Annotated in this window: 234 protein-coding genes, 3 riboswitches and 1 other annotated feature (2 of these 238 running past the window's edge); of the genes, 90 read left to right on the top strand and 144 right to left on the bottom strand. The window is 41.2% G+C overall.

What is annotated here, in order from left to right:
• Positions 1-925, bottom strand: partial view of a methionine biosynthesis PLP-dependent protein gene (locus tag MHB41_RS05795; RefSeq protein WP_101677366.1) — the 5' portion only. Its footprint begins 194 nt before the window's first position; only the first 925 of its 1119 coding nucleotides appear in the window; it begins with the start codon at positions 923-925; its stop codon lies off the left edge, out of view.
• Between the two features lie 78 nt (positions 926-1003).
• A riboswitch (SAM riboswitch) is annotated at positions 1004-1125 on the bottom strand.
• Between the two features lie 221 nt (positions 1126-1346).
• Between MHB41_RS05795 and MHB41_RS05790 the strand changes: the two genes are divergently transcribed.
• From MHB41_RS05790 to MHB41_RS05780, 3 genes are read left to right on the top strand one after another with little or no spacing between them, the layout of a single operon-like run.
• The gene (locus MHB41_RS05790) at positions 1347-2087 is read left to right on the top strand and encodes an esterase family protein (protein WP_101677367.1); all 741 of its coding nucleotides are present in this window, start codon (positions 1347-1349) and stop codon (positions 2085-2087) included.
• A 52-nt stretch (positions 2088-2139) separates the two neighbouring features.
• Complete coding sequence (locus MHB41_RS05785) at positions 2140-2655, top strand: YjcG family protein (RefSeq protein WP_024426454.1); 516 nt, start codon at positions 2140-2142, stop codon at positions 2653-2655.
• A gap of 6 nt (positions 2656-2661) precedes the next feature.
• Complete coding sequence (locus tag MHB41_RS05780; RefSeq protein WP_046310592.1) at positions 2662-3096, top strand: GNAT family N-acetyltransferase; 435 nt, start codon at positions 2662-2664, stop codon at positions 3094-3096.
• Between the two features lie 82 nt (positions 3097-3178).
• Here MHB41_RS05780 and MHB41_RS05775 read toward each other — a convergent pair whose 3' ends face one another.
• Entirely contained in the window at positions 3179-3436 is a 258-nt protein-coding gene (locus MHB41_RS05775) for a hypothetical protein (RefSeq protein WP_101677368.1), read from the bottom strand.
• 126 nt (positions 3437-3562) lie between these two features.
• On the opposite strand from MHB41_RS05775, the gene MHB41_RS05770 reads away from it, so the two are divergent.
• A complete protein-coding gene (locus tag MHB41_RS05770; protein ID WP_340898958.1) occupies positions 3563-5875 on the top strand; it encodes an ATP-dependent helicase in 2313 nt (770 codons plus the stop codon).
• A 16-nt stretch (positions 5876-5891) separates the two neighbouring features.
• Here the strand turns inward: MHB41_RS05770 and MHB41_RS05765 are convergent, their stop codons facing one another.
• The 5 genes from MHB41_RS05765 to MHB41_RS05745 form a co-directional block, all read right to left on the bottom strand.
• Positions 5892-6149 carry a stage VI sporulation protein F gene (locus MHB41_RS05765; protein ID WP_034282022.1) on the bottom strand — a complete coding sequence of 86 codons (258 nt, stop codon included), beginning with the start codon at positions 6147-6149 and terminating at the stop codon, positions 5892-5894.
• Between the two features lie 138 nt (positions 6150-6287).
• Positions 6288-6422 carry a YjcZ family sporulation protein gene (locus MHB41_RS05760; RefSeq protein WP_034282023.1) on the bottom strand — a complete coding sequence of 45 codons (135 nt, stop codon included), beginning with the start codon at positions 6420-6422 and terminating at the stop codon, positions 6288-6290.
• An 84-nt stretch (positions 6423-6506) separates the two neighbouring features.
• Positions 6507-6728, bottom strand: a complete 222-nt coding sequence (locus MHB41_RS05755; RefSeq protein ID WP_034282024.1) for a hypothetical protein — start codon at positions 6726-6728, stop codon at positions 6507-6509.
• Between the two features lie 87 nt (positions 6729-6815).
• Positions 6816-6944: a hypothetical protein gene (locus tag MHB41_RS05750; protein ID WP_255290946.1), complete on the bottom strand. Its 129-nt coding sequence runs from the start codon at positions 6942-6944 to the stop codon at positions 6816-6818.
• A 71-nt stretch (positions 6945-7015) separates the two neighbouring features.
• Positions 7016-7366, bottom strand: a complete 351-nt coding sequence (locus MHB41_RS05745; protein ID WP_044334792.1) for a DUF1360 domain-containing protein — start codon at positions 7364-7366, stop codon at positions 7016-7018.
• A 167-nt stretch (positions 7367-7533) separates the two neighbouring features.
• On the opposite strand from MHB41_RS05745, the gene MHB41_RS05740 reads away from it, so the two are divergent.
• From MHB41_RS05740 to MHB41_RS05720, 5 genes are all read left to right on the top strand, one after another.
• A complete protein-coding gene (locus tag MHB41_RS05740) occupies positions 7534-7929 on the top strand; it encodes a spore coat protein (protein ID WP_223250954.1) in 396 nt (131 codons plus the stop codon).
• A gap of 44 nt (positions 7930-7973) precedes the next feature.
• On the top strand, positions 7974-8309 hold the full coding sequence (locus tag MHB41_RS05735; protein WP_101677449.1) for a spore coat protein: 336 nt from the start codon (positions 7974-7976) through the stop codon (positions 8307-8309).
• A gap of 88 nt (positions 8310-8397) precedes the next feature.
• The gene (locus tag MHB41_RS05730) at positions 8398-8901 is read left to right on the top strand and encodes a spore coat protein (protein ID WP_034282028.1); all 504 of its coding nucleotides are present in this window, start codon (positions 8398-8400) and stop codon (positions 8899-8901) included.
• Between the two features lie 146 nt (positions 8902-9047).
• Positions 9048-9539 carry a CotY/CotZ family spore coat protein gene (locus MHB41_RS05725; RefSeq protein WP_003211658.1) on the top strand — a complete coding sequence of 164 codons (492 nt, stop codon included), beginning with the start codon at positions 9048-9050 and terminating at the stop codon, positions 9537-9539.
• Between the two features lie 203 nt (positions 9540-9742).
• On the top strand, positions 9743-10186 hold the full coding sequence (locus MHB41_RS05720) for a CotY/CotZ family spore coat protein (RefSeq protein ID WP_217008537.1): 444 nt from the start codon (positions 9743-9745) through the stop codon (positions 10184-10186).
• A 35-nt stretch (positions 10187-10221) separates the two neighbouring features.
• Here MHB41_RS05720 and MHB41_RS05715 read toward each other — a convergent pair whose 3' ends face one another.
• The 10 genes from MHB41_RS05715 to MHB41_RS05670 form a co-directional block, all read right to left on the bottom strand.
• The gene (locus MHB41_RS05715) at positions 10222-10908 is read right to left on the bottom strand and encodes a CotO family spore coat protein (RefSeq protein ID WP_340898964.1); all 687 of its coding nucleotides are present in this window, start codon (positions 10906-10908) and stop codon (positions 10222-10224) included.
• A gap of 114 nt (positions 10909-11022) precedes the next feature.
• Positions 11023-11799, bottom strand: a complete 777-nt coding sequence (fabI, locus tag MHB41_RS05710) for an enoyl-ACP reductase FabI (RefSeq protein ID WP_024425017.1) — start codon at positions 11797-11799, stop codon at positions 11023-11025.
• 150 nt (positions 11800-11949) lie between these two features.
• On the bottom strand, positions 11950-12753 hold the full coding sequence (thiD, locus tag MHB41_RS05705) for a bifunctional hydroxymethylpyrimidine kinase/phosphomethylpyrimidine kinase (protein ID WP_217008535.1): 804 nt from the start codon (positions 12751-12753) through the stop codon (positions 11950-11952).
• 16 nt (positions 12754-12769) lie between these two features.
• The gene (locus tag MHB41_RS05700) at positions 12770-13783 is read right to left on the bottom strand and encodes a thiazole biosynthesis adenylyltransferase ThiF (RefSeq protein WP_214755265.1); all 1014 of its coding nucleotides are present in this window, start codon (positions 13781-13783) and stop codon (positions 12770-12772) included.
• Complete coding sequence (locus MHB41_RS05695; protein WP_101677373.1) at positions 13780-14547, bottom strand: thiazole synthase; 768 nt, start codon at positions 14545-14547, stop codon at positions 13780-13782. Before MHB41_RS05695 ends, MHB41_RS05700 begins: the two co-directional genes overlap by 4 nt.
• 4 nt (positions 14548-14551) lie before the next feature.
• Positions 14552-14755, bottom strand: coding sequence for a sulfur carrier protein ThiS (gene thiS, locus MHB41_RS05690; protein WP_024426466.1), 204 nt, complete (start codon positions 14753-14755; stop codon positions 14552-14554).
• Complete coding sequence (gene thiO / locus MHB41_RS05685) at positions 14752-15864, bottom strand: glycine oxidase ThiO (RefSeq protein WP_101677374.1); 1113 nt, start codon at positions 15862-15864, stop codon at positions 14752-14754. Before thiO ends, thiS begins: the two co-directional genes overlap by 4 nt.
• Positions 15848-16465, bottom strand: coding sequence for a thiazole tautomerase TenI (gene tenI, locus MHB41_RS05680; RefSeq protein WP_081124264.1), 618 nt, complete (start codon positions 16463-16465; stop codon positions 15848-15850). Before tenI ends, thiO begins: the two co-directional genes overlap by 17 nt.
• Positions 16440-17150: a thiaminase II gene (gene tenA / locus MHB41_RS05675; protein WP_081124263.1), complete on the bottom strand. Its 711-nt coding sequence runs from the start codon at positions 17148-17150 to the stop codon at positions 16440-16442. Before tenA ends, tenI begins: the two co-directional genes overlap by 26 nt.
• A gap of 78 nt (positions 17151-17228) precedes the next feature.
• Positions 17229-17338: riboswitch (TPP riboswitch) on the bottom strand.
• Positions 17339-17397: 59 nt separating this feature from the next.
• A complete protein-coding gene (locus MHB41_RS05670) occupies positions 17398-19239 on the bottom strand; it encodes a monovalent cation:proton antiporter family protein (protein ID WP_046310574.1) in 1842 nt (613 codons plus the stop codon).
• A 162-nt stretch (positions 19240-19401) separates the two neighbouring features.
• Between MHB41_RS05670 and prpE the strand changes: the two genes are divergently transcribed.
• Positions 19402-20145 carry a bis(5'-nucleosyl)-tetraphosphatase PrpE gene (gene prpE / locus MHB41_RS05665; RefSeq protein WP_041110152.1) on the top strand — a complete coding sequence of 248 codons (744 nt, stop codon included), beginning with the start codon at positions 19402-19404 and terminating at the stop codon, positions 20143-20145.
• Between the two features lie 40 nt (positions 20146-20185).
• On the opposite strand, the gene MHB41_RS05660 is transcribed toward prpE, so the two are convergent.
• The 4 genes from MHB41_RS05660 to MHB41_RS05645 all read right to left on the bottom strand — a co-directional run bounded on the left by MHB41_RS05660 (position 20186) and on the right by MHB41_RS05645 (position 22989).
• Positions 20186-21088, bottom strand: coding sequence for an RluA family pseudouridine synthase (locus MHB41_RS05660; protein WP_340898976.1), 903 nt, complete (start codon positions 21086-21088; stop codon positions 20186-20188).
• 8 nt (positions 21089-21096) lie between these two features.
• Positions 21097-21897: an NAD kinase gene (locus MHB41_RS05655; protein ID WP_003211364.1), complete on the bottom strand. Its 801-nt coding sequence runs from the start codon at positions 21895-21897 to the stop codon at positions 21097-21099.
• Positions 21898-21960: 63 nt separating this feature from the next.
• Complete coding sequence (locus MHB41_RS05650; protein ID WP_024425028.1) at positions 21961-22590, bottom strand: GTP pyrophosphokinase family protein; 630 nt, start codon at positions 22588-22590, stop codon at positions 21961-21963.
• Positions 22591-22623: 33 nt separating this feature from the next.
• Positions 22624-22989 carry a hypothetical protein gene (locus MHB41_RS05645; protein WP_034282045.1) on the bottom strand — a complete coding sequence of 122 codons (366 nt, stop codon included), beginning with the start codon at positions 22987-22989 and terminating at the stop codon, positions 22624-22626.
• 235 nt (positions 22990-23224) lie between these two features.
• Between MHB41_RS05645 and MHB41_RS05640 the strand changes: the two genes are divergently transcribed.
• From MHB41_RS05640 to MHB41_RS05620, 5 genes are all read left to right on the top strand, one after another.
• Positions 23225-23803, top strand: a complete 579-nt coding sequence (locus MHB41_RS05640) for a CYTH domain-containing protein (RefSeq protein ID WP_081124259.1) — start codon at positions 23225-23227, stop codon at positions 23801-23803.
• A gap of 21 nt (positions 23804-23824) precedes the next feature.
• A complete protein-coding gene (locus MHB41_RS05635; protein ID WP_081124258.1) occupies positions 23825-24592 on the top strand; it encodes a lytic transglycosylase domain-containing protein in 768 nt (255 codons plus the stop codon).
• A 275-nt stretch (positions 24593-24867) separates the two neighbouring features.
• Positions 24868-25266, top strand: a complete 399-nt coding sequence (locus tag MHB41_RS05630) for a thiol management oxidoreductase (protein ID WP_008355333.1) — start codon at positions 24868-24870, stop codon at positions 25264-25266.
• On the top strand, positions 25263-26174 hold the full coding sequence (locus tag MHB41_RS05625; RefSeq protein WP_024425033.1) for a ClpXP adapter SpxH family protein: 912 nt from the start codon (positions 25263-25265) through the stop codon (positions 26172-26174). Before MHB41_RS05630 ends, MHB41_RS05625 begins: the two co-directional genes overlap by 4 nt.
• Positions 26175-26469: 295 nt before the next feature.
• Positions 26470-26643, top strand: coding sequence for a hypothetical protein (locus tag MHB41_RS05620; protein WP_024425034.1), 174 nt, complete (start codon positions 26470-26472; stop codon positions 26641-26643).
• Between the two features lie 107 nt (positions 26644-26750).
• Here the strand turns inward: MHB41_RS05620 and pepF are convergent, their stop codons facing one another.
• The 4 genes from pepF to mecA form a co-directional block, all read right to left on the bottom strand.
• A complete protein-coding gene (pepF, locus tag MHB41_RS05615) occupies positions 26751-28577 on the bottom strand; it encodes an oligoendopeptidase F (RefSeq protein ID WP_305933614.1) in 1827 nt (608 codons plus the stop codon).
• 214 nt (positions 28578-28791) lie between these two features.
• Positions 28792-29952, bottom strand: a complete 1161-nt coding sequence (locus MHB41_RS05610; protein ID WP_340898979.1) for a competence protein CoiA family protein — start codon at positions 29950-29952, stop codon at positions 28792-28794.
• Positions 29953-30114: 162 nt separating this feature from the next.
• The gene (gene cls, locus MHB41_RS05605) at positions 30115-31635 is read right to left on the bottom strand and encodes a cardiolipin synthase (protein ID WP_034282056.1); all 1521 of its coding nucleotides are present in this window, start codon (positions 31633-31635) and stop codon (positions 30115-30117) included.
• 87 nt (positions 31636-31722) lie between these two features.
• The gene (gene mecA / locus MHB41_RS05600; protein WP_024425038.1) at positions 31723-32388 is read right to left on the bottom strand and encodes an adaptor protein MecA; all 666 of its coding nucleotides are present in this window, start codon (positions 32386-32388) and stop codon (positions 31723-31725) included.
• Positions 32389-32652: 264 nt separating this feature from the next.
• Here mecA and MHB41_RS05595 point away from each other — a divergent pair, with 264 nt between their 5' ends.
• Entirely contained in the window at positions 32653-33318 is a 666-nt protein-coding gene (locus MHB41_RS05595) for a TerC family protein (protein ID WP_034282060.1), read from the top strand.
• Positions 33319-33357: 39 nt separating this feature from the next.
• Here the strand turns inward: MHB41_RS05595 and spxA are convergent, their stop codons facing one another.
• From spxA to MHB41_RS05555, 8 genes are all read right to left on the bottom strand, one after another.
• Positions 33358-33753: a transcriptional regulator SpxA gene (gene spxA, locus MHB41_RS05590; protein ID WP_003211421.1), complete on the bottom strand. Its 396-nt coding sequence runs from the start codon at positions 33751-33753 to the stop codon at positions 33358-33360.
• Between the two features lie 193 nt (positions 33754-33946).
• Positions 33947-34525, bottom strand: a complete 579-nt coding sequence (locus MHB41_RS05585) for a GNAT family N-acetyltransferase (protein ID WP_034282062.1) — start codon at positions 34523-34525, stop codon at positions 33947-33949.
• A 137-nt stretch (positions 34526-34662) separates the two neighbouring features.
• Positions 34663-34950: a hypothetical protein gene (locus tag MHB41_RS05580; RefSeq protein ID WP_034282065.1), complete on the bottom strand. Its 288-nt coding sequence runs from the start codon at positions 34948-34950 to the stop codon at positions 34663-34665.
• Between the two features lie 104 nt (positions 34951-35054).
• Positions 35055-35975, bottom strand: a complete 921-nt coding sequence (locus MHB41_RS05575; RefSeq protein ID WP_340898984.1) for an ATP-binding cassette domain-containing protein — start codon at positions 35973-35975, stop codon at positions 35055-35057.
• A 1-nt stretch (position 35976) separates the two neighbouring features.
• The gene (locus MHB41_RS05570) at positions 35977-37065 is read right to left on the bottom strand and encodes an ABC transporter ATP-binding protein (protein ID WP_087975602.1); all 1089 of its coding nucleotides are present in this window, start codon (positions 37063-37065) and stop codon (positions 35977-35979) included.
• A gap of 3 nt (positions 37066-37068) precedes the next feature.
• The gene (locus tag MHB41_RS05565) at positions 37069-37986 is read right to left on the bottom strand and encodes an ABC transporter permease (RefSeq protein ID WP_024425043.1); all 918 of its coding nucleotides are present in this window, start codon (positions 37984-37986) and stop codon (positions 37069-37071) included.
• A 3-nt stretch (positions 37987-37989) separates the two neighbouring features.
• Complete coding sequence (locus MHB41_RS05560) at positions 37990-38934, bottom strand: ABC transporter permease (protein WP_024425044.1); 945 nt, start codon at positions 38932-38934, stop codon at positions 37990-37992.
• A gap of 116 nt (positions 38935-39050) precedes the next feature.
• Positions 39051-40688: a peptide ABC transporter substrate-binding protein gene (locus MHB41_RS05555; RefSeq protein ID WP_034282068.1), complete on the bottom strand. Its 1638-nt coding sequence runs from the start codon at positions 40686-40688 to the stop codon at positions 39051-39053.
• Positions 40689-41170: 482 nt separating this feature from the next.
• Positions 41171-41391: a binding site (T-box leader), on the top strand.
• Between the two features lie 53 nt (positions 41392-41444).
• Here MHB41_RS05555 and trpS point away from each other — a divergent pair.
• Positions 41445-42440 (top strand): tryptophan--tRNA ligase, encoded by a 996-nt coding sequence (gene trpS / locus MHB41_RS05550; protein WP_065214229.1) that lies wholly within the window; start codon positions 41445-41447, stop codon positions 42438-42440.
• 34 nt (positions 42441-42474) lie between these two features.
• On the opposite strand, the gene MHB41_RS05545 is transcribed toward trpS, so the two are convergent.
• From MHB41_RS05545 to MHB41_RS05505, 9 genes are all read right to left on the bottom strand, one after another.
• On the bottom strand, positions 42475-43227 hold the full coding sequence (locus MHB41_RS05545) for a YjbA family protein (RefSeq protein ID WP_024426484.1): 753 nt from the start codon (positions 43225-43227) through the stop codon (positions 42475-42477).
• Between the two features lie 145 nt (positions 43228-43372).
• A complete protein-coding gene (opp4C, locus tag MHB41_RS05540) occupies positions 43373-44272 on the bottom strand; it encodes an oligopeptide ABC transporter permease (protein WP_111927227.1) in 900 nt (299 codons plus the stop codon).
• Between the two features lie 33 nt (positions 44273-44305).
• Positions 44306-45256, bottom strand: a complete 951-nt coding sequence (locus MHB41_RS05535) for an ABC transporter permease (protein ID WP_111927225.1) — start codon at positions 45254-45256, stop codon at positions 44306-44308.
• 215 nt (positions 45257-45471) lie between these two features.
• Entirely contained in the window at positions 45472-47106 is a 1635-nt protein-coding gene (locus tag MHB41_RS05530) for a peptide-binding protein (protein ID WP_340898988.1), read from the bottom strand.
• 85 nt (positions 47107-47191) lie between these two features.
• On the bottom strand, positions 47192-48214 hold the full coding sequence (locus MHB41_RS05525; protein ID WP_075622802.1) for a dipeptide ABC transporter ATP-binding protein: 1023 nt from the start codon (positions 48212-48214) through the stop codon (positions 47192-47194).
• Positions 48211-49191 carry an ABC transporter ATP-binding protein gene (locus tag MHB41_RS05520; protein ID WP_342502609.1) on the bottom strand — a complete coding sequence of 327 codons (981 nt, stop codon included), beginning with the start codon at positions 49189-49191 and terminating at the stop codon, positions 48211-48213. Before MHB41_RS05520 ends, MHB41_RS05525 begins: the two co-directional genes overlap by 4 nt.
• Before the next feature lie 149 nt (positions 49192-49340).
• Complete coding sequence (locus MHB41_RS05515) at positions 49341-50144, bottom strand: DUF2268 domain-containing protein (protein ID WP_176967524.1); 804 nt, start codon at positions 50142-50144, stop codon at positions 49341-49343.
• A gap of 77 nt (positions 50145-50221) precedes the next feature.
• The gene (gene fabF, locus MHB41_RS05510) at positions 50222-51463 is read right to left on the bottom strand and encodes a beta-ketoacyl-ACP synthase II (RefSeq protein WP_034282078.1); all 1242 of its coding nucleotides are present in this window, start codon (positions 51461-51463) and stop codon (positions 50222-50224) included.
• Positions 51464-51484: 21 nt separating this feature from the next.
• Positions 51485-52423, bottom strand: a complete 939-nt coding sequence (locus MHB41_RS05505; RefSeq protein ID WP_034282079.1) for a beta-ketoacyl-ACP synthase III — start codon at positions 52421-52423, stop codon at positions 51485-51487.
• 171 nt (positions 52424-52594) lie between these two features.
• On the opposite strand from MHB41_RS05505, the gene MHB41_RS05500 reads away from it, so the two are divergent.
• Positions 52595-52828 (top strand): hypothetical protein, encoded by a 234-nt coding sequence (locus tag MHB41_RS05500; RefSeq protein ID WP_034282082.1) that lies wholly within the window; start codon positions 52595-52597, stop codon positions 52826-52828.
• A gap of 9 nt (positions 52829-52837) precedes the next feature.
• Here MHB41_RS05500 and MHB41_RS05495 read toward each other — a convergent pair whose 3' ends face one another.
• The 4 genes from MHB41_RS05495 to MHB41_RS05480 form a co-directional block, all read right to left on the bottom strand.
• Positions 52838-53035 (bottom strand): ComZ family protein, encoded by a 198-nt coding sequence (locus MHB41_RS05495; protein ID WP_034282083.1) that lies wholly within the window; start codon positions 53033-53035, stop codon positions 52838-52840.
• Between the two features lie 12 nt (positions 53036-53047).
• Positions 53048-54010: a BMP family ABC transporter substrate-binding protein gene (locus tag MHB41_RS05490; protein ID WP_024425055.1), complete on the bottom strand. Its 963-nt coding sequence runs from the start codon at positions 54008-54010 to the stop codon at positions 53048-53050.
• Between the two features lie 91 nt (positions 54011-54101).
• Entirely contained in the window at positions 54102-54677 is a 576-nt protein-coding gene (locus tag MHB41_RS05485; RefSeq protein WP_024426490.1) for a hypothetical protein, read from the bottom strand.
• A 73-nt stretch (positions 54678-54750) separates the two neighbouring features.
• Positions 54751-55491 (bottom strand): hypothetical protein, encoded by a 741-nt coding sequence (locus MHB41_RS05480; protein WP_024425057.1) that lies wholly within the window; start codon positions 55489-55491, stop codon positions 54751-54753.
• Positions 55492-55703: 212 nt separating this feature from the next.
• On the opposite strand from MHB41_RS05480, the gene MHB41_RS05475 reads away from it, so the two are divergent.
• Positions 55704-55898, top strand: a complete 195-nt coding sequence (locus MHB41_RS05475; RefSeq protein WP_003211779.1) for a YjzD family protein — start codon at positions 55704-55706, stop codon at positions 55896-55898.
• A 112-nt stretch (positions 55899-56010) separates the two neighbouring features.
• On the opposite strand, the gene MHB41_RS05470 is transcribed toward MHB41_RS05475, so the two are convergent.
• From MHB41_RS05470 to MHB41_RS05410, 13 genes are all read right to left on the bottom strand, one after another.
• A complete protein-coding gene (locus MHB41_RS05470; RefSeq protein ID WP_041117120.1) occupies positions 56011-57276 on the bottom strand; it encodes an MFS transporter in 1266 nt (421 codons plus the stop codon).
• A gap of 163 nt (positions 57277-57439) precedes the next feature.
• Positions 57440-57619: a YjzC family protein gene (locus MHB41_RS05465; protein WP_008348517.1), complete on the bottom strand. Its 180-nt coding sequence runs from the start codon at positions 57617-57619 to the stop codon at positions 57440-57442.
• 102 nt (positions 57620-57721) lie between these two features.
• Positions 57722-58672 carry an ornithine carbamoyltransferase gene (argF, locus tag MHB41_RS05460; protein ID WP_061109666.1) on the bottom strand — a complete coding sequence of 317 codons (951 nt, stop codon included), beginning with the start codon at positions 58670-58672 and terminating at the stop codon, positions 57722-57724.
• Entirely contained in the window at positions 58669-61749 is a 3081-nt protein-coding gene (locus MHB41_RS05455; protein WP_251232200.1) for a carbamoyl phosphate synthase large subunit, read from the bottom strand. The genes argF and MHB41_RS05455 overlap by 4 nt, the downstream gene beginning before the upstream one ends.
• Entirely contained in the window at positions 61742-62803 is a 1062-nt protein-coding gene (locus MHB41_RS05450; RefSeq protein ID WP_024425061.1) for a carbamoyl phosphate synthase small subunit, read from the bottom strand. Before MHB41_RS05450 ends, MHB41_RS05455 begins: the two co-directional genes overlap by 8 nt.
• Before the next feature lie 71 nt (positions 62804-62874).
• Positions 62875-64026, bottom strand: a complete 1152-nt coding sequence (locus MHB41_RS05445) for an acetylornithine transaminase (protein WP_041117114.1) — start codon at positions 64024-64026, stop codon at positions 62875-62877.
• The gene (argB, locus tag MHB41_RS05440; RefSeq protein WP_025093396.1) at positions 64023-64799 is read right to left on the bottom strand and encodes an acetylglutamate kinase; all 777 of its coding nucleotides are present in this window, start codon (positions 64797-64799) and stop codon (positions 64023-64025) included. The genes MHB41_RS05445 and argB overlap by 4 nt, the downstream gene beginning before the upstream one ends.
• A gap of 14 nt (positions 64800-64813) precedes the next feature.
• Complete coding sequence (argJ, locus tag MHB41_RS05435) at positions 64814-66034, bottom strand: bifunctional ornithine acetyltransferase/N-acetylglutamate synthase (RefSeq protein WP_061109664.1); 1221 nt, start codon at positions 66032-66034, stop codon at positions 64814-64816.
• Positions 66035-66056: 22 nt separating this feature from the next.
• Positions 66057-67094 carry an N-acetyl-gamma-glutamyl-phosphate reductase gene (gene argC / locus MHB41_RS05430; protein ID WP_061109663.1) on the bottom strand — a complete coding sequence of 346 codons (1038 nt, stop codon included), beginning with the start codon at positions 67092-67094 and terminating at the stop codon, positions 66057-66059.
• 136 nt (positions 67095-67230) lie between these two features.
• Positions 67231-67779, bottom strand: coding sequence for an MFS transporter (locus tag MHB41_RS05425; RefSeq protein WP_061109662.1), 549 nt, complete (start codon positions 67777-67779; stop codon positions 67231-67233).
• Positions 67776-69221, bottom strand: coding sequence for an FAD-binding oxidoreductase (locus MHB41_RS05420; protein ID WP_061109661.1), 1446 nt, complete (start codon positions 69219-69221; stop codon positions 67776-67778). Before MHB41_RS05420 ends, MHB41_RS05425 begins: the two co-directional genes overlap by 4 nt.
• Positions 69222-69344: 123 nt before the next feature.
• On the bottom strand, positions 69345-69653 hold the full coding sequence (locus MHB41_RS05415; RefSeq protein WP_024425066.1) for a metal-sulfur cluster assembly factor: 309 nt from the start codon (positions 69651-69653) through the stop codon (positions 69345-69347).
• A gap of 46 nt (positions 69654-69699) precedes the next feature.
• Positions 69700-70485, bottom strand: coding sequence for a prolyl oligopeptidase family serine peptidase (locus MHB41_RS05410; protein ID WP_024426501.1), 786 nt, complete (start codon positions 70483-70485; stop codon positions 69700-69702).
• 137 nt (positions 70486-70622) lie between these two features.
• Here MHB41_RS05410 and MHB41_RS05405 point away from each other — a divergent pair, with 137 nt between their 5' ends.
• The 3 genes from MHB41_RS05405 to MHB41_RS05395 all read left to right on the top strand — a co-directional run bounded on the left by MHB41_RS05405 (position 70623) and on the right by MHB41_RS05395 (position 71861).
• Entirely contained in the window at positions 70623-71435 is an 813-nt protein-coding gene (locus tag MHB41_RS05405) for a Cof-type HAD-IIB family hydrolase (protein ID WP_024425068.1), read from the top strand.
• Between the two features lie 88 nt (positions 71436-71523).
• Positions 71524-71673: a hypothetical protein gene (locus MHB41_RS05400; RefSeq protein WP_024425069.1), complete on the top strand. Its 150-nt coding sequence runs from the start codon at positions 71524-71526 to the stop codon at positions 71671-71673.
• Positions 71670-71861: a DUF3813 domain-containing protein gene (locus MHB41_RS05395; protein ID WP_024425070.1), complete on the top strand. Its 192-nt coding sequence runs from the start codon at positions 71670-71672 to the stop codon at positions 71859-71861. The genes MHB41_RS05400 and MHB41_RS05395 overlap by 4 nt, the downstream gene beginning before the upstream one ends.
• A gap of 51 nt (positions 71862-71912) precedes the next feature.
• On the opposite strand, the gene MHB41_RS05390 is transcribed toward MHB41_RS05395, so the two are convergent.
• A complete protein-coding gene (locus MHB41_RS05390; RefSeq protein WP_024426502.1) occupies positions 71913-72368 on the bottom strand; it encodes a BsuPI-related putative proteinase inhibitor in 456 nt (151 codons plus the stop codon).
• Positions 72369-72382: 14 nt separating this feature from the next.
• On the bottom strand, positions 72383-73225 hold the full coding sequence (locus MHB41_RS05385) for a YitT family protein (protein ID WP_024425072.1): 843 nt from the start codon (positions 73223-73225) through the stop codon (positions 72383-72385).
• A gap of 139 nt (positions 73226-73364) precedes the next feature.
• Here MHB41_RS05385 and MHB41_RS05380 point away from each other — a divergent pair, with 139 nt between their 5' ends.
• Positions 73365-74216 carry a DegV family protein gene (locus tag MHB41_RS05380; protein WP_024425073.1) on the top strand — a complete coding sequence of 284 codons (852 nt, stop codon included), beginning with the start codon at positions 73365-73367 and terminating at the stop codon, positions 74214-74216.
• A 47-nt stretch (positions 74217-74263) separates the two neighbouring features.
• On the opposite strand, the gene MHB41_RS05375 is transcribed toward MHB41_RS05380, so the two are convergent.
• From MHB41_RS05375 to MHB41_RS05365, 3 genes are all read right to left on the bottom strand, one after another.
• Positions 74264-75913, bottom strand: coding sequence for a methyl-accepting chemotaxis protein (locus tag MHB41_RS05375; protein WP_024426503.1), 1650 nt, complete (start codon positions 75911-75913; stop codon positions 74264-74266).
• Positions 75910-76887 (bottom strand): BMP family ABC transporter substrate-binding protein, encoded by a 978-nt coding sequence (locus tag MHB41_RS05370; protein ID WP_024426504.1) that lies wholly within the window; start codon positions 76885-76887, stop codon positions 75910-75912. Before MHB41_RS05370 ends, MHB41_RS05375 begins: the two co-directional genes overlap by 4 nt.
• A 145-nt stretch (positions 76888-77032) precedes the next feature.
• Entirely contained in the window at positions 77033-77881 is an 849-nt protein-coding gene (locus MHB41_RS05365; RefSeq protein WP_024426505.1) for a S1 RNA-binding domain-containing protein, read from the bottom strand.
• Between the two features lie 225 nt (positions 77882-78106).
• Here MHB41_RS05365 and MHB41_RS05360 point away from each other — a divergent pair, with 225 nt between their 5' ends.
• The 4 genes from MHB41_RS05360 to MHB41_RS05345 all read left to right on the top strand — a co-directional run bounded on the left by MHB41_RS05360 (position 78107) and on the right by MHB41_RS05345 (position 85116).
• Positions 78107-78598 (top strand): YajQ family cyclic di-GMP-binding protein, encoded by a 492-nt coding sequence (locus MHB41_RS05360; protein WP_012009527.1) that lies wholly within the window; start codon positions 78107-78109, stop codon positions 78596-78598.
• Positions 78599-78679: 81 nt separating this feature from the next.
• Positions 78680-78798: riboswitch (SAM riboswitch) on the top strand.
• 78 nt (positions 78799-78876) lie between these two features.
• Complete coding sequence (locus MHB41_RS05355; protein WP_340899005.1) at positions 78877-80718, top strand: bifunctional homocysteine S-methyltransferase/methylenetetrahydrofolate reductase; 1842 nt, start codon at positions 78877-78879, stop codon at positions 80716-80718.
• On the top strand, positions 80702-84130 hold the full coding sequence (metH, locus tag MHB41_RS05350; protein ID WP_340899006.1) for a methionine synthase: 3429 nt from the start codon (positions 80702-80704) through the stop codon (positions 84128-84130). Before MHB41_RS05355 ends, metH begins: the two co-directional genes overlap by 17 nt.
• Positions 84131-84258: 128 nt before the next feature.
• A complete protein-coding gene (locus MHB41_RS05345) occupies positions 84259-85116 on the top strand; it encodes a GNAT family N-acetyltransferase (protein ID WP_326136595.1) in 858 nt (285 codons plus the stop codon).
• 43 nt (positions 85117-85159) lie between these two features.
• On the opposite strand, the gene MHB41_RS05340 is transcribed toward MHB41_RS05345, so the two are convergent.
• The 6 genes from MHB41_RS05340 to MHB41_RS05315 are packed head-to-tail and all read right to left on the bottom strand — an operon-like array spanning position 85160 to position 93461.
• Positions 85160-86974: an IucA/IucC family siderophore biosynthesis protein gene (locus MHB41_RS05340; protein WP_046310512.1), complete on the bottom strand. Its 1815-nt coding sequence runs from the start codon at positions 86972-86974 to the stop codon at positions 85160-85162.
• Between the two features lie 13 nt (positions 86975-86987).
• Positions 86988-88337 carry a lysine N(6)-hydroxylase/L-ornithine N(5)-oxygenase family protein gene (locus MHB41_RS05335; protein ID WP_340899011.1) on the bottom strand — a complete coding sequence of 450 codons (1350 nt, stop codon included), beginning with the start codon at positions 88335-88337 and terminating at the stop codon, positions 86988-86990.
• Positions 88312-88866, bottom strand: a complete 555-nt coding sequence (locus MHB41_RS05330) for a GNAT family N-acetyltransferase (protein ID WP_024426511.1) — start codon at positions 88864-88866, stop codon at positions 88312-88314. Before MHB41_RS05330 ends, MHB41_RS05335 begins: the two co-directional genes overlap by 26 nt.
• Positions 88863-90644: an IucA/IucC family protein gene (locus tag MHB41_RS05325; RefSeq protein WP_340899014.1), complete on the bottom strand. Its 1782-nt coding sequence runs from the start codon at positions 90642-90644 to the stop codon at positions 88863-88865. Before MHB41_RS05325 ends, MHB41_RS05330 begins: the two co-directional genes overlap by 4 nt.
• Positions 90641-92128: an aspartate aminotransferase family protein gene (locus MHB41_RS05320; protein ID WP_340899017.1), complete on the bottom strand. Its 1488-nt coding sequence runs from the start codon at positions 92126-92128 to the stop codon at positions 90641-90643. Before MHB41_RS05320 ends, MHB41_RS05325 begins: the two co-directional genes overlap by 4 nt.
• Positions 92115-93461 carry an aspartate aminotransferase family protein gene (locus tag MHB41_RS05315; protein ID WP_034282119.1) on the bottom strand — a complete coding sequence of 449 codons (1347 nt, stop codon included), beginning with the start codon at positions 93459-93461 and terminating at the stop codon, positions 92115-92117. Before MHB41_RS05315 ends, MHB41_RS05320 begins: the two co-directional genes overlap by 14 nt.
• A gap of 384 nt (positions 93462-93845) precedes the next feature.
• On the opposite strand from MHB41_RS05315, the gene MHB41_RS05310 reads away from it, so the two are divergent.
• Positions 93846-94382, top strand: coding sequence for a serine acetyltransferase (locus tag MHB41_RS05310; RefSeq protein WP_327828081.1), 537 nt, complete (start codon positions 93846-93848; stop codon positions 94380-94382).
• On the opposite strand, the gene MHB41_RS05305 is transcribed toward MHB41_RS05310, so the two are convergent.
• The 4 genes from MHB41_RS05305 to MHB41_RS05290 all read right to left on the bottom strand — a co-directional run bounded on the left by MHB41_RS05305 (position 94377) and on the right by MHB41_RS05290 (position 96442).
• Positions 94377-94634, bottom strand: a complete 258-nt coding sequence (locus MHB41_RS05305; protein WP_034282121.1) for a hypothetical protein — start codon at positions 94632-94634, stop codon at positions 94377-94379. The genes MHB41_RS05310 and MHB41_RS05305 overlap by 6 nt on opposite strands.
• A 31-nt stretch (positions 94635-94665) precedes the next feature.
• The gene (locus tag MHB41_RS05300; protein WP_024425087.1) at positions 94666-94941 is read right to left on the bottom strand and encodes a hypothetical protein; all 276 of its coding nucleotides are present in this window, start codon (positions 94939-94941) and stop codon (positions 94666-94668) included.
• A 62-nt stretch (positions 94942-95003) separates the two neighbouring features.
• Positions 95004-95561 (bottom strand): GNAT family protein, encoded by a 558-nt coding sequence (locus tag MHB41_RS05295; protein ID WP_340899023.1) that lies wholly within the window; start codon positions 95559-95561, stop codon positions 95004-95006.
• Between the two features lie 14 nt (positions 95562-95575).
• Positions 95576-96442, bottom strand: coding sequence for an AraC family transcriptional regulator (locus MHB41_RS05290; protein ID WP_340899025.1), 867 nt, complete (start codon positions 96440-96442; stop codon positions 95576-95578).
• A 113-nt stretch (positions 96443-96555) separates the two neighbouring features.
• Here MHB41_RS05290 and MHB41_RS05285 point away from each other — a divergent pair, with 113 nt between their 5' ends.
• On the top strand, positions 96556-97932 hold the full coding sequence (locus MHB41_RS05285) for an MATE family efflux transporter (RefSeq protein ID WP_340899027.1): 1377 nt from the start codon (positions 96556-96558) through the stop codon (positions 97930-97932).
• A 24-nt stretch (positions 97933-97956) separates the two neighbouring features.
• Here MHB41_RS05285 and MHB41_RS05280 read toward each other — a convergent pair whose 3' ends face one another.
• The 4 genes from MHB41_RS05280 to asnB all read right to left on the bottom strand — a co-directional run bounded on the left by MHB41_RS05280 (position 97957) and on the right by asnB (position 103767).
• The gene (locus tag MHB41_RS05280) at positions 97957-98796 is read right to left on the bottom strand and encodes a phytoene/squalene synthase family protein (protein WP_046310493.1); all 840 of its coding nucleotides are present in this window, start codon (positions 98794-98796) and stop codon (positions 97957-97959) included.
• On the bottom strand, positions 98789-100264 hold the full coding sequence (crtI, locus tag MHB41_RS05275) for a phytoene desaturase family protein (protein ID WP_034282128.1): 1476 nt from the start codon (positions 100262-100264) through the stop codon (positions 98789-98791). Before crtI (MHB41_RS05275) ends, MHB41_RS05280 begins: the two co-directional genes overlap by 8 nt.
• Positions 100261-101778 (bottom strand): phytoene desaturase family protein, encoded by a 1518-nt coding sequence (crtI, locus tag MHB41_RS05270; protein WP_340899030.1) that lies wholly within the window; start codon positions 101776-101778, stop codon positions 100261-100263. The genes crtI (MHB41_RS05275) and crtI (MHB41_RS05270) overlap by 4 nt, the downstream gene beginning before the upstream one ends.
• 147 nt (positions 101779-101925) lie before the next feature.
• Complete coding sequence (gene asnB / locus MHB41_RS05265) at positions 101926-103767, bottom strand: asparagine synthase (glutamine-hydrolyzing) (RefSeq protein ID WP_340899032.1); 1842 nt, start codon at positions 103765-103767, stop codon at positions 101926-101928.
• A gap of 154 nt (positions 103768-103921) precedes the next feature.
• On the opposite strand from asnB, the gene MHB41_RS05260 reads away from it, so the two are divergent.
• Positions 103922-104449 (top strand): DUF2777 family protein, encoded by a 528-nt coding sequence (locus tag MHB41_RS05260; RefSeq protein ID WP_340899033.1) that lies wholly within the window; start codon positions 103922-103924, stop codon positions 104447-104449.
• A gap of 38 nt (positions 104450-104487) precedes the next feature.
• Here MHB41_RS05260 and MHB41_RS05255 read toward each other — a convergent pair whose 3' ends face one another.
• Both MHB41_RS05255 and MHB41_RS05250 read right to left on the bottom strand, forming a co-directional pair.
• Positions 104488-104856: a YisL family protein gene (locus tag MHB41_RS05255; RefSeq protein WP_034282135.1), complete on the bottom strand. Its 369-nt coding sequence runs from the start codon at positions 104854-104856 to the stop codon at positions 104488-104490.
• A gap of 92 nt (positions 104857-104948) precedes the next feature.
• Positions 104949-105854, bottom strand: coding sequence for a fumarylacetoacetate hydrolase family protein (locus tag MHB41_RS05250; protein ID WP_070325686.1), 906 nt, complete (start codon positions 105852-105854; stop codon positions 104949-104951).
• A 997-nt stretch (positions 105855-106851) separates the two neighbouring features.
• Here MHB41_RS05250 and MHB41_RS05245 point away from each other — a divergent pair.
• From MHB41_RS05245 to MHB41_RS05210, 8 genes are all read left to right on the top strand, one after another.
• Positions 106852-107946: a CotH kinase family protein gene (locus MHB41_RS05245; protein WP_340899038.1), complete on the top strand. Its 1095-nt coding sequence runs from the start codon at positions 106852-106854 to the stop codon at positions 107944-107946.
• A 122-nt stretch (positions 107947-108068) separates the two neighbouring features.
• A complete protein-coding gene (locus MHB41_RS05240) occupies positions 108069-108230 on the top strand; it encodes an aspartyl-phosphate phosphatase Spo0E family protein (protein ID WP_029707539.1) in 162 nt (53 codons plus the stop codon).
• 125 nt (positions 108231-108355) lie between these two features.
• Positions 108356-108577, top strand: coding sequence for a spore germination protein (locus MHB41_RS05235; protein WP_003211745.1), 222 nt, complete (start codon positions 108356-108358; stop codon positions 108575-108577).
• Between the two features lie 14 nt (positions 108578-108591).
• Entirely contained in the window at positions 108592-108825 is a 234-nt protein-coding gene (locus MHB41_RS05230) for a spore germination protein GerPB (RefSeq protein WP_003210877.1), read from the top strand.
• Between the two features lie 30 nt (positions 108826-108855).
• Complete coding sequence (gerPC, locus tag MHB41_RS05225; protein WP_340899040.1) at positions 108856-109470, top strand: spore germination protein GerPC; 615 nt, start codon at positions 108856-108858, stop codon at positions 109468-109470.
• On the top strand, positions 109467-109643 hold the full coding sequence (locus tag MHB41_RS05220) for a germination protein GerPD (RefSeq protein WP_003210893.1): 177 nt from the start codon (positions 109467-109469) through the stop codon (positions 109641-109643). Before gerPC ends, MHB41_RS05220 begins: the two co-directional genes overlap by 4 nt.
• Complete coding sequence (locus tag MHB41_RS05215) at positions 109643-110074, top strand: spore germination protein GerPE (protein ID WP_070325683.1); 432 nt, start codon at positions 109643-109645, stop codon at positions 110072-110074. Before MHB41_RS05220 ends, MHB41_RS05215 begins: the two co-directional genes overlap by 1 nt.
• Positions 110075-110096: 22 nt before the next feature.
• Positions 110097-110315 carry a spore germination protein gene (locus tag MHB41_RS05210; RefSeq protein WP_003211468.1) on the top strand — a complete coding sequence of 73 codons (219 nt, stop codon included), beginning with the start codon at positions 110097-110099 and terminating at the stop codon, positions 110313-110315.
• Positions 110316-110362: 47 nt separating this feature from the next.
• Here the strand turns inward: MHB41_RS05210 and MHB41_RS05205 are convergent, their stop codons facing one another.
• From MHB41_RS05205 to addB, 5 genes are read right to left on the bottom strand one after another with little or no spacing between them, the layout of a single operon-like run.
• Positions 110363-110662 carry a hypothetical protein gene (locus MHB41_RS05205; RefSeq protein ID WP_034282144.1) on the bottom strand — a complete coding sequence of 100 codons (300 nt, stop codon included), beginning with the start codon at positions 110660-110662 and terminating at the stop codon, positions 110363-110365.
• 19 nt (positions 110663-110681) lie between these two features.
• Entirely contained in the window at positions 110682-114077 is a 3396-nt protein-coding gene (locus MHB41_RS05200; RefSeq protein ID WP_340899041.1) for an SMC family ATPase, read from the bottom strand.
• Positions 114074-115249 (bottom strand): exonuclease subunit SbcD, encoded by a 1176-nt coding sequence (gene sbcD, locus MHB41_RS05195; protein ID WP_070325681.1) that lies wholly within the window; start codon positions 115247-115249, stop codon positions 114074-114076. Before sbcD ends, MHB41_RS05200 begins: the two co-directional genes overlap by 4 nt.
• A 26-nt stretch (positions 115250-115275) precedes the next feature.
• Positions 115276-118980, bottom strand: a complete 3705-nt coding sequence (addA, locus tag MHB41_RS05190) for a helicase-exonuclease AddAB subunit AddA (RefSeq protein ID WP_340899042.1) — start codon at positions 118978-118980, stop codon at positions 115276-115278.
• A complete protein-coding gene (gene addB / locus MHB41_RS05185; protein ID WP_340899044.1) occupies positions 118958-122467 on the bottom strand; it encodes a helicase-exonuclease AddAB subunit AddB in 3510 nt (1169 codons plus the stop codon). The genes addA and addB overlap by 23 nt, the downstream gene beginning before the upstream one ends.
• Before the next feature lie 152 nt (positions 122468-122619).
• Here addB and MHB41_RS05180 point away from each other — a divergent pair, with 152 nt between their 5' ends.
• The gene (locus MHB41_RS05180) at positions 122620-123066 is read left to right on the top strand and encodes a ferritin-like domain-containing protein (protein ID WP_034282153.1); all 447 of its coding nucleotides are present in this window, start codon (positions 122620-122622) and stop codon (positions 123064-123066) included.
• A gap of 197 nt (positions 123067-123263) precedes the next feature.
• On the opposite strand, the gene MHB41_RS05175 is transcribed toward MHB41_RS05180, so the two are convergent.
• The 3 genes from MHB41_RS05175 to MHB41_RS05165 are packed head-to-tail and all read right to left on the bottom strand — an operon-like array spanning position 123264 to position 124986.
• Positions 123264-123674, bottom strand: coding sequence for a DoxX family protein (locus tag MHB41_RS05175; protein WP_034282155.1), 411 nt, complete (start codon positions 123672-123674; stop codon positions 123264-123266).
• 57 nt (positions 123675-123731) lie between these two features.
• Complete coding sequence (locus MHB41_RS05170) at positions 123732-124571, bottom strand: M56 family metallopeptidase (protein WP_034282157.1); 840 nt, start codon at positions 124569-124571, stop codon at positions 123732-123734.
• The gene (locus MHB41_RS05165) at positions 124564-124986 is read right to left on the bottom strand and encodes a BlaI/MecI/CopY family transcriptional regulator (protein ID WP_034282159.1); all 423 of its coding nucleotides are present in this window, start codon (positions 124984-124986) and stop codon (positions 124564-124566) included. Before MHB41_RS05165 ends, MHB41_RS05170 begins: the two co-directional genes overlap by 8 nt.
• A gap of 266 nt (positions 124987-125252) precedes the next feature.
• On the opposite strand from MHB41_RS05165, the gene MHB41_RS05160 reads away from it, so the two are divergent.
• On the top strand, positions 125253-126398 hold the full coding sequence (locus MHB41_RS05160; protein WP_034282161.1) for an AbrB family transcriptional regulator: 1146 nt from the start codon (positions 125253-125255) through the stop codon (positions 126396-126398).
• Positions 126399-126436: 38 nt separating this feature from the next.
• Here MHB41_RS05160 and lepB read toward each other — a convergent pair whose 3' ends face one another.
• Positions 126437-126949 (bottom strand): signal peptidase I, encoded by a 513-nt coding sequence (gene lepB / locus MHB41_RS05155; RefSeq protein WP_034282162.1) that lies wholly within the window; start codon positions 126947-126949, stop codon positions 126437-126439.
• Positions 126949-127566 (bottom strand): TVP38/TMEM64 family protein, encoded by a 618-nt coding sequence (locus tag MHB41_RS05150; RefSeq protein WP_024425492.1) that lies wholly within the window; start codon positions 127564-127566, stop codon positions 126949-126951. The genes lepB and MHB41_RS05150 overlap by 1 nt, the downstream gene beginning before the upstream one ends.
• Positions 127567-127722: 156 nt before the next feature.
• Between MHB41_RS05150 and MHB41_RS05145 the strand changes: the two genes are divergently transcribed.
• Positions 127723-128085, top strand: coding sequence for a hypothetical protein (locus tag MHB41_RS05145; protein ID WP_034282166.1), 363 nt, complete (start codon positions 127723-127725; stop codon positions 128083-128085).
• Between the two features lie 68 nt (positions 128086-128153).
• On the opposite strand, the gene MHB41_RS05140 is transcribed toward MHB41_RS05145, so the two are convergent.
• The 8 genes from MHB41_RS05140 to MHB41_RS05105 all read right to left on the bottom strand — a co-directional run bounded on the left by MHB41_RS05140 (position 128154) and on the right by MHB41_RS05105 (position 134933).
• Positions 128154-129107 carry an LCP family protein gene (locus MHB41_RS05140; RefSeq protein ID WP_034282168.1) on the bottom strand — a complete coding sequence of 318 codons (954 nt, stop codon included), beginning with the start codon at positions 129105-129107 and terminating at the stop codon, positions 128154-128156.
• Between the two features lie 138 nt (positions 129108-129245).
• Entirely contained in the window at positions 129246-130190 is a 945-nt protein-coding gene (locus MHB41_RS05135) for a siderophore ABC transporter substrate-binding protein (protein WP_340899048.1), read from the bottom strand.
• Positions 130191-130212: 22 nt separating this feature from the next.
• Positions 130213-130971, bottom strand: a complete 759-nt coding sequence (locus tag MHB41_RS05130; protein ID WP_041110022.1) for an ATP-binding cassette domain-containing protein — start codon at positions 130969-130971, stop codon at positions 130213-130215.
• On the bottom strand, positions 130962-131912 hold the full coding sequence (locus MHB41_RS05125; RefSeq protein ID WP_340899050.1) for an iron chelate uptake ABC transporter family permease subunit: 951 nt from the start codon (positions 131910-131912) through the stop codon (positions 130962-130964). Before MHB41_RS05125 ends, MHB41_RS05130 begins: the two co-directional genes overlap by 10 nt.
• Entirely contained in the window at positions 131905-132855 is a 951-nt protein-coding gene (locus tag MHB41_RS05120; RefSeq protein ID WP_041117046.1) for an ABC transporter permease, read from the bottom strand. Before MHB41_RS05120 ends, MHB41_RS05125 begins: the two co-directional genes overlap by 8 nt.
• Before the next feature lie 160 nt (positions 132856-133015).
• Positions 133016-133291, bottom strand: coding sequence for a barstar family protein (locus MHB41_RS05115; protein ID WP_340900249.1), 276 nt, complete (start codon positions 133289-133291; stop codon positions 133016-133018).
• A gap of 282 nt (positions 133292-133573) precedes the next feature.
• Positions 133574-134056 (bottom strand): hypothetical protein, encoded by a 483-nt coding sequence (locus MHB41_RS05110; protein ID WP_070325675.1) that lies wholly within the window; start codon positions 134054-134056, stop codon positions 133574-133576.
• 298 nt (positions 134057-134354) lie between these two features.
• Positions 134355-134933, bottom strand: coding sequence for a competence protein ComK (locus MHB41_RS05105; protein ID WP_041117040.1), 579 nt, complete (start codon positions 134931-134933; stop codon positions 134355-134357).
• 289 nt (positions 134934-135222) lie between these two features.
• Between MHB41_RS05105 and MHB41_RS05100 the strand changes: the two genes are divergently transcribed.
• A complete protein-coding gene (locus MHB41_RS05100) occupies positions 135223-135459 on the top strand; it encodes an IDEAL domain-containing protein (RefSeq protein WP_008348804.1) in 237 nt (78 codons plus the stop codon).
• Positions 135460-135515: 56 nt separating this feature from the next.
• Here the strand turns inward: MHB41_RS05100 and MHB41_RS05095 are convergent, their stop codons facing one another.
• Positions 135516-136376, bottom strand: a complete 861-nt coding sequence (locus MHB41_RS05095) for an SDR family oxidoreductase (protein ID WP_034282185.1) — start codon at positions 136374-136376, stop codon at positions 135516-135518.
• A gap of 141 nt (positions 136377-136517) precedes the next feature.
• On the opposite strand from MHB41_RS05095, the gene MHB41_RS05090 reads away from it, so the two are divergent.
• The 4 genes from MHB41_RS05090 to MHB41_RS05075 all read left to right on the top strand — a co-directional run bounded on the left by MHB41_RS05090 (position 136518) and on the right by MHB41_RS05075 (position 141618).
• Entirely contained in the window at positions 136518-138050 is a 1533-nt protein-coding gene (locus MHB41_RS05090; RefSeq protein ID WP_041117038.1) for an FAD-dependent oxidoreductase, read from the top strand.
• A gap of 93 nt (positions 138051-138143) precedes the next feature.
• On the top strand, positions 138144-139439 hold the full coding sequence (locus MHB41_RS05085) for a globin-coupled sensor protein (protein ID WP_024426546.1): 1296 nt from the start codon (positions 138144-138146) through the stop codon (positions 139437-139439).
• 61 nt (positions 139440-139500) lie between these two features.
• The gene (locus tag MHB41_RS05080; protein WP_024426547.1) at positions 139501-140085 is read left to right on the top strand and encodes a histidine phosphatase family protein; all 585 of its coding nucleotides are present in this window, start codon (positions 139501-139503) and stop codon (positions 140083-140085) included.
• A gap of 387 nt (positions 140086-140472) precedes the next feature.
• Positions 140473-141618, top strand: a complete 1146-nt coding sequence (locus MHB41_RS05075) for a S8 family serine peptidase (RefSeq protein ID WP_342502608.1) — start codon at positions 140473-140475, stop codon at positions 141616-141618.
• Between the two features lie 45 nt (positions 141619-141663).
• Here the strand turns inward: MHB41_RS05075 and MHB41_RS05070 are convergent, their stop codons facing one another.
• Positions 141664-142950 carry a M48 family metallopeptidase gene (locus MHB41_RS05070; RefSeq protein ID WP_034282187.1) on the bottom strand — a complete coding sequence of 429 codons (1287 nt, stop codon included), beginning with the start codon at positions 142948-142950 and terminating at the stop codon, positions 141664-141666.
• A gap of 177 nt (positions 142951-143127) precedes the next feature.
• On the opposite strand from MHB41_RS05070, the gene MHB41_RS05065 reads away from it, so the two are divergent.
• Positions 143128-143535, top strand: a complete 408-nt coding sequence (locus tag MHB41_RS05065; RefSeq protein ID WP_034282188.1) for a hypothetical protein — start codon at positions 143128-143130, stop codon at positions 143533-143535.
• Positions 143536-143612: 77 nt separating this feature from the next.
• On the opposite strand, the gene MHB41_RS05060 is transcribed toward MHB41_RS05065, so the two are convergent.
• The 3 genes from MHB41_RS05060 to MHB41_RS05050 all read right to left on the bottom strand — a co-directional run bounded on the left by MHB41_RS05060 (position 143613) and on the right by MHB41_RS05050 (position 147074).
• The gene (locus MHB41_RS05060; RefSeq protein WP_340899055.1) at positions 143613-145166 is read right to left on the bottom strand and encodes a fatty acid--CoA ligase family protein; all 1554 of its coding nucleotides are present in this window, start codon (positions 145164-145166) and stop codon (positions 143613-143615) included.
• A 172-nt stretch (positions 145167-145338) separates the two neighbouring features.
• Positions 145339-146328: a lipoate--protein ligase gene (locus tag MHB41_RS05055; protein ID WP_098676786.1), complete on the bottom strand. Its 990-nt coding sequence runs from the start codon at positions 146326-146328 to the stop codon at positions 145339-145341.
• 2 nt (positions 146329-146330) lie between these two features.
• Positions 146331-147074, bottom strand: a complete 744-nt coding sequence (locus tag MHB41_RS05050) for an MBL fold metallo-hydrolase (protein WP_034282324.1) — start codon at positions 147072-147074, stop codon at positions 146331-146333.
• A 156-nt stretch (positions 147075-147230) separates the two neighbouring features.
• On the opposite strand from MHB41_RS05050, the gene yhfH reads away from it, so the two are divergent.
• Positions 147231-147368, top strand: a complete 138-nt coding sequence (gene yhfH, locus MHB41_RS05045; RefSeq protein WP_008359029.1) for a protein YhfH — start codon at positions 147231-147233, stop codon at positions 147366-147368.
• Positions 147369-147707: 339 nt separating this feature from the next.
• Complete coding sequence (locus tag MHB41_RS05040; RefSeq protein WP_034282190.1) at positions 147708-148997, top strand: cation:dicarboxylase symporter family transporter; 1290 nt, start codon at positions 147708-147710, stop codon at positions 148995-148997.
• A gap of 34 nt (positions 148998-149031) precedes the next feature.
• Here the strand turns inward: MHB41_RS05040 and MHB41_RS05035 are convergent, their stop codons facing one another.
• The 7 genes from MHB41_RS05035 to MHB41_RS05005 form a co-directional block, all read right to left on the bottom strand.
• A complete protein-coding gene (locus tag MHB41_RS05035) occupies positions 149032-150081 on the bottom strand; it encodes a M42 family metallopeptidase (protein ID WP_280806460.1) in 1050 nt (349 codons plus the stop codon).
• A gap of 143 nt (positions 150082-150224) precedes the next feature.
• Positions 150225-152534 carry a YhgE/Pip domain-containing protein gene (locus tag MHB41_RS05030; RefSeq protein ID WP_065214193.1) on the bottom strand — a complete coding sequence of 770 codons (2310 nt, stop codon included), beginning with the start codon at positions 152532-152534 and terminating at the stop codon, positions 150225-150227.
• Between the two features lie 64 nt (positions 152535-152598).
• Positions 152599-153177: a TetR/AcrR family transcriptional regulator gene (locus MHB41_RS05025; RefSeq protein ID WP_041117030.1), complete on the bottom strand. Its 579-nt coding sequence runs from the start codon at positions 153175-153177 to the stop codon at positions 152599-152601.
• A 175-nt stretch (positions 153178-153352) separates the two neighbouring features.
• A complete protein-coding gene (gene hemY, locus MHB41_RS05020) occupies positions 153353-154765 on the bottom strand; it encodes a protoporphyrinogen oxidase (RefSeq protein ID WP_211042960.1) in 1413 nt (470 codons plus the stop codon).
• A 22-nt stretch (positions 154766-154787) separates the two neighbouring features.
• Entirely contained in the window at positions 154788-155726 is a 939-nt protein-coding gene (gene hemH / locus MHB41_RS05015) for a ferrochelatase (RefSeq protein WP_024426557.1), read from the bottom strand.
• A 32-nt stretch (positions 155727-155758) separates the two neighbouring features.
• The gene (hemE, locus tag MHB41_RS05010) at positions 155759-156817 is read right to left on the bottom strand and encodes a uroporphyrinogen decarboxylase (RefSeq protein ID WP_024425464.1); all 1059 of its coding nucleotides are present in this window, start codon (positions 156815-156817) and stop codon (positions 155759-155761) included.
• A 125-nt stretch (positions 156818-156942) separates the two neighbouring features.
• Complete coding sequence (locus MHB41_RS05005; protein WP_340899059.1) at positions 156943-159078, bottom strand: PBP1A family penicillin-binding protein; 2136 nt, start codon at positions 159076-159078, stop codon at positions 156943-156945.
• Positions 159079-159205: 127 nt separating this feature from the next.
• On the opposite strand from MHB41_RS05005, the gene MHB41_RS05000 reads away from it, so the two are divergent.
• Entirely contained in the window at positions 159206-159691 is a 486-nt protein-coding gene (locus MHB41_RS05000; protein ID WP_024425462.1) for an antibiotic biosynthesis monooxygenase, read from the top strand.
• 64 nt (positions 159692-159755) lie between these two features.
• On the opposite strand, the gene MHB41_RS04995 is transcribed toward MHB41_RS05000, so the two are convergent.
• Complete coding sequence (locus tag MHB41_RS04995) at positions 159756-160043, bottom strand: hypothetical protein (protein ID WP_225315487.1); 288 nt, start codon at positions 160041-160043, stop codon at positions 159756-159758.
• A gap of 148 nt (positions 160044-160191) precedes the next feature.
• On the opposite strand from MHB41_RS04995, the gene MHB41_RS04990 reads away from it, so the two are divergent.
• Positions 160192-161379: a M20 family metallopeptidase gene (locus tag MHB41_RS04990; protein WP_340899061.1), complete on the top strand. Its 1188-nt coding sequence runs from the start codon at positions 160192-160194 to the stop codon at positions 161377-161379.
• Positions 161380-161406: 27 nt separating this feature from the next.
• Here MHB41_RS04990 and MHB41_RS04985 read toward each other — a convergent pair whose 3' ends face one another.
• Genes MHB41_RS04985 through MHB41_RS04975 form a run of 3 tightly spaced genes read right to left on the bottom strand, consistent with a single transcriptional unit; the run spans position 161407 to position 164113 of the window.
• Positions 161407-162114 (bottom strand): EcsC family protein, encoded by a 708-nt coding sequence (locus tag MHB41_RS04985; RefSeq protein ID WP_046310440.1) that lies wholly within the window; start codon positions 162112-162114, stop codon positions 161407-161409.
• Positions 162115-162159: 45 nt separating this feature from the next.
• Complete coding sequence (locus MHB41_RS04980) at positions 162160-163380, bottom strand: ABC transporter permease (RefSeq protein ID WP_340899063.1); 1221 nt, start codon at positions 163378-163380, stop codon at positions 162160-162162.
• Positions 163373-164113 carry an ABC transporter ATP-binding protein gene (locus tag MHB41_RS04975; protein WP_217008512.1) on the bottom strand — a complete coding sequence of 247 codons (741 nt, stop codon included), beginning with the start codon at positions 164111-164113 and terminating at the stop codon, positions 163373-163375. Before MHB41_RS04975 ends, MHB41_RS04980 begins: the two co-directional genes overlap by 8 nt.
• Positions 164114-164599: 486 nt before the next feature.
• On the opposite strand from MHB41_RS04975, the gene MHB41_RS04970 reads away from it, so the two are divergent.
• From MHB41_RS04970 to MHB41_RS04960, 3 genes are all read left to right on the top strand, one after another.
• Positions 164600-165028 (top strand): HIT family protein, encoded by a 429-nt coding sequence (locus tag MHB41_RS04970; RefSeq protein WP_024425457.1) that lies wholly within the window; start codon positions 164600-164602, stop codon positions 165026-165028.
• A 159-nt stretch (positions 165029-165187) separates the two neighbouring features.
• Positions 165188-166267, top strand: coding sequence for a 3-phosphoserine/phosphohydroxythreonine transaminase (gene serC / locus MHB41_RS04965; protein WP_034282206.1), 1080 nt, complete (start codon positions 165188-165190; stop codon positions 166265-166267).
• A 127-nt stretch (positions 166268-166394) separates the two neighbouring features.
• On the top strand, positions 166395-166913 hold the full coding sequence (locus MHB41_RS04960) for a tryptophan transporter (RefSeq protein WP_024425455.1): 519 nt from the start codon (positions 166395-166397) through the stop codon (positions 166911-166913).
• A 253-nt stretch (positions 166914-167166) separates the two neighbouring features.
• Here the strand turns inward: MHB41_RS04960 and MHB41_RS04955 are convergent, their stop codons facing one another.
• A complete protein-coding gene (locus MHB41_RS04955) occupies positions 167167-167358 on the bottom strand; it encodes a hypothetical protein (protein WP_024425454.1) in 192 nt (63 codons plus the stop codon).
• Between the two features lie 128 nt (positions 167359-167486).
• On the opposite strand from MHB41_RS04955, the gene MHB41_RS04950 reads away from it, so the two are divergent.
• A complete protein-coding gene (locus MHB41_RS04950) occupies positions 167487-167843 on the top strand; it encodes a YtxH domain-containing protein (RefSeq protein ID WP_024425453.1) in 357 nt (118 codons plus the stop codon).
• 187 nt (positions 167844-168030) lie between these two features.
• On the top strand, positions 168031-168651 hold the full coding sequence (locus MHB41_RS04945) for an HTH-type transcriptional regulator Hpr (RefSeq protein ID WP_024425452.1): 621 nt from the start codon (positions 168031-168033) through the stop codon (positions 168649-168651).
• Here the strand turns inward: MHB41_RS04945 and MHB41_RS04940 are convergent.
• Complete coding sequence (locus MHB41_RS04940) at positions 168629-168973, bottom strand: YhaI family protein (protein ID WP_070325666.1); 345 nt, start codon at positions 168971-168973, stop codon at positions 168629-168631. The genes MHB41_RS04945 and MHB41_RS04940 overlap by 23 nt on opposite strands.
• A gap of 232 nt (positions 168974-169205) precedes the next feature.
• Between MHB41_RS04940 and MHB41_RS04935 the strand changes: the two genes are divergently transcribed.
• Both MHB41_RS04935 and MHB41_RS04930 read left to right on the top strand, forming a co-directional pair.
• On the top strand, positions 169206-169727 hold the full coding sequence (locus MHB41_RS04935) for a DUF3267 domain-containing protein (protein WP_034282208.1): 522 nt from the start codon (positions 169206-169208) through the stop codon (positions 169725-169727).
• Positions 169728-169809: 82 nt separating this feature from the next.
• Positions 169810-169995 (top strand): hypothetical protein, encoded by a 186-nt coding sequence (locus MHB41_RS04930; protein ID WP_072368131.1) that lies wholly within the window; start codon positions 169810-169812, stop codon positions 169993-169995.
• Between the two features lie 51 nt (positions 169996-170046).
• On the opposite strand, the gene MHB41_RS04925 is transcribed toward MHB41_RS04930, so the two are convergent.
• A complete protein-coding gene (locus MHB41_RS04925) occupies positions 170047-170136 on the bottom strand; it encodes a YjcZ family sporulation protein (protein WP_017360317.1) in 90 nt (29 codons plus the stop codon).
• A 145-nt stretch (positions 170137-170281) separates the two neighbouring features.
• Positions 170282-170368 (bottom strand): YjcZ family sporulation protein, encoded by an 87-nt coding sequence (locus MHB41_RS04920; protein WP_008361129.1) that lies wholly within the window; start codon positions 170366-170368, stop codon positions 170282-170284.
• A gap of 161 nt (positions 170369-170529) precedes the next feature.
• On the opposite strand from MHB41_RS04920, the gene MHB41_RS04915 reads away from it, so the two are divergent.
• On the top strand, positions 170530-171414 hold the full coding sequence (locus MHB41_RS04915; protein WP_041117009.1) for a peptidylprolyl isomerase: 885 nt from the start codon (positions 170530-170532) through the stop codon (positions 171412-171414).
• Between the two features lie 53 nt (positions 171415-171467).
• On the opposite strand, the gene MHB41_RS04910 is transcribed toward MHB41_RS04915, so the two are convergent.
• From MHB41_RS04910 to MHB41_RS04895, 4 genes are all read right to left on the bottom strand, one after another.
• On the bottom strand, positions 171468-171698 hold the full coding sequence (locus tag MHB41_RS04910; protein ID WP_041089925.1) for a sporulation YhaL family protein: 231 nt from the start codon (positions 171696-171698) through the stop codon (positions 171468-171470).
• Between the two features lie 117 nt (positions 171699-171815).
• A complete protein-coding gene (gene yhaM, locus MHB41_RS04905) occupies positions 171816-172763 on the bottom strand; it encodes a 3'-5' exoribonuclease YhaM (protein WP_024425447.1) in 948 nt (315 codons plus the stop codon).
• 62 nt (positions 172764-172825) lie between these two features.
• Positions 172826-175612 (bottom strand): AAA family ATPase, encoded by a 2787-nt coding sequence (locus MHB41_RS04900; RefSeq protein WP_340899065.1) that lies wholly within the window; start codon positions 175610-175612, stop codon positions 172826-172828.
• Between the two features lie 16 nt (positions 175613-175628).
• Positions 175629-176843: a DNA repair exonuclease gene (locus MHB41_RS04895; protein WP_340899066.1), complete on the bottom strand. Its 1215-nt coding sequence runs from the start codon at positions 176841-176843 to the stop codon at positions 175629-175631.
• 171 nt (positions 176844-177014) lie between these two features.
• Between MHB41_RS04895 and MHB41_RS04890 the strand changes: the two genes are divergently transcribed.
• Complete coding sequence (locus MHB41_RS04890) at positions 177015-177203, top strand: YhzD family protein (protein ID WP_034282213.1); 189 nt, start codon at positions 177015-177017, stop codon at positions 177201-177203.
• 31 nt (positions 177204-177234) lie between these two features.
• Here MHB41_RS04890 and MHB41_RS04885 read toward each other — a convergent pair whose 3' ends face one another.
• The gene (locus MHB41_RS04885) at positions 177235-178008 is read right to left on the bottom strand and encodes an enoyl-CoA hydratase (protein WP_051627350.1); all 774 of its coding nucleotides are present in this window, start codon (positions 178006-178008) and stop codon (positions 177235-177237) included.
• Between the two features lie 181 nt (positions 178009-178189).
• On the opposite strand from MHB41_RS04885, the gene MHB41_RS04880 reads away from it, so the two are divergent.
• The 3 genes from MHB41_RS04880 to MHB41_RS04870 all read left to right on the top strand — a co-directional run bounded on the left by MHB41_RS04880 (position 178190) and on the right by MHB41_RS04870 (position 180305).
• Complete coding sequence (locus MHB41_RS04880) at positions 178190-178516, top strand: potassium:proton antiporter (RefSeq protein WP_227001712.1); 327 nt, start codon at positions 178190-178192, stop codon at positions 178514-178516.
• A 64-nt stretch (positions 178517-178580) separates the two neighbouring features.
• Entirely contained in the window at positions 178581-179078 is a 498-nt protein-coding gene (locus tag MHB41_RS04875; RefSeq protein ID WP_024425442.1) for a cation:proton antiporter regulatory subunit, read from the top strand.
• Between the two features lie 3 nt (positions 179079-179081).
• Positions 179082-180305 (top strand): cation:proton antiporter, encoded by a 1224-nt coding sequence (locus tag MHB41_RS04870; protein WP_034282218.1) that lies wholly within the window; start codon positions 179082-179084, stop codon positions 180303-180305.
• 37 nt (positions 180306-180342) lie between these two features.
• Here the strand turns inward: MHB41_RS04870 and MHB41_RS04865 are convergent, their stop codons facing one another.
• The 5 genes from MHB41_RS04865 to MHB41_RS04845 form a co-directional block, all read right to left on the bottom strand.
• Positions 180343-181617 carry a SidA/IucD/PvdA family monooxygenase gene (locus MHB41_RS04865; protein ID WP_340899069.1) on the bottom strand — a complete coding sequence of 425 codons (1275 nt, stop codon included), beginning with the start codon at positions 181615-181617 and terminating at the stop codon, positions 180343-180345.
• Positions 181618-181693: 76 nt separating this feature from the next.
• A complete protein-coding gene (locus tag MHB41_RS04860) occupies positions 181694-183193 on the bottom strand; it encodes a coproporphyrinogen III oxidase (RefSeq protein ID WP_034282220.1) in 1500 nt (499 codons plus the stop codon).
• Positions 183194-183306: 113 nt separating this feature from the next.
• The gene (locus MHB41_RS04855; protein WP_039177545.1) at positions 183307-184173 is read right to left on the bottom strand and encodes a Cof-type HAD-IIB family hydrolase; all 867 of its coding nucleotides are present in this window, start codon (positions 184171-184173) and stop codon (positions 183307-183309) included.
• Positions 184174-184624: 451 nt separating this feature from the next.
• Positions 184625-184981, bottom strand: coding sequence for a YlbF family regulator (locus MHB41_RS04850; RefSeq protein ID WP_024425750.1), 357 nt, complete (start codon positions 184979-184981; stop codon positions 184625-184627).
• 121 nt (positions 184982-185102) lie between these two features.
• The gene (locus tag MHB41_RS04845; protein WP_034282223.1) at positions 185103-186236 is read right to left on the bottom strand and encodes a DUF445 family protein; all 1134 of its coding nucleotides are present in this window, start codon (positions 186234-186236) and stop codon (positions 185103-185105) included.
• 215 nt (positions 186237-186451) lie between these two features.
• Between MHB41_RS04845 and MHB41_RS04840 the strand changes: the two genes are divergently transcribed.
• The 7 genes from MHB41_RS04840 to MHB41_RS04810 all read left to right on the top strand — a co-directional run bounded on the left by MHB41_RS04840 (position 186452) and on the right by MHB41_RS04810 (position 192706).
• A complete protein-coding gene (locus MHB41_RS04840) occupies positions 186452-187564 on the top strand; it encodes a YheC/YheD family protein (protein ID WP_120207493.1) in 1113 nt (370 codons plus the stop codon).
• On the top strand, positions 187521-188879 hold the full coding sequence (locus tag MHB41_RS04835; protein ID WP_340899070.1) for a YheC/YheD family protein: 1359 nt from the start codon (positions 187521-187523) through the stop codon (positions 188877-188879). Before MHB41_RS04840 ends, MHB41_RS04835 begins: the two co-directional genes overlap by 44 nt.
• A gap of 152 nt (positions 188880-189031) precedes the next feature.
• Positions 189032-189241, top strand: a complete 210-nt coding sequence (locus MHB41_RS04830) for a YheE family protein (RefSeq protein WP_003211787.1) — start codon at positions 189032-189034, stop codon at positions 189239-189241.
• A 20-nt stretch (positions 189242-189261) separates the two neighbouring features.
• Positions 189262-190113 carry a helix-turn-helix domain-containing protein gene (locus tag MHB41_RS04825; RefSeq protein WP_342502607.1) on the top strand — a complete coding sequence of 284 codons (852 nt, stop codon included), beginning with the start codon at positions 189262-189264 and terminating at the stop codon, positions 190111-190113.
• Positions 190114-190256: 143 nt separating this feature from the next.
• Entirely contained in the window at positions 190257-191363 is a 1107-nt protein-coding gene (gene ugpC / locus MHB41_RS04820) for a sn-glycerol-3-phosphate ABC transporter ATP-binding protein UgpC (protein ID WP_046310404.1), read from the top strand.
• A gap of 236 nt (positions 191364-191599) precedes the next feature.
• Positions 191600-191803, top strand: a complete 204-nt coding sequence (locus tag MHB41_RS04815) for an alpha/beta-type small acid-soluble spore protein (protein WP_024425744.1) — start codon at positions 191600-191602, stop codon at positions 191801-191803.
• A 285-nt stretch (positions 191804-192088) separates the two neighbouring features.
• The gene (locus tag MHB41_RS04810) at positions 192089-192706 is read left to right on the top strand and encodes an NAD(P)H-binding protein (RefSeq protein ID WP_041109935.1); all 618 of its coding nucleotides are present in this window, start codon (positions 192089-192091) and stop codon (positions 192704-192706) included.
• A 117-nt stretch (positions 192707-192823) separates the two neighbouring features.
• On the opposite strand, the gene MHB41_RS04805 is transcribed toward MHB41_RS04810, so the two are convergent.
• Both MHB41_RS04805 and MHB41_RS04800 read right to left on the bottom strand, forming a co-directional pair.
• Positions 192824-194839 carry an ABC transporter ATP-binding protein gene (locus tag MHB41_RS04805; protein WP_111927066.1) on the bottom strand — a complete coding sequence of 672 codons (2016 nt, stop codon included), beginning with the start codon at positions 194837-194839 and terminating at the stop codon, positions 192824-192826.
• Entirely contained in the window at positions 194836-196593 is a 1758-nt protein-coding gene (locus MHB41_RS04800; protein ID WP_340899078.1) for an ABC transporter transmembrane domain-containing protein, read from the bottom strand. The genes MHB41_RS04805 and MHB41_RS04800 overlap by 4 nt, the downstream gene beginning before the upstream one ends.
• 556 nt (positions 196594-197149) lie before the next feature.
• On the opposite strand from MHB41_RS04800, the gene MHB41_RS04795 reads away from it, so the two are divergent.
• Complete coding sequence (locus tag MHB41_RS04795; RefSeq protein WP_034282233.1) at positions 197150-197656, top strand: universal stress protein; 507 nt, start codon at positions 197150-197152, stop codon at positions 197654-197656.
• A gap of 45 nt (positions 197657-197701) precedes the next feature.
• Here MHB41_RS04795 and dat read toward each other — a convergent pair whose 3' ends face one another.
• Positions 197702-198559 carry a D-amino-acid transaminase gene (gene dat, locus MHB41_RS04790; RefSeq protein WP_061109614.1) on the bottom strand — a complete coding sequence of 286 codons (858 nt, stop codon included), beginning with the start codon at positions 198557-198559 and terminating at the stop codon, positions 197702-197704.
• A 297-nt stretch (positions 198560-198856) separates the two neighbouring features.
• Between dat and MHB41_RS04785 the strand changes: the two genes are divergently transcribed.
• Entirely contained in the window at positions 198857-199711 is an 855-nt protein-coding gene (locus tag MHB41_RS04785) for a polysaccharide deacetylase family protein (RefSeq protein WP_046310400.1), read from the top strand.
• Between the two features lie 40 nt (positions 199712-199751).
• Here MHB41_RS04785 and MHB41_RS04780 read toward each other — a convergent pair whose 3' ends face one another.
• The 3 genes from MHB41_RS04780 to MHB41_RS04770 all read right to left on the bottom strand — a co-directional run bounded on the left by MHB41_RS04780 (position 199752) and on the right by MHB41_RS04770 (position 201867).
• Positions 199752-200498: an NAD-dependent protein deacylase gene (locus MHB41_RS04780; RefSeq protein ID WP_340899083.1), complete on the bottom strand. Its 747-nt coding sequence runs from the start codon at positions 200496-200498 to the stop codon at positions 199752-199754.
• 14 nt (positions 200499-200512) lie between these two features.
• A complete protein-coding gene (locus MHB41_RS04775; RefSeq protein ID WP_046310398.1) occupies positions 200513-201601 on the bottom strand; it encodes a mechanosensitive ion channel family protein in 1089 nt (362 codons plus the stop codon).
• A 164-nt stretch (positions 201602-201765) separates the two neighbouring features.
• Positions 201766-201867, bottom strand: a complete 102-nt coding sequence (locus tag MHB41_RS04770; RefSeq protein ID WP_017360338.1) for a YhdX family protein — start codon at positions 201865-201867, stop codon at positions 201766-201768.
• A gap of 305 nt (positions 201868-202172) precedes the next feature.
• Between MHB41_RS04770 and MHB41_RS04765 the strand changes: the two genes are divergently transcribed.
• Genes MHB41_RS04765 through crcB (MHB41_RS04755) form a run of 3 tightly spaced genes read left to right on the top strand, consistent with a single transcriptional unit; the run spans position 202173 to position 203655 of the window.
• A complete protein-coding gene (locus MHB41_RS04765; protein WP_340899085.1) occupies positions 202173-202889 on the top strand; it encodes a glycerophosphodiester phosphodiesterase family protein in 717 nt (238 codons plus the stop codon).
• A 4-nt stretch (positions 202890-202893) separates the two neighbouring features.
• A complete protein-coding gene (crcB, locus tag MHB41_RS04760) occupies positions 202894-203289 on the top strand; it encodes a fluoride efflux transporter CrcB (protein WP_327828435.1) in 396 nt (131 codons plus the stop codon).
• Positions 203290-203655, top strand: a complete 366-nt coding sequence (gene crcB / locus MHB41_RS04755) for a fluoride efflux transporter CrcB (protein ID WP_041116974.1) — start codon at positions 203290-203292, stop codon at positions 203653-203655.
• Here crcB (MHB41_RS04755) and MHB41_RS04750 read toward each other — a convergent pair.
• Together MHB41_RS04750 and MHB41_RS04745 are read right to left on the bottom strand one after the other, a co-directional pair.
• Positions 203652-204044 carry a hypothetical protein gene (locus MHB41_RS04750; RefSeq protein ID WP_034282242.1) on the bottom strand — a complete coding sequence of 131 codons (393 nt, stop codon included), beginning with the start codon at positions 204042-204044 and terminating at the stop codon, positions 203652-203654. The two genes, crcB (MHB41_RS04755) and MHB41_RS04750, sit on opposite strands and share 4 nt — an antisense overlap.
• A gap of 90 nt (positions 204045-204134) precedes the next feature.
• The gene (locus MHB41_RS04745) at positions 204135-205517 is read right to left on the bottom strand and encodes a hemolysin family protein (RefSeq protein ID WP_034282243.1); all 1383 of its coding nucleotides are present in this window, start codon (positions 205515-205517) and stop codon (positions 204135-204137) included.
• Between the two features lie 337 nt (positions 205518-205854).
• Here MHB41_RS04745 and MHB41_RS04740 point away from each other — a divergent pair, with 337 nt between their 5' ends.
• Together MHB41_RS04740 and MHB41_RS04735 are read left to right on the top strand one after the other, a co-directional pair.
• The gene (locus MHB41_RS04740) at positions 205855-206295 is read left to right on the top strand and encodes a MerR family transcriptional regulator (RefSeq protein ID WP_034667702.1); all 441 of its coding nucleotides are present in this window, start codon (positions 205855-205857) and stop codon (positions 206293-206295) included.
• Positions 206296-206353: 58 nt separating this feature from the next.
• A complete protein-coding gene (locus MHB41_RS04735) occupies positions 206354-207685 on the top strand; it encodes a hemolysin family protein (RefSeq protein ID WP_034282244.1) in 1332 nt (443 codons plus the stop codon).
• Positions 207686-207724: 39 nt separating this feature from the next.
• Here the strand turns inward: MHB41_RS04735 and MHB41_RS04730 are convergent, their stop codons facing one another.
• Positions 207725-208327: a 1-acyl-sn-glycerol-3-phosphate acyltransferase gene (locus tag MHB41_RS04730; RefSeq protein WP_024425286.1), complete on the bottom strand. Its 603-nt coding sequence runs from the start codon at positions 208325-208327 to the stop codon at positions 207725-207727.
• A 370-nt stretch (positions 208328-208697) separates the two neighbouring features.
• Here MHB41_RS04730 and MHB41_RS04725 point away from each other — a divergent pair, with 370 nt between their 5' ends.
• Genes MHB41_RS04725 through MHB41_RS04715 form a run of 3 tightly spaced genes read left to right on the top strand, consistent with a single transcriptional unit; the run spans position 208698 to position 210518 of the window.
• On the top strand, positions 208698-209189 hold the full coding sequence (locus tag MHB41_RS04725) for a sigma-70 family RNA polymerase sigma factor (RefSeq protein WP_024425287.1): 492 nt from the start codon (positions 208698-208700) through the stop codon (positions 209187-209189).
• Positions 209182-210240 (top strand): anti-sigma factor, encoded by a 1059-nt coding sequence (locus tag MHB41_RS04720; protein ID WP_070325651.1) that lies wholly within the window; start codon positions 209182-209184, stop codon positions 210238-210240. Before MHB41_RS04725 ends, MHB41_RS04720 begins: the two co-directional genes overlap by 8 nt.
• Positions 210228-210518: a hypothetical protein gene (locus MHB41_RS04715; RefSeq protein ID WP_024425288.1), complete on the top strand. Its 291-nt coding sequence runs from the start codon at positions 210228-210230 to the stop codon at positions 210516-210518. The genes MHB41_RS04720 and MHB41_RS04715 overlap by 13 nt, the downstream gene beginning before the upstream one ends.
• A gap of 64 nt (positions 210519-210582) precedes the next feature.
• Here the strand turns inward: MHB41_RS04715 and MHB41_RS04710 are convergent, their stop codons facing one another.
• Together MHB41_RS04710 and MHB41_RS04705 are read right to left on the bottom strand one after the other, a co-directional pair.
• On the bottom strand, positions 210583-211983 hold the full coding sequence (locus MHB41_RS04710) for an amino acid permease (RefSeq protein ID WP_098676770.1): 1401 nt from the start codon (positions 211981-211983) through the stop codon (positions 210583-210585).
• A 452-nt stretch (positions 211984-212435) separates the two neighbouring features.
• A complete protein-coding gene (locus MHB41_RS04705; protein WP_041116968.1) occupies positions 212436-213266 on the bottom strand; it encodes a C40 family peptidase in 831 nt (276 codons plus the stop codon).
• 353 nt (positions 213267-213619) lie between these two features.
• On the opposite strand from MHB41_RS04705, the gene MHB41_RS04700 reads away from it, so the two are divergent.
• The 7 genes from MHB41_RS04700 to garD all read left to right on the top strand — a co-directional run bounded on the left by MHB41_RS04700 (position 213620) and on the right by garD (position 222777).
• Positions 213620-214981, top strand: a complete 1362-nt coding sequence (locus MHB41_RS04700) for an alkaline phosphatase (RefSeq protein WP_061109610.1) — start codon at positions 213620-213622, stop codon at positions 214979-214981.
• 180 nt (positions 214982-215161) lie between these two features.
• Positions 215162-216088: a 5-dehydro-4-deoxyglucarate dehydratase gene (kdgD, locus tag MHB41_RS04695; protein WP_046310385.1), complete on the top strand. Its 927-nt coding sequence runs from the start codon at positions 215162-215164 to the stop codon at positions 216086-216088.
• A 21-nt stretch (positions 216089-216109) separates the two neighbouring features.
• Positions 216110-217576: an alpha-ketoglutaric semialdehyde dehydrogenase GucD gene (gene gucD / locus MHB41_RS04690; protein ID WP_267542783.1), complete on the top strand. Its 1467-nt coding sequence runs from the start codon at positions 216110-216112 to the stop codon at positions 217574-217576.
• Between the two features lie 65 nt (positions 217577-217641).
• Positions 217642-219018 carry an MFS transporter gene (locus MHB41_RS04685; protein WP_046310382.1) on the top strand — a complete coding sequence of 459 codons (1377 nt, stop codon included), beginning with the start codon at positions 217642-217644 and terminating at the stop codon, positions 219016-219018.
• Between the two features lie 27 nt (positions 219019-219045).
• Positions 219046-220410, top strand: coding sequence for an enolase C-terminal domain-like protein (locus MHB41_RS04680; protein ID WP_061109608.1), 1365 nt, complete (start codon positions 219046-219048; stop codon positions 220408-220410).
• A gap of 71 nt (positions 220411-220481) precedes the next feature.
• On the top strand, positions 220482-221186 hold the full coding sequence (locus MHB41_RS04675) for a FadR/GntR family transcriptional regulator (RefSeq protein ID WP_034282256.1): 705 nt from the start codon (positions 220482-220484) through the stop codon (positions 221184-221186).
• Between the two features lie 13 nt (positions 221187-221199).
• Entirely contained in the window at positions 221200-222777 is a 1578-nt protein-coding gene (garD, locus tag MHB41_RS04670) for a galactarate dehydratase (protein WP_061109607.1), read from the top strand.
• Between the two features lie 38 nt (positions 222778-222815).
• Here the strand turns inward: garD and MHB41_RS04665 are convergent, their stop codons facing one another.
• Both MHB41_RS04665 and MHB41_RS04660 read right to left on the bottom strand, forming a co-directional pair.
• A complete protein-coding gene (locus tag MHB41_RS04665) occupies positions 222816-224228 on the bottom strand; it encodes a SpoVR family protein (RefSeq protein ID WP_034282259.1) in 1413 nt (470 codons plus the stop codon).
• A gap of 76 nt (positions 224229-224304) precedes the next feature.
• Entirely contained in the window at positions 224305-225504 is a 1200-nt protein-coding gene (locus MHB41_RS04660; RefSeq protein WP_340899094.1) for a globin domain-containing protein, read from the bottom strand.
• Between the two features lie 183 nt (positions 225505-225687).
• Between MHB41_RS04660 and MHB41_RS04655 the strand changes: the two genes are divergently transcribed.
• Both MHB41_RS04655 and MHB41_RS04650 read left to right on the top strand, forming a co-directional pair.
• Positions 225688-226119 (top strand): Rrf2 family transcriptional regulator, encoded by a 432-nt coding sequence (locus tag MHB41_RS04655; RefSeq protein WP_034282262.1) that lies wholly within the window; start codon positions 225688-225690, stop codon positions 226117-226119.
• Between the two features lie 159 nt (positions 226120-226278).
• A complete protein-coding gene (locus MHB41_RS04650) occupies positions 226279-227754 on the top strand; it encodes a catalase (RefSeq protein WP_070325647.1) in 1476 nt (491 codons plus the stop codon).
• Positions 227755-227863: 109 nt separating this feature from the next.
• Here MHB41_RS04650 and MHB41_RS04645 read toward each other — a convergent pair whose 3' ends face one another.
• On the bottom strand, positions 227864-228127 hold the full coding sequence (locus MHB41_RS04645; protein ID WP_224426432.1) for a YqzG/YhdC family protein: 264 nt from the start codon (positions 228125-228127) through the stop codon (positions 227864-227866).
• 248 nt (positions 228128-228375) lie between these two features.
• Between MHB41_RS04645 and MHB41_RS04640 the strand changes: the two genes are divergently transcribed.
• Positions 228376-228624, top strand: coding sequence for a YhdB family protein (locus MHB41_RS04640; RefSeq protein ID WP_024426598.1), 249 nt, complete (start codon positions 228376-228378; stop codon positions 228622-228624).
• Positions 228625-229000: 376 nt separating this feature from the next.
• Here the strand turns inward: MHB41_RS04640 and MHB41_RS04635 are convergent, their stop codons facing one another.
• Together MHB41_RS04635 and MHB41_RS04630 are read right to left on the bottom strand one after the other, a co-directional pair.
• The gene (locus tag MHB41_RS04635) at positions 229001-229651 is read right to left on the bottom strand and encodes a response regulator transcription factor (RefSeq protein ID WP_340899096.1); all 651 of its coding nucleotides are present in this window, start codon (positions 229649-229651) and stop codon (positions 229001-229003) included.
• Positions 229648-230686 carry the 3' portion of a GAF domain-containing sensor histidine kinase gene (locus tag MHB41_RS04630; protein ID WP_034282268.1) on the bottom strand. The gene runs 107 nt beyond the window's last position, so 1039 of the gene's 1146 nt are visible here — the last part of the coding sequence; the start codon falls outside the window, past its right edge; its stop codon occupies positions 229648-229650. Before MHB41_RS04630 ends, MHB41_RS04635 begins: the two co-directional genes overlap by 4 nt.

The following is a 230686-nucleotide window of genomic DNA, read 5'->3' as shown; positions in this document are numbered from 1 at the left end:
GGCTTTCAGCAAAACAAATCGTTTTCAGCTGTTTCAAAAATGGATTGACCCAATCCTCTTTAGCTACCCGGAATGACAGCATGCCTCCCTTTCCTGGATAAAGCACATCTTGAATTTCTGGCTGTTTCTTTAAAAACCCAGCCAGCTCCTTCGCATTTTCCTCGTGCTGGCGCATTCTAAGAGCCAGTGTTTTCATTCCTCTCATTAAAAGCCATGAGTCAAATGGTGATAGAACCGCTCCAATCGCGTTTTGATGCTGGAACATGTCTTCAGACAACTGCTCTCCTTTTGTGACGACAAGCCCGGCAAGAACGTCATTATGTCCGCCTAAATATTTGGTTGCGCTATGAATGACAATGTCCGCTCCAAGCGTAATCGGCTTTTGCAAGACTGGTGTGTAAAAGGTGTTATCGACAATCACCAAAGCGCCATAATCTTTTGCAATCTTCGCTATTTTTTGAATATCTGCTTCCTGCATCAGTGGATTTGTCGGTGTTTCAATAAAAATCGCTTTTGTGTTTGGCGTAATTTTAGAGCGTAAACAGTCTTCATCTGAAAAATCATCATAAAGAAAACGTAAGCCGTACTTTTTCCATTCGTTTTCAAACAAACGGTATGTACCGCCATATAGGTCTGAAGAGACGATGAGTTCATCTCCGCTTTCAAATAGAGCCATGATCGTTTGGATCGCCGCCATTCCCGAACTGAAGGCAAAACCGGCCGTCCCTTCTTCGAGTGAAGCAATTGCATCCTCTACGAGCTGTCTTGTTGGGTTTTTCGTTCGAATGTAATCAAATCCTGTAGATTCCCCTATGCCTCTATGTCTGTATGCTGTCGAAAGATAAACGGGAGGACTGACAGTGCCAGTCACCTCTTCGCTACGGTTTCCAATCTGCGCTAATTTCGTTTCCACATGTTCTGTCATTTGACACCATCCTAAGTAAAAATCTGATTTCAAAACAGAAAACCCCTTCTTCATAAGAAGAAGGGGTTTAATCGCTTCCTCTTATCTTCCAAGCAAAAAAGCTGCTTGCTGGATTTAGCACCTTGGTACATCACATGAAGTGATGCATACCGGTTGCTGAGGTTTCAAAGGGCCAGTCCCTCCACCTCTCACGATAAGAATGTGTTGTCTGTCTGTTCTAATTCTTAATACTGTAACCCATTAAATCTCATTTTTCAAGGGGAAATGACATGATTAATTAAAATTTTCTGTATTTTATAACAGAATGGATGTTATACGATTTGATTGCATGTTAGCATATAGGAACAATGCTGTTTTTCATGTTACAATGAATGGAAACGTTTCACTTTATGATGAATTTGGTTAGCTGGAGGAATGGATTATGGTGAAGAAAACAGGAATCATTCAAGAAGAAACCATACAGTCAAAAGAACTTGGGGCAGACATGACCATTTTGATCTATTTGCCAGTCAATTACTCCCCCCTTTATACATATCATGTCATCATTGCCCAGGATGGTCATGATTATTTCCGCCTAGGCAAAATAGGCAGACAGGCAGAAGAATTGATGCAAAACAAAGAAATGGAACGCTCGATTATCATTGGTGTTCCTTATGAAAATGTCACGGAAAGACGAAACACGTATCATCCAGACGGTACAAAGTTTGAAGCGTATAAACGCTTTTTAGCAAATGAACTGGTCCCTTATATTGATAAACACTATCCAACCTATCAAATTGGATCAGGACGGACGTTTATTGGTGATTCACTGGGTGCGACGATTTCCCTCATGACAGCCATTGATTATCCTTCTTTATTTGGCGGGCTGATTTTGCAGTCCCCTTACGTTGACAAATCGGTTCTAGAAGCCGTCAAACAGTCAACAGCCCTTTCTCATTATGCCATTATCCATCAAATTGGGCTTGAGGAAACCGCTGTGAAAACAACAGATGGCCAGGTGCTTGATTTTGTTCAGCCGAACGAAGATTTAAAGGTCCTTCTTGAACAATCTGGTGCGGATTATTTATTTGAGACATTCGAAGGGGATCATAAATGGACGTTTTGGCAGCCGCTCATTGCGCCTTCGTTAAAAAGAATGCTCCCATATTCGTTAATCAACTGAATTTTGTTATAATAAACAATAATAAATACTTTCTTATTCAGGAGGGAACATGATGAAATACGGAGTTGTTATATTTCCATCAAAAAAATTGCAAGATATTGCGAACTCTTACCGGAAGCGTTATGATCCGAACTATGCACTCATACCGCCTCATTTAACATTAAGAACACCTTTTGAATTAACGGATCTAGAAGCGGCTGAGGTCGTCTCAACGTTAAGAGATTATGCAAAAAATGCTTCTCCTATTACGTTACGTATTAAAAAATTCAGTTCATTCGCTCCTGTAAACAACGTCATTTATATGAAAGTAGAACCGAACGAGGACATCATGGCGCTCAATGAAAGATTGTACGCAGATCCACTTGCCGGCACACCTGAATATGCCTTTGTTCCGCATGTGACAGTCGCTCAAAAACTATCAGATGATGAGCATTCAGACGTACTTGGCACATTAAAGCTGAGAAAGATTGACCATGAAGAAACAGTGGATCGCTTCCACCTTTTATATCAATTAGAGAACGGATCTTGGACCGTCTATGAAACATTTATTTTAGGAGAAGAGGGTTAAAGACATTTGAAAACAGTCATCGCAACAGAACAAACACAACGAGAAGATGCATATTACGTTCGAAAAGAAGTATTCGTAAAAGAACAAGAAGTTCCAATAGAGATCGAAATAGATGAACTAGAAGACAAAGCCACCCATTTTGTCATTTACAATGATGACAAAAAGCCTCAGGCGGCCGCTAGACTGCGGATCATTGAGGGATCAAAGGCAAAGCTTGAACGAATTTGTGTGTTAAAAGAGGCGCGCTCCTTCGGCCTTGGCCACAAGCTATTAGAGGCGCTAGAAACAGAAGCGGTTGCTAATGGAGCAAAAGAAGCGGTTATGCATGCCCAAATCCAAGCTCTTCCTTTCTACGAAAAGAAAGGCTACAAAGCGGTTTCTGAACCGTTTGAAGAAGCAGGAATCAAACATGTCAAAATGACAAAAACACTGTCTGTTTGACCAAAAGAAAAGCCAGAGCATTCAAGATGCCCTGGCTTTTTCTTTTTCATTATCGTTCGCCAATGGAAGAAAGCGCAATCATTTATATATACGTATTGATATGAACGCCCTTGCCTTCCTCCATAAACATATCTCGTACAAAGCGTTCCCGCTTTTTTTGCTGTACTTTCGTTTCCGCTTCTGTCACTAAGTCCTCTTTTTTCTCCAGCTCTCTGTAAATCTTGTCATGAAAGGTGTGGGTAACCTTTGTTACTTTCGCGTAGTCTTCTTTATCCTGAGGAGCTGGACGATTGATATACTGAAAATACAGATCCGGCTGAATCGGGGCTATATATCCCATCAAGAACGCCTCCTTTGCTTCTCTCTTACTCTACTATTCCCTAATTATGACTGTTTGAAACACGCCTCATTTGATATGATTAGATGTGTTTCATTTTAAGATTGATTGACTATTGGAGGACTAGCTTTGAAATGCGCACGACGACATGATCGAACGATCTCATTACATACGTATTCGAGAGAACACTATCAATTCCTCCATGACGAGGGAAAAAAAGGACAATTATTCTGCCCATATTGCGGACAACCGGTCTTTTTTAGATTAAATATACATGATGAACCTGCCTTTATTCATAAGCACATGTCTCAGCAAGAGATTTGTGAAAAAGCTGAAGAACAAGCTGATCACAATAAAACGGCAGATCAAGAGGAAAGGGATTCTTATAAAGAACTTGGCGGCTTCCGTTTTCCAATCGGGAAACAGATCATCTCGCAAACGAACGAATCATATGACTGGCAGGAACCTAGGTCAATTCAATTTAGCGACGCCTTACATTTAGAAGAGAATGAACAAGTTCATACGATCGACCTCTTTCCGCATATCACCTTCAGCACACCACAGCTTCAAGCTGTCACACATCAAGATGGTCCGATGCTTGTGCTGGCTGGTGCCGGCAGCGGGAAAACAAGAGTCCTGACGGCTAGAGCGGCTTATCTCATGTCCCATCATCATATTCCTGCTCATCATATTTTACTCGTGACCTTCACGACCAAAGCGAGTAGTGAGATGAAAGAAAGGCTGCGCAAGCAATACCAGCTTCATCCTTCACAAGCCAGCCAAGTAGTGACAGGCACCTTCCACAGTCTTTTTTATAAAATGCTGCTTCACGATGACGCAAGCAAATGGAACGGCCAGCATCTGATCAAGTTTGACTGGCAAAAGGAGCAATACATTCGAAAAGCCATAATGAATGAAGGGCTTGATGAAAAAGACTACCCTACTGATCAAGTACTGCAATCGATCGGCTATTGGAAAAATGCCTTTTTACCAGGTGAACTTCCTGATTTGAAGGATGAAAAGGAAAAACATATGTGGACGATCTATCAATCATATGAACAGCAAAAACGAGACAATCAGCAATTTGACTTTGATGATATGGCGATTGCCTGCTTACATATGCTGACAGAACAGCCCGAACTGCTAAAACGGTATCAAGAACGATTCCAGTATATTTTAGTGGATGAATTTCAGGATATTAATCCAGTACAATATCAATTGATTCAGCTTTTAGCCGGAGAATCAGAGCAGTTATTTTGTGTAGGGGATGATGATCAAGCCATTTACGCCTTTAGAGGGAGCAATCCTGCTTTCATTCTTGAATTCAAACAAGACTATCCTTCTGCTCAGATCGTCCATTTACATGCGAATTACCGGTCTCACCATACGATTGTCGCAAGTGCTGATGCGATTATTAAGAAAAATCAGCATCGCTATGAGAAGACGTTAAAAGCCGTGCGCGAGGAGAAAATTCCTCCGACGCTTTTTTATCCATATGATGAAGAAGAGGAAGCGACGATGATTGTCGCAGATATTCAGGAGAAAATTAAAAACGGTGCAAAGCCGAATGACTTCTGCGTGCTGTTTCGAACGAACACAGGCGGCCGTGCGATTTATGAACGGCTGCATCAATCGGCCATTCCGTATGAAACGGATGCCGGCGTCAAAGCCTTCTATAGCAGACGAATGGTTCGGGTTCTCCTCGCCTTTCTTTCTTTAAGTCAGGATGCAGATGATGTGGCCGCCATAAAACAGCTGCTGCCGGTTTTCTTTTTAAAGCAGCAAACCCTGAATACACTAAAGGCACTGACCATCACAGAAGATTGCTCAATGGTAGAAGCGCTCGGAAAACTGACAGATATACAGCCGTTTCAGCGGAAAAAGCTGCAATCAATTGTTCCTTTGTTCCGAACGTTACGGACGTTAAAGCCATCGGACGCAGTGACATTTATTGAACAAAAGATGGGACTCGGGGATTACTTAAAAAAACGGGTGAACGATACGAATGTACTTGAAAAAGGAGCGGATGATGTACGTGATGTGAAAACAGCCGCCAAACGCTTTGAAACGATTGAAGCCTTTCTCGCACATGCCGAACATATGAAGTCTGCCGAAAAGGAAAAAACAGATGAACCCGGTGTTCAGCTCATGACGATCCACCGCGCAAAGGGACTTGAGTTCCAGACAGTATACATCACTTGTGTGGTCGACGGGGCACTGCCCCATGATTTCTCACTGGATGAACTCAGAAACGGTGATGAAGAAGCGATGGAAGAAGAGCGCCGTTTATTATACGTTGCCATGACAAGAGCTGAACAATCTCTTTATCTGTCTGTTCCATCATTTAGACGAGGAAAAACGGCTCATCGTTCTCGCTTTTTATATCCTCTTCTAAAGAAAAACCGTGAATTATTTACGCAAAAACAACAGGCCCCCCTTTAAACGGAGAGCCTGTTGTTTATTTTTTGTTGTTCATCATTTTAGAGATTGTATTGAAATCAAGCTTTTCTTTTCCACTTGTAATCGATTGAACGATTTTGTCTTCCATTTCTTTAGGTACACGTTTGTTCGCAAGCTGCGCTACTTTTTTAATGACACCTCGAACGGTATTCTCATCTTTAAAGTTGGCATTTTGCAAAGAACCTGCAAGTTTAAACACATCATTCATATTCACACCGGTTTTGTTTTCTACGCTTTTAAAGAATTTATTATCCATTCATTTGCCTCCTCTTTGTGGAGTAATCACCTTACTATATGAAAATAGGCGAGATATGTGCCTATCCTAAAGCCTTGTTTGATCAAAGAGAAAGGAAAGCAAAAGGCTTCCCCCTTGCTTCCCTCACCTTCTTACTTTTTAGTAGTTAAAGAAAGAAGCACCAACGATAATTAGAAGGATGAAAAGCACAACGACAAGAACAAATGTTGATCCATATCCGCCGCCGTAGCCACCTCCGTAGCCGCCGCAAGAACCGCCACCGTAACAACTCATATATAAGCACCTCCTCTTCTCCCTTACAAAGTATGAAAAATGAAAGAAATGGTTTGGACGATCACATAAAAAAGTGCGGAATTTTTATTTCTGCTGTTTAAATACGTAATCTGCCTCTCTATGACGCATCATGAATGCTTCTGTTTCTTTCGCAAAAGCCTCCATCTTCACGCCAAATTCTTTTAAGTGCTCCTCAAGATCATTCGCTTTATCCGTTAGATCCATTTCAGCCTTCTCGTGCGCTTGTTCTTTCCCATCATGGGGTTTAGTGAACAAGGAACCAATTAATTGTTCGAATGCATCCATTCTGGTCACCCCTTCCCTCTTACATATGCATCACTCAAAAAAAGGGCAACAAAAAAACCGGATAAATCCGGCTTTTGTTTTTCTCTTCTATTGAGGTTTCTTTTTGTTTCCACAGCCGCAGCCTGTTTTCTTGATTTTCTTCGTATATACAGATTGTTGATTTGACTGCGCTGGATAACCTTGAAGCGTATGTGACGGCGTTTCGTTTGGTTTCATCGCAACCCTTCCTTTCCTATTCCATGATAGTATATGCATTTGTTGAAAGCGTGTCTGATCAGAATGCCTGTTTATTTCACAAGCTTTGAGACGACCGCTTCAATGATGCCTGCTGCTGCGGCAATCGCTAATAGTAAATTAAGCCACATGCTGATGACAGGAAAAAATATGTATATCAGAAGTAAGGCAGCAGTGCACCATATGCCAGTACACCAATAACAGCTTAACAGTTCTCCAACCCAAGACCGCAGTCCTTCCCCTTTAATGATGATATATGTTTCGACCTCACCTTGTTCGTTTACCTCTTCCTGTTCTTCATGAAATAGACGGCGGAAAGGGGCCGTAATGGTATCAAACACAATCAGTCTCGTCAGTCTAAAGGATGCGAGGGCAAACACGACAAATGACAAAGCACCGCTCAGAAGCCTCCACCTCCTTCTTTCTTCTTTTTCCGTCCTTTCTTTATATATGCAAGAAAAAAGATCGTCATGATGAATCGAGCGGAAATAAAATTGGGTTGTACTTTTTCACACTTTCCGATTCCACCTTGCGTCCTTGCTGCATTAAATAATGTATAGATAAGAAAGGAGTGAAAGTATTGTCTATTGAAGAAAGTGCTGAAATATTATATACACAACTGTTAAACGAATTAATCAGCAATTATGATGATTTCATTGAGATCAAAGATTCCGAAAATGTCACAATTCATAAAACAGATGTAACAGCTGCACTCTCCCTTCAAGCGACCGTAACGACAATCATTACTCTTTTAATCCAAATTCTTGTACCAGACGATGAAGTGGCTGCCGACATCACAGATCAGCTTTTATCCACACAACAAGTGACAGTCCAAAAGAAAACTGTGATTCAAATCATCAACTGCCATAACATTACGATTACATTATCAGATGCATCCATTATGAACTCCGTCCAAATTCTCACTCAAACATTGAATGTACTCTTAGTTGAAGCCGGCATTCTTTGACCCTTTCTTTTTCTAACATGACGTATGAAAGAGGTGAAATCATCGTGGCTGAAGAGAACGAAAAAAAGGAGTTTCAAATCAATACTGATATTGATCCATTAACAAGTCTTCTTGTAAGTGATGTGTTAAACAAAAACAATATTACTGATGATCAGAAAGCAAATATCTCAGATGATCAAAGAAGAATGATTTTGAAATTAGTGGAGGACTTGCAAAAGAAAGCAAATGATTTCGTAGAACAGCAGCAGGAGAAAAAAAGGCAGGCTGAGGCAGCAAAACAGCCGGAACAAATAGAGCCTGAACCAAAAGTACGTCCAAAAAGAAATTCACTTCGAAATCGTATTCAGCAACGCCGTGATGCGCAGCGTAATAACGATTAAATAAAAATGGGTTGCCTGCTAGGGTAAATGCCCGAGACAAAACCACGCATTCCAGCATTTAATAAAGTAAACGGAAGGAGGAATAGAAATGGATTCTAAACCATATTCTTGGGTCGCTCTAGATCGTAACTGTACACACCACGGACACCACGGACACCACAGACACCACGACGATTGCAACTATGAAAGAAAAGCACTTTGTGACGACTATTATGATGATGAAGATGTCTTACAAGACTTGGATCAAGTAAGTTTCACAAAGCAGACATCTGAAGAAGTCATTATCGTCAGAGACTCTTGTGACATTAACGTCTCTTCTGTTGATGCACAGGTTGCAGCATCTATCCAAGTAGCGATTCAAACAGCGATCATCACTATTACAAATATCTCAATCGCTGACGGTGATTTGGCAGACCGCGTTACGCAGGATCTTTTACAAGCCGCTACTCACAAACAAACAAACCGCCAAAAACTTGTCATCGAAAATTCAAGAAACGTTACAGTATCTACAATCGATGCGGACATCTCTATCGCAATCCAAACACTTACTCAAACACTTGTTGCGACAATCGTTGCAATCGGTATCCTCTAATGTACAAAAGCAGAGCGAAAAGCTCTGCTTTTCCTTTTATCAAAATACATCAAATATAAATGGTCATTTACCCACACCAACTAGAGGGCGCATACATATGTTGTTAAGGACTAAAGTCAAATACCTTGTTAAAGGAGCTGAAATCCATGAGCTGCGGAAAACACCATGGCCGACATGATGAAAACTGTGTATGCGATGCGGTTGATAAGATTTTAGCAGAGCAGGAAGCTGTAGAAGATAAATGTCCTACGAGCTGCTACAGTAATTTATTAAGCCCAACAGTTTCTGGAAAAGATACGATTCCGTTTTTACTTTTTGATAAAAAGGGCGGGTTGTTCTCTACTTTCGGAAACATCGGAGGATTCGTTGACGATTGCCAATGCTTCGAATCTATTTTCTTCCGGGTTGAAAAATTACACGACTGCTGTGCTACGTTATCTGTATTAAGACCTGTTGATGTACACGGACATACGCTAAGCGTATGTCACCCTTGTGACCCTGACTTCTTTGGTCTAGAAAAAACGGACTTTTGTATTGAGGTTGATTTAAACTGCTTCTGCGCAATCCAATGCTTAAACCCAGAGCTTGTCGACAGAGTCATGCCATCAAAAGATAAAAAGCATCATCACCACGGCTAAATCAACAGGCCACTCATCTAACTTGTCATGAGTCAAAGCATCCCCTTCCTCACGAATGACAGCCAATCATGCGGAGCAGTCAGCATAAGAAGCGGCTGCTTCCGCATTGGTTAAAAGTAGATGCACGAGCCGGCAAAGATAGCTTGAAGATGATGACAGTGCTCAAACACTCAAACAAATTTCCTAGTATAGGAGGGTTGAATATGAGCCGCAAACATTCATGGAGCTGTGTAACAGAGGCTGTTGAAAACATTAGCGACTTGCAAAATGCTGTCAAAGAAGATTGCCCGACCAGCTGTTACAGCAATCTCCTTTCTCCATCACATTCATTAGGTGACACTGTCCCGTTTGTTCTCTTTACATCCAAATCAAAACCATTCGTCGCATTCGGAAACGTCGGAGAAGTAGATGCAGGCCCTTGCTTCAGTACTGCATTTTTCAGAGTCGAACATATCTGTGATCACTGTGCAACACTCAGCTTGCTTATCGCATTTGACAAAGACCGTCATATTTTAGATTTTACAGATAAAGATTCCCTATGTGATGTGTTCCGATTAGAAAAATCGAAGTATTGTGTTGAAGTAGACCTTAACTGCTTCTGCGCAATCGAGTGCCTAAACCCAAGACTCATCAATCGTAACTGCTAACAAAAAAAGTCCCTAAATGGGACTTTTTTTATTAGTTAAAAACCTAGCGGGTGGATGGAAGAAATCTCAGCAATCGCTAATTCGACTGGATTTCCCCCGCCTGCTGTACGAATGATCACAGTATCATCTTTTCGATCCATGATGATCCCTCGATATGTTTTACCATCAGCTTCAATCAGACAAAGAGCTCTTGGCATATTATGAGGCAGTCTTGTGAGAAAATCGACTTTTTCATCAATACTCATCTGACTTAAAGGCTTTTTCACTCGTTTTCTTCTTGGTTCTTCTTTTGTTTCATGAAAGACACCTTCTGGCTGGTTTCCCTCTTCTTCTTGAGGCTCTCGCTTTTGTATGAGCTCTGGTTCTTGTGTGATTTCTTGTTCCTGCGCAGGCTCGGCTTCTTGTGTATCCTCTTGTTCCTGTGCAGGCCCTGCTTCTTGTGTGATCTCTAGTTCTTCTGTAAACTCAGCTTCTTGAGTTATATCTCGTTCATGTTGAAGTTTAGGCGGCTCGGCTTCTTTTTTATGCTCTATTTCTTGAGCTGCAGGTTCCTCCTGCTTGCTTTCTTCGATCACATCTTTTGCATTGGTCTCACTTTCTGGCTGTTTTTCTGATTTCTTTCGCTTTCTCACAATATTTTGCATGGCCGGCTTTGATTCTTGATAGCTCGGCTGAACAATATACATCAGCGGCTTTTGATTCTCATCACCTTTATTTGACATACTAATCCCTCCCGAATGATTCATTCCTTATATATATGAACGGAGGCCTCAAATCAGAAGAAAAATAAAAAAACAGCATACCTTTCATCGGTATGCTGTAAGTCTTGTATTCGTTTAGCGGGCAATGATATGGAAGCCGGAATCAACATGCAGATTCTCACCTGTCATGCCGCGAGATAGATCACTGAATAAGAATAGAGCTGTATCGCCAACTTCTTCAGGGGTTGTTGTACGGCGAAGTGGTGCACGCTCTTCAATATCCTTCAGAATGGTATTAAAGCCGCTGATGCCCTTTGCAGATAACGTACGAATTGGACCAGCAGAAATACTGTTCACGCGGATGCCTTCTGCGCCTAAATCAGCTGCTAAATATTTCACACTTGCTTCAAGTGATGCTTTCGCTACACCCATTACATTGTAGTTTGATACAACACGCTCTCCGCCTAGGTATGTAAGCGTCACAATGCTTCCACCCTCTGTCATTAATGGACGTGCTGCTTTTGCTACAGCAGTTAATGAGTATGCACTGATGTTGTGCGCCAAAAGGAAACCTTCACGGTTCGTGTTCAAGTATTCGCCAACAAGCTCTTCCTTGTTTGCAAATGCAATGGCATGCGCAACGCCATGAATGACTTGTACTTTTTCTTTAATTGCAGCGAAACATTTTTCGATTTCTTCGTCACTTGTCACGTCACATGGAAGAATAATTGAATCATCACGCTCAAGTGTGCTTGCCAGCTCTTTTACCGATTCAGCAAGACGATCTCCAACATAAGTAAAAATCAAACGAGCTCCAGCTTCATGAAGTGAGCGGGCAATTCCCCAAGCGATGCTTCGTTTATTGGCAACACCCATCACCACGATATTACGGCCTTCTAAAGAAAAGTTCATATGTAATAAAGCCTCCTATTTTTTCAAGACATAGTATTAGTACCTGATCATAATATTATCATAGATCATAAGAGAATGACAATTTTCGCTGAAAGAAAGTTTCATTTTCGCGAAAAAACCGCCCTCACAAGTGAAGACGGTTCGATTCCGTTATCGTTTGATTCTGTTTTGCTGATAAGCAAAGTGGTTCGTAGGCCCATGTCCAGATCCAATACGTAAAGGGAATTTAATGGCTTCATGGACAAAGGTTTCTGCTGTTTCAAAGGCTTCCTTCATCGAATATCCTTTCGCAATTTCAGCTGTTAATGCTGCTGCAAACGTGCAGCCTGTACCATGTGTATGCGGTGTATCAATATGTTCATTTGTGACTTCAATAAAGCCTTTTCCATCATACAGCAGGTCTGAAATCATCCCATCAGATGGACCATGGCCGCCTTTGATCACGACATGTTTCGTGCCAAGCTCATAAAGACGCTCCGCTGCCACATAGCGGTCCTCTTTCGTCTGAATACGTATGCCTGTTAGTACTTCTGCCTCAGGAAGATTCGGTGTTACAGCATAGCTGACAGGCAGCAAGTGTGTTTTCATCGCAGAGACCGCATCTTCATTTAATAAAGAGGCTCCTCCTTTTGCGATCATGACTGGATCTACAATCAGCTTCATTTCATATTGAACCGTTTTTTCAGCAACGATTTTGATCATGTCTGCACTCCACAGCATCCCTGTTTTGACGGCATCAGGCGGTAAGTCTTCTGCCACTGCATCTATTTGACGCTCTAACGCCTCAATTGAAAGCGGGTATATCCCGTGAACACCTAGTGTATTTTGCGCAGTAATCGCTGTGATCGCAGACATTCCGTACACACCTAGCTCCTGAAAGGTTTTCAAATCTGCCTGAATGCCTGCTCCGCCGCCAGAATCAGAACCCGCGATTGTGAATGCTTTTTTGATCATTTCTTCACACCTCTCATTAGCCAATCCATTGATGATAAATAGTTCTTGCTTTGGCAATATCATTCGTACCATGAACAAGTGCTCTGCCATCTTTAAATAAGACAAGTTTAAATTCATCCTTTTGACACGAAAGCAAATATGGATTCTCAAGCACATCCATTCCTGCTTTCTTTAACCGAAGAGCAACTTCATGTAAAGGCGGCGGTGTTTCTGCTGCACTGCGGATTTGTACCGTATTGCGGCCGCATAGTACATCTGCCTTCGCTCTCTTGTCATATGAAAGAAATGGATACGTCTTCAGTCCACAGCTTGGACATTGCTTCTTCTTTAAAGACGCGGCCGATCGAATATCAGACCGTTCATTTTTCCATAAATCGAAGGATTTTAAAATTGGCGTCACTTGATGTCCCGTTAAATATTTAAGTGCATCTGCCACTTGATATGCGGCCACCTGCTGCACAACTGGACTGATGATACCTGCTGTATCACATGTCATGCCTTGTGCGGGTAAATGTTCAAGCAGACAGTGTAAACACGGCGTCTCACCAGGAATCACAGTGAATTGAATGCCGTAACTTGCTACACAGGCCCCATAAAGGAACGGAATTTGATGTTTGACAGCGGCATCATTTGCGATCATTCTCACCTCAAAATTATCCGCTGCATCGACAATGATCGAAGCCTCACTGACAAGTTCGTCAATATTGTGAGCAGTCACATCGATTACGATTCCTTTGATGTGCACATCACTGTTTACTTGCTTGAGTCTTTTTTCAGCCGCCACAGCTTTTGGCAGTCGATCCTTCACGTCTTGCTCCGTGTAGAGCTGCTGGCGCTGAAGGTTGCTCCATTCAATATAATCTCGGTCCAAAATGGTGACAGAACCAACGCCGGCACGAACGAGCATTTCAGCACTTGCGGTTCCAAGTGCCCCCGCTCCAATAATAACTGCCTTTGAGTCATTTAGCCGCTTTTGCCCCTCTGTTCCGATTGGCTGAAAAAGCTCCTGGCGTGAATAACGAGTGCTCAAAATGACGGCATTCCTTCCTGTGGACTGCTCGCTGTCCCATAGTTTTTTAGCGGAATACGTCCTGCCTCAAAGCCTAGTCTTCCTGATTCAATCGCGAGTTTCATTGCTTTTGCCATTTTCACAGGATCCTTTGCACCAGAGACAGCGGTATTTAGTAATACAGCGTCAGCTCCAAGCTCCATCGCATAAGCTGCATCCTTCGGAGAACCTACGCCAGCATCAACAATGACCGGCACCTTCGCCTGCTCGATAATAAATGAGAGATTCAGAGGATTTAGTAAGCCTTGGCCTGAACCAATCGGTGAAGCACCAGGCATGATGGCATGGACACCGAGTTCTTCTAATTTTCTTGCCAGCACCACATCATCAGATGTATATGGCAGCACGATAAATCCTTCTTCGAGCAGCATTTCAGATGCTTTTAATGTTTCAACTGGATCTGGCAGAAGAGACCTTGAACAGCCAATGACTTCTACCTTGATCATGTCACAAAGCCCAGAAGCATTTGCTAAACGGGCAATACGCACTGCCTCTTCTGCTGTACTTGCACCAGCTGTATTGGGAAGCAGCGTATATCTTGATAAATCAAGCTGCTCCAAAAAATTAGGCTGAGATGCTTCGAATATGTTCATTCTTCTGACGGCAAAGGTTAAAATTTCGGCTTCTGATACGTTCACCGCTTCTTTTTGAATTTCAAATGATGGATACTTCCCTGTTCCGAGTAATAGTCTTGATGTGAATGTTTTTCCGCCAATGTGCAGCATTGGGTCATCCTCCTCCTACAAAGTGAACGATTTCAATCGTGTCATTTGGTTGAATTTCTACTTGTTGAAACGCTTCTTTATCAATGATTTCATGGTTCTTTTCAACGATCACCACACGGTTTTCAAGCTGATAGGCTGATAGCAGATCATAGATCGTTCCATTCTCTTGATCGAAATCAACGATTCTGCCATTCAATTGAATCTTCATACGAATAGTGCCTCCTTTCGTCCAATACGAAACGCGTGAAGCCATTCCTCTTTGACCGGTTCGTCTAATATCAGGTCACGAATGATTTCTCCAGTAATCGGCGCAAGTAAAATACCGTTCCTGTAATGCCCTGCAGCAAAAAGAATACGCTTGTCTTCTGGATGTCTTCCGATATAAGGATGCCGGTCGTTTGTCGCCGGACGAAGGCCTGCCCAGCACTCTTCAATCGGCATCTCCTTAATAGAAGGCATAAGCTGAGACGCCTTTTGAATCACAGCTTCCATGCCGCCAAGCGTTGGAACAGCCTGCCACTCGTTTGGTTTCATCGTTGCGCCGATGACAAGTTTTCCGCTGTCTCGCTGAACGATATAACAATGATCATGATAAATGGTGTGTGCGAGCGCTGGACCGTTATTCCATACAGACACACATTCCCCTTTTACTGGATAAAGAGAATGCGATAATCCGAGCTCTTCAAAAAAACGGCCAGACCATACACCACTCGCGACTGTCAGGTCACCACATGTGAATGTGCCCTTCGTTGTTCTGACAGTTAACGCTTCTTTGTCCCGCTTCACTTCGATCACAGGTGTACACTCTTTCACATCTGCCCCGTACCGGACAGCCGCCTGCCATAAAGCCCTGCATACAGCGTAAGGTTCCACATGCACATCCTCTTCAATCAAACCTGCTCCCAGCATGTGATCTGTAACTTGAGGCATGCATTTTTTTACGCTGCTTGCGTCAAGCCATTTAAATGTAGACAAATGCTGCATCCGGCAAAGGGCTTGTTTCTCTTCTTCTGTAAAGGCGACCTTCATGATACCGCCCGCTGAAGTTCGAATATCAATGCCTGATTCATGAAGAAGATCGACTTTTAATTTTTCGTACAATGCCTGGCTTGCTCTGCCTGCCTGAAAGAAAACATCCTCATGACCCTCTCCTTCAGCATGTGCACCGAGCATCCCGGCAGCCGCACTTGTCGTTTGCTTCCCTATCTCATTCGCTTCAAATAAGACCACCTGTTTTCCTGCTTTTGCAAGGTGATAGGCGATGGAGACCCCTATGATTCCACCACCAATGATTGCAACGTCATAATGCTTTTTCATAAGGATTCTCCTTTACCTTTTCAGAAAATGCTTGTGCCATCATACGCGGCTGATGATGAGCAAAAATCCCAGACATGACAGCAATTCCTTTCACATTTGCTTGTTTCAATTCTGGAACTCGTTCTGGGGTCACCCCGCCGATGGCCACCACTGGAATCGTTAGTGCAGAAGTCAGTTTCTTCACAAGCTGTACACCTCTTGCCTGAAGTCCTGGTTTACAAGAGGTGGCATATACGTGCCCAAACATGACATACTCTGCTCCATTTTTCTCTGCTGCTTTCGCTTCTTCTATCGAATGGACAGATACTCCCGCATGAAGGTGAGGAAATTTTTTTCGCAGTTCTTTTGGCGAAAAGCTGTGGCCCGGTAGATGCACCCTGTGAATATTGGTAAGCAGCGCAACGTCTACTCGGTCATTGATGACGAGCTTTTCTTTCGGCACACCTTCTAAAAGGAGATTCTTCACGAGATCAACAAGCTCACTTGCTGTTTTAGACCGTTCCCGAATATGAATAAAATCCACTTCAGACGCTATGGCTTTTATTTGTTTGATCAGTTCACCCGCAGGAAGGGAATCATTTGTCACTGCGTGGAGTTCCATTTGCACCAACCCCATCTAAGCATGCTGTTTGCCACATTTCTTTTTGATACGCCATCTCCCAGAAGTGATATTCATAATAGCTTGAAATCACAAAATTTTCTTTCATATTTGCCCGTACATGTTCTGGTGCTTTTTCCGCGAGTTCATCAAAGCGGTTCACCTGTTCGAAGACAAGTTCCTTAAACCAATCGCCTCCATATGTCAAAATCCATTCTTGATAAATCGGATGGTCAGGTGTTGTTTGTTTCAGCTTTTCACCTACCTCATAATAGAGCCAGTAACACGGTAATAACGCGGCTAAAATCTCTTCAAACCGACCGCTTTTTACAGATCGGTACATATGAGAGGTATACGCATAAGCAGTGGGAGAAGGCTTAAAGTTCTCAATGGCTTCATCAGAAATCTGCAGAAGCTCTGTAAATTTCCTATGCAGCGACAGCTCTGCTTCATACGTGCCCTGGGCATGATACGCCATTCTGCCCGTCGTATGTAAGTCCTCACTAATTGCCGCTCCATATGCCTGCACCTTTGCAAAATGAGTTAAATAATACGAATCCTGCATCACGTAATAGGTGAAACGATCGAGTGAAAGTGTGCCATCTCCAATCCCTTTGACAAAAGGATGTGTAAAGCTTCCATTCCACCATGCTGCTGCAGCCTCTTTACATTCTGTTGAAAACGTCATGTTCCTCTCCTCCTGTTTTTCCATATAAAAAAGCCACTTTCCGCGTGGAAAGTGGCTTGGAATTTGTAAAAAGCATAGTCAAAAACCGCACCACTTCCCTACGCAGGTATGAACCTGTTCAGGTAATGAGGGTCTAAAAGTGAACACTTTTATCTCAGCCCTTTTAAAGGACTCCCCTAGTGGATCAAATATATGATGTTGTACCTCTATCTTAATCAGGAATTGTTCATTGGTCAAGGGTTCATTGTCATTCTAATTGGGCTCTTAGTCCTGCCACATATTCCCGGGAGCCCGATACAAGCACACGGTCGCCGCTTCTGAGTGTCGTATCTCCATGCGGTACTAAGCTGTCTATCCCTCTGAAAATACGGACAAATACCAAATCACCGGTGAAAGGAAATTCTCTCAGCATGACATTATGATAACGATGATTGTTCATTTGAATTTGATACAAAGAAGAATCCTCATTTGTTAGCAATCGAATCGCATCAGGTGCTTCAATCAAAGCTCTTAGCACCGTTTTAGATGACAAGAAAGTAGAAAACGTATCAATTCCCGCTTCCTTCAATGTCAGCTCCGCCTCTGCTTTGTTGACACTTGCAATGACTTGTTTCGCTCCTTCTTCTTTTGCAAATAAAGCAATTTCCTTATTTTTCGTCTCACTGCCTGTTGCGACGACTAGGACATCCTCTTGGCCGACGCCTGCCTTTCTCAGCGTCTCATCGTCGTATTGTTCAATTGATTCGACTTCAAAGATAGAGTCTGCCAGCAGTGCTTCTTTATTTTCTTGAAAAACATGCAAAATCCGAATGTCATATTCATCCTGATGTAAATCAAGCGTGACAGGTAAGGTCAGCTGATTTGCTCCAATAAAGGTCACACGCTTCTTATGGATTGCCGCTTGTTCTTTTTTAAACAGCGCTTTAAACCAAACAGGTGTTAAAATACTCGTTAGCACAGCAACTAAAATCAGCGCCCCTGACATTTTATGATCAATGACACCGAGCCGCTCACCAATCGTCGCAGCTGCAATGACGAGAGATAGCGTTGAAGTTAATAAAAAGCCGGAGCCAATGACCTTTTTCATGTCATACCATTTTTTCAAATAAAGAATCGGAATGAGCTTACTTATAAGCAGCGCAATAAACAGCAGCGGAATCATGATCATGATGTTTGGGTCCTTAAACAGTGCCCATATATTCAGATCTACTCCGACCATCACAAAAAAGATCGGGATTAAAAATCCATAGCCAAATGAGTCCAGCTGCTGAACGAGCTCTTTATTTGGCGAAAGAAGGGACACAAGCACGCCAGCTAAAAACGCCCCAAGAATATTTTCAGCCCCGAGTGATTCAGATAAGGCAACTAAGACTATAATGAGAGTAAAGATTGCCCTTGTCCCAATTTGCACGGTCCCTTTAGACATCGACTGAAAAATTGACTTTGTCTTAAATACGCGGCCAAATAAATAAAGAAGAATGCCTGCAGCAAATAATAAGAGCAGGAGCCACATGTTCCCTGTTCCATCTCCATAAATGGAGGAAAACACAGCAAGTAAAATCATCGTGACCAAATCAGCAATGACAGCTACAAGCAGAATGATTTGACCGATATTTGTCTGCATCAACTTTTCCTCTTTTAAAGTTGGAACCACTACGCCTAATGAGATAGTAGAGATAATGAGCGTCATTAAAAAGGCATTTTGGATAAACCCTGCGAGTACAAACGCATAGGACAGAATAAAAGAAATACAAAATACCCCAAGAAAAATAATGGTGGCAGCTTTAAATGTATTTGGTTCTTTTAAACCATTTGGAAGTTCTCGTGCTTTCTTCTTTGACTCAAAAGAAGAAAAATCTATTTCAAGTCCACTTAAAAACATCAGAAAAATAAAACCGAGCATGGATAATGTATCTAACCACGCATCATGTTCGACAACCAGTTGAAGACCGCTTTTCCCAATGATGAGCCCCATGATGATTTCAGCTACAACGACCGGAATGGTCAGCTTAAATCGGTGCAATAAAATAGGGGTGAAAAAGGCGACAATGATAACGACAACGAGTGATGAAACAGATGTATGCTCCATTGGCTAAAGCCTCCTAACATTCATGTTTAATTTTTTAAGTCTTACGTTAAAGCATTGATTCTAACAATTGCCCAAATGAAATGAAAGCCATTCGTTATATTTTCTAAAATTCAAACTTCTTTATATCCGACGAATGGATGAAAAAAATCAGGAGGAAACCTTATGAAATTCGATATCATTGGCGATATCCACGGCTGTTACGAAGAGCTGCTTACCCTCATACACAAACTAGGATACGAACTCAAACATGGATTACCCGTCCATCCTGATAAGAGAACGCTGGCCCTTGTTGGTGATCTAACAGATCGTGGACCTCAGTCAGTAGACGTCATGCGATTTGTCATTCATGCCTATTCACACGGCGCAATCCGCTATGTACCTGGCAACCATTGCTTTAAGCTTTATCGTTACTTAAAAGGAAATCCCGTCAAATTGCTTCATGGCATCGAAACCACAGTGAACGAAATAAAAAAACTGCCAATTCATGAACAAAATAAATTGTCACATGAATTTAAGCAGTTATTCGAGAAGGCTCCGCTTTATGATGTACTCATTCCTGATGAGCTGATCATTGCACACGCAGCGATGAAGGAAAAGGATATTGGAAAAAAGCCGAATAAACAAATGCGGTCCTATTTATTATTTGGTGCCGTCACAGGAGAAACATGGCCAGATGGACGACCTGTTCGCAAGGACTGGGCAAAGGAGTATCACGGAAAACCGTGGATTGTGTATGGCCATACACCAGTGAAAGAACCTCGATTCGTTGGCAGAACCGTCAATATTGACACAGGCTGCGTATTTGGCAACAAGCTGTCTGCCCTCACATACCCTGAGCTTAAAACGGTCTCCGTTCCTTCATCCATGCCTTATGATGAGTCAAGATTTCAGCATTTCACATCATAAAAAACCCGGCCCTGCGCTGCAGGTGACCGGGTTTCTCTATTTAAAAAAGCAATGATTTCATATCATCAGGAAGCGGGGCTGAAAATGTCATTTGCTCACCTGTCATCGGATGAGGAAATACAAGGGTTTCACTATGCAGTGCCTGCCGGTCTATCCGCTCGGTCGTTCCGCCATACAGCGTATCTCCGATGAGCGGATGCCCAAGAAATTGCATATGAACACGAATTTGATGTGTTCTCCCAGTTTCAAGTGAAAGAGACACATCCGACATGTTCAACTCAGCGATTACCGCTCGCACGGAATAATGCGTCACTGCCTCCTGCCCAGTATCATCAACCATCCGCTCGATGATACTATCCCCTTTTCGGGCAATTTTTGCAGCGATCGTTCCATGTTTTTCTGTGAGCATGCCATGTGTAAACGCTCTGTATGTTCGCTTAACCGCTCCACTTTTTTGCGCCTTTGATAAAAGGCTATGGGCAAAGCGATGCTTCGCCACAAGCATGACGCCAGATGTATCACGATCAAGGCGGTTCACCAAATGAACCGTATGCCGAACAGACTGCTTGGCATAATGATGCAGCAATCCATTCGCAATACTGTGCTCAGGGTGCTCCCGAGAAGGGATTGAAGGAATATACGGCCTTTTATTCAGCACAAGGACATGCTCGTCCTCAAATATAATATCAAGCGGAATCGGTGCAGGCTTTAGTCCTTCACTCACTTTTTCCTCGGGAAATAAAATGGTGAGCCTGTCCCCTTCATGCAGTTCGCACTTCACGGTAACATGCTCTCCATTAATGAGGAGGTCACCGCCAGCAAACTTAATATCTGTCAGCATTCTTTTCGAAATGCCAAGATCAATTAAATATTCCTTTAAAAGCAGCCCTTCTTCTTTGGCTGTTATGGTTTTGTTTAACGTAAAGTATTCCAGCGGGAACAACCTCTTTCTTATTCTCCTTTTCCGATAAAGGAATCTTGCACCCTTTTCCAAAACGGAAACGGTCTAAATCTGGCAAAACGGACATTCTCGTCTGCCACCCGGCATTGAATGGATTTGACGTCTTTATGAAGCAGTGTTAAATGATCAATGGTCACCTGAAAATCGACATCATTCCTCGGCTTAATCACACAAGTATGGTGGTCAGGCAAAATAAGCGGTGAACCGACCGTCCGAAACACTCGGTTGTTGATTGAAGCCATTTCTGCCAGCTGAATGGCTCTAATGGAAGGGTGAATAATGGCGCCACCCAGTGCCTTATTATAGGCCGTACTGCCAGATGGTGTAGACAGACAAAGACCGTCACCTCTAAATGTTTCAAACAGCTGGCCTCTGATTTCAACATCTGCCACAAGTGTCCCTTCCATGCTTTTAATTGTACATTCATTCATTGCTAAATATTTCTCTTCTCTGCCGCCGTCATTGTATCTGACAATGACTTCTAAGATCGGATATTCCACAATATGATAAGGCGTTTTCGCAATGGCTAAGACGAGTTTTTCAATTTCACTCGGCACCCAGTCAGCATAAAAGCCAAGATGACCTGTATGAACACCGACAAAAGCCGTTTCATTTAGACGGTCGCTATAACGGTGAAACGCATAAAGAAGGGTGCCGTCTCCACCAACCGTAATGACAAGATCCGGTTCCTCTTCATTTAGTTCCATACCAAAATCCAATAAGTAAGTCTGAATTTTACTTTTGAGCGTGTCAGATACAGAATTCCCTTTTGAAGAAACTGCAAATTTCATGAATTCTTCTCCTTTTTCACCTTGCTGCTATGAGAGGGCAGCATCATATTTGATCAAACTGGCTCAGCTGTCGTTTTTCTTTTTCCGGGAAAATGCCACTTGTGCTTCTTGAATTTCCCCTCTAATTTCGGACATTTCTTCATCGAGACGAGAAGCTGCCTCAGATGCTCTTTGAAGGCGCAGCTTGACCTTCTCCGGGATGTTCCCGCTATATTTATAATTCAGAGAATGCTCAATGGTCGCCCAAAAGTTCATCGCAAGCGTACGAATTTGGATTTCGACGAGGAGCTGTTTCTCTCCGCTTACGGTTTGCAGCGGATATAACACAACAAGGTGGTAAGAGCGGTATCCGCTTTCTTTATGTTCTGCAATATAGTCGCGTTTATCTACAACCACAAAATCTTTACGTGACTGGAGCATTTTTTTCACGACTTGTATATCTTCTACAAACTGGCACATAATGCGAAGCCCAGCAATATCCTGCATCGTTTCAATCTCATGCATCGGGATGTTTTTACGCTTTGCCTTTTCTAATATGCTGGCAACGGGTTTCACTCGGCCTGTGACAAATTCTACTGGTGAATGGTCATCCTCGAATTCATACAGCTTTCGAATGCCTTTTAGTTTCACTTTTAGTTCTTCGACTGCTTGTTTATACGGTGCGAGGAATTGATCCCATTGTTTTTTGTCCATGAAACTTCCCCCAATTCCATATACCTAATTATTTCAGAGGAATGTGCTTTTCACTTTCTCTTCCATATCTCCGTAATTGGCATTGTCTTTAATATTGTCGATTAAATAATGTAATTCCTGTTGAAGCTGAATGAGTTCCAGTGAATGTTCATCTGATGCCAAATAGACAGGGATGTCACGATTCATTGCTTCTTTTAATGGAGCCCATGTATGTTCCCCTAAAATAAGATACGAAAAGGACTCCTCGGTTTCAAGTATGTAAACGAACGCAAAGTGATCAGAATCAACAAGCATTTGTCCTGATGCTTTTGCTTTTTGGATTTGCTCTTCTGACTGGATTGTCAAAATCAGCCTGTCTTCTTTTAAAGTTGCTTCTGTGATTTCAATTCTGTTTTGCATCATGATCTCCTTTACAACAAAGTACAGCTTTATTTTATCATATCAAGTTCAATATTGATAAACCGAACTTTTTGAGAAAATCCTGTTTTTCTCTTTTAAATGATCCTTTCCCAAGATTCTTCATTCATTTTGTCCATACCTAAATTGAAAATAGAGAGAAAAAAACAGTCTTTTACATGTTGAACACACTTCATGTACAATAATCATATTTCCTCTAATGAAAGGTTGATGTCAAATGGCACAGGAAATTGAAATCGAACTAAAGCAATTATTAATGAAAGAAGAATTTAAACAGCTGAAACAGCATTTTCAATTGAAGGATGCGGATTTCCATACGCAAACCAACTATTATTTTGATACACCTCAATTTGATATAAAATCTCAATTGGCTGCATTAAGAATGAGAGAAAAAAACGGTCAATGGGTGCTCACATTAAAGGAACCACATGAAATAGGCTTGCTCGAAACCCACCAAACGATTGCTCCCCCTTCTCAACTTGACGATTTTAAGCTGCCAGAAGGTGAAGTTGCAGACAGATTAGACCACCTGAACATTCTAAAGGATCAAATTGTGTACTTTGGTTCACTTGAAACGTCAAGAGCAGAAAAAATGATCCAAGAAGGCTTAATTGTTTTGGATCACAGCCGATATTTAACAGTAGAGGACTATGAACTTGAATTTGAAGTGAGCGACCTGGAAATCGGACAAGCCGCTTTCTCCGCATTGCTCCGCAAATTTCATATTCCAGTACGAAACACGAAAAACAAAGTCGTTCGTTTTTATGAAGAAAAAATGAAAACACAGAATAGATGAATTCCTTGAAGGAGGAACATGATGAACGTCAATCAACTTCAATCCTTTATGCAGCTTCAAGCGCTTAAAACGTTACAGACAGATCCAGCACAAACGCAAATGTCTGGGGGTCAAGAATCGAATGCCCAAGCTTCATTTCAGTCGCTGCTGCAAGATTTTTTAGGCGGATCGGAATTATCACGTCTCCCGCTTTCCATCTCAGCTTTTTTGGGCACGGATCCATCAACGGCTCCAAACACGCAATATGCGCGTACAAACCCATATTTATCTGCCACTTCCGGCAGTGATCAGCTTGAGGCCCAATCTTTATATGCAAATGACAATCAATTAAATACAGCGAATGGCATTGGAAATGTCTTAAACAACAGCTACACGCCGCCGCTTCAAAAGGCTGTCTCAAGTAGCTCATCATCAAAAGAGATTAATCAAATCGTGTCACAAATGGCTCAAAAGCATGGCGTTCCCGAAAAGCTGATTCACGCGGTCATCAAGCAGGAATCCGGCTACCGCTCAAATGCTGTCAGCCATGCAGGTGCGCTTGGACTCATGCAGCTCATGCCATCTACTGCTAAATCACTTGGCGTCAACAATGCTTTTGATGCGTCCCAAAACATTGAAGGCGGAACGAAGTATTTAAAACAAATGCTCAATAAATATAACGGAAATATCTCACTCGCCTTAGCTGCCTATAATGCAGGCTCAGGAAATGTAGATAAATACGGGGGCATTCCTCCATTTAAAGAAACACAAAATTATGTCAAGAAAATCACAGCTCAATATTTCGCTTAAACCGAAGAGAATAACCTCTTCGGTTTTTTGTATGTCGCTTTTCCCCCTTTTTTGACTGAATGTGTTATGATATGGTCAATTGATCACAGAATTCGATTCTCTCTTTATTTCGAGCAGACCAAAGCGGTTTGTTTGTGGAATTGAGATGAGGTTGTTAAAATAAGTACAAGAATAGAAACAATAAAATAGAACAAACTGAATATCACTTTTGAAATAAATGTAATGCGCAATAGGGTGAGTCATCCTATTAACTACGAGTAAAAGGAGTAGTCAACATGGTACAATCGTTTAACGCACCTTACGAAGCGGTTGGAGAGGAACTTCTATCGCAACTTGTTGATACTTTTTATGAAAATGTAAAGTGTCATCCTTTGCTTCATCCTATTTTCCCGGATGACTTAAAAGAAACAGCAAGAAAACAAAAACAGTTTTTAACGCAATATTTAGGCGGACCACCGCTTTATACAGAAGAGCATGGCCACCCAATGCTGCGAGCGAGACATCTCCCTTTTCCGATTACTGAGGAGCGGGCTGACGCATGGCTTGAATGCATGGAGGATGCAATGGATCAAGTAGGATTAACCGGCGATATTCGTGACTTTTTATTTGAACGGCTTTCTCTGACGGCTCGTCATATGGTCAACCAAACACCTGAAAAGGATGGACGATCTTGAGCTGCAATACGCACGATCAATATTTCTCACACTGTCACGGACATCCTCAAAAGCCGATTGAAATCTATGTATTCATTGATCCTCTAAGCCCAGACTGCTGGTTATTAGAGCCATCCATTAAAAAGTTGAAAATGAAATATGGCCGTTTTTTCACTTTACGAACGGTAACAAGTTCTAGTATTAATGCTTTGAATCGGAAAAGAAAAAAACATTTACTGACTGAAGCATGGGGGAAATTTGCCACTAAAACGCAGACCAAAAAAGAACAAATGCTGTCTGAACAAATTGTGACATCACCCTACCTCGCCTCACTGGCACTAAAAGCAGCGGAGCTTCAAGGCAGAAAATGCGGAATGAAATTTTTGCGTCTTATTCAAGAATCACTTTTTTGCCATCAGCAAGATGTCACAAGTGAGCAGGTACTGATAGAAAATGCAAAAAGTGCTGGTCTGGACATCGAGGAATTCCAGCGCGACATTCATTCTCAAAGTGCTGTGAAAGCACTGCAATGCGATATGAAAATTGCAGCTGAAATGGACGTATCTGAGCTTCCGACCTTCGCCTTTTTTAATACCGTAAATGGAGATGAAGGATTAAAAATTTCAGGTGCCTACTCTTATGATATATACGAGGAAATCCTTTTTGAAATGATTGGTGAAAAACCAACACCATCAGAACGTCCTCCAATTGAATGGTTTATTGCTTACTTTCAATTTGCTTCCGCAAAAGAGATAGCCGTTGTCTATGACCTGACGCTTGAAGAAGTTGAACGAGAAATGAAGAAGCTGGCTTTCGCTCAAAAGGTAGAACGTGTACAAGTGCAGCAAGAAATGTTTTGGCGCTATAAAGAGAATGACCACCATACAGATCTTGATGTCTATCGCTGTGAAAATGAACATGGGTGCTGACCCATGTTTTTCTTTACTCCAAAAAGGAACATTCGTTCCATTTATAAACACGAAGAAACCGCGCCGGGATAAGCGCGGTTTCACTATGTCTTAACGACAACAAAGGGGATGGGAGAAATTTTTCACGGTCAAACAAAGGGGTAATGTTTGTATGTGATTAATTTCACATCTGTAGTATATCAAATTTTGTCGACTTATGACAACAGATATACTATATGTTCATATTTTTGTCACAAAACATAAGAGGGTTGTCACTTTCATATAGTAAAAGTAACAAAAAAATGGGGGGATCTGCATGCGCAGCACAACTATTGGACTTGTTGCCATTGGCTTATGTTTCTTTTTAAATATATTAGGCTTAATGAAGATGCTTCCTCTTTATTTGACGTCTCCACTCTTATTTGCTTCGATTCTTTTTACGCTTTATCGAATGAATCACCGTAAGACCTTTAGAGGTTTTAAAGGTTGATGATTGACAAGGAACGGCCTCGACATCTGAAGAGGTCTTTTTTTATGAGAAAAAAACTCCTGTCAAAAGATGAGATAGCACTCACACGTCTGACAGAAGTCTTTTCATTACTCACCTGTTTTGGAGATGAGCTCTTCCATTTCTTTTAGTTTTTCTTCGAACAATTGACATGCTGCTTCGATTGGTTCTTTAGAAGCCATATCAACCCCTGCTTTTTTCAGCACATTGATTGGATAATCAGAGCTTCCTGCTTTAAGGAAATCGGTGTAGCGCTCTACCGCTGGTTTTCCTTCTTGTAAGATTTGCTTGCTTAATGCCTGCGCCGCACTATAGCCTGTCGCGTATTGATACACATAATAGTTGTAATAAAAATGAGGGATTCTCGTCCACTCTAATCCAATTTCCTTATCAACCACCATGCCGTCACCAAAGTACTTCTTGTTCAGGTCGTAATAAAGGTTTGTCATAAATTCTGGCGTTAAAGCCTCTCCTTCTTGTGCTTTCACATGAATAAGATGCTCAAACTCAGCAAACATCGTTTGTCTGAATACCGTTCCTCTAAATCCTTCTAACAAGTGGTTTAACACATACAAACGCTGCTTTTTATCGTCTAAATGATTGAGCAGGTATTCGCCTAGTAACGCTTCATTTGTAGTGGAAGCCACTTCAGCTACAAAGATACTATAGTTTCCATACGGATATGGCTGGTGCTTTCTTGTATAGTAGCTGTGTACAGAATGCCCAAATTCGTGAGCGAGTGTAAACAAATTATCAATATTATTTTGCCAGTTCATGAGGATATATGGATTTGTACCATAGCTCCCAGATGAATAAGCACCGCTTCGTTTCCCTTTATTCTCATAAACGTCTACCCAGCGATTGTCGAGTCCTTCTTTTAACACGGACACATATTCTTCTCCTAATGGCGCTAACCCTTTCAGCATATAATCCTTTGCTTCATCATAGGTGAGCTTCATGCCAGCATCTTTCACAAGTGGTGTATACAAGTCGTAATTGTGCACTTCATCAAGCTTTAATACCTTTTTACGTAATTCAATATAGCGGTGTAATAACGGTAAATATTGATGAACTGTATCAATTAGATTGTCATACACTTCTTCCGGGATGCTGTTTCGTGATAATGCTGCTTCTCTTGCGGATTTGTAATTTCTCACTTTTGCATAAAAATTATCCTTTTTAATCGAACCGCTCAGTGTAGAAGCAAGTGTATTCTTATACTGATCATACGTTTTATACACAGCTTTAAAGGCATTCTTTCTCACTTCACGATCATCACTATTTAAAAATGTGATGAAGTTGCCGTGGGTAATTTTCTTTTCCTCTCCATTCTCATCTTTTACAGAAGGGAACGAAACATCGGCGTTGTTAAACATACTAAAGGTAGTAGATGAAGATGAAAGTGGTTCAGATGCCTCAGCTAATAAAGCTTCTTGCTCCTCACTTAAAATATGTGGACGCTCTTTATTAATTTCTTCGAGAGCATGTGAATACAGTTTTAATTCTTCTTTTTCTAGTATGAATTGCTGCAATTTATCTTCTTGAATCGATAAAATCTCTGGAACAATATAAGCAGATGTACTAGACAGCTGTGTAAATAGATTCGATGCCTTATCATTTAACGCCTGAAATGATGAGTTCGTTGTATCTTCATCATATTTCATGTGCGCATATGTATAAAGCTTGCCAAGCTTTTCAGAAAGTTGATCCTGAAAGGTGAGGGCTTCATACAGAACATCAGCAGAATGGGCCAGCTTTCCTTTAAACTGGGCCAGCTTCGGAATTTCTTTTTTGACCGCTTCGAATTCCTTGTTCCATGCATCGACGCTTTCAAAAATATCTTCAAGACGCCATTTGTTTTCTTCTTTTACTTCGCTTCTGTCTGGTAAATGATTGTTTTTGTTTTGTGAAGTCATATGAATCCCCCTTGCATGAGTTGTGTTGAACCAACCTTTCGGAAAGTGAAAGAAATTGGTGTTGTATTTATCTTCTTTGTTTTGAACTATATTTGTCAAATCATATGCAGAAATAAATACCAAACAGACTAAAAAAATGAGGAAAAAGCGTTTCTTTTGATTCAATAGCAACACCACCTTTTTCTTATCATGATCAAAGTGGTCATGAAACATGCTAATGAAATAAGAAAGCATCTCGTTTTAACACTTCATCTAGTGTTCGTATAGGCATTTGATTCGACGATACTTCATAATTACCCTCTTTCGTCATATGTAAAAACCCTTGTCTTACAAGCGCATTTACATATGCAGTGACCACCTCTTTTATTTCTTCTCTTGAAACATCGCCATATCGGAGTTTCACTTCTTTCATTTGCACACATCGATTGATTTCCATCATCAGCTGTTGAATCGTCACTCTTCCGCTTCCTTTTTTCCGCATCATCCAATCATAGAGACACCCTTGCCAAACATACACGGGACTTGTAAAGATATACGCTTCTTGCACCGGAATAAATAATTCAGTTGGCAAAAAAGGGAATGCCGTATGATGATGCTCATAAAAAATATTTCTCAAACGTTTGCTTTCATTTGATAAACTGCGAGGAGGACGCTGCCTAAATTGCTGTATACATTTAATCCATTGTTGGTTTACTTGACGCTTGCTGGAAGGCAGAGATAGAAGTGCAGGAATATCACGGTATGCTGAAGGTGGTCTGACAGTCATGGCCGCACAAACTTTCGTTGGTTGAAACACGAGGAATTGATCAAGATGGATGAACCTTTTCTGGATCGGGCAGAAAAAAATCAAGCGCCTTTCCTCTGATTCCCTTAAAATTCCCCAATGAATGGAGGAGAAAGAAAAAAGCTGGGCAGATTTTCGGTTTAAACGATTTGCCCCTATCATCCATATGGGAAAGAGCCCTGCCTCGCGGAGACCTGCTGTTCTTCTGCGAAGCTCTTGCCGGGAAATATTTGCACATTGAAATTCAATTGCATAGTTTTCATTTCCTATAGAGACGGTCACATCAGGACGCTGATGAATATTTGACATATACTTTTCCAGCGCCGGTTTATGTCCAAGCCCCTTCAGCCAATTCATAATGGCTTCCTTTCCCGCCTGATGATAAGCCGTTTCGCCTGAAGCTAGCGGACATGCTGTCAGCTGTTTATGCGCAAAATGATAGACACGATGCTCCCCTAGCTTTAATTGCACCTCCTCCCTGCACTCAGGACAATAAAATTTGCACGTCGTTCTTACATGCTCCAGACGGCTTTTCGATAGATGATGTGTCATTCGGATAAGCTTACCGTTATCCATAATTGCTGCATTCATTCAGTTCGCCCCTCGCTCTTTGATGAGCGTATTATAGCTTGTTCGTCTTTAAGGAAGCGAATAGACAAAATGAATTTTTATCGTGTCAAAAGATGATTTTACTGATCATTTCCTTAGTAAAATCAAAAATCCCCCTTATAGAAAAGGGGGAAAATACAATCTTTATAAAAGTGGTGATAATAATCTTGCTGTTGATTCAAACAGTCTGACCCCCAAGGGTCTCTTTGCAAACTCTTCTGGAACAATTTCATGTGACTGCTCTAAATCACCTAAGAAATCATTGACGAGCTTCTCGGTGCTTTTTGTTTTATAGAGGAAGGCATTCACTTCAAAGTTCAAATGAAAGCTTCTCATATCCATGTTTGCCGTTCCTATCGAAGCCAGCTCGCTATCCACAATAATAAATTTACTATGCATAAAGCCTTGATCATACTCGTATACCTTTGCTCCTGCGTCAAGAAGCTCCGGGAAGTATGAACGAGATGCATGGAAAACAATCCGTTTATCTGGATTCTTTGGAGCAATAATCCGTACATCTACTCCGCTCAATGCGGCAATTTTCAATGCGGACAAAATATCATCATCCGGCACAAAATACGGTGAAGCGATCCAGATGGACTTTTTGGCGGAGATGATCATGGAGAAAAAGAGATTTTTAATGACCTCCCACTGCTTGTCAGGCCCGCCAGCAATCATTTGTACGCCTTCTGTTGTACTCTCAAGGTGGCTGAAATCTTTGAAATAGTCCACACCAGAGCATCTTTCATTCGTCATATAGTACCAATCCTGCATGAAAATCTGCTGGAGGTCACGAACAGCTTCGCCCTTAATCATCAAATGAGTATCACGCCAGAATCCATATTGTCTGCTTCTGCCCATGTATTCGTCTCCAATGTTAAGCCCGCCGACAAATCCTACTTCCCCATCAATTACGACAATTTTTCTATGATTTCGGAAGTTGATTTTATTATTTAAAAGGGGGAGCCTTACTGGTAAAAACGGAACGATCTGAACGCCAGCCTTTTCTAGGTCTGCAATATATTGACGGGAGAGCTTTAAGCTTCCTACATCGTCATATAAAAAGCGGACAATCACGCCATTTTTCGCTTTTTCAATAAGAATGTCCTTTAATTCTTGGCCAAGGTCGTCGTGGCGGAGAATGTAATATTCTAAATGAATGTGATGAGTTGCTTTTTTAATCTCTTCAAAAATATGAGAGAATGTTTCTTCACCATTGGTTAAGACTTTAGAGGACGTGCGATATGTAATAGGAGTATGTCCGAGTCTGTGGGCCAGCTTAAATAAGAGCTGCTGATGATCACCCATATGCGTCATTTTTTCAATCGCTTCTCTATGGATACGTTCATCTTCCTGAATTAACTTCTCGTCCAATACCGCCTTCTTTTCAAACAGCCGGCGCTTTTTGATATTGCGTCCAAAGAAAATGTAGAACAAAAAGCCGAATAACGGAAAGCTGCCAAGCAGGACAAGCCATGTAATCGTTTGAGACGGATTCCGGTTCTCCAAGAAAATAACAAATCCGATGAAAATAATCGATAAAGTAAATAGAACACTCACAGAACTTAATACACTTACCGCTAAATCACCGACAATCAATTGGATGATTAAATAAGCACCTACCGTAATGATTAGAAAAAATAGAACTTTGACTACATTTCTCATTTCATTTTTCTCCTTGCCGATCTCTTTATTTACCTATTCATTCAGATAAAAAAGCCGATTCCTCTATAGAAATCGACTTTTTGTTAGTTACGAGAAGTGCTGTTGAATCGTTTCAAGGGCATTCCCTTCGATAATCAGCTGACCGTATTCTTTCAGTCTGTAGATGCTGACCACTGATTCGTGAGCATATTCAAGCAAAATGCTGAGCTTATTCTCCACTTGCTCATCTGACAAATCCTCGTGGAAGTCAACATATAGATAATAACGGTTTTCAAACGAATATAAACTTGTGGTAAAATCCTGCATATTTAATTGAGAAAGTGCAATCAAATCTTCAAAGTCATCCATTTTCAATACGAATTGAAGTTGAAGTTTTTTGTCCTTCTCATTATGGTCTTCTTGATCTTGCTCTTCTTTATGAAAATCATCAAGCAGTGCGTCTAAGCTTTCTTCATCTGTTTGATCTTTTTTATCTTCTGGAATCGGCAATTCGAGCTTTTGTCCATCTTTAGAAAGTTGGGCTTTTGTCACGACAATTTCAAGACCTTTGTCAAGTGCCTGTACTTGAATCCAAAGCGGTCCCTCTACTGCAAATTCTTCTTCTTCGTGCACTTCGTCCATTACTTCCCAAAACAGCTCTTCACTGCGCTCACGATTGTACCAGATCTCTTCACGGTCAAATCCGCGATCTTCAATATCACCGTAGGAAATATAAAATTTGACTGTATGTTCATTTATTCTTTCGATTTCCATTTTGCCAACCTTCCCTTCTATATAAGATGTTGAAGGGACATACAAGCTCCCAATTAATAGTACTTTACTACACTTTACCCGTTCCGTCTACATGTTAACCGTTTAAAGAATTGAGGTATTGCTTCGTACTGTCTATTTTATGATAAAACATGAATAAAAGAAATAAAAACGCATTTTTTGCAGAGAAAACTTGCAGAAACATATATTTGAATTGTCCTCATATATTGGTTGTACGAGCTCTATTTGGGACATGAGGTGAAATGGATGGAAACAGAGTGGATCGTATCCTTACTGATGATTATTGGCATAGACCTAATTTTAGGCGGAGATAATGCGCTCATTATTGCGATGGCGAGTCGCAGTTTATCACATGACAAACGCAATAAAGCCATTTGGATCGGCACTCTTTTAGCCGTGTTGATGAGAATTACAATGACTGGTGCCGCCGTTTATTTATTGACTATCCCTTATTTGCAGTTTATTGGCGGTCTTTTTCTCCTTTATATAGGATACAATCTGTTAATTGAACAAAAGAAGGAATCGATTCGGATAAAGAGCAGCGGCTCCCTTTGGCGTGCGGTTCAAACCATTGTGATTGCTGACCTCTTTATGTCACTTGATAATGTCATCGCAGTTGCAGGTGCAGCAAAAGGCAACATGCTTCTGACCGCTTTTGGTCTCATGATTTCTGTACCGATTATTATTTGGGGAAGCAAGCTGATTCATGCAGCTTTAACTAAATTTCCGTTTCTTTTATACGGAGGAAGTGCTCTCTTGGCCTTTACAGGGGGTGAAATGATTGTACGTGATGTGAAATTGGCTGAATTTATGGCACAGCATGCCACGCTTGAATTGATGCTTCCGTTTTTAACCGTCATAGTGGTCATATTAGCGAGCCTCTTTTACGAACAAACGGCTGAAAATAAATAAAAAAAGCTGCCAAATGATCGGCAGCTTTTTATGTTTTTATTAGTTAGCAAGTCGCTGAGCTTCTCTTAGTTGGAATGTACGAACCGTTCTTGGTAAGAAACGTCTAATTTCATCTTCATTGTACCCAACTTGTAATCTTTTTTCATCCAAGATAATTGGACGACGCAAAAGACCTGGATGCTCATTGATTAGTTTATACAATTGTTGAAGCGGCATTGTCTCAACATTGACATTTAGTTTTTGGAATACTTTTGAACGTGTTGAGATAATTTCGTCTGTACCGTCTTCTGTCATTCGAAGAATTTCTTTGATTTCATCGATTGAAAGAGGCTCAGAAAAAATGTTTCTCTCTTGATATGGGATATTGTGCTCTTCTAACCACGCTCTTGCTTTTCTACATGATGTACAGCTTGGTGATGTGTATAATGTTACCATAAATCTTCACTCCTCAATTTGTAGAATGAATATTGATCTGTATTCTTAAATTAAAATTGTTCTAAATAAGTAATCTTTATAGTGATTATACTATAAAAAAGTAAGTGTGAACAGATTTTCTTGCAATTTTTGTGACAAAAACTAGACAATTTCATTCATTTTGTCGTGCTGCTGGATGTCAGAACATTCTCATTTACTCGAGATGATCGAAAATATTTTTTTGCTTTCTATTTTCAATGATCTTCAATACATCATCAACATCCTCATACGATTGTCCATACCATTCTTCATCTTTATACGTATGGATTCGTTCATAAGTCTTCCTCATGGCTTCCATGATCTCTTCCTCATGATTTGTAAGAGGCGACCAATAAAGAATTTCCATGCGGTTCACTTCATTTGTTGCAAGTGACCTGCGTTTATAACCGATTGATTCTGCATGCTTGAAGTGCTCTCTTTGGTAAAACTTTAGGCGTTTTGCAGTATCTGCATCATCTTCATCTACAGGCTCGACCTCAAGCAAGATCGGTTTCTTTTTTTCCTTCAGCTTATGAATAAGCTTTGACCCGAGGCCTTCACCTCTTGCATCTTTGGAAACAAATAAATAATCAATAAAGATGAAAGAATCAAATTCGGCGTACATCATCACATGATGAGGTCCTTCCTCCTTATGATAAATATCACTTCTTTCCTTTAATAAAGCTTCCATATGCTCTTTTGACTTCATTTCTTCTATCGGGAAGTATTCACTGAGCTTTTCATACCAATTCATGGATCTGCTCCTTATGCTATAGTTAAGAACCACTTCCTTAGATATTCCCGATTTCCTGCTATTTAAACGCCTGTACTAGTAAGACGCAGCAAAGTCTTAAGTAGTTTCACTTTTTTTCAATTAACGCAAAAAAAGTTTTATAACGAACGATTCATGACGAGTTGAATACAGACAAACAGGATAATTGTCATCGCAATTTGAAGCATAATGAAATAAAGATATTTTACGCGCCATGCTTCTTGCTTCTGACCGCTTGTCTTTCGGTTAAGCATATATTCCATTGAAAAAGACACAATCCCAATGAGTACCATAAACGCGAGCATCCACTTTCCTCCGTTTGGTTTCCTGAAAAAAGACGTTGAAAAAAGCATGAATACAATGAGAACATGAAGCAATGAATAACGAAAGGTTTTCCAATTTAACATTTGATTTCCTCCGGTATCTGCTTGTACTTAACTAAAAGTTACCATCATCTTCTTTTTTTGTAAAATAAAAAAAGAAGCACTGACTTAGCAGTGCTTCTTCCTTCTTATGATTGTTTCGCCTGTAGCTCTTTGAATTCTTCCTCTGTGCAGCTCACAAAGTGACCTGGCTTCACTTCACGGAACTCGGTGTTTGTTCCTTTGTGAACAGATGGATCATACTTGATTCGTTTGCGGTTACGCTCATAATCAGGATCTGGAAGCGGAATCGCAGACAGCAATGATTTTGTATATGGATGAAGCGGGTTTTCGTATAATTCATTCGCTGGTGCCAGCTCAACCAATTTTCCAAAATACATCACACCGATACGATCGCTGATGTATTTTACCATGGACAAGTCATGGGCAATGAATAAGTACGTTAAACCTTTTTCCTCTTGAAGCTCTTTCAATAAATTGACGACCTGCGCTTGGATCGACACGTCTAATGCAGAGATTGGTTCATCGGCGATGATGAAATTCGGCTCTACTGCTAATGCACGTGCAATTCCGATTCGCTGTCTTTGACCGCCTGAGAATTCATGCGGGTATCTGTTCGCGTGCTCTTTGTTCAAGCCAACAGTTTCAAGTAATTGGTACACACGCTCTTTACGCGCCTGTTTTGTTTTTGCAAGGCCATGAATGTCGATGCCCTCTGCAATGATATCAAGCACTGTCATTCTAGGGTTGAGTGAAGCATATGGATCTTGGAAGATCATCTGCATTTGACGGTTGAACTCAAGCATTTTTTGTCTTGATTTCTTCCCGTGTACATTTTCTCCCTTATAAAGAACTTCACCATCTGTCGCATCATAAAGTCTAATGATCGAACGGCCCGTAGTGGATTTACCACAACCAGACTCACCTACAAGACCAAGCGTTTCACCTTTGTAAATATCAAATGAAACCCCATCAACTGCTTTCACAGTTCCTCTTGCTGTATGGAAATGCTGCTTCAAATTTTTGATTTCTAACAGTTTTTCTGCCATGCTATTCACCCTCTTTTACTAATACAGGTTTTTCGTAGCTACCTTCTAGTTCACGCATTCTCGCCTTTACAGAAGCAGGCGGTTCAACTTTAGGTGCATTCGGATGAAGTAGCCATGATTTCACATAATGCGTATCTGATACTTTGAACATTGGCGGTTCTTGTTCAAAGTCAATTTTCATTGCATAATCGCTGCGGAGTGCAAATGCATCTCCTTTCGGCGGGTTTGTCAGATCTGGCGGTGTTCCTGGAATGGCAGTCAGCTTTCCTTCATCTCCGCCATCTGTGTCAAGACTCGGCATGGATGCTAAAAGTCCCCATGTATACGGATGCTTTGGATTGTAGAAAATTTCATCGACAGTCCCTGTCTCCACAATCTGTCCTGCATACATAACAGCTACACGATCAGCGACGTTGGCAACAACACCTAGATCATGTGTAATAAAGATAATCGAAGTGTCAACCTTTTGCTGAATTTCTTTCATTAATTCTAAAATTTGTGCTTGAATTGTTACATCAAGTGCAGTCGTCGGCTCATCGGCAATCAGCAGCTTTGGATCTGCTGCAAGCGCCATGGCGATGACAACCCTTTGCCTCATCCCGCCACTAAATTCGTGCGGATATTGTTTAATTCTTTTTTCGGGCATTGGAATTCCAACGAGCTCCAATAGTTCAATGGCTCTTTTTTCAGCCGCTTCTTTTGAAATTTGCTCATGCTTGAACAGTACTTCTGTAATTTGTTTCCCGACTTTCATCGTTGGATTCAAAGACGTCATCGGATCTTGGAAGATCATTGAGATATCTTTTCCTCGAATGGTTTGCATTTGTTTTTCAGTTTTCTTGACAATATCTTGGCCATCAAACAGGATCTGTCCGCGCTTGAAATAACCTGGCGGCATCGGAATTAATCTCATGATCGCTTGTGATGTCACACTTTTACCAGAGCCAGATTCACCTACAATAGCAAGTGTCTCGCCTTTATTTAAGTGGAAGTTCACACCACGAATGGCTTGAACCTCTCCACCATATGTTTTAAATGAGATTGCAAGGTCTTTCACCTCTAGAATACGTTCACGTTCCATCCTAATCACTCCTTATTTACGCAACTTCGGATCTAAAGCGTCTCTTAGTCCGTCTCCAACCACGTTAAAACCAAACATTGTAATACAGATAAATGCGGCTGGGAACCATAATCTCCAAGGGTAATACGTCATGGCTGGAATTCCGTCAGACGCCATTGTTCCCCAGCTCGCTAACGGAGCCGGTACACCAAGCCCTAGGTAGCTTAGGAATGCCTCTGTGAAGATAGCAGAAGGAATCGTTAATGTCATCGTCACAAGGATTGGTCCCATTGAGTTTGGAATTAAGTGTTTAAATAAAAGTCTAGATGTTTTCGCACCTAATGTTTGTGCTGCAAGAACGTATTCTTGACTCTTTAATTGTAAAACCTGTCCCCGAACAATACGTGCCATGTTAATCCAGCCTACGACTGTCATAGCGAGGATAATCGTTAATAATCCTTTTGGCAGAACAACCATCATTAAGATAACCATTAATAGTGTTGGAATTGCCCATAAAACGTCTGCGATACGCATCATCACTTCATCTGTACGGCCGCCTTTGAATGCAGCAATACTTCCCCAGATAATACCGATAATCACGTCAAGCACCGCTGCAGCAAGCCCGATAAAGATCGAAATTCTTGCCCCGACCCATGTACGGACAAACATGTCACGTCCTAAATCATCTGTACCAAACCAGTGTTCTTTTGAAGGCGGCTGGTCAGCATTCAGCAAATCAGTCGTAGAGTAATCGTATTTAGAAAACATCGGAACAAAGATGGCCAGCATCACGATAATAAAAATGATTGTAAGTCCAACCATTGCAAGTTTATTGGCACGGAAGCGAAGCATGGCATCCTTCCATAAAGATAGACTAGGTTTAGAAATTTTTTCAGATTCTGCTGCGTCAGCTGTCGCAGGCACAAATAAATCTTTTCTCATCTCTTCCATGTGTTAGACCCCTTTCTTCGCCTTCGTCAGTTTAATTCTAGGATCGATAATACCGTAGAGGACGTCAACGACTAGAATACTGATTAATAGAATAATACTGTAGAAGACTGTGACACCCATGATGACGGTGTAATCACGGTTTGTAATGCTTGTGACAAAGTGAGAGCCTAAGCCAGGAATACCAAAAATCTTCTCAACGACAAAACTACCTGTTAAAACTGAAGCAGCCATTGGTCCCATGTATGTGATAACAGGTAACAATGCGTTTCGGATGGCGTGTTTGATCGTCACAGCAGATTTTGTTAATCCTTTCGCTCTAGCCGTTCTAATGTAGTCACTATTTAGTACTTCAAGCATACTTGACCGTGCAAGTCTAGCGATAAATGCCATTGGCATGAAGGAAAGTGCAATAGAAGGTAGTACGGTGCTTGCCCAAGACTCCCATCCTGCAACTGGGAAGATCGCTATAATACTTGCCTCAGATGCAAATACATATTGTAGTAGCGCCGCTAAAATGAAACTTGGAACTGAAATTCCAAAGATCGTTAAAATGGCAATCGTATAGTCTTGCCACTTGTTATGATAGAGCGCTGCAAGGACCCCAAACAATACACCAAATGCTAATGCGAGGAGAATTGCCTCAATTCCGAGGGTAAAGGAAACGGGGAATCCAGAACTGATTAAGTCATTTACGGTTTGTCCTTTATATTTAAATGAGGGACCAAAATCTAATGTTGCAACTGAACCTAGGTAGTTTACATATTGAACAAATAAGGGCTTGTCCAATCCGTAGTGCTCGTTTAGGTTTGCTTCAATTTCAGCAGGAAGTTTCTTCTCACCAGAGAATGGACCACCAGGTGCTGCCTGCATGAGAAAGAAAGTTGCAGTTACAATAACAAACAGTGTGATTAAAATATATATTAATCGCTTACCGATATATTTAAGCAACGGAATTGCACCTCCATGATTTTACAACAATTTCTCTAATCAGCAAGAAAGGTATATGGAGAGACATCCTCCATATACCTTAAGATCCTTGCCGTAGATCTCTTACACTATTACTCTTACTTTTCGAAATGTGCCCATTTGTACTGAACATCACCTAGTCCAGATACAACTACACCTTTAAGTTTTGGATCTTGTACCCAAAGCTGAGTGTAGAAGTAAATTGGTGCTATAGGCATATCGTTGATGATGATTTCTTCTGCTTTTTTCAGCATTTCTTCACGCTTCGTTTTATCTGTTTCTTTTGCAGAATCATTCAACAATTGTTTGTACTCTTTGCTTTCCCATCCAGTGTCGTTGTTTCCGCCGTCTTTATCTTTGTAAAGCTCAAGGAAGTTCACTGGATCGTTGAAGTCACCTAACCAGCCCATACGTCCGATTTGGTAGTCTCCGCTGTGGATTTTGTCGATGTATACGTTCCACTCAGAGTTATCAAGTTCAACTTTCACACCTAAATCTTTTTTCCACATTTCTTGAATTGCTTGTGCAATCTTTTGGTGGCCTTCATCTGTGTTGTAAGAAAGTTTTAATGTTGGAAGATCAGAAACAGACTTATAACCTAATTCTTTCGCACCTTTTTCAAGAAGCTTTTTAGCTGTATCTACATCGTGATCTTTGAAGTAGCCAGTTTTGTTATCTGTGAATCCTTCCATTGTTGGTGGAACGATTGCCATTGCTGGAACTTGTTCACCTTGCGTAATTTTGTCAACGATCGCTTGACGGTTGATTGAGTATGCAAGGGCCTTACGGATGTTTGCATTGTTTAAAGGTTTTACTTCTGTGTTGAATTTGTAGTTATAGATACCAGCGATCGTCTGGATTTTCAGACCGCCTTCTTTTTTCAATGTTTTTAAAGACTCAGTTGGAAGGCTTCCAGTTGGAGAACCAGCCCAGTCAAGCTCGCCTTTTTTGAACATGCTAAGCTCAGTGTTTGTATCTTTGATCATAGACATGTTGATTTTTTTCAATTTCACAGTATCTTTATCCCAGTATTCATTGTTCTTTTCAAGCGTGATAGAACCGCCATGTTTCCATTTAGAAAGAACGAATGGTCCGTTAGATACGTAGTTTTCACCAGCATTTGTGTACCAGTTTTTATTCTTTTCAGCCACTTTTTTGTTGACTGGCATATAAGTATAGAATGCAGTTAGTTCAGTAAAAAACGGTGTTGGGTTTTCTAGCTCAACTACAAGCGTTTTGTCGTCTTTAGCTTTAATGCCAACATCAGCAACTTTCGCTTTCCCTTTGTTCGCTGCTTCAGCACCTTTAATATAGTAAAGCTGGTAAGCATATTGAGATTCATTTTTAGGATCTAATGCCCATTTCCAAGCATATTCGAAATCTTCTGCTTTTACAGGGTCGCCATTAGACCATTTTGCATCACGAAGTGTGAATGTATAAGTTTTACCATCAGCACTTGTTTTGATATCAGAAGCCATTGCATTTTCTGGCTTTCCTTCAGCGTTAATTCTTGTTAACCCTTCAAAAGTCTGACGGATGACACTACCTGAAGTTGAATCATTTGCCAATCCCGGATGTAGAGAAAAAGGCTCAGTGGAGATATTCACATTTAATGTTGTTTTAGCCTCTCCAGAACTGCTCGTGCTGTCGCCTGATTTGTTTCCGCTGAAACCACAAGCGCTTAATACAAGTGTGAAAATAAGCATTAAAGTAACAACAGACCAACGCTTTTTCAACTGTATTCCCCCTTATAATATGTTTTTAGTTCAAAGGTCTCGATAGAAGATGAGATTCAGATTTAAGAAATAGCGTAAAAAAGTCCCTGAATAGCTTACTTTCTATTTCTTTTGTTTTTTCTGAATTTTCACTATGTAAAGAGCCTAGCACAAACGTGTGAACAAATTCATTATAATGAATAGAATAATTTATTGCAATATCAATTTCATATATTTTTTAAAAACGTAAATGGGGATAAAGAGGGATTTTTATAAACTAAAGTCTCAATCACTTCAACAAATTAAAGCGTAAATTGATTAAAATAATTTAACAAATTCAGCAGGAATAATGTTTTATACATATAATTAATCATCCTTTTTTAAAAAATTCTGACAGATATTTGTTATTTTATCTAAAATTTTAAGTGTCAATAGGCATGATGAGAAGGTCACATAAGGGCTTCGTGACTTTTTCATGGTCATCCTTTATAATAGATAGACATATTGTTGCGATGAAAAAGAAGAGTACATATATTCACCATTTACAGAGAATCTGCGGCCGGTGTGAGCAGATAATGGCATGTATGGAATGGGCTTTGGAGCAGCTAACCGAACACTTCTAAAAAAGTGAGTAGGCTTAGACGGAGCAGTCTCCGTTATCAACGTCTTGAGTGATTTCTATGTGAAATAACAAGGGTGGTACCACGGTTCATTCGTCCCTTTTCTGTTGAAAAGTGATGGGTGGGCCTTTTTATATTGAAGAAAAGAGGTTTTAGTATGACAAAGAAGACAATTTTTTCAGGCATTCAGCCGAGCGGTTCTGTCACGTTAGGGAACTATATTGGAGCAATGAAGCAATTTGTTGATTTGCAGCATGACTATAATGGCTATTTTTGTGTCGTGGATCAACATGCGATTACAGTGAGTCAGGACCGATTAGCTCTCCGCCAAAATATTAGAAGCTTAGCAGCTCTTTATTTAGCTGTTGGTCTTGATCCAGAGAAAGCGACATTGTTTATCCAATCAGAGGTACCTGCTCACGCCCAGGCAGGATGGATGCTTCAATGTGTTGCTTATATTGGGGAATTAGAAAGAATGACCCAATTTAAGGACAAATCCGCTGGTAAAGAAGCAGTTGTTTCAGGCCTATTAACGTATCCCCCATTAATGGCTGGCGATATCTTATTATATGGTACTGATTTAGTCCCTGTTGGAGAAGACCAAAAGCAGCATCTTGAATTGACTAGAACGCTCGCTGAACGCTTTAACCGAAAGTACAATGACATCTTCACTGTGCCTGAAGTGAAAATTCCAAAAGAAGGCGCACGGATTATGTCTTTAACAGATCCAACGAAAAAAATGAGCAAATCCGATCCGAACCAAAAATCTTTCATTACCTTATTAGATGAACCAAAGCAGCTTGAAAAGAAAATTAAAAGTGCTGTGACGGATTCAGAAGGCATCGTGAGGTATGACAAAGAGAACAAGCCTGGAATTGCCAACTTGCTGACGATTTATTCTGTATTAGGCAACATATCGATTGCTGAGCTGGAGCAAAAGTACGAAGGCAAAGGATATGGTGAGTTTAAAGGAGATCTTGCGAACGTTGTCATTGAGGCTTTAAAACCAATTCAAGATCGATACTACGAACTCATTGAATCAGACGAGCTTGACCGCATTCTAGACGAAGGTGCTGAAAAAGCAAACCGCGCAGCAAACAAAATGCTGAAAAAAATGGAGAATGCGATGGGTCTTGGCAGAAAACGCAAATAAAAAAAGCTTGCAGCACTGCCGCTGCAAGCTTTTTCTAATTTACTTTTGATTCGTTTTCCATTTCCCAAAGCTTTTCGAAAAAAGGCTGCCCTTTAATCATTTTTTCACAGAAGGCTAAATGATTCTCTGACCACCCATCAATCGTTTCATTGTAAAGCATGTTCCAAATCTCTTCGAAAGACATTCGTTTGATTTGGTTGTACATGCGCGGGTTCCATTCCGTATACCAATACGCAATCTCCGCCCTGTTTTTGAGCCCTTTTAATTGATCGAGCGCCATAAACATCAGCTGTTTCAGCTGTCTTTCTTTTCTCGTTAATCCGCTGATATGCTGCGGCGGCAGTGATAGAATGTGATATTCTTTCGTCGATTCAAGGCTGTCCTTAGAAAATTCATATTCCTCTGCCTTCACATCTTTCACCATTTCATACACCAATTGCTCCTGCCTTGGAATCAAGCGGCTTTTTCTCACAGGTATGGAATACCCTATCGTATCTACAGCAATGATTCGAATTCCGTCGGTGACTACAAAGCAATACTCTAATTTACGGCGTTCATGATTTTTTCGAATATATGATTTCTCAAATACAGACTCTAGCAGCGTCTTCGGCAGCTCTGAAAGATCATTCTCTATGTAATCAAACAAAGGGCTCTGCACCTTAAGTAAAGGCACTTGATCTAACAGTTCAACACTGTCCTCCTTACGCCACTCATGAAAATGACACACATTGTAGCCATTCTCTTCCCCTTCAAACCAATTCACCCATACGTCATGAAGAAATAACATAACCAATCCCTCACTTTATAAAAACTGTTGTCCACAGTATGGGCAAGGGATAGAGAAATTATTCCAACTTTATCAAAACTTCAAGCTGAGAATGATGAGCTTCATGTCTTTCTTTCGTTCAGGAAACGCAGAGCCCTTTTAAACTTTACTTCAGCTTTTTAGGATCAAGCGCATCTCTCAGCCCATCTCCTAAAAAATTAAAGCATAAAACAGTCAGCAAAATGAATAAACCTGGGAAAAGCGGGTACCACCAAGCTTGCACCATAATGGAGAAATTTTGTGCGTCTTGCAGCATGTTGCCCCAGCTTGCCGTTGGCGGCTGAATACCAAAGCCAAGGTAGCTGAGCGTTGATTCAGCTAAAATGACGGAGCCTACTTTTAATGTAGCTGACACAATAATAGGACCGATACAGTTCGGTAAAATATGCGAAAAGATGATGACATGATTTTTCGTTCCAATGGTTCTCGCCGCGAGGACGAATTCTCTTGTTCGAAGTGATAAGAATTCACTGCGGATGAGTCTGGCCGTTGTTGTCCAGCCTGTCAAAGCAAAGATTAAAATCAATTTATCAATGCCCGGTTTGAAAATGGTGACGAGCGTAATCAATAGAAAAATGTCTGGAATCGACAACACGACATCTACAAACCTCATTAACAAAGAATCAACAAACCCTTTGAAATACCCCGCAACCGCACCAACGACAGTACCAATGGTGATTGCACCGAGCACTGAGACAAAACCGACCAATAAAGAGACCCGCGCGCCATATAGCACCCTTGAGAAAATATCGCGGCCAAACTTGTCAGTGCCCATAAAATGCTCGGCACTTGGCGGCTGGAGCCGCTTCAATAAATCTTGCTGTTCTGGTGTATATGGAGCGATCACTGGAGCGAAAATGGCTGAAAAGATAATGATCAATAAGATCACAGAGCCGGCAACCGCCAATTTATTTTTGAAAAATTTCTCGCAAAACAAACGCAGCATCGTCTCTGGCTTTGGCGGAAGGCCCTCCTTTAATTTGATATCAACAGGAGGTGTTCCCATATTAGGCTGTGCCAATTGTGCTTCAGCTCCCTTCTAATATTCAATACGCGGATCAACGATCGCATATAAAATATCCGCTATTAAATTTCCAACCACCACAAGCACTGCGGAAATAACGGTCATTGCCATAATGACCGGATAATCTCTCGAAAAGGCAGAATCAATGAACAGCTTTCCAAGTCCAGGCCAGGTGAAGATTTGTTCCACCACGACTGCGCCGCCAATAAAAGATGGTATCATTAATCCGAAAATCGTTATGACAGGCATAAGACCGTTTCTTAAACCATGCTTAAAAATGACTTTGTTTTCTCTAAAGCCTTTCGCTCTTGCTGTGCGAATGTAATCCTGCCTCATGACATCAAGCATGCTCGACCTTGTGTACCGGGTCAGCCCTGCCATATCAGCAGTTGCTAAAACAAAGGCTGGTAAAATGATGTGATGGAGCCGGTCAAACACATTAAAATCGGCATTCAAGGTAGAGACTCCGCCAGTTGGAAACCACCCTAAGTTCACGGATAAAACCATAATGAGGATAAGACCAAACCAAAAGTTTGGAATAGCCAGTCCGATAAAAGATGTAACCGTAATGCCATAGTCAAGCTTTGTATATGGACGTTTTGCTGAAAGAACACCAAATGGGATGGCGATCAGCAGGGCAACTATTGTAGAAAAGATCATGAGGATGAGGGTATTTGGCAGCCGGGCAAAAATCAAATCAGCCACGGGTGTTCCCTTTTTGACAATGGATGTGCCAAAGTCACCTTGTAGCATATTGCCAAGCCATTTCATATATTGCACATATTCAGGATCGTTCAAGCCGTACTTATCAATAAAGGCTTCGCGGTCTGCCGCACTAATAGTAGGATCCATCATGAGTGACATCGGATCGCCTGGTGCTGCTTTCATAATGGCAAAGGACAAGATGGTAATCCCTAATAAAATGGGAATGGAGAGCAATGTCCTTCTAATGATATATGTAACCATATGCACAACTCCTTTTTCATCGGATCGCCATTCTGTGAAAAAAAGGCCAAAATGATGTTATTTTAGCCTTTTGTCTTCTTTTCAGCGTGATCTGAAAACCCTTGAATCCTGTGCCGAAGTGATCCTTTTAGCACCCGTGCAGAGAACTGGCACCGAATGCAAGGGATTGTTCTCACGGTGAAAGGGGAGAATCCCCCCCCTTCTTCACTATCAGTCTACTGTTCAAGCCACCATTTTTCGATTTTGTAATACTCATCTTTCGGGTGGTAAGAGTAGCCTTGGAGATTAGATGGCATAGCGCGATGTGAATTGGCATAGTAAAGGAACGTATACGGCTGATCCTCTGCGATCAGTTTATAAATTTTTTCATATGCCTTTGAATAATCTTTTCGATCGCTTAAGTTTTTAGCATCGACTAACAGCTTATCGACCTCTTTATTTTTATACCAGATGTTATTTAAGCCTTTTTCAGACTGGCTTGAGTGGAATATGCTGAATTGATCAGGGAATGTCGCAAGGCTCCAGCCGAGCAGCAGCGCATCATAATCCCACTTAGGCGGTGTCGTCTGCTCAATGAGTGCACTGAATTCCACAATTTGCGGCTTCGCTTCCACACCGATTTCTTTGAGCTGCTGCTGGACAACGACAGCGATATCTTCACGAACTTTATTTCCTTGGTTGGTCTTTATGACAAAGGAGAATTTCTTGCCATCCTTATCAAGATAGCCGTCTCCATCTGTATCCTCCCAGCCCTCTTCTTTCAGCATCTTTTTCGCTTTTTCTTGATCAAATTCAAACACTGGCACACTTTCATCCTTTGGATAGTTCCAGGACAGCGGACTTTCTGGAATATTGGCTACTTTGCCGTCTCCATCTAGCACTTGGTCAACAATCGTTTGACGATCAATAGCATGTGTCAGCGCTTGGCGGACCTTTTTACTTTTAAAGAGTTCATTTTTCTGGTTCCAGCCAATGTATGAATAATTGAGTCCTAGATCAGATTCAATTTTAATGTTGCTCACTTTTTCAGCTGTTTGCAGCTCGGAGCCTGGTACAGCAAAGAAATCAATATCTCCTGCTGACAGCTGGGCAATCGCTGCATTCTGATCAGGAATGGTTTTAATTGTGACATTATCAAGGTAAGGACGTCCATCCCAATAATCGTCAAAGGCTTCTAGTTTGACGTAGTCTCCTTCTTTCCATTCTGCAAATTTAAATGGACCAGAACCGATTGGTTTTTTTCGGTTAAATTCGTTTTCACCGAGATCTTTTATAGGCACATCACCTAAAATATGCTTAGGTAAAATACCGTAGCTTCCTAGTGTGACATTATAAAAATACGGATCTTTTTTATTGAGCTTGAATTCGATCGAGTAGTCCCCTGTCTTTTTAACAGACTCTAAAACTTCAAAGCCTGATCCGCGCTCCCCGTTGTAGTCCTTATTGATTGGAATGCTGTATGTAAACACAACATCGTCAGCAGTCAGTTCTTCACCATCATGAAACTTCACACCTTTTTTAATGGTGACATCAAACTGCTTGCCGTCATCAGATTCTTTAATATCCTCTGCCAGCGATAGCTGAGGGTTGAGCTTTCCGTCTGTTTGAAGTAAGAAGCTGTAGATTCTTTCCTCAATATCAGAGCTTGCCACATCTGTAGAATACAGCGAGTTAAATAATGTTGGCTCTGCAATTGAACCGATGACAAGATCGCCGCCTTGTACCGGTTTACCTGTGGATTTCTTTCCACTTTCTCCAGACGTTTTATTTCCACCAGAACAAGCAGCAAGGATTAATGTAAAAATCAGCAGTAAACTGACCAAAATGAACTTTCTATTTCTACCTTTCATAGACAATTCCCCCTATTCTTTTTTAAAAATAATGACCGAATCCTGTTTCATCCCCCCTCTCAAAGATGAGATCATACAAGCTTGATCAAGCGTTGTAGAGGTGGCAGGCAACAAAGTGGTTCGTTTTTAATTCCTGAAATGCTGGTACTTTTTCTTTACAGATTTCTTTCGCGTGCGGGCATCTTGTGTGAAATACGCAGCCTTTTGGCGGATTTGCAGGACTCGGCAGATCGCCTTGGAGCATAATGCGTTCTCTTTTCGTCTGCCCTTTTTTACGGGTGACAGGAACGGAAGAAAGCAGAGCCTGTGTATACGGATGGAGCGGGTCATCGTACAGACTATGCTTATCGGCAAGCTCCATCATTTTGCCGAGATACATGACGCCGACTCTATCGCTAATATGCCTGACCACACTTAAATCGTGAGAGATAAATAGATAGGTAAGGTCAAATTCCTCCTGAAGCTCCTCCATCAGATTAATAACCTGCGCCTGAATGGATACATCAAGTGCTGATACAGGCTCATCTGCGATGATCATGTCGGGATTCATGGCAAGCGCACGAGCGATGCCGATCCGCTGCCTCTGCCCGCCTGAAAATTCATGGGGATAGCGGTTCGCAAAGCTTGGATGAAGACCTACCTTTGATAAAAGCTGTTCTACTTTTTCATTTCTTTCTTTTAAGGAATATAAGTGATGTGTTTTGTAGGGTTCTTTGATGATGCTTCGAAGTGTTTTTCTAGGGTTGAGTGATGCAAAGGGATCTTGAAAAACCATTTGGATGTTTTTTCGTGTAGATTGTCTTAGCTTTGATTCTGACACGCGCGTGATGTCTTGCCCTTTAAAAAAGATTTGACCGTCGGTTGGTTCGTATAGGCGAATCATTGTCCGGCCTAGGGTGGATTTCCCGCATCCTGACTCCCCGACAATACCTAACGTTTCACCTTTATAAATCTTCAAGTCTATGCCGTCAACAGCTTTCACTGCACCGACTTTCTTCTGAAAGACGCCCGCTTTAATCGGAAAATGTTTTCGAATCTGTTTCAGTTCAAGGATCGTTTCTTTCTCTGGTAAGTCTGTTATTTGTGTTTGATTTTGAGCAAGTGTCATGTGTGGTCTGCCTCCTCATATAAGAAACATCTGACGCTTCTGCCATCTTCAAATGTTCTCAGCTTAGGCAGTTCTCCCAGGCAGCGTTCCTTCACTTGCGGACATCTAGGAGCAAAGCGGCAGCCGGCTGGAAGCTGATCTGGCGCAGGAACATTTCCTTTGATGGCTGTTAACGGCTGTATGTCTCCGTCAATGACAGGAATCGATTCAAGCAGCCCTTCTGTGTAAGGATGAAGCGGCTGTTTAAACAACTCTTCGACAGTCCCATTTTCAACAACCTGTCCGCAGTACATGACAATCACTCGATCTGCCACTTCAGACACGACACCTAAATCATGTGTGATAAGAAGAATAGATGTACCAAAGGTAGAGCATAAATCTTTCATTAAAGTGAGTACCTGTGCTTGAATGGTCACATCCAGGGCAGTTGTCGGTTCATCTGCAATGAGAAGCTTCGGATCACAGCTTAGCGCTATGGCAATCATCACTCTTTGCCGCATGCCGCCTGATAAACAATGCGGATAATCTTTCATGATTTGCTCCGGGCGGGAAAAACCAACAAGCTTCAGCAGATCAACCGCTTTTTTGACCGCTTCTTTTTTTGAAAGTTTTTTGTGATAGATGAGGATTTCTGTTATTTGTTCTCCGATGGGTAAGACGGGATTAAGTGAGGTCATGGGTTCCTGAAAGATCATAGATACATCATTACCACGGATGCTGCATAATTCCTTTTCACTATATGTAACAAGGTCCTTTCCATCAAGTTTGATGGAACCGTCCATAATTTTCCCGCCCGTGCCATGAATCAGACCCATAATGGATAAGGACGTAATGCTTTTGCCAGACCCAGACTCACCGACTAATGCGACAGTTTCTCCTCTGTTGATGCTGAAATCAACGCCATCCACAGCAGGTATCGGTTCCTTTTTTCGAAAAAAATATGTTTTTAAGTTTTGCACTTCAAGCAGCGTGCTCATTCATTCGCCCCTTTCTCCATAGATCAATAGAATTGAACCTGAATATTCCGTCTTTTTAAAATAAAAAGAATTATTTGTATATTATTACATCGCTATGACGAAATCAAGAAGTATTTAGTAAATTTGTAATATGTCTCTTTTTATGTGAATTATTCACTTTTTGATTCTATCGCCTTTAAAAAGGTTTCTGCTGGCTCTGCAATCATCGACTCCTCGCTGATTCGGTGCTCATTGAAATATTTTTTCACAATATAAAACCCGGTAGCGTAACCAAGCATTTTAGGGTAGTTCCCTTTTCCATAAAGAAGATTCTGTATCAGCCTTTCGTCGTCCTGGACTCTTTGATCAAGATGACTGGATACCCATTTCTTGTACATACGCTGAAGCTGTTCTTCGCTATAGAAGGTGGTCCATTTCGCTGTATAGTTTTCTCCATATCTATGATACACAGCATATTCAGCGAGCCCCTCCATCATGATTGTATCGAGGAATGTAAAGTCTTTTTCTTCTTTTGAGAGAAAATGCAGCCTGCATACATGGTGATATTCGTGAGTCAGCAATGTACCGATTCGCTCCTTCGGGGTATTTGGAGACAAAAAAAGAAAGACCTTGTCATCAAATGCCATGCCGGATTGATAATAAAATTGCTCTCTGATTTCTCTGCTGCTCTCGTTGACAGGTAAAATAAACACAGGAATGTCTGGACCTTCCCACTGCTTTTGAAGCGTTTGATATTCTTTCATGACAAGCTTGAAATACCCTTTTTCCTTGAGCTTGTCGATCATGTTTTTGCACGAGCTCCAAGACCGAACCATCCCGTGATGCTGCAGGTGAGCGAGGATAGACGACCATTCTTTTTCCTCAGCCCCTTTAAAATAAGGAACAAAGCGCGCTGCAAGCTCCTGAAATGATGATGATTGATGAATGAGATATTGTGTATTGATCAGACCCATACCGCTGAACACCTCCATTTTCATCATATGCAAAAAAGCGGCGATCTGTTTATCGACCGCCGCTTTCTCAGAAAGTATTACGCTTCGTATTTTTTGAAAATAATTGTCGCATTATGCCCGCCAAAACCAAGTGAGTTACTTAAAGCCACTTGTACTTCTTTTGAACGTGCTTCATTTGCTACATAATCAAGATCACATTCTTCATCCGGTGTTTCAAGGTTAATGGTTGGAGGAAGGACGCTGTCTTTAATCGCAAGAACAGAGAAAATGGCTTCTACTCCGCCTGCTGCGCCAAGTAAGTGACCTGTCATTGATTTTGTCGAACTGATCGCAAGCTGGTTCGCATGCTCTCCGAACACTTCTTTAATCGCCATTGTTTCAAATTTATCATTGTAAGGTGTGCTTGTACCGTGGGCATTGATATAATCAATATCTTCCACAGACAACCCTGCATCTCGAATCGCTTCTTTCATTGCACGGACGCCGCCTTCTCCATTTGGAGCTGGTGCTGTAATATGGTAGGCATCTCCAGTTGAACCATAACCAACGATTTCTGCATAAATGGTCGCACCACGTTTTAAGGCATGCTCAAGTTCTTCAAGAACAATAATCCCTGCACCCTCACCCATGACAAATCCGTCACGGTTTTTGTCGAACGGACGGCTTGCTGTCTTTGGATCAGGATTTGTCGAAAGGGCTTTGTTCGCACAGAAACCTGCAAACGACATTTTTGTTAATGGCGCTTCTGTTCCGCCTGTGATCATTGCATCTGCATCTCCGCGCTGAATAACTTTAAATGCATCACCAATCGAGTTTGTTCCTGTTGCACATGCTGTCACCGTACAAGAGTTAACCCCTTTTGCGCCAAGTGCAATAGAGATTTGGCCTGTCGCCATATCAGGAATCATCATTGGGACGAAGAATGGACTGACGCGTCTTGCCCCTTTATTTGAATACACTTCGAACTGCTCTTCAAATGTTTCAAGCCCGCCAATACCAGACCCAACCCATACACCAACACGCGGTGCGATTTCATCTGTGATTTCAAGACGTGAATCTTCCAGCGCTTTTTGAGCTGCAACGACTGCATATTGTGTGAAGCGTGCCATTTTTCGCGCTTCTTTTTTCTCCATGTAATCTTCAATGTTAAAATCTTTTAGTTCTGCCGCTACTTTTGCGGTATATTCACTTGAATCGACACGTGTAATCGGTCCAACCCCTGATACACCCGCTAAAGCATTTTTCCATGTTGACTCTACATCGTTGCCAAGAGGTGTCAAAGCACCTAATCCTGTAACAACTACTCGTTTCTTATCCATTAATTTGTGCACCCCACTCTTTTATCGGCCCCATCGCATAGCGATTGCGCCCCAAGTTAATCCGCCACCAAAACCAACCATTACAATCACATCGCCGTCATGAATTTTTCCGGCTTCGATTTCTTCACATAGTGAAATTGGAATGGATGCTGCTGATGTGTTTCCGTATTTATGAACCGTCTTCGACATTTTTTCAACTGGAAGCTCTAAGCGTTCGCGTGCTGCTTCCATAATGCGAATATTTGCTTGATGCGGGATCAAGAAATCAACGTCTTCTTTTGATAGTCCAGCTTTTTCAATGACATTTACACTTGACTCTCCCATTTGTCTTACAGCAAATTTAAATACTTCTCGTCCATTCATGATTGTATGATCTTTTTCATCTAAGTACAAGTGCTTCCCGCCGCTTCCATCTGCTCCAAGTTCAAATGATAGAATTCCTTTGCCTTCGCTGACTTCTCCCAGCACAGCAGCTCCAGCTCCATCTCCAAACAAAACAGCAGTATTACGGTCATCCCAGTCTGTAATGCGAGAAAGCTTTTCTACACCGACAACAAGCACGTGTTTGTAAGTTCCTGATTCGATAAATTGTTTTCCAGTAACAAGCCCATACATAAAGCCAGCACACGCAGCGCTAATATCCATTGCACATGCTTTATGTGCACCGAGCTGCTCTTGAATCATGCAAGCAACTGTCGGAAATGCTTGATCTGGCGTGACTGTCGCCACAAGAATCATATCGATATCTTCTGCAGCCACATCTGCGGCAGCTAATGCTTTTTTTGCAGCAGCAAGCGCCATATGAGATGTATTGACATCATCAGATGCAATTCTTCTTTCTTCTATACCTGTTCTAGTACGAATCCACTCGTCAGAAGTTTCAACCATTTTTTCTAAATCATGATTTGTTAATACTTTTTCAGGTATATAGCGGCCAAGGCCAATAATTCCAGCATTCATTGAATAAGACTCCTTTTACTCATACGAGCATGTGATATTGTGATCTTATATTAGTATCTGGTACTAATTTTACCTTATTTTTTTCTTCTTGGCAATACAAACGTCTAACCTTTCCTCTCACTTTTTTCATAGATTAATGATATATACCAATAGTAGAAAGGAACATGTGATATGGCACAAAAAGATATTTTCTCAGCAATGATGTTTGGACAGCCGATTGAGAAGGAGAAAAGCAAGACAGAGGCAAAGGAGGAACGTGCGGAGACATCTTCAAGTGAGGACTCAATTGACTACATGCATGTCATGAATCAAATTGGGAACATTATGAACTCCATCGATGAGCTGAAGCCTGTGTTTAAAGATGTTGGCCCTATGATTAGTGCCTTCAAGAAAAAATTATCATAAAAAAAGCCACTATTCTGTGGCTTTTTCTGATTCTGCATCTGCTTTTCCAAGCTCGTATGCTTCCTGCATGACAGATGTAAATAGTGTTAGAAGCGGCTGAAGTGCTTCAGGGTCAAGCTGAATCCCTGCTTTATCTAACTCTTCCTTCGCCTGCGGAAAATACTTCATGGCAATTTGTAAAAATTCCATCGATTTTTCGTGCTGCATGTCGTCGTCTCCTCACTTTTCATTTGGCAGTTTACCTGTTTTTTTGTAAGACGCAATATCACTTTCAATGTCTTTCACAAAAGCGTCGTCAATGGTGGAACTAAATTTCCCCATCTCGACCACTCCTTCTTTAAAATCAAAGGAGTACTCATCTTGTTCATTTAGCTTGCCTTCATTAAACTTCTTTGCAATGATACTGTACGCTTTATCAACATGCTGTACAGTGCTCGTTAAAACTGTATGGCTGCCGAGGTTGGATTGATCGGTGACGTATCCGATCGCTGATAAATTATCGGCTTTGATTTGTTCAATGACAGGGATATTATAACCATCACCTGCTGGATACACAACATCAACGCCCTGCTTTTTTAATTTTTGATAGAGCTCCACCGCTTTGTCAGCATCATCCCAGTTTTCGACAAACTCTGCTAATACTTGTACATGTTCATCTTGATATTTTGCTCCTTTGATAAAGCCGTCTACTTCACTTTGCCAATCATATGTAGCAAGAATACCAATCTTTTTTGTTTTTGACATATGTGCAGCTGTCATGCCTCCGAAAAAGCCCATCGCTTCACCTTTAAACGTCACGTTTGTGACATTGCCCGCCTGAGGCTTGTTTCCATTGACCGTAATAAATTGTATGTTTGGATAATCTTCACTGATCAAGTTAAAAATTTCACTGTATTCATTGCCATGGCCAATAATCAAATTGACTCCTTTTTTATGGAATTCTTCAATGGCATCAACGATTTTCTCCTTGTCGACCATTCCTTCCTTATAATAAACATCTACACCAAATGTTGATTGGATACTTAATAAGCCTTTATAACCTTTCGTTCCCCAAACTTGATCATTGATCGTATCAGGGACGAGTAAACCCACCTTCTCAATTTTTCCTTTTAAAGGCGCCTGCGAGCAGGCAGATAATAGAAGAAGGAACGAAAAGATCATGACAAGCCGCTGGTACTTCATGCCATGTTCAACTCCCTTTTGCAACATGCAGTGATGAACCTGTATGTTAAATATAGGTTTATTTTATACTGAAAAAAGATAAGATGGAAGATCATTCTTGCTTTTTGTCGAAAAATGTTGAGTTTTGTCTTTTCCATTCTGCAATCATGTCTTCTGCTTGTTTGTCATCTGTTTGGCTTTCTACCTTCAATTCATACGTCATGTCCTGTCTTTGACCTGTGTCCGATGCCCATTGTAACAATTCCTTTGCCACATCTTCTACAAAAAGTGAATCTGCACGCTTTGTTTGATCTTCATTGAGTGTCCATGGTCCGAACATGCGAGGAAGAATAACTGCCGGCACATTCTGTTTCGCGGATTCGTTTTCAGGCTTTTCATAAAGAATCTGGTACATGCCATGCTCTGCTTTGATGTCTTTCTGCCTGTTATGCGGTTCCTCTGATTGAATAAAAATGAGGTCATACGTGTCTTTGCTATCCTGAAGGTCAATGACACGAACGAGATCATTTCTGCCCAGCCACATCATCCGCTCTTCTAACAGTGCCTTTTGTTCTTCTTTAAGATCATGAGGACGCGTGATATCCACTTGAATGCCCTCTTTCATCATATATTCACAAAGTGTCAGGCCAAAAAACTCATCTGCCCCTATGATCAGTCCTGTTTCCATGTTCACGTCCCCTTTTTTAATATCGAATAAAAAGAAGAGCCCTTTCTATGAAGGGCTGTTATCATCCTATTCATCACAATTCTCTTTCATGCGATTTATAAAACTTGTGAATGGATTGAAAGATTCTTCTCGGATGATCAAACATATGCAGCGTGAGATCGACCTGACAATGTTCTGGATTTTTCATATGCTGATCAATAAAAGGCTTTGCGTGAAGTTCATATGCATAAGGTGCGCCGTTTAGCCTTTGCCATATATGAATCGGTACATGAGCAGAATGAACAGGACAAGAAGGCAGTGGATACGTTTCAGCTTCCTTTTCAGAACAGCCATAGCTCTCTGCTAACTCTTTGAGCAGCTGCTTATAAAAGAATTTGTGTTCCTTTTCTCTTTCTCGTTGTGCATCCAGATTCAGACATGGATTCACCATCGCAATGGACCTTAGTACTTCAGGCATCTCCTCAGCAAGGCTCATAGCAACAAGTGCACCCATTCCCTCTGCGAGCACATGAATTTCCCGGTTTAATATTTCTTGTTTTAGTGTGTGATGCACGAGCTGCTTGGCACTAAAAACAGCATCTTCGCATCCCCAGTGATTCCCATGAAGATGACTATTAAACAATGTATATCCTTCATCCTTTAAGGCAGTTAAAAGCTGGTTTCTTCCATAATGCTGAAGCCAGAATGATGTATTTTCCTGCACAAAGTGATTTCGGTCACCGAGGATTAGAATGCCAAAGCCATTTGGTTTTTGAGGAAGGTGAATGATGTTCCACTGGGAACCAAGCTGGAAAAAACGTTCGCTTACACCCATATGGCCAGCCTCCTTTCAGTGATTCTGCTTTCTATGATATGAACAACAACTCTTGTAGGAATAAGGAAATCCCCTAAAGACAGAAGAATTCTTTTTATTTTTATAGCAGAAGGTCTTAAAATGGTCACATAAAGGCGGAAAACAGTCTTTTCCCTTCACTTGCATCTATGGTATGATAATCAATAGATTGTTACATAAAGGACGGTGGGATTATGCATTATATTATCACCCTCATTTGGACTTTTCTGCTGACACATATGGCTGGTTACATCGTTGCCTCTATGAATGGAGCTGCTTATGATTTTACGCTCACTTCCATTCTTGCAGTTGTGTTTACGGTTATTTTATTCATCTTTGCTGAAGTAAGTCCAATGAAAGAAACGGAAAGTTCAACAAAACATTCTTAATATGACTTGTGAAAAAGAGCTAAATTGATGTTTAGCTCTTTTTTCTTTCTTTTCAGAGTGATTGCGGCACGCTAAAACCCCCTGCCTTAAACATACAGGGGGTTTTTATTGTTTATACCTCGACGGTTTCGGACTTCTGTTTGTCTTGAGTCAAATGGCTTTTCGCAAGCCCTGTAAACAGGAAGATCGCGATACCTGATAAAATTTCAAGGATTCCTCCGCCAGCAATGACAGGTCCCGCTCCAAATCTTTCTGCCAGGACGCCTGATACGACAGCTGCAAGCGGGAGAAAGACATTTGATGAGGCATTGATCACAGCATATACTTGCGGCTGATCCTCTTGGTCAACAGATGTTTGAATAATGACCATTTCCGGCACATTGATCGCACTGACAGCAGCTCCGAAAATAAAGGAAGCAAGCAGAACAACCGGCAGCCATGTACTCATCCCTGTCATAAAGAATGCAGCCCCTTCAATCATGCCAGCGACAATAAAGAACAAACCAAATCTCTTAATTTTCACCTTTGCCAGAGCAAAGCCCATCATAAACGCGCCAACTGCGGCAACACCTCTTAAAATGGAATACACCATGGAGTCGCTTTGCAGCGCTTCTGCTACGTATACCGCTGACAGTGCCTGCCACGGAGCTGCTGCGACATTCATTAAGATACAATACAGCGTGAGCGCAAATAAAATGTGATGGTTTTTGACAACGAGAAACCCTCTTTTTAAGTTATACAAATATGTATTCTTCGCTTGTTTAATGCCCGCTGCTTTTTCTTCATCGGTTTTCTTTAGTTTGACCCCGATAATAAACAGACCAGAAATCACAAATAAAGCAGTGGTGATCAGCAGAGTATCTGCAGGTCCAATTAATTTAACCAAAAGACCAGCTACCATGACTGCTGCAAGTGCAACAATCTCAAAAGAAGATTGCAGGATTGCATTTGCTTTTTGAATGAGATGCTTTGGAACAATCTGCGGTAAGATCGCCACCGAAGCTGGATTATATGCTGCACCTGTTGCCGATTGAATAACCATTAATGAAATCAATAACCATAGAGGCAATAGATGCGAAAAGTGCAGAAGTGGAATAATGAGTACAATTGTTGCTCGAACAACATCTGAAGCGAACATCCATTTAGACAAATGGTGCTTTTTCATAAGAGGTCCTAAAATTGGGGCTAACAAAGATGAAGGGAGAACCGTTACTGCTAGAAGAAGTCCTGTACCGAGCGCTCCATCCCCTCTTAAAATCAATAGCCAAAGGACGGATGTAAAAGCAAAACTTTCCCCTGTGTTTTTAATGAGTCTTGATATGAATAATGAGGTGAAGCGTTTATTCCAAACACTTTCACTGAGATTCATCTTTTCCATCACACAAATCCTTTCAACAATATATTACATATTTTACCTTAAGTTCTCTTTTTTTCATACTATTTATTTGAAAATTTGAACTTAATTGTTTTTTATTATAAAGAAAAAAGAGGCATGACACATGCCTCTAAAGTCTTATTCCTGCTGACTCTTAGTCAATTGCTTACGGCTTTCTTTGGTAGGTCCAAACACGATTATGGTTCGAGTTATCAGGAAAGACGTCGCCTGCTTTAAGCTTAATCTTTAAAGGATCTTTCACCATACTGCCAGTTTCACCGATCTCGATATACACACCATTATTCGGTGCTTTATTCCCTGATTTAAACTGATGCTGCTGACCCATTTTCATCCTCCTTTCTCGATTGATGTTATTATGTCCCGTCCCTTGCCTCTCCAATCCTTTATGCAAAAAGTCCCTGCTCATACGAGTCAGGGACACTTGGATTTATTTGGATGTTTGATACATAAGTTCTTTCATTAACGCTTTTTGCACATGCAGGCGGTTTTCTGCCTGTTGAAATACTTTTGAGTGCGGCCCGTCAATAATATCTGCCGTCACTTCTTCCCCGCGATGTGCCGGGAGACAATGAAGGAAAATATAATCCTTTGCTGCATGACTCATCAGTTCGTTATTGACTTGATATTCTTTAAATTCAGCAAGACGTTTCTCTGTTTCTGCTTCCTGCCCCATGCTTGTAAACACATCTGAATAAATAACATCTGCATCTTTTACAGCTGCAACAGGATCTGTTGTCACGGTCACTTCTGCCCCTGATTGTTTTGCAAACTCACGGGCAGTGTCTGTGACTTCTTGAAGTGGTTCATAGCCTTTTGGTGATGCAACCGCAATGTCACAGCCTAGCTGCGCACAGCCGATCATCAAGGAGTGCGCCACGTTATTTCCGTCACCGATATAGGCCACTTTGATTCCTTTTAAAGTACCTTTTGTTTCTTTAATGGTTAATAAATCAGCAAGCGCCTGACATGGATGTGAGTAGTCGGTTAATCCATTAATGACTGGAATAGACGCGTATTGTGCAAGCTCTTCAACCTTCTCATGTTCAAAGGTTCGAATCATAATACCGTCGACATAACCAGACAGCACCTGCGCTGTATCACTGATGGTTTCTCCTCTGCCAATTTGCAAATCATTTGAGCTGAGGAAGAGCGCATGTCCTCCTAGCTGCGTCATCCCCGCTTCAAACGAGACACGGGTTCTAGTTGAAGATTTTTCAAAGATCATCGCTAACGTTTTTCCTTTGAATAAATCTTGATATGGGTTTTGTTTCATTTCTTCCGCTTTTTCAATTAAATATGCAATCTCATGGATTGAGAAATCTTTTAATGATAAAAAGTCTTTTCCGTATAATGCCGGTTGCACGTCGACTTGACTCATGCCGTCACTTCCTTTTTATATAATTCATGGAGCGATACTGGTGATACATCTCCATTTTTTCCTTGCAGGAATGCTTGAACTGTTTCATATTCGGTTAGGACTTGAACGCCGTGTGTGAGTGCTTTTACACGCTGCTCTTTTGCCTCTTCATCTTCTCCTAAATGAATATGAAGGGATTTATCTTCATTCTGCAGCCAAGATTCAAAGCTGCCAGTCCAGACGTCAAAGCCTGCATGCTTCGCTTCATCTATCAATTGCTCGCTACCTTGTATAAAAAGGCTTCCTTTTTGCTTCCAGATCGGCGCAAATACTTTTTTCAAGGCGCTTTCGGCGTTCTTGCCTACACACATTCCTTCTCCTGTCGCTTTCATTTCAGGTGTCAGCTTGAGGTCGATATCTTGAATGGCATGTGATGAGAACACTGGGAATTTGACCGCTGTCCCCCCTTTGTTTTTCGTTGCAGGGTTTAGTTCTTCAAGCGATGCACCAGCTAATAATTGAGTGGCCATTGGGATCATATCAATGCCCATTACCTTACTGACGACCGGTACAGTCCGGCTTGCCCGCGGATTCACTTCTAATACAAGCGCCTGATCCCCTTTGATGACAAATTGGATATTCATAATGCCCTTGAATGATAATTTCTTCGCTATTTGTTCAGACGCGGTATGCACCTGCTGTTTGATGTCTTCACTGATTGAGATACTTGGTAAAATGGCAAAGCTGTCACCTGAGTGCACGCCCGCTTTCTCAATATGTTCTACGATGGTTGGAATGAACGCCTTTTTTCCGTCAGAAATAAGATCGACTTCAATTTCTTTTCCAGTGACGTACTCATCAATTAAGATTGGGTATGGCAAATGATCTGGCTGATCAAGCAGTGATGCCAAATGTGCTTCTGACTGAACAACGATCATTCCCATTCCACCAATGACATACGATGGGCGAATTAATACAGGGTAACCGATGCTTTTCGCATGTACGAGTGCTTCTTCTTTTGAATGAGCCGTATCTCCTTTTGCGTGAGGAAGATTCAGTTCATCAAGAAGCTGATAGAATAAATCGCGGTCTTCAAGTGCATCCAGCGTATCAAAGGACGTACCTAACAATGTGACACCAGCTTTTTCTAAGCCTTCTGCGACGTTAATCGCAGTCTGTCCGCCAAATTGGACAATGACAAAATCAATTTGTTCTGCTTCCACAACGTTTAGGATGTGCTCTAATGTAATCGGCTCAAAATATAAACGATCTGCAATCTCATAATCAGTACTGACTGTTTCTGGATTGTTGTTCATCATGATGGTTTCAAATCCAAGCTTTTGCAAGGTCAGAACGCCATGAACAGCGCTATAATCAAACTCGACCCCCTGCCCGATTCGAATCGGACCAGAGCCAATGATGAGTGCACGTTGCTTTGTTTTTTCTTGATGTTCACCATCGCTTTTGCCGAAGTACGTGGAATAGAAGTAATTCGTTTTAGCATCAAATTCCGCCGCACATGTGTCAACAATTTTAAATGAAGCAGCAATGCCGTATTCTTGACGAAGCTGCCTGATTGACTCTTCCGTGTGACCCGTAAGTAGAGCAATCGTTTCATCAAGGAAACCCTTTTCCTTTATCTTTTTCAAGGTATCTTTTGATAGCGTCCCCTTATGATCTTTCAATTCTTGTTCGAGCGTAATCATATTCTGGAACACATGTAAGAAGAATCGATCGATTTTCGTCGTTTGATGAATTGTTTCAACCGTTTCTTCTCTTGAAAGAAGTTCCATAACAGCGAAAAACCGGCGATCGTCTGGTGTTTTGATGAGTTCAAATAATTGTTCTGTCGATTGCTCTTTCAGTTCTGGCAGGTGGAAGCCCTTCGTTTTAATTTCAAGTGATGCAACTGCTTTTTGAATGGCTGACTCTAAATTCCGATCAATCGCCATGACTTCACCAGTCGCCTTCATTTTTGTGCCTAATTGACGGTCTGCCTGTTTAAATTTATCAAACGGCCAGCGCGGGAATTTCACGACAACATAATCTAGTGCCGGCTCAAAACTAGCATAGGTTGTACCTGTGAGCGGGTTTTTCAATTCGTCTAGCGTATAACCCACCGCAAGCTTAGCTGCCATTTTCGCAATCGGATAGCCTGTTGCTTTTGATGCAAGAGCAGAAGAACGGCTGACCCGAGGATTCACCTCAATGACAAAGTATTCTTTACTGAGTGGATCAAGGGCAAATTGAATGTTGCAGCCGCCGACTACATCCAGCGCTGAAATGATTTTCAGGCTCGCTGAACGGAGCATTTGATAATCCTGATCCGTTAATGTTTGGGAAGGTGCAACGACAATCGAGTCTCCTGTATGCACACCAACTGGATCGATATTTTCCATGTTGCATACCGTGATACACGTATTTTGACGGTCTCTCATGACCTCATATTCGACTTCTTTAAAGCCAGCTATGCTTTTTTCAACTAAACACTGGTGAATCGGACTCGCTAAAAGAGCTCCTTCAATGAGCGGCTTAAACGCCTCCTCTGTTAGAGCGATTCCGCCGCCTTTACCGCCAAGTGTGTATGCTGGTCTTAGGATGACTGGGAAGCCGACTTCTTTTGCAAATTGAAGAGCATCTTCCGCATTATCCACAATTTCACTATCTGGCACAGGTTCGTTCAAATGCTTCATGAGAGCACGGAATTTCTCTCGATCTTCACCGTTTTCAATGGTTTCAACTGACGTTCCGAGCAGAGTCACCCCATGCTTTTTCAGCACACCGGCTTTTTCCAGCTCGACAGCAAGGTTTAAAGCCGTCTGTCCGCCAAGGTTGGCTAAAAGACCATCTGGTTTTTCCTTTTCAATGATTCTTGTCACTGAATCAACTGAAAGCGGTTCAAAATAGATTTCATCAGCAAATGACTCGTCTGTCATAATGGTTGCTGGGTTATTATTCACTAAGATGACTTTGTAGCCTTCTTCTTTTAAGGCCATACATCCTTGTGTTCCTGAGTAATCAAATTCTGCTGCCTGACCAATGATGATTGGACCAGACCCGATGACTAGAATGGTTTGTATGCTTTGATCTTTAGGCATGTGCGACTTCTCTCCTTGCTTGTTTCACTTTCTCAATAAAATCATCGAATACCCATTCACTTTCAGCAGGCCCTGGGTGTGCTTCTGGATGAAATTGAACTGACATAATCAGCTTTTCTTTATGAATGAATCCTTCTACAGATCCATCATTGACATGAAGGAATTTCACATCCACTTCTTTGTCATTCATGCTTTTTTCATTCACAACATAGCTATGGTTCTGACTTGTCATAAAGACACGTTTGGATTCTGTATCCTGGACAGGATGATTCGCTCCCCTGTGGCCAAATGGCAGCTTATACGTATCTCCGCCAAGTGCAAGAGCGATTAATTGGTGACCTAGGCAGATCCCAAGTGTCGGAAATGACATCATGATGTCATGAATTGTTTTTAAATACGGTGTCATGGTTTTCGGGTCTCCAGGTCCGTTTGACAAGAGGATCGCATCCGGCTTGATCTCAAATACCTTTTCCATTTGTTTATATGGAATGACGGTTACTTTACAGCCGCGCGCTGCAAGCGAATCTGCAATTGATTTTTTAAAGCCAAAATCAATGAGCGCCACATGTTCCTCACCGCTGCCTTGTGTGTAGATTTCACTATCTGTCACCTGTGCGACGACATTGTCTTGTTTCATTGCAGGCGGCGTTTCGTTTTCGTCTACACTGAGCACAGCGTTCATCGTTCCATTTGCCCGGATGTTTTGCACGACTGCGCGCGTATCTGTATGTGTCAGAAGCGGGATATTCCACTTTTGTAAATAATCTTTTAAGCTGACCGCTGCAAGATGATGTGAAAAATGCTCTGCTGCCTCGTACACAACTACCGCTTTTACTTGAGGCTTCTTGCTCTCAAAGTCTTCATGGTTAATGCCGTAATTTCCGATCAGCGGATAAGTGAAAACAATGATCTGACCTTTATAGGAAGGATCTGTGAGCACCTCTTGATAACCTGTCATACCTGTAAAAAAGACCACTTCACCTGTGATGCCAGCTTCTCCTGTCAGATCTCCTTCAAAAGAGGCTCCATCTTCTAAATTTAAATAACCCTTCATGCTTATGTCACCCCAAAATTGAATAATTAATGATATAAATGCATTTTTATACGTTTGTTTGTAAAAAAAATTTACACCGAAACTGTTTTATTGGCTAATACTTGAACAATTGTTTCGATCGCTTGATCCAGCTCTGCTTTCTTCACATTCAGCGGAGGTAATAAACGAATGACATTCGGACCAGCTGGAAGCACCAGCAGCCCTTGTTCTCTAAGAGCTGTGATATAGCCGGCGACTGGCTGATCACATTCAATACCTGCCATCAATCCTTTTCCCCGCACTTCTTTTACGATATTCAGCTGTTTGACATTTTGCAGCTTTTCTAACAGGTAATCACCCTTTTCTTTCACTTCTGAAAGAAACTCTTCTTTGAAAATGACATCGAGTGTCGCATTCACAGCCGCCATGGCAAGCATATTTCCACCAAATGTTGTACCATGTGAACCTGGCGAGAATGCATCTCCTAGAGCTTTTTTCCCTATGACTGCACCAACTGGAAAGCCGCTTCCTAACCCTTTTGCCGAAGAGATAATATCAGGGTCAAGACACGTCTCTTCGTACGCAAATGCTGTTCCTGTTCGACCGATGCCGGTTTGGATTTCATCTACAATCAGCAGTGCTTCATGCTTTTTGCAAAATGCTTGAACGGCTTCTAGAAATTCTGGTGTCGCTGGATTCACTCCACCTTCACCTTGCACAACCTCCAGCATCACCGCTGCCACATCATCGACTTCACACGCTGACATAGCGTCTGGATCATTAAACGGTACGTAGTGAAAGCCTTCTAGCATAGGGCCAAAGCCAGTTTTGATTTTATCTTGGCCTGTCGCAGCCATACCAGCATACGTGCGCCCATGGAAAGAGTGCAAAAATGTAATGATATTTGTTTTCCCTGTCGCTTTACGTGCTAATTTAATGGCACCTTCATTTGCCTCTGCCCCGCTATTGCAGAAAAACACGAGATCCCCTGAACTGTTTTCTGCCAGCTTTTCTGCTGCTTTTTCTTGCAGTCCATTTTCAAATAGATTTGAAACATGCCAGACGTGGTCAAGCTGTTCCTTAATGGCTTCATTGACCTTTGGGTGATTGTGGCCTAAATTTGTAACCGCAATGCCTTGTATAAAGTCTAAATATTTTTTTCCATTTGTATCGACTGCCCAAGAACCTGCAGCCTCTTTAATTTCAACATTCCACCGACCATAAGTTTGAAAGAGATGACTCACAGGACCGCCTCCTTTTGTTTCACAATTCTTGTTCCTTTAAAGGTTTCTCCTGTAAAGATACTGCCTTTGCCATTTACGATCATCACTTCATCCACATCACCTGATAAAGCACTCAATGCGGATTGTACTTTTGGAATCATTCCCCCGGAAATAATGCCTTCATCAATGAGTGAAAGGGCTTCTTGTTCGGTGACGACATCTAATAGTTCACCATTTTTTAAAATGCCTTCAACATCTGTGACAAACATAAGCTTATCAGCCTTCATGGCTCCGGCGACAGCTGATGCTGCTAAATCGGCATTCACATTTAAGGTTTGGCATTCTTCCGTCATAGACAGCGGCGCAATCACAGGAATGAATTGTTTTTCCATGAGTGCTTCTGCCATCTCTGGATGAACTTCTTTGATTTCGCCAACGTACCCGTAAACGTCTTGATCTAGGAAATCGGCGACAAGCATCTGCCCATCTTTACCGGATACGCCGACAGATGAAATATCATGCTTTGCGAGCTCTGACACAAAGTATTTATTGACCGTTCCCGAAAGAACCATTTCGGCTACCTCTAACACAGGCTTCGTTGTTTTACGCTGCCCGTCAACAAATTCTGTTTTCACTTCTAATTTTTGCAGCATGTCGGTGATTTCAGGTCCTCCGCCATGCACGATAGCCAGTTTAAATCCAGCGGCTTGAAGTGAGCGGACATTTTCATAAAAGGTATCTGAAAGTTCTCGAATGACACTGCCTCCACACTTGAACACGATCGTTTTATTCATGTCTATCTCCTTCTTTATGTGCGATAGCTCGCGTTAATTTTCACATAATCATAGGTAAGGTCACAGCCCCATGCTGCTGCTTCACCATTCCCCTCACTCATTTGAATGAAAATCGTAATCTCATCCTTTTCTAGATATGCTTTTGCTTCCTCTTCTGAGAATGGCTGCGGTTCATTGCGTTTGAACAAACATTGTCCGCCTAAATAGACTTCTACCTCTTCCGGTGTGACGGAAGCTGCGCTATGACCAATGGCTCCAACGATTCGGCCCCAGTTGGCATCCGTACCATATACGGCAGTTTTAACAAGACTTGAACCAACGATTTTTTTCGCAATGATGCCGGCTTCCAAGTTATTTTTAGCACCAGCGACTTTCGCTTCAATTAATTTTGTTGCGCCTTCTCCATCTCTCGCAATCTCTTTGGCTAAATCCTCACAAGCAAGTTTTAATCCTTCTTTAAACAATGGCCATTCTGGATGCTCTTCATTGAGTACATCGTTTTGTGCCATGCCATTTGCCATCACAAGCACCATATCGTTTGTCGAAGTTTCTCCGTCGACGGTAATTTGATTAAAGGTCACATCCGTAATGTCACGAAGCGCTTGCTGTAAGGCTTCCTGTTCAACATTTGCATCTGTTGTGACAAAGCCAAGCATTGTCGCCATGTTCGGGTGAATCATGCCAGAGCCTTTTGCTGCGCCTGAAATGATAATCTCTTTTTCGTCTATCGTAAGAGTGTATGCTGTATTTTTAATGACAGTATCTGTCGTTAAGATCGCTTCTTCAAAATGGCCTTTTTCGGCTTTTGCTTCTTTTAAATCGGCGATGCCCTTTTTGATTTTATCCATCTCCAGACATTCCCCAATGACACCAGTAGAAGAAACAGCAATGTAATCAGGTGCTACACCTAACATATCTGCACAGGCTGCCTGCATGTCGTATGCGTCTTTTATTCCCTGCTCACCAGTACATGCATTGGCGATAGCACTATTGACAATGACACCTTTTAATTGTCCTGTCTTTTTTAAGCTTTGTTGTGTGACTTTGAGAGGCGCAGCTTGAAAGTGACTTTGTGTGTAGACCGCTGCACTTGCTGCTGGTACTTCGCTGACGATGAGGCCAAGGTCTTTTTTTGAATAGCGCAAGCCAATGTGAATCCCCTTTGCTTCAAAGCCTTTTGGTGATGATACGTCACCGTCTATTTTGACAATGCTTTTTTCATTCAATTCGATCATGTTTGTTGTCTCCCCTGTTCTCTTATGGATAAAGAGGTGTCATTGTGAGGCCCGCCTCTTCATGTAAGCCTTTGATAATGTTGAAGTTTTGAACCGCTTGGCCGGCCGCGCCTTTCATGAGATTGTCTATGACCGACACGATTGTCAGTCTCCCTGTTCGCTCATCTAAATGAAAGCCAATATCACAGAAGTTACTGCCGTATACTTCTTTCGTTTGTGGATAAACGCCGTGATCTCTCACTCTGACAAAATAGGAATCTTCATAAAAGTCTTTCATTCGCTTCATCAATTCTTCTTTTGTGGCTTCTGTTTTTAATTGTGTATACATCGTCGCCATAATCCCTCTTGTCATCGGGACAAGATGCGTAGAAAATGTGACGTTCGCCGTCTGCGGATTCCATTCTCTTAATATTTGCTCTATTTCTGGCGTATGCTGATGCTCATTCACCTTATAAATTTTAAAGTTATCGTTTAGTTCTGAAAAATGCGTGCCAAGTGAGGCAGATCGTCCGGCACCGGACACCCCTGTTTTTGCATCTATTATAATCATGGATTCATCGATGACATTCTGTTTGATGAGCGGTGCTAAACCGAGAAGAACTGCGGTAGGAAAGCAGCCCGGATTGGCAATCACTTCAGCCTGTTGAATTTTGTCACGATTCAGTTCGGATAAACCGTAAACCGCTTGCTGGACAGATGCTGCATCCGCTGCCCTTCGTTTATACCAAGCTTCATAGGTTGCTCCATCTTGAATGCGCAAATCACCTGATAAATCAATGATCGGCACTCCTTGATTCATCAGCTTTGGTGTCAGTTCACTAGATACGCCTGCTGGTGTCGCTAAAAACACAGCATCTGTCTCTTGCACAATGGCAGCCGGGTCAATGGCTTTTAATGTTTGGTCAGTCATGTTTGTCAGATGCGGATAAGATTGACTGTATGATTGCCCATCACCACTTGATGAATACAATATACATTCCTCCACATGCGGGTGATGCTTGAAGATACGAACCAATTCCGCACCACCGTACCCTGTAGCACCTATAATACCTATTTTCAACGTCAATACACCCTCTTGATCTTTGTGAAATTATTTAACATTATAACATGTATAAAAATTAATTCAATTGTATATTTAATATTCGTTTTCATTTTTTTCAACAAAAAAACCGCATATCTTCATGAGACATGCGGATTTATCTTTCGTTTTTGATATAGAGGACCATGAGTGCACTGCATAAATATAATATGGAGCTTGCATAAAAAATGAAGTAAACGGTAAAGAAATCAGCAAACAGGCCGCCAAGCATAATGGCAATGGATGAAAATAGGGCTGTCCAAAAATGATAGTGACCGACTTCTTTCATTCTTTTGTTCTCTGTTGTCAGATCAGTGACAAGCAGTTTCTCCCCATGTTTTTGAAAGCCGCCCAGCGCACCAAGTGCAAGCTGAATGATATACACTTGCTCCACTTCTGTTATATGCGGAAAAAGCAGCAAAAGAAACGCCATACCGAACGAATGAATGATTAAAAAGAGCCGCCTGTCAGTGGTTTCCGGCAGTTTTCCTAAAAGTAAATGAATAAACGCACCGCTTAAACCAAACAGACCATAGGCGAGTCCAAACTGTGAATAGCTTGATCCAACATTTTTAATAAAAAGAATGTAAAAGGGGAATATCAAACTGCTGGCGAAAAACAGCAGACTTTGAGAGTAGACGAACCATTTCATTGCTTTTGCATTCATTGTGTATTGTACCTCTCATAAAAGTAGTTGGTAAACGTGCCATCTGGATCTGCTTGTTTTTTCTTTTGGAAAAATACATCGGTTTTAGGATAAGCCCGCTTCATTTGCGCCTTCGTTTGATAAGGCATGTACGGTAAGTAATAGCTTCCATCGTGCCGCAGCGTGATATCTGTCATTTTTCGAATGATCCGCTCTGCTTCCGCCTTCTCTTCTTTTTCGAACCCGTAATTCACTAAAAGCACAAGGGCAAACATATCTTGTTTCGCATATGAGAGATCCGCTTTTTCATTTTTTTGAACGTAGCGGATTGTGATATTCATTAGATTCAAATCTTCCTGTTGTAAGAAGGCTCTCATGTCATCGATGTACGCACGAAAACGGTCAACTGGGACGAAATATTCCTGCAGCACATCTGTGTCTGACTCATTTTCATATTCCAAAAAGGCAGAATCAGAACGCATCACATTGTTTCTTGTGATCAGCTGATCATTTTGACTTAGGAAATACTTCTTTTGCAAATTCCAGAGCAGATCTTTCCCCATATCAAATCTCCTTGAAAGGCCGAGCATAAATTTCAATGGCATAACGAGTTGATCTTCTTTCAGCTCTTGATATGATTCGTTTTTTTGATCTGAAGAGAGGGAATAATTCGTCACATACATTTCTTTCAAAAAGTTTGTTTTTGCTGTTGAGATTCTGGCAAGATGCATGCGTACTTCTTTATTGTGTTTGACATGCTTTTGAAAATAATCCGTATACTCATCGTAATCTAGAGAGGTTGTCTCCATTTTATATAATTCATCTTTTGTTAAAGAAAGATCAGCATCTAAAATGACACCGAACAATCCGTATCCCCCAATGACCGCAGAAAACAAATCATCACCTGGCTTTACTGTGACAATCTCACCATTTGCTTTTAACAGCCTAAAGGAACGTACCGTATCAATGAGTGACCCGTAGCGAATGTCACGTCCATGTGCATTTGCACTTAAAGATCCGCCAATTGTAAAGATATTCTGCGATTGCATCACCTTCACAGCTAGGCCATATGGATTCACATATTTTTGTATATCATCCCATGTAGCACCGCTTTGAACGCGAATCGTTTTCTTTTTTGGATCAAACGCTAAAATCTGGCGGAATTCCGTCATATCGAGCACGATGCCGTTTTCATAATATGTGTGGCCGCCCATACTATGCTGTTTTCCGGCAATAGAAATCGGCAGGTGTTTAGCTTTTGCTTCTTTCAATACTTCTTTTAACGTGTCTATCTCTTTCCCTTGAACAATTTTTTTGATTTTGACAGGCATGAGATGACTGACATCAGTAAAAGCCTCAAGATCCTTTTTTTTGTGTACTTGGCCTTCTCGTATAGTGATTGATATAAGAAATGCAGCAGCATATACGATCAAAAGAACGATCCATAGCCATTTTTGTTTCATGATAGGTACTCCGTTCTATAAAATTACATCCATTATATCAAGCTACTCTCTTCCTCCAGCTTAATTTTTCATAAAAAAACCTGGCATGAGTTCAACTCATACCAGGCATTTTTCATTTTGTGCTTATTGAATACCGAGCGCGATTTTTGCGTATCTTGACATTTTGTCTCGTGTCCAAGGGGGATTCCATACGATGTGAACTTCTGTTTCTTTTACTTCTGGAAGATCACTTAATGCTTTTTTGACTTCGTCTACGATAATTGGTGCAAGAGGACACCCCATTGATGTTAAGGTCATGGTGATATCCGCTTTTCCATTCTCATCAAGATCGACATCATAGACAAGTCCAAGATTGACGATGTCGACATTCAGCTCAGGGTCAATCACCTGTTCTAGGGCGCCTAAAATATTTTCTTTCAATGCTTCATCCATGATATCCACTCCTTTTTCCATTAGTATAACGTACTTTTTCTTATGACTAAACGTTTGTGCTTTTCAGATGTGTCTCAAACCAGTCTATCGTTTCGAACATCGCTTGTCTTGAGACCTTATGTCCAGCTTGTCCATCAGTGATAAAACGAATCAGATGCGGATCCTGCTTATATTGTGTGGCTACTAACTCATCATATAGAGTTTTTGCGTGCCGGTAAGGGACGACAGGATCGTTTTCTGCATGCCAGAATAACAGCGGTCTTTTGTTTAATCGATCTGTTTGCAGCGTTAAATCATATGGGCGCAGGGCGTCTAATTGCAGATGAACCTCTTCGTCTGTAATGTCTTTCATCAACCCTTTGTGACGCATGTCCATGATTTGTGCTTTTAGAAATGTCGTATAGTTTGGACTTCCCATCAAGCTGACAGCGACTTTGATCCAATCATGCTTGGCAAGTGCACCAAAGGTGGTGATGCCGCCCATGGATGTACCCGCAACGCCTATCAGATCGGCTTCAATCAATTGTTTTTCTTGAAAGTATGTTTTAAGTATATCGATTTCACGAATTTCGTTCAGGACAATTTCCCAGAACTTTGATGCCAGTTCCTCTAAGCTGAGGTTTTCTGATCTTACACCATGATAAGCACAGTCAGGTAAAATGACTCTCATGCCTTTTTCCGCCAAATGGAAGGCAAAGTGTAAATTATGCTCACGTGCACTTGTAAATCCGTGAATAAAAAATACAAGCGGCAGCGGTTTGTCTTTATTTTCAGCTTTTACGATATGTAAAAATGGAATATCGCGCGTAATTTGCTCATCAATGGTGATCACAGCCTATGAATCCTCCTTTATCATTCCCGTCTTTGTTTATTTTAACATGTAGACAACAAAGATGTGATAAAGATACACTATAGAAAGAGGCGCTAGCATGAATTGCCTCCTATCACTTACAGATCAAAGGAGATTTTATGGAGACTAAACCTTATCTAATCGCACTTGACCTGGATGGCACATTATTAAAAGATGATAAAACCATTTCTGCGCATACACTTGACGTCATTCAAAAAGTGAGAGACAGCGGGCATCACGTCTGTATATCAACAGGCCGGCCATTTCGTTCCAGCTCTCCTTATTATCAGCAATTACAGCTTGATTCACCCATTGTGAATTTTAACGGAGCGTTTGTCCATCATCCTCTTGATGAAAAATGGGGCAGATTTCATACGTCACTTGATCTTCAAGTAGTCAAACAGCTTGTAGACATTAGTGAAGAATATAAAGTGCATAATGTCTTAGCTGAAGTGTTAGACGATTTGTATTTCCATTATCATGATGAAAAACTCATTGATATCTTTAATATGAATGCAAACAAAGTCACTGTTGGAGACCTTAGGGACAACCTTGGAGAGAATGTGACGAGCGTGTTAATTCATGCAAAAGAAGAGGACGTTGGAGCCATTCGAAGCTATTTATCAGATGTTCATGCAGAAGTGATTGATCACAGGCGCTGGGCTGCCCCGTGGCACGTGATTGAAATCATTAAAACAGGCATGAACAAAGCCGTTGGACTGCAAAAGATCAGTGATTATTACGGTGTTCCTAAGGAGCGGATTGTGGCATTCGGAGATGAAGACAATGATTTAGAAATGCTTGAATTTGCTGGATGCGGTGTAGCAATGGGCAACGGAATTGATGCCGTGAAACGTGTCTCAAATGAAGTCACTGATACAAATGAACAAGATGGGATTGCAAAGTTTCTAACGAATTACTTCTCGCTTTAATTTTTCCATTCATACATAGCAGATGAAAGCGGGCATACTACCGTTAGACAGGTTGTCCTGTCAGCTTGTGTAAAGGGGCGGATTCCGAATGGGTAAAAGAAGCAAATCGAAACGCTTTATACAACAAGGTAAAGATTCAGTCAGTCTTCATGACGCACGTTTTCCTTATCGTTCGACACTTGAAGAAGCGTCAGACAGAGGGAATATGAAGACTGATGCTTCTGGAGGTTCATTGTGAGAAACGAACTTTTTGATCAAGCCAAATCGTTTACTGAAGAAGCTCTTACTTCTTCATTTTCATCTGGGTTAGAGCGTCAGCAGGCAGTCAAACGAGCGAAAAATGCCGTATCCTCTGCATTTGCCAATTCGACAGATGCAGAAAGAAACCAGCTGCATACCTTCCAAGACTTGCTCGATGATCTCTAACATAAAAAAAGCTGTTCACCTAATGTGGACAGCTTTTTCTGATTCCCTCGCTTATTTGACTTGGAATGTTTTCTTCTCCGTGATTTGTTTCAGCCCTTCTGCTTTTCCTTTAAACGTTACGACTGCTTCGTATGTTCCGGGCTTTACACCGTTTGACCATGTATCTTGAAAATCATAGGCCTCGCCTTTTTTCAGCACAAAAGTCTGGATGGCCTGTGTGAACATACGGTCTTTCGAATAGCGGTATTGTTCATTCCCGTTTTCGTCATACACACTAAGCTCGAATTTTTGGCTTGTGTTAAAAGTAAATTCAAAATCTCGATCTGATTCATTTTTCAGTGACATGTTAAATTGAACTGAAGAACCTTTCTGGACGGGGTCTACTGTGAGCTCAACCGTTTTTTCTCCCATTTGACCGGATACCTCCTTGTCTGGTTCATCCTTTTTTTGTTGTCCACAAGCGGCTAAAACCAATAGAATGAGAAGAAGCACAAACCCTTTTTTCATCTGCTACCCACCTTTTAATCTCGTCTGAAAAATCCAAGAATATTGGTTGTCTGCACAATATTTGTAAAGGCTTTTGGATCGACTTCTTTAATAATTTGTTCAAGTTCATAAAGCTCATACCTTGTAATAACGATCACCATCATTTCCTTTTGCTCGTTGGTGAATGCGCCTTTTGCAGGTACAGTCGTAATGCCTCTGACCATTTTTCCGTAAATGGCTTCTTTGATTTCATCTGCTTTCTTCGTGACAATCATCGCGGTCAGCTTCTCATGTCTTGTATGGATGGCATCAATGACCCTTGTAGTCACATATAATGTGACAAGGGTATATAATGCTTTCTCCCAACCTTGTAATAATCCTGCTGTAAAAATGATGATTCCATTTAAAATGAAGAAATACGTGCCAACTGGTTTATCCTTCCACTTCGCTAAAACCATAGCAACAATGTCTAGTCCGCCTGTCGATGCCCCGTATTTGAGCGTAATCCCAATCCCTACTGCGGATATGACACCGCCAAACACAGCATTTAATAAAATATCGTGGGAAACACTCGTTTCTGGTAAAATGCCAAGGAAAATGGTCGTCAGTGCAACACTGATGATGCTGTACAAAGTAAAGGAACGGCCAACTTTCATCCAGCCTAAAATGCCGACTGGAATGTTTAAAATAAATAATAGAATCCCTGTTGATACATAAAATGGCGCATATTGATCGATTAAGCTGGATAACAGCTGGGCTACCCCTGTAAAACCGCTTGCATATACGTCAGCTGGGATTAAAAATAAATTCAGTCCAATCGCATTGAGTAATGCACCAATAACGACGACAATGAGTTTTTTTGCTTCTCCAATGAACATGTTGTCATTCCTCCACTTACCATTCTCTCTATGGTTTTCCCTAAAATTTAGAATTTGAACACGAAAAGATGATTTCTATGATATAGTTAGGCTAAAAAGATGTAAAATATGGCTTATTTTTTAGAAAGAAGGGATTTATATGACTGTTCATATCATAGCAGACAGTGCTGCTGATCTGCCTCTTTCTTATTATGATGAACATAACATAACGCTCATTCCGCTCCGCGTGTTACTTGGCGAGCAGGAATTTGAGGATTTGATCACCATTGAACCAAAACAAGTATTTGATGCGATGAGACAAGGAGCCAGTCCAAAAACGTCACAGGCTTCACCAAACCGGATCAAGGAAACCTTTGTTTCTGCCGCTCAAACCCATACATCTGCTATCTATGTCGCTTTTTCATCAGAGCTTTCAGGTACATACCAGACAGCTGTGATGATGGCAAACGAAGTGAAGGAAGAATACCCTGATTTTGATTTACGAATCATTGATTCTAAATGCGCTTCACTCGGCTATGGGCTTGCTGTCAAACACGCTCAATCACTTGCCATTGACGGAAATACAATACAAGAAATTGAAACGTCTGTAAAGCATTTTTGTGAATCTTTACAACATATTTTTACTGTAGACGATTTATCGTATTTAGCAAGGGGCGGAAGAATCAGTAAAGCGTCCGCATTTGTTGGCGGTTTGTTAAGTATTAAGCCCATTTTACATGTCGAAGATGGAAAACTCATCCCGCTTGAAAAAATCCGCGGACGTAAAAAACTGCTGAAACGCATTATTGAACTAATGAAAGAACGCGGAACGGATTGGTCGAACCAAACGGTCGGTATTAGTCATGGTGATGATCCTGCACTGGCGGAAGACATGAAACAGCTGATCGAAGCCGAATTTCATCCAAAGGAAATTGATATTCAAATCATCGGTGCCGCTGTTGGGTCCCATTCAGGGCCTAGCACGCTTGCGATCTTTTTTACAGGCAAATGATCATAAAAAGCACCCTTCCCTGACACAACACGGGAAGGGTGCTTTTCTTATGAAAGTTTAAATCGCTGGACGGTTTCATTTAACCTCGCCGTCATACTCATCAATTCTTCGACCTGTTTGTTCATTTGATGGAACGATTGCAGCTGTTCATTGGCTGAGGCAGAAATTTCTTCGCTGCCAGCTGCTGTTTCTTCTACAACTGCACTAATATTTTCAATCGAGTGCAGCACTTGTCCGCCAAGTTCTGTTGATTGCATAATTTGGTCATTTAAGACCGCCATTTCTTGTTTAATATGCTGCGCTTTTGTTTCTATATCTTCAAAGGAGTGTGAGGTTTTGTCCATCGCATCCTGCTGCTGAAGTGAAAGTTTGACCCCTTCTTGAACAGTTTGACTAATGGATTGAATGCCTCTTTCAATATGACTGACCATGTCAAAGATTTGTCTTGTTGCATTAGACGATTCATCAGCAAGCTTGCGAATTTCATCTGCTACAACGGCAAAGCCTTTTCCAGCTTCGCCTGCTCTTGCCGCTTCAATGGCTGCGTTTAAGGAAAGCAGGTTTGTTTGGTCCGCAATGTCAGAAACCGTTTTGGCCATGGCCGAGATTCCGCTGGCGTATTGCGTAAATTCTCCTGCTGATTCTTCGATTTGTCTCGTGGCATGTGTATTTTTTTCAATCGCTGTTTTTGTTTCTGTTAACGTGTGCTTTCCGCTTTCTACGGCTTCGATGGCATCCTCTGTACTGCGGATGACCGTTTGCGAGCGTTCTGAATTTTTACGTCCATGCTGGTCCATTTTCTCAATCAAGCTGACGCCGTGCTGGAGATCTTCTGAAATCGCTTGTGACCCATTGGCCATTTCGTCTGTCGAAACAGATACTTGATTCGCAGACTCCATCATCTTTTTGTTTTCATCATTCAGGTGGATCGAGAATGTCTCTACTCGGCTTGAGACATTGCTGATTTCTTTAATCAGACTAATCAGCTGATCTGTCATTTGATTAAAGGATTCATTCAAGCCGCCGATTTCATCCTTGCGCTGAATATCCATCCGCTCCACAGCAAGATTGCCTTCTGCGATCTGCTTTGCTCTGTAGGATAGTGATTTGATGGGTGTCACGATGGATCGCGTTAATCCAATATTCAAAAAGACAGCAATGACAATTAGTGTAAGTGCTGAGACGAGTGCACTTGTAATAATCCATTGGACATTGTCTGCTGCAGCCTCTAGATTTTGTTTATACGCTTCTTCTGCCCTTTTATTCATCGTATGCACATCGTTTAAAACGCCATCAATTCTTGCTGCCACACGTCTTGCATCCGATGCGTTTTTTTCACCAATGGCGTTGTTTGCTTCCTTGGTCCACGTGTCAAATTTTGAATTTAACCTTGTTAATGCCTCTTTGTTCATATTTCCTGCATGTTTGTTTAGCGTTTGCAGCTGCTTTTTTGCTGTAGAAATATCGTTTTGAACGATCTCTAGCTGTTCATCTGAGAGTGTCATCGAATAATTGGTCATGGCTTGCTCGACACTTTCAAAGCTTGCCTTCGTTTTTTGTACGTTTAATAAGGTTTGCACATCTGTCTCATTTGATGATTGGATCTTTGTCATGCTGACAATGATAAAGGCGATGACGCCAACTGCTAAAAGAAGTGAAATAAGTGAGTTAAGTAAAATTTTGACGCGTAAGCTCATGATGCGTCCCCCTCTTCTTTTAGAAGCGTCTGCTTCAGACCATTTAATTTTTTGGTCAGTGTCTCAGCATTTTTCAGGATCCGGATTTTTGCCATATCGATTCCATCATTGCTTAAGTCATAGACAACATGACCGCTTTTCATTTGATTGTTCTTGACGAGCTGTTCACTGAATTGATAGACCACTTCATCGACTTTTTTCACCATAGACGAAATGACCGCTTTTTCAGCAGTATAGTACTGATCGCTGTCTACACCAATGGCATATTTACCCTGCGCCTGCGCTTCTTTTAATACACCGACACCTGTATAACCGGCTGCGGCATATAAAACGTCTGCTTTCTTTTTGATCATGTCTTTGGCTATTTTACTACCCTTGCCTGCATCACTAAACGTACCGGCATAGGTGGATAAGATCTTGATTTTCGGATTGACTGATTTGGCGCCTTTTTGAAATCCTTTTTCAAAACGATGAATGACATCTGCGTCAACACCGCCAACAAATCCAATGACATCGCTTTTCGTTGTCATCGCAGCAAGTGCTCCCGCTAAATAGCTGCCTTGCTCTTCTTTAAACGTCACAGAGGTCACATTTTTCAGCTCAGATACAGCATCGATCAAAAGGAACTGCTTCTTCGGATATTTCTTTGCGACTTTTTCCAGGTCTTCTTGCATACTGAAACCTACACCAATGACAAGATCATTTCCATCTTTTACGAGTTCTGTCAGCCCTTTTTCATATGTATCAGTTTCTGCAATTTCTCTATAATCAAATTCAATGCCAAGCTCATCACGTGCTTTTTCTAATCCTTTAAATGATGAATCGTTAAATGATTGATCACCAAGACCATCATCTGTGAGCATAACGCCAATATGCTTCGCAGTTGATTTTGGCGAACTCTCCTGTTGATTACCGCATGCGGCGAGCACCATAAGCATGGCTGCCATCAGAAGTAATGAAATCTTCACTTTCATCCAAAAACACACTCCTTTTATCATCCTTACTCCTTTTTTATCGGATTTGAGAGGCGTTGTTTCAATGATTAGTGAAGGTTTTTCATGACTTTTTTCACAGAAAAAATCCATTATTTAAGACAAAAATAAAAAAGTGAGCAAATGCTCACTTTTTCTCGTATGTCCAGCCTTCTTTTTGGTAAACTAAATCATTTTTCATGAGATGACCTAGTGCTCGTTTAAAGGCTGCCTTGCTCATTTGAAATCTTTCGCGGATATCCTCTGGATCACTTTTGTCCCCATAAGGCATGGCGCCGTTTCTTGTTCTCATATAGGTTAAAATTTCTTCTGCATCGACAGATAGTGCATCCTGTTTTCTAGGAAGCAGAGAAACGTTCACCGTTCCGTCCTCTTTCACTGCAATGACGCGTCCTGTCACGGTCGATCCTAATCGTGGCTCTTCCTTTCGTTCCGTGCGGTGAATAAACCCACGCACGCCTGTATCTGTCAGCATAAAAGAACCTGTCGCAATTAAACGATAGATTGTTCCAGTGATTTCTTTGTTCATTAAGGTTTCTGGTGCCTCTGTGAACAATTCACTGATCACGTCTTCTGTGGCTGGTTTTGCGAACATTCTGCCGTAGCTTGTGACTTTCAGCATACAGTAGAGTTTGTCTCCTTTTTTCGGCCATGCTTCCTCAAAAGGCGGGAGGTGTTCTGTTGCAACAAGTGCATCCTTTGACAGCCCAACATCAACAAATGCGCCCATGTCTTCTACCACGTCCACGACTTCTACCCAGTCGTATGTATGTGCGTTAATTGTAGGTATTTTCATCGTGGCAGCGAGTCTTTCTTCATGATCTACATATAAGTAGACCTCTACTTCATCTCGGTCACCAATATCTTCTGTCATTTCACTGCGGTGTAAGAGGACCGAATCTTCACCGTCTGTCAAAAAGTAGCCGTATTCCATTTCATTCTCTATTTGCAAGGTCAGTTGCTCACCTGGTCTCATGTTCTCTTCCTTCCTATCTGCCCATAAAAGAGCGTTCGTTCATCTTTTGATTCACTCTATTCTACTATACTTCTTCCTGCATGAACATCTCTAGTTCTGTTAGCTAAAGTGGACAAACTGGACACGATTTATACGGCTGGCGGCTTTACTCTTTGATAAAGTTTTCTTCTTCTGCTATTTGCATGATAAAATAGACGCAATATCTAAACTTGGAGGTCATGTGTGATGGCAAAAGAAAGCTCATTTGACATTGTATCGAAGGTTGAACTGCCTGAAGTGCAAAACGCTGTTCAAGCAGCACTGAAAGAAATTAAAAACCGTTATGATTTTAAAGGAAGTAAAAGTGATATTTCTCTCGAAAAAGAAGAGCTTGTCCTCATTTCTGATGATGACTTCAAACTTGAGCAGCTAAAAGATGTACTTGTGACAAAGCTGATCAAACGAAATGTTCCAACTAAAAACATCGATTACGGAAAAACTGAGCATGCCCTAGGCGGTACAGTACGCCAGCGTGCGAAGCTGATCAGCGGGATTGATCAAGACAACGCCAAAAAGATCAACGCGCTTATCAAGCAGTCTGGCATCAAAGTGAAATCACAATTTCAGGATGACCAAGTGCGTGTGACAGGGAAAAATAAAGATGATTTACAAGAGGTGATTTCTCTTATGCGCAAGGCTGATTTACCGATTGATGTCCAATTTATAAATTTTCGATAAATTTCAAATTTTCCATTGATTATTTCTGCATTTTTCGTTACAGTTGATGGAAGTTCAATTCATTGACATGTTCATATTGCTTTCTTATCAAGAGAGGCAGAGGGACTGGCCCTGTGAAGCCTCAGCAACCGGTGTAGTAGAAATCTATTTTCTATGACCAAGGTGCTAAATCCAGCAAGCAACTGCTTGGAAGATAAGGAGAAGAATTACGATATAGCCAAAAAGTCTTCTTCTTATCAGAAGGCTTTTTTTGTTACATAGAAATAAGGAGGAATACAATGGGCCTATTACAAGACTTACAAAACCGCGTACTGATAGCTGACGGAGCGATGGGAACACTTTTATACTCTTACGGCATTGACCGCTGCTTTGAAGAATTAAATTTATCGAAAGAGGATGAAGTGAAACGCGTGCACGAAGCATATGTGCAGGCAGGCGCTGACATCATCCAAACGAACACATACGGTGCGAATTATATTAAACTATCCCGCTACGGCTTAGAGGAAGAAACGAAACGCATCAATACAAAAGCGGTACAAATTGCAAAAGCAGCCGCAGGCTCTGCTTATGTACTCGGAACAATTGGCGGCATTCGAACGTTTAACAAAAATGCTTACTCTATAGAAGAAATCAAACGAAGCTTTAGAGAGCAGCTGTACATCCTATTAAATGAAGAGCCTGACGGAATATTGCTTGAAACATATTATGATATAGAAGAAGCGAAGGCTGTTCTCCAAATTGCCCGCAAAGAAACGACTCTTCCGATTGTCATGAACGTCTCAATGCATGAACAAGGCGTTTTGCAGGATGGTACCCCCCTGAAGGATGGTTTATCTGAGTTATCATCTCTTGGTGCAGATGTTGTCGGCATCAACTGCCGGCTGGGCCCTTATCACATGATTCAGGCACTCGAAGGCGTTCCACTTTTGGAAAATTCGCATTTATCTGTCTATCCTAACAGCAGTCTCCCCTCTCTTGAAGCAGGCAGACTCGTCTATGATACCGATAACGATTATTTCCGAAAAAGTGCACTTGAATTTAGAAATCAGGGCGCACGTATTATCGGAGGCTGCTGCGGAACAACACCTCAGCATATTAGCGCAATGGCTGAAGCGGTCAAAGATTTAGCACCGATCACTGAAAAAGAAGTGAAGGTGTTAAAAGAAGAAATCATTTCCATCCAAGATCAGCGCACTGAGCCAGGTCTTGATGAGCTGGCTGTGAAAAAACGATCGATTATCGTAGAGCTTGATCCGCCGAAGAAGCTGAACTTCGAAAAATTTCTCGTTGCTGCAAATGAATTAAAGAATGCTGGCATTGATGCATTGACGTTAGCCGATAATTCTCTTGCGACTCCGCGCATTAGCAATGTCGCTTGCGGCGCATTATTAAAGCAGCAGCTCGATATGCGTTCTCTTGTTCATATCACATGCCGCGACCGTAATTTGATTGGGCTTCAATCTCATTTAATGGGGCTCGATACCCTTGGATTAACCGATATTTTAGCGATCACAGGCGATCCATCTAAAATTGGAGACTTCCCAGGTGCAACATCTGTGTATGATTTAACCTCCTTTGATTTGATTCGTCTCATCAAACAGTTTAACGAAGGCCTTTCTTTCTCAGGAAAGCCCCTTGGCAAAAAGACCAATTTTTCAGTGGCTGGCGCGTTTAACCCAAATGTGCGCCATATTGATAAAGCGGTGAAACGTCTTGAGAAAAAAATCGAATACGGTGCTGATTATTTTATTTCACAGCCTGTTTATTCTGAGGAACAGCTTGTGAAAATTCATGAGGAAAGCCGCCACTTGGATAAACCGATTTATATCGGCATTATGCCGTTAACAAGCAGCCGAAATGCAGAGTTTATTCATCACGAAATTCCAGGCATCAAATTATCTGATTCTATTCGTGACATTATGGCCAAAGCTGGCGAGGATAAAGAAAAGCAGCGAACAGAAGGCTTAGCGATTGCCCGCTCTTTATTAGATACAGCCTGCGAATTGTTTAATGGCATTTATTTAATTACTCCTTTCCTTCGATCAGATTTAACAGCAGAACTGACCACCTACATCCATCAGAAAGAAAAGGAGTCTAACGTCCATGTCACCTATCACTGAACAGCTCAAAAAACGCATCCTCGTCCTTGATGGGGCAATGGGCACAATGATTCAAAACGCCAACCTGACAGCAGAGGACTTTGGCGGAGAAGAGTATGAGGGCTGTAACGAGTATTTGAATGTGACAGCCCCTCACATCATCTCTAAGATCCATAGGGAGTACCTTGAAGCAAGTGCTGACCTCATTGAAACAAATACGTTCGGCGCGACAAAGCTCGTCCTTGACGAATATGGGCTTGGGCACCTTGCCTATGAACTCAATGTTCGAGCTGCGCAGCTGGCAAAGGCAGAAGCTGACCGTTTCTCCACACCAGAAAAGCCTCGTTTTGTTGTAGGCGCAATGGGCCCGACAACGAAAACATTATCTGTAACAGGCGGCACAACCTTCAGTGAGCTCGTCAGAAATTATGAAGAGCAGGCCCGCGCTCTGATTGACGGAAAGTGTGATGCCCTTCTTTTAGAAACAAGCCAAGATATGCTGAATGTAAAAGCTGGATTCAAAGGGATTCAGGAAGCCTTTCAGCAAACGGGCATCCAATTACCACTCATGGTATCAGGAACGATTGAACCGATGGGCACCACCCTTGCTGGTCAGGATATTGAAGCCTTTTATATTTCTCTTGAGCATATGAAACCAATCAGTGTGGGCCTTAACTGTGCGACTGGTCCAGAATTTATGACAGACCACATCCGCACGCTCTCCTCCATTGCAAAGTCAGCGGTGAGCTGCTATCCGAATGCTGGTCTCCCAGATGAAGAAGGCCAATATCACGAATCCCCTGCCTCTCTTGCTAAAAAAATCGCCGCCTTTGCTAAGGAAGGCTGGTTAAATATTGTCGGCGGCTGCTGCGGGACTACACCTGCGCATATTCAAGCATTGTCAGATGAAGTACGCACGCTTCAGCCGCGTCATATCAACCGCGAATCACCGCAGCATACCGTATCAGGAATTGAGCCTCTTATTTATGAGGATTCGATGCGTCCTCTTTTTGTAGGCGAACGGACCAATGTCATTGGTTCTCGCAAATTCAAACGGCTCATTGCGGAACAAAAGTTTGAAGAAGCAGCAGAAATTGCTCGTGCTCAAGTGAAAAATGGCGCTCACGTCGTTGATGTGTGTCTCGCCGATCCAGACCGTGATGAGGCAGCAGACATGGAAGGCTTTTTACAAGAAGCCATGAAAAAGGTGAAAGCCCCTTTTGTCATTGATTCAACGGATAAACACGTGATTGAAAAGGCACTCACCTACTCTCAAGGGAAAGCCATCATCAATTCCATCAACCTTGAGGATGGCGAGGAACGCTTTGAAGAGATTCTTCCTCTTGTGAAGCTATATGGCGGTGCACTCGTTGTTGGCACGATTGATGAAATAGGAATGGCGGTGACAGCAGAACGAAAGCTTGAAATTGCTGTACGTTCTCACGATTTACTAACAAAGAAATATGGTATTCCCGCAAGTGACATCATTTTTGATCCGCTTGTCTTTCCCGTAGGCACTGGAGACGAGCAATATATTGGCGCCGCTGAAGAAACGATCAAAGGCATTAAAATGATTAAGGAAACCCTGCCTGAGTGCCTCACCATTTTAGGCATCAGCAACGTATCTTTCGGACTTCCGCCTGTTGGCAGAGAAATCTTAAATGCCGTCTATTTGTATCACTGCGTGCAAGCAGGGCTTGACTATGCCATTGTCAATACAGAAAAGCTTGAACGCTTCGCTTCCATTCCAAAGGAAGAAATCAAACTAGCTGAAACCTTGCTTTATGAAACAAATGATCAAACACTGGCTGAATTCACCCAATTTTACCGCGGCAAAAAGAAAACGGAGAAAAAACCAAAGATCTCCTTATCACTTGAAGAAAGGCTGGCGCTCTATGTCGTCGAGGGAACGAAAGAAGGTCTCGTCGATGACCTATCCCTTGCTTTGGAGCAATATGAATCGCCGCTTCATATCATCAATGGCCCGTTAATGCAGGGAATGGCTGAAGTTGGTCGTCTTTTTAATCAAAACGAATTGATTGTAGCCGAAGTGCTTCAATCGGCTGAGGTCATGAAAGCATCTGTTTCGTTTCTTGAGCAATATATGGAAAAGCAGCATGCGAGCGGGAAAGGAAAGATTCTACTTGCGACTGTAAAAGGAGATGTCCATGATATCGGGAAAAACCTCGTCGACATCATTTTGAGCAATAACGGCTTTCAGGTGGTCGACCTCGGCATCAAGGTGACACCTCAAACATTGATTGAAGCTGTGCAAAAGGAAAAACCAGATATGATTGGATTATCAGGCTTACTTGTAAAATCCGCACAGCAAATGGTACTAACCGCTCAAGATTTACAAAAAGCCAATATTTCTGTTCCTATTTTGGTCGGCGGTGCTGCCCTTTCTCGTAAATTTACGAAAATGAAAATTTCGCCTCATTATGATGGACCTGTTCTTTATGCAAAAGATGCGATGGACGGACTATCATTAGCCAATGAGTTAAAAGCGAATCCTCTTCAATTTCAAACAAAACCGCAAGAAGAGCCAGCGGCACCTTTCAAGGAAAAAGAAGGAAAGCAGCCGAAAGCTGTCATAGAATTACTAGAAAAACGCGCAGCACTCCCGAAGGCACCGGTATTTACGCCAGAAAATACCGCACGCCATTATGTGAGAGACATCGATTTGCATCATATTATGCCTTATGTGAATGAACAAATGCTTATTGGTCATCATCTCGGCTTAAAGGGAAAGATCAAAACCTTATTAGCTGAACAGCACCCAAAAGCATTGGAATTAAAACAGCTTGTCACAGATCTTCTAAACGAAGGCAGAGAGAAAAACTGGTTTGCGCCAGCATTTGTGTATCAATTCTTCCCTGCCAGTTCAGACGGAAATGATTTGCATATTTATGATCCCGTAGAGCCTGACCGCATCATTGAAACGTTCCAATTTCCAAGACAGGAGAAGCTCCCGTACCGCTCCATTTCTGATTATGTACGGAAAAGTGATGAAAACGAGAAAGATTATATTGCCTTATTCGCCGTCACAGCCGGCGCGCGTATACGCGAGGTCGCGCAGCAATTTAAGCAGGAAGGAGATTATTTAAAAATGCATGCTGTCCAAGCTCTCGCACTTGAGCTTGCAGAGGGATTAGCTGAAAGAACCCACCAAGTGATTCGTGACAAATGGGGATTCCCTGACCCAGTCGATTTTACAATGGAAAAACGATTCCAAGCGAAATATCAAGGGCAGCGCTATTCCTTTGGTTATCCAGCGTGTCCAAATCTTGAGGATCAAGAAAAGCTGTTCAAGCTGCTTCAGCCTGAAAAAATCGGCATCCATCTCACAGAAGGATTCATGATGGAACCTGAAGCATCTGTTTCAGCGATCGTCGTTTCCCACCCTGAAGCTCGATATTTTAATGTTCATTAAGACTGGACCCTCCGTCATTGGGGGTTCTTTTTTGATACACGCTGAGAGGAAAAGGATTTTCCTTTTTCTTATGCCTTCATATGGTACGATACATATAGATGAAATCAGCTAAGAAGGAGTTGCGTGTATTGGAAAACGTTGTACAACGAACTTTAACACTTGATGACATACCCGATCTTATCGCATTGTCAAAAGAGGTCGACTGGCCTGATTACAATGCGGATGAGCTTACATCTCTTTTAACAAACGGATATTTTACAGGTTTTTCAACAACAGATGGACAAGTGATCTCATGTGCAGGACTTTTCCAATATGATAAAGCAGCATCAATTGGTGCCGTTATTGTATCTGAGACACATCGCGGCTTAGGCCTTGCACGGAAAATGATTGACACCCTGCTTCGCAGAAGCGATCAAAGCGTTCCTGTCGTTTTAACTGCTACTGTACAAGGACAGCCCGTTTACGAAAAAATCGGATTTCAAACGGCCGGCTACATTCATACATACAAAGCACAGACCACGAATCCAGCGGCTTTTCGTGTGTCAGGCGGGATTCACCTTTCTCCTGCTGATGAAGCGGACCTTCCGTCTATTGAAGCACTTGACGAAAAAGGTGCAGGCACCAATCGATCAAGCTTTATAAGAAAGCGAATGGAACGAGCATCGTTCCGGCTGATTGCAAAGAATGAGCACCATGAAACAACTGGATTTGCCTTTGGCATCGAAACCCCTGCTAATCTAATGATTGGACCGCTTACAGCAAACGATGAACAAACCGCTCTCTCGCTCATCCAATCACTCATCTCGTCTTATTCAGACGCAATTCGTTTAGATATGCAGGAAGAAACTGCTGAACGCCTGCATGAAACACTTGTTGAAGCAGGATTTACAAAAACAAACGTAGCGCATTTTATGATGATTCGCGGGAAAGAAAAACTGAATGATCCCGCCCTTTTCTATTTCCTTGCCTCTCAAGCATTTTCTTAAAAAACAAACAAGCTGTAGACACTTGATGTCTACAGCTTTTCTATTACTTCTCCCCAACTGACGAAAGAACATGAGCGAGTGCATTTGTGACCTTCCCATGCTCTGATGCATGCGGGCGGTCATCACCATCTCCATAGCCATAATCAATCATTCGATTACGATTTAAGCAAAGCTTTGTCAGCTTCGGCTGGAATAGATCAAATAATTCAAAACGATCTTTTAGCTGCGGGAATTGATTTTGATACTGCTGAATTTCTTCAGCAAGCAAACGCCAAAGAGTCGTTTCATCTAACAGATTGTGATTGTCTAATACGTTGGATACATAACGCAGATTGCAAATAAATAATCCTGTAAAGATAAATTGCACCAGACCTTCTGGCGGCTCACTGCGCAGCACTTCTTTTAAATCTTCTTCTAATGAAGCTAATTCAGGCAGCGGCTGGTCACTTATATTCACATCATCAACGAAATCTTTGATCGCCAAACGATGCGGCTGATGATTTTTTAACACAAGAATTGTATTTTGCCCATGCGGTGAAAAGACTGTGCCGTATTGATACATAAAGTGTAAAAGCGGCGGCATCACGACATGGAAAAACTTCGCCATCCATTCTTTTGCTGAGAGACCTGATTTTTCAATCAGCTGCTTGATATATGGCTCACCTTCATGATCCTCATAAGTGAGTGCCGCAAGTGTAACAGGGCTCTCCCCTTCTTCTAAGTACGTATAAATGCTTTCTCTAAAAATGACACCGAGCATCTCAAGATATTGATACGGCGCACCAGGCAGTTTGCTGTAGTATGGATGATCGACATTGATACTTGCATTCTCACCTGGTAAAATGACGCGGCAGACATCAGATAAAAATGAGTCTTGATCGGCAATCCCTTTAATATGCGCTGTAATGCGCGGGGCAATGACCGTACGTTCTGATGGGAGTCCACGGTACACGAGTGTATTTAAAATACTCATTGGCAGTTTAATATGATGCTTGCCTTTGTTTGAGATATTTGTAAAGGTTCTGATCGACTGCTGCGGGATATATTGATCCAGTCCCTCTCCCAAATACACAATCCGGCGCAAGGCCAAATCTTCCGGGAAATGCTGAATAATCATATGCGTCCACTGCCACTGATGGACAGGCATCATATAATAGTCAGCTGCATTCAGTCCTTCATCCTTTAACACACGCTGAAATTGACGAATCGTGACTTCATCTAATTCTTTGGCGATCACCTGCTCATAGTTTTCATGATCGACTGCATGGAATGTCGCAAGCTCTCTATGTACAGCAATCCAAGACAGCTGCACACATTCCTGCCGTTCTGGTGCATAAGCTAAGTAATCATCGTAGCTGAATCCTATACGTCCTTTGTTATACACAATCCAAGGATGGCCTGTCATTTCTCCTTCAATCCATGCATAATCCGTATCTGTCAGTTCATCCGCACGAAGTGCTTTTTTCGACAGCAAATGGACATCGGCTAACAAAGTATGGTGAAGCTCTTTGATAAGATGGCCTGTTGTATCAGAAGACATGGGAATGATCGGCTGAATGTCTAGTAAAAACACAATGGCACTGACATCCTTTGACCATTTTCCATCTTGACAGCACTCAATTGATTCAGCGATTGTATCAAAACTATCAAACAACCGAGGTTTTGCCAGATAACGATATTTCTTATGTTCGTGAATGATTAATTCATACTGCGCGATGCCATCCTTACAATCCAGCTCAACAGGATGAAGCATGTCCTCATACATATATTCAGACAGCATTTTTGCCACCATTCGCTGGTTTGCCTTTTTCCAAGCAGCAGGATTCACCGCTTTTTTCAATTCATCTTGTACACTCATCGCTTCATCCTCCTTATCCTTTGATTTCTTCAAATGTGTGTGCGTTCTTGTGTGTACCAAATGTCTGGAAGACATGCTTTTGATAAAGTGGATACACGGTTTGACGAGCAAGTTCATTGATGATCACACTGTTTCGATAAGCCCCCAGCCCCAAATCTGGAGCGCCGACCCCATGTGTATGAAGCTCTGCATTTTGTACAAAAATATCATTTTCACCCATCGTATTTGTTTTCAAACGATATTCACGTTCAACTTGGAAACGTCCTTGATCATCCCATTGAATGTGATGAGAAATAGGGTTGATAAACGGCGGCAGAACGGATTGATAGCCAGTCGCCAATACGACAATATCCGTTTCATGTGTAAAGGATTCTTCCTTGACCCATTGCGTACATGAAAGTGATAACCCGCCCGCTGTTTCCTCAATCAAGTTGACCTCTGTCATGGCTTGAAGCACTGTGTTCAGCTGGTTTCCGCATGCAGAACGTTCATAAAGCAAATGATAAATATCACGAATCATCGCCGAACTGATACCTTTATACAGCAAGTCTTGCTGTTTTAATAACGCATCCTTTTTGGCTTGCGGAAGCTCATAAAAGAAATCAATATAGTCAGGGGAGAAATACTCAAGTCCAAGGTTTGAATATTCCATTGGGAAAAATCCTTTTGACCGTGTGAACCAGTGAATATCCTTCGCCTCATCATCTGATAAAATGTCATAAAACACTTCTGCCGCACTTTGACCAGAGCCGATAACTGTCACAGATTTCCCTTTGAAACAGCCTTCTTTCTTTCGTTTTAAATAGTCAGCTGAGTGAAAAACCTTCTCTCCTAAAGCTGGCTGGAGCGATGCGGGTATCGCCGGCTGCGTGCCAATTCCTAAGACGAGATGTTTGCTTTCAAACACCTCTACAGTTTGGTCCTTTACATGACGGACATGCACTTCATACCGCTTTTCCCCTGCCTTTTCGATCAGTGAGACAGATTCGACATTCATGCCGAATCGGCAAGAGTCTAACTGGTCAGCGACCCAGCGGCAATAATGACTGTATTCCTTGCGCGGGATATGGAAGTCTTCTAGAAAGTAAAATGAATACAAACGGTTTTGTTCCTGCAAATAGTTGAGGAAGCTATATTTGCTTTTCACATCTGCCATGCTGACAAGGTCCGCTAAAAAAGGGACTTGCAGTGTTGTCCCTTCAATGAGCATCCCTGGGTGCCAGTGAAAGGCTTCATTTCTTTCAAAAAACAAAGCGTCGATTTCATTTACCTCTTCAGATAATGCGGCAAGCCCGAGATTAAACGGGCCAATGCCGATCCCAATTACATCCACTATATTATTTTGCTTGTTGAACCGCGTCATGGTTATACTTCCTTTCGAATCGTTCTCGATCACAAAACATCAAAAGACCTGTTTTATCGGGTAAAGTGACTGGTTTCACACGTTCGAAGCCGCATTTTTCAAATACATGAATCATTTTTTCATTGCGAATATCCGGCTCAGCAACGATTTTTTCTGTTCGTTTGTTCTGCTCAAATTGAAATGCTGTCATTGCCTGAAGGAGCGGCGCAGCAAATCCTTTTCCCACATAATCCGGCTCCCCTATTAACAGGTGGATGCCTTGATCATGCGGAGAAGGCTCATAGTAGGATTCAATGATATCCCCTTTCACGTTGTAAGCCTCAAAATAACTCATTGGCGTCCCATCAATCGTGCCTAAATAAAGGGTTTGATGCGGATCATGTATGGCCTGATAAAAATGCTTTTCAAAAGCAGGAAATGGAATATTCAAATGCCAAAATGGGTGAACGTACTCTTCTTGCATCCACTTATGGACAAGCTGGACATCTCTTTCATATTCAGCACGAATAAACCTGATGCGATGCCTCATCCAATCAGCGCCTCCTTATGTAAAAAGAGCGGATTCAAGACAGCCGTGTAACGAGACTGTGTTTCCAGAGATCCTGTCAGCTCATCCATATCTTCAAATCGTGTCAGCAAATTCGCTTTTGAAGGAAGTTCTTTTGAGCGGAGAAGGCTGTTAGTCAGATCAGATGCTCCGTACGTCTCCTCATGAGCGAGCAATGTATCTCTCACGAGTGCCAGCAAATCTTCTTCCTTTGCTAGACCTTCTGTGCCAAAGCCATTAATGAGACCAAATAAATGATTAAAGAAGAAATAATAACGGAGTCTCTCAACGGCTACATCATCCGCACAAATGGTTTCACTTCTTACGCTCAAGTTTTGAACTAGATTTGCGAGCTTATCTTTTTTTGATTCACTATAATAGTAGCCTTGGTTGTCACGATAATAGAAAGTCTCTGGATAACCATCCTTCATTTGCACAACAGCATTTTGCTGATGGGCCTCGAGTGCAAGACCATACGTTTCAAACAGCCAGAGCATCGGTTTTAACGAAATGGTCAAATATTGTTTAAACCAATCTTGGCTGACCGCTTCAGTTGACCGGCCTTCTGAATCTGCAAGTTTATGAATAATTCCTGCTAATCTCGATTTTCCTCCGTACGCATGATCCTGACATAGCCCAGCAATTAAGCTTGCGCCTTTTTCACGATGCAAGAATGGATTTTGACGAATGACCACTTCAAAGCCTGATTCCGCTTCATCTCCTCGAATAGAGAGATATGCAGGATCTTCAATGACACGGAATCCAGAGAATTTTTCATATAAAGAAACGCCTAATTCTGTTTTTAAGATGCGGGACATCTCTACTCCTCGATCCAGTTCCTTTTGTTTATTGATACGTAAAGAGTTCGTAATTTTCACAGGAACAGAGAATTTGAGCATGTAAGCAGAATCCTTTTGATAGACCGTTCTAAAGGATGAGGTCGCTGTGTATTCAGACCCGAGCGGTCCTAAATAAGTCAGTTTCCCCTCCTCTATATAACGCTTCACGAATGCCTTCTCCATGACCACTTTGACTTGCAGCGGATGAATCGGAATGAGCACAAATTCTCCGTTTTCTGTTAACCTATTCAGTCTCTCTGTTTCTTCTGGCACCTGACGCGAAAGCTCTTCTAACATGAGGCTTGCCGCAGATTGTGAAATAGACGAATCCTGAAGCACAATCGAATGGTGCGCTTTAAAGTAATGAAGCTGGAAAGCTCCTTTCAGCTCAGGAGAATAGACGGCTTCCTCCTCTTCTGTCATCCCTTGTCTGCTTTTGGGTGTAGGATGTGTTAAATGTCCAAGGAGAAGTGACTGCTCAGCCTCGATGTACTCAAAATCAGCTTGAGATAAAGTAGCTTGATCACTTTCTCTCTCCCGTAAGAATCGTTCAATATTTCGGCAGCTTAAAATGATGCGAAGCATGAATTCATCCTCTGCATCAGTGCGGCCATATGCAATGAGAAGCTCCTTTGAACATAAAGCAACAAGTGTCGTGTAATCGACGATCGTTCCCTCTTTTTCGCTGCCACTTGGACGAAAGCGAATCGGAAAATCAAAGAGATGGCGGCCTACAGATGAAAAATATCGGATCGGAATCACAAGCTCAAGGTCTTGCTTTGCTAGATTTCCCACGAATACAAGCGAACCATCTGCTTTCGTCTCTTTTTTTGCAGATCGATCGATTCCTGTTTCACGTAAAAAACAGTTTAAAAAGCTTTGCATAGTTGCATTTTCAGCCATTTGTTTATATTGACTCAACGTAGTACCCTCCCGGATTGAATATGAGCGATCCCGATATCAACGATGTCAGAAAGGATTTCCTCAATATGTGTGATTGTCGTTCTCGGATTTAACAAAGTGAATTTTAAGCATGTTTGACCATCCACCACTGTTTTCGCAATGACAGCAGTTCCTGATTTGAATAACGTTCGATGGATGATTTTATTGATGTCATCCGCCCCCTTAAATCGAAACACAACTGCATTGATTTCTGGCTCAGGATTGATCACGTCAAGGTGATCATTGCTCTCAATAAGCGCGGCCACATCCTTCGCAAAATCAATGGTATGGTCAATGATGTCACCAAACCCTTCCTCCCCAATCAGACGAAGAGAAAGAAGCAATTTCAGTGCGTCAAACCGGCGCGTCGTTTGCACAGATTTATGGACAAGATGTAGTATTCCATCCAGTTCATCTTCCTTTGGATTGAGATAATCTGCATGATAATGAATCAAACCAAAATGTCTTTTATCCTTCAGCAAAAATGCTCCGCAGGAGATCGGCTGATAAAATTGTTTATGAAAGTCAATCGTGATGGAATCAGCAAGTTCAATACCGTCTAATTTATTCCCGTAGGTTTCGCTTAATACAAGCGCTCCGCCGTAGGCAGCATCTGCGTGAATCCATAGACCGTATGGCTTGACGATGTCATACACATCTCGAACCGGGTCAATACTGCCAAAATCAGTTGTCCCGCAAGTCGCCACTACCGCAAAAGGCAGGAGATCTTGTTCCTTTAATTCAACAAGTTTCTTCTTCAAATCGTTGAGGTCCATGCGGTGATGCTCATCTGTCTCTACCAGAACAACTGCCTGCTCCCCTAAGCCTAGCTGGGATGCAGATTTCTTCACAGTGAAATGAGCATTCTTAGAACAAAGAATTCTCATGCGGTGAGCCTCACTCGGCAAGCCTTTCTGCTGAACATTCCATTGCCATGTGTTTTCACAAAATGCATCTCTTGCAAGAAGCAGTCCCATGTAGTTAGATTGGGTGCCACCGCTCGTAAATGTCCCATCTGCTAGATTTCCATAAGAAAACTTCGCACATAGCCACTTTAAAATTTCCTCCTCAACCAAAGATGCAATACCGCTTTGATCGAAGGAATCCATTGATTGGTTAAAGGAGCTCACTATCACCTCTGCGGCAAGTGCAGGGATAAGCGGCGGACAATGCAAATGTGCCAAGCATTTAGGATGCGATACATCAACGAGATGCGGCAAAAGGTGCTGCTGTATATCTTGAAAGACAGATTCCATTGATTCGCCAGACGGTTGAAGCTGAAATAAGGATTCGACACTAGCCGCTAATTTCCCAGGCAATATTCCGCTATATGGACCTTGGTCTTTTTGCCACTGATCCAGTAAGCTGTCGATAGATGTATGAAGAGCCGCTCGGAAGGACTCTCTTCCAAGCTGGCTTTGATTGATAAATAATGAATCCACAGAAGCTTTAGTTGATTGCATCGTAAACGGCCTCTTTGAAAATAGCGATGACTTGTTCAAGCTGTTCTTCTGTCATGATCAATGGCGGTAAGAATCGAATAACGCTACCGAAACGGCCTCCTGTCTCTACAATTAAGCCTTTGTCGAAGCAATTCTTTTGAATGAGACTGGCTAGCTCAGGATTTGCTGGATAACTTCCATCCACATCCTGCTTTTCATTTGGATTGACTATTTCAGCACCAATCATTAATCCTCTTCCTCGAACATCACCAATAGCAGGTACATTTTTTTGAATGTCTTTTAGATAAGCCTGCATGCGATCCCCTAGCTGGTCTACATGATCAAGCAGATTGGTTTCTTTTATAAATTTAAGCGTAGCGGTTCCTGCAGCCATCGCCATTTGATTTCCTCTAAATGTGCCAATGTGTGCACCTGGATTCCATTGATCCAAATCTTGATCATAAATCACAACTGAAAGCGGCAGGCTTCCACCAATGGCTTTAGATAATACAATAACGTCTGGCACAATTCCCGCATGTTCAAAGGCAAACATCTTGCCTGTTCGGCCAATGCCTGATTGAACCTCATCGATAATGAGCGGAATGCCTTTTTCTTTTGTGATTCTTCTCATTTCTTTTATCCATTCAATAGATGCTGGAATTGAACCTCCCTCACCTTGCACTGCTTCAAAGATCATACCTGCTGGTGGAAGAATACCACTTTCAGGATCATTTAATACACGCTCAATATAAGAGCTGGAAATGCGGTGTGAATCTTTCCCGCCAATGCCAAATGGGCAGCGATATTCATATGGATAAGGCATGAAATGCACATCTGGAATTAACCCTTGCACTCTTTCCTTTGGAGACAAATTTCCGCTTAATGACATCGTGCCATGTGTCGCACCGTGATAAGCACCGTGGAAAGAAAGAATGGAGCGATTTCCTGTCGCTGTCTTGACTAATTTAATCGCAGCTTCTATGGCATCACCGCCAGTTGGTCCACAAAATTGAATTTTTGCTCTCTTTGCAAACTCTTCTGGCAGGTGAGAAAAAATTTCATTCACAAATTCTTCTTTAATTTCTGAGGTTATGTCCAACGTATGCAATGGTCTTTTTTCATGAAGCATACGTTCAATAGCTTCTATAACAACCGGATGATTGTGACCAAGTGCAAGTGTTCCTGCGCCTGCCAGACAGTCATAAAACTCTCTGCCATCTGCATCTGTCACGATCATACCCTCGGCTTTTTGCATGGCTAACGGGAACCGTCTCGGGTAAGACCTTGCATTAGATTCTCTTTGACTTTGCTGCTCTAAAAATTGCTGATTTTTAGAAACGGTTTTGATGGACATAATAAAACACTCCTCCAATTGATAAAGATTATCATTTTCATTTATTAGCCTAGAGGATGTGAGATAGGAAAGTCAATTGTATTCAAAAAGATGATTCAAAAAGCATATGAATGCAATATTCTCTTTTTAATGAGTATTTTCGAGTAATTTTTACAAACCTTACTGCCATAAGGAGATGGAACGCATGAGACGGTTTGATATTGAAAAAAATTACAAATCATTCTTCCTGGTTCTTTTGTTCTACTCAACTCAAAGCGCTTATTTTATGAAGAAATTTGGATGAAATGAAGGTAGAAAATTGAAGAAGTAACATCATTTTTTCTTGATATAAATGGCTTGGATGGTATAATTTCTCTGAAACATAAAGGGATGGAGGGGAATTTGATGATTTTTACAAAGCACGATCTTCACCATTACTTAACGCAGGATAAGAAAGCATTAGCGATCACGCGCAGAAGACCAAAGTGGTTTGGGGACGATATATGGAAATATCAAAGGTATTTGCGAAAATATGAATACTATTCTAATAGCGGCGCTCTACTGCGCAAATGGTTTTATCGCTATTTACATAAAAAGAAAGGCATGCAGCTTGGCTTTGATATTCCGGTTGGCGTCTTTGGCCCCGGCCTTAGAATCAATCATAGTGGTCTCTTAATTGTGAATAAGCACGCAAAAATTGGGGCATTTTGTGATATTCATCAAGGGGTGAATATTGGCCAAAACCATTCCGAAAAGGATGTACCAACCATTGGAGATCACGTATGGATTGGCCCCGGTGCTAAGCTGTTTGGAGACATTTACATTGCAAATCATATTTCAATCGGAGCAAATGCCGTGGTGAATCGTTCCTTTCATGAAGAGCAGATCGTCATTGCTGGTGTACCGGCTCAAAAGGTAAAAGAAAAAGGCCCTTCTTCATGAAGGCGCCTGATAAAAAAGAATAACACCGATCAAAACAGAGATGAGCAGCATGAGATAAAACAAGATGGTTAAAATCAAGATCGTCCAGCCCAGCCCCTTCCTCTCTGTCTTGATCAAATAAATACCGAGTACGATGGTGCTAAATAGCACGCCTAAAACAGCCCACAGCCATTTGTCTTTGTTATGTTTTGGCGCATCAAACCATAAATAGATGGCAACAGCAAGTGAAACGAATAGACCCGTTAATCTCAAGATTAAACTCCCCCTTATGTATACGCGCTCTCTATGATGCGTTTGAGTATCCGAAGATCAGCAACAGGAAGTAAAAGACAAAGACTAGTATAACAATAGAATAGATGATGATGGACACGATCAGAACTGTCCAGCCCAATCCTTTTCTTCCTGTTTTGATGAGGTATATCCCAAATGCAAAGAGCCCGAATAAAAGACCTAAAATAGACCATAACCATTTATTTTTCCCATGTTTTGGTGCATCTATCAATAGATAGATTGCGACTAAAATAGAAACAAACCATCCAGTTATCCAGCCCACATTCATCTGCCACCCTTCTTCTTCAGTTTATTCCATTATATGATTCTTTTTTCCTAAAAAATAATGATTCAGAGGATATTGCGCGGGAGGCTTCGCCATTCTTCTCTCAACATTCCGTAGCGCATTGAATCATAATAAACCCCTTGATAATAACGGACCTTTCTCAGTCTCCCCTCAAGGACAAATCCGCATTTCTCTGCGCACCGCATCATCCGTTCATTCCCTGACCAAGTTGTTAAACCAATTCGAGGAATATCAATATGCGTAAATAACACATCAATCCATAGATTTAATGCCTTTGTCCCAATACCCCCGCTCCAAAAACGTGAGTCATAAATGATAATACCGCATTCAAGCCACCGTGTACGTTCATTCTCCCAATAATATGATACGGTGCCTTTGATATCACCATCTATTTCAATGCCATATAACTTTTGGGGAATGGATTCTTCCTGTAAGTACCGTTTCTTAAATGCAGCAAGCGGGATTTCGTGTTCATAAAAATAAGGGGCATTCCATTTTCGATAGGACTGGTCTGATGCTTTAAATTTTAAATGCCACACCGTCTCTAAGTCCGTTTCGGTTAATGGACGTATGTTCACAAGCTCTTCCTTTTCTTTTTTCATCTGTTCACCTTCCTTTACTTTGTTGTTCTTTTTGCTAAATGACGGTATTCAATCGGCGTCATGCCTTCATTTTGCCGAAACAGCTTAGAAAAATAAGTAGGGTCGTCAATACCTACATGATCTGCAATGGCAGCGATTTTTTCATTCGTTGAGGCCAGCATACTTTTGGCTTTTTCGATTTTGAGACGATGGCTGTACTGGTTTGGCGTCAATCCATACACCGTCTGCATACATCTTGTCATGTAATCAGGATGATAGTGCAGTTTCTCTGCAAGCTGCTCCATGTGTAATTTCTCCATAAAGTGATGCTCAAGATAATGAACCACTTCTGATGCGACAGTCTCCTTTGCACTTGGAATATGGAATGCTTCCTTTTGCAGGTGAATGAGCATTTCCTCAAATAATAGCTGTTTTTTCAGCGGAAGTTCAGATGCATCATGATTTAGTGCTCTCATCGCTGAAAGGTGTTTTTTTAACACACTTCGCCCTTTCACTTTTCCTAAACGGGGCAGACTAAATTCATAGGTTGCCGGCTTTTCGAAGGTCGCTTGATTTTGTTTCATATCAATCCAGTGTTCTCTCGGCCGGTTCGTCAGCTCAAATCGGTCAATTGAGAAATGCAGCCACTCATAGTGGGTTTCCTCTTCACACGGCAGATGTCCACCATGAGACAGGCCCGGTGAGAGAATCATATATTCACCTTCTTTTACATGAAAAGCCTCCTCGCCATCTGTCATCCATAGTTCACCTTTTGTGATATAGAGAAGATCAAATACAGTGAAGGTTCTTGAGATATGTCTTTCTCCTTGATGAAATCCCCCTTTACCTGAAGCAATATAAATAGGAAACGGCGGTACAGTAAATGTAATAAATCGATCCATATTCATCCCCTTATGAAGTCGGATTTCTCCAATAAGTTTCGGTTTCATCTCTTCTTATTATAGTCGATGCACGGTACACTATAAATCGGATTTATACGAAAGGAGGCTATGTGATGAAATCTCAAACCCTGTCATATGAAAAGGTTCAAGCCAAAGATGAGAAAACACACCCTTCATTATTTGCATTAACTTGGCCTATTTTTATCGAAATCTCTTTATATATGCTCATGGGTAGCGCTGATACACTTATGCTCAGCCAATACTCCGATAACAGTGTGGCCGCAGTAGGTGTAAGCAACCAGCTCCTGAATTTATTAATTGTCATGTTCAGCTTCATTACAACAGGAACGACCATTGTGATTGCGCAGCTTTTAGGAGCTGACCGCAAGAAGGAAGCGACTCAAGTCGCCTATGTCTCACTAGGAACCAACTTCTTGATCAGCTTTGTCATTAGTCTCCTCATGTTTGTGTTAGCTGTTCCAATCCTGCACATGATGGGCTTATCAAGTGAACTCATGCCGGATGCGGTGGTCTTTTTACAAATTGTCGGCCTGCTTTCTTTTATTCAAGCACTCATTATGACGTATAGTGCTATTTTAAAAAGCTACGGATATACAAGAGACACGATGTATGTCACCATCGGAATGAATTTGCTAAACGTTGCCGGCAATTATTTGGTCATTTTTGGTCCGTTTGGCTTTCCTGTATTAGGTGTCATGGGTGTTGCCTTTTCAACCTCGCTGGCTCGTTTGATCGGATTGATGGCGATGATCCTCATTGTCCGCCGCCGAATTGGATTGCGCTTTTCACTGAAGAGTATGTTTCACATCCAGCGGACGCATTTAAAAAAGCTGCTGAAAATTGGCATTCCTTCTGCTGGAGAGCAGCTTTCTTATAACGGCTCTCAAATGATTATTACACTGTTTATTACATTTATGGGAACGCAGGCTTTAGCCGCAAAGGTCTACACTCAAAATTTGATGATGTTTATTATGTTGTTTGGTGCAGCGATTAGCCAAGGGACACAGATTTTAATCGGGCGCCATATTGGAGCGAAAGAATTTGATGCTGCCTACCGCAGATGTATGAAAAGCTTATACTGGGCCATTGGGATCTCTCTTCTTTCTTCCACTGCTTTATCTTTATCATCGACGCATTTGCTTACCTTTTTCACTAGCAATCGTGAAATCATTGAAATCGCCGCCGCACTTCTCCTATTGACGATCATTTTAGAGCCGGGACGCTCTTTTAATATGGTCATTATTAATTCATTGCGGGCTGCTGGTGACGCGAAGTTTCCAGTGTATATGGCGATGATTTCAATGTGGGGAATTGGGCTTCCGATCGCTTATTTGTTAGGCATTCAGTTTGAAATGGGGCTCATCGGGGTTTGGATTTCTTTTATTGTGGATGAATGGGTAAGAGGTATCTTCATGTATAGGCGCTGGCGTTCCAGAGTATGGACGGAGTATCGTTTTTCTTCCACATAAAAAGGACTGCGGTGCAGTCCTTTTTTACGTAATATCTTCTAAAATAAGTGCTTTTTCCTGTTTTGAAATAAATGCTCGCTCTGTAAAGACGCGGTATTCGTTTTCTCTTGTTTTATCTAAAATGGCTTTATAAAAGTAGGCTGCTGCTTTCACCGGTATTCGTGAATAGAGCGGGAATTCATGAAGATGGTCAAAAAACTCCTCGTAGTATGCCTCTGCCTCAAAGGCAATGTACTCCCAGACGTGCTGGAAGGCTTGATTCACAATCCCTTCCTGCAATTCTTGCTCTGTGTACCCGAATTGATCCATCACTTGCTTTGGCAAATAAATGCGGTCTCTTTCAGCCTGATCTTCGCCGATATCTCGAAGGATGTTGGTTAGCTGCATAGCAATCCCTAACGAAATGGCTGCTTCTTTTAGCTGCTCTTTTTTACGCGGTGCAATAATGGGAAGGAGCATAAGCCCAACTGTACTAGCAACATGATAGGAATAGATGAGCAGTTCATCCAACGTTTCGTATCGCTGCTGCTCTAAATCCATCTCCTGTCCTTGGAGCAGGTCACGGAACGGGGCTTCATCCATCCGAAACTCTTGAAATGTATGCTCTAGCGCCACCCATATTGGATCATTCCGGTCTACCTCACCTTGTAAAAATCGATCAAACGAAACCCGAAAGGATGCAAGGTCCTCTTTTGGCGAAGGGGATTCATCTACAATGTCATCTGCTCTACGGCAAAAGGAATATACCGCCCAGACGGCCTGTCTTTTCTTTTTAGGCAGCATGGAAAAGGCCCGGTAAAACGTTTTTGAATGGGTTTGAATGGTTTCCTCACACACTTTTAATGCTGTTTGTACATCAACCACTTAGCTTCACTTCCTTTCTATCATTCAAATCTTTTAGTAGTACAGAAGCCATAAGCTTCGCACTTTGCATCACGATCGGCACCCCGCCGCCCGGATGGATGGAAGCACCTGCCGCATAAAGATTATCTGTCTCACTGACCTTCACTTGCGGGCGGAAGACACCTGATTGAAACAAATTAGGCGCAAGTCCAAAGCTGCCGCCTTCAAACAATCCTTCTCGCAAGGAATCATTTGGTGTTCTGACCTTTTTCCAGACAATCGACTCTCGCAATCTCGGAAAGCCTCTTTTCTCAAGGACATCCACCATCTTCTCGACAAACTCTGTCTCCTCTTCCCAGTTGATATGATCTCCTGAAGGAACGGGAACGAGCATGTATAGAACACTGCAACCTTCTGGGGCAAGAGATGGATCAATGATCGATGGATTAAATGTATAAAACGACGGGTCTTGAGGAATCGTTTTCGTTTGAAAAACTTCTTTCATATGCTGATCAAAGTGTTCTCCCATAAAAAATTGATGAACAGGTGCTTCATGATACATCTTGTTTAACCCGAGATACACCATCACACAGCCAGAGGACGGCACGTATTTCCGGCGATCTTGTTCGTCTAAACCAAGCTGTTTTAACGCAGCTGGATAATCTCCATTGATCACAAATGCATCAGCGGTTTCATATTCATCATTTACTTTAGCTTTGACTGCCCGTTTCCCCTCAAACACCAATTGCGTGACTTCTTCATTTTTTCTTACATGCACACCCATTTTGATGAGCTGCCCTTCCAATATATCTACTAAACTCGCATAGCCGCCTTTTAAATAGTAGATTCCATGCGCGTGCTCACTATAGGACACAAGCGAATAAATAGCCGATGCTTCATACGGGTTTCCCCCAACATAGAGGGTTTGAAGTGCGTATGCATCTCGCAGGCGTTCGTCTGAGAAATATTTTTTCAGAGCACTTTGTACCGTTCGATACGCCTTTAATTTCATTAAAATCTTCATATTCGCTTTTGTAAAAAATGTACGTTTTTCGTGAAATGATTTTTCTAGAAAGGCTTGCTGCCCTTCTTGAAACCGGTCTGTCATTTCTTCCATAAACCTCAGGAACCCTTGATCTTCCTTTGGAAATACACGTCTGATTTCATCTAGCTGACGAAGTGCATCAGAGTATTTCGTATAGGAGGTTCCATCTTGATATTGAATTGTGTACAGCGGATCAAGCTGCAGCAGATCAAGAGATGAATCGTCAATTCCTACCTCATGTAAAATGCCTTTTAACATGTCAGGAAGTAGGACAATGGTCGGACCTTCATCTACTTTATATCCTTTCTCACGTACAAAAGCAAGTCTCCCGCCAAGCCGTTCATTTTTTTCGACAAGGGTGACATCATGTCCCGCTTTTTTTAAATAAAGCGCTGAGATCATTCCGCCAATACCGCCGCCTGCAATTAATATATGTTTTTTCATGAGGCGCTCCCCTTTTCTTGATGCGGCATTGTTTTGTGTGAATGTTTCTCTTTTTTAAGAATGGCATTTGTCGTGATACGTGCTGATTCTAAAATGGTTGGCAGTCCGCTTCCTGGATGTGTTCCTCCTCCAACGAGCCAGCAGTGCTTTAATTCATCAAATTCATTGTGCGGCCTTAGGACCATCATCTGCGTCAGCTGGTGGCCGAGGTTAAATGTAGCTCCTTCATATACGTAAAGGTCTTCCTCCCATTGCTTCGGTGTGATCATCCGCTCGACTTCTATATGCTGTCTCACATTCTGAAAGCCTGTTTTCCGCTCCAATGTATCCAGCACAAGCTCTCTAAATTCATCTTGATGCGCCTCCCAATCAATACCGCTTTGGTTATTGGCAACTGGAGCCAGCACATAAAGAGCTGATTTTCCTTTTGGAGCAAGTGAGTCATCGGTTACACTTGCATTTTGAATATAAATAGACGGGTCATCTGGCAGCTCATATGTCTTCGTAATGCCTTTGACAAATCTAGCATAATCATCGGAAAAAACGATGGTATGATGCGGCTCATCATATATGGTATCCAGTCCTAAATAAAGCATAAAGGTAGAGCAAGAGAATTTTTTCTTTTTTAATTTCTTCTCGCTGTATTTCTTTAAGAGTCCTGGCTCGACAAGCTTTGTCATCACATGTGCAAAGTCTCCATTGACGACAACCTCATCTGCTTGTATTTCTTCCCCAGATTCTAAACGAATGCCTTTTACTTTCCTTCCCTCCGTGAGCAGCTTTTCAACGCCAGCTGACAGATGAATCTCTGCTCCAGCTTCAAGCGCGGCCTTTGCCATCGATTCTGACAGCTGATTGACACCGCCCTTCGGATGAAATACACCTGTGTCATGTTCCATAAACGAAAGGATCGAGAACGCACCAGGGCATTCCCACGGGGACATTCCTAAGTACTTTGATTGAAATGTAAAAGCATATTTCACTGATTCATTCGAAAAATAGTCTGACAGCACATCATACAAACTTTTATTTAGTGAAAGCTGTGGAAGTGCTTTGATCACCTTCAGGCGAAGGTAATGATGAAAGCGGTCCATTTTACTTTGTAGAATTGGTGTCAAACGATCCATTTTGCGCTTTGTATCCTTCATAAATCTTAGATACCCTTCGCCCTCACCAGGTGCAAAGGCTTCTAATCGTTTGTACATTTCATCGCGATCCCGAATCATATCGAGCTGATTGTCTTGAAATATTAATCTATACATCTCTTTTAATTCAATCACATCAATATAGTCATAAAGATTTTTACCAGCAAAGGTGAACAGCTCCTCTGCAATATAAATCATGCTGAGAAAGGTAGGACCTGTATCAAACGTGAAATCACCAAGTTGAAACTTAGCGTTACGCCCGCCAACAAAGGGCTGTTTTTCGTATACATGAACATCATGTCCTTTGCTTTGAAGCATCATAGCTGCTGCAAGGCCCCCTGGTCCCGCTCCGATCACAATGATTTTCATTATCCTTTTTCCTCCAAATTAATTCACTTTAAGTTAATTATACAAATTAGAAAGATTAGATCAACTTTTGATGTGCTCAAAAAGTCTCATGTTATGTATCAAAAAAGCCGGCTTCCTTTCAACAAGTGCAAGAAAGCCGACCCCTTATTACGCTTCTATATCAATTCGATACGTTTCAAACCAATGATGAATCTGTGCAAGATGGGCAATCAACTGCGGGCCCTTCATGAGCTGGCCATACCATGGCACATGAAAAGATGCTCCTTCCGTTTCAATCAGCTGCTTTAATTGATGTGGGTCTAAAAATTCGTGAAGTACAGAGTCTTTTTGCGCGAGGCAGTCTGTTAACATCTCTTTCACAGCCTGAGTATAGGCTGGATGATGTGTTTTCGGATAAGGACTCTTCTTTCGATAAAGCACTTCATTCGGTAAAATTCCCTCTAATGCTTTTCGTAAAACCCCTTTTTCACGATTTCCATGCATTTTCATTTCCCAAGGAATATTCCACACATATTCGACAAGACGATGATCTGCAAATGGCACACGTACCTCAAGACTAGCTCCCATACTCATTCGATCTTTTCGATCAAGCAGTGTTGTCATAAACCAGATCATATTTAAGTAAAAAAGTTCTCTACGGGCTTTATCAACGCCAGTTTCTCCATCTAAAAGAGGCGTTTCTGCCACCGTTTCTTCATATTTGCTTTGCGCGTATTCCTTAAGTGACAGCTTTTTTTGCCACGAGTCTTGCAGGAGCTGAGTTCTCGCTTCAGTCGATCTCATCCAAGGAAAACCATTCGTTTCATTTTCCATATGGAACCAAGGGTAGCCGCCAAAGATTTCATCAGCACATTCACCTGACAAGCCAACAACGAAGTCCTTTTTAATTTCTCGGCAAAACCAAAGCAAGGAAGAATCAATATCTGCCATACCCGGTAAGTCTCGAACCTCAACGGCTTCCTTCAAATAGGAAGCGAGCTCTTTTTGTCCAATGATACAGCTGTGATGATTCGTTTGAAACGCTTTTGTCATTTGATCAATCCATGGGCCGTCAGCATTCGGCTGGAATTGATTTGCCTCAAAGAATTGATCGTTTCCTTCGTAGTCAATGGAATACGTATGAAGCGGTGCTTCCCTTATTTTCTCAAAGTGCTTAGCGGCAATGGCAGTAATGGCACTAGAATCGACGCCACCAGATAAAAATGTACATACAGGCACATCAGAGACGAGCTGTCTTGTCACGGCATCTGTAAAGAGATGCTTAATGTGCTGTGCGGTGTCATCAAGTGAGTCGGTATGCTCCTTGCTTTTGACATTCCAATATCTCCACACGCGCAGTCCGTCTTTTGAAAAGGTCAAGGCATGTGCAGGTCTCAGCTCTTTTATCCCTTTAAACACTCCTTGACCTGGTGTTCTTGACGGTCCTAAGCCAAAGATCTCCGACAGCCCTTCATAATCGACTTTTGCTTTGATATCAGGGTGAGCAAGAAGTGCTTTGATCTCTGAACCAAATAAGAAGGAATGATGACGTTCTGTATAGAAAAATGGCTTGACGCCTAGCCGGTCTCTCCCTGCAAATAACAATTCACGCTCACTATCCCAGATCACAAATGCAAAAATGCCATTAAAATGGGAGACACACTCTTCCTTCCATTCTGTATAGGCATGAAGAAGAACTTCTGTATCAGAATGCCCAAGAAAGCGGTGCCCCCTTTTTAATAATTCTTTTCTTATATCCTCCGTGTTATAGAGCTCTCCATTGTATACAATCGTATAAGCATGGTTTTGATGTGTATATGTCATCGGCTGCTTTCCGCCTTCTACATCTACCACCGCTAACCTTTTATGCCCGAAAAGAACGTGCTCACTTTTCCACGTATTTGTATCATCTGGCCCTCTTTTAGATAATGTATCTGTCATTTGATTGATTACATGATCCTGTTGGATGAGCTGCTTTTTAAAGTCTGCCCAGCCTGTAATTCCACACATCATCATCAGCTCCCATCCGTTTTTCCTCAAGTGTTCTCATTCAGCCTTTCTTAGTTTATGCATCGTTTCCTTGATAGTTGATTTGTCCTTTTTTCCCGGCGTATAGGACAAGCTTGATTTGGTAAGAAAAGAAAGAAGAAAGGAGCTTTTGCAAATGGAAAATCGAATGAAGCAGCTTGAACGCTGCAGCCGAAGATGGTGTAACGGGTATTTGCTCATTGAAAACGGGCATTGTCTGATTGAAGATGAAGAAGGAGAGATCATGCTGCCAGAAAGTCTTCAAAGCACAATGATCTGTTTGAAGGAAAATGACCAATGGACAAAAGGGGAATTGCTCGGTTCTATGATTCTTCATGAAAACGGGCAGCTAATAGAAGTACAGGGAGGAGAAAACATTCAATATACGGCGTCCCTTGCCAAAGGATGGCTTGATCTTCTCATGTTCGTACCGGAAAACGTTTTTGATCACATCCTTGACCAGATAGAGCAGCTTGGTTTTTCCGTCTATGATTGTGTTTTCTCTTCCTTTCATTCAATGCAGCGCGTCTCTTTCTTTCAGTTTTCGACAGATACGCAATCACTTGCACTTCAATGTCACTATGAGCCTGCAGCCAGCCACATTCATTTTGAATGGACCACTTCAGACGGACAACGGATCGTTTCACAATTTGATGCCACATAAAAAGGACACTGCTTCGTATAAGCAATGCCCTTTTTATATTAAAAGATATGGAAACCGATCGGCAGACGTAAACCGAGAAGAATGGTCACAATCGCAAATACGATAAACCCAATCAACACACCAGTCACCGATTTTCCTTTTTTCTTGCGCACTAGGACCATTTCCATGAAACCGATCACGAGGATACCGAGAATCATTTTTCCAATATACTCGCCCCCGAAACCTGGAATTTTCATTCCTGTGCGAACATACAATTCTACGCCTGTTGCGATAATGATCAAGTAGAATAAGCGAACGATCATGTGCACAATTTTAGCGCCTTTGTCGTTTTTACCTGCAAGAGCAAAGGCTACGAAGAATAAAATAATCCCCAGCACCCATGCTGTGATATGTAAATGTGTTCCCATTTGTGATTTCCCCCTTTATCAGAACAAGTACCTTCTCATCGTACCACGAAATAAGTCGAACACAAAGCGACAATCCTGTGTCATCACGCGCTTTATTTGACGTGATTTGTCAGCGTTCCAATCGGTTCAATTGTGATGTCAATTCGATCTCCAGAAGCTAAAAACTTAGGCGGTTCAAAGCCCTTCCCTACCCCAGAAGGTGTACCTGTTGCAATGATGTCACCCGCTTCTAATGTCATCCCTTTTGAAAGAGTGGAGACAATGTCTTCAATTGTGAAGATCATTAATTCCGTACTGGCAGACTGACGAACCTCTCCGTTTACCTTTGTTTCCACATGGAGCGCACCATGGTCCTCGATCATTGACTTATGAACGATATAAGGTCCTATCGGACAGGTAGCATCTAAGCTCTTGCCAATGAAAAATTGTTTATGTTTTTTCTGCAAATCTCTTGCCGTCACATCATTTAAAATGGTGTAACCGAATATATAATCTTGGACCTCTTCAGGAGCAATGTTTTTCCCTGATTTGCCCATCACAATGGCAAGCTCTCCTTCATAATCCAGTTCACTGGTCACACCTTCATGAAGAAGAATGTCCGCTTCGTGTCCAATGACAGAAGTAGGTGCCTTTGTAAAAATCATCACGTCTTTAGGAATATCCGCCGCACTTCCCATCTCCATGACATGGTCTTGATAATTCTTTCCGACACACATGATGTTTTTAGACGGCTTTGGAATCGGCGCATGGAGTTTCACGTCCGAAAGCGGATATACATAAGAACCGCGGTCTTCTTCTTTTTTCTCAGCCCAATCAAGAAGCTGTCCTACATGTTCAACAAACTTGTCCCCCATTTTGATACACTCAGATAAAGAGTTTGGCAGTGTCTCAAGCTCAAATAATTTGGCTTCTGCCTTTTTGACGTCCATCACCCATTCATCATCAATGACTACCCCAATAAACATGCTGCTATGTATCTCACCTGTAAAAAACTTCATGTCTTCCCCTCACAATCTTCATTTCGCTAAGTTATGATGTCTCATTTTATTTCTCTACGAAATAAAAAAAACCCTTTTTTATCATACTCTCTTTTAAAAAGGGTTTCAAAAATGATGATTGAATGCTTAGCGGAAACGGCGGTACTCCCACATGTTCCCTTGATCCCATTTACGCTCAACATTTATTCTATTTCTGGAACGATGCGACTTCTTTCCACATCTTCGGCAAGAGCGGCTGCGTTTATGGTGATGAGAACGTTTAGATCGATGGCTGCGGCGCGACTTTCGGCTCTTCTTATTGTGGGATCTGTGCTTGCTGCGATGTGACTTGCGGCAGCTCTTCTTATGATGAGATCTGCATTTGCTGCGGCGCGACTTGCGGCAGCTCTTCTTATGGTGCGATCTGCATTTGCTGCGGTGTGACTTGCGGCAGCTCTTCTTATGATGAGATCTGCATTTGCTGCGATGTGACTTTTTCGGTTCGCTCTTTTTGCTTCTGTAAGATTTTTTGCTTTTATATGACTTTTTACTCTTCATGCTTTTCTTCGAACGATAGCTTTTCTTAGAGCGATAACTTTTCTTTGAACGATAGCTTCTGTAGCTTTTTTTACTGCGGCGTGATTTACGGCGTCCACCACCGCCAAAGAACCAATGACCGCGACTTGAATGACGAGAACGAGCTGACTTATGCGAACGTCTCGATTCTGGTTCACGATCTAAGTGATGATCACGTCCCTCACTTCGAAGTGAAGCTACTGCATGTTCAATGTGTGAATGATCAAATGTACTCACGAACAATTCCCCTCCCAGTCTATCTTCGACAAAACAAACAGACAAAGCTGTTTATCTTCTCTGCTTTATGTTACGAGACTCGGTAGACAAGTGTTCGTGACGAATGCCTCTTTCCTTGAAAACTCCATGAATACCTACCAGCCGGTACAGGACATTCCTTCACTTTCATATCGTAAAGAAGAGCATATAGGAGGCTGATGAACATATGAACACAGAACCTTTAAAACAACTTGATATGTGGATTCATCCAAAGGACCTGATTGAATTAAAAAAAGACATTTGGAACGATGAACCTGTTGAAGCTATTCTAAAAAACGGCCAAACCAAATCACATATTTATGCTTCATACCGCGGATCGCACATTAGAAAGCTTAAGAAAAAGTCCTATCAAATTGAATACCGAAAGCCAAAACAAAGACAAGGCGAATCCATCTTTCATTTAAATGCAGAGTACAATGATCCGTCGTTTATCCGAAACAGGCTGTCCTTTTATTTCTTTGAGCAGATGGGGGTGCACAGCCCAGCCGCTTCTCATGTGTTTCTCACCATAAATGGAAGAAAAGAAGGGATTTATTTGAAAATAGAATCTGTCGATGAGTTCTTTCTTCAAAAACGGCAGCTTTCAGGAGGCGGCATTTATTATGCGGTTGATGATGACGCGAACTTCTCCCTTTTGAGTTCTTTTGATAAAAAACCAAAAAAGCACCTTCTTCTCGGATATGAGAAAAAAACGGGGACTTCTCAACATGATCAGCGGCTGAGCGAATTTATTTACTTTCTCAACACAGCGAAAGATGACACTTTTGCAGAAAAAATTGAACAATACCTAGATGTGACACAGTATTTCCGCTGGCTCATCGGTGTGGTATGCACACAAAACTTTGATGGTTTTGTTCATAACTACGCTCTTTATGTAAATGAACAAGGGAGGTTTCAAGTACTTCCTTGGGATTATGATGCAACATGGGGTCGTGACATTCATGGAGAAGAAATGCCGTTTGATTATATCCCAGTAAACGGGTTTAATACATTAACTGCTAGATTACTAGATATCCCTTCGTTTAAAAGAGCCTATTACACACTTTTCCAGCATGTACTCGATACACATTTTGTAGAAGACCGGCTCTGCCCAATCATAGAGAAATGGCATGAATCGATTGAGGATCGAATTGGAGATGATCCATATACGAAAGGCCGAAAAGACATCTTGCAGTCTGAAAGAGACTTAATCCGGCAATATATCAACAAAAGACGACGTTATTTACAGACTGAGATCAAAAAAGAGATTTTTGGTACGTAAGAACACTTTCGAATTTTGTCACTTTATTACTCATATTGACGAAACAGCTTTTTTTATAGAAAAATAGGGTATACTAACCATATCCTTCTATTTGATAAAAAATGTGAGAGTTGGCGTCCGTTATGATCAATTATGAAATTGAACAAAAAAGATTACATTTAATTGAGACTGCAAAAAAATTCGGGATGAATGCCGAAGAAACGATCAGGTGCAGTCAAGAGCTTGACACACTCTTAAATAAAGGCATCAAATCCACCTCTAAAGATTGCTCAAAAAAAGGGTAAACCATACATCTAATTCCTCTCATCAAAAGCTTTCAAAAAGACAATCACACATTAAAAGACCCATCATAAGCTATGGTGAAACGCCCAAAACAAGTGCCCTAATTTTATAAAGGATGTGCACCGCTATGCCGGCTATTGTGGGAGCCTTTAAAGTAAATGCCGTCGGAACGAGCGGAGTCGTTCATGTTGGAGACTGCATCACTATTTCTCCAAATAGTCAGGTTAAAACGTTTGCTGGCGCAGGCAGTTTTAATACTGGTGATCAATTGCGAATTAGCAACTACAAAAGTGTGACAAATACGTACGACAGTGATGTCATTGATCAACCGCTTGTTGGTAACTTGTAAGGAGTGAGGATCCGTTGAACTTCTATATTAATCAAGCGATACAAATTAATTATTTACGTGTAGAGTCTGTAAGTAACTCCTCTGTTCTGCAAATTGGGAGTGCTGGATCCATCAAGGCCCTTTCCAACCTGTATAACACGGGAAGCTACGTAGAAGCAGCGCCTGCCGCAGCAGGTACACAAGGAATTGAAGAATCTCAAGGCGCAAGCACAGCACCTTTTGTACCGCTTCAGTCACCAACAACTTAAGTCATCTGCAATCCCCGGAGGTGTATGTAAATGTATGATTATCAGAGCAACGCTTCACAGGTATATGGCATCATTCAAAAACACTCGCAACAAATCATGATGCTTGAAAAAAGGCTTAACGAGCTTCAGCAGGAAATACAAATGATCAAAGATAAACCGACAACGAATATTGAACGGATTGATTATCAATTTGATCAACTGAAAATCGAACGGCTGGAAGGAACGCTGAATATCGGCCTCAATCCATCTGATCCAAACAGTGTTCAAAACTTTGAAGTGGGCCAAACAACAACCCCGGGAATTGGAATGATGCAGCAAGAAATGGCTGATCAATTTTTCAATCAAACACGGCAGCTTGTCGATGCATTTTTAAATGAAGAAGCTCCAGAACTTCTTGAAGAACTAGAACAGCGATATGAAGGGTCCCTCGATGAAAGCAACAAACTCCATATCATTGAGGATATTCGCAAGCAAATTGACAGCAGGATCAAATACTATGCGGGACAGCTGCCACACCGGGAAGAAATGACACCGCTGCAGCGTTCAGAGCAAATTGCTGAATATGTGAAGCATGATGTAAAGCGGGCGATTGAGCACTTTTTAGCCCATATTCCAAGTGAAACGAAAGGAGAGGAAAACGGATGAATTTCACAGTTGTCAACCGCAACATCGAGACCGGAAGCATTAAAGTAGTCGGGGTTTCGTCCTCTTCCCTGTTTATCATCGGGGACACAGACCATGTACAATTATCCTCGATTTTCGATACACCGCCAGAATCACTGATTATTGGCCCGTTTGTTCCTCTGGCACCTCGATAATGATCAAGCGCACATCTAAAGTGAAGTTCTCAAAGGTGAATTCTGTCGGGATTTCGAGTGTGGTTCAAATTGGTGATACACAAGAGCTGTGCCCGAAAGTCAAGGTATTAGCTGTTCAACGAACCATTAGTTTGTTTTATGGCTATGAAGCAGAAAATTTAGATGCGAAAGAATTTGAAGTGTATTATGAGCCCATTCCATTGATGCTGCCAGAACGATCAGTGAGAACGGCATTTTACCATGAAAAGCCTGTGATTAAAGTGTCTTCAATCCATGTAGAAGGGGTATCATCGTCCTCTGTCTATCAAATCGGCTCTACTTGTAGAATGAATGGCGTTGCGCGAGTGAAGCATATTAGAGAGCTGTTTAGCAATGATGAAAGTCCGCAAAACTCACAAATGGACCTACCTGCGCATATGATGTTGATATGACTTCGAATAAAGGATGTCGATTATGCCAGCAATTGTCGGACCCATTTACATTAACTCTATTTCTGGAGGCGTCGTAAACGTCGGTGACTCATTCTACCTGTCGCCTAAAAGTTCGTCAAAATCTGCTTTAGGCTCTGGAGCGGGGAATACCGGAGATTTCTTGATATTAAATAATGGCATTAGCGCCACCAACTATGTGGATCCTGACTTAAATGATCAGAATATGGTAGGCAATGCATAAAGCAGCTCCTCTACACCCATTTCAAATAGAGGAGCGCTTTTTTATGCTTATTTTTTTCTGCGCTGTCTCGATTTTTTCGTTTTGACCAGCTTGCTTGCCGGCTGTTTCCGAATCCATTTGATGTACGAAGCAAGCTTTTCATCCTGCCTCAGCGCATCAATTGTATTCAAACGTGCGGCAAGCTCCTGGTTTGTAAAGAGGGCATGTACTTGTTTATGACAAGGGATGCATAGGAAGGCAGTCGGTAAAAAAGCCCCGCCCTCTTCTCTTGGCGTTAAGTGATGTTCTGTGAGCAGGACATCTTGTCTTCCGCACATCTCACATAATCCAATTGTTTGCTTTGCCACCGTGTCATCACCTCAATATTTACATTAATTCCATTGAGACTGTTGTCCCTTTCCCGCTTGGATCTGCTGGATGGACAATCAGTTTTTTCGGCAGCCGCATTTTCAATTCTTCCACATGGCTGATGACACCAACAGCTAAGTTTTGAGACTGTAATTTCTCTAATGCGGTAATCACTGTATCGAGCAAGTCTTGATCAAGGGTACCAAAGCCTTCATCAAGGAAAAAGAATTGCAGCGGGAACTCACCTCTCAGCTGAATCTGCGCTGAAAGAGCTAGTGCAAGCGCAAGCGACGTCAGGAAGGTTTCCCCGCCGGACAAGCTGGACACTGGACGTCTGACACCGCCATTCGCATCATCACGCATGACAAAGCCGCCTTCTGAATCAACTTCAATCGCATACCTTTGTCTTGTCAAAATACCAAGACGGGCAGATGCATCACGACTGACACTTTCCAGCTGTTCTTCTGCTAAGAACTCAACAAATGTATTTCCTTTAAACACGGTTTGCAGCTTATCGAGCCGATCAATTTCTTGCTGCAGCTCCGCCAAGCGTTCATGAATACTTGCAAATCGCTGGTGATTCTCTTCCATTACACGCAGATGTTCATATGCAGAGCCGCTCATCACTGTTGCTTCTTCCAATGCCTTCTCTGCCGCTTCTTTCCTCAGTTGAATATCAGTCCACTGCTTTTCATCTAGTGACTCATCTTTCAGCAGCTCAGAAATTCGCTTTAAGTTTGCGGCACATTGCTTTCTTTTATCCTCAAATTCGTCAATTTCCTGTTTAACCGAGTGACGTACTGCCTGATTCATAAAAGCAGATTCAATCTCTTGAGGCTTATCAAAAGGAGAAGACTCCGATTCTTTAGCCCATGCTGCACTTGCTTCTTGTTTTCTCCGGTCAGCCTCTTGAAGCTGACGCTCACAGCTTGAAAAATGACTTTGTGCTTCACTAAAGAGCTCCTGTGCGTGCTGTAATTGCTTGTACGATTGCTGTTCCATTTCATTGAGACGAGCAAGCGTGTGTTCAACTTCGATTAGTTCATCAGAAATAGAGACAGCTTTCAATGGATATCTCCCTAAATCTGTTTCATATTGATAAATGAGCTGCTGCTGGCTTTCTAGCTGATGCGCTAGTTTATCAAGTTCCTTCTCTACATCATATATGGCTGTTTGCAGCTGTTCTTTTGCCTGCTGTTTTTCTTCCAAAAATGAAATACTTTTCTCAATACGCTCTTTATAGCCTTCCGCTTGCTGGTCCTTTTCGTCGATCTGCTTTTGCATCTCTTGTACTTGGTGCAATGTAAAGTGCGGGAAGGTCTGTTCAAATTGAGACGTTTGCTCTGAAAGCTCAGATTGAAGCTCCTTGATCAGCCCGTCTAATTCTTCGATACGCTGCTGATCAAATGTCATTTGATCTTTCGTCTTGCTTATCTCTGCTGCTTGATCGTATGTTTCATCCATTAAACGAGCTCGTTTACGTTCAACTTCTTGAATATCTTGTTTCAAGCCTTTCCATTCTTGCATGAGATACTGCAAGGACTCCGGCTTTTGCACTGCTTCTACTGCTGCTGCAACTTCCGCACCTGGAGCTTTCTGAGATAAAAAGGCAAACTGCTTTACTAATTGATTGGCGTGCGTTTCCAATAACTGCTTGGCGGCATACATGTCTCTTGTATATTCCTCTGCCTGCTTGAGCTCTGTGTCCATCCGTTGAATCACTTCATCGATTTGTGCCACTGTTTCTTCATGGTCATTGTTTTCCAATGCCTTTGGGTCATGATGAATCGATCCACAAACAGGACATGGCTCACCATCTACGAGCTCTGCCGCTAATTCTTTTCTTAATTCTGCAGCCCTAACAGCATCACGCTGTTTTAATTTTGTGAGCTTCTGACTTTGTTCTCTTTTACTCCATTCTGTAAAAGCCCGTTCGAATTCACATACATAGAAATAGAGCTGTTCAATCGCTTGAAACGATTGGTCTATTTTTTCATGATGGTCTTTTTGCTGTTTTTGAAGCTTTTCATATGCTGCTGCGGTCTGTGTTGATCGCTTTTTGAGCTTCTCCATCTTTTGTTCTTCCTTGTGTATGCTTTGGTGTATTCTTTGAACATTTTCGCTTAAACGCAAAGCATCCTGTACACTTTTTCGTTCTTTTACAGAGACTTGTAATTGCTCCAGCTCACGCTTCAGCTGTGTTTGTTTTGCCAGTGCACGTTCTAACAAAGATTGGAGATTGTCTGCTTCTTCTTTTTTTTGTAATAATTGCTGCGCTGTATCGTTTTTTCGCTGTTCGATTGCCGTCTTTTCCTGAAGAGCCGCCTCTTTTTTCCGTTCAATTTCCTTTAGCTGAAGCAGCTGCTCTTTCTTTTGAAGAAGTTCTGGCTCAGTTTCTATTTTCTTTTGCCTTGCTTGCTCATAGTTCTGTGTCATTTGATCATAGATCGTTCGTTGATGCAGTAGCTGATTTTCTGCTTCCTGCTTCTCTTTTAATGCTTGAGAAAGCTGATTTTCAGCCTTTGTTAATGCATCCGCATAAGGCTTTAATGCCTCTGCCTGCTCAGCAATATGAAGCTTGGCCTTTTTCTCTTCCATTGATGGTGCCAGTTGATTCAGATGGTTTAGTTCCGTCTCATAAGCTTCTCGTTCCTTTTGATACTGCCAAATTGTTTGCGCCTTTGTAAAAGCAGTGAACGCTTCATCCCGCGCTTGTTTTTTCTCATGAAAAATAGCCTTTGCCTGCTCAGCCGCTTCCTTTGCCTTTGCGAGCGCCTCTGGGCCAGCTTCTCCTAAGCCATTCAGCTCAGCAAGCAGTTCATTTTTTTGTCCATACTGATTCTGCGCTTTTGCGCGCAAACGTTTAACGAGCTGATCCCCATATTTTTCCAGGTTAAACAAACGCTGTAGCATTTGTCGTCTATCGGCTCCTTTTAGGGAAAGGAATTCTGCAAACTTCCCTTGAGGCAGGACAACCGCTCGCGTAAAATCATCAATGGTTAACCCGAGTAATTCTTCTATTTTACGATTGACCTCACTCGCTTTATCTGCAAGAACTGTCTGTGTATCCCCAATTTCAATCAGACGGCATAGTGTCGTTCTGACTTTCATTTCATCTGCCCGCTTGAAAGCACGTTCGACTTTATAAGAAATGTGGTGTTCCTTTTGTAAAGCGAACGTAAAGGAAACTGACAGCTTCTCTTCCGCTTGGTTCAAAATACCATGTGTATTATTTAACGCACGTTCCACTTTGCCATAAAGTGCCAGGGTCATGGCGTCTAATATGGACGACTTTCCGCTTCCTGTCGGTCCAAAAATGCCAAACACACCTGCATCACATAATGAGCTAAAGTCAATTGTTTGTTCTTCTCTGAAGCTATGAAGTCCTTTAATGGTTAGCGTAATCGGCTTCAAGTCGCTTCCTCCTCTTGCATTTCATTGGCGAGCTCCAAAAACAGCTTGACTGTTTTTTCATCAGGAAGACCGCCGCCTGTCTGGCGCTCATAAAATTTCACGAACCGCTCCTCGATTGAGAGCTTTTCGGCTTGCTTTTGTTCTTCCATTTGCTGAAGTTCTTTAAATTTCGGTCTAATATGGACAAACCCGCTATGCTGCTTTCGGAGCTGATGGATCTCTTCTATGGAGAGCTGATCTGTTAAATGAATCTCTAAATCAATCCATGCCTGAAGATCCCGTTTTTCATCCAGCCACTCGTGCACTTGACTCAGTCCCTCAGTTGCCTTCCATTTCACAAGTGGTTTTCCGCTTGATAACAACACTTCTTTCCAGCTTGCTTTTTCATTAGGTTTTGCCTCTACAATTGTGACTGATTTGGCATATCCTGATTCAGAAAAGCTGTAAGCAAGAGGTGACCCGGAATAGCGGGCAATCGTTTTGGCACGCTTGATGGTTTGCGGGCGGTGCAAATGACCAAGGGCCACATAGCAGGCTGCTTCTGGCAGGCTTTCTGCCGCAACGGTATATGCACCGCCTACTTCAATCGGTCTTTCTGAATCTGTTTGACTTCCTCCTGCCACATAAATATGGCTCGTTGCGATATTGACCGTATCGGCTTGAAATTGAGTGCTTAAATGTTGGAACGCTTGCTGTATTTTTAAATTGTAATGATCGCGAAGCAATTTCTCTTCAAATGTTTCAGCCAGCACCTCGTTTAGTCTCGCTTCAGACGGATAAGCGAGTGCTGCAATGGATAAACGTTCACTTGAAGAGGGAACATCGACGCGGATGATGTCATTTGTCGGATAACCAATTAAATGAATCCCCTGATCATTAGTTAAAGGAGATGCGGCAGATAGTCGATCCGGATTATCATGGTTGCCTGAGATGACCACGACCTGACGTTTTCCTTTATCAGATAAGGCGGATAGACTTTCATAAAAAAGCTGTTCTGCTCTAGCAGGCGGATTCACTGTATCAAAGGCGTCTCCAGCCATGACAATGACATCAATGTGTTCGTCTTTTACGATTTGATACAGCTCATCTAAAAACTGTGCTTGCTCATCAAGCCGGCTCCGGCCTTCAAGGGTTTTTCCTAAATGCCAATCTGCCGTATGCAGAATCCTCATGTGATTCACCTCTCATTCCGATACATTTATAATGAAATTTCTAAATTACCATCAAAGAAATAAAGAATTTTCTCCTCTAATGTTCTGTTTGTTAAACGTTCTACTACTTTTGCATATAACGCTATTTGAGTTTCATAGCGCTTTTTCAATATAGGTACAGCTGCTTCAAGACCGCCTGTATATCTGCCTTGCACTCTATCTGTTTTATAATCTAGTAAATATAGTTTTCCATCCGATTCAAATAAACAGTCAATCATCCCTTGAATAAGGACAGGCTCCCCCTCTGCATCAATATGGCTGTATACCTCTTTAACAGGTAACACCATACTAAATGACACTTCTCGTTTCACCCAGTCCGCTTTCAGCAGCTTTTGACCAATAGAAGTAGAGAAGAAAGCTGCAATTCCTTCTTGATCAATTGACTGGACTTGTTCATTTGTTAGCAAGTCTCGCTGCTGTAAGGAATCGAGCAGCTGATGTATACGGATTTCATCAAAGGGCTCGTCAGAAGGAAGCGCAATATGCTGCATGACTGTATGCATTGCGGTGCCTTGCTCTGCGGCAGTGAGTGTTTTTTTCTTCATGAAAGCCGGCCGGTCATACATCGTGGCACGGGCTTTTCGAAGAGAAGAAGGAACACTGTACTCATCCTGTATTTCTTTCATTCTTTTTATCTCGGAAACTGACTGCTTTGTGCCGACTTGTGAGGCCGCTAGGTATGGGTATCTCCATGAAAGTCTCTCTGCTACTTTCTCATCAGCATCACCATATTCTTCAACAGGCAGACCTTCCATCAAAGCTTGTACCACCTCGTCCTGCTGATTCTTTTCAAGTGACATATCTTCTTTTAGAAGATCGGAAGCTTGAGTAAATGAGATCGTGAATGCTGATGGGTGCGACAGAACAACATCACCTGTTTCTTCTAAAATAGATGACATTGCTTGGTGACGGATGAGAGCAGGACCAATAAAATCTAAGTATGTTTTCGATTGATAACGTTCAAAATCAGGGAGGAGCCAGTCCTCTCCAGTTGCAGCATTTTGCCATTTGCTTAATGCCTTCACCTGATTTTTGACAGAGCCGACAAGAAATAATTTTTCCTTAGCCCTTGTGAGCGCTACATATAGAACTCTCAGCTCTTCAGATAATAACTCTTTCCTCATCTTTTTTTTCATTGCCACAAGCGGTAATGTTGCATAGCTAATTCTCAGCTCTGGATGAATATATTTGCTTCCAAATCCTAATTCTTTATCAAGCAAGTAGGACTGGTTTAAGTCCATCATATTAAAGTTTCTGCCGAGTCCTGCGGTAAAGACGACTGGAAATTCTAATCCTTTACTGCTGTGGATCGTCATCATGCGAACAACGTCCTCTGTTTCACTGAACGTTTTTGCCGCACCAAGATCATCTCCACGCTCCTGCATTCTTTCGATAAAACGAAGAAAACGGAACAGCCCTCTAAAGGCAGCTTTTTCATACTGCTTCGCTCGATCATAAAGAGCACGGAGGTTCGCCTGTCTCTGCTTGCCTCCAGGCATCCCGCCAACGTAATCTAGATACTGCGTATCGCGGTATACTTCCCAAATCAATTCCGCTACTGAATGATTCATGGAGAAATCACGCCACTTACGCAGCAACCTGAAAAACCGTTCTAGTTTTTTGCATGTAGGGTGATCTGAATGAGTCACACTCATAAATGCCTTCACAGCATCATAATAAGTGCCTTTTTTATCACTCGTGCGAATTAGTGCCATTTCATTTTCGTCTAAATGAACAATTGGTGATCTTAATACAGCTGCAAGCGGGATATCCTGATATGGATTATCGATGACTTTTAACAGAGAAAGAATCACAGACACCTCTGTTGCTTCAAAATAACCGGAGGAAAGATTCGCATACACAGGGATTCCCTGCTTCTTCAATTCCTCCATCATTTGCGGGGCCCAAGGCATGGAGCGAAGTAAAATCACAATGTCCCGATACTGCAAGTTACGGGTCATTTGCTGTTTTGCATCGTACACTTGAAATGGCTGCTCCACCAATTCTCTTATTTTTTTAGCAATGACTCTCGCTTCTAGTTGTACGGTCTCTAGATCTTCTCGCTCTTCGTCAGTTTCTGCTTCCTGTTGATCTAAATGTACAAGAAGCATTTCTGTCGTTGTATCTTCGCTTTCTGGATAACTAGCTCCAAGCTTTAATTCAGCTTGTTCATCGTAATCAATTTCTCCAACTGTTTCCCCCATCAGCTGTTTGAACAAAAAGTTCGTACTGTCTAACACATCTGAACGGCTGCGGAAGTTTTTATTTAAATCAATTCTTTTCCCTGTTTCTTCGCCGTCTGGTGTAAATTGTTTATATTTGTTTAAAAAGAGCATAGGCTCAGCCAGTCTAAAACGATAAATGGACTGCTTTACATCACCAACCATAAACAGGTTGCCCTCTGCAGCATGTTCCCCTTTAGATACAAGCCTTAAAATCGTTTCCTGTACAAGGTTTGTATCCTGGTATTCATCAACGAGCACTTCTTCAAACTGCTGTTGATAGTACTTGGCCGCTTCTGTTTCAATCAAATTTCCTTCCGCGTCCTGCTCTGCTAAAATGCGTAAGCAATAATGCTCTAAATCCGAAAAATCCACGATTGATTTTTCTTGCTTCGCTCTTTCGAAACGCTGTCCAAATTGGATGACAAGCTCCACAAGTGTTTCGACCACCGGCTTCATTTCAGCTAAGCTTTTCAAATGCTGGGCGGGACTGCGCATAAAGTATTCATCTTTGAGCTTTTCTAGTTGTTTTTTTGCTTGATTGCGTGCATCTGTGGCTTTTTCTAACAGCACAGGGTCATATTCGTCCCCTTTACATGTTTTGAGCCTTTTAAAATTGATGTTTGGCAAAAGCTCGTAAAGCTTCTCAAAATCATCTTGGTGCCTGATTAATTCATTGATCTGCTCTAAATCATCTATAAAATTTTCTGCTCTCGGCGCGGGGCCACCCGGTTCTTTTGATAGGGCGAGAGCTCGTTCGAGCAGTTCAAGACAGCTTCGAAAAACGAGAGAAAGGTCCTCTTTGATATATGGGTAAAACGGTAATTGTTCTACTTTTGTTTGAGCATCTACATCATAAAGAGAAAGGAATGCCCTCATCCATTGTTCAGGTGAAGGATGAGATCTAGAAAATTCATAAATTCTCTTCACAAGCCATTGCAAATCTAAATCATGACGGTCAGAAGTGTAACGATCAACCAGTTCAAAGAACGCTGGCTTTCCAGCCTTATATTCATCCTCAAACAGTTCATCTAACACTTCATCTCCTAATAATTCTCCTTCTGTTTGATCAGCCAAACGAAAGCCTGGATCAAGGTCAATCTCATAGTAAAAGGTGCGCAAAACCTGCAAACAAAAGGAATGCAGGGTGGAAATATTGGCACGATTCATGAGCGACAGCTGTCTTCTCATATGAAGGGACCCGGGGTTCTTAGCTAATTCCTTTTCAAGTGCTTCTGTGATCCGATGCTTCATCTCTGCCGCAGATGCATTTGTGAAAGTCACAACGAGCAGACGATCCACATCAACTGGATCTTCAGGACGGGTCATTTTTCGAATCAGCCGTTCAACCAAAACAGCTGTTTTACCTGACCCTGCCGCCGCCGCAACAAGGATATCTTGTCCTTCTGAAACGATGGCTTCCCACTGGTCATCCGTCCAAGTACTGTTATTCGGTTTTGGTATTTGCATACTGATCCCCTTCTTTTTTGATCCGGTCTATCACAACATCATCCTTTTCAGATGAAAGCACTCTAAATTCATTATCCTCTATCGATTCATCAAATTGGCAAATAGACTTAAATGAACAAAAGCGGCATGGTGTTTGATCCTTCAATTTATATGGATTAATGGCTACCTCGCCATTTGTAATTCTTTCGCCTGCCTCTTCAAACGTGCGCCGAACATGCTGTGTGAGTATATGGAAATGATCTTCACTTAAAACAGCAGAGTCAGAACGGAAAGACCCATCCTTTTTCAAGCCAGCTTGAATGACTTGTGATCTTCCTGATTCAAGCGTTTGATCCATTAGCTTTACCGCTTCTACATCTTCAAGCAAAAGACCTTTCATTTTAAATTTCTTGAATATTTCCTTCTCGATTTCATCCTCTGCAAGCGGAATCGGTGCTTGAATGAGCGGATCATGAATATGGAAATATAAAATGCCAGCTGGCGTTGCTTCTACACCGAGCCACTCCTTTGAATACGTAATCGTCAGGTCTAAGTATGTGAGCATTTGCAAGGCCAGCCCATAGTATACTTCTGCTAGATCAAGGCCTTTCTCACTCGATTTGTAGTCGACGATTCTCAACAGCAGCCCTTTTGAACCTTCTGCTTTATCCACCCGGTCAATTCTTCCGACAAGCTCCATCGTGCAGCCATTTTTCAATTGAAAAGTAAACGGCGGAAGTGGCCCTTGGCCACCAAAGCCTAACTCAAGCCCAACGGGAGAAAATCCACTCACTCTTGCATGCTCACTTAATATAGAAGAGACTCGAATCAAGATTTTCTGGAGCTTTTCTTTAATATAAGCATGCCGGTTAGAGCTTAATAGGATTTCCTTTTGAAGACGCGGTGCAAGCTGTTCGATTGCATGTCTTGAATAGTTGACACAGTCATCCTTCGTTAGGTTTTTCCAATCCTTTTTTTGTTCAACAAGCGTATCTGAAATATGCTTTAAGGCCGAGTGAAACAGCTGGCCGATATCGGGTGCTTCCAATTTATAAAATTGCCGGTCCTTTAGTTTTAACCCGTGGGAAGCAAAGTGAGAAAATGCACACGCATTGAATTTCTCCATTCTTGAAACACTGCCTTGAATGTGATCACCATAAAGTTCTTTTGTGACGTTTGGTTTTAAGCGCTTCGCTCGATTTGTAAAAAACAAACTCGACAAGATGTTTTTTGATACATCCCGATGAGATGACGTCATCAAATAATTATAGACACTCCACCATACACCACTGATGGGGTATTGGTTGAGCCATTGCTGCAGCTGCGAGACAGTATACGATAACGAGACATGCTCATTCGCTACAAATTTTAATTGCTCCTTGTCATCCAGCTGTTCCGGGTCTAACACATACAAAGCATGCTCATGATTTGGCATAAGCTCCTGACAATACTTGATAAGAGGCGAAGGCAATAGAGAGCGCCCCTCTTCATCTGACACTGAATAAGACAGATACAAATGATGAGATGGACTCGACAGTGCCTGGTAAATTAAAAATTGCTCATCTAGCAGCCGTTCCTTTCCTGTCTCTGCGAGTTCTGCTCCTGCTCGTTTTAACCACTCCCGGTCATCCTCAGACAAAACACTTTCGTCAGAAGGACGTGCGGGAATAACGCCATCATTTACCCCAATGATAAACATACACTTCACTTGATACATTCTCGATAAATCCATACTTCCGATAAATACTTGGTCGAGTGAAGGCGGAATTAAAGCGAATTTTAAAGAGGCCAATCCTGTATCCATCATCTGTTGGAATAAAGGAAATGAGAGCTCCTCCTCACCGAGCATTTCAACAAATTCATCCATTAATTGAATAACAGCATCCCATACTTGTCCATGCTGCATGGCTTCAGCTAAGCTACCTGCTTCTTCAGCTTCCAGCCTAGCCTTTTCAAGTTTATCCGGCACTTGTATTTCCTCTAAAAAGACATAAACTGCCTCTACCATGTCTTTTACCTTTTGCGCTTTTTTCAGCCTTTTTTGCAATTGGAAAAGCGGCGGTGCGATCCATTCCTTTACATCATTCAGCATCTGTTCCATTTCAATTTCTTGATCTGTTTGTCCAAAATCCTCATCTAAGGATTGGAATCGCCTGTAATGGAAACGGGAACCGTTTGTCCAGCGTTCTCCTTTTACACCATAAGCAATACAGTAGTTTTCAAGCTGGTCTGCCTGTTCTCTCGCTTTGTTTTTGGCAAGTTCGAGCGGAAATAAGAACTCTGTCTTCACGCAGCGAAACACGGCCTCATAACGCCAGTTTCCTTTAATGACATCCAAGCCTGAACGAATTAATTCAATGAGCGGATGATACTGCATCGATTCATTTCCATCAATAAAAAATGGAATATCGTAATCTCGAAAAACCTCTTTTAACGTATCTTTATAGTCGTCTACATGCCGCGCTACAATCGAAATATCTCGCAGTCTAAGTCCTTCTTCTCTCACTAAATGAAGAATTTCTCTCGCTACTCCCTCAATTTCAGCTCGTTTACTCGCACTTTTAGACACTGTGAGATGAGGGGTTATTTCCTGATATGGCTTCACCGGTCTCTGCTCATATTGCCGTTCTAAATAAGCAAGATCCGGCGTATGAAGATGACGGTTATTTTTCTCCAAAATGTGCTCAGAAATGGACGCGCCGCACTCTTTAGCAAGCTGATAGAGCTGGAAATACGTTTTACCTGTCATACGAAATAAATCAAGTTCATTTGGCTGTTTATCATGATAGGAACGATCCACTGTGAAAGCAGCCGTTATTTTCTCAGCATGCAGCAGAAGCTGTTCAATGACGAGAAGCTGCTGCGGTGTAAATTGATAAAAACCATCTATATAAATGTGTGCTCCTTTTATTTCTTCAGATAAAGGAATTTGCTCCGTGAGAAGCGTCAAATAGTCTTCTGAGTGCACATATTCATCTTGTAAATGCTGCTCCATCTGCTGATAAAGAACATGCAGATCATGCAATTTCTCGGCTGCCCGTCTTTCTTCTGTATACTCTGAATGCATGCTCGATAATGAAATTTTTTCAATATCCTCAGGCAGCATGCAATATCTCTTGAACTCAGCCATCGTCTTTTCGATTTGCTCGACAAACCCCGGCTTATCACTCGCTTTTTTGAATACCTTAAACTTTTCTTTCTCCTCTTCAATCACTTTTCTTAAAAGCATTTGAATTCCTGTGCTTGTCACAAATTGCCGGTTCGCTCCGCCAGTCTGCTGTAAAATAGACCAAGCAAGACGCGTGAAACTAAATACTTTGGCCCTAATCATCCCGCCAGCTTCAGACGTTTTTGCAAGCTCGTATTCCATTAAGAATGTCATTTGATCCGGGACTAAAAAAATGATTGGCGGACCCAACGGATCAAGCCGAAGCTGTTCTTTGATTTCCTCTAAGATTGCAGTCGTTTTTCCACTCCCCGATCTGCCTGCTAAAAACTGAATCTCCACGCTCCACAACACCTTTCTTATGTACTCATATTCTAGCGAAAATAAAAGTAAATAGCTATTTTCCCCTTCTCCTTCCTAAAAAGATATAGGCACCTTTCCTTACTCTTCTCATATCATAAACCATCATGAACTCAAAGGAGGCTGGCAATATCATGTATTACGGTTATTACGACTACCCGCCATATGACATGCGCCAAAATACAAGAATCATTTCAGACCTTGAAAAAGCAATCAATGGTGAATATTCTGCGATCCAATGCTACGAAAAACTTGCTCAAAGAGCAAAAACTCCTGAGGCAAAAAAAATCATTCAAGAAATACGCCAGGATGAAGTCAGACACTATCAACTATTTTCAAAGCTGTATTATTCTTTAACAGGTAAAAATCACAAACCAAGCGTAACAGAACCTTGTCCAGATCAATTTAGAGAAGGGCTTCTTTTCGCATTTAAAGATGAACAAAGAACGGTCGATTTTTACTTAACGATATCAGATTATGTTCGGGATCAAGGAACAAAAGAGCTGATGAAACGTATCGCTCAAGATGAACAGCAGCATGCTGTATGGTTTTTATATCTTTTAACGCACCATGTGTCTTAGATAGTCCTATTTTAATAGGAGATCGTATGTTCCGTCAAAAAATGAAATCGGCTTTTTGTTCATTCAATCTATCAAATAAAATACTATTCTCAATAAATCCCTCATCTCTTTCACTTTTTCAAACGTGAAAACGACAATTTGATAAATAAAAAAACTCCTCTGCCACAAATAGCAGAAGGAGTTTTTTTCATGATCGTTTAATGAAATTTTGCTTCATTGCTTTGCTGCTGATGTTTTAGCAACCCATCAATGGACAGCATCTTACTGCCGCTGAGTGTTAAATAAAGGGCCATGACAAGCAGCGATAGTTCAAATTCATAACCGCCAACAAATCCTTTAGAAAAACCAACCGTAATAATCGCCACAGCCATAATTGGTACAAATAATGCTGCGAAAATACGTGTTCCTAGACCTAAAATCAAGGCGATACCACCGACCAGCTCAATTGTCTTTACAATATAGGCCATAAATTCCGGTACACCGATTTGTCCAAAGAATGCCGCTGTTCCCCCCAGACCTCCTTGATATGCCTGAAGTCCGTGTAGAAAGAAGATAATACCTAAAATAACACGTACAAAAAGTGTTCCTATTTCTTGATTCGTTTTCATATAGTGATTTCCTCCTGTTTTTACACTACATAATGTAATGTTAATAAGTAAAAAAAATTAGTAATTTAGGTTAAGCATAATCATTAAGGCCACCATGAGAATGGTTGATGTGACAATGGGAATGATGGGTACATTGAAAGGAATATTGTATGTTGGATTTAAGATCTTCTGTATTCTTAAATTCAATGCCCGATCTCCAAAGGATACCGCAAACTTCGTTTGTTTTTGAAACTGCGTTCTCTTTTTAATCAGCTTCAAAAGGGCTTGCCCTACTCCAAGCTCAGTGCCTGTCTGCCGAATCGCATAGTCATCTGCGATCACTTCACGAAAAACGGAATAGCTTTGTCTCATATGCTTTAACACTGGAATGTACCAAATAACTTTTGTGAGCATTGAGAATGTGAAAGCCTTTAAAGGATCATAGCTGTATTTGTGGTGTAATTCATGATAAACAACAGCGTCAATCTCCTCTTCATCCAGCATGTCCATGAGAGACGTTGATAAGTAAACCTTTGGGTGAAGCATCCCCATGGCAAAAGCAAGCGGTTCATGACAATGAAACACAATGATGTCATTTGCATATTTCTCAGATAAAGATTCGGTCGAGTGGTAATCGACTGCAAGCATCAGATTTTGCTTGAATTGAATGTACGTTTTGATTTGCTTCGTCATATAGAAAATCGCAAATCCCAGTGTGTAGAGGACTAAAGCATCTAGAAAATATTTCAAAGGAGTGAATCCATAGAATTCGAGAACAGATTGGCATACATGAATAAGATTATATGCTTGATTCCAGCCAAAAAAGCTTGAAAGCACGTAATAACCCATCTGATAAAAAATCGTTAAACCAATCAATATACCGCCTAAAAACAGCAGGCTCGATTTCATTTTATTCATTTTGCTGCTCCTCTTTTTTGGATGCCAGCCTTGCTTCAAGCACTTTGAGTAATTCAGGGTCAGCACTTTCAATTGCATCCACCATATGATTCACTGCCAGTGGACCAAAATCGTCCATCAGCCCTTGGGTAATCCATTTTGTCTGCTCATTTAGAAATTCTTCTTTTGTTAAAATGGGATTATAAATAGATGAACGCCCTTTTGTTTTCTTCTCGACAATTCCCTTTTCGGTTAAGCGGTTCAGCACAGTCATCACCGTGTTGAAATTAATCGGCTTCTCATCTGACAGCTTCTGCTGCACTTCTTTAATCGGCATACCCTCACCTTGATAAAGGATCTCCATAATCCTTCCCTCTAAAGGACCGAAAAAGCGATTCAATCCCTTTTCATTATATTTAAAAGAAGGAATTTTCATGTCATCACCTCACACTAAGGATTGTAGTGTAATTGAAAATGATAGTCAACAGATAACCAAAATAGGGGAAAATCGTTGCATATTACCTTGCTTCTTGGTAAAAATTACGAACCTATTTATATCAATAGGCAATCTGATTCTCGATAAGATAATCTTATGAAATTGGTAAAAAAATTCGTATTTTATTTATAGAGACTTTTGTATTATAGTGAAGATAACAACATTTCACTTACTGAACAAATTTATAGGAAGAAGGTTTACATGTGATGAAACAAGGAAACAGCCTTCGAACCGATCTCATTTTGATCGCGATAAGCGGTTTAGGTGGATTTCTTTTGTCTTTAACAGGAATGTCTATTGGCTGGATGATCGGAACATTAATCACGGCTGCATTTATTGCCATGCGACGCCCCGCCCTGTTTCAGCGTAAAGGAAACAACACCTTGCGTATCCACAGCAGATGGCTACTCCTTGGTCAATTTATTCTCGGAATCGAACTCGGACAAAAAATGAACATGAAAGTTCTTCATATTTTCACTGAACATTGGCTCCCTGTGAGTTTCATGCTCGTTTTTTCTATTCTACTGGCGATGCTCTCTGGCTTTGCCTTATGGAAGCTGAGTAAAACAGATATGCTGACCAGCTTTGTCGGAACAGCACCAGGCGGTTTATCTGCTATGCCAGGGATTGCCCAAGAGGTTGGAGCAAATACAGCCGTTGTCAGTCTCGTACAAACAACACGTGTATTAATGGTGGTACTCACCATCCCATTTACGGTGTTCTATTTAAATACAAAAAATCCAGCGGATGCAGCTGCAACCGTGCAAGGGAGCGCCTTTTCATCCGGCGTTTTCACCCTGTCAAATATCTCGTGGAGTATCGCACTTATTTTAGGTGCCTGGCTTATGTCACGCCTCGCGGTTCGTCTTCATTTCCCTGCCCCTTGGCTGATTGGCAGCATGTTAGGAGTTGCAGCTCTTCAAGTAGGTGCAGGTGCGCTCATAGGTCATGATTTGATTCCTTACTGGCCAGCACAAGCGAATATCGCGTCACAGGTATTTCTAGGTGCAACCATCGGTTCAAAAATGAATAAACAGATGTTTGTCGGGCTAAAAAACACGTTAATTGTGGCCGTCGTCAGCTCAGCTGGACTGATTGCTGCAACGGTTCTCAGTTCAATTGCCATTGCAGAAGTCACAGGCATTTCTGTCATTACAGCCATTCTTGCCTTTTCGCCTGGCGGTATTGCAGAAATGGCAACAACAGCAGTCACACTCCATGAGGACTCAACCTTTGTAGTAGCTGTACAGGTCGTTAGAATCATTCTTGTCATTGCGATGCTGCCACCGTTTTTTCGATTCTTACATCATGTCTGGGCAAAAAGACATCCTGAATATAAAGCCGCAAAATAAAAAAAGAGACGCTTTGCATGTGCAGAGCGCCTCTTCTTTTATTCATTCTGATTTCTTTTGACACCAACTACTTGATCCTTTGAAATCGTTCCAAAATGCCGGCTGTCGAAGCTATGTATTCGGTTATCTCCGATCACGAAGTAATGGTTTTTTTTGATTTTATCTTGTCCTGTGATAGCTTTCAGCTGAAAATCTCCTGTCAGGACATTCCCCATTTTATGTTTTTTCTGCTCTTTTAAATAGGGTTCTTTCCATTTTTCCCCATCGACAAATAACTGATCATCTACATACTTGATCGATTCTCCTGGGAGCCCAATGACCCGTTTGATCAAAATTTGATTTTTGGGTCCGTGAAATAACACATAATCAAACCGGCTAATTTTCGTGAGTTTTGGCGAGAACTTGTTGATTAATAATTCTGTTCCATCTGTAAATGTAGGGTCCATACTAACCCCTTCTACTTTATACTTCACAAACATGAAATTCTTTACCTGGAACAATAAGACGATGCATGTAATAATCATCAACCATAGCAATGGCTTCTTTTTCATTAAGAGCCTCCTTTGTCCTCACGCTTGCTCATTCGAATATTCAACCTATTTTCTACTCTCTTTCCAACATACCATAATAAAACGATAACTAGAACCGCAAAAACACTTCTTAACGGATTCTTTACTAAAGCAGAAAGATCATAACCGATAAAACTAATGATAAAGAGCATGACACACTTACCAGCTAAAGCAGCTAATGAAAATTGCCACATGCTAATTCTTGATAAGCCTGCGACAACATTGACAGCCGCAGAAGGTGTAAAAGGAAAGCAGAGTAAAATAAATAACGGACCAAATCCCCGCTTCTCTACCCAAAGCATCAATTTCTTAATGGAAGGGTGTCTGCTGATAAAGTTCAGCATTCTCATCTGTCCAAATTTTCTGATCAGTAAAAAGACAAGAATAGACCCTGCACTTGCACCGATCCAGGTTAATAAAAAGCCTTCCCAAAGGCCGAATGCATTTGCATTGGCCACCGCAAACGCCACAAGTGGTAAAAACGGAAGAAATGCTTCAATCAGAGGAAGCAATATAGCGACAATTGGTCCAAAAGCCTTGTAGCTTTCAAAAAATGATGTGATATTTTCATGAGTAAATAGAGAAAGAAATGATGTCAACTTGTTTGACTCCTTCAAGGTTTGTCTACATTTCATTTTACATGGAAAACATAAAAATATACAAATGAATCCCACTCGCCCCCTTGAGATTGTTTGACTCATTCGATATAATAAACAAGAACATTTGTTCTATTCATAAAGAAAGCAGGCTTGGACATGACAAGACTATCAAGAATACAGCTTCAGATGATGGAACAGGCCATCTTTCTTCCAATGGTCATCTCCATCCTCAATCGTGACCTGACACACTTAAAACAACATCAAACATTTAAACTAAATGAACCATACATTCAGCTTGTGACCTCTGTGTTAAAGGAAGCACAGAAAGCACTTTACGAACTGAAGCAGCATTTACGTAAAGAAAATATGAAAGTACAGCAAATTGAACACGATGAAGGATTTACAACGTATCTATTTATCATAAATGGCTATGAAGAAAAGCATAAATACTTTAATCCGCGTATACGTCACCGGGTAGAGGAACTGCTGACTGCATATTTTCTGCATCAAGCAAATTAACTTCTTGCTGAAATGCGGCGCGGTACCCATGCAAAAAAAGCCTGCCGCGGCGGCAGGCTCCTTCTTATTTATGATAATTCAAGCTGTTTTCTCAGCTCTGTTCTAACTTCTTCTAATCCTGGTCCATCTAACTCAAAGTAATACACATTCCCAGGCTGATAATCATGGCCCTTTAGCTGAATCGTATCCACTGATTTCAATGAGCTCAGTAATGGAAAAAGACCGATGAACTGTTTCATGGAAAGGTTGGTTGAGACATTATCACCAAGCGTATCAATGATGTTGTCGTATGACGGGATCGAAGAAATCGATTTAGATTTTTCAAAGATGGCTTGAAGTGCTTCCATTTGGCGCTTTCCGCGCATGAGATCACTATCAGCCTTTCTCGTTCTCACGAAGGCCAAAGCTTCTTCGCCATTCAGTCTATGAGTGCCTGTTTGCACTTGAACTTTTCCCTTTGAATCCTTTTCCATCTGTTTTGCGATGCTTTCATCTTCAATCGTTACGTCAATTCCATTTAGCTCATCCACAATGTCTTGAAACGCCTTAAAATTCCCTGAAATCACATAGTCTACAGGAATGTTCAACAAATTTTCGACCGTTTTGACTGACAAATCTGCACTCCCAAACGCATGGGCGTGAGCAATTTTATCATATCCTCTTCCCGGTATATCTACATAAGAATCACGAGGAATACTGAGAAGCTTAATGGTTTTGTCTGTTCGGTTCACCGCCGCCAGTAAGACCGCATCACTTCTTGCTTCATCTACCGTTTCACCTGGACGGCTGTCAATTCCAAGCAGCAGCACCGAAAAGCTGTCCTTTCCTGGATCAAAAGCTTTCACACGCTTTTGCGAGGTGTCTCCTCTTTCTAATGATACTTGCGCCTTATTCGACGCTTTTGAAATTTTATAGTATGCGTATCCAGTCACGGACACTGCCATCACCATGACAAATGCCATGATAAACAGCACGGCTTTTACCCAAGGTCTTAGTCTTCTTTTTGATCTTTTTTCCTTCATCCTTTCCGAACCCTCACTCTATCTTAGTCTATCAATGTAGGTTCCACTATAACATATTTTGATGAAAGTTTCCTGCACGCAACATATTTTTATGAATCCACAATAAAAAAGCCGCTCAAGATGAGCAGCTTTCGTTCATTATTTTTGGCTAATACCTTGTTTTACTTCACCAATCATGGCAGATAATGATTCAAGCCCGCCGCCGGATAGATACCACATGTCAGAGTTCAAATACACCACATGGTTGTTTTTGACCGCTTTGACTGATTTCACATAATCATTCTCAACAAGCTGTTTCGCAGACGTTTCTTCTCCAATCGCTGCGCCTCGATCAACGACAAATAGATAGTCTGGGTTCGTTTTGACCATGTATTCATACGAAATGCTTTGACCGTGTTTATCAGATGGCTCAAGCTTTTGATCTGCCGGTGTGATACCAAACACATCGTGGATGAGACCGTATCTTGACTTAGGTCCGAACGCTGTCATTTTGCTGTCGTTCGCCATGATCACCAGCCCATTTTTCTTTAACTCTTTTGCTTCTTTCTTTAAAGCATCCACTTTTTGATCAATGGCTGCAAGTTCTTCTTTAACTTTGTCTTCTTTATCAAAAACCTTGCCTAAAGTTTTGGCATTCTTTTTAAATGATTCCATATAATTGGCATTGTCTACATCCATATAAATCGTAGGGGCAATATTAGAAAATTCATCGAATGCATCTGCTTGACGGTGCTGGATAATGATTAAATCCGGCTTAATTTCTGCAATTTTTTCAAAGTTCGGCTCTTTTAATCCGCCGACATTTTCATATTTGTCTCCTTCATATTTTGATAAATATTTAGGCACCACTTGTTTCGGTAAAGCTGTTACATTCACACCTAGTTTGTCTAACGTATCAAGACTTCCCATATCAAACACGACCACTTTTTTCGGGTTTTTCTTGATCTTTACACCATCTTTATTCAGCATGTCTTTTACCGTGACGGTTTCCCCTTTTGTGCCTTCAGTTTTTCCTTGGTTCCCGCAGGCAGCGAGTACCACGATTGCTATTAATATAGTCATCATCCAAGTCCATTTTTTCATACGTAATCACCTCTTCATTTTTTTAAGAAAAATATAAGCAAATGCGCTCACCACGAATAACTTCAATCGGTATGCGCATGTCATAAATTTGTTCAAGTGCTTCTGTTTGAATCACGTCGTCCACTCCACCTTCTTTAATGACCTGTCCATCTTTTAAGGCGACGATATGATCGGAATACACAGAGGCAAAGTTAATATCATGAAGAACCACAACAATTGTTTTCCCAAGATCTTTGACGAGCTGCTGAAAGAGCTTCATCATCTCAACAGAATGATTCATATCCAAATTGTTTAAAGGCTCATCTAAGAAAATATAATCTGTATCCTGCGCCAGCACCATTGCAATAAAAGCTCTTTGTCTTTGTCCACCGCTCAGTTCATCTACATATTGATGCTGGATATCGGCAAGCTTCATGTATTGGAGGGACACATCAATCATCTTCTCATCCTCTTTTGTCAGATGACCCTGCGAGTAAGGGAAACGGCCAAAGCTGACAAGCTCCCGAACGGTCAGCCGCACATTCATATGATTGGCCTGCTTTAAAATACTCATTTTCTTTGCAAGTTCCTGCGGAGGGTATGCACTATATGGCTTGTCTTCTAAATAAGCTGCACCTGAGTCTGGCTGAATCAGCCGGCTCATGATGGATAAAAGCGTGCTTTTCCCCGCACCATTCGGACCAATGAGAGACGTCAGCTGTCCCTTTTTCACACTGATCGTTGTGTCGTGAAGCACTGTTTTTCCGTTATACGCCTTACTGACGCCCTTCATCAAGACCATGAACGACTCTCCTTTAACAGTAAATAAATAAAATACAGTCCGCCGACTAAATCAATCAACACACTAAGCGGCGTTTGAAAAGTAAATACCTTTTCTACAAGAAATTCCCCGCCTACAAGGGCAATCACGCTGATAAAAAAAGAGCCTAATAGCAAGTATGTATGCCGGTATGTCCGAAAAAGCTCTCGTGCGACGTTTACGGCAAGTAAGCCGAGGAACGTAATTGGTCCGACAAGTGCCGTTGCGATAGACACAAGGACAGCTATCACGATCAGCATCTTTTTTGTGATGCTGTCATAGTCAATGCCTAGATTCACCGCATGTTCCTTGCCAAGAGACATGACATCTAATTTGGAGCGGAATGTCCAAATGTAAACACACAGCGCCGCAAATAAAACAGAAGCAATCAGTAAGATGTCCGTGTTCATGTGATTAAAGCTTGCAAAGGATTTATCCTGTACGACCTGATATTCATTCGGATCGATCAGCATTTCCATAAACGAAGAAAGACTTTTGAACAATGTCCCAAACACAATTCCAACAAGCAGAAGTAAGAAAATGTGTTTATTTTTGCGTTTGAACATGAATGTATACAGCAGTACAGAAAATAGAATCATCAGCCCAACGCAAAGGAAAAAATTAAGATTCTTATTGACGATCATTAAATTAGTCGACCCAAACACATAAATAATCGCTGTTTGCAAAAACAAGTACAGTGCGTCTAAGCCCAATATGCTCGGCGTTAAGATTCGATTGTTGGTCAAAGTTTGAAAGACAACAGATGAAAAGGCAATCGCGCCTCCCGTTAATGTCATCGCAAGCACTTTCTTTAAACGGCTTGGGACTGTGTACGGCCAGTACCCCATTTGAAAGGTAATAAAAATTACGATCAACACGGCTGCAATGGCTGCAATCAGACATAATATACGTTTCTTATGCATAGCGTTTCCTCCTTAATAACATGTACAGGAAGATCGCACTCCCGATGATGCCTACCATGAGCCCAACTGATATTTCATATGGATAAATGATCACCCTTCCGAGCACATCACAAATCAGAACAAAAATAGCTCCTAGTAAAGCTGTATGCGGGAGGCTTTTTTTCAAGTGATCGCCGCGGTAGATCGAAACAATATTCGGAATGATTAATCCAAGGAATGGCAGCATCCCGACAGTTAAAATGGTGACAGACGTAATCATTGAAACGATCACCAAACCAACTGCCATCACACGTTTATACGTTAAACCTAAGTTGACAGCAAAGCTCTCGCCCATGCCTGCCACTGTAAAGCGGTCAGCATATAAATACGCAATGATCAATAGTGGAACGCTCACATAGAGCAGTTCATAACGCCCTTGGACAATAAGAGAAAAATCCCCTTGAAGCCATGCGGATACGTTTTGGATCAAATCATATTTATAGGCTATAAACGTAGATATTGAACTGACAATCCCCCCAAACATTAAGCCGACTAATGGTACATAAATCGTATCATTCACCTTGATATGCCGCAGGATTTTTAAGAAAAGAAGATTCCCAGCTAAAGTAAATAGAAACGCAATCCCCATTTTCATAAGCGGATTCGCATGTGTAAAAACAAGCATTGCTGCTAAAATACCAAGCTTCGCCCAATCCATCGTTCCTGCAGTGGTTGGTGAAACAAATTTATTCCTCGTCATGCTTTGCATAATAAAGCCGCATAAACTAAGGCTCATACCAGCAAGCACAATACTCACGAGACGCGGGAGGCGGCTTGAAACTAACGTGTGCACTTGTTCATCTGTTAAATGAAACAGTTCTAAAATGGACAGATCCTGTACACCGACAAACAGAGATATACATGCCAAACATACAAATAACAAACTTAATTGATACAACTTCATACAGGTTTCTCACTTTCTATCAAGCTCTATCCGCCATAAATGATTATCATTATCAATTAAGCGACAGTTCATATATTATCACATCTAGTGAAATATTCAATAGCGGTATAAAAAAGACGAAAACTCAAAAAACAGCCTGCGGCAGCGGCTGCTTTTTCTCTTATTGAATATTCAATTGAAATTGTCCATTCAGTTCTTCTTCTGCTTCTTGAAATAACTGACGCAAGCTCTCAGCATAATCACCAAGAGCGTCTTTGCTCGTTTGAAAATTCACCCATGTCAGTTCTACTGGAAGAGTCACCTCTCCTGTCAAACAGTCCCAAAGGGCATCAAGGTTTTTCCCATAATAGTCAGGAAAGTGTAAAACTGTTTTTAGCTGGTCATGAAGCTCTTCTTGCGACCTGCACGCTGCGCCATCAAGCTGCACTTTTTTCATGTTCATCTTCCCCTCTCCTCTCTATATTTTAAACGAATTGGAAGAGAAAGAGAAAGATGGACATCTTACTTTTGTTTCTGCCCGACACCTGAGATCAACAAAATGAGAAAGGCAGCAAAAGAAGCTTGCGTTGGCATTTATCCATTAAGTCCTTATTGTTTCGAAAGGGATTACTGGTAGAATTCGCCTGTACGGACGAAAGCATGATTCAATAGGGCGTACGCCGTTTAAAGAAAATCCTTCACATCTAAAAAAGTCTGGAAGGTTTACTTCCAGGCTTTTTTAGGATGATTGCTGAATCTGACCTACTTCTTCAATAAATGCGGATGTCTGCTGCAAGCCATCCTGAAAATGATGGGTAGCGGAAATAAACAGCTTTTCTTGATCGGGATGCTTCAAGAGCTTTTCCACCTTACTGATCCCTTTTTCAAATGAAGCAAGGCCTGTCTTTAATTGTTGATCGGCCTTTTGGTAAGCAGCTGGAACTTCTTGATGATCAAGCCCTTTTTGAATCACACGATCAAATGCTTTCGTCGCTTCTGTCAATTTTTTATTTGTTTGGATCTTTCCATGTCCATCTGAGATAAACTGACCGGTCATATTTTCATATGCTTTATTTAACTCATCCATATAAGACTGCACCCATTGTTCATAAGCAGCTTCTTTTGTGTCTTGCTTTGAAGGCGGCTGACCTGCTTGCTGACAGGCTGCTAGTAATGTCAAAGTTAGGATAAATAGCAGCACCAAATGTGATTGTTTTTTCATACAGAGCCTCCATTTCTTTATCCCATTCGTTCATATCGGTCAAATATAAGCATCCTTTACCACATAAGATTTCTTTTATTGTAACAGACAAGCTCGTGTCTCTTCTGTGATTTATGGATAAATGAATGAAAATATGTCTAAGGATTCACATTTCCCTGTCATTTCCCAAACAACCAATAGACGATGAGACATACGTATTTGGTTTCAATGAATTCTTCTTTATGATGTAGCGGCGCCTTTTTGCATTTCATTCATGCTGGATAAGAGGTCCAGCGGCTGCTCTGCCGCTGGCTTTTGACTAATATTTGTTTCGAAGCTCCCTTAATATAAAATCGTATACGAGATTGAGCTGCTGTTCTTTTGGATACAGCATAAATTCTTGTTTCTTCGGAAGACCTCCATCGAGACGATCTTGAAATTTCGTTCGGAGATATGCTGTCCGGTGCACCTGACTCTCAAATGATTTATATGAGACATCAAGTTTGACGGCTTGCTCGTTTGTAAAGGTGACCACCGTGTCTCCGAGGGATGATTCTTGGAAGGTATGAATGTATTTGTGGGAGATCCAGCCGCACTGAGGACGGTTGGATGAATAGGTTGGGAAAAAATACAGATGATTGGATGAGTCAATCACAATTGGGGGTTTGTGAGAAATTCCTGTTACTTCGTATGTTCCCGCCTTTCTGCCTGCATAGCTTGAGCCGAAGAATCTGCAGCTGCGTTCAATAATTTGCAGGGGTTTTAATTCAACGTAAAAGCTTGTCTCTCTTTCTATAACTTTTGAATATACTCTTTTTCCTTCTTCAACTGGAAGGACCGCCATTGTTGTTTGATTAATGACGTATGAATCTAAAGGTGTTTCACTAATTCCTGACACTTCATTTCCTCCTGTGTTAATATTTGGTTATTTGAGATACTATTAATCTATCACCAACATATAAGAAACGACAGGATTTTTTCAAAATTTATTAAAAATCATCTTTTTATCATATTTTTTAGTCCATTCGATCTATCGAAAAGCCATTTTTAAAGATATATCACATCCTGTCGATTGGACAAGAGGTGTCGATTCTGCTCAAAAATAAATTGTCTAAAAATTATAAATTTTTGTTGATTTTTTCTCCGCCAATCCATATACTATAAAAAAGGCATCGGGGGGATTCTTTATGAAAGAGAAAAAAACGTATGCTGAGCTCATGAAGTCCCGCAACACCCAAAAAACCGAAGAAAACGGCGTCACCATTTTAGACATCTATATTCAAATGGTTTTAGATGAGGCGCTTTATAAACAGCGCTTAACCTTCCTAAGAGAAGAGATTGATAAGGCACTGGATCAGCGTGATGAAAAGCGATTCAATGACTTGTCAGCTCAATATGCAGAACACTGCTTACATCAATCATGATGATTTTACTTGCGGCAGAGAGACAGTAACTCGTCTCTTTACCGCAAGTTTTTTGTTTATCCATTTAAAATGGTCCCGCCATTCACATGCAGCATTTGTCCATTCATATAAGATGAGTCTTCGCTCGCTAAAAATAAATAACTTGGCGCAAGCTCTACTGGCTCACCAGGACGTTCCATTGGGACATCTCCGCCAAATTCAGAGACTTCTTTTTCCGTAAAGGTTGAGGGAATCAGCGGTGTCCAAATAGGACCGGGAGCTACTCCATTCACTCTAATCCCTTGTTTAATGAGCGATAAAGATAATGATCTCGTAAAGGTGACGACCGCCCCTTTTGTGGATGAATAATCGATCAATGTTTCATGCCCTTTATAGGCGGTGACAGAGGCTGTATTAATGATACTGCTTCCTTTTTTTAAATGAGGAAGAACAGCCTTTGTTAAATAAAACATGGCAAAAATATTCGTTTGAAACGTCCGAAGAAGCTGATGCGAGGTAATTTGCTCAATGCTTTTTTGTGGATGCTGTTCCCCGGCGTTATTCACCAAAATATCAATGGAACCGAAGGCATCTTTTGTTTTTTTGACGACCTCATTAGAAAAAGCCTCATCCCCTAAATCACCTGCAATTAAGATGACACGGCCTCCCGCTTTCTCAATATAGTCCTTCGTCTCCTCGGCATCACGATGTTCACTTAAGTAAACAATGGCGACATTGGCACCTTCCTTCGCAAATAAAACAGAGACTGCTCTTCCAATCCCGCTGTCTCCACCTGTCACAATGGCTGTTTTTCCTGCTAACTTTTTATTCTGCACCTCACGATCAAAGACAGGTCTAGGGTTCATTTTATATTCAAGACCCGGACGTTCATTTTGGTGCTGAGGCGGTAATGTTTTCTTCGGCTGCTTTGTTGACACGTTAGTCCACTCCTTCCTTTTATCTTGTTTATTTTTATGTGCTGGCTGCTTTTTTATGTATGACGCCCCTGTTTCCTTTCAGATGTATGATTTTCAGCATTGTGGAAAAATTATACACAACAAATCATTGGAGGCGACAACATGGAACAAGAACATAAAGGAATGGAACAGGCAAAATCGTTATGGCTGGCGGATAGTCAGAAGCATTCTTTTCCTGCTGTCAGTGAAGATCTCACAGCAGATGTGATCATTGTCGGCGGCGGTATTACCGGTATCGCTGCGGCGTTTGAAATGACAGAGCGAGGACTAGATGTGATCATCATTGATGCCGAACAATTGCTGCAAGGCACGACCGGACACACAACGGCTAAAATCACCTCACAGCATGATGTGTACTATTATGAGCTGATTCAACAAATTGGGATGCCAAAAGCACGTTTGTATGTAGAAGCAAATGAGAAAGCAAAAGACCTCATTCAAGCTCGTATCAAAGAGCACGACATCGATTGTCAGCTAGAGATAAAAGATGCTTACCTTTATACAAAGGAAGAAAGCGGTGTAAAAAAGTTAAAGAAGGAATTAGATGCCTACAAACAGCTTGGTATTGACCGGGAATGGAAAACAAAGCTTCCTTTTGACGCTGATATTAAAGCAGCCCTTGCGATGACCAATCAGGCACAGTTTCATCCCCTTCATTATCTCAATGCGCTAATCGACAAGCTCCTAGAGCGAGGTGTACGTATCTTTGAACAAACAACCGCTGTTGATGTAAAAGAAGGGAACCGCCCTGCTGTCGTCACAAAAAGCGGATATCATCTGACAGGGCGCTATGTCATTTCATGCTCACACTTTCCTTTTTATGATGGAAAAGGACTTTATTTCACCCGTATTCATCCAGAGCAATCCTATGTCGTAGCAGCTAAAACAACCAAACCACTCACAGACGGAATGTACCTAGGAATTGACCAGCCTGCTCACTCTTTAAGAACGGCAGAATGGGACGGAGAAGAAGTAGTCCTCATCGGAGGAGAAGGCCATAAAACAGGACAAGGCGGAGATGAATCCGCTCACTATGAAGGACTAGAAACGTTTGGAGATGCCACCCTCGGAATAGAAGAAGTGCTGTATCGCTGGTCAACCCACGATATGGTCACAATGGATCAAATCCCTTACATTGGCCGCCTGACCAAACACCACCAGAATATCTTTGTAGCAACCGGCTTTAGAAAATGGGGCATGACTACAAGCCACGTCGCTGCCACTCTTATCGGTGATTTAATTGAAGGTAAATCGAATCCATACGAATCAATCTTTACGCCATCAAGACCTGTTACTGACTCTTTCGTCAAAGATTTCGTTAAAGAAAATGCCAATGTCGCTGCCAAGCTGATCAGTGGTAAATTCAAACGAACTGATCAAACAATCGATGATTTAAAACCAGGTGAGGGCGGCATTATCTCGTATGAACATAAAAAGTGCGGCGCCTATAAATCAGAGGATGGGAATGTCTTTCTAGTCGATACAACATGTACTCACCTAGGCTGTGAAGTGGCTTGGAATAATAGTGACCGCACTTGGGACTGTCCGTGTCACGGTTCACGTTTTTCCATTACTGGAGAAGTAGTAGAAGGCCCTGCTAAAAAACCACTAAAAAGGTCATATAAAGAACAGTAAAATTTCACTCGTCCCCCCCTTTAAAAAATCCAATATTATCCGATAAAAAACATAAAGTCTGATATTTTTGATGATTATGGGGGGACAAACACATTGTTATTTAAAAAAGAACCGAAAAGAAAAAACACTGCTTTTTTCACACAGCAGGATGATGGGATAAAACGAATCAACTTCTCGAACAATACGGACATCGCCAAACAAATCAAAATGATTGACCTGACGCAGCATGACCTATTGATATTAAAGCAGCTCAATCCAATTGTTCAGGATGATATTGCACATATTGTTGATAAGTTTTATAAAAATTTAGAAGTCGAGTCTTCCTTGATGCATATCATTCAAGACAATAGTTCTGTCGATCGTTTGAAAAAAACACTCCGCATTCATATTAGCGAAATGTTTGCAGGCGTGATTGACGAAGCCTATGTGGCAAAACGCATTAAAATTGCGCAAGTTCATTTACGGATTGGACTCCAGCCTAAATGGTACATGGCAGCATTCCAAGACCTTCTGCTATCAATTATGGATTTATTCGCTAACCATATCCAAGATTTCAAAGAATATCAGACAGCGGTCAAAGCGACGACGAAAATTTTAAATTTAGAGCAGCAGCTTGTTCTAGATACATTCCAAAATGAATATTCTAAAATTCGTGATGAAGCAGAAGAGCAGCAGCAGGAGCTTCATACAAAAATCACAGAGACTTCAAATTCGCTTGCTTCGCTCTTCTCAAACACAACAAGTGCGGTCGACAAGCTTGTCTCAAAATCGGATGAGATGGCGGACATGTCACAAGCTGGAACCCAAATTTCAGCACAGGTCGAAGAAAAATCAATCGGCGGTAAAAAAGAATTAGAAATTCAGCAAACACAAATGAATCAGATTGATGGCAGCATGACGAAGATTGAAACAGAAATTAAGCGTCTTGAGGAAATCGCCAAACAAATTGAACAAATCTTTGGGATTGTCACAGGCATTGCAGAGCAGACGAACTTGTTATCTTTAAATGCTTCAATCGAATCTGCACGAGCAGGAGAACATGGAAAAGGCTTTGCTGTCGTTGCAAACGAGGTGCGCAAATTATCAGAGGACACAAAGAAAACGGTTTCAACTGTATCTGAACTTGTCAACAATACCAATTCACAAATCGCCATTGTCTCTCAGCACATTGCGGACGTGAATTTACTTGTGACAGACAGTAAAGAAAAAATGACACAAATCAATTCACTCTTCGACGATATCGTCAGCAGCATGAACTTAAGCAAAAACCAAAACGGAAAAATTGAAATTGACCTTCAGACTTTCCTTAACGAATTGAAGGAAGTCAAACAAACGGTGTCTCAAGTTGCAAGCTCCGTCGAATCCTTAACAAGCCTGACAAATCGCTAATACAGTCTTTTTTCTTCTGCTTTAGTATAATAGAAGAAAAGATAGAAAAGGCGGGATTTGATTGACAACAATTTGCCTAGTCAGACACGGGGAAACAGATTGGAATGCAGCGAAACGAATTCAAGGACGAACAGATATCCCTTTAAACGACACAGGTAAATGGCAGGCTGAACAAACTGGACTTTACTTAAAGGATGTCCATTGGGATGTTGTCATTTCCAGTCCACTAACAAGGGCAAAAGAAACGGCACACTTGATTTTAAATCATGTCCATGCTCCACTTGTCATCATGGATGATTTTATAGAACGAGATTATGGTGACGCTGAAGGCATGTCGTTTGAGGAGCGGCAAAAGCTGTTTCCAGATAAACAGTATCCAAATATGGAACCAATTGAGACGATTCAAAACCGAATGCTAGAAGGTATTGAGAAAGTCAGAGCCGCCTATCCAGATCAACATGTCCTGATCGTGGCTCACGGAGCTGCTATCCATGCTTTACTCACCACTTTGGCAGATGAACATATGGGTCTACAGAACACGAGACTTGTTAATGCTTGCTTAAATTATGTGGAATGGTCAGATGGTAAATGGAAGGTCCGTGATTACAACGTGGTCAGCCATTTAACTCAATCCGCCCCTTCTTAAAGAGCCTGTTATCTGAGCAGGTTCTTTTTTATGGCAAAAACAATGATAAAATAATATTTTTTTATATCGAAATTCGAAATAGATGCTAGACGATTCTACCTATTTTATGGCTTTTCGGGTATCGAATATTTAACCGGAAATGGATCATGAGAAAAAAAGCACACTCCCTTTTTAATAGAACATCGCTGAAATGATAGAATAAACATATTTTACCACCAGTTCCAAGTGACTTAATTCCCCAATTTTCGCTAGGACTTTCACAAAAATTCGGGTCTACTCTTATTTGCCTACTTCCCTTAAACTGAATATACAGAATAATCAAACGGTTCATTCTTATAGACTACGGATGATTATTCTGAAATAAGAAAAAAGGGATGTGGAATGTGCGTGAAAAAGAAAAATGTGATGACAAGTGTTTTATTGGCTGTCCCTCTTCTGTTTTCAGCAGGGTTTGGAGGATCCATGGCAAATGCCGAAACGGTCTCCAAAACAGATAGTGAAAAAAGCTATATTGTTGGTTTTAAAGCCTCTGCCACCACAAACAGCTCTAAGAAACAAGTTGTCGTTCAAAATGGTGGAAAACTAGAAAAACAATACCGCCTCATTAATGCTGCACAAGTGAAAATGTCCGAACAAGCCGCCAAGAAACTTGAACATGACCCTAGCATTGCTTACGTAGAAGAAGACCATAAAGCAGAAGCATATGCACAAACCGTCCCTTATGGAATCCCTCAAATCAAAGCTCCAGCTGTACACGCTCAAGGTTATAAAGGTGCTAATGTCAAAGTAGCTGTCCTTGATACTGGAATCCACGCTGCACACCCTGACTTAAATGTTGCAGGCGGTGCGAGCTTCGTCCCTTCAGAGCCAAATGCCACCCAAGACTTTCAATCACATGGAACTCACGTAGCTGGAACCATTGCTGCCCTTGATAACACAATTGGTGTTCTTGGGGTCGCTCCAAGCGCTTCCCTATATGCTGTGAAAGTATTAGACCGTAATGGCGACGGACAATACAGCTGGATTATTAGCGGTATTGAATGGGCTGTAGCGAATAACATGGATGTCATCAATATGAGCTTAGGCGGACCAAACGGCTCCACAGCGCTTAAAAATGCTGTTGACACAGCGAATAACCGCGGAGTAGTTGTCGTTGCCGCAGCAGGAAATTCAGGTTCATTTGGCTCTACTAGCACCGTTGGCTATCCAGCAAAATACGATTCTACAATTGCTGTTGCCAATGTAAACAGTAACAATGTCAGAAACTCATCTTCTAGCGCAGGTCCTGAATTAGATGTTTCTGCACCTGGTACTTCTATTTTAAGTACAGTGCCAAGCAGTGGATACACTTCTTATACTGGAACATCTATGGCGTCTCCTCATGTAGCAGGAGCAGCAGCGCTTATCCTTTCTAAGTATCCGAATCTATCAACTTCTCAGGTTCGCCAGCGCTTAGAAAACACGGCAACACCGCTTGGTGACTCATTCTATTACGGAAAAGGGTTAATCAACGTTCAAGCGGCTTCTAACTAATCCAAATGTGATAATAAAAATCCGGCTGATCCAGCCGGATTTTATTTATTCCTGCTTTTTCGGCGTTTTCTCTTTTTCCGCTGCTTTTTCCATATCCATAATTCTTTCCATCATGGTCGGGTGTCCATAGCGGAAAATCTTCACTAGAAATGGTGGATTCACCTGGGAGAGCCCTGATTTTGCAAGCTTTTGAAAAGACGTTACGCCTGCATTCCCGTCTTTTGTCATGTTCACCGCATATTCGTCGGCTGCCCGTTCTTGATGCCTTGACACTGCATTTGTAAAAGGTGAAGCTGCAAATGACAGCATGGATACGATGATTAAAAGAAGCGGAAGAGCAGCGATGTCGTTAGACACCTTGAGTCGAAATGAGGCTGCTCCTTTTTGATAAAGATAAAAATAAAGACGGTCGATTACAAAAAATCCGGCCAGTGACAGCACTAAGTATCCTGCTAACCCAATATAGACATGTTTCATGACGTAATGTCCCATTTCATGCGCCATGATAAATAAAATTTCTCGGTCTTTCAGCTTTTGCAGTGTTGTGTCCCATAAGACAATACGCTTATTTTCACCTATTCCTGTGACATAAGCGTTCATCGTATTCGTTTTTTCAGACATATTGACCTCGTATACATGATCTGCCGGAATATGCGCTTTGTCTGCCAGCGTTAATATCTTCTTCTCTAGGGCTTGATCCTTTAGTGGATAAAAATTGTTATATAACGGATCAATGACGACCGGCTGTATAAAGAAGAGAAACAGCGTAACTGGGACTGTCAAACACCACGCATACAGCCACCAGCGCTTTCTTCTCTTTTGAATCAGCCAAAAGAACACAATAGCACAAAGGGCAAGGAGCGGATATTGAATCCAAAAATCCAGTGTTTGATCTTTCAACCAGCTTGCCGTACTTTGTGAAGATACTCCGTAGTGTAAAGACAGCTGATAGCCAATCCATTTAATTGGGAATGAAATGATCATTGTTAAAAGTGACAGCACAAACACATACACAAGTTTGCTTAAAAACTTGAAACGGGCTGCTGCCAAGCTCCAGTCTGCTATTTTCCGTGAAAACCCTGAAATGAGCAAAAGAAAAAAGACATACCAATCTAATGGGATGGTTATGAAATACAGCAGGTTCCGTATGTTCGAGAAATTCTCACTGATCACAAGCTCATGGCTTGTCATAAAAGTATGCGGATCTGCACTTGTCTCTTTTATACTTTCAGGTACCGATGAATCCCCCATTAGAAACAAATACGAATAAATAAAAAGACCGTACAATATGTATGCTACCGTTACAAGAGCTATCCATTTACGTACTCGCACAGGTCAGCCTCCCTTCCATCCCTCTCTCTATTCTAGTCGCGCATTTTTTCGTTTAGAACCTGTCTCATGTGGCTCCATCATAGCATGCCCCATCTGAAAAAGCTTTCGCGAAAAAAATGATTATGCGGCTCAAAAATCGGAGAAGCTACATGTAAAACAGTAAGTTGGAGGATCAAAATGAAGAAAATCCTTGCAGGAGTTGTGATTTTTGGACTTTTATTAATCACTTTCTTTTATGTGTTCAGCCGGACGAGCGAAATCTTTGATGAGAATCGAGCAGAAAAATTGCTGCTCTCACCTGCGAATGAATCAATCTCTTATGAAATAGATGATAAGGACACAGCAGAAGATTTAATTGAAGAATTAAATAAAGGCAAACAAACAAGCAATCATCTCAAGAAAAATTTAAAAAAGCCTGATTATATCGCCAAGGTGATGTTCGGACGAACAAACGGCACCACCTTCCAGCTTTGGACCAACCGATCACAGGTCGTTTTTTTAGTTGATGGAACGTTTTATGAACTGAATCAAAAACAGTCGAATTCTTTTCAGAGACAGTTAAAAGAAGCCATTCAAAAGAGCTAAAATAAAATGTCTTTGAGAGAAAACCTTGAATTGCGGGGATTTGTAAGGGAGTCTCCTCATCAGAGACTCCCTTTTTTTTATTTACTTTCTTCTGCTTGATACTTTTCTCTTAGCGCTCTTCTTAAAATTTTACCTGTTGTGTTTTTAGGAATATCATCTATGAAATGGATCGTTTGGGGCTGCTTATATTTTGCTAAATAGCGTGAACAATGTGTGATGATGTCTTCTTGATTAATGTGAGCATGTTTCTTAGGGGAAATGTAACAGACGACTGCCTCTCCTGTGTTTGGGTCTGGCACACCGATGACGACGGCTTCTGCTACAGCTTCATGTTGATAGAGTACTTCTTCTACTTCTCTTGGATAAACATTATAACCGCCAACAAGAATCATATCCTTTTTCCGATCGACAATATAAATATATCCTTCTTCATCTCTTCTCGCCAAATCGCCAGTATACAGCCAGCCGTCTCTTAGTGCAGCTTCTGTATCTTCTGGCATTTGATAATAGCCTTTCATGATGTTTGGCCCTTTTGCTATCAGCTCTCCGACTTCATTTGGACCGACTTCTTCTCCTAGTTCATTCACAATTTTATTCTTCACATTCATAATGTCAGTCCCGACAGAACCTGGTTTTCTTTTTCCGTCAAGAGGATTGAATGCAGTCACTGGAGATGCCTCTGATAGCCCATAGCCCTCAAGGACCGTAACACCGAATTTTTCCTCAAAGCCATGCAGTAAGGCAACAGGCATTGAGGCACCACCTGATATACAGATCCTCACGGATGACATCGCTTCCTCATGTCCCTCCTGTCGGTACAAATAGTTATACATGGTGGGCACTCCAACAAATAGCGTTGGCTTCTCTTTTTCCATCATGCGCAAAAGCTCTGACGGGCTGAAATGCGGCAAGACATAAATCTTCGCACCATGAATCAACGGCGCATTCATACAGACTGTTAAACAAAATACATGGAACATTGGCAAAGCGGCAATAACCTTGTCCTTTTTATCAATTGATAAATACTCAGCGACATCTCTGGCATTTGAATAAAGGTTGAAATGAGTCAGCATGGCACCTTTTGGTTTTCCTGTCGTGCCAGATGTAAATAAAATAACAGCAGTATCATCTGGCTGAATGGAAGGATGTACGTTTTCATTCGTAGCACCTGTCACAAGCTTTCCAAAGAAAACAAGTCGATCAGATACTTCCTTGAAGCTTGATCTGCACGCCGATTCATTTTCTGCACAAATAATGACTCTTTCAATGGACGGAAGCTGCTCATACACCTGCTCATAAACTGGCAGAAGCTGTTCAGGCGCCACAATACCTTTCACATCGCCTGTGATGAGCATATATCCAATTTCACTAGGTGTGTATGTTGGGTTAATAGGTACAACGACAAGCCCTGCCTTTAATGCGCCAAAAAAAGAAATGACAAAATGCGGTGAATTTCCCAAAATAAGCGCGATATGATCCCCAGCTTGAAACCCTTCGCTCACTAATCCATCTGCAAAACGCTCGATACTTGTCATCAGCTCTCGATAGGTCCACTCCTTTCCTTCAAAGATCAGTGCGATATTTTCTCCCTTCGTCATCGCCGTCTGCTGAAGATTTTTGATCAAATCCATTCTCCCACCCCTTACATGTCATCAATGAATGAATGACCATTCATTTTATGGCCGAACATTCCTCCTTTCTATTATAATAGACAATCGAAAAAATCCACAAGATCAAATGTAAATCGCTTTCATTTCCTTCAATCAAAAAAGCACTGCTATGCCTAGCAGTGCTTTCCCGCGATTAATAAATCAAATCAAGAAAATCCTCTTTTGATACGTTGCCGAAATAGTGACGCATGTCCATATTTTCTAAGACGTCACTGATCGTTTTACGATCATATTGCTGGCCAATGAGCCGCTTCTCAATATCGGCAATATCCCCTACGCCAAAGAAATCACCAAAGATTTTGCAATCCTGGATCATCCCTTTTTTCACTTCTAATCGCAAATCAATGGAGCCTGCAGGGAATCTCTTAGAATGCTGCAAATTAAATTTCGGTGAACGGCCGTAGTTCCATTCCCATTTTTGATAGCGATCTCGAGAAATTTCGTGAATCTTTTCCCAATCCTTTTCAGTCAGGCGATATTGAGGCACGTCCCCATTTGTATCAAAAATGTAGCTTAAAAGAATTTTTCTAAATTCTTCTGTTGTCATTTTTTGATCCATCAGTTCACTGATATTGGCAACCCTGCTTCTAATCGATTTGATGCCTTTTGATTCAATTTTTTCTTTTTTCACATTTAAAGCCGAAACGACATGTTCAATTTCTGAATCAAATAGCAGTGTGCCATGGCTGAAAATACGTCCTCTTGTTGCGAACTGGGCATTTCCAGAAATTTTACGTCCATCTGCCATGATGTCATTTCTGCCGCTCAATTCAGCTTTAACGCCTAGCTTTTCAAGCGCTTTGATAACTGGCTCTGTGAACTTTTTAAAGTTATGAAAGCTGTCTCCATCATCTTTTGTGATAAAGCTGAAGTTTAAGTTCCCTTTGTCATGGTAAACTGCACCACCGCCGGATAAGCGGCGCACGACTTTGATTCCATTGTCTTCCACATACTTTGTGTTGATTTCTTCTATTGTATTTTGGTTCTTTCCAATAATGATCGACGGCTGATTGATGTAAAACAGCAAATATGTTTCTTCTGGATCTAAATATTTTAAGCAATATTCTTCAATTGCCAAATTAATCATTGGATCATAATGTTGTTCGTTATCGATAAACAGCATCTCTATCTTCCTTCCTTGTTCCATCTAAGCCCTGAATGGGCAAGCTGTATACTGCCAGTATATAACGCCTGTGCTTCATTGACTAGGTCTTTATGACGTCCAAAATGGGGCAGATGGGTGATGATAAGTTCCCCAACATTTGCTTCCTTTGCAATTTTCCCTACTTCCGTACTGTTCATATGTCCGGCACCTGATCCATCTTGTCCAACGTAAAAATTGCTTTCGGCAATGAGCAGATCTGCCCCCTTGCTAAATGGAATAAATGCCTCCTGATAGCTTGAGTCTGCAGTATACACGACCACAGCATCTTCTGCCTGAATTCTCATCGCATAGCATTCTGCCGGATGAACCGTTTTCAAAAAATCAATTTGAAAGGGTCCGAGTTCAATCCTTTCTTCTGGCTGGTAAGGCTTTGCCTTTGTATGTACATCATCAGAAAGCCGCCCAAATGCTTCTTGATCACCAGTATGTCCATAGATCGGAAGCGGGCCGCTGCTTTTTCCTAAATGATATCCCACTAGCTTTGCATATTGGAGTGGTCCGATATCAGCAATATGATCGTGGTGATAATGAGAAAGGAGAACAGCATCTAGTTCTTCTATATCAATGTATTGCTGCAGCTTTGAAAGAACACCGCTTCCGCAGTCTACAAGAAGACGAAAGCCATTTGATTCAAAAAGGTAGCCTGATGTCGCTTCACCAGCTGCCGGAAACCCTCCATAGCATCCAATCACGGTTAAGTTCAACGTCATTTTTCCCTCCTTTTCTAAAAATCCCCTTCTTACAATATACCCATTTTTCAAGGAAAAAGCATTCTTCCTGCCTATTGTTACAAAACAGATTGACAATTATTAATCTGTTATAATACAATAATAGCAACAAATCGTATTGGAGGATGACAAATGCTAGGAAAAATCACAGAGTTTTTTAGAAATTTGCCCTCAAAGAAATGCACAAAATGTGGAAATGATTTAATGGAACAGCACGAGTGTTACGGTAATGAATGTGAGGAATGCTCACAAGTAAGTTATCTTAAATAAGGGAATAAATTGAATAAAAAAGCACTTTTTTCCTCCGTCATCAGTTGGAGTCAAAGGTGCTTTTTATTTTTTCTGAAAAATAGGTAAAAAGGTAAAACCCTCGTCACAAAAGGGTTTTTTAGTATTTTCATATGATGACTTTTAGTTCTGAAGGCACTTTTTATTGACTCGAAACAATGGAGGGGGTTCTAAATGTCTATTTTTTCTAATAATTTTGTATTTTCTTAATATAATTTAATCGTGGACGAACCTCTTTAAATTTAGTTATACTTTAATTCATATATTAAAACTTAATATGGTGGGAATATTCCTTTAATGAATATGTTAGGGAGGAAATCTATGAAAAAATTAAAATTTGGATTGGCTACTCAAATCCTAATCGGTCTTATTCTCGGTGTTGTTGTTGGGGCAATCTTTTTCGGTAACCCAGGTGTCGAGACATACTTAAAACCAATTGGAGACTTCTTCTTAAGGCTCATAAAGATGATTGTCATACCAATTGTCGTATCCAGCTTAATTTTAGGTGTTGCAGGTGCGGGTGATGGTAAAAAAGTAGGGAAACTAGGTTTTAGAACCATTCTTTATTTTGAAATTATCACAACATTTGCGATTGTCCTTGGTCTTGTGCTTGCAAACTTTGTACAGCCTGGTGCAGGCGTTGACTTTGGAAATACGGAAAAGCAAGATATTAGCCAGTATGTTGAAACGGAAAAAGAGCAAAGCAGCAAATCAGTTGCTGATACGTTCCTTCATATCGTTCCAACGAACTTCTTCCAATCATTGGCGGAAGGTGATTTGCTTGCGATTATTTTCTTCACTGTGCTATTTGCACTTGGCGTTTCAGCAATTGGCGAACGCGGTAAACCAGTGCTCGCCTTCTTCGAGGGTGTATCACATGCCATGTTCCATGTCGTCAATGTTGTGATGAAAGCTGCACCATTTGGTGTATTTGCACTCATTGGTGTGACCGTATCAAAATTTGGTCTTGAATCTCTCATTTCATTAGGTAAGCTTGTAGGTCTTGTTTATTTTGCGCTCGCTCTCTTCCTTATCGTTGTATTCGGAATTATCGGAAAGATGATTGGCGTCAATATTTTCAGATTTCTTGCTTACATGAAAGACGAAATGCTTCTTGCCTTTAGTACATCCAGCTCTGAAACAGTTTTACCAAGAGTCATGGATAAAATGGAGCGCATCGGATGTCCAAAAGGAATTGTTTCGTTCGTTATCCCAATCGGTTATACGTTTAATCTGGACGGCTCCGTCTTGTATCAAGCCATTGCTGCGCTTTTCCTTGCACAGGTATATGGCATTGACCTCACGATCGTCCAGCAGCTTACACTAGTTCTTGTGCTGATGGTAACATCTAAAGGAATGGCTGCCGTTCCTGGTACTTCATTTGTTGTATTACTCGCGACATTAGGAACGATCGGTGTACCTGCTGAAGGTCTTGCATTTATTGCAGGTGTGGACCGTATCATGGATATGGCACGGACTGTTGTCAACTTAACAGGAAATGCACTTGCAGCTGTTGTCATGTCTAAATGGGAAGGGCAGTATGACCCTGAAAAAGGACATCGTGTGATGACTGGACAAGAGGCACCTGAGCCAACACAGCTTTCAAGCTAACCAAAAAGAACCCCATCTATCAGGGGTTCTTTTTTTATGCTGTGATTAATGGTGATTGAACATAGTAGTAAAGGAGATCCGCTGTATGGACAAGTGAATCTTCATGTGTTCTTTCAAAAGCATGCGAGGAATCTATACCAGGACCAATCAGTCCATGAATGATATCATGCCCTGCTCTAATGGCTGCTGATGCATCAGAGCCATAATAAGGGTAAATATCAAGGCGGTAATCAATGTTGTTCTCTTCTGCTAATGCAGCTAAATGCTTGCGTAATCCATAGTGATAAGGGCCGCTCGAATCCTTTACACAAATCGATACACTGTATTCATCTGTCGATTGACCGTCACCGATCGCACCCATATCAACAGCTAGATATTCCACTGTTTCTTCTGGAATATTCGAGTTGCCGCCGTAGCCAATCTCTTCATTATTGGAAATTAAAAAATGCGTCGTATGCGGCAATGTGATGCTTTCCTTTTGAATCCGGTGGATGAGCCGCAAAAGCAGCGCAACACTTGCCTTATCATCAAGATGTCTTGATTTAATAAACCCTGAAGACGTCACTTCCACTCTCGGATCAAATGAAATAAAGTCCCCTACTTGAATGCCAAGTGCTTTGACATCGTCTGCATTTTTCACCTTTTCATCGAGACGAATCTCCATATTTTCTTGGTTTCGTTTCGCTTTTCCAGCATCCGCATAAACATGAACGGATGTTTGATGCATAAGAATGGTCCCTGTGTATGTATGGCCTGATGCTGTTTCAATTTCACAATATTCGCCTTCAATTGAGTTATATTGAAAGCCTCCAATAAGTGCAAGACGAAGCCGTCCATTTGATTTAATTTCCTTAACCATCGCACCGAGCGTATCGACATGCGCTGTCAGCATGCGGTGTTCTTTGTCATCTGTCCCTTTGATTGTGGCAATTAATCCGCCTTTTCGATTTCGTTTTGTCTCAATATTTAAATCTTGTAAAAAACGTTCAACAAAGCCGATCACTTTTTCCGTATTTCCTGATGGACTTGGGATTGATACGAGCTTTTGAATCAGCTGAACGGTTTCGTTTACTTCAGTTGTCATTCGGCATTTCCTCCTTTGTCTGAAAGCAATTCCTTCCATGTATGCCTTTTTCAGCATCTCTTCTTAAAATATATCGCTTCAGGTTCGAGATGTCTAATTTCAAATGAAAAATCCTTCCTCTATAAAGAGAAAGGATTCATGAATTAAGCTTCGTCCTGTTTCATTTTTCTTACGTTCCAAGCAAAGTATGCTGTTGTTGCCGCCATCATGATGATCGCAACTGTTCCAAGGATCGCTGCTTGGTGCCATAAATAGCTGTCATCACCGCTTGCAATGATCGTTCTAAATCCGTTGATTGTATACGTCATTGGAAGCAGACTATGAATGACTTGGAAGAATTTCGGCACAAGCTCAAGCGGGAATGTACCAGCACTTGCTGCGAGCTGAAGAACCAAGATAATAACGGCAATGAAGCGTCCTGGGTTCCCCATAGTTGTCGCCAGCAGCTGAATGATCGCTAAGAATGTCAGACTGACGATAATCGCAAAGAGATAGAAGCGCCAGAGGCTTTCCACCTCAAGACCAAGCCCAAAGATGAGCATGGAGCTTGCAATGACTGCTTGCAGGATACCGACAAAGAGGAGTACGCTATATTTGCTGAAAAACCATTCAAACGCGTTTCTAGGGCGTCCAGCAGGGTCTTTCATTGGGAATACAACGGTGAGCATGAGAGCCCCTACAAAGAGTCCCATCGATAAAATATAAGGTGTGAGCCCTGTACCATAATTATCGATCTTTTTCGCTGTATCATTTTCTGTTTTCACGGGACTCGCAATCATATTGTAATTGTCTTGACCCGCATCAATTTCTCCTGTTTCATCAGCGGCACTTTTTAATTTATCGGACAGCTTACCTGTACCGCTCTTTAAATCTCCCAATCCTTTATCGAGTGATTTTGAGCCTTCAGCAAGCTTAGATGTGTTGCTTTGGATATTCGTTGAACCACTTTCCAGCTTATTTAACGCTGCACTCAGCTGGCTTGAACCATTCGCAAGCTTATCTGCACCGCTTTTCGCTGTATCCAGCTTTCCATTTGCTGTTTGCAGACCATCTTGTAATTGGCCTTGACCTGTTTGGAGCTTAAGTGCACCTTGATACAATTTATTCGTTCCAGATGTCATTTGATCAATCGCACTTTGTATCGCGACTGTAGATGTGTACAGCTGTTCCGTTTTCTTTGGCAGCTGTTTGACTTGCTGCAGCTGAGCTTTTGCAGAAGCAACCGCAGATTGAACCTCACTTGCATCAGGCAGTTCCTGCAAGGCCGCTAAGCTTTGTTCTAGTCCAGACAGATCTGGCAGTTCGATTTTAGGCAGACTGTCAAGCTGATCCATTGCCGCCTTTTTCTCTTCATCTGTCATTGAGCTGTTTTGGATGATGCTTTTTACTTTAGCATCTCGATTCGATAGCGCCTCTTTTAATGAAGCAAGTTTTGTACTAAACGTTTTTGCGTCTTTTTTTACCTGATCGAGTTTAGGCGCCATCTTTTCAAGATTCGCTAATTCTGGTGACGACAAGACTTTTTCTACTGCTTCAATTTTTTCTGAAAAAGATTGTGCTTTGTTGTTTAGCTGCTCAATACCCGCTGTGAATTGCGGCATTTTAGAAGCGAGCTGCTGATGACCTTCACGGCTTGTGTTTAACCCTTCAGTCAATGTATCAATTCCTGTACCAAGCTCTCCAAATTTCTGATCGATGGTTTGATAGCCTGTTAAGAGCTGGCCAAGTCCGCTGTCAAGAGATTGTATCCCTGTGTTCAGTTCACCCATTTTACCAGCAAATTGATGAACACCTTCGCTATAGGTTAACGTTCCTTCAGCCAATTTTGCTAAATTGTCCTTTAACTTGTTACTGCCATCTTTTGCATTTTTTGTTCCGTCATCAATTTTCTTCGCACCATCGCTTGCTTGATCTAAGCCTTTTGCAATCGTTTTGAAGTTATCAAAAATGACCTCTGCATAATTTTTTGTGACTTCCTTTGAAACCGAATCTTTTAATTTGATAATGGCATTATTCGCAATTTGTGACGCCGCATAGTTGGCGCCTGGATTCGTATAATATTTCAGATTCGATTTTTTTGGATGCTTATCAAGGACTGTACTTGCATTTTTCGAGAAATCCTTTGGTATTTCCACGACGAGATAATAATCCTCATTATTTAATCCCTTCACTGCCTTTTCTTCACTATCGACAAAGTTCCATTTGAAATTATCGTTTTTCTTTAATTCCTTCACTAAATCATCGCCGACATGCAGTGTCTTCCCGTCATAATGACTGCCTTCATCCAAGTTGACAACCGCTACAGGCAACTGATCGACTGTACCATATGGATCCCAGTACGCTTTTAAAAATACACCGCTGTAAATCAGCGGAATAAATAAGACAGCTAAAATCGGGATCAGTAGTTTTTTGCTCGTCACAATGTCTTTCCATTGATTCCGAATTAAATTCATTGCTGTTTTCCTCCCATAGATGAATGACTAAATTTAGAATTTGGTCATTTGAACTAAAAAAAAATTATGGTGCTGCTAAAAGTCCTTTGAGTACATAAAGTTCCAGCGACTCGGCCACCTCTTCTTTTGTTAAAGGCTCGTATCGCTTTTCCCAATCAAAAATAAGTGCAATATATAGTTTCACCATCACAAATGCAGTCAATTCAGGATCACATGGCTTAATGTCGCCTTTATCAATCGCTTCTTTTACTTTCGTTTTGATATAGCGAATGATCATTTGCTCCATCTTCTCAATCATTTCCTTGACCGCTGACGTGCCAAGCTCCGCACTTTCCTGAAAGATTTTGATTGTGAGCTGGTGGTTTTTTCGAAATTCCAATATTGCAAAGAGTGCTAAGTGAAGGTTTTCAGAGAAACTTTTTTCCTCATCCATTGCTTCATCCGCAATTTTCCTCATCTCCATTAAAAGGGATGTGAAAATTTCATCGAACAGCTCTTCTTTGTTTTTGAAAAAGGTATAAATGGTTCCTTTTCCGACGTTGGCAAGCTTCGCCACAAGGTCCATTGTGGTGGCTTTATACCCGAATTGAGTAAATGCCTTCGTAGCCCCGTCTAAAATCATTTGTCTCCTATCAACACTCATGATCTCACTCCCAAAATGACTATTTGAACGTTTTGGTCATTAAGTACAGAAAGTAATATACCACACCCTTTTCCCCGGATGCAACAACTTTGTTCACATTTATGATTCCCAACTCTTTTCGATTGATTCGAACATGAAAAACTCCCTTTCCATGACAGAAAAGGGAGTTGTTTTTTTATGAAAATAGGTAAGATAAAGCTTCTGAAATAGCAGCTTTTCCTTGATCAATACAATCAGGGATTCCGACACCTTCAAAAGCAGCACCTGTGATATAAACACCAGGATATGATTGCTTAAACGTTTCTCGCATGTTCGAAATAGCTTTTTGATGACCGACGTGATATTGCGGCATGCTCGTCTTCCAGCGAGTCACTGTCGTCAGTTCTGGATCTGCTTTTATATCCATGATTTTTTTCAAATCCTCCAGCACGATGCTGACGATTTGATGGTCTGACTGCTCGACAATTGATTCGTCGCCAGCTTTCCCTACATAGGCACGCAATAGCGTTTTTCCTTTAGGAGCTGTATGCGGCCATTTTTTGTTCGTCCACGTACAGGCTGTAATAGAGAAATCACTGTTTCTTGAGATGACAAAACCAGTACCGTCATATTCATTATGAACATCCTCTTCTTTAAAACCGAGTGCCACCGTTGCAACAGAAGTAGATGTCATATCATGCAAGTACTCAAGCCCTGCTTCTTTTGGAAACATGGAATAGATCGATTGATGCGGAGTTGTCACAATGGCTGAATCAGCAAAAAGCGTTTGACCGCTGTCTAACTGCACACCGTAGCCCCCATCTGTTTTTTCAATCTGCTTCACTTTTGTCCCTTTATAAATCGTTGTCAGCTTGAGCTTGCTTTCTACTGCTTCAACAAGCGCTTGCAGTCCTTGATTGATCGTTTGGAACTGCCCTTGTCTTTTCGCTGTCACTTGCTGCGCTTTCGCATGCTGCTGTGATTTTTTCATCCCAAGAATCAAACTGCGATGCTTTTGTTCTGTTTGATAAAACTGCGGGAAGGTGGACATTAAGCTGAGACGGTCAATGTCACCTGCATAAATTCCTGATAGAAGAGGTTCGATTAAATTCTCAACTACTTCATCACCGACACGTCTTCTAAAAAATTCACCGAGCGACTGATCTTCTGTTTGCTTGCTTTTTGGCAAGACGAAATCCATTGCGGCTCTCGCTTTTCCTGCAACTGAAAAAAGACCGGTTGTGATGAATGGGCTGATTTGAGTTGGAATACCCATGACAGCGCCTTTTGGCATCGGGTGAAGGGTTTCATTGACTAGTACATATGCCTGCCCTGTTTCATTATTGACGAGCTGATCTGCGAGACCCACATCCTTCGCCAGCTGCGGTCCACTGACCTTTCTTTCTAAAAATGAATCAGGTCCACGTTCAATGATGTAGCCGTCTTTATATAATGTTTGTATTTTTCCACCTAGCCTAGGGCTCGCTTCAATAAGAGATATTTGAATGGGAAGACCTTTTTCTTCGACTTCCTTTTCCAAATAGAAGGCGGCGGCTAAACCAGTGATGCCACCGCCAATGATGACAAGGTGTTTTTGATTGTCATGCATAGGATCGCCTTCTTTTATATAATTACTTGCTTTCGTCAAGCTTCTTTAATACGACAGTTGCGAGGGCATCAATAAATGCTGGTTTCGCATTTGGCATTTCTGGACGATAGTAGGCTGCACCGATTTCATCTGTCACGACTTTACATTCATAATCGTTGTCGTATAACACTTCAAGATGGTCAGCGACAAATCCAACAGGCACATATACGAACGTTTTATAGCCTTTTTGTTCGAATAGGTCCCGTGTTAAGTCTTGAACGTCTGGTCCAAGCCATGGATCAGGCGTGTTGCCTTCACTTTGCCAGCCAATTTCATAATGTTCAATTCCTGCACCTTCTGCAATCATTTTGGCAGATTGTGCGAGCTGATCAGGATATGGATCTCCTGCTGCAATAATCTTTTCAGGAAGGCTGTGTGCAGACACAATGAGTACGGCTGATTCTCTTTCCTCTTCACTCATCGATGCATACGTATCCTTCACTTGTTTCACCCAATAGTCCACAAACTTCGGCTCATCGTACCAGCTTTCCACAGACGTAATCTTCAGATTGCCAAGCTTGTCTGCCTCATCTTGTGCACGCTTGTTATACGATTTCACGCTAAAGGTTGAAAAATGCGGCGCAAGAACAATACTCACTGCTTCTGTGATGCCGTCCTTGTGCATCTCTGCAACTGCATCCTCAATGAACGGCTCAATATGCTTTAAGCCAATGTAGACATGAAATTCAATGTCGTCTTGGATGTCGTTCAAATGATCACACAAACCATTTGCCTGCTGTTCGGTAATTTTTGATAAAGGAGAAATACCGCCGATTGCCTTGTAGCGATCCTTCAAATCTTGCAGCATCTCTGGCTCCGGCTTTCTGCCTCTGCGGATATGTGTATAATAACGCTCAATATCTTCTTCTTTATATGGGGTGCCATATGCCATGACAAGAAGTCCCATTTTCTTTTTCTCCACAACCAACACTCCTTCAGATCATTTGAAATAGTTTAGATGGATGATTTTTTATGTTTCGCTGAATAATCGTGAATAAAATCTGTCAGCTTCTTTAACGTATCTGGTGAAACATCTGGAAATACCCCATGACCTAAGTTAAAGATAAAGTGATCTGATTTCATTCCTTGATCTAAAATATCTTTTGCTCTCTCTTCAATGACTTCCCAAGGAGCAAGTAAAATGGTTGGATCAAGGTTCCCCTGTAACGTTTTTGTGAGCCCTTCTTTTCTTGCTTCGTCTACACTCATACGCCAATCCAGTCCAACCACATCAAGCGGCAGGTCATGCCAGTCTTTCGCTAAATGGCTTGCACCAACTCCATACATGATCATTGGGACGTTTTCAGACTTCAGCTCTGTGAAAATTCGCTGCATGACAGGCTTAATGAATGTCCGGTAATCTGCTGCATTTAAAGCACCAACCCATGAATCGAAAATTTGAAATGCACTGACCCCGGCTTTTACCTGCGCGCGTATGTACGTAATCGTCATATCAGCTAACTTGTTCATAAGCAGCATCCACGCCTCAGGATCACTGTACATCAGTGCCTTTGTTTTATGATAATTTTTAGATGGGCCGCCTTCAATCATATAGCTTGCCATCGTAAATGGTGCGCCAGCAAAACCGATAAGCGGAACATTCAGCTGCTCCTTCGTTAAAAGCTGAATGGTATCAAGCACATATGGCAGGTCTTCTTCAGGATGAAGTTCCCCAAGACGTTCGATATCTGCTTTAGATCGAATCGGTGCATCAATCACAGGTCCAATTCCATTTTTAATTTCTACGTCCACTCCAATAGCCGGAAGCGGGGTCATAATATCTTTATATAAAATAGCGGCATCTACACCATATTGTTCTACAGGAAGTCTTGTTACATAAGCACATAACTCTGGCTGATGCGTAATTTCAAATAGCCCGTATTTTTCTTTAAGGGCACGATATTCAGGCTGTGAGCGTCCTGCCTGTCTCATATACCAAACTGGTACATGGTCTGTTTTTTCCCCTTTACACGCCTTTAAGAACGTGTCATTAAAAACCTTCGTTTTTCCCATTACCTTTCATTCCACCTTTCGCCTTATACTCTCTTTTTGTACAAGGCTCAAACCTGCTTTTACTATACCGTTTTTTCAAGGCACGGTATACTAAAGCGGCTCAATGTTCAAAAAATCGCCGAATATTAACGTCCAAAAGCCTCTGGCTTGACATATGGACTGCCTTCTCCTTCTTCTTGCGTTTGGGTATTATATGGAACAACCTTATACTCTGCATTTGAAAATACATTGGCATACGGCATTGTATAGCTGCCCACGCCTGTCACTGTGTCGATCAGCGTCTCGCTTCCATTTCTCTTTTCATAGATACGGTATTCAACGCGTTTATCCTCTTGATTGTCCCAAGACAGCTCTAATGTAAACAATCCTTTGATTTTAAACGCATAGCGGGCTTCAAATCCTGATAGTCCCTCTAAATGGATAGGCGACTCGAGCTCTTTTATCCCCTCTGGTTTTTCAAACGTTTCATTGGTGATTTGAGCTGCTGTTAAAATATCTTTAAACAGCTGCACCGGGAATTGACTGCCGCCGGTTAAATAGTGACTGTTATCGGTTTTGTCATACCCCATCCAAATCGCACCCGTTGTACTAGGCGTATAGCCGGCAAACCAAGCATCCTTTGTTGCACCTTTCACACCTGAATATGTGGTCGTACCTGTCTTACCTGCTAAATCTCCAGCGTATGAACCGCTCTGGGCTGTCCCGCCTTTGACGACTTGCTGAAGCATTCTTGTCATATTCCAAGCATTCTGCACGCTAAACACTCGTTCTTGCTTACCACGATTCTTTTCTACAGTTTCTCCTTCATCATTGGTGATTTTCTGAATGAAGAAAGGCTTTTTATATACGCCTTCATTTGCAAATGTATGGAAGGCTCCAGCGATCTGTAATGGAGAAACTCCTTTTTCTAAACCGCCAAGCGCCATGGCTAGTCCTTTATCCGAGATATCTATCCCCATTTTCTCAAGATATGATTTCGACGTGTCAATGCCCAGCTTGCTTAACGTCCACACAGCAGCGGTATTTTTACTTTTCATGAGGGCATCCACCATTGTGACCCTTCCTTCATACTGCCCATCGTAATTCTTTGGTGAATAGCCGTCATGGCTTTTTTCTTTGTCTTCAAGCAATGAATAAGGTCGGAATTTTTTCTCCTGCATTGCCGGACCGTAGACCGCAATCGGCTTAAAAACAGATCCAGGCTGCCTAACAGCTGTCACCCTGTTGTAGCCTCTCGCCTGATATTCTCGTCCACCGATGGCTGCTTTCACTCCACCAGACTCGTTATCAATGAATACGGCGCTGCCTTCCGGAGAACCGCTTTTTCCCGGGAAATAACGGTTGTTCTTCATCGCATCATATGCGGTTTTTTGCAGATTCATATCAATCGGAACTGTAATGGTATAGCCGCCTTGAAGCAATTGTTCATGTGAAATGGCATACTCTGACTCTGCTTCTTTAATGATGAGATCAACATAGCTGTCCACCCAAGGCGTTTCTGATTTCTTTTTCAAATGAATACCTAGTGTTCTCCCTTTTGCTTCTACTGTTTCTGTTGAAGACAAATATCCTTGTTCATTCATTAAATTCAGGATGGTGTCCCGCCTTTGTTTATTTTTATCAGGGTGTAAAACAGGCGAGTAAGAAGATGGTGCCTTTGGCATCGCAGCAAGTGAAGCACCTTCGCTGACCGTTAAATCTTTGACATCCTTACTAAAGTAATAATTGGCTGCTGCCTGAATACCATAAACACCATGGCCAAAGTATAGCTGATTCAAATACATCTCAAGCAGCTTATCCTTTGAATAATCTCTTTCTAAGTTAATGGCAATAATGACTTCTTTTGTTTTTCGAAGAAAGGTTTTGTCATTTGTGAGAAAAATATTTTTTGCGAGCTGCTGGGTGATTGTACTGCCGCCCTCTACCTTCCCTCCTGCTAATATATCTCGATAAACCGCCCTTGAAATAGACTGTGCATCAATGCCGTGATGCTCATAAAAACGCTTGTCCTCAACAGCCACAAAAGCTTTTGCTACTTTTTCAGGCACCTCTTTTAATGACACAGGATCCCGATTTTCTGAATACATGCTTGTGAGTTCTTTTCCATTCTGATCAATGATTTTGGAGGAAGCGTGAAAAACAAGCTTCTTTTCATCTATGACATAATGTCCTAAAAATAAAATCGTCAGATAGCCAATAAATGAGAGTACGATGGTACTTCCTGCAATGACTAATGGAATGATTATCTTCTTTTTCTTCAAATTAGGTCACCTCATTCCTTTATACGGATAGTATGGGATGTATTGCTTCATAATATGTTTTATGGATTGACTGCCAAAGAATTATATATCATTCTTTTGTTATACTATCAAGCAGGAGGCGGTTTAGATGAATTTCTATATTACATATGGAACAGCAGATTTTTTGCATAAAATCGCAAAGAAACACCATCTGGAAAATCTGCTTTATATGGTCGGGAAAGAACAAGCAGCTCTTTTTCATGAAACGGAGGGTGAGACTGTATTTAAAGCCCCTCATGCCTATGATGTGATTTATGCGAAAGGCGAGCTTGTCCAATCTGGTTTCGTCACCTTGAATCATATCCCTGTTAAGCTTGAAAGCAGAGCACTGTTTGAATCCACCTTTCAGAAAAAGACGAACATCTCAGAACATCAGCGCGGCTTCCAGGCTATTCGCGTTTTAAGACCGCAAAAAGATGAAGAAGTTTATTTGATTTTGACACTTTGGGAATCAGAGGACTTATTTCAAGACTTTCAAGAATCAGAAGCATTCTTTCAGCCACACGAGGATACAGGCTCCATTTTCTCTCGTCCAGCTTACCTCACATCCTACCATGCCGTCACAGACAATTAAGGAAGTGCTGCTCTCAGCACTTCTTTTTTTCATCAAAAAAAGCCCAGTCGATGGGCTCTTCATTTTATGAGCTTGATTTCAGCTCGTACCGATGAATGATCGGCTGAAGCACATAGAAATTCAGCAATATCCAACCTAATAAGACCGGCCACTTCAACATAGGTGAAGCACCTTTCAATTGAATCAGCAGCACCAATAACGGAATCAAGCAGATCATGAAAAAACTCATTTTTGAGACAAATGTTTCTTTGATTTGATGCCGGCAGCTTGGACACATCATCATTTTCGTATGTGATAAATGAAATTTTTCGACGAAAGAAAATGTTTTTGAACAATTTGGACAGCTTCCCAACGCTACTCCTCCCTTTCCCTGCTTCATATCAACTTCGACTTTTATGTAAAATGACCTTTTGATACTGACCACGAAATCCTCTTCTGTTGAAAGATTCTAACAATTACCATACAATCAGTAAAAGAGCATGAAGGAGGTTTTCGATTCAATGACAATATCCACTTTACAAAAAAGCATCAATGAACGTCTTGATGAACATTATGAGGAAATGGTTGAAATTAGACGCCATCTCCATATGAATCCTGAACTTTCTTTTCAGGAAGAAGAAACAGCCGCTTTCATCGCCAGCTACTATGATACATTACAAATACCTACGCGCACCAAGGTGGGCGGTCATGGCGTACTCGCTTTTATTGAAGGAGCTTCTCCGGGACCAACCATTGCCCTCAGAGCTGATTTTGATGCACTTCCCATCCACGATGAAAAAGATGTACCTTACAAATCAACAAAGCCTGGTGTGATGCATGCGTGCGGTCACGATGGGCATACTGCGACACTTCTTGTATTAGCAAAAGTCTTGCATACGCATCGTGATCAATTAAAAGGAAAGATCGTCCTCATTCATCAGCATGCGGAGGAATATGCTCCCGGCGGTGCAAAACCAATGATTGAAAACGGCTGTTTAGACGGTGTCGATGTGATATTCGGTACGCACCTTTGGTCTTCAGAGCCTTGTGGCACGATTCTTTATAAAAGCGGGAACTTTATGGCAGCGGCCGATCGTTTCTCCATTCAAGTCCAAGGGAAAGGCGGACACGGCGCTCAGCCTCATTTAACAAAAGATGCCGTACTCATCGGTTCACAAATCGTCGCAAACCTGCAGCAAGTCGTTGCACGTAAAGTCAATCCGATTGATTCTGCTGTTGTTTCTGTTGGAGGTTTTGTAGCAGAGAATGCCTTTAACGTTATTGCAGATTCAGCTGTTTTAACTGGTACTGCACGATCCTTTGAAGAAAGTGCACGGCATATTATCGAACGAGAAATTGAACAGGTGGTAAAAGGGGTATGCCAGATGCATGATGCTGCCTACACATATGAGTACGTCAGAGGATACCCTGCTGTCAAAAACCATCCAAAGCCGACTGAATATATTGCTGGCATCGCAAACCAGACAGAAGGTGTCACAGAAGTAAAAGAAGCGGAAACCCAAATGGGCGGAGAAGACTTTGCTTACTACCTTCAGCATGTCCCTGGTACCTTCTTCTACACAGGCGCCATGCCCGAAAACAGCCAGGACGTGTATCCACATCATCATCCAAAGTTTGATATCAACGAAAAAGCAATGCCTATCGCAGCAAAGGTACTCGCGAACACTGTTCTTTCCTACAATGAATAAAAAAAGCCGCTGTCATCAGCGGCTTTTCTATTTCATTTCTTTCAATATTCGCAAGTGAAACACATGGCGTGCGACCTCTCCGAGCTGTCCTGTCAGCTGATGATTCGCCACCCCGCCAACAGCGGCTCCGACGACCGGCATTAATTGAAACAGCTTTACAAGATCAATGTAATCTCGATACTCTTGCTGAAAGCTGTACCAATCCATTTCCTCGCGGCTCGTTTCCCAATCATCTATGATCTTCATCATTTTTTGACGATGGGCACTGCTGGAAAAGGCGAGCTGAAATATACAGAGCAAAAAGAGTCTTTCCTCCTTTTGAGATAAATCAAAGCCATAAATACACGCCAGCTCATAAAGACATTTCATTTTTATGCTTAACAGCAGCGGAAAGTCTGCCATTCCGAGGAATAAACCGCCTGCACCTGTTCCAACCCCTTCGATAGCTGCCGCCTTTTGGTAATACTTCACTTTATCCTTTGCCAGTTCATTTCGTTCTACAATAGATAATTGTTCATCAATCACTGAAAATGAAGTAAAGTGTGATCCTGATACGGTGGATTCAACCATTGTTTTGACTGCACTTGTGATGACTTGATGAAACCTTGCAGGAATTCGGCGGTTCACATGCTGCTGAACTCCTTTTGAAAACCGTTCGATCTTTGAAGGTTTTCTTAAAAAACGTGTTTGAAAAAGAATGGCTTCTTCATACAACTCTCGTTCAGCTGCATTCATCCGGTTCCCTCCTTGATGTCATCATACGCTCGCTGTAATCTCCACTTATCTCATCTTTTTTAACCTGCTTTGTACGTAAGGCTTAAAGAGGACAAACACAAATGCTAAAGAAATAAGAAAGGCAAGTCCGCTTCCCTGCCAGCCTCCCGCTGGAAGTACCGCACAGCTCAGCAAGATTGATTGGATGATCAGCACATTACGGACGAGAACAAAAAAGCTTCGATCCTTTTCTTTTTGAGAAACTGGATAAAGTGCCTGTAATGAAAGATGAGCAAAGTGCTTCGTTAACGGCACAAGCTGTACACCTGTGATAAATACTGTGAACAAGACAAGTAACGCACCCACCCAGCCTGCTGCACCTGTATACAAAATAATCAGGACAAACACGGCCGTTAATCTTAAAACGAGACCAAAATAGTCATTTGAGCGTACAAACGCCCTCACATACATATAAGAAAAAGTTTTACGCTGATCGTAAGGAACAAACTTCATAAGCCAATCCATGTATGCTCTTCTTTTCACCTGTTTCTTTAAGTGAGGCACATCTGTAAATAAGTTTGCTAAACGATAAAAGCGCTGCTTCCGTTTTAATTCATCAGAAATATGCATTTCCCATTGAAAGGGCTGTTTTTTCACTGCATTTGTTAAGTAGACGAGATAGACACCGTAGATAAGATAAAAAACGATTGCAATCACATAGGCTGCCTGTAAGACGGTGTAGATCAGCATCATATTTAATAGAAAACGAAGGGCTGCATCGAGCCATCTCACGTGTTTTCCTTGAAAATATGTGATTCTCCATTGAATGGCTGTATTCAGGCCCTTTATTAAGATCATTTGCGCCAGTATCAGCACATACCCCGTGATGCCTCCTGAAGACACCGCCGAATAAAGAGGAAGTGCGACAATGGATACAGCAATGAGAGGAAACAGCTGAGAAATGAAGCTAAAATTAAACGCTTGTTTTAGGTAAGGCTCCATCTTCCCTTCCAAAGGAAGCAAAAACACGAGATCGGCTTCTTTAATCAACGTACGTACATATGAGCTTGTGAGTACCAATGAGAAAACAACTGCCATCACCCAGTAGGATGGGAAGTGAGCCGGAATATGTTTAAGCCAGCTGCTGTACCAGCTTGCTCCGCCTGCAAGGAAAAAAATGAGCACAATGACAAGATGATCGTTGAACATGTATTTTAAGTATTTTCTTGTTTCTTGTACGTGTTCCTCTAGTCTTGATTTCCAAATGGTTTGTGTTGTTTTACTCATAGCTTTCTTCCTTTGTTAATTCCAAATAAAGATCATCGAGTGTCGCATCTCTCATATTGAACTGTTCTCTCAGCTCTGCCAGCGTTCCTTTCGCTCTGATTTCCCCTTCGTGCAAAATAATGAAGGAATCACAATAGCGCTCAGCTGTCGCTAAAATATGCGTTGACATCAGGACACTAGCGCCGCTTTTCTTCGCAGCATTCATCCGTTCAAGCAGTGCATTGATTGCAAGAGGATCAAGCCCTAAAAACGGTTCATCGATGATATACAGCTCTGGTTCCACAAGGAATGCACACATAATCATGACCTTCTGCTTCATTCCTTTTGAAAAATGAGCAGGGAACCATTTCAGCCGTTTCTCCATTCGAAATTCTTTCAGCAATGATGGCAGGCGTTCTTCTAATTGTTCCTTTGATAGACCGTACGCCATCGCTGTCAGCTCTAAATGCTCTTTTAACGTTAATTCTTCATATAAAACAGGTGTTTCAGGAATAAACGTAAATTGTGAACGATACGCCTCTTGGTCGTCTTGAAGAGTTCGTCCATTCAATTCAATGACACCTTTATGCGGTTTCATGAGCCCGATAATATGGCGGATGGTTGTACTTTTCCCCGCCCCGTTTAAGCCAATGAGACCGACGATTTGATTTCTTTCTAATTCAAATGAAATATTTTTTAGAACGGGATTCTTCGTATATCCACCCGTTACATCTTTTACAGTGAGAAGGGACATGAATTCGTTCCTTTCTTTCTTTTTTCCTTTATAGTAACAAAAACGAATGATAATTTGAAATGTTTACCTATAGATGAGTCATGAATAAAAAATAGGCGCTTTGGTCATCATAATGTATGTAGAAGAAATGAACTTGATGACCAATAAGTAAATGAGGTGTTTGTTAAAGGCAAAGAACCGCATGACAAGTTGGTTTTTCATCTAAAAACCTTAGCTTCTGTTTTGCTTCACTGATTCTTGATTTTTGTGTCCTATACAATATGTATACGACAAACCAAAACGTCAAATGAGGTGTTTACGGCAGAAATAGCAGGCATATGAATTCTTTATTTCAGTAAATAAAGAATTCAAAAGGCATTCGAATGAAAGCATCAGCATTTCTTCTGCAGGAGCAGGATGAGCGACCAAAGGAGTTCGCTTGTCCTGTTTTCTTTTTTGCTTCTTTTTGTGATACGATAAAGGAAAAATAATGAGGAGTGACATGGCGTGAGCGACTGCATTTTTTGCAAGATCATTGATGGAGACATTCCATGTGCAAAAGTATATGAAGACGAGCATGTATTGGCTTTTCTTGATATCAGCCAAGTAACAAAAGGACATACCCTTGTAATCCCGAAAATACATAAAGAAAACATCTATGAGATGACACCAGAAGTGTCTAACCACTACTTCCAAGCGATTCCGAAAATTGCAAGGGCGATCAAACAGGAATTTGAACCAATCGGGTTAAACCTCCTGAACAACAACGGTGAAAAAGCCGGACAATCGGTATTCCATTACCATATGCACATCATTCCGCGCTACGGAAAAGGTGATGGCTTTGGTGCCGTATGGAAATCACATCAAGATCAATACACGTCAGAGGATTTAAAAGACATTTCTTCTGCCATCCACACGCGGCTTACCTCATCTTAACAGATGAGGTTTTTCTTATTTTCACCCCTTTTCATCGCTTCCGCCTTTTAATAGTAAGATATTTTGAACGATTCAATTTTTTTGTCCAAATGCTTCAAATTTGTGATAGGATGGTTTTATCTTTTGATCCATTAACGCGAGAAATAGGGAGAGATTGTGATGAAGCGAACGACGAATTTTAATGCTGGTCCGGCGGCATTGCCGCTAGAAGTGCTTCAAAAAGCACAGGAAGAACTTGTTGATTTTAAACAAACTGGGATGTCTGTGATGGAGCTTTCTCATCGCAGCGGTGAATATGAAGCAGTCCACAATAAAGCAAAAGCGCTTTTAGTGGAACTGATGGACATTCCAGAAGATTATGAAGTCCTCTTTTTACAAGGCGGAGCTAGTCTTCAATTTGCGATGATTCCTATGAACTTCTTACATGAAGGCGAAACAGCTCATTTCATTCAAACAGGCGCTTGGTCAGAAAAAGCATTGTCAGAAGCAAAAGGGTTTGGTCAGACATCTGTGCTTGCTTCAAGTGAAGATGACAACTACTCGTATATTCCAGAAGTAGATGCATCCGGTTTAACAGATGGCGCTTACTTACATATCACATCGAACAATACAATCTTCGGCACTCAGTGGAAAACGTTCCCGAACACGTCACTCCCGCTCATTGCGGATATGTCCAGTGATATTCTCAGCAAAAAAATAGACGTTTCTTCATTTGATCTCATCTATGCCGGGGCACAAAAAAACCTAGGGCCTTCAGGTATCACGATTGTGATTGCGCGCAAACGTTTATTAGAGAAAGAGAAAAGCAGCACGCCAAAAATATTAAAATATTCAACACACGCAAAAGCCAATTCTCTTTATCATACACCACCGACTTTTGCGATTTATATGCTGTCACTTGTCCTTGAGCATGTCAAACATGCTGGCGGTGTAGAAGCAGCGGAAAAACGCAATGAACAAAAAGCAGGCATTCTCTATGATACCATTGATCAAAGCGGCGGTTTTTATCAAGGACATGCGCGTGCTGACAGCCGTTCTCATATGAACGTCACCTTTACTCTTCGTGATGATGCACTTACTTCTTCCTTTGTGGAAAAAGCAAAGCAAGAGCAAATGGTTGGACTTGCCGGCCACCGTTCTGTCGGCGGATGCAGAGCATCTATTTACAATGCGGTCTCAATAGAAGACTGCCAAAAGCTTGCGGACTTTATGAAAAAGTTCCAGCAAGAAAATGAGTAAAAAGGCTTTTCTATAGGGAAATAAATTTGTTATAATAACGAAAAATATAAAGTCATGACTCTTGCAATAAATGATGAGCCATATTATTGGAGAGTCCTATAAGAGCTTAGCAGAGGAGAGCATAGAAATGAAAACAAAAGAATTAGTGATTATGTCATTGCTTGCAGCAATGGGCGCTGTTTTGCATACGATTTTCCCGCCCATCTTTTTCGGAATGAAACCTGATATGATGCTGGTCATGATGTTTTTAAGCATCATCCTTTTCCCAAAGGTTCAGCATGTTGTCGTGATTGCGCTAGTGACTGGCGTGATTTCTGCATTAACAACGGGATTCCCAGGCGGACAAATTCCGAATATGATTGATAAACCAGTGACAGCCTTTATCTTCCTAGCCCTTTTCTTATCTTGCTTAAAGATAAAGAACAAAGTGGTGCTGACCGCTGTGTTAACTGCGATTGGAACCATCGTATCCGGTGTGATTTTCCTATCTGCCGCTTTACTGATCACTGGACTGCCAGCTGCATTACCGGCACTTCTTGTGGGCGTGGTCCTGCCAGCAGCCGTGATTAATACCATTGCTATGGTATTTGTCTTCCCAATTGCTCAGTCCATTTTAAGACGTGCAAGAATGATAGAAGTTGCTTAACGAATAACCGAACCTCTTCATGATAGATGAAGAGGTTTCAGATTGTTGACAAAGGGCTAAAATGATCTTGATTTTAGCCCTTTGTCTTCTTTTCAGCGTGATAGAAAACCTTTGAAGTCTAGGAAGGACGAGTACTGGCGCGGAGCGAATTTGATATTCGTGAGCACCAGCACGCAGGACTGACAAAGAATGCGAGGGTTTGTCTACACGCTGGAACCTCTTCATGATAGATGAAGAGGTTTTTTTCATGCTTTTATAAAAGAAAAAGGGTCAGCAGCAAAATGAGGAGCGAAATTCCTGCACCAGCCGCACACACAAGTGCTTTTTGCTTTAATACATGTTTTGGCGGATAAGACCCTGCATACCCAAGCTGTCTTGCATAATGAATAGAACCACCTGTAAAAACGATGACGATACACATAAAAACGAACAGAAAGACAGACAACCTTCTCCCCTCCCTTTTCTTCAAAAGTATGCTAAAATAAAGCAAGCTATGTATGGAAGTTCAATGAAGCTGATCGTCAGCTCAGAGAGAACATGCGAATGTGTAAAATTTGACTAGAGGTGATTTGAATGGCTAGTGGACGTTCTTTATTAACAGGATTATTTGTAGGCGGTCTCCTCGGAGGTGCGGCAGTGCTCCTGACGACTCCCTCTTCTGGCAGAGATGTGCGCGGAAAAGTGAAAGACGGCTATGACAAATTCGAAGATACGCTGACAAAATTAAAAAGAGACGGACAAGCTTTAAAAGAACAAATTGTGGAAACAGCAAAAGAAAGCGCAGAGGTGATTAAAGAAGTCGGGTCTGAATTGCAAACATCGATTCAGCAATGGCGCGAAGAAATCAAACCTCATCAGCAGGACTTACAAAAGGAAATTCAGGAAATTGAAGAAAAGCTCAAACAACTGGAGAAAACCTTACAAAACTAATATACTCACAAAAAAATATTCGTTTACAAAAGTGTGCGGGGTGCGTATCCCGCACTTTTTTTGTTGAAAAAAGGTTATTTTGACAATGTTTTTCATGACTTTTAAAAATTCTTGAATTTTCAGCTTTATTAATCTTTATTTTATTGGCATAATAGAATTACAAGAAAAAGAGAAGTAGGTGAAATGGATGAATCATTCGGAACAGCCTTTCGATGTAAAAGAAGCACTTTTATTCAGTCAAAGAATGGCCCAATTGAGCAAAGCTCTTTGGAAATCCATTGAAAAGGACTGGCAGCAGTGGATCAAACCGTATAACCTAAATATCAATGAACATCATATTTTGTGGATTGCGTATCAATTAAAAGGAGCTTCAATATCAGAAATTGCAAAGTTTGGCGTCATGCATGTATCAACGGCGTTTAACTTCTCCAAGAAACTGGAGGAACGAGGATTTTTAAAATTTTCTAAAAAGTTAAACGATAAACGCAATACGTATATTGAGCTAACGCCAAAAGGCGAAGAGACATTCCATAAACTACTCGAAGATTATGACCCGGCCCGAACTGGTATTGTCAAAGGCGCACAGCCGCTTCATGACATTTACGGAAAGTTCCCTGAGATTTTAGAAATGATGTGTATCATCCGAAACATTTATGGTGAGGATTTCATGGAGATTTTTGAGAAATCGTTTTCAAACATTGAGAAGGACTTTTTGAATGAGCAAGGAAAAGTCACAAAAAAGACTGAGGAACTTGAAAACTCAGCTGAGGCAGCAGAAAAAGCGTCTAAAACAAATCAAATTGTTTAATGATCTTTATAAATTCATTCATTAGCGGCTGAAAGAGCCCTTGATCATGCAAAGCAAATATTGTCTCATGAACATCCAGCTTTTCAATTAACTGTCCCGCAAAGAGCGCAAGGAGATCGTCAAACATGACGTAGCCTTGTGCTTTTTGCTTATCCATTTCCTCTGAAAGCTCAGCACAAATACGCTCAATTTCCTCTGCCTCTTCTTTCGATACACGCTGCCTGATCAATAACGCATAATATGGATAACGGCTCATATCGGCTACCGTCAATAAAAGTTCCATATAATATTCAAGCTGGCTCATTCGTTCCTCAATACTCATGTACGTTCCCTCTTTCTCTTAGTCCTTCTATTTTAGCCGAAATTACTCATTGACGAAAGAGACGAACCTCCCCCTTCTGTTCTTTTTTCTTGAAAAACCCAAAGTTTCCTCTCTTTATTCCATATGAAGGCACCATTTTATTTTTTTTCATCAAAACCATTGATTTTTATCCTCAGGAAGAGTAAATTATCTTGAGATATTCAATTCGATTTTTAGATTGGAAGGATGAAAAATGAATTGTTGGAAGACCATTAATCTTGAAAAGGATTATGGTTATACGAGAATGATGATTTCAGCCATAAGTCTTGCTATCCTTTTTTTCATTATGGCATTTTTATGTTTTCAACTGACTCATCCTGAAACGCGGCTAAGCAGCCATAACGCACCGCTTTTTGCCGTGCTCTTACTTGTGACATTGCTTGTCCACCGTGTGGTTCACTTGATCCCAGTGATGAAAAATAAGAAAAAAATGACGCTATTGATGAAACGAAATTGCTGGCAGCGCGTGCCTAAGAAAGTGATGCTTTTTTCACTTCTCAGCCCGTTTTGTGTCATCTCACCGGTTTACTTTTTGTTAGGCGTGGCGTTTCCTATGTACGCACACTATTTTATCATCATCGCAAGTATACATGCAGGCTATTGTTTGCCTGACTTTTTATTTGCATGGAAGCTGCTCAAAGCACCTAAATCCTGCATCATCGATCAAGCTCAAGACGAGTTTGATATTTTAGTTGACCAAACTTCCTCATCATGAGGTTTTTAAAGCCAACTTCTATCTTTTTCATAAAAAATTTGGTAATGTAGTATGGGAATAGCATAGAGAGGGGGGATCTCCGATAGTTTTATTTTACTTCATCGTCTTTGCCGCGTTTATTGTGTATTCAATAAACAGGCTTACTAATACATTATGCCTTGTCAGAGAGATTCCTGAAGAACGGCAAGATAAGGTGTTTCGCTTTATCAATGTATCGATACTGATCTTACTTATCTCATCATTTGTTGAAATTACCATTTCCATTTAAGATCAAAGCAAAAGCTGCCAGTTTGAGGGCAGCTTTTTGTGTATATTTTCATTAGCAAATCCAAGATGCACCGATGATGATCAATAAAATAAATAATACGACGACTAGTGCAAAACCGCCAGCAAAGACTTCTCCTCCCATGTGAAAACACCTCCTGCCAGTTCTTCCTCTGTTCTAAGCTCAGTGTATGCAGAAAAATAAAAAACGTTTAGGCACCTGTCATCGTTTGAAAAAAGAACCGCCCTCACGCACGGCAGGACGGCTCCCTTCTGTCACAGCGATTTAATTAGTAAAGATATGCTGCACCAACGATGATCAGCAAAATGAATAGCACGACCAATAAAGCAAACCCATTAGAATATCCTGCTCCCATATAATTCAGCCTCCTTTTTGTGATCACTATATGTGTATGTCGCGCGCAATTTTTTGACTAGACGAATGCCCTTCCATTTGCATTTCTTTTTACAGCGTGTCACAATATGTTATGATACAAGCAATGATAAATAAATTGGAAAGATTAGGAGTGTTTTTTGAATGAAAAAAATGGCTTTAGCAGCTGTAACAGCAGTAAGTGTTTTAACTCTTGGCGCATGCAGTAGCGGTGATAAAGATGTGATCGCCACAACAAAATCAGGAGATGTCACAAAAGGAGAACTTTATACTACTCTTAAGAAACAAGCAGGTGGAGATGCTTTAAACCTACTTGTTCAACAAAAGGTTCTTGCTGACAAATACAAAGTATCTGATAAAGAAATTGATAAGAAATTGGAAGAATATAAAAAGACACTTGGTGAAGATCGTTTAAAACAGCTTCAAGATGAATTCGGTAAAGATTACATCAAAGATCAAGTGAAATATGAGCTGCTGACTCAAAAGGCTGCCAAAGCTAACATCAAAATCACTGATAAAGAAGTAAAATCGTATTACGATGACCTTAAAGGAAAAATCCGCGCAAGTCACATTTTAGTAGCTGATAAGAAAACAGCTGACGAAGTGGAAAAGAAATTAGATAAAGGTGAAAAATGGGATGCCCTTGTCTCTGAATATTCAACTGATACTGCTTCAGCAGCACAAGGCGGCGATGTAGGCTGGTTCGCAAAAGAAGGCCAAATGGACGAGAACTTCAGCAAAGCTGCTTTCAAACTAAAAGTAAATGAAATCAGCAAGCCAGTAAAATCCCAATTCGGCTACCATATCATTAAAAAGACTGAAGAACGCGGTAAATATGATGACATGAAAGCGGACTTGAAAAAAGAACTGCTTGACCAAAAACAAGCAGACACAAATGAAATCCAAAACATCTTAAACAAATTAGTAAAAGATGCTGATGTGAAAGTAAAAGATAAAGAGCTTCAAAAAACGTTCAAAGAAAAATCTGAACAGCCTGCACAAAATCAGCAGCCTCAACAAGGCCAGTAATCACAAAAAAACCCTCTGCCGTCATCGTGCAGAGGGGTTTTTGTATGACGAGATTAAGCAATCGAATGATCTTCATGTGCCGCAGTATCCTGCGATCTTTTCACCTGCTGATCCTGACGTCTGCGCTCTCTTTCCTGTTCCATTCGCTCGATAAAAATTTCTCCTTCCTTTTCAATAAAGGATTGATCAATCTCTTGCTCCTCTTTGGCTGTTGTCATTAATTTATACGCACAGAAAATAATGCCGATGATACATGCATACACCCACCACGGAAAAAACAACATTTTTTCATCGCCTCCTTTTCTTAAGGACATTCCTCTCTTCCTTTGTGTTACATGCTTATGCGAAAAGAAGACAAGTTATGAAAAAAAACGCCCGCATAAACGGACGTTTTGACATGATTATTCGTGATGGAAGGTTGGTTTATAAAACGAACGATTCTCAAGTGCAAAAATACGTTCTGTATATTCTCCTGGTTTCACATGCTCAAGCGCACGATCCATCATGTTCATTTTCGCATCTAAATTATCAATATAGTGGAGAATTTCAGCTTCTTTTACCATTGGTGGTTTCGGGCTGCCCCATTCTCCTTTTCCATGATGACTCAGGACTAAGTGCTGTAAAATGAGAATTTCCTCTGAATCAATGCTAAGCTCTTCCGCAGCTTTCGCAATTTCTGTCACCATAATGGAAATGTGGCCAATTAAATTCCCTTCCACAGTATATGTCGTGGAGACTGGGCCCGAAAGCTCTTTGACTTTCCCTAAATCATGAAGAATGATACCTGAATATAAAAGATCTCGATCTAGTGATGGATATAGGTCAACAATGGATTTTGCTAAATGCAGCATAGACACGACGTGGTAGGCGAGTCCAGAGACAAATTCGTGATGATTTTTTGTCGCTGCTGGATAATCAGCAAATTCCTGTCCATATTTCTTCAGCAAATGCCTTGTAACACGCTGAATATTAGGGTTTTTCATATCAAAGATATATTGCATAATCGTATCCATCATATCGTGTTTTGGAATAGGAGCTGTTTCGAGAAAGTCATCAATTCGAATTTGCTCGTTTTCAGCAACAGGGCGTATATTCCTAAGCTTCAGCTGATTCCTCCCGCGATAATGATGAATGTCGCCTACTACCTTCACGATGGTTTGCGGTCCATAGGTGATTTCATCATTCTGCTTTGCATCCCATAGTTTCGCCTCAATATCTCCACTTTGATCTTGAAGAATGAGCGTTAAAAATGGTTTGCCATTACTTGCAATTCCTTTAGTAGATGATTTAATTAATAAATGCAGGTCAACTTGTTCGCCGACATCATAGGTCATGATCCCTTTAGCCATTCAATAAAAGCTCCTTCCATGTTTCTGCTCATATAAGTATAACATAAGTCATTATTTGTCAATCATTCAACTGCTAAACTCGTAATCTGTCCATCTTTTGCAGCCTGCGCCATATGCTGATGACAGGTAAAATAAAACAGCTGTGTTTCAAAACGCGTGAGTTCATTCATCAACTCCAGCACTCTTCCTAGACGAACATGATCAAAATGAACGAAGCTGTCATCCATCATAAACGGAAGCTGACATTCCTGCTGATGAGACAAGGCGAGTGCAAAACGAATGGCCAGATAGACTTGTTCACATGTTGCTTGCGAGAGCTCTTCTGGGCGGAATATTCGTCCATCCATCCTTTTCACGATCAGCCGGTCATCCTCTGGTGAAAATAAAATGGCTTCATATCGATCATTCGTTAACGGCTGAATAAAGCGGGAAGCTGTTTGCAGCAGTGCTGGCAGCCTTTTTTCTTTATGTTCATTCAATTTTTCTCGAATGACGGAGCGGACAAGCTGAATCGCCGCCCATTTTTTCGCAAGGTGCTTTGCATGCTCCTGCTCAGCTGAAAGCTGATGAGTCAAATCAGACACCGTACCTGAAGCTTCTATTTGCCGGATTTCCACTGCTCGTTCTGCCAGACGTTTTTCCATATTCGCCGCATTCGATTGTATGTTATTCAGATGCTGCTTTGCTTCCGCACACTCTTCTTCAAGAAGGCGCAATCCTTTACGAACAATCGATTCTTCCTCATCAAAGCAGCCGCATCTATGCAGCTCTTGATTCAGCTGCTGCAAATGGGAAAGCCGTTCCCGATATACTTTCGATAGATGGGAAAGAATTTGGTAATCTTTTTTGGACTCTGCCTCTACTTGACGAAAAAGCACGTCCATTTGTTTTTCGTAATAGTCAATTTCCCCTTCCAGTGTCGTGATCTGCTGTTTCACATGTTGAATCGATACATCCAATGTCTGACGTTCTTTTTCTCTTTTCGCCTCATCTTTCAATATCTCTTGAAAGGCCGAGATGCTCTCTTGAATGGTGCCTTCCTTTCGCTGCAGAAGACTGCTTAACGCTTCCACCCTTTGCTCATAATTGGACTGCTGGCCGGCAAGCTCGTCTATTTCCCGGCTAAGCTCCTCATATCCCGCTGTATTCGTTTTTAACTGCTTCAGGATAAGGAAGGCTTCTACTAGGAAAGAAAGCTCTGAGGACAAGCCCAGCTGTCTTTTCTTTTCCTCTACTTGCTGCTGGACAGGTTCCAGCTCCTGCTCCCAGTCTTCATATTGCCGGATGATCCTTTCGTACAAAAGCTCCTTCTGCCTCACAAGCGTTTCAGCTGAAGCTGCCTGTACTTGGAAGGAATCGAATGTTCCCCCGCCGCTTCCCTGTTTCACCTGTGTCGATTTCAAAAATGGGTAAATAGCAAAGAAGACAAAAATAGAAAACCCTGCAAATAAGAAAGTAACCCACCACTCTGTTAAAAAGAAAAGGACAAGCAGAAATGCAGCATCAAATATCACCATCACAGGAAATAACCACGCCCGGGAATGAACCTGTTTCTCTTTTGCTCTTGTTTCCCCAGTTTCCACTGTACTATGCGATTTGGCCTGCTGTTCCTTTAATCCTTTTAAAGCGGTTTCCGCTTCTTCCAGCTCATGTCTTGCATGATCAAACCGGTCATCCAGCTGTGCCTTTCTGTCCATTAAACGAACGTAGTGGCTGACAGCCTCCTTTAATTCCCACTCAAATTCAAGGGAGTCGTCAATCTGCTCAAGCTTGACTGAACGCTGCCACTTTAGCTTCGCTGCGGCTTCGTCCATTTTTTGTTTCAATGAATCACGTTCTGCTTTACATTCTGCTAAGCGGTTTTTGACACGTTCAGCATGAGAAGATTCATCAACGACACGCTTCATCTCCAGTAATGTATCCTTGTCATGAAGCAGCTGAACTTGTGCCAGCGAGGTTTGCAAATGATCTAATTTTTGCTTTAGTGCAGTCATTTGAGCCTTTTTCGGGTGAAGGTGTGATTCTAATTTATCTAATTCATGCTCTGTTTCTGCTCTAAAGCGTTTGACTCGTTCTGGATAACGGGCTAATTCTTTTTTTAACTCCATCTTCTTCTCTATCATGGGATAAAGTCGAATGTGTTCGTTTAACTGCTGAATCTGTTCTTCTGTCTGCTTCATTTCCTTTTGAAGCGCTGCGATCGTCTCTATTAATTCAGAATGCTCCCGTTTTTTTTCTGTATAACGGCCTTCTGCCAATCTAGCTTGTTTCAGCTGGGCAGCCAGCTCTTTTAAACGATCAAGCTGCTGGTTTAATTCCGGCTTGCGTCCATTTGGTTTAAACAGCTGCTCCTGCTGCTTAAGCAGCCTGCTATCCATCTTGGAGGCAGCATCTGAGCCAAATAAACTTGAGAAAAGGAGAAATTCACCGATTTGATCTTCGTTTAAGGCTTGGACATTTTGCAGTCCAAACACATCAAATGAATAGATTGATTGGAATAATCTGCGATCTGTTCCCTTTAAAAGAGTTCGTAGAAATGCTTCATCTTTCACTTCACCATTCGGTAAAAACACCTGTGCTTGACCGCCTCGATCGGACGATCTCTCAATGTGAATGACACCTAACTCCTCATCTAAGCAAGTGAGGGAGCCGCCATAGAAAGATCCTTGTTTCGGCTTGTATATCTTGTTTTTTGAAAAACCAAATAACATCGACTCAATAAATGCCTTCAATGTCGTTTTCCCCGATTCATTCAGGCCGTAAACTAGCTGAAAACCGTCATCAGAAAAGTGAAAGGTTCGATTTGAAAATTTCCCGAAATTCGCTATATGGAGTGAACGTATTTTCATCATACCTCTCCTTTTCTCATAATTGCTTCAGCTGTTCCGTTAGCAGCCTTTGTGCCTCTTCTTTTATATCCACTTCATCCTCTTTTGTGAGCGCTTTTCCTGACTTCCTGTAGGTTGGGTGACGCTTGATCGGTGAAAGCAGCTCTTCATATGACTCAAACTGTGCAATTTCTGCCGTTAGTTCCTTCAAAAAGGAATCTTCTGGATAAATGACATCCTCGTTTGTTCGGCAATCAATTGACATCACCCAAACAAACACATCTTCATCTTCCTCCTGCTCATGAAAAACAGTCATCAGCTCTTCGAGGACCTCAAGCTGCGTATGCTCAAAGTAAGAAGGCGCATCACCTGTCAATTCAATTCTCACAAAATGAGGAATGCCTTCCTCTTTCAGCTCATTGATTTTGCCTTCCACAAGTGTGACAAGATCCGTCATATGAGTTGTTTCTGTGATGTCTATTGCCAGTTTCTCAAAGATGATATCTGCACAGCTGATAAAATCCGCTGCCCGTGAATCTTCGGAGAGGTGAATCAAGTAACAGCCTTTTTCTCCCGTTTCTTTTATATGTCTGCCCTGCACATTACCAGGATAAATTATATATGGGTCTTCATGCAGAAGGGCTCTTTTATGTATATGTCCAAGCGCCCAATAATCAAAATCCTGTGCTATGAGCTGCTGAAGCTGAAATGGGGCATATGCATCATGTCCTTCTTGTCCGGCTAATGTGCCGTGAAGCATCGCAATGTGATAGGCAGCATCTGTTGTTTTGACATAATGAGATGTCATATTTTCATAGACAGCCCGCTCTTTGTAGCTAAACCCATAAATACTCGCGACAAGCTGATCCCCTCGATAATAGGAGTGCTCACTTGGTGTACTGCTCGAAAAGACATGTACATTCTCGGGCCACTCAATCGGTGTCCATTCACCGCCTAAATGATCATGATTCCCATAAATAATAAAGACTTCAATCCCGTGCGTTTGCAGTCTTACAAACTGATTTCTTAAAAACAGCTGTGCTTTTAAGCTGCGATTGGATTCATCAAATAAATCTCCGCTCAGCAGCACAAAGTCTACCTCCCGCGCAACGGCGAGATCAAAGATGTTCTTAGCACTTTGAAATGTACTTTCTTTGAGCCGCTTAAATATAGAACTAGGTATAGTCGACATTCCTGCAAATGGACTGTCTAAATGTAAATCTGCGGCATGAATAAAGGTGAGCTTAGTCAAACGTCTATCTCCTTGTCCGATACTGTCATTGTCCATATTTTATCATGCCATTTTTACGAATGCACGTTCTATCACTCTTCTTCTAAAAAACACATTTTTAAGGGCTAAAAAAGAGGTTTTGTCTTATTCCATGTTTAATTACATTAAAAACAGAAGAAAGGAAGATGAGGAATGGAGAAGACATACTTTTTAACCGTATTTGACCGGTCGGGTGAGACTTTATTAAATGAAAAAATCACAGCGGATGGTGACGAGAAAGCAAAGGAATTAGGACGTCATCGCTTAATGGAACAGCAATACACAAAGCATTCTCATCGACTCGTTGATCAAGCAGGAAAGCTGCTTTTATTTGAACGTTAAAAAAGCCGGCTTTCGCCGGCCTCATGTTCATTTATGCTTTTTGAAAGACAGGACGTCTTTTTTCTAAAAAGGCCTGTATACCTTCCTTGTGATCATGACTTTTTCTCAGTCTTGCCTGTGCTGCTCTCTCTTTTTGAAGAACTGCTAAGAGCTTTGATTCTGACTGCTGGAAATAGATCATCTTTGTTTCGATAAAGGCTTGAAGCGGCATGTTCATAAATGGCTTCACACACACTTTTTGATACGTATCGACCTCATCCTGGAACACCCCGTCTGCAAGGCGCAGCTTTAACGCTTCTTCAGCCGGCAGCTTTTGTCCGCTCCAAATCAATTGTTTAGCGGTTTGCTCACTCACTCTTTTTGTGAGGAAAAAATGCCCCCCGCCATCTGGAATTAATCCTACTCCATTAAAATTCATGGCGAGTTTTGCATCCTGATGCATAAACAAGTAGTCACAGCTTAGAGCAAAGCTAAAAGCGAGGCCTGCTGCTGACCCGTGAACAAGCGCAATCGTCACTTTTTTCATACTAGCTAGAGAAAGTGTAATTCCCTCGATCAAATCCATCACACGATGGAAATCTTCTTCACTTTCCTGCTTGAGCATCATCCCAATATCTCCGCCTGCTGAGAATCCTTTTCCCGCTCCCTTGATGACAACGACTTTTGCACTGCTTTCCTCCGCTGCATCACATGCTTCTTTGAATTCAGCAAACATGTCCACATGAAAAGAATTATAAGCTTCAGGCCTATTGAAAACGATTTCAAAAACATCCCCGTCTAACTGACAATTGATATATGTCATCATCCATCCCCCTCTTCTTTTAAAAGCTCATCACTTACTTCCATTTTCATCATGTAAAACCTTTTTCTCTAAATAAAAAATTTCAAGATCAATTGATACTAAAATAAGCATAATGATTGAAACAAGAAATATATTTTTATATAGTAAAAAAAGAAAGAAAATAAATTTGAAAGGAGGAGGATGATTGATCAGATGTTCCATCATGATATTGGTTAGCTTCATCGTCATGTTTTCTCCTTTTTCAAATGTCGTTTTTGCTTCACAGGCAGAAGCGAGTATACCTAGCCTGATTTCTCCATCCATTTATGATGAAGAAATCAATGCTGTGAAGACACCTTCATTTTCAAAAAAACATGCTTCATCCATTCTGTTGAAGGACAGATTATCAAGGGCGTATGCCAAGACTTTTCTGCCAAAGCCTGCCCCATCAGCTGCATTGTCCATTGATCTATGTTTTTTGGAAATGAAGTGTGCGATCCCCGTTATGTATCAATCTAATTACCTCTACTGATTCATTTTATTTCATCCGCATTTACTATTTGAAAAACACAGCCTATCAAATTCGGAGGGATAAAATGAACATTAAAGAAAATGATCTTCCTGGGATCGGAAAGAAATTTGAAATTGAAACGAGAAATAGAGAAAAGATGACGATTGTGATTCATGATGATGGCAGACGGGAAATTTATCGTTTTGACGATGATGATCCAGATGAAGTGCTGTCTACCATTTCACTCGATGATGCTGAATCCCGGCAAATCGCTGCTATTATCGGCGGTATGGTGTATAAACCGCAGGCACTAGAAACCATTGAAATGGCCTTCAACGACTTGATCATTGAATGGTTTAAAGTGGAAAAAGGTGCAAAAGCGGTTGGACATACACTCGGTGATTTAGATGTGAGACAAAATTATGAAGTCACCGTGATTGCGATCATTAAACATACAAATGAAAAATTACTCAACCCTGGTGCCGATTCGATTATTCAAGCAAATGATACGATGGTCATTTCGGGCGAAAGAAAACACTTGAAGCGATTGGTACGTGATTTTCTTTCTAGAGGGGGAGAGTGATGAATGGATCATTTAGTCTTTGAAGTTGGGACGGCGCTAATTCTTATCGCCATCGCCAGCTTAATCGCCAATAAAATTAAATTTTCTATCATCCCTTTTCTCATTGTCCTCGGAATGATTGTTGGGCCGCATGCTCCAACTATCGGAATCATTGATTTGAAATTTATCGAAAGCACGGAGATTATTTCGTTTTTTGGCAGAATGGGCGTCCTGTTCCTTCTTTTCTATCTTGGACTTGAGTTCTCTGTCGGAAAACTCATTAAATCGGGTAAATCTATTGCAGTCGGCGGATCTATTTATATTTTGATCAACTTCAGCTTAGGTCTGCTCTACGGTTTTATCACAGGGTTTGGATTCCTTGAGGTTCTCATTATGGCAGGGGTGATCACCATTTCATCCAGTGCCATTGTGGCCAAAGTCCTTGTCGATTTGAAACGAACGGCGAATCCTGAAACAGAGTTAATTCTAGGGATTATTATGTTTGAGGATATTTTCCTTGCCGTTTATTTATCCGTCGTATCAGGTCTTGTCCTTGGAGATGCCACTACTGTTGGCGGTGCCTTATTATCAATTTTAATTGCTTTTGGTTATATGATGCTTTTCTTTATCATTGCGCGGAAGCTGCCAAAACTATTAAATAAGTTGTTTGATATCCGTTCGAACGAAGTGTTCATCATTGTGATTTTTGCCGCTTTGTTCTTTGTCGCTGGCTTTTCAGAAACAATTCATGTAGCAGAGGCTATTGGAGCTCTCTTACTTGGTCTTGTTTTCTCAGAAACAGAGCACTCAGACCGCATCGAGCATCTCGTGGTTCCGTTTAGAGATTTCTTTGGAGCGATGTTCTTTTTCAGCTTTGGTCTCAGTATCGATCCGTTTACATTGGGTGATGCCTTCTGGCTTGCGATCGGCGCTGTGATTCTTACCTTAATTGGGAACTTCACTGCCGGAATGTTCGCTGGACGGAGAGCTGGATTTTCTCATAAAGCCTCTTCTAATATTGGATTAACCATCGTATCGAGAGGAGAGTTTTCAATCATTGTTGCCGAGCTTGGCATCGCCGGCGGACTTGCCGCTACTTTGAAGCCCTTTGCTGCATTGTATGTCTTAATTCTTGCGATCTTAGGACCGCTCGTAACGAAAGAATCTAAAAAAATCTATCAAATCCTAAACAAAATCTTCAAATGGAAACCTGAAAAACCAAAAGTAAAAAAAGAAACGACGATCTAATAAAAAAGGGCCCTATGCTTGGGCCCTTTTTTATGTCTTATTCAAATTGCTGAAATGCAGTTTCTTGTTTGACTGGCGCTTCCTCGACACCTCGAATGGTTCGAATGACTTTCTGGTTGCGGTAAATCGATAGTTTCAAATTGGTCGCCGCTGTTCCATGAGAATGATCAAGATTCGTGAATGTAAAGAAATGATTTGAACGCTTGTCTTTGAACACAAGCCTGAAGTCGTCTGTCACTTTAAAATGCTCATCACTTTCCCATTCAATCAAAGGTTCATATGCGCTAAACCATTCAGGAATATTCGGTGTGTATCCTGTAGCCAATACAGCGTGATCTACAGTTATGCTTTTTTCTTTCTTCAGCTGCCACTGCTTGAGATGCAGCTCCAAAGGCTGATGCTCTCCTCTTTGAATCGCTTCAAGCTCGGTCATTGGCTGAATGAGCACAGATGGCTCTTCACCTGAAACGGAGCGATGATACAACTCCTGATAAATGCGCGAAAGCGTTGATGCATCGATGCCATTTCTTAATCCTGTCAGCCTGGGCAATGTGTTCATACGTTCTTCATAAGGAAGCGAATGAAAATACTCGACATACTTTGGTGTAAAAAGCTCTTGGCCAAGTTCTGCCGTCTCCAGCTCTCTAAATTCACTAGAACGCGTAAACCATGAAAGCTGCTGTCCTTTCTTTTGATGCTGAAGCAGGTCTAAGAAAATTTCAGCTGCACTCTGCCCTGAGCCGATTACCGCCACCGACTCAGCTTCATGAAGTGCTTTCTGCTGATCTAAATAACGGCTGCTATGGGTCACATATGGGTATACTGCTTCAGGCACATCGACTGGAATCATTGGTTTGCTTCCTGTGCCTAACACGACATGCTTTGCACGATATTCAGAAAGCGATCCATCGTTCAGCCGTCTGACTTTCACAAGGTAGCCTTCTTGGCAGTCCGTCACTTCTTCTACCTTCATCCCGAACTGACAGCTGTCTAATTCTCCTGCCACCCATGATAAATACTCATTGAATTCTCTCCGCGGGATATCAAACTGTTCAAATGTATAGAACCGGTGAAGTCTATTTGCTTCATGTAAATAATTTAAAAATGTATACCTGCTCCTTGGATTCGCCATTGTGACAAGGTCTGCTAAAAAGGAAACTTGCAAATCCGTTCCTTTGATCAGCATACCAGGATGCCAGGCAAACTCAGACTCTTGTTCAAAAAAACAGCATGAGACATCCTCATACTCCTCTAACAAAGCGGCCAACCCTAAATTGGCGGGCCCAATCCCAATTCCGATCACATCTATCATATGTACACCTGCTTTAACTTTTTATCACTTATATACCCCTTTTACAAATGAAAAAAACACTGCGTCATCGCAGTGTTTAAACGTGAGAAACAAATAATGATTCAAGGAATTGAATTTTCTCTTCTGTATAGTGTTCATAGCGGTCATTATACGATTTTGGATCTTTTGGATTGGCATACTGCGTAATTTTTCCTGATCGTGGATCAATGAATTTACTTGCTGCACCGCATCCAATGCCAATGATTGTCTGTACTTCTTCCATGATAATAATATTATACAAACTTTCCTGTCCATCTAATGAATACCCGACATTTTCAAGATTCCCCAAAATATTTTTTTGTCTATATAAATAATATGGGTGATAATGATGTGCTTTCGTCCAAGTGACCGCTTCATCCATCATACGTGTGATTTCTTCTCGGTCGGCTACTTGATATTTCTCCTTATTGCGCGTCATTTCAGATGCTCTTTTAAAGGAGAGTGTATGCACGGTTAAAGATTCAGGCTTGAGCTCTTCAGTCTGCTGCAAGGAGTGCTGAAATTCTTTGAGCCCTTCTCCCGGCAATCCAATGATTAAGTCCATATTGATATTATTCATGCCGTACTGTCTTGATAAGTGATACTTTTCAATCGTTTCTTCGACACTATGATGCCGGCCAATAGCCTTTAGTGTTTCATTCTCATACGATTGCGGGTTAATGCTAATCCGGTCAATATTGTAGCGGTTTAGCACCTCTAGCTTATCAGGCGAAATCGTATCAGGACGCCCTGCTTCGACAGTCACTTCCCGTATATGCTTCACATCTGGGAACGAGCGGTACATTTCTTCATACAGCAAATCCATTTCTTCCGCTGTAATGCTCGTTGGCGTGCCTCCGCCAAAGTAAACGGTCGTCACTTTGATCCCGTGTTCTTTTAGCCATGCGCCCATTTTTTGCATTTCATAATGCAGACCAAACAAAAACGTTCCCACTCTGCCAGCTTGTCCTTTAATGGCGTAAGCAGGGAACGTGCAGTAAGCACATTTTGTGGGGCAGAAAGGAATACCAATATAAATACTCACTTCCTGCTGAAGGTCATACAGATCTGGAATGGCTTGAAGCTGACGATCGACAATCTCCTGCATCAAATTGATTTTTTCATCATGAATCAAGTAATCACGCTTTAATGCCGCATGTGCATCTTCCTTTGACATGCCTTCTCTCAGCATCTTATGAAGCAATTTCGTAGGACGTATTCCTGTGAGAATGCCCCACTTTTGTGTCATTCCTGTGTGCTCCTGAAGCAAGTGTAAATAAACAGACAGCACTGTGTTTTTGATTTGTTTCCAGCGCTCCTTATCGTTCAAGCTCTCTGGGACATCCCGCGAAAAACGACTGGTGATGTCTGATCCATCGATATGACCAGATGCTTCCACCATGCCATTTTCTTCCTTCCAGTTAAATACCATGACCAAACCATCATCCAATTCACTTGGATCAAACATCACTTCACTATCTTCTTCAAATAAATTGGCTATATTGACAAGCGGGCGATGAAATCGTTCATCTGACAGCCCTTTAATTAAAATTCGCATCATATCACCTTTATCTTCAAACTTGTTTCATTTTACAAAATTCATGTAGGAAAAGCAATGAAGGGAACAGACGAAGGCCCTGTCATTTCTTGATTGACAGGGCCTTCACTGTATTATCTCTTAATATCGAATTGATGCAAAAATCCTTCTCTTTGCTGCATTCTAAAGTATTCCTTGATCATATAAGCCACACCCTGTTCATCATGCGAGCGCGTCACCCAATCGGCTTTACGCTTGACATCATTGGGGGCATTTCCCATAGCAACACCTAAACCAGCCAATTCAAGCATTGGAATGTCATCTGTTCCATGACCAATGACGACCGTATCTTCTAAAGTAAAACCGAGTGCAGAGGTTAAAAGAGAAAGTCCCGCTTCCTTCGAAACCCCTTTGCATACAATATTCATTTTCTCATCACTGATCCTAATAAGATCAACAGATGGGAATGCTTGTTGAATGGTCCTGTGAATCTCAGGCTGAAGCTCCGCAGTCGAATATACTTCAATCACTGGAGTACTGACTGGTTCATCCATCAGCATATCACTTAACGATTCAACAAATTGAACGGGATAGAAAATTGGATCAGACGGATGAATAAGCGTCTTTCCCATCAGCTGAGACTGCGTTTTTTTCCGGTTGCCGATCGAGAATTTTTCATGCAGCAAGCGGACATTACAATCGAAGCTTTCAAGGATTTGCACAAGATTAAATGTCTTTTCTTCCGTTAATTTTTTCACATGAAGCGGCTCATCGAGTTTATCGGCGATAAATGCACCACTATGCGTCACAAGGGTTGATGTTGGAATCTTCAACGCCTTGGCAATTTTTTGAGCGGAACGAAAATGCCGGTTGGTGACAATCGTCACGTAAACCCCTTTTTTCTTTACATATTCCACAGCTTCTTTTGTAGCAGAATGGATTTTACCATTGGAACGAAGTAACGTCCCATCTATATTGAGTGCAAGTAGTTTTTTTGACACTGAGGCATCCCCCTTCTTGATGACTGTACTTACGATGAGGATATGCCCTAGCTTGGTGCTTTAGAACATGCAGTTGAAAGAGCCCCAGGTTATGAATAGATGGATAAATAAAAAAAGCCTACCCCTAGGCTTTTTTTTATGTATGGTTTGGATGCGTTACAATGGAGTGATGAAGCTCCCCATGATCCCCTTATCATTTACACACCAAAGCATTGCTTATATCAGATCCCCTTATGATGCTTTGCGTTTCTCCCAGAAGCGCTTCTCTCTCGTTTGGCTCACCGCCATAAATCCCAAGTGAAACGCACCCAATTGTCCCTTGAGAGCGCCTTTTGAAAGCACTTTCAATATAAGTATTATCGCAGAATTTATGTGCTTCGACAACCTTTTTTTAAAAGATATTGAGGAGAAAAGATAAAACAAAAAAGGGCGAATGACCTCGCCCTTTCCATTAGTTTTCTTCTGGATTCCCATAAAGCTCTTCAAGTGGCTTCATGATAATTTTATTTAATTCACCGATAAGAACACTCACACGTTGTTCTGCTTCCATCAACTGAGAGATTTTATCGTGCTGCTGAACAAGCGCAACTGTTTTTTGAGCTTGCTCCACTTCTTCTTGTGTGATCTCTTGACCAGTCATTTGTTTTTGTTGAAGGTTTACTTGAATGTCACGGAAGTTCTCAAACATTCTTTTAGAGGACTCATCCGCGTTTACCTCATCATAAAGATTTCTTAAAGTTGAATATTCTTCGCTATGACGCAATGCTTTTTCAAGGTCATATGCAACATCATAAAGATTTACAGACATGTTATGTCTCCTTTCTATCCGTTATCACCGATATGATCGGCGGACACCACTCCACTATAACAAACTATGGCTTTCGTTTCACATATATACAATGAATTCATTAAAATTTCTATAGCTTCTCTTAGAATAGCGCCACAAAAACAGCCTGGATAGCACCAATCATCCCGCCTAAAAGACCGCCTAGAAATGTTATCATCTTCAGCTCCTTATTAGAGATGCTGACTACAAGCTCTTCCATTTTTTCAAGCGGGAAAAGTTCAATTTGTTCACGAATGATATCTTCAAATTGCAGCTTTGCAAGCAGACTCTCTAAAGCATTTGAAGCCGCTTCGATCCCCTTATCAATCAACACTGGCGCAAAATGTGTTTTAAGGTCATCCGCTACAGCACTGACATATGTTCCAACTGGTTTGTCTAATATCAGCTTTGTAGAGAAATGAGAAAGCAATTGATTTTTCACACTAAAAATAAGTTCCTTCACATTCCATTTTTCATCAAGCTCATGAAGAGAAAATAGCTTCACCTTGTCCCATTCTTGAACAAGTAAATCTGATAAAAATCTTTTTGTTTCTGCATTTCTTAAGAACTTGATAATTTCTGGATGCACACGGTCAATTAAGCTTGAATTCCCTAGAAACATTTGGACCATACTGCCAAGCATTCCCCGTTCTTTTAAGAAATCATCAATCATATTGCCAAGCCTGGCTTTGCCTTCATCACTTTCAAAATAATGAATGCCTCTCTTTAAAATATAATCTGCTGCATCTGGAATTTTTGATGATATTTTGGTTTCCACTTCTACCGGGAGCAATTCAGATAAAGTTTGCTCGTTATATGTTTCAAGCAATGAAGCGAGCTTCTGGTCAGACCACTGATGGAGCCATCTATCTGCTTTGACATCAGCCTCTGTAACGCCGAATTTTTCTAGCAGGGAGAATACGGTGATCTCCATATTTGCGCCTTTGTCAATATATTGATGGACTGTACGCAGGATCTCCTGCTTTGCATCCGATGATTCAAATCGCTTTTGAATACCTTCTGGCGTGAGCAAATGCTCCATAACCATGACACCAACCTGCTTGGCTACTTCGTCTCTTCTTTTAGGGATAAGCCCTGGTGTAAATGGAAGCTGTTTTCCGAATAAGTAATATGGCTTATAAGGCCGAAAAAGCATTTTAATTGCAAGATGGTTTGTCGCTGCTCCTATGACTGCGCCGATAACAATCATAAAGATAAACGTTGTGAATATATTCAAAGTCGTCATCTACCTTTCAAACAACACCCGAGGTTTATTGTTTTGATCTATACGTATTATAGTTGTTGTCAAGTTCCCAAGCAAATGAAGCATGCAGCGAGACATATGATCAAGCGATCTGTCGTAATGATAAAGGAGCGCAAGCTTTATGTAAAATCATAAAAAAATGTTTTTGTGATGGTAAAAAAAAGAAGTTGAAAAGAAGGTGTTTTTAAATGACAACATTAGGTATTGTGAGCCTTTCTCCGCAGTATGAAGAGGCATTCACACGGCAGCTCGCCAAAGCTGCCTCTTCTTATCGTTTAGTGGTTGTTCGTTTTACACCATTTGATTTAAAGCCGGCTTCAAATTTGATACAAGGCCAAACATATACGAATGGCCAAGGGTTTGCCGACGCACAATTTCCGATTCCCGACTTGATTTATGACCGATGTCTTTACCGGCATGACGCACAATCTAAAAAAGCAAAACCCATCATGGAATGGCTAAAAAAATATCCAAAAACAAATTTTTTGAATACCGGCATTTCAAATAAAATGGTGCTATTTGAGCAGCTCCGTCTCCGCTCTGCTTTACAGCCATATTTACCTGGCTGCTTTATATTAAAAGAGCCCTCAGACCTAATCAATATGGTAAGGGAGTGCGGGGCTGGCGGTTATTGTAGAATGCAGCCTCTCTCCCATCAGCATGCAGCATCTACTTACTTCATTTCCTTTGATGGCAAATCAACATTTACCGTTCAGCTAAGTTCCAATCAAACCATTACATTTTCTCGTACGTCAGAGCTGGAGCGCTGGTGCAAAAAATATGCAGGCCGGTATTTTCTTCAATTTTTCAACACGAATGATCAAAAAGAAATTTTATTCAATGAAATCAAGATTTTCCTTATGAAAGATTCACAAAATCAATGGAAACGCATGGGAATTCACACAAAATCACCTGCAGAAAATAGTCTTTTAAGTCATACACAAAAATCAGCTCCTGTGATAGGCTTTGAACACTATCTAAATACATTGCAGCCACACATCAAGGAACTCCTTTTAGATGATATTGCATCCATTCAGGCATCAATCCCAGCTTATATAGATAAAACTTACTCTCCTTGCTTTGAATTCGCAGTAGACTTACTTCATTCAAGTGAAGGCAGACTTTTCATATCAAATATCAGATCAAAGCCAGGGCGGTCCGCTTTTTTAAAAGTTTATCCTGAGAAGGAACACGAATTGATTCGTATCATTCTTGAATATGCGCAATCGATAAAGTCTCAACCGAAGGAGGTTTCTTATGAACAGAAAGCGCTGCATCATCGCCCCACACCTCACAAGTGAAAAAACAATTCATCTTCCCGTCAATTATAAACAGAAAGATGCCATCTATTCTCTTGCTATAGGGTCTCGTTTAGTAGATGGCTTCAACATTTCCTATCATCAGCATCCAAATAAAATTTTATTATCTGAAGATCTATACAGAGGATTACTGATTCCTTACCAATCAAAAGCTGATGTGATCATCATTGACCATACACTTTTTATAGGGCCGTTGATGGGCATTTTCACTGCGGGTTTTGAGCAAAGTACACAGCCATTGGGAACGAGATCAGAATTTTTTATCAAACTGCTGCACTCTTTCAGGCAGCATCTTGGTTTTGCCTATCTTTTTGGGTCACATTCGATTGATTGGGAAAAAGGAATTGTAGAAGGACTGTTGTACCAGCAAGATTCATGGGTTAAAAAACAGCTTCCCCTTCCGTCAGTTATTTATGACCGGCTTCCAAATAGAAAAGCTGCTCAGTCGGCACTCATACAAGAAACGAAGCGAAAACTCACTCAAGACTATGATATCCCTTGGTTCAATCCTTACTTTTTTAATAAATGGGAGATTCATGAACAGCTATTAACAGATGAAAAAACATGGTCCTTACTCCCACATTCTGTACAATTAGATCCCGTGGACGCTCTAATTAAAATTGAAACACTTCTCCACCTGCATCAAGTTATATACTTAAAACCGACAAACGGAAGTCATGGAGACGGGATTTATCAGTTAAAGAAGGAAAACGACGGAATCACTGTATTCTCAAATTTTGGAAAGTCCATTCCATATGATTCAATAGATCAGTTTGTTCAAAGACTGCGAAAGGATCATGCAATTCATGATTTTATTGCACAACAAGGCATTGAGCTTCTTCAAATAGACAATCAACCGATGGATTTCAGAGTTCATACGAATAAAAATAAAGAAGGTGATTGGACAGTCACAGCAGCTGCAGCAAAGGTTTCTGGAGATCATAACATCACGACTCACCAGTTACACGGGGGAACGGTGAAAACACTTTATGCTGTCTTTCCAGAAGAAAAGAAACGTTTGCAGATTTTACAGCAGCTTTCTCATACTGCCATCATACTCAGCCAGGTGATAGATAAAAAAATGTCCGGGCATATCGGTGAAATCGGTTTTGACTTAGGCATTGATCAAACAGGTGCAATTTGGATGTTCGAAGCTAATTCTCGCCCTGGCCGAGAGATTTTCCAGCATGTCTCTTTGAAAAAATCAGAATGGATGATTGGGAAAAGTATCATGGATTACGCATCTTACCTTTCAAAAACGGCACTCACAACTTCAGATCACGCAAACGTCTACTGACGCTTTTTTGTCACATGTCAGTGATCTTAAATCTATGCTTTTTCTATGCTCTTTTCATGAGATGAGATACAATAAAATCAAGTTCAAGGTTGTTTCCGTGTTGTCGTGTTTGTTTATTGTTTCATCAATAAAAGCAAGGAGGCAATGATGATATGATTTCTCATTTTCAATGGAAACCCCTTTTTAAGAAAGCACAATTGCCAGGCTGGAAAATATCCTTTTTCCACAACGGTGCGCACTATGAAGGCATCTACCACAAAACAGGTGACATTGAATGGGGCTCTCAGCTTCCGCCCCATGAAGTAGAACCAACTTTAAAAGAAGAAATCCACGAATTAATGCTGTTCCATGTCTATGATTAAACTGTTTAAGGAGCCCCGCCATGTTAGAAAAATTAAAACTTGTTTACGGAAACCATATCATCAGCACACCTACTCATGACAAACAAATTCTTTGGTATCAAACAGACGAAGGTGAAATATTTGGAGTAAACAAATCGGAGCTTTCAGAAAGAGAAACACTTCTTCTCAACTCTTTTCTTACACCAATTGATCTATTTCAAAAAGCGCAGACCGAGGATGAACAAAAATGGTTCAAAACTGTCCAACATCCCGTCCGTGTTTATTATTTTCAAATGATCCATCAAGAAGAACAAAGACAGCAAATAAAAGAGGCTGTGAATAACAGCCTCGAACATACTCATTTCATATGGACAGGCCCTGAAACAGCTATGCTGATTCAACCAAACGCCACATCAGAAAACAGTCAATTAGATCAGTTAAATGATTTGTCTCTGGCTATTACAAGTGATTTTTTAACAGACTCAGTCTTTATGCAAGGACAGCTGCATTTGCCTAATGACCATTTACAGATGAGGTTATTAAATGAACAACAGCTCTTTTTATGCCATCTGCAGCGAGAAAAGCTTAGATCAGGGGCTGCCACATTTTATCAATGCCTGCCATCGTTCATTTGTTATGATGCATCTGCACTCACTCACGCTATTTCAGATGCTTTTAAAGAAGCGGTCTTTGACCGGGATGTTTATCGCACTCTCATGACCTATATGCAATGTAATTTAAACGCATCCAAGGCAGCAAAAGCGTTATATGTTCACAGAAACAGTCTTCAATATCGAATTGATAAATTTATTGAGCGCACTGGTCTAGATATACGACATTTTCCAGAAGCATCAGCTGCTTATTTGATGATGATTCTACTCGATCTTTCATAAAGAACGAAGACATGAGCACCCTGCCCAAAAATGAAAATAGGATGTTGTGCACGTTGTCCATTTACAGACTCTTCCTCATTTTATACACTTTATTTACTAGTAAAGCGCTTTCAAAAAAGAGGGACTGGGGAGGCTGACAGCTAATGGCTGAAATGATGCTGAATCAAATTTATAAAGTGTACGATAACAAGGTAACAGCAGTAGACAACTTTAATCTACATATAGAAGATAAAGAATTTATTGTGTTTGTTGGTCCATCAGGCTGCGGGAAATCAACAACCCTTCGCATGATTGCAGGTCTAGAAGAAATATCACAAGGAGACTTTCTGTTAGATGGAAAACGGATGAATGATGTAGCGCCGAAAGACCGGGATATCGCAATGGTTTTCCAAAACTATGCATTATATCCTCATATGAATGTATACGATAATATGGCTTTTGGATTAAAGCTTCGGAAGTTTCCGAAAGCAGAAATTGATGAGCGGGTACGAAATGCCGCTAAAATATTAGGGCTTGAGCAATATTTAGACAGGAAACCAAAAGCACTGTCTGGCGGTCAAAGGCAGCGTGTTGCACTTGGCAGAGCAATTGTACGTGATGCAAAGGTTTTTCTTTTGGATGAGCCGCTTTCTAATTTAGATGCAAAACTCCGTGTTCAGATGCGTGCTGAAATTTCTAAGCTTCATCAGCGTCTGCAAACGACATTTATCTATGTGACACATGATCAGACTGAAGCCATGACAATGGCAACCCGCCTTGTTGTCATGAAAGATGGATTTATTCAACAGGTTGGAGCGCCGAAAGATGTATATGAAAACCCAGAGAATGTGTTTGTAGGTGGGTTTATCGGCTCACCTGCGATGAACTTTTTCACAGGAAAGCTCTCAGACGGTGCCATTGCGGTTGGAAAAACACATATTCGTGTACCAGAAGGAAAAATGAAAGTATTACGCAGCCAAGGCTATATTGGAAAGGATGTCATTTTAGGCATCAGACCAGAAGATTTTCACGATGAACCAGTATTTATAGAGGCGTCTGAAGGCACAAAAATTAATGCTGATGTAGAAGTAGCTGAATTAATGGGAGCAGAAACGATGCTTTATTCTTCTATCGATGATCAATCGTTTATTGCACGTGTTGATTCTCGTACCGATGTACAGGCCGGACAGTCTATCCCTCTTGCGATTAATATGAACAAAGCCCATTTCTTTGATGCGGATACGGAGCTGCGCATCCGCTCAGCAGAATAAGAAGATATATAAGCAGCGCCATCACTCATCATTGGGTGATGGTTTTTTGTATGTTAACACAACATTTACCATGTTCTTTTCTCGTATGTTTTTTTCGGAAATAACCATAATACTTAGTACAAAGCAGTTACGGCATTGGGTTTCGCCAAGTGGCAAATGACTTGATCATTTCGCTGGTGCGATTCCAGCAAACCCAACCAAAAAAACAAAACATATACAAAAAGGAGAATCACATCATGGCAAATTCTAATAGTTCAAACCAATTACTAGTTCCTGGAGCAGAGCAAGCGATCGATCAAATGAAATACGAAATCGCTTCTGAATTTGGTGTAAACCTTGGAGCAGAAACAACATCTCGTGCTAACGGTTCAGTTGGTGGAGAAATTACAAAACGTCTTGTGTCTTTCGCTCAACAAAACCTTGGCGGAACAAAAGCTTAATTTCATATTTGGATCATAGAAGGCACCTCTTATGGTGTCTTCTTTTTTTGTTTTTATCCCTCACCAAACTCCTTTCAGCTCATATCATGTAGTAGAAAGGAGCGGATCTTCATGGACATTATTTCTGGTATGAACTTTGAACTTTTACAATTTGTAGGTATCTCTCTATTATGTGAATATGCTCATAGTATTCGATCCTTTCATCTATATAAAAAAAGCATCACATAAAAGTTGTACCATTTTGTGCCCTTTTCACTTATAGTATGTAGTGGAGGGATCGAACAGATGAAAATAGCTCTTTTCGGTGCTCATGGACGTGTAGGACAAGCATTTCTTCGTTTCGTTCAAGTAGATGATCGTTACATGGTTCGTTCATTGATTCGAACAAACCGAGAAGAAATGCTTGCGGGTATGTTTCAAGTCACCGGCAATTCAAGAAATCGGGAAGATGTGCTTGAGACAATCAAAGGAGCAGATATTGTTGTGAGCTGTCTATCAACAGATGGTGACGATACATTATCTGTTTCAATGGAGCATATCGTACAAGCCATGAAGCAAACAAATACATCTAGAATTATTACAATTGGTACAGCAGGTATTTTAAAAGCAAGAAAGCAGCCGGAGCTCTACCGTTTTGAAACAAATGAATCAAGACGGACCACTTCCCGAGCAGCTAAAGAGCATGCGAAAGCGTTTGAAATCCTTCAATCGACTGATCTAGATTGGACCATTATTTGTCCAACCTATTTACCAAATGGAGAAGTGACACGGTCATATCGCTATGAGAAAGATTTTCTCCCTATAGATGGAAAGAAAATTTCAGTTGAAGATACCGCACACTTTTTATATCAGCAGTTAAATTCGAAGGAGTTTGTACATCAACGCGTCGGCATCGCTTATTGATGATGCAGCCTGTCCAAACAATATAATCAATAAAAGTCGAGAACAGAATCTCCGACTTTTTCATGCAAAGGAAAAGAGCCTCATTCAATTGGAAGAGGCTCTTTTTTCTACTATTCATCAGCTGTTGGCAACAGCACCTTTTTGCAGTTCATACATTTGTGCATACAGCCCTTCTTGCTGCATGAGTTGTTCATGACTGCCACGCTCGACGATTTCACCTTTTTCTAACACCAAGATCATATCGGCTTTCTTAATAGTGGATAATCGGTGAGCAATCACAAAAGTCGTCCTTCCTTCTTTGACTACATCAAGTGCCCGCTGAATGATCGCTTCTGTTTCTGTATCAATGTTGGCTGTGGCTTCATCTAAAATTAAAATCGCTGGATCGTACGCCAATGCGCGCGCAAATGAAATCAACTGACGTTCCCCTGAGGAAAGGGTGCTTCCCTTTTCAACGACTGGTTCATCAAAACCTTCTGGCAGGTGCTTCAATAACTCTGCTGCACCTACTTGCTTTAATGAAGATTCAATGGTTTCTCTTTTGATGTCTTCATTTCCTAAGCTTACATTGGAAGCAATTGTTCCAGAAAATAAATACGGGTCTTGCAGCACAATGCCCATTTGTTTACGCAGCGTTTGGCGCGACTGATCATAAATGCTTTCGCCATCTATGAGAATGTCTCCTTGCTGAATGTCATAAAAACGCAGCAGCAAGTTCATGATCGAGCTTTTCCCAGAACCAGTATGCCCCACAAGTGCAACCGTTTGACCTTTCTTTGCTTCAAACGTAATGTTCTTTAAGACATTTTTCCCTTCATTATAAGCAAAGGTGACATCTTTGAACTGAACGTGTCCCTCCAGCTTCTTCTGAACAGGCTCTTCCACTTCTGTTCCTGGTTCATCTAGTAATCGGAAAACCCTCTCCGATGAAACCCTTGCTAATTCTAACCTAGAGAATTGATTCACAATGCCTGTAATCGGCTGAAACAATCGATTTAAATAATCGACAAACGCATAGAGCACACCAATGGACACAATGCCTGTCGCACTTAACGAAGCACCGCCAAAATACCAAATGAGTGCCACATATGCTAAATTTCGCAGCAGGTTAACCAAATTATGTGAAAGAAGTGAATTTAAATGCAGCATCTTTCGCTGATATCGAAAGTGATTGTTGTTCAGCTCATCAAATTCCTCTTGCGTCGCTTTTTCATGACGAAACGCTTGAATGATTGTCATCCCTTGAATGGCTTCATTTAGCTTGGCATTAATTTCACTGATGATCGAACGAATGCGGTGATTGTACACTGATGCAAACTTTCTGTAAGTCATCGACCATAGGAAAATAATCGGTACTGCGACCAAACAAATGAGTGCCAGCTTTACATTTAACAAAAACATGGCAATGTAAATCCCAATCATGTAAATGGCACTCGTCACGAAATTAGCAAGGACTGTTACATATAAATCACGAATGGTTTCCGTGTCATTTGTGATTCTCGCGACAACCTTTCCAGCCGGTAAATTATCAAAATATCGGATCGGCAGTGTTTGGATGTGCTCAAATACGTCTACCCTCATTTTTTGAATAATTCGATTTGCAATCCTCTGGAGCAAATAATGCTGCCCATACTGAAAGAAAATCGCAACGATGAGCAGTCCTAGATAAAATAGAACAAGCTGCACCAAACCACTGATTTCTGGCTGATAAAAAGCGAAAATCTCCTCTTTTGATAAACGCTGTACCTCATAGGTCTCACGCTCGTTTCCATTATCAATGGTGAGCTGATCTCCCGATATTTTTCTGTTTCCATCAAAACGAATCGGCTCATTCACAAAATAGTAACCGAACCCGACTTGCACTACATTGATTTGCTTTCCAGAATCCATTCCATTATTTAATCGATCGCTTCGTATATAGTTATTTCCCTGGTAATAAACGGTTTTGTCTGTCTTTTCATTGACCTCGACATACGGTTTTTCTACACCTAAAATATGATCATCAATCATTTTCTTCCCAATAAACGGTCCTGTCAGCTCAGCACCAACTGCAATCATTAGAAAGATTAAGGCAACAGACAATACTTTCTTATATAGGAGTGCGTAGGCAAGGAGTCTTCTTCCTGTTGTCATGCCTCATCCCCTCCTTCCAGCTGATTTGTCAGCTGCTGACGCAAAAATTGTTCCTTGTACCACCCATCCTGCTGGATGAGCTCGTTGTGGGTGCCCTTTTGGACAATGCGTCCTTCTTCCATGACAAGAATGAGATCCGCATGTTCAACAGCTGATAGGCGATGAGTTGTAATAAACGTCGTTTTGCCATGACGGTTTTGTCTTAGATTTTCTAAAATAGCGGTTTCTGTTTTTGCATCTACCGCAGATAATGAGTCATCCAGAATTAAAATGTCTGGATCAATTAATAAAGCACGTGCGATGGATATTCGCTGTTTTTGTCCGCCTGACAGCGCCACACCTTTTTCCCCAACCATGGTTTCCAGACCCTCTGGCAAAAGGCGTAAATCCTTTTCAAAGTAAGCATCTTTGATTGCTTGTGCTAACTCATCTTCTTTCGCATCCCGATGACCAAAGCGCAAATTCTGTTCCACGCTTTTTGAGAAAAGTATATGATCCTGCGGTACGTATCCAATCCATTGAAATAACTGATCTAATTCAATGTCTTGGATTGGAACACCTGATAGCAAGATTTGCCCATCACCTGCCGGGTACTGGCGCAAAAGCTGTTTGACAATGGTCGTTTTGCCGCTTCCCGTTTTGCCTGTAATCCCAATCGTCTGCCCTTTTCGTACAGTAAAGGACACATCAATGAGATTATCTTTAGATGAAGTTGGATACCTGAATGTCACATGATCGAACTCAATATCTCCAGGCTCTTGTAACGTTTTCGGCTGAGCAGCATCTGTTACGTCCGGCTTGTAGCTGAGTGTATGATTTAACCGGTCTAACGACGCATTTCCTCTTTGCATAATATTAATCAATTCGCCGATCGCAAACATTGGCCAGATCATCATGCCAAGATAGACGTTAAATGCAACAAGCTCCCCAATGGTTAAATCACTTTGGAACACGAGATAGGCTCCGTAGCCAATCCCGATTAAGTAGCTGATCCCCACAAGTAATTTCACTGTCGGCTCAAACAAAGAATCAATGATCGCCACTCGCATGTTTTTTTGAAATACATCATCTGTCATTTCTCGAAAGCGTTCGACATCTTGTTTCTCCTGCACAAAAGAGCGAATGACCCGGACACCTGCCACTGATTCAAGAACGCGATCGTTCATATCACCAAATGCATCTTGAGCGACTGTAAAGCGCTCATGGATTTTGCTTCCATAAAACGCAATCAAGAGCGCCATCAGCGGCATAGGGATAATCGCCATTAAGGTTAATTTCCAGCTAATCGTCAGCCCCATCGTAAAGAAGATCATCAGCATATAAGCAGTGGAATCAACCAAGGTCAGAACGCCAAAACCTGTCGTTAAGGCCACAGCATTCAAATCGTTTGTACCTAATGCCATTAAGTTGCCGGTTTTTTTCTTTTCATAAAAGGTAGGCGTCATCTTAAGCAAGTGGCGCATCAGTTTCCCGCGCATCACACGCTCCATGACATTTGCGCCGCCAAATAACTGATACATCCAAAAATATGTAAGTGTATAGACGACGACACCTAGTAAGCAAAAAATGGTCACATAAAACACAATACTGGATGTTGTAAATTGACCAGAACGAATGTCATCAACTGCCTGGCCTAGGTATCTTGGCGGCAGCATTTCAAGCACATTCACAATGAGCAGGAGCGTAATAGCAATCGTATAACGCCTCCACTCTTTTTTAAAGAACCAGCCTAATTTCGCAAATACTGAAAACATGTTTGTCTCTCCTTTTCAAGCTAGCCGCTTTCTAAATTTTCCTGCAAGTCACCTTGTTTCGTTTTTTGAGCTTTTGTCATTTGTCTTGATTTTGGCATGTTCACATGCTTTCACTCCTCTTCATTTACTTGTTGTTTTTCATCCCTTTATTTCGAAATACGAAATGAATTCAATAAAAAAAGAGGCCACCAGCTTGCTGGTACGCCTCTTTTCGTCATGTAAAAAGGCGCATGTTGACAAATACGCAACATACGCCTTGATTCATCCGATCAATTGGAACAGACGAGTTCCTTTTCAATGACCAATGAAGGTGTAATTGTCACGTGAATCAACCCATTCATGCAGTTTGATTTCAATCTTCCAATGTTGCACATGACATTTCCTCCTTTTGGCTCTTGAATCTTTTTTTATCTTATAGTGGCTGTCACTATTTTGTCAATAAATATTTTTCAATAAATGAAATTTTCTAACAAAAATCATTCTCCTTCATGTGTATCTTTTTCTATTAACGGGTATACCATGAGTGTAAAGACTCCTTTTGAAAGGAATGAGGACATTGTTTCAAGCTGATCGGATGGTCGTAGCGTTTGATGGACATGAAGACAGTAAGAAAGCATTAAAAAAGGCAATCGCTTTAGCTAAAACCTTGCATGCCAAGCTGACCGTTACCTATGCACATGATGGCAAAACAGACAGACAGGTGTTTGATGCACCGCGCCCAATGACTGGCGGAGCTTATATCGGCGGCGGTACGGCAGATCTTCAAACTCCCCCTGTATATGTACCTCACGATGAACAGCAAAGTCCCTTGATTTTTGAAGACCATACAGAAGAGGTCGTTGCGGAAGCACGAATGCTTTTAAATGAGGAGCAGTTTGAGGCTGCCATTGAAATTGTAGAAGGAGAACCAGCAGAAGCGATTATCGAATATGCGGAGGAAATATCAGCAGACCTCATCGTCATGGGAGCACGTGACCAAAGCAGATTGAAAAAAATGCTGTTTGGCAGTGTGAGTGAAAAGTTATCAGCAAAATCAGATATACCTGTGCTTATTGTGAAATAAATGCATCACAAAAGGCTGTAAACATTGGTTTACAGCCTTTTTTATTTATGAAGAGATGGATGCTTCACTTTCATGTTTAATTTTTTGCTGGAAGCCTTCCTGTACGCGTTTTGTCAGCTCTCCTGGAACGCCTTCCCCTACGGGCTCGCCATCTATTTCAACAATCGGAATGACTTCAGCTGTCGTCGAGCTGATGAAGATTTCCTGAGCGCGCAGCAGTTCTTCTTTGCTTATACGAGTTTCTTCAACCGTACATCCTTCTTCCTCACATACCTCCAGCAGCTTTCTACGAGTAATGCCGTTTAAAATGAGATTGTTTGCAGGATGAGTACGAATCACGCCATCAATCACGGCATATACATTCGAGGAGGTTCCCTCGGTCACAAAACCGTCTCTCACAAGGATTGCTTCAAACGCACCAGCTTCAGATGCTTTCTGCTTTTCCATGATGTTATATAAAAGATTTAAGCTTTTGATATCACACCTTAACCAGCGAAGATCCTCAGATAAAATGGCCTTTGCCCCAGCTTTCTGTTCTTGAACAGGCTTTTTCACCTGGAACGTATATGCTGTGATTTGAGGAGTAAGAGAATCACTATATTGATGTTTACGAGGGGCGACACCCCGCGTAACTTGAATATACACACCGCCATCTGTTAATTGATTGTGAGCGACGAGCTGTTGTAACTTTTCTTCCATATCAGATACTGTACCTTGCAGATGAATGCCAATTTCCTTTGCACTCTTGAACAGACGCTCTGTATGCTCCTTTAACGTAAACAAAGTACCATTGTATACACGGATGACCTCATAGACTCCGTCACCAAATTGATAGCCTCTGTCCTCAATATCAACATGTGCATCCTTTTTTTCAATGAAATCTCCATTGTACAATACTTTCATATGGAATCTCCCCTTCGCTTTGCATTAATGGTTGAATCTGATGCTATCTTAGCGGATAAATGGGTACGTTTCAATGATTATTCAGAATTATTTCACATCGTATGAAATGGATAACCTTCTATTATAACAAATATAGTTTGATAACCAAAAAGATTCCAATTTTTTAGCATCTTCTATATTCATAGGCTCTTTTTTCCTGTATACTTACTCCATATAAACACGACAAAAAACAGCGAAAAAAGACAGAATCCACTACATGATTTCGACACAAATTTTTGATTTATTGGAGCGATTGTAATGCAACGGGTTAAAAAAAAACAGACACCTTCAAACACAATGCTGCTCTCAAAGGCGATTGGTTTTGTCATCCTGACACTAATCCTCTTTTTTATTTGGGATATGTCCAAAACCAATATGCAGGCAGCAGATCAGCCGGCGAAATTGTCTGCGAGCAGTCAATTTAGGGACACAAGTACTAGTATGAAAGCAAAAGATGCTTCTCGGAAAACATTAGATGCACATTTTAAGATCCATTCAAATAAACATATAACGGATCAAACGATCTTTTTAACCTTTGATGATGGTCCATCAGCGACTTCAAATCAGCTGTTAGATGTGCTAAAAGCGCATCAAGTGAAAGCCACATTCTTTATGCTCGGACCGCAGATTAAAGAACACCCGGCAGCTGTGAAAAGACTCCATCAAGAAGGTCATCAATTAGGGCTTCACGGTATTACCCATGATGTGAAACGCTTTTATCAAAAAAGTGATTCTCCTGTTAACGAGATGAAGGAAGATCAGCGCATTTTGGCTTCTGTCACAGGTGAGTATACCCATCTTGTAAGAACACCTTATGGCAGCACCCCAAATTTAACCGATCAGCAAAAAGCACGCTTAAAACAAAAAGGCTTTGTCTACTGGGACTGGACCATTGACAGTCTTGACTGGAAATATAAAAGCTCAAAATATGTACCAGAGGTATTAAATCAGCTGCAAGTGCTGGAGACAAAATATCCAAAAGAACCAAAAATCATCTTAATGCATGATCAGCCGGCGACGGCAAAATACTTAAGCAGCTTAATTACGCAGCTAAAGGCAAAGGGCTATACATTTGAAGTCCTTGATGAAACAATGAAGCCGCTGCAGCAATAAAGTAAAACCCGCACCTTTAGGATGCGGGTTTTTTAATGATTTATAAAGCTTTCACGAGATCGCCAATTCGCTCATGAAAGACAAGATCAAAAAGCGGATCGAATTCTGTTTCACTCAAATTCATCATCACCATGAAGATGGAAGGATCATGAGCTGCATCTTCTGGAATATACCTTGCTGGCGCTACCTCCAGGGAAGTCCCCATGACGAGGAGCATGTCCGTTTTCTGAAGTGATGTCTCTACTTGGTCTAAATGTTTGACCATATCGCCAAATAGGACAACATCTGTTTTTAGCACACGTCCACACGTACTGCCGTCTGAGGAAACCTTTTGACAGACCGGCACCTCTTCTTTTAATAAATAAGGCAGATCATATACCGCCTGACACGATGGACAAGTGGCCGTTTGAATGGAGCCATGGAGTTCATATACATGCTGGCTTCCCGCCTTTTTATGAAGACCGTCAATATTTTGGGTAAAAATATCCACATGCTTCCCTTGTTGCTCAAGGCTGGCTAAAAAGGTGTGCCCGCTATTTGGCTCATATTCTCCACTCATTTTCATCTGAAACAATTCCTTAAATTTCGGCCAGAATTGATGAGGGTTTGATAAAAAGTAGGACCGGCTCATCGCCTCCATGCGGGAAGTATCTTCTGTCCACAGACCACCCGTTGATCTAAAATCAGGAATACCCGATTCTGTACTCATACCTGCACCTGAGAGTACTGTGATATGTGAAGCCTGCGATAATTTCTCTCTTAGTGCTTCCACTTTTGTTTGATCCACGCACCATTCCTCCTTTATTCACCCAGCTGCTTCTCACCTTTTTGTTTCATATAAATGGCCTGACCAGGGAAAGCAAATTCTACGCCTTCCTCGTGGAAAATATCTATGATGCGATAGTTAATATCCTGCTTAATATCAAGGTTTTCAGACCAAGCTGTCGTGTTTGTGTAAAAATTGAAAAACAAGTTCAAATAGCTGTCTGCCAGTACATCGAGATTTACCATAATCGTCTCTTTATGCACCCCATCATGCTCGTGAAGCATCTGTTTGAGACGCTTAATACACTGATCAATATTTTCCTTTGGTGTATTGTAGGAAACGCGAACAGAAAACGTAATCTGACGTTTATTCATTCTTGTCCAGTTTGTGATTGGCTCCTTAGAAAGCGTAGAATTCGGAACGGTCACGACGGCTTCAGCAGGTGTTCGAAACCTTGTGCTTCGAAATGTAATGTCCTCCACAGTCCCAAGTACACTTGGTGTCTCCACAAAGTCGCCCATCGTAAAAGGCTTCTCCGTAATGATGACTATCCCTCCAAAAAAGTTAGCCACTGTATCCTGAGCAGCGAGCGCAAATGCTAGACCACCTAGACCAAGCCCTGCCACAAGTCCATTTACGTCATAATTAAATTCTTGTGCAATGACGCTAATACTCAGTGCAATAATAATGAAACGAAGTACCTTTGATAAAAATGGTGCTAAAATATCATCCATATCTAATTCAAATTTCGAATTGACCTTTTGAAACAAGAAAGAAGATGCAGCGGTTAAATTACAAAGCCCCCACGTCAGCATTAATATAATAGAAGATCTATACAATTTAACGATGATATCCATATGATGCTCAAAGTATGGTGCCTGTCTTAACGCAAAATATAAACCAAGTGCCACGAAAAACAGCCTGGCTGGTTTTTCAAATGCCACAACAATTTGGTTAATGACCTCCGTTTTAGACCGATTCGTCAGCCTAAACAGAAGCTGAAATAAATACTTCGTAAATACTTTCCGAAGCAATAAAAAAAGCAATAAAATACAAAGGCTAATACCAATTTGGATCGCAATATCTACTGTAAAATATGTATCCATCCATTTTTGTGTAAACATGTCTGTCTCTCTCCTTTAAAACAATCCTCTCTAGTTTATAATATAACCTTCGTTCATGTCCTCTCTTAAATGTCTGACCTCTACATAAAAAGCCTCGGGACTGATCCCGAGGCATGAAGTTCAAATATGAAATTTTGGCTAGAGACATATCGACGGGCAGCAAACTACTTTTTCTTCTGAGCCTGATCAAGGAGAGTCGCTTTAAACATTTCAGCATCCGTTTCAGCCTTAATACGTTCTTCCACTCTAATTCTCCCTTTACCCAATCATCTCGCCTCCTTTTCATCATTATAAAACATCAGAATTTTCAGTCAACATGACGAAAGCACTAATATTTTGACGAACGCTGACGATTTGGACAAAATTGATCGAAGAAAAAATGATGTAGTTCAGATTTACTCAATAAGAGCTTGGGATATTCCTGCAACTTTTCACCTTTTATACACGATGCTTTCTCACCACACGCCATGTTCCATTACATACAGCTCTCCATCGTTCCATATAGTAAAGAAGGAAAAACAGCAAAAATTTGATATGATAAGACCAGAACTTATGTCAGGAGCTGGAGCATGTGTATATTATCGCGCATAGAGGGTCTTCAAGCGCTGCCCCAGAAAATACAATCGCCGCATTTGATTTAGCTGTTCAGCAAGGTGCGGATTATATTGAGTTAGACGTCCAGCTGACAATGGATCAGCACGTAGCCGTCATCCATGATGATACCGTTAATCGAACAACTAACGGAAGCGGCTTAGTGAAAAGTTATACACTTGATCGGCTGAAGAAACTGGATGCAGGAAGCTGGTTTGATTCACAGTACGCCAACGAACGAATTCCCACCTTACAGGAAATTCTTGGAAGGTACACTCATCGTGTCGGGATACTGATTGAGATCAAGCATCCAAAACGGCAGATTGGGATTGAAAAGGCAGTTGTCGACATCATCAACCGGTTTGCCTATTCCCGTCACATCATGGTTCAATCTTTTGATGCCAATGCACTTCAAAGAGTCAAAGCTTACGCCCCTTCTCTTCGAACAGCTTTTATTATAAAACCCTCTGCCTTTAAACTGACGAAAAGGAAATTAGCGGAGTACAGCTCCTTTGCGAATTGCCTTAATATGAAGAAAACGATGATCAACAGATGGTGGATTGACCGCATCCACTCATTTGGAATGGATGTCTTTATATGGACAGTGAAAGATCAAAAAACAGCCGACAGGATGAAAACATACCTCATTGATGGAGTGGTGACGGATCACCCGCCATTTTTTCTAAAGGAGAAATGATTAAATGAAAGCATATCTCGCCGTATTTATCGGTGGATTGGTTGGTACCCTTTGCAGATATGAACTTAGCCAATCCGTTGTCAGCCAGACATTCCCCTATGCAACACTGATTGAAAACATTACAGGCAGTCTGTTTCTTGGCTTTTCAACAGGATATTTTATGTTTCGGAAAGGAAAAAAATATCTTGCTGCTTTGATCGGAACAGGATTTTGCGGTGGTTTTACGACAATGTCCACTTTTTCTAAAGAAACGGTTCTCTTATTACAGGATGGACTGTTCACATCAAGTATCATGTACATTCTACTCTCAGTGATTGCTGGAGTGGGCGCTGCCTTATGTGGACTGATCACCGCTCAGCGCCTCTTTCAACAAAATGAGCAGCCGAAAGGAAGCAGATAAATGATTGTATTTTATACAGCTGTTGCCGGCGGGATGGGCAGTGCCCTTCGTTTTTTCCTCAGTCAATCGATTCAGAAAACCAAGTTTCATACTCGTTTTCCGTATAGTATTATTCTCATCAACTTACTCGGCGCTGCCGGTTTAGGTTTACTGACAGGTGCAGTGTCTGACAATGATCCGCTGCTTATGATCATTGGTACTGGGTTTTTCGGTGGTTTTACAACATTCTCTACATTTAGTGTAGAAGCTGCGTCCATGCTGCATGAGCGGCAAATTGGACTTCTTGCTGTCTACTTGCTGGTCACAATCATCGGGTCTTTATGTCTCTTTGCTGCGTTTTATCAAATAGGACAGCATCTTATTTAAATATTGGTAATGGCGGCTAAGCTGATGAGCAGCTGATCCATGAGCTGGCGCTTCATCAAAAAGAGTGTTTTTTCACTATAGCCAATTTCCATTGCACACTTTGCCATCCGCCAATCTCGAAAATATTTGTAATCGATGAGCTGCTGCTCTATTTCGTCCAACTCTTTTAATGCCGTTTCAATACAAGCAACGATGAGTTCATACTGACTTTTTTGTTCTTCTAACTTTTTCCGAGTCATGTGGTCGAGATGATGCGGGCTTCTTTTTTCAAGCTGCCTTTCGATATTTAAGATCGCTGCTTGATAATTTTTGAAATTCTTTAAATGAAACTCAATTCGTTTCATTGAGGTTTTTTTCTCCGTGATACTTGCTGTTTCATACCAAAGCATGTCCATCCCCCTATATCGAACGTTTGTTCTTATTATATACCGAACATACATTCGTTCAAAAGAGACTAAATACCTAAAAAAACCTTGAGCTTATTTTTCGCTCAAGGTCATTTCGTTTACTAAAAGCGGCTCCTTTATATCAAGCCCAGTGCGTGCGCTGCCTTTTTCTGGCGATGTGACGCCTTTTTTCAAATCGATCTTTTTAACGTAGCGTCCATCCATTTCCAGCACTTTCATTCGAATATCATCAAGATAGACGGATTGTCCTTCTCTGATATCAATATTCTCTTTTAAGATGAGTCCGCCGATTGTATCAATTTCCTCATCATGATAAGAGATCTCGATCAAATCTTGAACTTCATCTAATCTCACTTTGCCATCTAAAACATAATGATGATCGGCTCTTTTTTGAATAACTGGCTGCTCATCTTCATCGAATTCATCTCGAATATCTCCGACAATCTCTTCTAAAATATCTTCCGTTGTGACAAGTCCAGACGTTCCGCCGTATTCGTCAGTTAAGATCGCCATATGCATTCTATCACGCTGCATCTTAACGAGAAGCTCTTGAATAGGAATCGTGTCGATGACCTCAATCACTGGATATATATAATCTTGAATTTTCAGTTGATCTTTTTCTCCTTGATACACAAGATCTGCAAAGAGCTGCTTTTTGTTCAGCATGCCAATGACATGGTCTTTATCTCCTGAAAAAACAGGGAAACGTGTATACTTTTCCTGCGTCATGATGGCGAGGATATCATCTAACGGCATATCTTCTGGAATCGCACAAATTTCTCTCCGCGGTATCATGATCTCTCTGGCAATTCGATTATCGAAATCGAAAATCTTGTTCATATAATTATATTCTGATGGGTTGATTTCCCCATTTTTTAAGCTCTCAGATAATAAAATCTTCAATTCCTCTTCAGAATGGGAATGTTCTTTTTCAGACCCCATATCGATGCCCATCATTTTAGTTAGCAAACGGGCTGATCCGTTTAACACATAAATGAAAGGGAACATAAGGATATAAAATGCATGCAGCGGGCCTGACAGCCATAGCGTCATTTTTTCCGCCTTTTGAATGGCAAGCGTTTTTGGTGCAAGCTCACCTACAACTACATGCAAAAAGGTAATAATAGAGAACGCAAGTGTTGCTGAGATCAGGCTGATTGCTGAATCAGGAATGTTTGTCAAACCAAAACCTCGAACCAAAAGTTCTTTCACAGCCGGCTTACCAATCCACCCTAAACCAAGAGATGTCACCGTAATACCGAGCTGACAGGCTGACAAATATTCATCTAGCCTTGATGTCACCTTTTTCGCCATGATAGCCTTTTTGGACCCTTCGGCAACAAGCTGATTAATTCTTGAACTTCTCACCTTTACTATGGCAAATTCAGATGCAACAAAGAAAGCTGTTAAAGCAATCAAAACACCGACTATACTCAGATTAACAATATCGTCCATTTAACCTTGCTCTTTCTTAGAAGAACAAGGAGTCACCTCCTGATTGATGATGTTATGTTTTGCAAAACGGTTAACTGATTAAATAAGACTACATTGAGGGCCCCACTTAACCACCTCCGGTTCACGTAAAATTCCGCCTCTCTACATATATATGAAACGGTATTCATTTTATCTTACCATAAATAATCTGAAAATTCCTGTATCATCATGCTGTTTTTGACATGACTGACTAAATTGAGGGAAATCCTCCTCTGTTTCTTCTTATTGGCAGGAAATATGAACAATTAACTTGTGTTTCAGACTAGAATTATATTAAACTATTTTCATAAACTATAACGTGACGGTTAGGAGGAGATGTTCAGATGGGGCTGAGAAAAAGTATCGTATTGGTGAACTAGCACAGATTGCACAGGTGACGAAACGAACTGTAGATTATTATACAAATCTAGGTTTGCTTGCGCCTGTTAGATCTTGCTCAAATTATCGTTATTACGATGAATATGCTTTAAAACGATTACAATTAATCGTTCTTTGCAAACAGCAGAGATTGGCTCTTTCTGACATCAAATCCAGATTAGATGAACAATTCCCTTCTCAAAAGGAAGATCATGATGAACTTGTCCATTTAACCTCTGATATCGATCGGATGAATGAGCATATGGACCGCATTTTGGCACGTTGTAAGCAGCTTCAGCCAGAACAACGTGAAAAACTAAAAGAGCAGCTTACTCCTGAAAAAATGACGGCTGTCCAATCATTTTTACTGCTGTTAAGTTAAAATTTTTACTAAACAGGAGGTGTTACCTTCGTTCTCAAAGTCAGAACGAAGGCCTTAATTGGACATAGTTAATTTACTCATAGTCGCTTTACTTATAGCTTTAACCGCGTTTTTCGTTGCATCAGAGTTTGCGATCATTCGCTTAAGAAGCTCAAGAATTGATCAGTTAATCGCAGAAGGTAATAAAACAGCAGTTGCTGTCAAGCATGTAACGACTCATCTTGATGAGTACCTATCAGCCTGTCAGCTTGGTATTACCATTACCGCCCTTGGTATTGGTTGGTTAGGGGAAGAAACAATCGCGCATATGCTTGCGCCGCTCTTTGCAGAGCTGTCCATTCCTCAATCAGCTAGTTCTATTGTCACTTTTATTATTGCGTTTAGTATCATGACGTTTTTACACGTTGTCGTTGGAGAACTTGCACCGAAAACACTCGCCATTCAAAAGGCTGAGCAAGTATCCCTTCTTTTTGCTAGACCACTGATGATCTTTTATAAAGTGATGTTCCCGTTTATTTGGGTATTAAATGGATCTGCTCGTTTGTTAACGAAAGCGTTCGGTCTTCAGCAAGTATCTGAGCATGACATGGCGCACTCTGAGGAAGAATTGCGGATTATTTTATCAGAGAGCTATAAGAGCGGCGAGATTAACCAGTCTGAATTCAAATATGTAAATAAAATTTTCGAATTTGATGACCGTCTGGCGAAAGAAATTATGATTCCTCGTACCGAAGTTGTCAGCTTCCCATATGATATTACCATTGAGGAAATGCTGAAGGTAACAAAGGTAGAGAAATATACACGTTATCCAATTGAAGATGGCGACAAAGATAACATTATCGGTGTTCTTAACATTAAAGAGGTTCTCACTGCCTGCATTAGCGGTGAGTGCTCTACAAGCGATACGATCGAAAAGTTTGTAAATCCGATTATTCATGTGATTGAAACGGTTCCTGTTCATGATTTACTGCTCAAAATGCAGCGTGAACGTGTACACATGGCCATTTTATCAGATGAATATGGCGGTACAGCAGGTCTTGTCACTGTTGAAGACATCCTTGAAGAAATCGTTGGTGAAATTCGTGATGAGTTCGACATTGATGAAATCAACGAAGTGCGTAAACTTGGAGAAGACCATTACATCTTTGATGGCAAGGTTCTTGTTGATCAAGTCAACCTGCTATTAGGTATACAGCTTGATAATGAAGAGGTCGACACAATCGGCGGCTGGTTCCTTACTCAGAAATATGAAGTAGAGAAAAATGACGCCATTCGTGAACAAGGCTATGAATTTATTATTAATGAAGTCGATGGACACCATGTGGCATACATCGAAGTAAAAAAGTTAAATGAACAATTATTAGAAGCAGCTGAAGAAGGCGCTTCTTAAGAAAAAAACGACCCTTGCCTAAGCAAGCGGTCGTTTTTCTTATGCCTTTTCCATTAATTGAGCTTCTAGCTCTTTGATTCTTGTGTTTAATACTTCTGTCATGGCACCTAATCTTTCTTTTGGCGGCAGATGGTCAAATTCAGACAGCTCAATCGGTTCACCGATGATTAAGCGCATTTTTCCTTTTTTGAAAAGGCTTTTCGCATTTGAAGGTCCTTTGTATGCGGCTGGAACAATTGGCGCTTTACCGAGCTGCGCAATGGTAACCGCTCCTCTTTTTAAAGGAACATCCTCTGTAGTACGTGTGCCGCTTGGAAAAATCCCAACGATCTTTCCCTCTTTTAATAATTTAATGGGCGTTTTAATACTGCTTGGCCCAGGATTCTCTCGATCAACTGGAAACGCATGAATCTTTTTTAAAAATCCACCGATCCATTTATTTGCAAACAATTCTTTTTTCGCCATGTAGTGGATCTCAAACGGAAGAATTCCTGCGCCTAATGCAAGAACATCCACAAAACCCTCATGTGTACAAGCAATGACAAAACCCCGATCAGTTGGCAGATTCTCTTTTTGATATACTTTGATTCCACCTCGGAGACCAAATAATAATTTGACGGTATAGCCTGAAAATTTATACATAGTGCACTTCCTTTGTTTGAAGAATGAAGGATTTGTCTCTATTATAACAAATTTTTTATTACCTGGTACTAAAAATTTGTACGCAGTCCAATCCTCCCTATTTTTTTCGTTTAAAATGGACGTTCTGACTGTATTCAAGCACAAGGTTTTAGGGGAGAATAGAATAGGAATTGTGTCCAATTTTGTCGTTTTTCGATGTTTTTTCCTGATTTGTTCTATTGAAAATACTTTATAAATGATGCAAATTTCGCTATGATAAGGAGAAATGATTTTGATTCGGCGAAAGAAATGAGTAATGTACGGTAATGAGAAGTTTCGTGCAACTTTATGCCTTTCTTATGCGTGTATAACATAGAGGGGAGAAAAATCAGTGACGATCGATGAAATTTATCAAATGTATATGAACGATGTTTACAGGTTTCTGCTCTCCATGACAAAAGACAAACATTTGGCAGAAGACTTATTGCAGGAAACCTTTATGCGTGCGTATATACATATTCATTCCTACGACCATAGCAAAGTGAAACCTTGGTTATTTCAGGTGGCACGAAATGCTTTTATTGATTATGTCAGGAAACATAAAAAAGAAGTGACCATATCGGATGACCTCATTGGCGGTCTTTTACAAACGTCTGTACAAAGCCCTGCTGAACAGGTTGAAATAAAGGAAGTTCTCACCATGTATTTGGAGCAGCTTCCAGATAACTACAAGGAAGCGTTGACATTGTATTATTTAAAAGAGCTAAATTACAAGGAAGCATCCAAGGTCATGAATATTACTGAAGCAAATTTTAAAAGTGTTTTATTTCGTGCAAGGCAGCGCCTAAAAGCACTTTACAACAGAGGTGTTAATGATGAATGAAGAGTTTAACAAGCGATGGGAACAATATAATAATGGTGAGATGAATGAGGAAGAAATGATAGCGTTTGAAGAAGAACTTGAAGAAAACGAAAAACGCTTAAGCCAGGAACTGAACGACTCAGATTGGACAGATTTTTCCATCAGTCCTGAGAAGCAAAAAGCCATTTTACAATACGGAAAAAGAAAGTCATATTTACGTATTTCCGTACTTGCTGTCATATCGACACTCATTATTTTACCGCTTTGTACATTAGGAAGTTATTTATACTACGGCGTTGGCGGCGCCGAGAGCAAAGGCAATCATTTCATGGAAACAGCAGCTGTCACCGTCGCTTTAACCAAACCAAACGTGGCCATTGATATGAAGGATTTAAAAGGTCAGGTCAAACTTTTTGGGATGAACACCGAATTGAAGCTGCAAAAGCAAATTGGCAATAAAACAGAAGCTATTGGCAGTGAACAAATCGAGATGTTTTTCGATAAATTAAAGCAGCCTACCATCTCTTATTATGGTGACAGCGCACGCGAAACGGAGGATTTCTTTACCCATCCTTCGGCGCAGGCAGATGCCTCAAAAAAACAAACACTCACTACGTTAGACAAGCTTCCTGAAGGAACAGTAAGTGAAGTGTATGTATCCTATGACAGAGCTTACACACCAAAGGATGTTTATTCCTTTGCTAAAAAATACGATATGAAAGTGCTGTGGAATGCGATTAAAACAGAGGATTCATTAAGTGGAAATCAGCGGCCAATCGGCTTTCCTGGGAAGGACTCTGAATTTTTAAAAGAGCTTCAGCACACATCAAAAACTGAGGTAGATCAATTCAAAGATGCCCTTGCTTATGTTAATCAGCACCCGACATGGGCAACAACGATCTCTGGCAGACCTGATCTTGACCTGTCTAATCGTATACGCTATATCGATCAAAATGGCGTCACGGTTTATGGCTCTGTGGTCACTGGGCCTTCAAAAGAGATTGAGAAATTTGTAAAGACAAAACGCATTAAAACGGCAAAAGTGAGCGAGGTGGAATTATGGAATTGGTAAGAATTTTTAAAGAGCATAATGTATTTGGCTGGATTTCTGTCGGCACAGCGATATTATCCCTGCTCATGCTAAACCTCGCCATTATCAGCAACGTGACATTTTATTCTTTTCAAATGCTTCCTTTTGCAATGGCCGCAGTTCCATTTGGCATTATTGAACTGTTCATTAAAAAAGGCCGTACGGGTCCAGGTTTCCTCGGTGTCGTACTGAATATCTTTGTCATTGTTTGTGTCTATGCCATCGTATCAATCGATGTCGATCTTCAATTAGGTTTTTAATCAGCACTCAAAAGCAAAAGCCCGTGTTACTTGACTAATGCCAAGCATCACGGGCTTTTTTCATTTATTGTTTATTCAATTCTGAATGCTTTCTTGAATATAAGAAATACACAACCAGCCCAATGGCAAGCCAGATTAAGAAACGTACAAAGGTGATTGCACCAAGCTTATAAATGAGCAATCCGCAAGATAGAATAGCTAAGATCGGAATAAGCGGAACTGCTGGGCATCTGAAAGCTCTTGGTAAGTCCGGCTGCGTTTTTCTCATCACAATGACCGCCACTGAAATCAAAATGAATGCTGAAAGTGTCCCGATGTTCACTAAACTTGCCAGCTCATCAAGTGGAATAAATCCACCCATTAATGCTGACAATGTACCGAAGAACAATGTATTGATGTAAGGAGTTTTATGCTTTGGATGAACTTTTGATAATACCTTTGGCACCAAGCCATCACGAGACATAGCAAACATCACGCGTGTCTGGCCGTACAGCATGACAAGCATCACGGTTGTCATCCCTAGAATCGCTCCGACATCCACAATACCAGCCACCCAGTTTTGTCCGGCTACTTGTAAAACGAGAGACACTGGATGTGATACTCCTTCAAAATTCATAAAAGGAACGATGCCCGTCATAATCGCACTGACAACGACATAAAGCAGCGTACAAATCAATAAAGAAGTAATAATTCCTCTAGGCAGGTTGCGTGATGGATTTTTTGTCTCCTCTGCCGCAGAAGCAACTGCATCAAACCCGATAAATGCAAAGAATACTAGGGCTGCTGCACTTAAGACCCCTGATGTCCCAAATGGAACGAATGGTGTCCAGTTTTCAGGTTTTACATATTTCACAGCGACTAAAATAAAGAGCAGAATCACAGCAATTTTCATAATAACCATGATGTTATTTACTCGTTTTGATTCTTTAATACCAAAGTACAGCAGGAAGGTGATGACCATTAAAATAATAAATGCTGGAAGATTAAAATATGTCACGTGCCCCTTTAAACCACCTGGTGCTGCTGTTAACTCAACTGGTATATGAACCCCTATCCCATTTAAAAAAGACACAAAATAGCCTGACCAGCCCGCTGAAACGGCACTAGCAGCCAGCATATATTCTAATATTAAATCCCAGCCAATGATGAATGCTAGAAATTCCCCCATTGATGCGTACGTAAATGTATACACAGACCCTGACACAGGCACTGTGGAAGCAAATTCCGCATATGACAGTGCTGCAAACAAACAAGCAAGACCTGCGATGACAAATGATAGCACAAGTCCTGGCCCCGCAGTGACGGCTCCTGTACCTGTTAGAACAAATATCCCTGTCCCGATAATGGCTCCAATGCCCAGCATGGTTAAATCAAATGAACCCAATTCCTTTTTTAATGCTTTTTCCCCTTGTGTTGCCGCAATGAGCTCTGAAATGCTCTTTTTTCTAAACAACGAATTGCTCATACCATCACTCCCAAAACTTAGTATCAGTCTAAAGACGCCACATTCATATAATTCACAATATTTTCTGAATATTTAGATTAAATTTAGCGCAATAAATTGGTGGCGTAAAATTATTATATATGAAAATTAAAAAATGAAAACACTTTTTTAAAAAATAGAGTGAAAATTCTTATATATCAACGAAAATATTGTCAATAAAACGGTTAGATTTTCTTCAATCCTTATTCAATTGATAGTTTGTCTCCCTCTATTTATGATACAACATGGAAGATTATATTTTTTTCATATACTTATTATTCAACAAAAATAAGACCCTTTTTTTAAAAGCGGGGTCACAATTATGTTATTTTAAAGCCTTTAGACCGATAGTGATCTATGAGAAAAAGACCAGTTCTGCGGCACAAATGATATATGAAAAAAGAGACTGCTTCATAGCAGTCTCTTAAAATGAATTAGTTTACAAATGTTTTCGCTCCAAGATAAATAGGCTTCCAATAGCTTGATGTCATATCACTGATCGTTACACCGTCAGAAGCAGCATGGATAAACTTATTGTTCCCAAGGTAGACACCCATGTGAGATGGACCCGATTTATACGTTGTAAAGAAGACAAAATCTCCAGCCTTTGGTTTGGATACACTTTTCATCGATCCCCAGAAACCTTCAGTTGTTTGTCTTGAAATCTTTTTTTGTTTGTTAATGATATACCACATAAATCCGCTGCAATCAAAGCCCTTCGGTGTCGTTCCACCCCATCTATATGGAGTACCGTTTTGCGCTTTAGCATCTGCTATGAGCTTAGACGTGTTTAAGGAAGAAGTAGAGACTGTTTTTTCTTTCACAGGTTTCGCCTTTACTTTAGACGTCTTTTTCACCTTTAGCTTTTGCCCGATTTTAATGAGGTCTGTTTTAAGTTTATTTAACGATTTCAACTCTTTCACAGTCATCCCGTATTTTTTGCCGATCTTAGATAATGTATCACCTTTGACAACTTTATGAGTGGCAGTTGCTGAAGCCGTTTTTACTTTTGTTGTTGTTTTTGATGTCTTCACTGCTTTTTTCGAAGAAGTGCCATTCACTTTTAAGGTTTGTCCAACATAAATCACGTTAGATTTCAGCTTATTGTCTGATTTAATTTTGCTCACGCTTGTTTTGTATCTTTTCGCTAGAACAGAAAGAGAGTCACCTTTTTGAACTTTTACTGATTGTGCTGAGGCAGCGCCGGCAAATAATGTCGTCCCAAGTAGAACTGCACTTGCAGCTGTGATCAATTGTTTTTTCATTTGTTCCTCCTGTATGTATCTATCTGATCCGAATTTTTATCTACTCCCTATTATAAGGATCAAATACCAGAAGAAATAGTCTTGACTTCCTACGACATTTTGCTTATTAATTCGGCAAAATTTATTTTTTTTTAGGGTTCTTTTTATTTCATTTTTATTACACAATCATGACAAAATAATCGCATCTTGTCATGGATAAATGATACATTCATTTCTCTTTTTGGTTCATTCTATGTAAAGTGGACCTTTACAATTTTAAAGTGAACTTTACGGTGCTGTAAAGAGGAATCCACACTTCTGCTCTACCATTGTAAACGTAAGAGCGATACATAAACAATGAGGAGGCAAAATGAATGAGTGTGTTGAAAAGCTCGAAAACGAAAATTGCTGCAGTGGCAGCAGCATCTGTGCTATCGATTGGCATTTTTTCAGGGATTGAATTTGGACAAGCTGACAAAGCTGAGGCTAAAAAGAAGCCGAAAAATGACGTGCAAAATGTGATCGTGCTGATTGGAGATGGCATGGGAACACCTTATCTTTCAACTTACCGCTCATTTAAACACAACGGTGACCTTTCAAAGCAAACAGCGTTTGACCCTTACCTCACTGGCATGCATAAAACATACCCTGACGACTCTAAAAGTAACATTACCGATTCAGCAGCAGCTGGTACAGCCATGGCCACTGGTAAAAAGACATACAACAATGCCATTGGTGTAAACAAAAACGGCAAAAAACTAAAAACCGTTTTAGAAGAAGCCAAACGAAAGGGAAAATCGACGGGTCTTGTCGTGACATCTGAATTAACAAATGCTACGCCTGCTGCGTATGCCGCTCACGATGTGTCTAGGAAAAACACTGCAGCCATCGCTGATGACTTCTTCGATGAGAAAATCGGAAAACAGCATACAGTCGATGTCATGCTTGGCGGAGGACTTGTCGATTTTGTCCGAAAGGATCGTGATCTGACGAAGGAATTCAGACAAGCCGGTTATGATTATGTCACCAATAAAGCCGCCTTACAAAAAAACAAAAATGAAAAAGTGTTAGGCATTTTTGCTGATGGAGGTCTCGATAAAGCCATTGATCGTGATCAAACGACCCCTTCCCTGCAAGATATGACATCCTCAGCTATCAAACAGCTGTCTAAAAACAAAAAAGGATTTTTCCTTATGGTCGAAGGCAGTCAAATTGACTGGGCTGGACATGATCATGATATTGTCAGTGCAATGAGCGAAATGAAGGATTTTGAAAAAGCATTTGAAGAAGCGATTCGTTTTGCGAAAAAGGATAAAAACACGTTAGTCATCACGACCGCAGATCATTCAACTGGCGGACTTTCCTTCGGAGCAGACGGTTCAGGCAGCTGGGATTACAAACCGGTAAAAGCAGCGAAAAAAACGCCTGACTTTATCGCAAACAAAATTGTCAGCGGCATGACTGTCGAGTCAGCGCTGAAACAATATATCAATCTTGATTTCACAAAAGAAGAAACAGCATCTATTCAAAAGGCCGCTGAAACAAAAGATACTGTTAAAATTGATGATGCGATTGAAGAAGTGATCAATACAAGATCACATACAGGCTGGACAACTTCTGGTCATACCGGTGATGAAGTTCCATTCTTTGCGTATGGCCCAACAAGCCAGCAGCTAAAAGGTCTGATGGAAAATACAGATCAAGCAAAACATATCTTTAAATTACTTCATCAATAAAACGAAGAACATTGTAAGAGCAGGTGTAGAAAATGCCTGCTCTTTTTATTGTTCAATCTTCCAGTTGAAATTTCTGAAAATAAAGATATTGACAAATTGTTTATTTGTCTTACAATTAAATAAAAGAGTTTTTGGTAGCGCTTACCTTTCTTTTTAACAAATTACAGGAGGTTTTTAGCAATGATTCAAGGTAGAAGAGCACCAGAAGGCATATTAGGTTTTCCTATCGCTCCTTTTCAAGCAAATGGTCAGCTTTCTGAGGAAGCACTATTTCAAAACATTCAATTCTTACTAGACGAAGGGCTCGATGCCATTTTTATTGCATGTGGGTCGGGAGAATTTCAGTCTATTAGTCAAAAAGAATACGAGCAAATGATTGATGTGGCACTTGCAGCTGCCGGTGGTCAAGTTCCTGTTTATTCAGGAGTTGGCGGAAATTTAAATACCGCACTGGAGTGGGCGAAAATTTCCGAGGAAAAAGGCGTTGACGGTTACTTATTACTCCCTCCTTATTTAATTCATGGTGAACAAGAAGGACTATATGAATACGCCAAAACCATTATAGAAAGTACAAACCTAAATGCCATCTTATATCAACGAGATAATGCTGTTCTTTCTGTGCAGCAAATCAAACGGCTCACTTCTTTTGAACAGCTTGTTGGTGTAAAAGATGGGGTCGGTGATATGGATTTAAACGTGAATCTTTCCTATACAATAGGCAGCAGGCTCAGCTATATAAATGGATTGCCTATGGCAGAGGTCACAATGCCGGCTTACTTACCGATTGGTTTTCATTCCTATTCCTCCGCAATTTCTAATTATATCCCGCACATCTCAAGAATGTTTTATCACGCACTAAAAACGGGTGATCAAGAAACGGTCAAGGACATTTACACAACTGTTATTCTACCGATTAACCGGATTCGCCAACAGAGAAAGGGCTATGCCGTCTCACTCATTAAAGCCGGCATGAACATCATGGGACATTCTGTCCGCAATTCAGCAAGACCGCCTGTTGTTCCTGTAGAAAAAGAACACTATCAAGAACTAGAGAACATTTTACAGCACGCAATGGAACGCTTCCCGAAAAAAGCGGCTGTGAATTAACGAAAGAAAGGAGCTCATATTATGTCCACTTCAGTGAAACAAAAAACGTACTTCAATTATATCAATGGTGAATGGGTAAAGGCTTCCACAGGAGAAGTGATCCCCATTCAAAATCCTGCCGACAAAGAGGAGGCTGCTGGATATGTGCAGCGCTCAAGTCTCGAAGATGTAAACGGAGCCATCACTGCAGCTCATGAAGCAAAGACGATGTGGCGAGATTTATCAGGTGCAGAACGAGGACAATATCTTTATAAAGCAGCTGATTTGCTGGAAGAACGTCTCGATGACATTGCCATTACTGCTGTAAAAGAAATGGGTAAAACTCTGCCTGAGGCAAAAGGAGAAGCGGCACGCGGTGTAGCCATTCTCCGCTACTATGCCGGCGAAGGAATGCGCAAAGAAGGCGATGTCATTCCTTCTACTGACCGAGAGGCACTCATGTTCACTAAAAGGGTTCCATTAGGTGTTGTAGGCATCATCTCTCCTTGGAATTTCCCTATTGCGATCCCTATTTGGAAAATGGCTCCTGCACTCATTTATGGGAACACGGTCGTCATTAAACCTGCGACAGAAACTGCCGTTACTTGCGCAAAAATCATGGCCTGCTTTGCAGATGCCCACCTTCCAAAAGGAGTAGTCAATATGGTCACAGGATCGGGAGCTGTCGTAGGTCAAGGAATGATTGAACATCCAAATATCCAAGGAATTACATTTACTGGATCAAATGCAACGGGTAAAGCCATCGGTCAAAAAGCCTTTGATCGCGGGATTAAGTATCAGCTTGAAATGGGAGGAAAAAACCCCGTTATCGTAGCCAATGATGCGGATCTTGATCTTGCGGTAGAAGCAGCCATTACAGGAGCCTTCCGGTCAACTGGACAAAAATGTACAGCAACGAGCCGAGTCATTGTCCAAGAAGACATCTATGATGCCTTTAAAGAAAAACTCGTTCAAAAAACGCAAGAGATCACTATTGGGGACAGTTTAAAAAAAGACGTATGGATGGGTCCGATCGCAAGCAAACAGCAGCTTGATCAATGCCTTTCCTATATTGAAACTGGAAAAAAAGAAGGTGCCACCCTCCTTTTTGGCGGGGAACCATTAACAGATGGTGATTATCAGAATGGTTATTTTATTGAGCCTGCTATTTTCGAACATGTCACCTCAGACATGACCATCGCTCAAGAAGAAATATTTGGTCCTGTCATTGCTTTAATCAAAGTGCAAGATATCAATGAAGCATTTCACATTGCCAATGATGTGGTTTTTGGCTTAAGCGCTTCTATTTTCACACAAAATATCGGTCGTATGCTGTCCTTTATTCAGAATATCCAAGCTGGGCTCATTAGAATTAATGCAGAAAGTGCTGGTGTAGAGTTACAGGCACCATTTGGTGGAATGAAACAATCAAGCTCTCATTCTCGTGAACAAGGAGAAGCGGCAAAGGAATTCTTTACAGCCATTCAAACCGTTTTCATTAAATCGTAAAATTGAAGCATTTGAGAGGGCATCTGCCCTCCTCAATTCTCTATTTTAGAAAAGGAGAAGAAATGATGATAAATAACCTCTTCCATGCTTCACAAACTGATAAAAAAACGTCTGTCCGCTGGTTTATCGTCTTCATGCTGTTTCTTGTCACTTCTGTCAATTATGCAGATCGTGCTACCCTTTCTATTGCTGGAGATTCTGTTCAACATGACCTTGGTCTTAGCTCTGTATCAATGGGTTATGTCTTTTCTGCTTTTGGCTGGGCATATGTCATTGGCCAATTGCCTGGCGGTTATTTATTGGATAAATTCGGTTCTAAAATGGTGATTGCCTGCAGTATTTTCTTTTGGTCTTTGTTTACATTGTTTCAAGGTGCCATAGGTTTTTTTACAGCGGGTACTGCGATTATTCTCCTTTTTACCCTGCGATTTTTAGTAGGGCTGGCGGAAGCTCCTTCCTTTCCAGGCAATAGCCGTGTAGTGGCTGCATGGTTTCCTAGTTCTGAACGTGGAACAGCTTCTGCTTTCTTTAATTCAGCTCAGTATTTTGCGCTTGTCATTTTCTCTCCAATTATGGGCTGGCTTACACATTCTTTAGGATGGCATTCTGTTTTTGTTGTTATGGGAATCCTCGGTATTTTGCTGTCTTTTCTTTGGATAAAAACCGTCTATAATCCAAAACAACACCCGAAAATTAACGCAGCAGAGCTCGATTACATATCAAAAGGCGGGGCTTTGACCTCAATGGACGATGAAAAGAGCCAGCAAAACAAAGAATCCAAATGGCCATACGTGAAACAATTACTTTCAAATCGGATGTTAATTGGGGTTTATATTGCTCAATATTGCATTACCACCCTCACTTATTTTTTCTTGACGTGGTTTCCTGTGTATCTTGTTCAAGCAAAAGGAATGTCCATTCTCGAAGCAGGTTTTGTTGCTTCCCTGCCAGCTCTCTGCGGTTTTTTAGGCGGAATCCTTGGCGGCTTGTTATCCGATTTTTTATTAAAAAGCGGGAAATCGCTTACTTTCGCACGAAAGACACCCATTATTATCGGCATGCTTCTTTCATGCAGTATGATCATCTGCAACTATACAGAATCTTCATGGATTGTTGTTGCGATTATGTCGCTTGCTTTCTTTGGAAAAGGATTCGGTGCACTTGGCTGGGCCGTTGTATCAGATACCTCCCCAAAGGAATGTGCCGGGTTAAGCGGCGGTTTATTTAATACCTTTGGCAACATTGCATCCATTACAACACCCATTATCATTGGATATATTGTCAATGCGACAGGCTCTTTCAGTGGTGCGCTCGTCTTTGTCGGCAGTAATGCCGTTATTGCAATCTTAAGTTATTTATTCCTTGTGGGTCCCATTAAACGTGTGAAGTTAAAAGAACCCCCTTCAACACCTCCGGCCCAAGTCCCATCCAGCTCTATTTGAAAGCGCTTTATATAAAGGAGGATTTATATGAATCAATACTTAAAAGAAGTCAAAAAGGAACGAGCAAACAATCTCCCTTACATTACTGACATGAAGGTGATTCCTGTTGCCGGCTATGACAGTATGCTTTTGAATCTAAGCGGAGCGCATGGACCTTTTTTCACAAGAAATGTTGTCATACTAACAGACAGCAGCGGCCGTCAAGGAGTCGGAGAAGTTCCCGGCGGTGAAAACATTCGACAAACACTTGAAAAAGCCGCCAGACTTGTCCTCCAAAAACCAATTGGGCAATATCATGCCATCCTGCAATCGGTGCAGCAAACATATCAAGACCTCGATAGAAGCGGGAGAGGCAATCAAACCTTTGACTTACGGACAACAATACATGCTGTTACAGCGATAGAAGCGGCTCTCTTGGATTTATTAGGTCAATTTTTAGAAGAACCGGTTGCCTCTTTATTAGGAACAGGTCAACAAAGACAGGTCGTTGACATGCTTGGGTATTTATTTTACATAGGGGATCAAATGAAAACCCCTCTCCCCTATTTGAAAGAAGATCATTCATCTTGCAGCTGGTTCCGGCTAAGGCGTCAAAAAGCACTAACACCGATGGACATTGTCCGTTTGGCTGAAGCGGCTTATGAACGCTATGGATTTCAGGATTTCAAGTTAAAAGGCGGTGTCTTTTCCGGGGAAGCAGAGATGGAAGCTGTAGAATCTCTTTCAAAACGTTTTCCAAATGCGCGCATCACACTTGATCCTAATGGAGCGTGGTCTCTTGATGAAGCCATTCAGCTTTGCAAAGGAAAACAACATGTGCTTGCATATGCAGAGGATCCATGTGGAGCAGAAGACGGATTCTCGTCAAGAGAAATTATGGCCGAATTCAAACGAGCTACCGGCATTCAAGTGGCTACAAATATGATCGCAACTGATTTCCGTCAATTGTCACACGCCATCCAATTACATGCAGTTGATATTCCACTGGCGGACCCGCACTTTTGGACAATGGAAGGTTCAGTTAGAGTCGCTCAAACGTGTCATGATAACGGCTTGACTTGGGGATCGCACTCAAACAACCATTTTGATATTTCCCTGGCCATGTTTACACACGTTGCCGCTGCTGCACCAGGTCATATAACAGCGATTGATACCCACTGGATATGGCAAGATGGCCAGCATTTAACCAAGAACCCACTTTCAATCAAAGAAGGTCGTGTCAAAGTGCCACAAGAACCCGGGCTGGGTATTCAAATTGATCTAGAAAAGATAGAGGAAGCCAACCGTTTATATAAACAAATGAAGCTTGGTGCAAGAAATGATGCCATTCAGATGCAATATCTCATGAATGGCTGGACATTCGACCCGAAAAAACCGTGTTTGATTCGGTAGTTTGACTGTAAATGATTGTATTCCCCTTCATTTTGTCTTACAATTGAACAACTGAAGGGAGAGAATGACTCGTGAATGAAAGTATGGATGAACTTAAATTTGAAACAGTGAATCGAAAAACATTAGCAAAACAAGTCATAGAACGTATCGTTCATTTATTGTCTAGCGGACAATTAAAAGCTGGTGACAAACTGCCAACAGAAATGGAACTCATGGATATTTTATCGGTAAGCCGCCCTGTGTTGCGCGAAGCTTTAAGTTCTCTTGAAACATTAGGCGTTATCACTAGAAAAACACGAGGCGGTACATATTTTAATGATAAAATTAGCAATCAGCCATTTTCAGTTATGCTCGCACTGGCTCAAGATAATTTACCAGCCATTCTAGAAGCTCGTATGGTACTAGAACTAGGCCTTGTCACCGTTGCTGCTGAGAAAATTAGTGATGAAGAATTAAAAAAATTAGAAAGAACCATTGAAATGATTGAGGAAAGTACAGATAACAACTATGGTGAAGCCGATAAAGAATTCCACCGGATTATTGCCTTAAGTGCAAACAATCCAGTTGTTGAAGGCATGATTCAGGCGCTTTTAGTATCACACGCCAAGATTGACAGCCAAATTCCTTATCGAGAAAAAAACGTGACCGTTAATTATCATCAGAAAATTTATGAAGCGCTTCAGCTTAGAGACCCATATCAAGCACACTTCCATATGCATGAACATTTGAAGTTTGTACGTGATAAGATTTTAAAAGGATTAAATCAAACGCCATGATACGGAAGCGGATATGCTTCCTCTCCTCTTAAAAAGACAGCGCTTTCAAAGGAGTGATCTCTTGAATCAAAAAGCAAAGGAAGCACCCCTATATATTCAGGTAAGTTCAAAGGATAATGTAGCAATCATCGTAAATGATGGCGGACTACCAGCTGGCACCAGCTTTTCAAGTGGATTGACGTTAACTGAACGCATCCCTCAAGGGCATAAAGTTGCACTTAAGACAATTGAACAGCATGCACCAATTGTGAGATATGGTGAAATCATTGGATACGCTAACGAAACCATCATACAGGGAAGCTGGGTGAAAGAAGAGCTCGTTCAAATGCCAGCTCCTCCTCCTTTAGACAAATTATCATGCCTAACATACAGCGGTCCTCCGCTTAAAAAGCTTGATGGTTATGAATTTCAGGGATACCGAAATCCAGATCATTCAGTTGGTACTAAAAATATTCTCGGGATTACAACAAGCGTGCAATGTGTCGTTGGGGTTCTTGACTATGCGGTCAAAAAAATCAAGGAAGATCTGCTGCCGAAATATCCAAATGTGGATGACGTAATTCCCCTCCACCACCAATACGGCTGCGGTGTGGCCATTCATGCACCAGATGCGGTCATTCCGATCAGAACCATCCAAAACTTAGCCACACATCCGAACTTTGGCGGAGAAGTGCTCGTCATTGGATTAGGCTGTGAAAAACTCATACCATCACGCATTGTGTCAGAAGAGCGGCAAGACGATATTTTAACATTACAGGAGGAATCAGGCTTTTCTTCAATGATTACCTCCATTCTGAAGGCTGCAGAGCACAAACTAAAGAAACTCAATAGGCGGACACGCGTCCCATGTCCTGTATCGGATTTAGTGGTAGGCTTACAATGCGGTGGAAGCGATGCATTCTCAGGTGTAACAGCAAACCCCGCCGTTGGATATGCAGCAGACCTCCTTGTCAAAGCAGGAGCAACGGTTCTTTTTTCAGAAGTGACAGAAGTGCGTGATGCCATTCACCTATTAACTCCAAGAACTTTGAATGAAGAAACGAGGCAGGCACTTATACGGGAAATGAAATGGTACGACGACTATTTAAGCAGAGGTCAAGCAGATAGAAGTGCAAATCCTTCCCCAGGAAATAAAAAAGGCGGTTTATCCAATGTCGTAGAAAAGGCGCTTGGTTCTATCGCCAAATCTGGCACAAGTCCAATATCTAGTGTGATTGGGCCTGGTGAGAAAGCGGCCACCAAAGGGCTGATATTTGCTGCAACGCCGGCAAGCGATTTTGTTTGCGGAACACTGCAGCTCGCCTCTGGTATGAATGTACAAATTTTCACAACAGGCCGAGGAACTCCATACAGCCTAGCAGCAGCACCTGTAATAAAAGTTTCTACAAAAACCAGCTTACAGACACAATGGCCGGATCTTATTGATTTTGATGCCGGCCGTATTGCAACCGGAGAAGCAACAATCGAAGAAGTCGGTACAGACCTGTTTCATTATATACTAGATATCGCCAGCGGCCGGAAAGAAACATGGGCCGATCATTGGGGGATTCATAACGATTTGTGTCTATTTAATCCAGCCCCTGTCACATAAAAGAGATGTCCGTTTGAGGACATCTTTTTTTATGATCATTAAGCGAGATATTTCCTATGAACCCCTTTTCCATCATAAGAAAACATCACTTCTTTTCCTTCAAGAACTGACTCGATATGCACACTTCTTCCCCACAGCTGATATAAATACGGAAGGACTTTTTCTAAGTATTTCAGATCAAGTTCAATGCCTTCATACCAATGCTTGATATAAAGTTCGTTATTTTTTAAATAGTCGCCATCGATCACGGTCAAATAAGGAAAGCCGCCATTCACTCTCATACTGACTAACTGATCACGAACCGCCTTCCATTCTTTATCAATGACTTTATAGTCTCTCCCCTGCTTTTGAAACAAGTACAAGTCTTCTCTCATCACAAGGTCTTTCGTTAAGTAGTTTCGAATAAAGGAAATATCCGATTCAATTTCCCTGACTTCAAACATTTTACTGCGGCCAGATCCTTCTTTGACCCCTGCTTTTTTTAATTCTTCACATGGGTTGTTATAGCGTTCTTCAATATCTTCAAAAATTTTCAGCCCTAAATAGTAAGGATTGATGCCTGTTTTAGATGGCTGCACCACACCTGCATTTAATTTCGCAAACTCTATCGATTCACTTGAATCCAAATCAAGCTCCCGCATAATCCGCTGGTGCCAATACGATGCCCAGCCTTCATTCATAATCTTTGTTTCCAGCTGCGGCCAAAAATAGAGCATTTCTTCTCTCAGCATGGTAAGAACATCCCGCTGCCATGGCTCCAGCTCCCGGGAATGCGCTTCAATAAAGAGTAAAAGATCCTTTTCAGGCTTTGGCGGAAATTGCTTAACGGTTTTCTTTTTCTCACGCATTTTCGGCTCATCCATTCCCCACAAATCATCATAAGGCGTTTGACGTTTTGGTTTATCATCTTCACTTTCTTCATCGTCCATATTCCAGCTTAATTTTGATCGAACAAGAGACGGATCAATATGCTCCTGGATAGCCAATACGGCATCTAAAAAGGCTTCGACTTCTTTTGTTCCGTGGATATGCTCATATTCTTTGATCCGCTCTGCCGCTGCTGACATGCTTTCGACCATATCTCGTTTTGTGTTTTGGAAACGGCAATTATTTTTGAAGAAATCACAGTGTGCCAATACATGAGCCACAATTAATTTATTTTGAACGAGCGTATTGTTATCTAGTAGAAAGGCGTAGCAAGGATTTGAATTGATCACCAGTTCATAAATTTTGCTTAATCCTAAATCATAATGAAGCTTCATTTTATGAAATTGCTTCCCAAAGCTCCAGTGGCTGAATCGTGTTGGCATTCCATATGCACCGAACGTATAAATAATTTCCGCGGGACAGATTTCATACCTCATCGGATAAAAATCTAGACCAAATCCTTCTGCAATTTCTGTAATTTCATCAATCGCTCTTTGTAAAAGACGTTTTTCAGATACGCTCAAGGAAACCATCCCTCCTCATCGGACTTATCCCTACTATATGAGCGTATGTAAAAAAACATGATGTTCCGCCAACCGTTTAGACGACTTCCATTTCTTTTGTGGATTGCCCGCCAAATGCTTCGAAATGAATATTGCGCGATGGAATTCCAAGCTCTTTTAAAATATGAATGATCCCCTGTGTAAACACCGGGGAACCGCATAGATAAAATTGGCCTTTCCCTTCTCCGATCACCGATTGAAGAAATGGACGGTCAATGCGGGAAGACACTTTCTCAACAAGCTCACCCTTTCCAGACTGCGCAAATTGTTCGTTACATAGGATGATGCGCCCATGGGAAGCTGAAGCTAGAACGCGTTCAAACTCATTTTCAAAAGCATTTACATCCTTTAATCGATCTGCATGAATCATCGTGAATGTCTGGCTGTTTTGTGCGGCAGTTTTCACTAAACCAATCATTGGTGTGACACCAGACCCAGCACTGATGAAATAAACAGGCTCTTTTGTGTCTCCTTGCAAGCAGAACATTCCCTGCGGCATACTCACTTGAAGAACGTCCCCTTCTTCCATTTCATCATGCAAAAATGTAGACACATGACCGTCACGCTTCACTGTAATACGGTAATAAGATGGATGATGCTCGTCTGATAAGCTATATTGTCTGCTGCACATATAGGCTTCTCCTGGCATATCTGCCTGAACCGTAATGTATTGGCCTGCTTGATACAATGGCAGCTCTGATTCATCTTCTGGTACTAAATAAAAAGAGATAAGCGATGGAGATTCTTGCTTCTTTTTCTTAATCACAAACGGCTTCACATCTGCCCATCCGCCTGTCTGTTTCACATTTTCATCCATCATTTCTGCTTCTATGGTAATGAAAATATTCGCAATGATGTCATATGCAGCTTTCCAAGCTAATAAAGTGGCATCTTCTTCTCTTAAGCCAAACACATCTTTCATCGCTTCAATCAGGTGATATCCGACAATTGGGTATTGTTCTTTTTTGACCATGACACTGACATGCTTATGGGCAATTTGTTTGACCGCAGGAAGTAATTCCTCTAATCGATCAATGTGCAGTGCAGCTTGATATAGTGTCGCAGCAAGTGCCTCTGGCTGACTTCCGTTCATCAGATTTGTTTTATTAAATTGATTGAGCAGCTCCGGGTGCTGGCGAATCATATTTTGATAAAAAACAGTGACAAGTTTGGTTCCCTCGGCTTTTAGTAGAGGAGCTGATTGCTTTATTGCATTCATTTGATCTTTAGATAACATCGTCATTCCTTCTTTCAAAAGAAGTATTTTAAATACATCTTTATCGTAATGGATGACAGCCTCTAAAAGCAATATTTATAATACATGTTTTAAATGTTGTCACATTTTACACTTTCTCGAACAGTTTTTGTCTAAAATGTGTTACGATGATACAAAACTCTATTAGGTTTAGAGGTCGTCAAAATGAAACTTACGAATTACACAGATTTCTCATTAAGGGTACTCATTTATTTAGCTTCGAGAGAAAATAATGAACTGTCAAATATTCAGCAGATCGCCGATGTTTATGGCATTTCTAAAAATCATCTGACGAAGGTGATTTATCATCTTGGAAAACGCGGGTATGTGGAAACGATTCGCGGAAGAAATGGCGGGATCAGGCTTGGAAAAAGCCCAGAAAGCATTAATATTGGAGAGGTTGTCCGTTATACAGAGGATGATTTAGTCATGGTTGAATGCTTTGATCCAAAGAAAAACAGCTGCATTATCTCCCCAATTTGTTCATTAAAGCATGTACTTCATGAAGCACTCACTGCTTATTTAAGCGTTCTAGACCGATACACACTAAACGATTTAACACGAAACAAAGATGCTCTTAGAGAGCTCCTGCTTTAAGGCGAAAGAATTTATTCTTTCGTCTTTTTCTTTACCTTCTTGTAATAATAATTTATTTAAAATTATTATAAATAAATATTGACTATCATGTTTGATTCAATATAATTAGGGTATATAGATTGCTAGAAAACACTTTTTTGTTTACAGGAGGAGAAAAGAATGACAAATTCAAATCATAAAAATTTGACAACGAACCAAGGCGTGCCTGTTGGCGATAACCAAAACTCAAGAACAGCTGGTCACCGCGGACCTACCTTTCTTGATGATTACCATTTGATTGAAAAACTCGCACACTTTGATCGTGAACGTATTCCAGAGCGCGTCGTTCATGCAAGAGGTGCCGGCGCTTACGGTGTGTTTGAAGTAGAAAACAGCATGGAAAAACATACAAAAGCTGCCTTCTTAAGTGAAGAAGGAAAACAAACAGACGTTTTTGTTCGCTTCTCCACCGTTATTCATCCAAAAGGTTCACCTGAAACATTGCGTGACCCGCGCGGCTTTGCTGTCAAATTTTATACAGAAGAAGGCAACTATGATCTCGTTGGTAACAACTTGCCGATCTTCTTTATTCGTGATGCATTGAAATTCCCTGATATGGTTCACTCTCTCAAGCCAGATCCTGTAACCAATATTCAAGATCCTGACCGTTATTGGGATTTTATGACCTTAACGCCTGAATCCACTCATATGCTCACATGGCTTTTCTCTGATGAAGGAATCCCTGCAAGCTATGCTGAAATGCGCGGTTCTGGTGTGCATACATTTAGATGGGTGAATAAATACGGCGAAGCAAAATATGTAAAATATCACTGGAGACCTTCTGAAGGTATTCGCAACTTATCTATGGAAGAAGCAGCGGAAATTCAAGCAAACGATTTCCAGCATGCGACAAGAGATTTATATGACCGCATTGAAAAAGGCAACTTCCCAGCATGGGACTTATATGTTCAGCTTATGCCGCTTAGCGATTATGATGAACTTGATTATGATCCATGTGACCCAACAAAAACGTGGAGCGAGGAAGATTACCCGCTTCAAAAAGTAGGACGCATGACACTCAACCGTAATCCTGATAACTTCTTTGCTGAAACAGAACAGTCTGCTTTCACGCCAAGTGCATTTGTTCCAGGAATTGAGGCATCTGAAGATAAACTGCTTCAAGGCCGTCTGTTCTCATATCCTGATACGCAGCGCCACCGACTTGGTGCGAACTACATGCGCATTCCGGTTAACTGCCCTTATGCACCTGTACACAATAACCAGCAGGATGGCTTTATGACAACGACTCGTCCAAGCGGTCATATTAACTATGAACCAAACCGTTATGCCGATCAGCCAAAAGAAAACCCTCACTACAAAGAAAGTGAGCCAGTTCTTCACGGTGACCGTATGGTGAGACAAAAAATTGAAAAACCGAACGATTTCAAACAAGCTGGAGAAAAATATCGAAGCTACTCTGAAGAAGAGAAACAAGCATTGATTAAAAACCTAACAGCTGATTTGAAAGATGTGAATGACCAAACAAAATTACTTGCAATCTGCAACTTCTATCGTGCCGATGAAGATTACGGCCAGCGATTAGCAGATTCACTTGGTGTGGATATTCGCGCTTATCTTCAAGGTAGCATGAAGTAATTCCATTTCGAAAAAATTGTTGGACAAAGGGCTAAAATGATCTTTATTTTAGCCCTTTGTCTTTTTTGACTGAACGCCTCGAGCACCCTTTACAAAAAAAGGTGCTTCTTTATAGTCGAAACACGTTAATACTAATCAAATGACCAGTCACCGGATGAAAATAAATTTCTGCATGTGCGGCAAAGCGAGTTGACCCTTCCTTTACAGTGACGCGAAACACATCTTTTGTCTGCTCATCATTCACTTCTGTCCGGCCAATGTAATGATAATCATTTAATGCGGCACCTTTATATTCATCTTTAAACGCTGTGTACGCAAGTCTTTCCCAATTTTCAAACGGCTGCACTGCTGCTTTTGATGCAGGATGAATCATCAAACTGCCAAGCAAAACGATTCCTGCTGCAATAAGCATCCACCATTTCGGCTGCATGATATCATTGAACTCACTTTCATATATGTTTTGTTTAGGTTTAGCAAGCCTGTCCTTTTTCATACATGAAGCAATTATTCAGCCTATAATTCCCGGTACACGATTGATGCGGACACCAACTTTTCCCCTGAAAAAGTCGATATGATCCGAGCAAACTAATGAAGACTTCTCAAGGGAAAGGAGAAGGTTTAATGAATGTGGCGGATTATGATAAAGCACTTTATTATACGCATCGCTCGCAATGGGATAATTTACTTATTCTTATGGTACGTACGCAAGATGATTTGCTCTCGAAACGTATTGAGCATTTCTTACATGCGTATCAATTTAACCGGAACGATGCAGATGTTGAAAAATGTTTATATGGGCTCCTGCAGTACATTGATCATGCTTCAGAGGCTGCTGCTTCTGAAGTTTATTCACAACCGATGTACACATAAAGAAAAAGGGCTAAAATGAATTTTTTTAGCCCTTCCCTTTTACATACAATTAGCAGTGCGCTGTAATGGGAAGCGTTAGAGTTAATGTATGGATCGCAAGCTTATTCAAGTTCTCTTTTAATTTGTCATCATCATGACGAAAATCACTTACTAATTCATATGCCTCACTAGATCCCCTCCTATTTTACATTCACCTGTGATTGACCGGTTCATCCCCTCCTTTAAAATAAAAAAAGACTTGATAAGCATACACTCATCAAGTCTTTTTTGGTTTTTCTATTAGAAATTAGACTGTTCATGCTTCTCTTTTTTTTTTCAATTCATTGAATTGAATATGCGCTTAAAAGTTTTAGCATGACGTCTAGATCTCCTTCTGTCATAGCAGCTCTTTCGGCTGATTTTTTTGATAATCCACTGCATACAGAGCCGCTTGGGTTCGATCTGTCAGCTCTAATTTTGATAATACATGAGATACGTGCGTTTTGACAGTTTTTTCAGAAATAAACAGCGATGAGGCAATTTCTTTGTTGCTTTTGCCTTTTGCAATCTCAAATAAGACATCTCGCTCTCTATTGGTGAGCTCTTTCATCAATGCCCATTTCTGCTCTTTTGGCTCTGTCAGATGCTGCACAAGAAAGGTCGTGATATGACCATCTAACTGGTAGGTGCCATTTTGAACTTCAATCATGGTCGAAAGCAGCTTTTCTGGTGCTACATCCTTTAATTGATAGGCTTTCGCCCCTGCTTGAATGGCGGGAATGACATAATCTTTATCCGCATAGCTTGTCAGGATCACAATGCGGGAGTCCGGCATTTCCAGCGTCATTTGTTTCGTTGCCTCAATGCCATTCATTACAGGCATAGACAAATCCATTAAGACAATGTCAGGCCGGGTTTCTCTGACAACCTCTAATGCCTCTTGCCCATTGGACGCCTCACCAACGATGTCCACATCAGACTGTGTCTGCAAGAAAAACACAAGCCCTTTTCTCACAATATGATGATCATCTGCAATGACAACTCTCATGACGATCCCTTCCTTTCTTGTGAAAATGGCACTTTTACATGAATCGTAGTTCCTTTACCTAACTCTGAATGGATACAAAATGTACCACCTGCTCTTCGGATGCGGTCAGACATCCCTTTCAGCCCAAGTGAAGGAAGGCTCATCTGCTCGTCATATTGAAAACCTTTTCCGTGGTCAATGATTTTCATCTCCAACGTGTCTTTTGATTGCTCAAGCTTGACCTCGACTTCTTCTACTTCCGCATGTTTTTGACAGTTATTGAGCGCTTCTTGACATACCCGAAACAAAGTTTCATTGTGAGAATGGTCCATTTCTATACAGCCTGATAAAGATAAAGTGCAGCGTAATCCTAAAAGCTGTGCATACTCTTCAATTGCTGTCGTAAACCCTTTTTCAAGGCCTCTGGGTCTCAGCTGCCAAATAAGTGACCGCATTTCAATCAGAGCATCTTGTGACAAATGCTGAATAAAATCAATCATTTCCCCTAGATGTTGATCGCTTGTCATTTGCCGTGCAGCCTTAGCAGTCAGACTCACAGAGAACAGCATTTGGTTGACAGAATCATGCAAGTCCTGTGCGAGCCGGTTTCTTTCTTCCAGAAGTGCGTGCTGCTGTTCATTTTGCACAAGCTTCATCCGCTGAATGGCGGTGCCAATTTGAAGTGCAATGCTTTCAAGCAAATTCAGCTCCTCTTGCGTAAATGTGACTTTTCCTTTTGCCGCCACATTTAATAAGCCGAACGTACGCTTACACGCTTTTAGCGGTACAGTCGCATGATGAGTAATTCCTTCTGTATCCCCAAACTTTTCTTCAATTGCCGTTTCAATCCGTTTGCAGTTAATAATATTGGTGGCTGATTGCAGCGAGCCTTTTGTGTATCGGTTGATGCAATAACAATCATTTTGACACATGAGCTGCTTTTGATGCTTTGCAAGTGCTTCAGGTAAGGAAACCTCTGCCATCAGTTCATATGACCCGTCTTTTTCTATAAAATAAATCCATGCTGAATGAAAGCCTGTGACATCCATCAGCATA

Source organism: Bacillus sp. FSL H7-0578 (assembly GCF_038630855.1).
GTDB lineage: Bacteria > Bacillota > Bacilli > Bacillales > Bacillaceae > Bacillus > Bacillus safensis.
This window is presented reverse-complemented; position numbering and strand designations above follow the sequence as displayed.

Bases quoted from the DNA above. Each gene is read 5' to 3' on its own strand.
- MHB41_RS05090 (WP_041117038.1), top strand. From the start codon at position 136,518: ATGGAACAAGAACATAAAGGAATGGAACAGGCAAAATCGTTATGGCTG.
- MHB41_RS05545 (WP_024426484.1), bottom strand. From the start codon at position 43,227: ATGTTATTTCTTCATGACGTATGGGTGAATTGGTTTGAAGGGGAAGAG.
- MHB41_RS04920 (WP_008361129.1), bottom strand. From the start codon at position 170,368: ATGGGAGCAGGATATTCTAATGGGTTTGCTTTATTGGTCGTGCTATTC.
- MHB41_RS05330 (WP_024426511.1), bottom strand. From the start codon at position 88,866: ATGAGGCATCGCATCAGGTTTATTCGTGCTGAATATGAAAGAGATGTC.
- MHB41_RS04910 (WP_041089925.1), bottom strand. From the start codon at position 171,698: ATGTTGTTTTTTCCGTGGTGGGTGTATGCATGTATCATCGGCATTATT.
- argJ (WP_061109664.1), bottom strand. From the start codon at position 66,034: ATGATCGAATTGAATGAAAAAAGCATTGTCAAAATAGACGGTGACGTA.
- trpS (WP_065214229.1), top strand. From the start codon at position 41,445: ATGACAAAGAAGACAATTTTTTCAGGCATTCAGCCGAGCGGTTCTGTC.
- hemE (WP_024425464.1), bottom strand. From the start codon at position 156,817: ATGGGAAAAACGAAGGTTTTTAATGACACGTTCTTAAAGGCGTGTAAA.
- MHB41_RS05525 (WP_075622802.1), bottom strand. From the start codon at position 48,214: ATGACACTTGCTCAAAATCAAACACAAATAACAGACTTACCAGAGAAA.
- MHB41_RS04840 (WP_120207493.1), top strand. From the start codon at position 186,452: ATGACAACATTAGGTATTGTGAGCCTTTCTCCGCAGTATGAAGAGGCA.
- prpE (WP_041110152.1), top strand. From the start codon at position 19,402: ATGAAATTCGATATCATTGGCGATATCCACGGCTGTTACGAAGAGCTG.
- MHB41_RS05100 (WP_008348804.1), top strand. From the start codon at position 135,223: ATGAAAGAGAAAAAAACGTATGCTGAGCTCATGAAGTCCCGCAACACC.
- MHB41_RS04980 (WP_340899063.1), bottom strand. From the start codon at position 163,380: ATGAGTAAAACAACACAAACCATTTGGAAATCAAGACTAGAGGAACAC.
- MHB41_RS05380 (WP_024425073.1), top strand. From the start codon at position 73,365: ATGACTGTTCATATCATAGCAGACAGTGCTGCTGATCTGCCTCTTTCT.
- MHB41_RS04975 (WP_217008512.1), bottom strand. From the start codon at position 164,113: ATGTCCCTTCTCACTGTAAAAGATGTAACGGGTGGATATACGAAGAAT.
- MHB41_RS05790 (WP_101677367.1), top strand. From the start codon at position 1,347: ATGGTGAAGAAAACAGGAATCATTCAAGAAGAAACCATACAGTCAAAA.
- MHB41_RS05750 (WP_255290946.1), bottom strand. From the start codon at position 6,944: ATGAAACCAAACGAAACGCCGTCACATACGCTTCAAGGTTATCCAGCG.
- MHB41_RS05065 (WP_034282188.1), top strand. From the start codon at position 143,128: ATGAAGAAAATCCTTGCAGGAGTTGTGATTTTTGGACTTTTATTAATC.
- MHB41_RS04960 (WP_024425455.1), top strand. From the start codon at position 166,395: ATGAAAACAAAAGAATTAGTGATTATGTCATTGCTTGCAGCAATGGGC.
- MHB41_RS04860 (WP_034282220.1), bottom strand. From the start codon at position 183,193: ATGCGAATTTTAATTAAAGGGCTGTCAGATGAACGATTTCATCGCCCG.
- hemY (WP_211042960.1), bottom strand. From the start codon at position 154,765: ATGCATGACAATCAAAAACACCTTGTCATCATTGGCGGTGGCATCACT.
- serC (WP_034282206.1), top strand. From the start codon at position 165,188: ATGAAGCGAACGACGAATTTTAATGCTGGTCCGGCGGCATTGCCGCTA.
- MHB41_RS04730 (WP_024425286.1), bottom strand. From the start codon at position 208,327: ATGTATAAATTTTCAGGCTATACCGTCAAATTATTATTTGGTCTCCGA.
- MHB41_RS05645 (WP_034282045.1), bottom strand. From the start codon at position 22,989: ATGCAAAACAGAATTGAAATCACAGAAGCAACTTTAAAAGAAGACAGG.
- MHB41_RS04720 (WP_070325651.1), top strand. From the start codon at position 209,182: ATGAATGAAGAGTTTAACAAGCGATGGGAACAATATAATAATGGTGAG.
- MHB41_RS05165 (WP_034282159.1), bottom strand. From the start codon at position 124,986: ATGAAAATTCCTTCTTTTAAATATAATGAAAAGGGATTGAATCGCTTT.
- MHB41_RS05245 (WP_340899038.1), top strand. From the start codon at position 106,852: ATGAACACAGAACCTTTAAAACAACTTGATATGTGGATTCATCCAAAG.
- MHB41_RS04830 (WP_003211787.1), top strand. From the start codon at position 189,032: ATGATTTCTCATTTTCAATGGAAACCCCTTTTTAAGAAAGCACAATTG.
- MHB41_RS04945 (WP_024425452.1), top strand. From the start codon at position 168,031: ATGAATCATTCGGAACAGCCTTTCGATGTAAAAGAAGCACTTTTATTC.
- MHB41_RS05055 (WP_098676786.1), bottom strand. From the start codon at position 146,328: ATGCTGTTTATCGATAACGAACAACATTATGATCCAATGATTAATTTG.
- MHB41_RS05760 (WP_034282023.1), bottom strand. From the start codon at position 6,422: ATGAGTTGTTACGGTGGCGGTTCTTGCGGCGGCTACGGAGGTGGCTAC.
- MHB41_RS04635 (WP_340899096.1), bottom strand. From the start codon at position 229,651: ATGAGAGTTGTCATTGCAGATGATCATCATATTGTGAGAAAAGGGCTT.
- MHB41_RS05310 (WP_327828081.1), top strand. From the start codon at position 93,846: ATGATTTTTACAAAGCACGATCTTCACCATTACTTAACGCAGGATAAG.
- MHB41_RS05400 (WP_024425069.1), top strand. From the start codon at position 71,524: ATGGGTAAAAGAAGCAAATCGAAACGCTTTATACAACAAGGTAAAGAT.
- MHB41_RS05260 (WP_340899033.1), top strand. From the start codon at position 103,922: ATGGAAAATCGAATGAAGCAGCTTGAACGCTGCAGCCGAAGATGGTGT.
- gerPC (WP_340899040.1), top strand. From the start codon at position 108,856: ATGTATGATTATCAGAGCAACGCTTCACAGGTATATGGCATCATTCAA.
- MHB41_RS05465 (WP_008348517.1), bottom strand. From the start codon at position 57,619: ATGGGTCAGCAGCATCAGTTTAAATCAGGGAATAAAGCACCGAATAAT.
- MHB41_RS05650 (WP_024425028.1), bottom strand. From the start codon at position 22,590: ATGGACAAAAAACAATGGGATCAATTCCTCGCACCGTATAAACAAGCA.
- ugpC (WP_046310404.1), top strand. From the start codon at position 190,257: ATGGCTGAAATGATGCTGAATCAAATTTATAAAGTGTACGATAACAAG.
- MHB41_RS05285 (WP_340899027.1), top strand. From the start codon at position 96,556: ATGAAATCTCAAACCCTGTCATATGAAAAGGTTCAAGCCAAAGATGAG.
- MHB41_RS04925 (WP_017360317.1), bottom strand. From the start codon at position 170,136: ATGGGAGGAGAAGTCTTTGCTGGCGGTTTTGCACTAGTCGTCGTATTA.
- MHB41_RS04700 (WP_061109610.1), top strand. From the start codon at position 213,620: ATGAGTGTGTTGAAAAGCTCGAAAACGAAAATTGCTGCAGTGGCAGCA.
- MHB41_RS05160 (WP_034282161.1), top strand. From the start codon at position 125,253: ATGAAACAAGGAAACAGCCTTCGAACCGATCTCATTTTGATCGCGATA.
- MHB41_RS05300 (WP_024425087.1), bottom strand. From the start codon at position 94,941: ATGAATGTGGGCTGGATAACTGGATGGTTTGTTTCTATTTTAGTCGCA.
- thiO (WP_101677374.1), bottom strand. From the start codon at position 15,864: ATGAAAAAGCATTATGACGTTGCAATCATTGGTGGTGGAATCATAGGG.
- MHB41_RS04660 (WP_340899094.1), bottom strand. From the start codon at position 225,504: ATGTTATCTAAAGATCAAATGAATGCAATAAAGCAATCAGCTCCTCTA.
- MHB41_RS04805 (WP_111927066.1), bottom strand. From the start codon at position 194,839: ATGACAACAGGAAGAAGACTCCTTGCCTACGCACTCCTATATAAGAAA.
- MHB41_RS05240 (WP_029707539.1), top strand. From the start codon at position 108,069: ATGATCAATTATGAAATTGAACAAAAAAGATTACATTTAATTGAGACT.
- MHB41_RS04870 (WP_034282218.1), top strand. From the start codon at position 179,082: ATGGATCATTTAGTCTTTGAAGTTGGGACGGCGCTAATTCTTATCGCC.
- MHB41_RS05530 (WP_340898988.1), bottom strand. From the start codon at position 47,106: ATGAAAGGTAGAAATAGAAAGTTCATTTTGGTCAGTTTACTGCTGATT.
- MHB41_RS05220 (WP_003210893.1), top strand. From the start codon at position 109,467: ATGAATTTCACAGTTGTCAACCGCAACATCGAGACCGGAAGCATTAAA.
- MHB41_RS04875 (WP_024425442.1), top strand. From the start codon at position 178,581: ATGAACATTAAAGAAAATGATCTTCCTGGGATCGGAAAGAAATTTGAA.
- MHB41_RS04775 (WP_046310398.1), bottom strand. From the start codon at position 201,601: ATGTTTACACAAAAATGGATGGATACATATTTTACAGTAGATATTGCG.
- MHB41_RS05370 (WP_024426504.1), bottom strand. From the start codon at position 76,887: ATGAAAGTGAAGATTTCATTACTTCTGATGGCAGCCATGCTTATGGTG.
- MHB41_RS04710 (WP_098676770.1), bottom strand. From the start codon at position 211,983: ATGAGCAATTCGTTGTTTAGAAAAAAGAGCATTTCAGAGCTCATTGCG.
- MHB41_RS04985 (WP_046310440.1), bottom strand. From the start codon at position 162,114: ATGAATGCAGCTGAACGAGAGTTGTATGAAGAAGCCATTCTTTTTCAA.
- MHB41_RS05415 (WP_024425066.1), bottom strand. From the start codon at position 69,653: ATGGATGAAGCATTGAAAGAAAATATTTTAGGCGCCCTAGAACAGGTG.
- MHB41_RS05130 (WP_041110022.1), bottom strand. From the start codon at position 130,971: ATGGTCTTGATGAAGGGCGTCAGTAAGGCGTATAACGGAAAAACAGTG.
- MHB41_RS05170 (WP_034282157.1), bottom strand. From the start codon at position 124,571: ATGAATAAAATGAAATCGAGCCTGCTGTTTTTAGGCGGTATATTGATT.
- MHB41_RS05360 (WP_012009527.1), top strand. From the start codon at position 78,107: ATGGCAAAAGAAAGCTCATTTGACATTGTATCGAAGGTTGAACTGCCT.
- MHB41_RS05640 (WP_081124259.1), top strand. From the start codon at position 23,225: ATGGCACAGGAAATTGAAATCGAACTAAAGCAATTATTAATGAAAGAA.
- MHB41_RS05475 (WP_003211779.1), top strand. From the start codon at position 55,704: ATGCATTATATTATCACCCTCATTTGGACTTTTCTGCTGACACATATG.
- MHB41_RS05390 (WP_024426502.1), bottom strand. From the start codon at position 72,368: ATGAAAAAAGGGTTTGTGCTTCTTCTCATTCTATTGGTTTTAGCCGCT.
- MHB41_RS04990 (WP_340899061.1), top strand. From the start codon at position 160,192: ATGACAATATCCACTTTACAAAAAAGCATCAATGAACGTCTTGATGAA.
- MHB41_RS05030 (WP_065214193.1), bottom strand. From the start codon at position 152,534: ATGAATTTAATTCGGAATCAATGGAAAGACATTGTGACGAGCAAAAAA.
- MHB41_RS05565 (WP_024425043.1), bottom strand. From the start codon at position 37,986: ATGGAAGAGATGAGAAAAGATTTATTTGTGCCTGCGACAGCTGACGCA.
- dat (WP_061109614.1), bottom strand. From the start codon at position 198,559: ATGAAAGTATTGTACAATGGAGATTTCATTGAAAAAAAGGATGCACAT.
- MHB41_RS05520 (WP_342502609.1), bottom strand. From the start codon at position 49,191: ATGAGCACGCTGCTTGAAGTGCAAAACTTAAAAACATATTTTTTTCGA.
- MHB41_RS05450 (WP_024425061.1), bottom strand. From the start codon at position 62,803: ATGAAGGGTTATTTAAATTTAGAAGATGGAGCCTCTTTTGAAGGAGAT.
- tenI (WP_081124264.1), bottom strand. From the start codon at position 16,465: ATGGAACTCCACGCAGTGACAAATGATTCCCTTCCTGCGGGTGAACTG.
- pepF (WP_305933614.1), bottom strand. From the start codon at position 28,577: ATGACTTCACAAAACAAAAACAATCATTTACCAGACAGAAGCGAAGTA.
- spxA (WP_003211421.1), bottom strand. From the start codon at position 33,753: ATGGTAACATTATACACATCACCAAGCTGTACATCATGTAGAAAAGCA.
- MHB41_RS05495 (WP_034282083.1), bottom strand. From the start codon at position 53,035: ATGCAGCACGAAAAATCGATGGAATTTTTACAAATTGCCATGAAGTAT.
- MHB41_RS05235 (WP_003211745.1), top strand. From the start codon at position 108,356: ATGCCGGCTATTGTGGGAGCCTTTAAAGTAAATGCCGTCGGAACGAGC.
- MHB41_RS04715 (WP_024425288.1), top strand. From the start codon at position 210,228: ATGGAATTGGTAAGAATTTTTAAAGAGCATAATGTATTTGGCTGGATT.
- MHB41_RS05140 (WP_034282168.1), bottom strand. From the start codon at position 129,107: ATGAAGGAAAAAAGATCAAAAAGAAGACTAAGACCTTGGGTAAAAGCC.
- MHB41_RS05180 (WP_034282153.1), top strand. From the start codon at position 122,620: ATGTATTACGGTTATTACGACTACCCGCCATATGACATGCGCCAAAAT.
- yhaM (WP_024425447.1), bottom strand. From the start codon at position 172,763: ATGGCTAAAGGGATCATGACCTATGATGTCGGCGAACAAGTTGACCTG.
- MHB41_RS05595 (WP_034282060.1), top strand. From the start codon at position 32,653: ATGGAAACAGAGTGGATCGTATCCTTACTGATGATTATTGGCATAGAC.
- MHB41_RS05455 (WP_251232200.1), bottom strand. From the start codon at position 61,749: ATGCCTAAAGATCAAAGCATACAAACCATTCTAGTCATCGGGTCTGGT.
- MHB41_RS05695 (WP_101677373.1), bottom strand. From the start codon at position 14,547: ATGCTGCACATTGGCGGAAAAACATTCACATCAAGACTATTACTCGGA.
- MHB41_RS04890 (WP_034282213.1), top strand. From the start codon at position 177,015: ATGGAGAAGACATACTTTTTAACCGTATTTGACCGGTCGGGTGAGACT.
- crtI (WP_034282128.1), bottom strand. From the start codon at position 100,264: ATGAAAAAACATATATTAATTGCAGGCGGCGGTATTGGCGGAATGATC.
- MHB41_RS05060 (WP_340899055.1), bottom strand. From the start codon at position 145,166: ATGGATTTGATCAAAAATCTTCAGCAGACGGCGATGACGAAGGGAGAA.
- MHB41_RS04940 (WP_070325666.1), bottom strand. From the start codon at position 168,973: ATGAGTATTGAGGAACGAATGAGCCAGCTTGAATATTATATGGAACTT.
- MHB41_RS05490 (WP_024425055.1), bottom strand. From the start codon at position 54,010: ATGAAGTACCAGCGGCTTGTCATGATCTTTTCGTTCCTTCTTCTATTA.
- MHB41_RS05610 (WP_340898979.1), bottom strand. From the start codon at position 29,952: ATGAATGCAGCAATTATGGATAACGGTAAGCTTATCCGAATGACACAT.
- MHB41_RS05340 (WP_046310512.1), bottom strand. From the start codon at position 86,974: ATGAGTGTACAAGATGAATTGAAAAAAGCGGTGAATCCTGCTGCTTGG.
- tenA (WP_081124263.1), bottom strand. From the start codon at position 17,150: ATGACGTTTTCAACAGAATGTAAAGAGGCTGCAGCAGCATGGTGGAAT.
- addA (WP_340899042.1), bottom strand. From the start codon at position 118,980: ATGCAAATACCAAAACCGAATAACAGTACTTGGACGGATGACCAGTGG.
- MHB41_RS05035 (WP_280806460.1), bottom strand. From the start codon at position 150,081: ATGACAACTGAAGTAAACGAAACCGTTCAGCTGATTCAAAAGCTCGTA.
- MHB41_RS04685 (WP_046310382.1), top strand. From the start codon at position 217,642: ATGATAAATAACCTCTTCCATGCTTCACAAACTGATAAAAAAACGTCT.
- MHB41_RS04950 (WP_024425453.1), top strand. From the start codon at position 167,487: ATGGCTAGTGGACGTTCTTTATTAACAGGATTATTTGTAGGCGGTCTC.
- MHB41_RS04850 (WP_024425750.1), bottom strand. From the start codon at position 184,981: ATGTCTGTAAATCTTTATGATGTTGCATATGACCTTGAAAAAGCATTG.
- MHB41_RS05505 (WP_034282079.1), bottom strand. From the start codon at position 52,423: ATGAATGCTGGAATTATTGGCCTTGGCCGCTATATACCTGAAAAAGTA.
- MHB41_RS04680 (WP_061109608.1), top strand. From the start codon at position 219,046: ATGAATCAATACTTAAAAGAAGTCAAAAAGGAACGAGCAAACAATCTC.
- yhfH (WP_008359029.1), top strand. From the start codon at position 147,231: ATGCTAGGAAAAATCACAGAGTTTTTTAGAAATTTGCCCTCAAAGAAA.
- MHB41_RS05365 (WP_024426505.1), bottom strand. From the start codon at position 77,881: ATGAGACCAGGTGAGCAACTGACCTTGCAAATAGAGAATGAAATGGAA.
- cls (WP_034282056.1), bottom strand. From the start codon at position 31,635: ATGAGAAATGTAGTCAAAGTTCTATTTTTTCTAATCATTACGGTAGGT.
- MHB41_RS04640 (WP_024426598.1), top strand. From the start codon at position 228,376: ATGAATGTGGCGGATTATGATAAAGCACTTTATTATACGCATCGCTCG.
- MHB41_RS05375 (WP_024426503.1), bottom strand. From the start codon at position 75,913: ATGAGCTTACGCGTCAAAATTTTACTTAACTCACTTATTTCACTTCTT.
- MHB41_RS04785 (WP_046310400.1), top strand. From the start codon at position 198,857: ATGCAACGGGTTAAAAAAAAACAGACACCTTCAAACACAATGCTGCTC.
- MHB41_RS05720 (WP_217008537.1), top strand. From the start codon at position 9,743: ATGAGCCGCAAACATTCATGGAGCTGTGTAACAGAGGCTGTTGAAAAC.
- MHB41_RS04800 (WP_340899078.1), bottom strand. From the start codon at position 196,593: ATGTTTTCAGTATTTGCGAAATTAGGCTGGTTCTTTAAAAAAGAGTGG.
- MHB41_RS05405 (WP_024425068.1), top strand. From the start codon at position 70,623: ATGGAGACTAAACCTTATCTAATCGCACTTGACCTGGATGGCACATTA.
- MHB41_RS05040 (WP_034282190.1), top strand. From the start codon at position 147,708: ATGAAAAAATTAAAATTTGGATTGGCTACTCAAATCCTAATCGGTCTT.
- MHB41_RS05420 (WP_061109661.1), bottom strand. From the start codon at position 69,221: ATGAAACAAAAATGGCTATGGATCGTTCTTTTGATCGTATATGCTGCT.
- thiS (WP_024426466.1), bottom strand. From the start codon at position 14,755: ATGAAGATTCAATTGAATGGCAGAATCGTTGATTTCGATCAAGAGAAT.
- crtI (WP_340899030.1), bottom strand. From the start codon at position 101,778: ATGAAAATCATTGTGATCGGAGCGGGACCAGGGGGCCTTGCAGCAGCT.
- MHB41_RS05025 (WP_041117030.1), bottom strand. From the start codon at position 153,177: ATGAGTGTTGATAGGAGACAAATGATTTTAGACGGGGCTACGAAGGCA.
- MHB41_RS05500 (WP_034282082.1), top strand. From the start codon at position 52,595: ATGGCACAAAAAGATATTTTCTCAGCAATGATGTTTGGACAGCCGATT.
- MHB41_RS04810 (WP_041109935.1), top strand. From the start codon at position 192,089: ATGAAAATAGCTCTTTTCGGTGCTCATGGACGTGTAGGACAAGCATTT.
- MHB41_RS05725 (WP_003211658.1), top strand. From the start codon at position 9,048: ATGAGCTGCGGAAAACACCATGGCCGACATGATGAAAACTGTGTATGC.
- fabF (WP_034282078.1), bottom strand. From the start codon at position 51,463: ATGGATAAGAAACGAGTAGTTGTTACAGGATTAGGTGCTTTGACACCT.
- MHB41_RS05655 (WP_003211364.1), bottom strand. From the start codon at position 21,897: ATGAAATTTGCAGTTTCTTCAAAAGGGAATTCTGTATCTGACACGCTC.
- MHB41_RS04645 (WP_224426432.1), bottom strand. From the start codon at position 228,127: ATGATTCATCCTGCATCAAAAGCAGCAGTGCAGCCGTTTGAAAATTGG.
- MHB41_RS05485 (WP_024426490.1), bottom strand. From the start codon at position 54,677: ATGGAAACAGGACTGATCATAGGGGCAGATGAGTTTTTTGGCCTGACA.
- MHB41_RS05000 (WP_024425462.1), top strand. From the start codon at position 159,206: ATGAATTTCTATATTACATATGGAACAGCAGATTTTTTGCATAAAATC.
- MHB41_RS05730 (WP_034282028.1), top strand. From the start codon at position 8,398: ATGGATTCTAAACCATATTCTTGGGTCGCTCTAGATCGTAACTGTACA.
- MHB41_RS05210 (WP_003211468.1), top strand. From the start codon at position 110,097: ATGCCAGCAATTGTCGGACCCATTTACATTAACTCTATTTCTGGAGGC.
- MHB41_RS04900 (WP_340899065.1), bottom strand. From the start codon at position 175,612: ATGAAAATACGTTCACTCCATATAGCGAATTTCGGGAAATTTTCAAAT.
- MHB41_RS05115 (WP_340900249.1), bottom strand. From the start codon at position 133,291: ATGAAAAAAGTGCAGCTTGATGGCGCAGCGTGCAGGTCGCAAGAAGAG.
- MHB41_RS04935 (WP_034282208.1), top strand. From the start codon at position 169,206: ATGAATTGTTGGAAGACCATTAATCTTGAAAAGGATTATGGTTATACG.
- MHB41_RS05630 (WP_008355333.1), top strand. From the start codon at position 24,868: ATGGTACAATCGTTTAACGCACCTTACGAAGCGGTTGGAGAGGAACTT.
- MHB41_RS05295 (WP_340899023.1), bottom strand. From the start codon at position 95,561: ATGAAAAAAGAAAAGGAAGAGCTTGTGAACATACGTCCATTAACCGAA.
- MHB41_RS04915 (WP_041117009.1), top strand. From the start codon at position 170,530: ATGAAAAAAATGGCTTTAGCAGCTGTAACAGCAGTAAGTGTTTTAACT.
- MHB41_RS05575 (WP_340898984.1), bottom strand. From the start codon at position 35,975: ATGGCAGAAAAACTGTTAGAAATCAAAAATTTGAAGCAGCATTTCCAT.
- MHB41_RS05355 (WP_340899005.1), top strand. From the start codon at position 78,877: ATGGGCCTATTACAAGACTTACAAAACCGCGTACTGATAGCTGACGGA.
- MHB41_RS05125 (WP_340899050.1), bottom strand. From the start codon at position 131,912: ATGCATAAGAAACGTATATTATGTCTGATTGCAGCCATTGCAGCCGTG.
- MHB41_RS05515 (WP_176967524.1), bottom strand. From the start codon at position 50,144: ATGGGTCTGATCAATACACAATATCTCATTCATCAATCATCATCATTT.
- MHB41_RS04650 (WP_070325647.1), top strand. From the start codon at position 226,279: ATGACAAATTCAAATCATAAAAATTTGACAACGAACCAAGGCGTGCCT.
- MHB41_RS05635 (WP_081124258.1), top strand. From the start codon at position 23,825: ATGAACGTCAATCAACTTCAATCCTTTATGCAGCTTCAAGCGCTTAAA.
- MHB41_RS04750 (WP_034282242.1), bottom strand. From the start codon at position 204,044: ATGCTTTGGTATGAAACAGCAAGTATCACGGAGAAAAAAACCTCAATG.
- opp4C (WP_111927227.1), bottom strand. From the start codon at position 44,272: ATGGGAACACCTCCTGTTGATATCAAATTAAAGGAGGGCCTTCCGCCA.
- MHB41_RS05755 (WP_034282024.1), bottom strand. From the start codon at position 6,728: ATGGATGCATTCGAACAATTAATTGGTTCCTTGTTCACTAAACCCCAT.
- MHB41_RS04745 (WP_034282243.1), bottom strand. From the start codon at position 205,517: ATGGACGATATTGTTAATCTGAGTATAGTCGGTGTTTTGATTGCTTTA.
- sbcD (WP_070325681.1), bottom strand. From the start codon at position 115,249: ATGAGGATTCTGCATACGGCAGATTGGCATTTAGGAAAAACCCTTGAA.
- MHB41_RS05670 (WP_046310574.1), bottom strand. From the start codon at position 19,239: ATGGAGCATACATCTGTTTCATCACTCGTTGTCGTTATCATTGTCGCC.
- MHB41_RS05120 (WP_041117046.1), bottom strand. From the start codon at position 132,855: ATGAAGTTGTATCAATTAAGTTTGTTATTTGTATGTTTGGCATGTATA.
- MHB41_RS04815 (WP_024425744.1), top strand. From the start codon at position 191,600: ATGGCAAATTCTAATAGTTCAAACCAATTACTAGTTCCTGGAGCAGAG.
- MHB41_RS05335 (WP_340899011.1), bottom strand. From the start codon at position 88,337: ATGACGCGGTTCAACAAGCAAAATAATATAGTGGATGTAATTGGGATC.
- MHB41_RS05715 (WP_340898964.1), bottom strand. From the start codon at position 10,908: ATGTCAAATAAAGGTGATGAGAATCAAAAGCCGCTGATGTATATTGTT.
- MHB41_RS05145 (WP_034282166.1), top strand. From the start codon at position 127,723: ATGACAAGACTATCAAGAATACAGCTTCAGATGATGGAACAGGCCATC.
- MHB41_RS05135 (WP_340899048.1), bottom strand. From the start codon at position 130,190: ATGAAAAAATGGACTTGGATGATGACTATATTAATAGCAATCGTGGTA.
- thiD (WP_217008535.1), bottom strand. From the start codon at position 12,753: ATGATCAAAAAAGCATTCACAATCGCGGGTTCTGATTCTGGCGGCGGA.
- MHB41_RS05315 (WP_034282119.1), bottom strand. From the start codon at position 93,461: ATGTCCATCAAAACCGTTTCTAAAAATCAGCAATTTTTAGAGCAGCAA.
- MHB41_RS05585 (WP_034282062.1), bottom strand. From the start codon at position 34,525: ATGAATTGGTATGAAAAGCTCAGTGAATACTTCCCGATAGAAGAAATG.
- kdgD (WP_046310385.1), top strand. From the start codon at position 215,162: ATGATTCAAGGTAGAAGAGCACCAGAAGGCATATTAGGTTTTCCTATC.
- crcB (WP_327828435.1), top strand. From the start codon at position 202,894: ATGAAAGCATATCTCGCCGTATTTATCGGTGGATTGGTTGGTACCCTT.
- MHB41_RS05385 (WP_024425072.1), bottom strand. From the start codon at position 73,225: ATGTTCATTGGAGAAGCAAAAAAACTCATTGTCGTCGTTATTGGTGCA.
- crcB (WP_041116974.1), top strand. From the start codon at position 203,290: ATGATTGTATTTTATACAGCTGTTGCCGGCGGGATGGGCAGTGCCCTT.
- MHB41_RS05765 (WP_034282022.1), bottom strand. From the start codon at position 6,149: ATGGATAATAAATTCTTTAAAAGCGTAGAAAACAAAACCGGTGTGAAT.
- MHB41_RS05110 (WP_070325675.1), bottom strand. From the start codon at position 134,056: ATGAAAAAACAATCACATTTGGTGCTGCTATTTATCCTAACTTTGACA.
- MHB41_RS04825 (WP_342502607.1), top strand. From the start codon at position 189,262: ATGTTAGAAAAATTAAAACTTGTTTACGGAAACCATATCATCAGCACA.
- gucD (WP_267542783.1), top strand. From the start codon at position 216,110: ATGTCCACTTCAGTGAAACAAAAAACGTACTTCAATTATATCAATGGT.
- MHB41_RS04655 (WP_034282262.1), top strand. From the start codon at position 225,688: ATGAAACTTACGAATTACACAGATTTCTCATTAAGGGTACTCATTTAT.
- MHB41_RS05785 (WP_024426454.1), top strand. From the start codon at position 2,140: ATGAAATACGGAGTTGTTATATTTCCATCAAAAAAATTGCAAGATATT.
- MHB41_RS04865 (WP_340899069.1), bottom strand. From the start codon at position 181,617: ATGATAGATGTGATCGGAATTGGGATTGGGCCCGCCAATTTAGGGTTG.
- MHB41_RS05775 (WP_101677368.1), bottom strand. From the start codon at position 3,436: ATGGGATATATAGCCCCGATTCAGCCGGATCTGTATTTTCAGTATATC.
- MHB41_RS05250 (WP_070325686.1), bottom strand. From the start codon at position 105,854: ATGAAGTTTTTTACAGGTGAGATACATAGCAGCATGTTTATTGGGGTA.
- MHB41_RS05535 (WP_111927225.1), bottom strand. From the start codon at position 45,256: ATGGTTACATATATCATTAGAAGGACATTGCTCTCCATTCCCATTTTA.
- mecA (WP_024425038.1), bottom strand. From the start codon at position 32,388: ATGGAAATCGAAAGAATAAATGAACATACAGTCAAATTTTATATTTCC.
- metH (WP_340899006.1), top strand. From the start codon at position 80,702: ATGTCACCTATCACTGAACAGCTCAAAAAACGCATCCTCGTCCTTGAT.
- MHB41_RS04835 (WP_340899070.1), top strand. From the start codon at position 187,521: ATGAACAGAAAGCGCTGCATCATCGCCCCACACCTCACAAGTGAAAAA.
- MHB41_RS05215 (WP_070325683.1), top strand. From the start codon at position 109,643: ATGATCAAGCGCACATCTAAAGTGAAGTTCTCAAAGGTGAATTCTGTC.
- MHB41_RS04705 (WP_041116968.1), bottom strand. From the start codon at position 213,266: ATGAAAAAACAATTGATCACAGCTGCAAGTGCAGTTCTACTTGGGACG.
- MHB41_RS05320 (WP_340899017.1), bottom strand. From the start codon at position 92,128: ATGCAATCAACTAAAGCTTCTGTGGATTCATTATTTATCAATCAAAGC.
- MHB41_RS05480 (WP_024425057.1), bottom strand. From the start codon at position 55,491: ATGGGTGTAAGCGAACGTTTTTTCCAGCTTGGTTCCCAGTGGAACATC.
- MHB41_RS05255 (WP_034282135.1), bottom strand. From the start codon at position 104,856: ATGGGAACACATTTACATATCACAGCATGGGTGCTGGGGATTATTTTA.
- MHB41_RS05620 (WP_024425034.1), top strand. From the start codon at position 26,470: ATGCGCAGCACAACTATTGGACTTGTTGCCATTGGCTTATGTTTCTTT.
- MHB41_RS05470 (WP_041117120.1), bottom strand. From the start codon at position 57,276: ATGGAAAAGATGAATCTCAGTGAAAGTGTTTGGAATAAACGCTTCACC.
- argB (WP_025093396.1), bottom strand. From the start codon at position 64,799: ATGAATAAAACGATCGTGTTCAAGTGTGGAGGCAGTGTCATTCGAGAA.
- garD (WP_061109607.1), top strand. From the start codon at position 221,200: ATGCTTCCTCTCCTCTTAAAAAGACAGCGCTTTCAAAGGAGTGATCTC.
- lepB (WP_034282162.1), bottom strand. From the start codon at position 126,949: ATGAAAAAGAAGCCATTGCTATGGTTGATGATTATTACATGCATCGTC.
- argF (WP_061109666.1), bottom strand. From the start codon at position 58,672: ATGAGTCAAGTCGACGTGCAACCGGCATTATACGGAAAAGACTTTTTA.
- MHB41_RS05425 (WP_061109662.1), bottom strand. From the start codon at position 67,779: ATGAATGCAAAAGCAATGAAATGGTTCGTCTACTCTCAAAGTCTGCTG.
- asnB (WP_340899032.1), bottom strand. From the start codon at position 103,767: ATGTGTGGAATTACAGGCTGGGCAGACTTTAAAAAGCAGCTCATCCAA.
- MHB41_RS04885 (WP_051627350.1), bottom strand. From the start codon at position 178,008: ATGATGACATATATCAATTGTCAGTTAGACGGGGATGTTTTTGAAATC.
- MHB41_RS05580 (WP_034282065.1), bottom strand. From the start codon at position 34,950: ATGTTAAATTGGAAAACCTTTCGTTATTCATTGCTTCATGTTCTCATT.
- fabI (WP_024425017.1), bottom strand. From the start codon at position 11,799: ATGAACTTTTCTTTAGAAGGCCGTAATATCGTGGTGATGGGTGTTGCC.
- MHB41_RS05175 (WP_034282155.1), bottom strand. From the start codon at position 123,674: ATGAAAACGAATCAAGAAATAGGAACACTTTTTGTACGTGTTATTTTA.
- MHB41_RS05290 (WP_340899025.1), bottom strand. From the start codon at position 96,442: ATGGATCGATTTATTACATTTACTGTACCGCCGTTTCCTATTTATATT.